Here is a 226820-nt window from a genome sequence, read left to right as displayed (position 1 = left end):
GCGGCTGGCCGGGGTGCACGGGGCGACGCTCCAGCTGGCCTGGCGGGCCTGTTCGGCTTCGTCGAGCAGGTACAGGTCACCGAGGGCGATCTCGGTCGAGGCGCAGACCTGGGCCAGCAGGCGCACATAGTGCCCGGCCAGGCGCTGGATGGTGGCGCGCTCGAACAGCTCGTCGGCGTAGTCGAAGGACAGGTTGATGCGCCCGCTGCGGTCTTCCTCGCTGTGCAGTTGCAGGTCGAACTTGGCCTCGCGGCTGTGCCACGGCAGTTCGTCGGCGAGCAGGCCGGGCAGGCGACGCAGGGCGCCGAGGTCGCGTTGCTGGTGGTTGAACATGACCTGGAACAGGCCCTGCTCGCGGGCCTGTGGGAAGGCTTCGACCAGTTGATCGAACGGCAGGTCCTGGTTGGCCTGGGCCTCCAGTGCCGCCTGGCGGGTGCGCTTGAGCAGCTCGGCGAAGGGCAGGCGCGCATCCAGTTCGGCGCGCAGCACCAGGGTATTGATGAAGAAGCCGATCAGGCCCTGGGTTTCCCGGCGCGGACGGTTGGCGCCGGGCACGCCGATACGGATATCGGTCTGGCCGCTGTAGCGGTGCAACAGGGTCTGGAAAGCGCTCAGCAACAGCATGAACGGTGTGGACTGGCTGCCCTGGGCCGCAGCTTTCAGGGCTTTGCTCTGCTCGGCGCTCAGGCGCAGGCTGTAGCGCGAGGCACTGTGCTGCTGGCGGGTGGAGCGTGGGTGATCGGTGGCGAGGCTCAGGCTCGGGTGGTCGTCGCCCAACTGCTCTTTCCAGTAGGCCAGCTGGCGCTCGGCCTCGCCCCGGGCCAGCCATTCGCGCTGCCACTGGCCGTAGTCGGCGTAGCGCACCGGCAGTGGCGCCAGGGTCAGCGGCTGCTCCTGCACCGCGGCGGCGTAAAGCCGCGAGAACTCGTCGATGAGCACGTTCAGCGACCAGCCGTCGGCAATGATGTGGTGCAGGGTCACCAGCAACTGGTGTTCCTGTTCGTCCAGGCAGAGCAATTGCACCCGCAGCAGCGGGCTGTTTTCCAGGTCGAACGGCAGGCGTGCCTGTTCCTCGCGGATGGCCTGGGCACGACTGCGACGCTCGTCTTCGTCGAGATCGCCGAGGTCGATGCGCTGGAGGTCGAACTGACCGGCAGGGTCGATGCGTTGCAGGGCCACGCCGTCCACTTCGTAGAAGCGCGTGCGCAGGGATTCATGGCGTTCGACCAGGCGCTGGAAGGCACTGCGCAGAGCGGTTTCGTCCAGCTCGCCGCGCAGGATGAGGCCGGCCGGGATGTTGTAGGCGCTGCTCTGCGGATCCAGTTGCCAAGTGAACCACAGGCGGTTCTGGGCGAGAGACTGAGGCAGGCCTTCGTCACCGGCAAGACGGACGATGCCGTCCTGGGCTTGCGCACCCGACCGGGCGCCTTCGATGGCGGCGACGAAGCCTTGCAGGGTCGGCGCTTCGAACAGCAGGCGCAGGTTCAGCTCGATGTCCAGGGCGTCACGCAGGCTGGCGACCACCTGGGTGGCGAGGATGGAGTTGCCGCCGAGCAGGAAGAAATGGTCGTCGGCAGCGATGTCGTCCACTTGCAGGTGTTCGCGCCAGGTGCGCGCGACCAGCTCACCGAGGTTGGACCGGGCCAGGGCGGTGTCGCTGGCCTTGGCACCGATTTGCGGGAACACCGCGTAGCTGTCGAGGCTGCCGTCGGCCAGGCGGGTGCGGCAGGCCGAGCGTTGCAGCTTGCCGCTGGACGTCTTCGGCAGTGCGCCCGGGTTGAGCAGCACGACGACGGCCGGGGCCTGTTGATAAGCGTCGGCGACGGTTTCGCGCAGGGTACGGATCAGGTCTTCGGCGGGCACGTTCTTCTGCACGCTGCGGCCGATTTCCGCAGCGATGCCGATACCTTCGATACCGTCCTGGTTGACGGCGAAGGCAGCGACCCGGCCCTTGCGCACCACCTCGACCTCGCGCTCGATGGTCTGCTCGATGTCCTGTGGATAAATATTCTGGCCGCGGACGATCAGCATGTCCTTGAGACGCCCCGTGATATACAGCTCGCCGTCGCGCATGAAGCCGAGATCGCCGGTACGCAGCCAGGTCTGGCCGTCGTGCTGGACGAAGGTTTTCGCCGTGGCTTGCGGGTTGCGCCAATAGCCATGGGCGATGCTCGGGCCGCTGGCCCAGACTTCACCGACCTGGTTCTCGCCAAGCCTGTCCAGGCTTTGCGGATCGGCGATCAGCACGGCGTGTTCCGGCTGGCTGGTACCGCAGCTCATCACCGGGCTGCCCTGCCCCGCCCTGGCGATGTTGCGCGCCAGCTCCTGCTCGTCGAGGCGCAGGTGCGGGATGCCCTGGCCGCGCTTGCCACCGGCGACGAACAGGGTGGCTTCGGCCAGGCCGTAGGACGCGAAGAAGCTGCTGGCGTCGAAACCGCAGGCGGCGAACTTCTCGGCGAAGGCCTCCAGGCTATCAAGGCGGATCGGCTCGGAGCCGGAATAGGCGACGCGCCAGCCGCTGAGGTCGAGCCGGGCCAGGGCCGTCTCGCTGACCCGGGCGGCGCACAACTGGTAGGCGAAGTCCGGGCCGCCGCTGATGGTGCCTTTGTACTCGCTGATCGCCTCGAGCCAGCGCAGCGGGCGGGTCAGGAAATAGGCCGGGGACATCAGCACGCAGGGCACGCCGCTGAAGATCGGCTGCAGCAGGCCGCCGATCAGGCCCATGTCGTGGTACAGCGGCAGCCAGCTGACGATCACGTCGTCCGGGTTGATATCGATGCCGAAACCGTGACGGATGAGCTGTTCGTTGGCGACCAGGTTGCCGTGGCTGACCTGCACGCCCTTGGGCAACGCGGTGGAGCCGGAGGTGTATTGCAGGAAGGCGATATGGTCGCCGGTCAGTTCCGGTGCGACCCAGGTGTCGGTGTGTTCCAGGGTATCGACGCAGAGCAGCGCCGGGGCGCCTTCGGCAGCCAGCGCTTCGACTTCCAGCAGGCTGTCGCGCAGCGCGGCGGCGGTCAGCACCAGGGCCGGCTCGGCGTCGGCGATGATCGACAGCAGGCGCTCCTGATGGTGGCGGCGGTTGGACTCCGGTGGATAGGCCGGAACGGCGATGATGCCGGCATACAGGCAGCCGTAGAAGGCGGCGACGTAGTCCGGGCCGCTGGGGAACAGCAGGATGGCGCGGTCGCCCGCTTGCGCCTGGCCTTGCAGGGCGGCGGCGATGGTGCGGGCACGCTGGTCGAGGTCACGGTAGGTCAGCACGCTGCCCTGGTCCTGTTCGTCGGACAGAAAGCGCAGGGCCAGTCGGTCCGGCGTCTGTGCGGCACGACGTTGGAGGGACTGGGCCAGGGTGACGGGGAGTTCGAACGCGTCCATGGAGTGTTCCTGCTTGAATTCGGGCTTGGCAAAAAAGGGGGCGGGTGACGAAAAGAAAACGCGCCGGCCGAGCCGACGCGTGCTGTCGCGTTGGCTCAGCCGGCGGCTTGGGCGGGCTGGCGCCCGGCACGATTGCGCCAGCGGGACAGGTGCTCTTCGGCGTAGCGGCGGATCTGCCGGAGCAATTGGGCCTGTTCGTCGATCAGGTAGAAGTGATGGCCTTCGAACATATCGAGGGAAAAGCCGGTGCAGGTGTCCTCCTGCCAGTCCAGCAGTTCCTCGACCTTGACCGTGTCGCGCTTGCCGCCGAATACATGGATCGGCAGGTCCAGCGGCTCGCGCTGGCCATGGTTGAAGCTGCCGCAGAGCAGGAAGTCGGCACGCAGGATCGGCAGGATCAGTTCCAGCAGTTCCTGGTTGGCCAATACGCCTTCGCTGGTGCCGCCAAGTTCGCGCAAACGGTCGATCAGTTCGGCGTCGGTCTTTTCGCGGGCGTACTCGCTGACATCGCGACGGGACGGGCCGGCGGTGGCCGAAGCGAACAGGCACAAGGGTTGCGGCAGGCCGCGCTCGCGCAGCACATGGGCCAGCTCGAAGGCCAGCAGGCCGCCAAGGCTATGGCCGAACAATGCGTAGGGGCGGTCCAGCTCGACGGCAATTTCGTCGGCCAGCAGCCTGGCCAGGGCGGCCATATCGGTGTGCAGCGGTTCGTCCATGCGCATGCCGCGGCCGGGCAGCTCCAGCGGGCGAATGCTCAGCCAGGCAGGCAGCTTGTGCTTCCATGGGCTATAGCAGGTGGCGCTGGCGCCGGAATAAGGCAGGCAGAACAGGGTCAGGCCGGATGCGTCGCGTTCGATGCCCATTTTTCGTTTTCCTGTAGGTGCACGCCCCGGCCATGACAGCGGCCGGGCTTGTCTCCCAGAAGAACGGATGGCATGTGGAAATAATTAGTCGCATCTGCCGAACGAGATGCCGGAAACGACGCGGATCCTGTGGGAGCGGGTTTACCCGCGATGGCGATGGTGGATTCACTATGGTAATCGCGGGTGAACCCGCTCCCACAGGGATCGCGGTGTATTTGAGAGCGCGGTTTAGAACAGAACGCCAGAAACGAAAAAAGCGACCCGGAGGTCGCTTTCTTCGTTTTGCTTCGAGGAGTTCAAGGGCCTCGAGGCGGATATGGCGCAGCGGACGGGACTCGAACCCGCGACCCCCGGCGTGACAGGCCGGTATTCTAACCGACTGAACTACCGCTGCGTATCGCACAGGCTTTCGCCTGCTTGAAACTGGGATCTGGCCTGAAGGCTTCGGTACCTTCGGACCTCAAACCGGTCATGAACCGATCTGGAGAAAAATGGCGCAGCGGACGGGACTCGAACCCGCGACCCCCGGCGTGACAGGCCGGTATTCTAACCGACTGAACTACCGCTGCGCGATGTGGACTTGCGTCCTGTTCCTCTCTGGTAGACCGTTTCTTTCGAAGCGATCCGGGTCAGGAACTTCCCAGGAAGTGGTGGGTGATGACGGGATCGAACCGCCGACCCTCTGCTTGTAAGGCAGATGCTCTCCCGGCTGAGCTAATCACCCAAACTCATCAAACTTAACTTTCTGCTTTATCACCGCTTTCGCTGTGTTTCTGCTTTGTTACGTTTGCTTCGCTGAGGCCGCGAAATTTACGCAGGTAACGAACCTAAGTCAATAGCCCCATTGAAGTTTTTTTCAAAAAGGACAAAAAAGCTCATTCCCTCCTCCACCGCCCCAACCTCAGGCGCTAGCACAAACCTGCGATTCCTCAAGCGGCTGTCACTGGTAAATCATCTTCCGCGTCATGCCACCGTCGACGATGAACTCCTGCCCGGTCACGAACCCGGCATTCTTCGACAGCAGCCAGGCCACTGCCGCCGCCACGTCCTCCACCGTCCCCACCCTGCCCGCCGGATGCTGGGCATGGTCGGCGTCGCTGAGGGGCTCGGCACGCCGTGCGGAAGGATCACGGGCATCGATCCAGCCGGGGCTGACGGCGTTGACGCGGATCTCCGGGCCCAGGCTCATGGCCAGGGCATGGGTCAGCGCCAGCAGGCCACCCTTGCTCGCCGCATAGGCCTCGGTATCCGGCTCGGACTGGCGGGCACGGGTCGAGGTCAGGTTGACGATGGCCCCGCAGTGCGCACGCAGGTAAGGCGCGCAATGCTTGGCCAACAGCATCGGCCCGCTCAGGTTGACCGCCATGACGCGGTTCCAGTGGGCGAGGCTGAGGCTTTCGAGGGTGGTGTTGTGCGGATCGGCGATCGCCGCGTTGCACACCAGTGCATCGAGGCGGCCGAACTGGCCGAGGACTTCAGCCACGGCGAGGGTCACCTGGACTTCGTCGGACACATCCATGCCGACGAACCAGGCGTTGTCGCCCAGCACCTTGGCGACCTTGGCCCCGCGCACGCGGTCAAGGTCGGTGAGAACTACCTGCCAGCCCTCGGCGATCAGCCAGGCAGCGATGCCCAGGCCGATGCCGCGGGCGGCGCCGGTGACCAGCGCCACGCGACCGTTATGGCTACGCTCGGCAACCGACCAGTCGATCACAGCGCCGCCAGGCCACGGGCAAGGTCGGCCTTGAGGTCGGCCACGTCTTCCAGGCCCACCGCGACACGGATCAGGCTGTCGCGGATACCGGCCGCTTCACGTTCCTGCGGCGACAGACGGCCGTGGGAGGTGGTGCCCGGGTGGGTGATGGTGGTCTTGGCGTCACCCAGGTTGGCGGTGATCGAGATCAGCCGGGTGGCGTCGATGAAGCGCCAGGCGCCCTCCTTGCCGCCCTTGACCTCGAAGCTCACCACCGCACCGAAGCCCTTCATCTGGCGCTTGGCCAGTTCGTGCTGCGGATGGCTTGGCAGGCCGGCGTAGTGCACTTTCTCGATACCGTCCTGCTGCTCCAGCCATTCGGCCAGTGCCTGGGCATTGGCGCAGTGGGCGCGCATGCGCAGGTTCAGGGTTTCGAGGCCCTTGAGGAAGATCCAGGCGTTGAACGGGCTCAGCGAAGGGCCAGCGGTACGGATGAAACCGACCACTTCCTTCATCTGCTCGCTGCGACCGGCGACCACGCCGCCCATGCAACGGCCCTGGCCGTCGATGAACTTGGTCGCCGAGTGCATGACGATGTCCGCACCCAGTTCCAGCGGCTGCTGCAGCGCCGGGGTGCTGAAGCAGTTATCCACAACCAGCTGGGCGCCCTTGGCGTGGGCGATTTCCGCCAGCGCGGCGATATCGACCAGTTCGGCGAGCGGATTCGATGGCGACTCGACAAAGAGCAGCTTGGTGTTGGCCTTGAACGCCTGTTCCCACGCGCCCAGGTCGGCCAGCGGCACGTAGTCCACCTGGATGCCGAAGCGCTTGAAGTATTTCTCGAACAGGCTGATGGTCGAGCCGAACACGCTCTGCGAAACCAGCACATGGTCGCCGGCGCTGCAGAACGACATCACCGTGGCGAGGATCGCCGCCATGCCAGTGGAGGTGGCGACCGCCTGCTCGGCGCCTTCCAGGGCGGCGATGCGCTCCTCGAAAGCCCGTACGGTAGGGTTGGTGTAACGCGAATAGACGTTGCCTGGAACCTCGCCGGCGAACCGCGCCGCGGCATCGGCCGCGGTACGGAACACGTAGCTGGAGGTGAAGAACAGCGGATCGCTGTGCTCACCTTCCGGCGTGCGATGCTGGCCGGCGCGTACCGCCAGCGTATCGAAAGCGACCCCGTCGAGGTCGCTGTCCAGGCGCCCGGCATCCCATTCCTGTGTCATGCCGTTGCTCCTATATCAGTTGTTGTGAAGGTCGATGATCGCGCTGACCGCCTGGTTCTTGGCTTTCGCGAGGTCGTTGCGGGCCCGCTCGATGCGTTCCAGGTAGGCTGCGTCGACGTCGCCGGTGACGTACTGGCCGTCGAATACCGCGCAGTCGAAGTGCTCGATCTTGATCTTGCCGCCGCCAACCGCTTCGATCAGGTCAGGCAGGTCCTGGTAGACCAGCCAGTCGGCGCCGATCAGGTCGGCGACATCCTGGGTGCTGCGGTTGTGAGCGATCAGCTCGTGGGCGCTCGGCATGTCGATGCCGTAGACGTTGGGGAAGCGCACGGCCGGGGCCGCGGAGCAGAAGTAGACGTTCTTGGCGCCGGCTTCGCGGGCCATCTGGATGATCTGCTTGCAGGTGGTGCCGCGCACGATGGAGTCGTCCACCAGCATCACGTTCTTGCCGCGGAACTCCAGCTCGATGGCGTTGAGCTTCTGGCGTACGGATTTTTTCCGCGCGGCCTGGCCCGGCATGATGAAGGTGCGGCCGATGTAGCGGTTCTTGACGAAACCTTCGCGGAACTTCACGCCCAGGTGGTTGGCCAGCTCCAGGGCCGCGGTGCGGCTGGTGTCCGGGATCGGGATGACCACGTCGATGTCGTGGTCGGGACGCTCGCGCTGGATCTTCTCGGCCAGCTTCTCGCCCATGCGCAGGCGCGCCTTGTACACCGAGACGCCATCGATGATGGAGTCGGGGCGGGCCAGGTAGACGTGTTCGAAGATGCACGGCGAGAGTTTCGGGTTGGTCGCGCACTGACGGGTGTGCAGCTTGCCTTCCTCGGTGATGTACACCGCCTCGCCCGGGGCCAGGTCGCGGATCAGGGTGAAGCCGAGCACGTCCAGCGAGACGCTTTCCGAGGCAATCATGTACTCGACGCCTTCGTCGGTGTGACGCTGGCCGAAGACGATCGGGCGGATACCGTTGGGGTCACGGAAGCCGACGATGCCGTAGCCGGTGATCATGGCCACCACCGCGTAGCCGCCGACGCAGCGGTTGTGCACGTCGGTGACCGCGGCGAACACGTCTTCCTCGGTGGGTTGCAGCTTGCCGCGCACCGCCAGTTCATGGGCGAAGACGTTGAGCAGGACTTCCGAGTCGGAGTTGGTGTTGACGTGGCGCAGGTCGGACTCGTAGATCTCCTTGGCCAGCTGCTCGACGTTGGTCAGGTTGCCGTTGTGCGCCAGGGTGATGCCATACGGCGAGTTGACGTAGAACGGCTGGGCCTCGGCCGAGGTCGAGCTGCCCGCGGTTGGGTAGCGCACGTGGCCGATGCCCATGTGGCCGACCAGGCGCTGCATATGGCGCTGCTGGAAGACGTCACGGACCAGGCCGTTGTCCTTGCGCAGGAATAACCGGCCATCATGGCTGGTCACGATACCGGCAGCGTCCTGGCCGCGGTGCTGGAGGACCGTAAGCGCGTCATACAGCGCCTGATTGACGTTCGACTTACCGACGATACCGACGATGCCACACATGCGACGCAACCCCTACTTAATGAAACTGGACTGAACGGTGCTCACGGAGCTTTTGGCCCCAGGAGCTGTTCCTTGAACGGCAGATCAGCGGGAGCGCTGATTCCGCTGGCTAGCCACTGGCTGGTCAACCCCAGGATGAGGTTCTTCGACCAGTCAGCCACCAATAGAAATTGTGGCAAGAGCCGCGACTCCTGCCACCATGGATCCTGTTGTACCGGCCCCAGGCTCAACAGCCCGACGGCCACCACGACGAGCAATGCCCCACGGGCGGCACCGAAGGCCATGCCGAGGAAGCGATCGGTCCCGGACAGCCCGGTGACCCGAATCAGCTCGCCGAGCAGAAAATTGATCATCGCCCCCACCAGCAGGGTGGCGACGAAAACGATGGCGCAACCACCGATGACCCGGGCGGACGGCGTCTGGATATAGCTCTCGAGGTACTGCGCGGCGGAGCCGCCGAACATCCACGCCACCGCACCGGCGACGATCCAGGTGAGCAGGGACAGAGCTTCCTTGACGAAGCCGCGCTTGAGACTGATCAGCGAAGAAATGGCGATGATCGCGAGAATCGCCCAGTCGACCCAGGTAAATGCCACGGTGTTGCCTGCGAACGGTTGAGGCGGCGCATTTTACCAGAGCGCAGGACTATGGGTAAGCAGTGATTTGCCGTCCGGCGCAGGCGCTGGACGGCAGATTTCAGCCACGTTCGGGCTGGAAACGGACAACGAAGCCCTTGAGCTTCTGCTGGCGGCTGATGACATCGCGCAGGCGTTCGGCTTCGGCACGCTCGATGACCGGGCCGACGAACACCCGGTTCATGCCGTCGGCAGAACGGATATAGGCGTTATAGCCCTGGCTGCGCAGGGTTTTCTGCAGGGTGTCGGCGCTGGCCCGGTTGGACAGGCTGGCAAGTTGCACCGACCAGCTGACCGGCAGGCCATTCGGGTCGACCTTGCTGGCGCTGGCCTGGGTTGGCGCCGGGGTTTGCGTTGCCGGTTTGGCCGCAGCCGGGGCCGCCGCGACTGCCGGAGCAGGAACAGAAGCAGGCTTGGCCGCAGGCTGCGGGGTCGGTACCGGTGTGCTCGGCTTCGCTGCTTCCTGCTGGACAACCGGCTGCTGGACCGGCGCCTGCTGGACCGGGGCGATCGGCGTAGCCGGCGCCGTCTGCGGCTGGTCGGCGAGGCTCTCGTCGGGAATCACCTGGGGCTCGGGCACCTGTACCGGTTCGACCTGCACCTGTGGCAACGCCGGCACGGCGGGCGCCGCGGGGGCCTCGACCTTGACCTGGCGCAGCTCGTCCTGCTTGGTGAACAGCATCGGCAGGAAGATGACTGCCAGGGCCACCAGCACCAGTGCCCCGACCATGCGTTGTTTCATGACCTTGTCCAGCCCCGCCATTGGCTCAGTCCTCCATGGCCTGCCGGCCCAGCCACTCCAGGGCTTCGCCGACACAGAAAAATGATCCGAACAGCAGGATCTCGTCATCCGCCGTCGCCTGCGCGCACTGCCCCTCCAGGGCCTGTGCAACGCTGGAATAGGACTGCACCGCTGCACCAAGGTTCTCCAGTGCGGCTTGCAACTCGGCGGCCGGACGGCTGCGCGCAGTATCCAGTGTAGCCACGGCCCAATGACGAACATGCGCCAGCAACGGCTGGATCACGCCACCGAGGTCCTTGTCGGATAGCAGGCCGAACACCGCCAGGCGCTTGCCCGCGACCGGACGCGCCGCCAGGCGCTCGGCCAGGTATTCGGCAGCATGCGGGTTGTGGCCCACGTCGAGCAGGATATTCAGGGGTTTGCCGTTCCAGTGGAACTGGCGGCGATCCAGGCGCCCGACGATGCGCGCCTCCTGCAAGGCCTTGGCCACCACCGCGGCATCCCACGGCAGGTCCAGCAGCAGATAGGCCTGCAGGGCGAGCGCGGCGTTTTCCATCGGCAGGTCCAGCAGCGGCAGGTCGGGCAACTCGACGTCGCTACCGCGAGCATCGACACCACGCCATTGCCAGCACTGTTCGCTGTAGGCGAGGTCGAAATCACGCCCGCGCAGGAAGAACGGGCAGTTCAGCTCACGGGCCTTGTCCAGCAGCGGTTGCGGCGGGTTCAGGTCGCCGCACAGCGCCGGGCGGTCCTGGCGGAAGATCCCGGCCTTCTCGAAGGCCACGGACTCACGGGTGTTGCCCAGCCAGTCGGCATGGTCGACACCGATGCTGGTGACCACGGCAAGGTCCGCATCCACCAGGTTGACCGCGTCCAGGCGCCCGCCCAGGCCCACTTCGAGGACCACGGCGTCCAGCGCCGAGCGACTGAACAGCCAGAAGGCCGCCAGGGTGCCCATTTCGAAATAGGTCAGGGAAATTTCACCGCGGGCCGCTTCGACGGCGGCGAAGGCCTGGCACAGTTGCTCATCGCTGGCCTCGACGCCGTCGAGCTGCACCCGCTCGTTGTAGCGCAGCAGGTGCGGCGAGCTGTAGACGCCCACCTTCAGCCCCTGCGCCTTGAGCAGCGCGGCGATGAAGGCGCAGGTCGAACCCTTGCCGTTGGTGCCGGTGACAGTCACCACCCGAGGCGCCGGCTTGCCCAGCCCGAGCCGGGTCGCTACCTCGCGGGAGCGCTCCAGGCCCATGTCGATGGCCGAAGGGTGCAACTGCTCAAGGTAGGCGAGCCATTCGCCAAGGGTACGTTGGGTCATACGGTGGCAGGCGCCGGTGGCACGACTACCGCGTCAACCGCCGAAGGTACGTACTTCGGCGACGGCTGGCCGGTCATCTGCGCGAGGATCTTCGCCAGGCGCGGACGCAGTTCGGCGCGGTGGATGATCAGGTCGATGGCGCCGTGTTCCAGGAGGAACTCGCTGCGCTGGAAGCCTTCCGGCAGTTTCTCGCGCACGGTCTGCTCGATTACCCGCGGGCCGGCGAAGCCGATCAGGGCCTTCGGCTCACCGACGATGACGTCGCCGAGCATCGCCAGGCTGGCGGAAACGCCGCCGTAGACCGGGTCGGTCAGTACCGAGATGAAGGGGATGCCTTCTTCGCGCAGGCGCGCCAGGGCGGCGGAGGTCTTGGCCATCTGCATCAGGGAGATCAGCGCTTCCTGCATGCGTGCACCGCCGGAGGCCGAGAAGCAGACCATCGGGCAGCGGTTTTCCAGGGCGTAATTGGCAGCGCGGACGAAACGCTCGCCGACCACGGCGCCCATCGAGCCGCCCATGAAGGAGAACTCGAAGGCGCTGACCACGATCGGCATGCCCATCAGGGTGCCGCTCATGGAGATCAGCGCATCTTTCTCGCCGATCTGCTTCTGCGCGGCGGCCAGGCGGTCCTTGTACTTCTTGCCATCGCGGAATTTCAGGCGATCCACCGGCTCGAGCTCGGCGCCCAGCTCGTTGCGGCCTTCAGGGTCGAGGAAGATGTTCAGGCGGGTACGCGCGCCGATGCGCATGTGATGGTTGCACTTGGGGCAGACGTCCAGGGTCTTTTCCAGTTCCGGACGGTAAAGCACGGCTTCGCAGGACGGGCATTTGTGCCACAGGCCTTCGGGAACCGAACTCTTCTTCACCTCGGAACGCATGATCGATGGAATCAGTTTGTCTACTAACCAGTTGCTCATGCTTTATTTCTCCAGTAGCGGCGACCGGCAGGCATTGAGTGCCGGATCGCGCGTATGCCCTTGAGCTTCAAAAATGCTTCGGAAACACCGGCCGCAGCCGTGGGCGCGCCGAAAGCGCTGGCCCGGACGGCATGCGACCGCTCGTCGATTCGTATGGCCGGCCCAAGGGCCTGGCCTGGCAGCACTGGGCTGCGAAAGTTATGGACGATGCCTTGCCGGCCGTCGTCACATCGGCACGCATCACGCGCGGCGTACCGCATCGAGGAAGGCGTCGATGCGCGCCGCGTCCTTGATGCCCTTGGCCTGTTCCACCCCTCCGCTGACATCCACCGCATACGGCCGCACCTGGGCGATCGCCGCGCCGACGTTGTGCGGATTCAGGCCGCCGGCGAGGATGATCGGCTTGCTCAGGTGCCCGGGCACCAGCGTCCAGTCGAAGGCTTCGCCGGTGCCGCCGGGCACGCCGGCCACATAGGTGTCGAGCAGGATGCCGCTGGCCCGGGCGTAGCGCTTGCATTCGGCTTCCAGGTCATCCCCGGCACGCACGCGCAGGGCCTTGATCCACGGGCGGTGGTAGCCGTCGCACGCTTCCGGGGTTTCGTCGCCATGGAACTGCAGCAGGTCCAGCGGCACCGCTTCGAGAATCTCGTTGAGCTCGCAACGGCTGGCATTGACGAACAGGCCGACGGTGGTGACGAACGGCGGCAGCGCGGCGATGATCTCCCGCGCCTGCTGCATGCTTACCGCCCGCGGGCTCTTGGCGTAGAACACCAGGCCGATGGCGTCGGCCCCCGCCTGGGCTGCGGCCAGCGCGTCTTCCACGCGGGTAATACCGCAGATCTTGCTGCGAACGGCAGACATGGGCAGCGAATCTCCAGAGGGCGAAAGTCCCGGATGTTAGCAAATGACCGTCGGGTCGTCAGCCGTTGGAAACTCGAAACCGGTGAGGAAATGCGGGCCGATGAAACGCTTGGGCAGGACGAACTCCTCCGGGTATTCCACCTGCACCAGGTAGAGGCCGAACGGATGGGCGGTGGCCGCGGCCTGCCGGCGGTCGAGGCTGGCAAGGATCTGCGCCGCCCACTCCACCGGGCGCTCGCCGGCACCGATGGTCATCAGTACCCCGGCGATATTGCGCACCATATGGTGGAGGAACGCGCTGGCACGGATATCCAGGACGATCATCTTGCCGTGGCGGGTGACCCGCAGGTGGTGGATGGTCTTGATCGGCGACTTGGCCTGGCACTGGCCGGCGCGGAAGGCACTGAAGTCATGGGTACCCAGCAGGCAGCGCGCCGCCTCGGCCATGCGCTCGACGTCCAGCGGACGGTGGTTCCAGGTGACCTGGTCGCCAAGGTGCGCCGGGCGGATCTGGTCGTTGTAGATCACATAGCGATAGCGCCGGGCGAACGCCTTGAAGCGCGCATGGAAATGCGCCGGCATCCGCTCGGCCCAGGACACGCTGATGTCGTGGGGCAGATGGCTGTTGGCGCCCATGGTCCAGGCCTTGGGGTCGCGGATGGCACGGGTATCGAAGTGCACGACCTGGCCGCTGGCATGCACACCGGCATCGGTACGCCCGGCGCATTGCACGGTGATCGGCTCGGCGGCCACTTTCGACAGGGCTTCCTCGAGGGTCTGCTGCACGCTGAGCACGCCATCGCCCTGGCGCTGCCAGCCGCGATAGCGGGTGCCTTTGTATTCAACGCCCAGGGCGATTCGGTAAAAGCCTTCGGCGGCCACTTCGGACGCCGCGGTATCGATGATTTCCAAGGGAATAACAGCCTGTCGGTTACGCGATGGCGCGGATTATAACGACAACGGCAGCCACGAGGGCTGCCGTTGGTGGTACTGCCTGGCGGATCAGGCCAGCTTCGAGCGCAACTCGGCGGCTTCGCGGCGCTGGGCCTGGTCGCCTTCCTTGTTGACCTCGTCGAGGATGTCGCGGGCGCCGTCATGGTCACCCATGTCGATGTAGGCCCGGGCCAGGTCGAGCTTGGTGGCGACCTCGTCGGTGCCGGCCAGGTAATCGAAGTCGCCTTCGTCCGGCAGGCTGGCGGCGTCCTCGGCGGTGAAATGCGGCTCCAGCGACGGCGTTTCCAGGCTGGCGGAGAGCTTGTCCAGTTCGGCGTTGACGTTATCCAGCTCGGCAGCGAAGTTCTTCGACGCAGTATCGTCCTCGCCCGGCAGGGACAGGTCGAAGTCGTCCGGCAGCTCCAGCGGCGGCAGGTCGGCCTCAAGGCCCAGGTCGTTGTCGAAGGCCGCCAGTTCCGCTTCGATATCCAGCGGTGGGCGATTTTCGGTAGCGACGGTCGGGGTTTCATCCGGAACGCTGAGGTCGAAGTCGGCCAGGTCGGCGCTGGTGTCGGACTGCGCCTTGGTGTGCTCGTCGAGCAGGGCATCGAAGTCGATATCGTCGGCGCTGGCAGTCAGTCCGGATTCCGCTTCAGGCTGCGCCGGCGCTTGCGGTTCGGTAGCGGCGTAGTCCTGGAACAGGGCGTCGAAATCCACATCGTCATCGCTGGCGACAGGTTGCTCCGGCTCGGGTTCTGCTGCCGGCTCGGCTTCCGGCTGCGGTTCGACGGCCTGGGCTGCGGTGTGCTCCTGCAGCAGGCTGTCGAAGTCCAGGTCGTCTACCACCGGCGGCTCCGGCTCCGGGTCGGCTTGCGGCGCGCTTGCAGCAGCCTGGGCGGCCGTCTGCTCTTCCAGCAGGCTGTCGAAGTCCAGGTCGGCGAATGCGTCGGCATCCGACTCCGGCTGTGGAGCCTCGGCGCGGGGTGCTTCCGGGTTGTCCTGCAGCAGGGTGTCGAAATCCAGGTCGTCCAGCGACGGCGGCTCGGCCGACGGTTGCTCCTGTACCGGCTCCTGTACCTGCTCGCTGGCCTGTACCGCAGCCTGGTCGGCCGGGGTTTCCAGGTCCAGGCCGTCCAGATCGTCGAGGCTCAGGTCGAAGGCGCTGTCGAGATCATCATCGGCAGGCAGGTCATCCGACTCGGGCTGCGGCTCTTCCGACATCAGTTCTTCGACGAACTTTTCGTCCAGGCCACTGGCCACGGCAGCACCGCCAGCCGCTGCGGCAGCGACCGCAGCCACGGCGAGCATGTTGGGGAAACGGCTCTTGAGCGATTCGACCGCCGCCAGGTTCTGCGGATTGGCCTGCAGCTGGCGCTCCTGCATGACGAAGCCGGTACGGTCGCCCTGATGGGCATAGACTTCCATCAGCTTGAGGCGCAGGTCGCTGCGCTGCGGGAATTTCTCCACCGCCGGTTCCAGCAGGTTGGAAGCCTGCATCAGGCGGCCGTGGGCGATGCAATCGTCGATCTCGGCCATGAACGGATCGGCTTTCGGCTGCGGCTCGGGCTCGGCGACCCGCGGCTCGCTGACCTGCTCGGCGGCGGTGGCAGCAGCGGCGGAGGCCGCGACCACGGCCGGCGCCAGGGTGACGGTCGGCGGTACGACATCAAGGCCGTCGAAACTGCTTTGCGGCAGCTCGCGGTCAAGACCCAGTTCGTTTTCTTCGGCCAGTGCGCGGGCCATGCGCATGTGTTTTTCCGCTTCCTGCCGGGCCTTGCGCTTGCGTGCCAGCAACAGCAGCAAGAGCAGCAGTACCAGCAGCGCCGAGCCGGCGATCAGCGCCAGCAGCAGCGGGTTGCCAAGAATGCCGTCGAGCGCCGTGCTGCCCTGCCCCGCCGCCTGGGCATCGGCAGGCGCGGTGTCCTGCTCGGGGGCGGTATCGACCGCTGCCGGAGGCGGAGTCACCACCGGCTCGGCGGCCGGGGCCGGATTGGCCTGCAGCTGCGCGTCGATCACCGGCGCTGCGGCCACCGGGGCGGCCGGGGCGTTGCCCTGGGCTTCGAGGCGGGCGAGCTGGTCGTTCTTCAGGTCGATCAGCCGTTGCAGCTTGTCCAGCTGGCTTTGCAGATCGGAGACGCGACTTTTCAGCTCATCGCTTTCACGACGGCTGGCATCGAGGTTTTCCTGGGTCGTCGCGAGCTTGTCGCTCAGCGCCTTGTCGTTTCCGGCGGCAACCAGTTTCAGGTTGTCCTGCTGGGTAATGCGCGACGGCGCGGGCTGGGCGGCGTTGCGGCGGGTGGCGTCGAGCTGGCGGGCCTGGGGACCAAGGCGGCGGCCTTCGCGCCATGCAATGTTCTGTTCGTTGACCTCTTTCAAGGCCTGGGCCTGGGGAATGGCCTGGATCTGCTGCTGGTCCGGCATGCGCAGGACCTGGCCGGTCTTCAACTGGTTGATGTTGCCGTTGATGAAGGCGTCCGGATTCAACGCCTGGATCGCCAGCATGGCCTGCTGCACCGAGCCGCCCTGGCGCGAGCGCGCGGCGATCTCCCAGAGGGTGTCGCGGCGCACCGTGGTGTAGTTGGCCGGAGCGCTGACCGCCGGCGTCACGCCGGCAGCGGCCTGGGCGGCCTGCGGGGAGAACCGGGAAGGGTCGAGCAACACGCTGTAGTCGCGCAGCAGACGGCCTTGCGGCCACATCACCTGGACCAGGAACTTGACCATCGGCTCTGGCAGCGGCTGGCTGGAGGTGATTTTCAGCACGCTCTTGCCTGCCGGGTTGAGCACCGGGGTGAAGGTCAGGTCGTTGAGGAACGCCGGGCGCTCGACGCCGGCCTTGGCGAATTCTTCCGCCGGAGCCAGGCTCGGCTGCACGTCGGCGGCGCTCAGGTCACGCACGTCGAGCAGTTCGATCTCGGCATCGAGGGGCTGGTTCTGCGCTGACTTGAGGGTCAGTTCGCCAAGCCCGAGGGCATGCGCCATACCGGAAGACAGCGCCGACGCTGCGGCTATTGCTAATACCAGTTTGCGAATTCGAAGCATGACCTCATCCTTTGTTTTGAAGCGTCCCCGGGAACCGAGAAGAACTGAAGAACCGCCGTGAGGCTTATTACCGAACCGCTAGCGAATACCGCAGGCAACTTGCGTGCGAACGTTAATGGTCACTATGCAAAGTGTCGCCAAGTATCTTTTACACAAGGCCTTTTATCAACAATTCAGCCAGTTGCACGGCATTCAAAGCGGCACCCTTGCGCACGTTGTCGGTGGTCAGCCAGAGGTCCAGTTGCTGCGGCTCGTCGATTCCGCCACGCACCCGCCCGACATACACCACGTCCTGGCCCACGGCATCGCCGACCGGCGTCGGGTAATCCCCTTCGTCCTGCACCAGCTCGACACCTGGCGCAGTGTCCAGCACCTGGTTCACCGCCGCCAGGTCCACCGCTTCGCTAGCGTTCAGGCTCACAGTGTAGCTATCGCCAAAAAACACCGGGACTTGAACGCAGGTAACTGAAATCTTGAGTAAAGGCAGGTCGAGCAGTTCACGCAACTCACGCACCAGCCGACGCTCCAGCACACCATGCCCCTGTTCGTCGCTCGGGCCGACCTGGGCAAGCAGGTTGAAGGCTATCTGCCGGTCGAAGAAACGCGGCTCCAGCGGCCGGGCATTGAGCAGTTCGGCAGTCTGCCGGGCCAGCTCGCTGACGGCTTCGCGCCCCTGGGCGGACACGGCGAGGCAGGCGGTCACGGTGACGCGCTGCAGGTCGACGAGTTTTTTCAGCGGCGCGAGCACGACGGCCAGGGCAACGGCCGAGGCGCTTGGACTGTGCAGGGTTGCCGGGGCTTTCAGGGTGTCCAGCACCTGGGGGTTGGCTTCGGGAACCACGGCGGGGGCCTGCTCGGCAGGCAAGGCGCCGGACAGGTCGATCACCGTGCAGCCAGCGGCCTGGGCGCGGGGTGCGAAGCTCAGGGTCACGGCCGGGCCGGCGGCGAAGAAGGCCAGGCGGACCTTGGTGAAGTCGAACTCATCGACTTCCCGGGTGCGCAGGTTCTTGCCGCGGAAGCTCACGGCGCTGCCGGCGGATTCGTTGCTGGCCAGCAGGTACAGGGTGCCGACCGGGAAATCGCGTTCCTCGAGGATCTGCACCAGGGTTTCGCCGACGGTGCCGGTGGCGCCGATCACGGCGATGTCGATGGGTTGGGTCATCTGGAATTTCCTCTGGCCTTGAGGGCCTCGGTGCCGGTTGATGGGACGCCGCGAACCTGTGGGAGCGGGTTTACCCGCGATGGCGTCGGTGAATGCACCATCGCAATCGCGGGTGAACCCGCTCCCACAGGGTCCGGGAATTCGGGAGCGGCACTTTACTTTGATTTGTACGAAAACAAAAAACCCGCGCTGTCACCAGCACGGGTTTTCCGGTTACCGCAAGGCGATCAACGCTCCAGCAGGATCCGCAGCATGCGGCGCAGCGGCTCGGCGGCGCCCCACAGCAACTGGTCGCCAACGGTGAACGCGCCCAGGTACTGGGAGCCCATGTTCAGCTTGCGCAGGCGACCCACCGGGATGTTCAGGGTGCCGGTGACGTTGGTCGGGGTCAGCTCCTTGATGCTGATCTCGCGCTGGTTCGGCACCAGTTTCACCCAAGGGTTGTGCTGGCTGATCAGGCCTTCGATGTCGGCCAGCGGCACGTCCTTGTTCAGCTTGATGGTCAGCGCCTGGCTGTGGCAGCGCATGGCGCCGATACGCACGCAGATGCCGTCCACCGGGATCGGGCTCTTGAAGCGGCCGAGGATCTTGTTGGTCTCGGCCTGGGCCTTCCACTCTTCGCGGCTCTGGCCGTTCGGCAGTTCCTTGTCGATCCACGGGATCAGGCTGCCGGCCAGCGGTACGCCGAAGTTTTCGGTCGGGTAGGCATCGCTGCGCATGGTTTCGGCGACCTTGCGGTCGATGTCGAGGATGGCGCTGGCCGGGTTGGCCAGGTCATCGGCCACGGCAGCGTTGGTCGCGCCCATCTGGCGGATCAGCTCGCGCATGTTCTGTGCACCGGCGCCGGAGGCCGCCTGGTAGGTCATGGCGCTCATCCACTCGACCAGGCCGGCTTCGAACAGGCCACCCAGGCCCATCAGCATCAGGCTGACGGTGCAGTTGCCGCCGATGTAGTTCTTGGTACCGGCATCGAGCTGCTGGTCGATGACCTTGCGGTTGACCGGGTCGAGGACGATGACCGCGTCATCCTGCATGCGCAGGGACGAGGCGGCGTCGATCCAGTAGCCCTGCCAGCCGGCTTCGCGCAGCTTGGGGAAGACTTCGTTGGTGTAGTCGCCGCCCTGGCAGGTCAGGATCACGTCCAGGGTCTTGAGTTCGTCGATGCTGTAGGCATCCTTCAGCGGAGCAATGTCCTTGCCCACTGCAGGGCCCTGGCCACCGACGTTGGAGGTGGTGAAGAACACCGGCTCGATGAGATCGAAATCCTGCTCCTCGAGCATCCGCTGCATGAGCACGGAACCGACCATTCCGCGCCAACCGATCAGACCTACACGTTTCATCGCAACTACACCTTCGCTAAAAGTGGGCCGCTGCCCTGTTGTGGTTTCGGCAGCGGGCCAGAGAGATTACAGATTCCGCAGCGCTGCGACTACTGCGTCGCCCATTTGCTGCGTACCGACCTTGGTGCAACCTTCGGACCAGATGTCGCCGGTACGCAGGCCCTGGTCGAGGACCAGGCTCACCGCTTTCTCGATGGCATCGGCGGCGCCGTGCTGGTTGAAGCTGTAGCGCAGCATCATCGATACCGAGAGGATGGTCGCCAGCGGGTTGGCGATGCCCTGGCCGGCGATGTCCGGCGCGGAGCCGTGGCATGGCTCGTACATGCCCTTGTTGTGGGCATCCAGCGAGGCCGATGGCAGCATGCCGATGGAACCGGTGAGCATGGAAGCCTCATCCGACAGGATGTCGCCGAACATGTTGTCGGTGACCATCACGTCGAACTGCTTCGGTGCGCGGACCAGCTGCATGGCGGCGTTGTCGACGTACATGTGGCTGAGTTCGACGTCCGGATAGTCCTTGGCCACTTCCTCGACCACTTCGCGCCACAGCTGGCTGGAGGCCAGGACGTTGGCCTTGTCCACCGAGCACAGTTTCTTGCCGCGCACGCGGGCCATGTCGAAGCCGACACGGGCGATGCGGCGGATCTCGCTTTCGCTGTACGGCAGGGTGTCGTAGGACTGGCGCTCGCCGTTTTCCAGCTCGCGGGTGCCGCGCGGGGCGCCGAAGTAGATACCGCCGGTCAGCTCGCGGACGATCAGGATGTCCAGGCCGGAGACGATTTCACGCTTGAGCGACGAGGCGTCGGCCAGTTGCGGGTAGAGGATCGCCGGGCGCAGGTTGGCGAACAGGCCCAGTTGCGAACGGATCTTCAGCAGGCCGCGCTCCGGACGGATGTCGCGCTCGATCTTGTCCCACTTCGGCCCGCCCACGGCGCCCAGCAGCACGGCGTCGGCCTTGCGTGCACGCTCCAGGGTCTCGTCGGCCAGCGGTACGCCGTGCTTGTCGATGGCGGCGCCGCCGATCACGTCATGCTCCAGGGCGAAGCCGAGCTGGAACCTGTCGTTGGCCAGCTCCAGCACCTTGACGGCCTCGGCGGTGATTTCAGGACCGATACCGTCACCCGGGAGAATCAGAATCTGCTTGCTCATGCTTTCCTCTATCTCGAATCAAGCGGCGCGCCGAGGTGGCGCGCCGGTAAATATCTGCTGGATTTCAGCGTTCGGCCCAGAGCACCAGGACATCGGTACTGAAGGAACCATCGGCTTCGATCCGGTAATACTGCCGTACTTCTTCGCCCATCGCTTGCTGCAATTGCAGGATGGCGGTGCGCATGGCGTCCGGCGTGCGCATGCGCTCGACCCAGGAGGTCCATTCCAGGCGCAGGCTCTGGCGGGCATGGCTGCGCACGCGCAGGCCGGCCTCGCTGACCTGGCGCAGCCATTCGGCAGCGGAATAGTCGCGGACGTGGCTGGTGTCACGGAGGACTTCGACGGTCTGCAGGTAGGTATCCAGCAACGGGCTGCCCGGCGACATGACATCGACGAAGGCGGCCACGCCACCTGGCTTGAGTACCCGGCGCACTTCGCGCAGGGCCAGGCCGAGGTCGCTCCAGTGATGCGCGGAGTAGCGGCTGAAGACGAAGTCGAACGAGGCGTCGGCGAACGGCAGGCGCTCGGCGGCACCGCGTTCGGTGACGATGTTGTCCAGGCCGCGGTCGGCAGCGCTGGCGGCAACCACGTCGAGCATCTGCTGCGACAGGTCGTAGGCCACCACTTCGGCGACCAGGGGCGCCACGTGAAAGCTGACATGCCCGGCGCCGCAACCCAGGTCGAGGACGCGGGCATGTTCGTGCCCGGCCAGCTCGGCCTGGAGCAACGCGAATTCAGTGCCCTGGGCGTGCACGGCACTGCTGAGGTAGGCGCTGGCCTGGTCGCCGAACTGGCGCTGGACAACGTCCTTGTGGCTGCTGGTCATCTGCCTCTCCAAAAATCTTTCGGCTTGTCCGGACCTGTGGGAGCGGGTTCACCCGCGATTACGGTGGTGAATTCACTACAGCAATCGCGGGTAAACCCGCTCCCACAAGGGTCCGTGTCAATCCTTTATTTGGCGTCGCGGAACAACCATGGCTGGCTGGCGCGGTGACGGGCTTCGAAGGCGGCGATGGCATCGCTGTCTTGCAGGGTCAGGCCGATGTCGTCGAGGCCGTTGAGCAGGCAGTGCTTGCGGAACGCGTCGATCTCGAAGTTCAGCACCTTGCCGTCGGGACGGGTCACGGTCTGCGCCTGCAGGTCGATGGTCAGCTGGTAGCCCGGGGCGGCTTCGACCTGCTTGAACAGTTCATCGACTTCCGCGTCGCTGAGGATGATCGGCAGCAGGCCGTTCTTGAAGCTGTTATTGAAGAAGATGTCGGCATAGCTCGGCGCGATGATGCTGCGGAAGCCGTACTCTTCCAGTGCCCACGGGGCGTGCTCGCGGCTCGAACCGCAGCCGAAGTTCTCACGGGCCAGCAGCACGCTGGCGCCCTGGTAGCGGTCGTGGTTGAGCACGAAGTCCGGATTTTTCGGACGCTTGCTGTTGTCCTGGTACGGCTGGCCGACATCCAGGTAGCGCCATTCATCGAACAGGTTCGGACCGAAACCGGTGCGCTTGATCGATTTCAAAAACTGCTTGGGAATGATCTGGTCGGTGTCGACGTTGGCACGGTCCAGTGGGGCAACGAGGCCGGTGTGCTGGGTAAAGGCTTTCATGCTGCGCTCCCTTGGATCAACTCGCGTACATCGATGAAACGGCCGGTAACGGCGGCGGCGGCGGCCATGGCCGGGCTGACCAGGTGAGTACGACCACCGGCACCCTGACGACCTTCGAAGTTCCGGTTGGAGGTGGACGCGCAGTGCTCGCCGCTCTCCAGGCGGTCCGGGTTCATCGCCAGGCACATGGAGCAGCCCGGTTCACGCCATTCGAAGCCGGCTTCGAGGAAGATCCTGTCCAGGCCTTCCTTCTCGGCCTGCTCCTTCACCAGGCCAGAGCCCGGTACCACGATGGCCTGCTTGATGGTCGCGGCCACCTTGCGGCCCTTGGCGATTTCCGCCGCGGCGCGCAGGTCTTCGATCCGCGAGTTGGTGCAGGAACCGATGAACACGCGGTCCAGCTGGATATCGGTGATCGCCTGGTTCGCGCTCAGGCCCATGTATTTCAAGGCGCGCTCGATGGAGCCACGCTTGACCAGGTCGGCCTCGGCAGCCGGATCCGGCACGCGCTGATCGACCGCCAGGACCATTTCCGGGGAGGTGCCCCAGCTGACCTGCGGCTTGATCTGCGCAGCGTCCAGCTCGACCACGGTGTCGAACACCGCGTCTTCGTCGGACACCAGGTCTTTCCAGGCTTCGACGGCCTGTTCCCATTGCTCGCCCTTCGGCGCGTACGGGCGGCCCTTCACGTATTCGACGGTCTTCGCATCGGTGGCCACCAGGCCGACACGGGCGCCGGCCTCGATGGACATGTTGCAGATGGTCATGCGGCCTTCGATGGACAGGTCGCGGATGGCGCTGCCGGCGAACTCGATGGCATGGCCGTTGCCGCCCGCAGTGCCGATCTTGCCGATCACGGCGAGGACGATGTCCTTGGCGGTAACGCCCACCGGCAATACGCCTTCGACGCGCACCAGCATGTTCTTCATCTTCTTGGCGACCAGGCACTGGGTGGCGAGCACGTGCTCGACCTCGGAGGTACCGATGCCGTGGGCCAGGGCACCGAAGGCGCCGTGGGTCGAGGTGTGCGAGTCACCGCAGACCACGGTCATGCCCGGCAGGGTTGCGCCCTGCTCCGGGCTGATGACGTGGACGATGCCCTGGCGCACGTCGTTCATCTTGAATTCGGTGATGCCGTACTCGTCGCAGTTCTCGTCGAGGGTCTGCACCTGCAGGCGCGACACCTGGTCGACGATGGCGTCGATACCGCCCTTGCGCTCGGGCGTGGTCGGCACATTGTGGTCGGGAGTGGCGATGTTGGCATCGATGCGCCAAGGTTTGCGATTCGCCAGGCGCAGGCCTTCGAAGGCCTGCGGCGAGGTCACTTCGTGGATGATGTGACGGTCGATGTAGATCAGCGCCGAGCCATCGTCGCGCTGCTTGACCAAATGCGAATCCCAGAGCTTGTCGTAAAGCGTTTTGCCGGCCATCAGGCGTTCCTCATCAGTCTTTCTATGCCAATAACCCCTTGGCTTGTACGGCTGATGGTATGGGGTTAGATTGGATAACTCAAATTCATAATTTTTATGCTTTGGATAACCAAAGGGAATCCGAAAAGATGGACCTGGCCAACCTCAACGCCTTTATCGCGATTGCCGAAACCGGCAGCTTTTCCGGGGCCGGCGAACGCCTGCACCTGACCCAGCCGGCGATCAGCAAGCGCATCGCCGGCCTCGAACAGCAACTGGACGTTCGCCTGTTCGACCGCCTCGGCCGCGAAGTCAGCCTGACCGAGGCCGGCCGCGCCCTGCTGCCCCGGGCCTACCAGATCATCAACGTGCTGGACGATACCCGCCGGGCCCTGACCAACCTGACCGGCGAGGTCAGCGGACGCCTGACCCTGGCGACCAGCCATCACATCGGCCTGCACCGCCTGCCCCCGCTGCTGCGGGCCTTCACTCGGCAGTACCCGGCCGTAGCCCTGGATATCCAGTTCCTCGATTCGGAAGTGGCCTACGAGGAAATCCTTCATGGCCGCGCGGAAATCGCGGTCATCACCCTGGCGCCGGAACCCCATGGCCTGGTCCGCGCGGTACCGGTCTGGGACGACCCCCTGGATTTCGTGGTCGCTCCCGAGCACCCGCTGGCTCGCAAGGCTGCCGCCGGTCTGGAAGATATCGCCCATCACCCGGCGGTTTTCCCTGGCGGCAACACCTTTACCCACCATATCGTCCAGCGCCTGTTCGAGGCCCGGGGCCTGACGCCGAACATCGCCATGAGCACCAACTATCTGGAAACCATCAAGATGATGGTGTCCATCGGCCTGGCCTGGAGCGTGCTGCCGCGGACCATGCTCGACGAACAGGTGGCTTCCATCAGCTTGCCCGGCATACAGCTCTCTCGCCAGCTAGGCTACATTCTTCATACGGAACGAACGTTATCGAATGCAGCCAGAGCCTTTATGGCACTGCTCGACAGCCATGCGAGAAACCCCTGAGGCCGCCCGCCGCAACGGGCAGGCCAGTACCAAGGAAGCGTATTCGCCAAAGGTCTGGTAATCGATGCCCACTACACCTCGTCTTCCCCGCCTTCCGCGTATCCTCGCCGCCGATCCCCAGGAGTCGGAACAGACCTGGGAAAACGCCCCGCAACTGCTGGCGGCGCTTAACGGCGCCCGTCTCGGCGCCTGGTTCTGGGACGTCGAGACCGGGCGCATCAGCTGGTCCCGCGGTACCCAGGCGCTGTTCGGCTACGACCCGCGCCAGCCGCTGCCCAAGGACCTCGACTACCTGGACCTGCTGCCGCCGGAAGATCGCGAACGCACCGTGCAGGCCTTCTATGCGGTGGTGGCCGGCGAACCGCAGGAGCAGGCGATGCGCCACCGCATCCGCTGGCCCGACGGCACCCTGCACTGGCTGGAAATCAGCGGCAGCCTGACCCACGACAAGGACGGCCGGCCGCAGATGGTCGGGGTGATCCGCGAGATTACCGCCCAGCGCGAGCGCGAAGCGGCGCTCAAGGACAGCCAGGAGCGCCTCGACCTGGCCCTGGATTCGGCACAACTGGGCACCTGGGACTGGCACATTCCCAGCGGCATGCTCTACGGCTCGGCCCGCGCCGCGCAGTTGCACGGCCTTGACCCGGTGCCCTTCCATGAATCCTTCGAGGCATTCTTCGAAGGGGTTCCGGAAGACGAGCGCGCCAGCATGCGCCAGGCTTACCGCAGCCTGCGCGAGGGCCCGGCGGGCAATTACCAGATCACCTACCGGATCCAGCTGGAGAACGGCAACTCGCGCTACCTGGAAAGCCGCGCCCGGCTGTATCGCGACGAGCAGGGCAACCCGCTGCGCATGGCCGGAACCCTGCTCGATATCACCGACCAGGTGGAACGCGAACAGCGCCTGATGGCCTCCGAAGAGAAATTTGCCAGCCTGTTCCAGGTCAGTCCCGACCCGATCTGCGTCACCCGCCAGGACAACGGCCAGTTCATCGAGATCAATCCGGCCTTTACCCAGACCTTCGGCTGGAGCGCCGAACAGGTGCTGGGCCATAGCGCCGAGGAAATCGGCCTGTGGTCGGAGTCCTCGGAACGGGCCAAGCGTATCGAACAGGTCATCCGCGACCAGGCGCTGAACAATGTGGCCGTGGTGGTCAACCACAAGAACGGCCACGCCCTGACCTGCGTGATTTCCAGCCGTCTGATCAAGGTCGACAACCAGACCTGCAGCGTCACCACCCTGCGCGATATAACCCAGCAGCAGCGCGCCGAGGCGGCGCTTAAGGCCAGCGAGGAAAAGTTCGCCAAGGCCTTCCACTCCAGCCCCGACGCCATCAGCATCAGCGAACTGCAGACCGGGCGCTACCTGGAGGTCAACGACGGTTTCTGCCGCCTGACCGGCTACAGTGCCGGCGAGGTGCTCGGGCGCACCGCCGGCCAGATCGGTTTCTGGGCCGACGACAAGCAGCACGACATGCTGGTGACCGAGCTGCAACAGCGCGAGCGTGTGCATCACCGGGAAATGCTCGGGCGCAGCAAGAGCGGCGAGCTGCTGACGCTGGAGGTTTCGGTGGAGCCGATTACCCTCAACGAGACCGCCTGCCTGCTGCTGACCGCCCGGGATGTCAGCCAGTTGAAGAACGCCCAGGCGCAGATTCGCCACCTGGCCTACCACGATCCGCTGACCAACCTGCCCAACCGCGCCCTGCTGATGGATCGCCTGAGCCAGCAGATCGCCCTGCTCAAGCGCCACAACCTGCGCGGCGCCCTGCTGTTCCTGGATCTTGACCACTTCAAGCACATCAACGACTCGCTGGGGCATCCGGTGGGCGATACGGTGCTGAAAATCATCACCGCACGCCTGGAAGCCAGCGTGCGCCTGGAAGACACCGTGGCGCGCCTGGGCGGCGACGAGTTCGTGGTGCTGCTCAGCGGCCTGCAGGGCAGCCGCGAGGAAGTGACTGCGCAGGTCCAGGAACTGGCCGATACCCTGCGCCAGTTGCTCGCCGAGCCCATGTCCCTGGACGGCCAGCGCCTGCAGGTGACCCCGAGCATCGGCGTGGCATTGATTCCCGACCACGGCTCCACCCCGGCCGACCTGCTCAAGCGCGCCGACATTGCCCTGTATCGGGCCAAGGATTCAGGCCGCAACACCACCCAGCTGTTCCACACCACCATGCAAAAGGCTGCAAGCGAGCGCCTGCGCATGGAAAGCGACCTGCGCCTGGCTTTGACCCGCGGCGAACTGGCCCTGCACTTCCAGCCCCAGGTGGACGCCCGCGACAACCGCATCGTCGGCGCCGAGGTGCTGCTGCGCTGGCACCACCCGCTGCTTGGCCAGCAGCCGCCGGCGCAGTTCATCCAGGTGCTGGAGGAAAGCGGGCTGATCCTCGAGGTAGGCAACTGGATTCTCGATGAGGCCTGCGATGCCTGCTCGCATATGCTCCAGGACCGATTGATCGATGCCGAGGATTTCAGCCTGTGCGTGAACATCAGCCCCCGTCAGTTCCGCCAGAACGACTTCGTCCAGCGCGTGCGGCGCAGCCTGGATGACTATCGCCTGCCCTACCGCATGCTCAAGCTGGAGATTACCGAAGGGATCGTGATCCAGAACCTCGAGGACACCATCAGCAAGATGCGCGAACTGAAGGCCCTGGGGGTGGGATTCGCCATGGATGACTTCGGCACCGGCTATTCATCGCTGACCTACCTCAAGCGCTTGCCGGTGGATACCCTGAAGATCGACCAGTCGTTCGTCCGCGATGCACCGCTGGATTCCAACGATGCGGAGATCGTCCGGGCGATTGTGGCGATGGCGCGCAGCCTGGATCTGACGGTGATTGCGGAAGGCGTGGAGCTTTCCGAGCAGCTGGAATTCCTGGAAAGGCAGGGGTGCTTCCTGTACCAGGGGTACCTGCACAGCCGGCCGCTGCCGCTGGGGGATTTCCGGGCGATACTGCTGGAGACTCCCGCTGACTATTAGGGCCTCATCGCGGGTGAACCCGCTCCCACAGAGTCCGTGTGGGAGCGGGTTCACCCGCGATGAGGCCCGAAAGAGCAACAAAAAGGGCGCCTGCATGAGGCGCCCTTCTCTTCACCTACCCCGCATTCAATTCAGCGCAGGCTGCTCCCCGTTGATCGGGATGCGCTTGGCCTTCGCTTCTTCCGGGACCACGCGCAGCAGATCGACGCTGAGCAGGCCGTTGGCCAGGGCCGCCGATTTGACCTCGATATGGTCGGCGAGGCGGAAGGACAGCTTGAAGGCACGCTGGGCAATACCCTGGTGCAGGTAGGTGACGCTTGCATCGCTGTTGTCGCGTTTGCCGCCAGAGACGGTCAGCACGCCTTTTTCCACTTGCAGATCGAGGTCTGCCTCCTGGAAGCCGGCGGCGGCAACAACGATCCGATAATGGTCATCGCCATGTTTTTCAACGTTGTAGGGTGGGTAGCTGCTACCCGACTCGTTACGCGCCGCGGATTCGAACAGGTCATTGAAACGGTCGAAACCAACGGAATGGCGGAACAGTGGAGCAAGAGAGAAAGCGGTAGTCATGGTTACATCTCCTAAACATCAGCGAGTTGGATTTTTTACGCGACCCGACTTCGGCATCGCGTACTCCCTAGATGTGGACCACCGCAACGATTTCAAGCAACACCGATAAAATTTTCTATGCAGCGGCGACGAGCGGCTCGACGCCCAGCAACTGGCCGATCCGCTCGCAATCGGTTTCCCGGCGAAGCTCGGTAAACAGCACGTTGGCCTGCGGGTAGCTGCGGGTCAGCATCGCCACCCACTGCTTCAGCCGGCCCGGCGCCGAACGCGGCGTCAGCTCGACCCGGACCCGGCGCCAGAAGTCCTGGATCAGCGGCATCAGCTCGGCCCAGTCCATCGGCACGACGTCGACGCCATCGCGCACCGCGGCGATCTGCCGAGCCAGGTCCGGACGGGAAACCAGGCCACGCCCGAGCATGATGTCCTTCACCCCGCTGACCTCGCGGCAGCGCTGCCAGTCATCGAGGGTCCAGACCTCGCCGTTGGCGAAGACCGGCACCTTGACCACGTCCTGCACCTTGGCCACCCATTCCCAATGGGCGGGCGGCTTGTAGCCCTCGACCTTGGTCCGCGCATGCACCACAAGATGGGCCGAACCGCCTTCGGCCAGGGCCCGGCCACAATCAAGCGCGCCATCCGGGGTTTCGAAGCCCAGGCGCATTTTCGAGGTCACCGGGATATGGGCCGGCACGGCCTTGCGCACTTCGCTGACGATGCGGAACAGCAGCTCGGGCTCCTTCAGCAGCACCGCGCCCCCACGGGACTTGTTCACGGTCTTGGCCGGGCAGCCGAAATTCAGGTCGATCACCGGTGCGCCCAATTCGCAGGCCAGGGCGGCGTTGTCGGCCAGGCAGACCGGGTCGGAGCCCAGCAACTGCACGCGCATCGGCACACCGGCAGGCGTGCGCGACCCCTGGGCCAGCTCCGAGGCCATCTTGTGGAACGTAGCCTCGGGCAGCACCCGGTCGCAGACCCGGATGAACTCGGTCACGCACCAGTCGATACCGCCGACGCGGGTCAGCACGTCGCGCATGATGTCATCGACCAGCCCCTCCATCGGGGCCAGGGCAATTTGCATGGGGGAAGCCTCGGAAAAAAGTGCGTGCATGGTAAAAGGGGATGTTTCTTACGGCCATATCGGAAGGAACTGGCGTGACGGGCGCGCAATCTTTCTTGAAAGTATCGCGGACCTTGTGGGAGCGGGTTCACCCGCGATTACGTCGGTGGATTCACTACCGTAATCGCGGGTGAACCCGCTCCCACAGGGTCCGCGTATGTCAAATCCAAAGGAGATCGATCACATGTCCACGTTCCTTGCCCACAGCCACCACCCGCGCACCAACGGCCGAGGAACAGGACATGCAGATCAGAAAACACAACTACGACCTTCTCAACTTCGAACCTGACCCGCCTCCCGGACCGGGATTTCGCTTGCCGGAGCCGCCTCGGAAAAGGCGGTCCTTCATTCAGAAAGTCCGGGAAATGCTCAAACCAGGACCTTCTCCATGAACACCCGGTTGAAGCCATGCTCGGTGCCGCGATGGGTTTCGCGGTAGCCGAGGCGCTGGTAGAGCGCCACATTGCCGGTCATGGCGGCGTTGGTGTACAGGCGAATCAGGGAGAATCCGGCTTCGCGGGCACGGGCTTCGGCGAAGTCGACCAGTTGCCGGCCAAGGCCCCGCCCCTGGCACGCCGGGTCCACGGCCACGTTGGACAGCAGCATCGCCGCCGGCTCGGGGCACAGCACCAGCACCGCGCAGTCTTCCAGCAGCCAGACCTGCCCCCGCCGAATCAGATCGCCATAATCATCATCCAACGGCCCCGGACGCACGCCGATCCGCTCGACATACGGCAGGTAGGCCGCCTCGACGACCCGCCGGACAGCGACCTCGTCGCTATCGAGGGCCTGCCGTATCACGCCTGCTTTTCCAGCAAGGGCCTGCCCATAACCTTCGAGGAATTCCTGCGGCATGCGCTTGGGCTTGCCTGTGGACAACTCGATACAGACGAAGGTGGTCCGGGCGCGCAGCAAGGTAATGCCGTCGCGCGGGCGGACCAGCTGGAAATGCCGGGTCATCTTCAGGCGCTGGTCCCAGTCGATGATCCAGGTTGCCAGTTGCAGTTCGTCGTCTTCGTAGGCACTGGCGAGGTAGTCGATTTCGTGACGGACCACGGCCATGGCGCGGTCCAGGCGACGATATTCGGCCAGGTCCAGCCCCAGGCGCTGGGAGTGGCGCCAGGCGCAGCGCTCCAGCCAGGTGACATACACCGCGTTATTGGCGTGCCCCAATCCATCGATATCCTCGGCACCGACCCGCAGGTCGATGACGAATGGCGTTGCCAGATCCCAGCTCATGCCCGCTCCCGTTTGTAATGAACGGGCATGAGTGTAACGGATGATCAGGCCGATTGGCGCAATGGCATTGCTGTGCGCTGCAGCAGGTCGAGGACCCCGGCGACCACCTGTGGATCGGCGAGAACCCGTTGATGGCCTCCCTCCTCCAGCATCAGCAGACGGCTGTCGAACCAGGCGTCGTGGATGCGTTGCGCCTCGCCTGCAGGTACCAAAGCATCATCCTTGGCATGCACGATCAGCCCCGGCTGATCCAGTTGATAGCCACTGACATCCAGGCGCTCGATGGCGACGCCAACATCCCGCTCGACCTTGCGGATGAAGGCCGAACGCGCCTTCGGCGGCAGGTTCAGGCGGCGGGCGAAACCACGCACCACGCCGAGCAACCGCGAAGGTGCGGCGATACTGACCACGGCTTCGGCACGCAGCCCCCATTGCAGGGCAAGCAATACACTGGCGCCGCCCATGGAATGGCCGATCACCGCCTTCAAGGGCGGCAACTCCGCCGCGGCCTCCAGCACGGCCCGCGCGAACAGCCCGACATGGGCAACATCACCGGGCGAGCGACCGTGAGCCGGCCCATCCAGTGCGACTGCCGTGTAACCGGCCTCCACCAGCGCCTCGATCAAGCGAGCGAACTGGGTCGGGCGCCCTTCCCAACCGTGCATCAGCAGGACCGTGGGCCCTTGCCCCCAGCGCAGGGCGGAAAGGCCAAAGCGCAGGGTGATGCGCTCGGCCCGGGCCAGCACCGGCAGTTCCCAGTCACGGGGCGGCCTGGTGTACGGGGTCATGAAGGCACGGTGCATCTTGCTGGCTATATGTCCGGGGACCAGTCGCCCCAGGGTGCCGTTGACGCCGCGAATCCAGCTCAGGGTATTCATCGCTTCGCTCCAGTGGGGTAGTTCAGATCACCGCCGATTTGGCGGCGCGCAAAATACGATCGGACAGTTCATCGGTGCCCAGGGCCCGGGCCAATGCCAGGCCGCCGACCATCAGGGCGAGGTCGGCAAGGAATTTGTCGGCATCTTCGGGGGTGTCCACCAACTGGGCGGTCATCAGCTCGATATGCTCGGCCAGCACCTGGCGGAAATCCTCGGGCAACCGGGTCATCTCGCTCAGGGAGGTGGGCAACGGGCAGGCATCGACCTTGGAGTCACGGTGCTTGCGCGACAGGTAGAACGCAGCGACCAGGGCACGGCGAGCCTGGCCATCCAGCGCCGGATCGACCTGGGACAGCAAGGCACGGCGTTCACCGAGCAACTGGCTGAAGGCCTCCAGCATCAAGGCCTCCTTGCTGTCGAAGTGGGCGTAGAAGCCACCGACGGTCAGGCCGGCAGCGCTCATCACCTGGTTAACGCTGGCATCGGCGGGGCCCTGCTGGATCAATGCGCTGCGGGCAGCGTCGAGGATACGTTCACGGGTCTTGGCTTTCTTGTCGCTCATGATCGGCACCAGAAAATATTATGGGCCTAATATTATGCTCATAATATTTTCTGGCAAGGTTTTTCTCTGGCCGCTTGTCGCGTCCTGATAAAAACTTTTTCGAGGGAAAAAACAAAAGGCTCATTCAATAATCGAATGAGCCTTGAAATTCCGCAGAGCGGATAAAATGGCGTCCCCTAGGGGACTCGAACCCCTGTTACCGCCGTGAAAGGGCGGTGTCCTAGGCCACTAGACGAAGGGGACTTGTAACCTTCGTGCAGATCCGTTTTCACGAATCCTGGCGGAATTGGTGGAGCTAAGCGGGATCGAACCGCTGACCTCCTGCATGCCATGCAGGCGCTCTCCCAGCTGAGCTATAGCCCCGGATTTCTAGCCTCTCGGCCCAGCGACCTCTTTCGATGTCGCTTGTGCAAAACTGGCGTCCCCTAGGGGACTCGAACCCCTGTTACCGCCGTGAAAGGGCGGTGTCCTAGGCCACTAGACGAAGGGGACGAACCTTCTTACCTTCAAGACCCGGTTGCTGGACCCGGTCTTGCTTGCCAGCCTCGGCTGCCAAGCGGAATTTGGTGGAGCTAAGCGGGATCGAACCGCTGACCTCCTGCATGCCATGCAGGCGCTCTCCCAGCTGAGCTATAGCCCCACAATGTCGCTTTGAACTTGATTCGCTTGGCTGGGTGCTTCGCGTTTCGTTTTCGTTCATCGCTGTGGACGGGGCGCATATTAAGAGCGGATGACAGAGCTGTCAAACTTATTTTCAACAAAATTCAAAAATTTTTTCCCAGATAACAACCACTTACCTGCCTTGGGCGAGAAAAGCCCCGTGTTTGCTGGGTATCGCCGCCTTCGGCAGTGATCGAAACGACCGTGGGGCGAGCCCCCTGCCCTGGCCAAAAGCCCACGGCAGAGGGCTCGCCCCACGAAGGAACGAGCGAATGCGATCAGGCGATGGTGCCCAACAGCTTCTCCCATTCCTTGTTTTCTTTCTTCGAAACGCCGCCCAGCAGGTCGAGAGCCTGACGCAAGCGATAGCGGGTCAGGTCCGGGCCGAGGATCTCCATGGCGTCGAGTACCGAGACCGAACTGGCCTGGCCGCTGATCGCAGCGAACATCAACGGCATGGCATCGCGCAGCTTCAGCTCCAGCGCCTCGACCACTGCCTGGATGCAGGCGGTAATGCGGTCCTTTTCCCACTGCCGCAGGCTTTCCAGTTTCCACAGGATCAACTGGATCACCTGGCGTACCTGGTCCGGGGACAGTTTCTTGTGCTCGAACAGCTTCGCATCCAGCTTCAGCGCACCTTCGAAGAAGAAGCCGCCCAGCGGCGCAATCTGGCTGAAGGTCTCGACCCGGCCCTGCACGTGCGGCGCGATTTTCATCATGTAGTCGCTGTTGAACGCCCACTTCTGCACCCGTGCGGCGAACTCTTCCACCGGCAGGTCACGCAGCCACTGGCCGTTGAGCCAGGACAGCTTCTCGATATCGAAGATCGGACCGCCCAGCGAAACACGGGACAGGTCGAAGTGCTCGACCATTTCGGCCAGGGAGAACTTCTCGCGCTCGTCCGGCATCGACCAGCCCATGCGGCCCAGGTAGTTGAGCATGGCTTCCGGCATGAAGCCCATGCGCTCGTAGAAGGTCACCGAGGTCGGGTTCTTGCGCTTGGACAGCTTGCTCTTGTCGGGATTGCGCAGCAGCGGCATGTAGCACAGCTTGGGTTGTTCCCAGCCGAAATACTCGTACAGCTTGATCAGCTTCGGCGCCGATGGCAGCCACTCTTCACCACGCAGCACGTGGGTAATGCCCATCAGGTGGTCGTCGACCACGTTGGCCAGGAAGTAGGTTGGCAGGCCGTCGGTCTTCATCAGCACCTGCATGTCCATGCGGTCCCACGGGATCTCGACATCGCCACGCAGCATGTCCGGGACCACGCAGACGCCTTCGCTCGGCACCTTCATGCGGATCACGTGCGGCTCGCCCGCGGCCAGGCGGCGCTGCACCTCCTCGGGCGACAGCAGCAGGGCGCGACCGTCATAGCGCGGTGTTTCACCGCGGGCCATCTGCTCGGCGCGCATCTGGTCCAGCTCTTCGGCCGTGCAGAAGCACGGGAAGGCGTGCCCCATATCGACCAGCTGCTGGGCGTACTGCTTATAGATTTCACCCCGCTCGCTCTGCCGGTACGGGCCATGCGGGCCGCCGACATCCGGGCCTTCGGCCCATTCGATACCGAGCCAGCGCAGGGCATCGAAGATCTGTTGTTCGGATTCGCGGGTCGAACGCAACTGGTCGGTATCTTCGATACGCAGGATGAACTCGCCGCCGTGCTGCTTGGCAAAGCAGTAGTTGAACAGGGCGATGTAGGCGGTGCCGACATGGGGATCGCCGGTAGGCGAAGGCGCGATGCGCGTGCGAACGGTGGTCATGAGAGTCTCGAACAGGAGGTGAAACAAAGCCGGAATGTTAACAGGGAGCAGGCGCCGGGCTCCAGTAATGGGCGTGATCGTCACTTGCACCGCTGGATCCGATCTTTGTTAAATTTGCTTACATTCTTGGAACGATCGTCCTCATGCCTGCCCAACTCAAGCGTCGCCTGCTGATTTTTCTTTTTCTGGTCCTGTTGGTCGCCCTCGCCTTCTTCGCCCATTGGTATCTGAAGGGGCGCTTTTACGAAAGCACCGACAATGCCTATGTCCAGGGCGAAATCACCCGTGTCTCCAGTCAGTTGAGCGCGCGGATCGACAGCGTGCTGGTGCAGGACAACCAGCACGTGAAAAAAGGCGACCTGCTGATCCGCCTGGAAGCCGATGACTTCCGCTTCGCTGTCGAACGCGCCCGCGCCACCCTCGACACGCGCCAGGCCGAGCGCCTGCAGGCCGAGAGCCGGTTGACCCAGCAATCCAGCCTGATCGCCGCTGGCCAGGCCCAGGTTTCCGCCAGCCAGGCTACCCTCGGCCGCACGCAACTGGACCTGAACCGCGCCCAGGCGCTGCGCAAGCCGGGCTTCGTTTCCGAGGAGCGGGTCACCACCCTGTCTGCGGAAAGCAATGTCGCCCGCTCCCAGGTCAGCAAGGCCCAGGCCGACCTGCAGGGCCAACGCCAGCAGGTCAGCGCCCTGGAAGCCGAACTCAAGCGTCTCGATGCGCAGATCGCCACGGCCCGCACCGACCTGGCCCAGGCCGAACTGAACCTGGCCCGCAGCGAAATCCATGCGCCGATCAGCGGCATGATCGGCCAGCGCGCCGCCCGCGACGGCCAGTACGTACAGAACGGCGCGTACCTGCTATCCATCGTCCCCGACGAGGACATCTGGGTGCAGGCCAACTTCAAGGAAACCCAGATCGGCAGGATGCAACCCGGCCAGCGTGCCGAACTGGTGTTCGACAGCTACCCCGACACCCCGATCGAAGGCCGCGTCGATAGCCTGTTCGCCGCTTCGGGCGCCCAGTTCAGCCTGTTGCCACCCGACAACGCCACAGGCAACTTCACCAAGGTCGTACAGCGTATTCCGGTGAAACTCACCTTCGCCGCCGATAATCCGCTGCATGGCCGGATCCGCCCGGGCATGTCGGTCACCGCCACCGTCGACCTGCACGACGATGGCCGGTGACCAACTGATCCGTCCCGTCGGCGAACCCAGCCGGCGCGACTGGATCGCGGTGATGAGCGCGATGCTCGGCGCCTTCATGGCCGTGCTCGACATCCAGATCACCAACGCCTCGCTGAAGGACATCCAGGGCGCGCTGTCGGCGACCCTGGAGGAAGGCTCGTGGATTTCCACCTCCTACCTGGTAGCCGAGATCATCATGATCCCGCTCACCGCCTGGCTGGTGCAGTTGCTCTCGGCGCGGCGCCTGGCGGTATGGGTGTCCCTGGGCTTCCTGGTGTCTTCGTTGCTCTGCTCGATGGCCTGGAACCTGGAAAGCATGATCCTGTTCCGCGCCCTGCAGGGCTTCACCGGTGGCGCGCTGATTCCCCTGGCGTTCACCCTGACCCTGATCAAGCTGCCGGAACACCACCGCGCCAAGGGTATGGCGATGTTCGCCATGACGGCCACCTTCGCCCCGTCCATCGGCCCGGCCCTGGGTGGATGGCTGACGGAAAACTGGGGCTGGGAGTACATCTTCTACATCAACATCCCACCGGGATTGTTGATGATCGCCGGGCTGATGTACGGCCTGGAGAAAAAGCAAGCCCACTGGGAGCTGCTCAAGAGTACCGATTACGCCGGCATCGTCACCCTGGGTGTCGGCCTCGGCTGTCTGCAGGTTTTCCTGGAGGAAGGTCACCGCAAGGACTGGCTGGAATCGAGCGTCATCGTAGGGCTGGGCAGCATCGCCCTGATCAGCCTGATCACCTTTGTCATCATCCAGTTTTCAAGACCCAACCCGCTGATCAACCTGCGCATCCTCGGCAACCGCAACTTCGGCTTGTCGAGCATCGCCAGCCTGGGCATGGGCGTGGGGCTGTATGGTTCGATCTACCTGCTGCCGCTCTACCTGGCGCAGGTCCAGAACTACAACGCCTTGCAGATCGGCGAGGTGATCATGTGGATGGGCATTCCGCAGCTGTTCCTGATTCCGCTGGTGCCCCGGTTGATGAAGGTGATTCCGCCCAGGGTCCTGTGCGCATTGGGTTTCGGTCTGTTCGGGCTGGCCAGCTTCAGTTCCGGGGTGCTCAACCCGGATTTCGCCGGTGCCCAGTTCAACCACATCCAGATCATCCGCGCCCTCGGCCAGCCGATGATCATGGTCACCATCTCGTTGATCGCCACCGCCTACATCCAGCCGCAGGATGCCGGGTCGGCATCGAGCCTGTTCAACATCCTGCGCAACCTGGGCGGCGCGATCGGCATCGCCTTGCTGGCGACGCTGCTGGATGCACGGACCAAGGTGTACTTCGATTACCTGCGCGAATCGATAGTGCCAACCAATCCCCAGGTGGCGGAACGGTTGGGGCAACTGGCGGAGAAACTGGGGAGCGATGGCGCTGCACTGGGGCGGTTGAGCGAGATAACCCATCAGCAGGCGCTGATCATGGCGTACAACGATGCCTTCCATTTTGTCGGGATCGGGTTGGCGATCAGCATGGTTGCGGTGTTGATGACCCGGACGTTGCCGCAAGGGATCAAGGCTGGAGAGGCTCATTGACCTCTCGGGCCTCATCGCCGGCAACGCCGGCTCCCACAGGATTGGCGAACACCGCCGGACCTTGTGGGAGCCGGCGTTGCCGGCGATGAGGCCCGAGAGAGCAACCAAGAAACATCAGGCAGTAATCAGCTTCTCACGCAATTTGGCGATATCGTCGCGCATCTGCGCCGCCGCTTCGAACTCCAGATCCCGCGCCAGCTGGAACATCTTCTCTTCCAGTTGCTTGATGCGCTTGGTGATCTCCGCCGGCGAACGCAGCTCGGCTTCGTACTTGGCGCTCTCCTCTGCCGCCTTGGCCATCCCTTTGCGCTTCTTGCTGCGCGAGCCCGGCACGTTGGCGCCTTCGAGGATGTCGGTGATGTCCTTGACCACGCCCTTGGGCACGATGCCGTGCGCCTGGTTGAAGGCGATCTGTTTCTCCCGGCGCCGCTCGGTTTCGTCGATTGCCCGCTGCATCGACCCGGTGATCTGGTCGGCATAGAGAATCGCCCGGCCATTGAGGTTGCGCGCGGCGCGGCCGATGGTCTGGATCAGCGAACGCTCCGAACGCAGGAAGCCCTCCTTGTCCGCATCGAGGATCGCCACCAGCGAGACCTCGGGCATGTCCAGGCCCTCGCGCAGCAGGTTGATCCCCACCAGTACATCGAACGTGCCCAGGCGCAGGTCGCGGATGATCTCGACCCGCTCGACCGTGTCGATATCCGAGTGCAGGTAGCGCACCCGCACGTCGTGATCGGCGAGGTAGTCGGTCAGGTCCTCGGCCATGCGCTTGGTCAGGGTGGTAACCAGCACGCGCTCCTCCACCGCCACGCGCTTGCGGATTTCCGAAAGCAGGTCGTCGACCTGGGTCAGCGCCGGGCGGATCTCCACCTGCGGGTCGACCAGGCCGGTGGGTCGCACCACCTGCTCGACCACACGGCCGGCATGCTCGGCCTCATAAGGCCCCGGGGTCGCGGAAACGAAAATGGTCTGCGGGCTGACGCTTTCCCACTCGTCGAAGCGCATCGGCCGGTTGTCCAACGCCGACGGCAGGCGGAAGCCGTATTCCACCAGGGTTTCCTTGCGCGAACGGTCACCCTTGTACATCGCCCCGACCTGCGGAACGCTGACGTGGGACTCGTCGATCACCAGCAGCGCATCCGGCGGCAGGTAGTCGTACAAGGTGGGCGGCGGTGCCCCGGCCGGCCGGCCGGACAGGTAGCGCGAGTAGTTTTCGATACCATTGCAGTAACCCAGCTCGAGGATCATCTCCAGGTCGAAACGGGTGCGCTGCTCAAGACGCTGGGCTTCCACCAGCTTGTTGGCCTTGTGCAGGTACTCCAGACGGTCCTTGAGCTCCTCCTTGATGCCATCCACCGCGTCCAGCAGCGTCTCCCGCGGCGTGACGTAGTGACTCTTGGGGTAGAAGGTGAAGCGCGGCAGCTTGCGGATCACCTCGCCGGTCAACGGGTCGAAGGCCGAGAGGTTCTCCACTTCGTCGTCGAACAGCTCGATGCGGATGGCTTCCAGGTCCGATTCGGCGGGAAACACGTCGATCACGTCGCCACGCACGCGGAAGGTGGCACGGGCGAAGTCCATCTCGTTGCGGGTGTACTGCAGGTCGGCAAGGCGGCGCAGCAAGGCGCGCTGGTCGAGCTTGTCGCCGCGGTCGATATGCAGGACCATTTTCAGGTAGGTCTCGGGGCTGCCGAGGCCGTAGATGCAGGAAACCGTGGTGACGATGATGGCATCGCGCCGTTCAAGCAGCGCCTTGGTCGCCGACAGGCGCATCTGTTCGATATGGTCGTTGATCGAGGCATCCTTCTCGATGAAGGTATCCGACGACGGCACGTAGGCTTCCGGCTGGTAGTAGTCGTAATAGGAAACGAAGTACTCGACGGCATTGTTGGGAAAGAACGCCTTGAACTCGCCGTACAACTGCGCGGCCAGGGTCTTGTTCGGTGCCAGGACCAGGGTCGGCCGTTGCACCTGGGCGATGACATTGGCGATGCTGAAGGTCTTGCCCGAGCCGGTCACACCGAGCAGGGTCTGGTGCGCCAACCCGGCCTCGATGCCCTCGACCATCAGGCGGATGGCTTCCGGCTGATCGCCGGCCGGCTGGAAACGGGTGACCAGTTGAAACTCGGACATGACGGACCTCTGCGCGAATGCGGATACAGGCAACTGTATTTTTAGCCAGTAGTTATACCCAATTAATGCCGCTGTGTGCCAGTTTCAACCCTGGCCGTCCACGGTTGACCGGGGGATTCGACTAACGGTCGAAAAATATTCCCCCAAACAGCGGGAAAAGCTGCGCCCGACTGTCGCAGTGACCGAGCGGTATCACTATACTGACTCCCCGTTTGTGCACCGCTCTAGTGCATTCGGCTGGAGCGTGCAGACCCTACTCACCCTCCATTCAGAGCCAAGGTAATAATGAGCCTGTTTTCCGCTGTCGAGCTGGCACCACGCGATCCCATTCTGGGCCTCAACGAAGCATTCAACGCCGACACCCGCACCGAGAAAGTCAACCTCGGCGTAGGCGTTTACTGCAACGAAGAAGGACGCATCCCACTGCTGCGTGCGGTCATCGAAGCCGAAACCCAACGTGCCGCCCAGCACGCTTCCCGCGGCTACCTGCCGATCGACGGTATCGCCGCCTACGACCAGGCCGTGCAGAAACTGCTGTTCGGTGCCGAGTCGCCGCTGCTGGCCGAAGGCCGCGTAGTCACCGTCCAGGCCGTCGGTGGTACCGGCGCCCTGAAGATCGGGGCCGACTTCCTCAAGCAACTGTCGCCGAACGCCGTCGTCGCCATCAGCGACCCGAGCTGGGAAAATCACCGCGCCCTGTTCGAAACCGCCGGTTTCCCGGTGCAGAACTACCGCTACTACGACGCCCCGAGCAACGACGTCAACCGCGCCGGCATGCTGGAGGACCTGAACAACCTGCCAGCGGGTTCGATCATCGTCCTGCACGCCTGCTGCCATAACCCGACCGGCGTCGACCTGAGCCTGCAGGACTGGAAAAACGTCCTGGAAGTGGTCAAGGCCAAGGGTCACGTGCCATTCCTGGACATGGCCTACCAAGGCTTCGGCGATGGCATCGCCGAAGACGCCTTCGCGGTCCGCCTGTTCGCCGAGTCGGGCCTGGAGTTCTTCGTCTCCAGCTCGTTCTCCAAGTCGTTCTCGCTGTACGGCGAGCGTGTCGGCGCCCTGTCGATCGTCACCAGCGCCAAGGAAGAAAGTGCGCGCGTGCTGTCGCAGGTCAAGCGCGTGATCCGCACCACCTACTCCAACCCGCCAACCCACGGCGCCAGCATCGTCGCTGCCGTACTGAACAGCGCCGAGCTGCGTCAGATGTGGGAAACCGAGCTGGGCGAAATGCGCGGCCGCATCCACGGCATGCGCAAGCAGATGGTCGAGCTGCTGGCCGAATACGGTGCCAAGCGCGATTTCAGCTTCGTCGGTCGCCAGCGCGGTATGTTCTCCTACTCGGGCCTGAGCGTTGAGCAAGTGGCCCGTCTGAAGAACGACTACGGCATCTACGCCCTGGACACCGGCCGCATCTGCGTGGCCACCCTGAACCAGAGCAACATCCACGTGGTGACCAAAGCCATCGTCGAGGTGCTGTAATCGACAATTTCCCGGGGGAAGCTTGACTTCCCCTTGGGAATCAGTAAGATACGCCCCAGATTCCGCGATAGCTCAGTCGGTAGAGCAAATGACTGTTAATCATTGGGTCCCTGGTTCGAGTCCAGGTCGCGGAGCCAAATACTGAAAACCTCCAGATGCGCAAGCACTGGAGGTTTTTCATTTGTGGCAGAAAAATCCGCAACGACCGGTCACTGCCGCCCGATCGGATAGAACTCGCCGCCGCTCCATACCCCGAGCCAGGCCTCACCGTCGATCTCGCGGGACTCCGCCAGCTCCACCAGTTCATAGAACACATTGCGGTGAATCAAGGCTTCAAGGTTGGCCCGTATATGCACGTAGGGCGAAGGTTCCTGGGTCACCGGATCGATGACGAAACGCAGCGGATGATCCGGACCGGCCTCGACCTGGTCCTCCACATTGCTGGTAAAGCGCAGCACCTGCGTTTCACCGCTGCCCTGCACGTCCACGCCGACCGCCACGAACGGCGCATCATCGACCTTGATCCCGACCTTCTCCACCGGCGTGACCAGGAAGTAATCGTCACCGTCACGACGGATGATGGTGGAGAACAGCCGCACCATGGGTTTGCGGCCGATCGGCGTGCCCTGGTAGAACCAGGTGCCATCACGGGCGATACGCATGTCGATATCGCCGCAGAAGTCCGGGTTCCACAGGTGCACGGGCGGCAAGCCTTTTTCCGCCTTTGGAATCTGCGCCAGCAGGTTGCCCGCCTTGCCCGTATCCGCCATGCCCAAGCCCCTCAGTTACTCAGTCCCAGAAGAGCACGAGCGTAGTCCTCCAGAGGCTGGGCAAGCAAATCTTCCGGCTTGTTGTCATGGAATGTCAGCAATCCGCCGCGGGTGTGGATGCGCGCCGTGTCGATGAGGTAGCGGGTGCTGGTTTCGATCAGCATCAACTGGATGGTGCCGGTGTCGATACCCAGGCGGTCCACGGCTTGCTCGTCATACCATTCATCACCGTTGCCGATACGGTTGTCCGCCTTGGCGAAACGGGTATAGAGCAAGTAATGGGCGCCGACGGAGCGCGCTTCGCCCAGCGCATCTTCCAGGCCGATCGGCCCTTGTGCGCGGCGCACCAACGGGAAGTATTCGACGAAGCCCTTGAACGCCTCTTCCGCCACCACGTTGGGACGCGGATAGGCCCGGCCCGGCGGCACGAAAACGCCCTGGGCGATGAAAATGAACGAGTCGGGTTGCAGGCGCAGCGACATCGAACGCTGGGTATTGCTGTGGTCCAGCAGACCGGCATCGCTCATGTGATAGCGGGTGGCTTCACCCATGTCGCTGACATTCATGCAGCCACCCAGCGCGACGAACGCCAGCAGCAGAACCAGGCTACGCATCTTTCCTCCAGAGGCCGGCGACGGAAAACCGGCGGACAGCCCGTGGATGCAGGTTCTGTTCCAGCTTGCCGTCCCTGGAGGGGTTCAACCGCCGATGATCTTCATCACAGTGGCCCCACCGGAGAAGGCCACGCTCTGTTTGTCGCCAAGCGCCTTGACCAGCAGGCCCTGCAACGCCGGCAAAGCCTGGTGGCGAGGCCGGTCGAGCAGGTCGCCGATGTAGTGGCGGTTGCTTGACGACAGGCAACCGTGCAACCAGCCGGTGGAAGAAAGGCGAAGGCGCGAACAGGTACGGCAGAACGGCACGCTCTCGTTGGCGATCACACCGAAACAGCCCTGCCCCGGAATCCGATAGCGCAAGGCAGTGGCATCGATCGGCGCTTCGGCCTGGGCGTACTCGTAGCGCTCGCCAATCACTTGAAGCAGGGTCTCCAGGCCGACGAACTGCTGCAGGAAGGCATTGTTGTCACGTGCCAGGTGGCCCATGCGCATCAACTCGATGAAACGCAGTTCATAGCCGTGCTCCAGGCAATACTCCAGGAGCGGCAGCACCTGGTCGAGGTTCTGCCCGCGCAGCGGCACCATGTTGACCTTGATCTTCATCCCCGCTGCCGCCGCTTGCGCCATGCCATCGAGCACGCTGGGCAGGTCGCCCCCGCGGGAGATGCTACGAAATGCCTTGGCGTCGAGCGTGTCGAGGGACACGTTGAGCCGACGGATCCCCACCTCGCTCAGCAGCGGCAGCTTGCGCGCCAATAACTGGCCGTTGGTGGTCAGGCTGATGTCGTCCAGGCCGAAGCCGGCCACGGTCCTGAGGAAAGTTTCCAGCTTGGGACTGACCAGCGGTTCGCCACCGGTTACCCGCAGGCGCTCGATGCCGGCTGCTTCGATCAGCCAGGCCACGCCGCGAGCCAGGGCTTCGGCGGAAAGTTCGTCCTGGGCGGCGACCAGACGCTTGCCATCGGGCACGCAGTAGGTGCACGCGTAGTTGCAAGCGGCGGTAAGGCTGACACGCAAATTGCGAAAACGCCTGCCTTGACGGTCGACGATCATGGAGAACTCCGGGATGGAATGATTCGGGCCTGCAAAACCTGACTCAAAAATCAGGTTTTTGCAAGCCTCGCCTCCAAAGTATATTCCTGCCCCGTCATCACCGACAGCGACGGTGTCGCAGGCAGGTATCAGTTCGCCGCTGGTTCCGGGTCGCGCTTGCGCTTGTTGCCCATGCGCACGCCGATATCCATCAGGAACTGGAAGAAGCCCTCCTGATCTTCCAGCACGTTGCTCCAGAACGGCGAGTGGTACAGCGCCACGGCGCCGTGTACCAACGCCCAGGCGGCGCAGTAGTGGAAATACGGCGGTACATCCTCGAGCTTGCCCTCACTGATCCGGCCCTTGATCAGCAGGGTCAGGCGGTCGAAGTTCGAGGCGCGGATCTTGTGCAGTTCCTCGACCATTTCCGGCACCTGGTGCCCCTTGACCACCTTTTCCTCAAGGCGGTCGAACAGGCGGTAGCGCTGAGGATCGCGCATGCGGAATTCGAAGTAGGCGCGCGACAGGGCTTCCTTGTCGCGGTCGACATCGGCGGAGTGCAGCAGTTGGTTCAAATCCCGCTCGTAGTCGAGCATCAGGCGCAGGTAGATCTCCGCCTTGGACTTGAAGTGCTTGTAGATCGTGCCTTTGCCGATACCCACAGCATCAGCGATCATCTCGACGGTGACGCTATCTTCACCCTGTTCGAGAAACAGCTTGAGTGCGGTATCGAGAATCTCTTGCTCACGGCGACGAAATTCACGGACCTTGCGAGGTTCTTTCTGCATAAGGAGGACTGGATCAAAATCGAAGCCAAGTATTATGCCTAACTTGCGGGAAAATGCACGGATCATCCAAGCATGTTCATGGCTTCGAGAACCTTTGCCAGGAGCGATGCGCTCTCAGCAGCGGCGGGCGTATTCCAAATCTGTTTAAAAAACGAGCAGCCTGGGCTGGAAGCCCATCAATCCTGATTAATACTTGAATTGTTGGCGGGGCATATCCCCCAAGTGTCTCGCCGATAAAGGTGATCAGGGAGTGTTCGCCTTTGTTTTACTCCTAATGGTCTTGACCCGGATTCCCCCCCCCAGAACCCGGGTTTTTTTTGCCCGTTCGCCGGGCTCAGGCCGCGGACACGCGCGCCAGCGGGAACAGCCGGCGGAAGTTGGCGGTGGTCTGCTCCGCCAGTTGCTCGTAGCGCTCGCCCCGCACCAGGGCAATGAACTCGGCAACGTCACGTACGTATTCCGGCAGGTTCGGCTTGCCACGATGGGGAATGGGCGCGAGGTAGGGCGAGTCGGTTTCCACCAGCAGGCGGTCGGCCGGCACCTGGCGCGCGACATCCCGCAGCGCGTCGGCATTGCGGAAGGTGACGATGCCGGACAGGGAAATGTAGTAACCAAGATCCAGCGCCGCCCGGGCCATGTCCCAATCCTCGGTGAAACAATGCAGCACACCGGCCTGGGACAGGTCGGCCTCGCGCAACAGGGCCAGGGTGTCGGCCCGTGCGGCACGGGTGTGGATGACCACCGGCTTGCCGGTGACGCCGGCAGCCTCCAGGTGCAGGCGGAACGACGCTTGTTGCAGCTGCGCCGCTTCCGGCTCGTAGTGATAGTCAAGGCCGGTCTCACCGATGGCCACCACGTTCGGATGGTTCAGCTCCTGCAGCAGCCAGTCCAGCGCCGGCTCGGCCCCCGGCGCCAGGTCCAGCGGATGGACGCCCACCGAACAGTCCACATCGGCGTAACGCTCGGCCAGGGCCTTGACCTGGGCGGCATTGTCGGCGCTGACCCCGATGCACAGGAAATGCCCGACTCCACGGGCACGCGCCGCGTCGAGCGCAGCATCCAGGGAGCCATCATGGGCAGCGAGATCAAGACGGTCGAGGTGGCAATGGGAGTCTACGAGCATGGCGAAGTCACGATTCGAAAAGGAAATTGAGGAAATTCAGCGCTGCCCGGGCAACATGGCCCAGGAAGCCAGCAGGGCCTCCAGCAACAGCACGCGGTTGAGATTGGCCTTGCCGAGGACTTTCTGGCGCTGTTCGAGAATCCAGTCCTGGATCTCCAGTACCCTGCCCTGCGGGCTTTTCTGTGCGAGGTACTGCACGACCTTGCGCATATCGGCCAGGCCAAGGCCCTCCTCATCCTGGGTCAGCTGGTAGCGCAGGATCAGGTTCGACCAGTCGCAGAACCAGTCGAACAGGTGTAGCAGGGAAACATCCTTCCAGGATTCGGCAAGCTGGCTGGGCGATAGCTGCTGCTTGAGCAGTTTCTTCACCCCGTCGACCACCTGGGCACGGTGCTCCCGCACACCCTGGCCTTGCAGATCGACTGCCATCAGCGGCGACCCCGCGGCCAGGCTGAGCAACTCGATGCGCTCCTGCTCCTCGCATCCAGGCAGGGCCGAGGCCAGCCAGGCCAGGCTTTCGGCCTCCTTCGGTTGCGGGCAGGCAATCTGCTGGCAGCGACTCTTGATCGTCGGCAGCAAGCGGCTTGGCTGGTGACTGACCAACAACAGAACGGTATCGCCGGAAGGCTCTTCAAGGCTTTTGAGCAAGGCGTTGGCGGCATTTACGTTCATCGCCTCCACCGGCTCGATCAATACCACCTTGCGCCCTCCCAACTGGGCGGTCTGGGTGACGAAGCCGACCAGGTCACGAACCTGGTCGACCTTGATCGGTTTGTCCGCCTCTTCCGGCTCCAGCACATAGTTGTCAGGGTGGCTGCCCGCCGCCAGCAGCATGCAGGACTTGCATTGTCCACAGGCCCGGAGTTCCGCAGGACGCTGGCACAACAGCAGCGCCATCAGGTTCTCGGCCAGGGCACGCTTGCCGATTCCCTGGGGACCATGCAGCAGATAGGCATGGGCATGCCGGGCGCGGCCGGCCAATTGCTGCCAGAGCGCCGCCTGCCACGGATACGCTTCAGCCACGGCAACGGTCCACGATCTGCCCGACCAGGCCATCCAGCGCCTGCTGCACCGCTGGCAGCGGCTGCGCCGCATCGATCAGGCAGTAACGTTGCGGGTCGGCCTTGGCCCGGTCGAGGTAGGCCTGGCGCACGGCTTCGAAGAAGCCCTGGCCTTCCTGCTCGAACCGGTCCAGGCGACCCCGGGCGGCGGCCCGGGAAAGGCCGACTTCAACCGGAAGGTCGAACAGCAGCGTCAGGTCAGGCTGCAACCCTTCCTGGACGAACCGTTCGAGCGTGGCGATACGCTCCACGTCCAGGCCACGACCGCCTCCCTGGTAGGCATAGGTGGCATCGGTGAAACGGTCACAAAGCACCACGGCACCACGAGCCAGGGCCGGGCGGATCACTTCGGCCAGGTGCTGGGCCCGGGCGGCGAAGACCAGCAACAGCTCGGTATCGGCATGCATCTTTTCATCACTGGGCGCGAGCAACAGCTCGCGGATCCGCTCGGCCAGGGGAGTGCCGCCCGGTTCGCGGGTCAGCAGCACATCCAGGCCGCAGTCGCGCAGATGCCGGGCCAGATAGTCGCGGTTGGTGCTCTTGCCGGCGCCTTCCGGGCCTTCCAGGGTAATAAACAAACCGCTCACTCGGCGTCCTCGAAAATGGTCATTGCTGGATAGCGTCCCCGGCGGCCGGCGTCTCGACCGGACCAACGGCGGGCGGCACCGCGGGTGCCTCCTGCGGTACGGGCTCGTCCTTCCGGGCCTTGTCATCACCGTTGAGCGGCGCCGGGCTGGAACGATAGTCGGCGCGACGCTTCAACTGATATTCGCGTACCGCCGAGTTGTGGGCGTCGAGATCGTCGGAGAAGACATGGCTGCCATCACCGCGGGCGACGAAATACAGGCTGGTGCCGGGCGCAGGATTGAGTGCGGCATGGATCGCCTCGCGACCGACCATGGCGATGGGCGTCGGCGGCAGGCCGCTGATCACGTAGGTGTTATAGGGCGTGGGCTCACGCAGGTCGGCGCGGGTGATCTTGCCGTTGTAGCGCTCGCCCATGCCGTAGATGACGGTAGGGTCGGTCTGCAACTGCATGCCGATCTGCATGCGCCGGACGAACACTCCGGCGATCAGGCCACGCTCATGGGGTACTCCGGTTTCCTTTTCGACCAGCGAGGCCATGATCAGCGCCTGGTAAGGATCACGGTAAGGCAGTTCGGCGGGACGATCGGCCCACTCCCTGGCCAGCACCTCTTCCAGGCGGGCATAGGCCTGTTGCAGCAACTCGACATCGGAGGTGCCGCGCACGAACTTATAGGTATCGGGGAAGAAGCGGCCCTCGGGGAAAACCGTCGGATGACCCAGTTGGTCCATCACCTCGGCATCGCTCATGCCGTCCAGGGTGTGCTTGATCTTTTCATGCCTGGCCAGGGCTGCGCGCACCTGGCGGAAAGTCCAGCCCTCGACCAGGGTCAGGTTGTACTGGACCACGTCGCCACGGCGCCAGGCGTCGAGCAGATCGCGGACGGTCATGCCCGGCGTCATGCGGTACTCACCGGTATGCAGCGCGGTACCGGCCATATTGAAACGCCAGTAAAGACGCAGCCAGAAGGCGTCCTTGATCAGGCCTTGGCCTTCCATGCGATAGAACATGCGATTGGGGTTGGTGCCGGTGGGAACATCCAGCAGTTCCTCGCCACCAAGGTGCAACGGCTGGTCCACCGACGAACTGACCTTCCAGGCGGAATAGCCGAGCACCAGGCCGCCCAGGATCAGGATGATCTCCAGCAGCAACAACAATTTACGTCTCAAAATCAGGCATCCAGCAGCGTGCGGGCGATGGCCTGCAGTTTACGGGTGAGAGGCCCCGGCGACCAGTTCAGCGATGCGAACGAGCGCACCGGCCAGACACCGTAGACACTGTTGCAGAGAAACAATTCATCCGCCTGCTCGAGGTCGTCCAGCGCCAGGTCGCGGATCTGCACGCCGATACCTTCGCGGCCGGCGGCGTCGAGCAGCGCCGCGCGCATGACGCCTGCCACGCCACAGCGACTCAGGTCAGCGGTAAGCAACTGCCCGCCATGCACCAGGAACAGGTTGCTGTATACCCCTTCGATGACACGACCGGACATATCCAGCATCAATCCTTCAGCGTACTCGGCACCCTGCCATTCGGCGCGCGCCAGTACCTGTTCCAGGCGATTGAGGTGTTTGAGACCAGCCAATAGCGGCTGCTCGGCAAGGCGGGTGCGACAAGGGAAGAGGCTTACGCCCTGGTCAGCATGTTCAGAGGGATAAACCGGTACGGGATTGCCCTGGAGAATCCGCCGCGGCATGGCCCCGGCGACAGCGGCGTAACCGCGCTGGCTATCGCCCCGGGTCAGGATCAGCTTGAGCACGCCGTCGCCGAGCAGCACGGCGTAGCGGCAGCACTCGTCACGAATCAGTTGGAGATCGGCCTCGATGGCCAGGCGCTGGCAACCCAAGGCCAGGCGATCGAGGTGATAATCGAGCAGCGAGGCTTTCCCCGCCTTGACGGCGATGGTCTCGAACAAACCATCGCCATAGGCCAGGCCGCGGCTTTGCAGCGCCAGGGTATCGGCGCCCTGCCCATCGACCCAGGCCTGCATCAGCCGACGAACCGACGGAACACCAGCGAGCCGTTGGTACCGCCAAAACCGAACGAGTTGGACAGCACCACGTCGATTGGCATGTTGCGCGCTTCATGAGGCACGAAGTCGAGGTCGCAGCCGACATCCGGTTCGTCGAGGTTGATGGTTGGCGGCGCCACCTGGCTGTTGATCGCCAGGACGCTGAAGATCGCCTCTACCGCTCCGGCCGCGCCCAGCAGGTGCCCGGTCATGGACTTGGTGGAACTGACCGCCAGGTTGTAGGCGTGCTCGCCGAATACCGACTTGATCGCTGCCACTTCCGCCAGGTCGCCGGCAGGCGTCGAGGTACCGTGGGCATTGATGTAGTTGACCTGCGTCGGATCGACCTGTGCGTCACGCAGCGCATTGGCCATGCAGCGGGCGGCACCGGCACCATCCTCGGGTGGCGAGGTCATGTGGTAGGCATCGCCGCTCATGCCGAAACCGACCAGTTCGGCATGGATGGTCGCACCACGGGCCTTGGCGTGCTCCAGCTCTTCGAGCACCAGGGCACCGGAACCGTCGGACAGGACGAAACCGTCGCGGCCCTTGTCCCAGGGACGGCTGGCGCGGGTCGGGTCGTCGTTGCGCGTGGACAGCGCACGGGAGGCGCCGAAGCCGCCCATGCCGAGGCCGCAAGCGGCCATCTCGGCACCGCCGGCGATCATCACGTCGGCTTCGCCGAAAGCGATGTTGCGCGCGGCCATGCCGATACAGTGCGTACCGGTGGTGCAGGCGGTGGCGATGGCATAGTTTGGCCCCTGCACACCCAGATGGATGGACAGGAAACCGGAAATCATGTTGATGATCGAGCCAGGCACGAAGAATGGCGAAATGCGCCGCGGACCTTGCTCGTGCAGGGTACGACTGGTGTCTTCGATATTGGTCAGGCCGCCGATACCCGAGCCCATGGCCACGCCAATGCGCTCACGGTTGGCATCGGTGACTTCCAGGCCGGCATTGCGCACCGCCTGAAAACCGGCCGCCAGGCCGTACTGGATGAACAGGTCGAGTTTGCGAGCTTCCTTGAGCGACAGGTACTGCTCGACATCGAAGCCCTTCACCGAGCCACCGAAGCGGGTGGAATAGGCAGAAAGGTCAGTATGCTCGATCAGACCGATGCCACTGCGGCCAGCCAGAATGCCCTGCCAACTGCTCGGTACATCGGTACCCAGTGGCGACAGCATGCCCATACCGGTGACCACGACGCGTCTACGCGACACAGCGCTCTCCTTTTTCTATATGTCTACATCTCTTGCAAAGAAAAAACCGCACGCCAGCAAAGGCAGTGCGGTTTTTCCCTGACAAGAAGTAACGACTAAAGCAGTCTTAGCCCTGGTGGCTGTTGACGTAGTCGATAGCAGCTTGAACAGTAGTGATCTTCTCGGCTTCTTCGTCAGGAATCTCGGTCTCGAATTCCTCTTCCAGAGCCATCACCAGCTCAACGGTGTCAAGCGAATCGGCGCCCAGGTCCTCAACGAAGGAAGACTCTGGCTTCACTTCTTCTTCCTTGACGCCCAGTTGCTCGGCAACGATTTTCTTGACGCGTTCTTCGATGGTGCTCATACCTTGTTTTCACTCCTAATGGACATATGTCAGGCAGCTGGCCGGTGTGTAAGTTTATAGAAAGGCGCCTGCTTTTCAAGCTAAACGCGCCCTCCTGCATCGCACCTGCCGCTACCCCTGGAATTTGGTTGCAGCTTTATAACGGATTTTAGTCAGCACGTATGACATTTTTTTAAAACAATCCGTCACATTTAACTACATGTACATCCCGCCGTTGACCGGAATGGTTGCGCCGGTCACGTAAGCCGCACCGTCGGAAGCCAGGAATGCGACCACCTTGGCGATCTCATCGGCCTGGCCCAGACGGCCCAGCGGAATTTGCGTCTGCAGCGCTTCACGCTGCGCTTCAGGCAGCTCGCGGGTCATATCGGTGTCGATAAAGCCCGGAGTCACCGAGTTCACGGTAATGGCGCGGGAACCCACTTCGCGGGCCAGCGCGCGACTGAAGCCTTCCAGACCAGCCTTGGCCGCAGCGTAGTTGGCCTGACCGGCGTTGCCCATGGCACCCACCACCGAACCGATGCTGATGATACGGCCCCAGCGCGCCTTGGTCATGCCGCGCAGGACCCCCTTGGACAGACGGTAGAGGCTGTTCAGGTTGGTATCGATGACATCGAACCACTCGTCATCCTTCATGCGCATCATCAGGTTGTCGCGAGTGATGCCGGCGTTGTTGACCAGGATAGCCGGCGCACCGAACTGCTCCTGGATGGTCGCCAGGACCGCGCTGACGGACTCATCGCTGGTGACGTTCAGTTCCAGGCCGGTACCGGTGATGCCATGCTCCTTGAGGGTAGCGGCGATACGCTCGGCGCCGGACGCAGAGGTAGCGGTACCGATCACGGTAGCGCCCAGGCGACCCAGCTCCAGGGCGATGGCCTGGCCGATGCCACGGCTTGCGCCAGTGACCAGTGCAACTTTACCTTGCAGACTCATGCAGGCTCTCCTAATCAGGCCAGCGCCGCGCGAGTGGCGGCGAAGGCATCCGGGGTATTGAGGTTGTGGGTGGTCACGCCGTCGGCGCACCGCTTGTTGAGACCGGCAAGCACCTTGCCAGGACCGCACTCGACCAGTTGCACCGCGCCCTGGGCAGCCAGGGTCTGCACGCACTCGACCCAACGGACCGGCTTGTACAGCTGCTCCAGCAGGTCGCGCTTGAGGGCATCCAGGTCAGCCGGCACCGCCGCGCTGACGTTCTGCACCACGGGAATGGCCGGGGCCTTCCACTCGATGGCGTTCACCGACTCGGCGAAGCGCTCGGCGGCCGGACGCATCAGTTCGCAGTGCGATGGCACGCTGACCGCCAGTGGCAGGGCACGCTTGGCGCCACGGGCCTTGCAGCCCTCCATGGCACGATCGACCGCAGCCTTGGCACCGGCGATGACCACCTGCCCCGGCGAGTTGAAATTGACGGCGCTGACTACTTCGCCCTGGGCCGCTTCGGCACAGATGGCCACGACATCGGCGTCATCCAGGCCGAGGATGGCAGCCATGGCGCCCTGCCCGGCCGGAACGGCTTCCTGCATCAGTTGACCGCGACGCTCGACCAGCCTGACCGCATCGGCCAGGCTCAGGCTGCCGGCGGCGACCAATGCACTGTATTCACCCAGACTGTGACCGGAAACGAATGCCGGACGCGCACCACCCTCCGCCAGCCACAGGCGCCACAGGGCAACCGAAGCGGCCAGGATGGCAGGCTGGGTTTTATCGGTTTGGTTGAGTTGCTCTTCCGGACCCTGCTGGACCAGCGCCCAGAGATCGTAGCCCAGAGCCTCGGAGGCCTCACGGAAGGTCTCGATGACCAGTGGATACTGGGCGCCCAGCTCGGCGAGCATGCCGAGGGACTGCGAACCTTGACCGGGAAAGACGAATGCGAGGGATGCAGACATTGAACAAGCCCCTAGTGATCTTGTCGTCGAAAATGAGTGTCCAGCCGTAGCTGGACACAAGAAAATCGAAAGTTGGATGGTAACGAGAACCAAGCGGTCACATTTAACCACTTCCCGCCGATTATGCCTAAAGCAACAGATCCTCGAGTCGGCCGTGCAAACGCTCGGGCAGGTTTTCCTGGATTTCGATCAGGGCCCGCTGGATGGCACTCTGGAAACCCTGCACGCCGGCGGAGCCATGGCTTTTGATGACGATGCCCTGAAGCCCGAGAAAACTTGCGCCATTGTGTCGCGCCGGCGCTAGGTCGGCCTGCAGGCGCTTGAGCAGCGGCATCGCCATGGCCCCGACCAGGCGCGATGCCATGCTGCTACGGAACAGCGCTTCGATACGGGCGCCGATCATGGTCGCCAGGCCCTCGCTGGATTTGAGCAGGATATTGCCGACGAAGCCGTCGCACACCACCACGTCGGCTTCGCCGCGATACAACCCGTCGCCCTCGATGAAACCGATGTAGTTCAGGCCGCGGGCCTGCTGCAGCAGATTGGCCGCCAGCTTGACCTGCTGGTTGCCCTTGATGTCCTCGGTACCGACATTCAGCAGCGCCACCCGCGGGCGGGAGATCCCCAGGGCCTGGGCTGCCACCGAGCCCATCACGGCGAACTGGTAGAGATGCTCGGCACTGCAATCGACATTGGCGCCAAGGTCGAGCAACTGACAGTAGCCGGTGCGGGTCGGGATCGCCGCGACCATGGCCGGACGATCGATGCCGGGCAGGGTCTTCAGCACATAGCGTGAAAGCGCCATCAAGGCGCCGGTATTGCCGGCACTGACGCAGGCCTGGACCTTGCCATCGCGCAATAATTCGAGAGCGACGCGCATCGACGAATCGGGCTTGCCACGCAACGCCTGGGAGGGCCGCTCATCCATGCCGATCACTTCGCTCGCCGCAACAATCTGCAGCCGCGCGCGATCCGCTGCCGACTGGCCAGCGATCAGATCTTCAAGGAGGGAGGGTTGACCGACGAGGGTCAGGTGAAGCGAGGGGGTAGCCGAGAGACAAGCGAGACTTGCCTGGACAATGCTGCGGGGACCGAAGTCCCCGCCCATTGCGTCGATCGCAATGATCTGAGCGGACAAGGATTACTCGTCAGCGCCCTTGTCGATCACTTTACGGCCACGGTATACGCCTTCTGGCGAAACGTGGTGACGCAGGTGAACTTCACCGGTGGTTTTCTCTACGGACAGGGCGTTGGCTTCGAGGGCATCGTGCGAACGGCGCATGTCACGGGCAGAGCGGGATTTTTTGTTCTGCTGAACAGCCATAATTGATTAACTCCTAAACGTTTGGGTCACGCTTTAACTGCGCCAATACACTGAACGGGTTGGACCGCTTTACCTCGTCCTCGCTCGGTTCGGGCTCATCGGCGCCCGCCGGCTGCTGGCATTCTTCCGGATGATGAGCAGGCACGATGGGCAAGGCGAGCAACAGCTCTTCCTCGACCAGCGCCCGCAGATCCAAAGGATCCTCGCCCAGTTCCAGCACGTCATAACCTTTCGGCAACGACTGGGTATTCGCACCCTCCTTCACCACGGCGTAAGTACACTCGCTGTGGATCGGCAGGGTGACCAGCTCAAGACAACGCTGGCAAACCATCTTGACCTCGACGTTCAGGTCGGTGTGGAAAACCACCGCGCCCTGCTCGTCTCGCTCAAAATCGAATTTGGCCTGCACCGTACCGACATTGTCGGAAAGCGGGTCGCAGAGTCTCTCCAAATCGGCGAGCGGTACGCTTCCTTCGATGGAAACGCCACGATCGGCCAATTTGCGCGGGTCAACGTGAGGTGGAATCGGGTCATTCAACATAGGCGCAGCATTCTAGGGATGCCCCCCGCCCCTGTCAAAGGAAATTCCGTCCCGGCCCAACATGTTAGAATCGGCGAACCTGCACTGGAGTATTTCATGCTACCGCTGATACTGGCTTCCAGCTCACCCTACCGGCGCGAATTGCTGGCGCGCCTGCATCTGCCATTCGATTGGGCCTCGCCGGATATCGACGAACGGCGCATCGACGACGAGCCCGCCGTCGACCTGGTCAAGCGCCTCGCCCGGGAAAAGGCCCTGGCCCTGGCCGACCGGCATCCGGCGCACCTGATCATCGGCTCCGACCAGGTGGCAGTACTCGGCGAGCAGATCCTCGGCAAACCGCACACGTTCGACAAGGCCTGCGAGCAGTTGCTGGCAGCAAGCGGAAACCATGTCACCTTCCTGACCGGTGTCGCCCTGCTCAACAGTGCAACCGGTGAATGCCAGGTGGACTGCGTTCCGTTCAGCGTGCACATGCGCAACCTGGACCTGCCGCGCATCGAGCGCTATCTGCGCATCGAGCAACCCTACGATTGCGCTGGCAGCTTCAAATGCGAAGGGCTGGGTGTCAGCCTGTTCCAGGGCACCCACGGCAGCGATGCGACCAGCCTGATCGGACTTCCACTGATTCGCCTGGTAGATATGCTGATAAAGGAAGGCGTCAGCGTACCCTGAAGCACCATTCCCGAGAACACCACAAAACCCTGTGGGAGTCCGCCCAGCCTTTCAGGCTGCGCTGTCGCCCAGAGAACAGCTTCAAAACACGACGCGTACCCTGTGGGAGCGGGTTCACCCGCGATTGCTATTGTGAACTCACTACCGCAATCGCGGGTGAACCCGCTCCCACAAGGTCCCTGCAAATCAAAGAGTTATGTTTTGCTCTATGAGAGCTGGCTTGATGCCCAACAAAAAGCCGACCATCGAGGTCGGCTTTTTATCAACAGGAAAGAATCAGCGCAGACTCGGCCCCTGGAACCCCATCCACATCGCCAGGTGCTCGGCGACGCTGGCCCCGAGGCGCTTGGAGAAGCGATCGAACGGAGATTCCTCGATGGTGAAGTCCACAAGATCCTTTTCACCCACCACTTCCCTGGCCACATAGCCAGCGCTGCCCAGGGCATCCACCAGCCCCAGATCCACAGCCTGCTCGCCAGACCAGATCAACCCACTGAACAGCTCGGGATGCTCCTTGTCCTTCAAGCGCTCCCCTCGGCCCTGCTTGACGCTGGCGATGAACTGCTTGTGCGTGGTATCCAGCACACCCTGCCAGAACGCAGTCTCCTCGGGCTTCTGCGGCTGGAATGGATCAAGGAACGCCTTGTGCTCGCCGGCAGTGTAGGTACGGCGCTCGACCCCAAGCTTCTCCATGGCGCCGACAAACCCGTATCCGGCCGCGGTAACGCCGATGGAACCGACCAGGCTTGCCTTGTCGGCATAGATCTGGTCTGCCGCGCTGGCAATGTAGTAGGCACCCGACGCACCGAGATCGGTGATCACCGCATACAGCTTGATCTGCGGATATTCGCCACGCAGGCGGCGGATTTCGTCATACACGTAGCCCGCCTGCACAGGGCTGCCGCCCGGGCTATTGATGCGCAGCACCACGGCCTTGGTCTTGGGATCCTTGAACGCCGCACGCAGGCTGCCGATGATGTTGTCGGCACTGGCCTCTTCCTTGTCGGCAATGACCCCGCGCACCTCGACCAACGCCGTGTGCCCGGTACCTCCGACAGCACCCTTCTCCATCTTCGCCAGCGGCGAGAACAGGAAGAGGATGCCGAACAGATAAAGGAACGTCAGCAACTTGAAGAAGATCCCCCAGCGCCGCGCCCTGCGCTGTTCCTGGACGCTGGCCAGCAAGGTCTTTTCCAGCAACTTCCAGCTTTTCTGCTCTTCGTCGTTTTCTTCGCGAGGCGCTTTCCACTCGTCGACCATGCTTTACCTACCCTGGAAATACCGGTGTAGCCGCCCGGGCAAGCCAGGCCGGCAACTGTGAGAAGTGTTCGATAGACAACTGCGGCCGGTGAACGCTCAACGTCTCCAGCGACATGGCACCATACCCCACCGCGACCGAATGCATCCCGGCGTTCTGCGCCATGAGCAGGTCGAAGGACGAGTCACCGATCATCAGCGACCGCGACGCCGGGACCCGGCAGTGCGCCATGATCTCTTCCAGCATCAGCGGATGCGGCTTGCCACGGGTTTCGTCGGCAGCGCGGGTGATATCGAAGAAATCCTCCCAACCATTGGCCTTGAGCACCCGATCCAGCCCACGCCGGGCCTTGCCGGTGGCGACGGCCAGGCGGTAGCCCTCGGCGCGAAAGGCGTCCAGCGCTTCGACCACGCCTGGGAACAAGGGTGAAGGCTGGTCATCGAGAGCCATGTAGATGTCCGCGTAGTGCTGACGGAAAGCCATGACCTCGGCCTCGACCAGTTGCGGATACAAGGTGCTGATGGCTTCGGGCAGGGCCAGGCCGATGATGCCCTTGACTGCCTCGTCGCTGCACAGCGGATAGCCGGCACGCTCGGCGGAGGCATGCATGGCCTCGACGATACGACCGATGGAGTCGGCCAGCGTACCGTCCCAATCGAAGATCAGCAGGTCGTAGTCACGTTGCACTCAGGCGCTCCACGGTCTGGGCCCACATCTCGTCCACCGGCGCCTCGAGCTTGAGCTCGCCGCCATCGGGCAAGGGCACAGTCAGGGCATAGGCATGCAGGAACAGGCGCTTGCCGCCCAGCTCGCGGATCTCCCGGGTAAAGTCCTCGTCGCCGTACTTGCTGTCACCGGCGATGGCATGCCCGGCGTGCAGGGCATGGACCCGAATCTGGTGGGTGCGACCGGTGATCGGGCGGGCCTCGACCATGGTGGCGAAGTCACCGAAGCGGCGCAGCACGCGGAAGACCGTCAGTGCCTCCTTGCCCTCTTCATTCACTTCGACCATTCGCTCGCCGGAGCGCAGATTGCTCTTGAGCAATGGCGCATTGACCTGCTTCTTGCCGGTCGCCCAATGACCACGGACCAGCGCCATGTAGCGCTTGTCCACGCCATCGCCACGCAAGGCGGTGTGCAGGTGGCGCAGCATGCTGCGCTTCTTGGCGATCATCAGCAGGCCGGAGGTGTCGCGGTCGAGACGATGGACCAGTTCCAGCTCCTTGGCATCCGGGCGTAACTGACGGAAGGCTTCGATCACCCCGAAGCTCAGGCCGCTACCGCCATGCACGGCGATGCCGGCCGGCTTGTTCAACACGATCAGCGCCTTGTCTTCATAGACGATCGCCGCCTCGAGCCGCTGCAGCAGCCCCTGGGCCACCGGCACCGGCTCGTCGCGCTCGGGCAGGCGCACCGGCGGCACACGCACGATATCGCCGGACTGGATCTTGTATTCGGGCTTGATGCGCCCCTTGTTCACCCGCACTTCGCCTTTGCGCAAAATGCGATAAATCAAGGTCTTGGGTACGCCCTTGAGAACATTGACAAGGAAGTTATCGATACGCTGGCCGGCAAGTTCCGGCGGGACTTCGATCAGCTGGACGCTGGAAGTCTGGGGGGTAGAGGTCGTCATTTGGCGGATCATAACAATTTTTTATGGATTTGAAGCACTTAATGATTGCTGCTATAGTCGCGAACGCCGCCAAAAGCGGCTGGCCAGCGGACCAATGGCTTCAAGCCGGCCCTGACCGACGCAATTCTCGAGGACGCGAGGCCGTCCGACGGGGCTTTCGCCAGTTTACAGAAATGCCTGGAATCGCCACCAGCGCCGATGAGAGAAGACCGATAAAAAACAACAAGAGCGGCTTTTGACCCTCCCTTTCCGTTTTTTTTCGATGCCACTCTTCTCAGTGCCAACGCTTTCACGCAGTCATGGCGGATGCTTCGGAAATACCTGCCTTAGCCATAAACTGCGCGGGCTCCCGTATGGAGCCGGCGATAAATGCAACCCGTTGCGGATTCAGCGCGCGGCAGCACCCGATTATCAGGGATACGTGTAGGGTGGAGATGCACAACCGTCGGACCGTGTAGTACCGCGTCCCGGCCTCAGCGCCGGACCTGGTCTCGAAACAGGATGCCCACCGGGCGTCCACGGACGAAGGCTGATTCCTCCTCCTGACTGACGTGCATATGACACAACAGCAAGCAGGACGCGTCGTCGCGGCCTCGGCAACACTGGTCACCAGTCAGCCGGAAGTCGCTGGACACGGGATGGCCCGCCACCCCTGACGCACCTGACACCGACCGTGAGAAGTCGTGTGTGCCGAACGCCGTTTCCGGCAGCCCGGAAACCGACGGTATTACATGAAAAGAATGCTGATTAACGCGACTCAACCCGAAGAGTTGCGTGTTGCTCTGGTAGACGGCCAGCGCCTCTACGACCTGGACATCGAGTCCGGTGCGCGCGAGCAGAAGAAGGCCAATATCTACAAAGGCCGGATCACCCGTATCGAACCCAGCCTCGAAGCCGCTTTCGTCGACTTCGGCTCCGAACGCCATGGCTTCCTGCCACTCAAGGAAATCTCCCGCGAATACTTCAAGAAGAACCCGGAAGGCCGGGTCAACATCAAGGAAGTACTGAGCGAAGGCCAGGAAGTCATCGTCCAGGTCGAAAAAGAGGAGCGTGGCAACAAGGGCGCAGCCCTGACCACCTTCATCAGCCTTGCCGGCCGCTACCTGGTACTGATGCCGAACAACCCGCGTGCCGGCGGGATTTCCCGTCGCATCGAAGGCGAAGAACGCAATGAACTGCGCGAGGCCCTGAACGGCCTGGTCGCTCCGGCCGACATGGGCCTGATCGTGCGCACTGCCGGCCTCGGCCGCAGCAGCGAAGAAATGCAGTGGGACCTCGACTACCTGCTGCAACTCTGGACCGCGATCAAGGAAGCCTCCCAGGACCGCGCCGCGCCCTTCCTGATCTACCAGGAAAGCAACGTCATCATCCGCGCCATCCGCGACTACCTGCGCCAGGACATCGGCGAAGTGCTGATCGACAGCATCGATGCCCAGGAAGAAGCCCTGACCTTCATCCGCCAGGTGATGCCGCAGTACGCCAGCAAGATCAAGCTGTACGAAGACAGCGTCCCGCTGTTCAACCGTTTCCAGATCGAAAGCCAGATCGAAACCGCCTTCCAGCGCGTGGTCGACCTGCCGTCCGGCGGCTCGATCGTGATCGATCCGACCGAAGCCCTGGTGTCGATCGACATCAACTCGGCGCGCGCCACCAAAGGTAGCGATATCGAGGAAACCGCCCTGCAGACCAACCTAGAGGCGGCCGAGGAAATCGCCCGCCAACTGCGTCTGCGCGACATCGGCGGCCTGATCGTCATCGATTTCATCGACATGACCCCGGCCAAGAACCAGCGCGCAGTGGAAGAAAAAGTCCGCGAGTGCCTGGAAGCCGACCGCGCCCGCGTCCAGGTCGGCCGCATCTCGCGCTTCGGCCTGCTGGAGATGTCCCGCCAGCGCCTGCGCCCGTCCCTGGGCGAAAGCAGCGGCATCGTCTGCCCGCGCTGCAGCGGCACCGGCATTATCCGTGACGTCGAGTCGCTGTCCCTGGCGATCCTGCGCCTGATCGAAGAAGAAGCCCTGAAGGACCGCACCGCCGAGGTTCGTGCCCAGGTGCCGATCCCGGTCGCCGCATTCCTGCTCAACGAGAAGCGCAACTCGATCACCAAGATCGAACTGCGCACCCGTGCGCGCATCATCATCCTGCCGAACGATCACCTGGAGACGCCGCACTTCGAAGTCCAGCGCCTGCGTGATGACAACCCGGAAGCCCTGAGCGCCCAGTCCAGCTACGAGATCGCTGCTGCCGAAGTCGAGGAAGCGCCGCAAGCCGCCGCCACCCGCACCCTGGTTCGCCAGGAAGCCGCGGTGAAGACCGCACCGGCCCGCGGCAACGCCCCGGTCGCCGCCGAGCAGCCGGAAGCAACCGCTCCTGCAGCGCCTGCCCACATCGCGCCGGAACCAAGCCTGTTCAAGGGCCTGGTCAAGTCGCTGGTCAGCCTGTTCGCCGGCAGCAAGGAAGAGCCAGTTGCGCCTGCTGCTGCCGCGAAGCCAGCCGCCACCGAGCGTCCGCAACGCAACGAAGAGCGCCGCAACGGTCGCCAGCAGAGCCGCAACCGCAACGGCCGTCGCGATGAAGATCGCAAGCCGCGCGAAGAGCGTGCCGAGCGTGCACCGCGTGAAGAGCGCCAGCCTCGCGAGGAACGCGCACCACGGGAGGAGCGTCAGCCGCGTGAAGAGCGCGCACCACGTGAAGAGCGTCAGCAACGTGCTCCGCGTGAAGAGCGTCGTCCTCGTGAAGATCGCCCGGTCCGCGAACTGCGTGAACCACTGGATGCTGCTCCGGCCGCACCAGCCGTTCGTGAAGAGCGTCCTGAACGTGCTCCACGTGAAGAGCGTGCACCTCGCGAAGAACGCGCACCGCGTGAAGAGCGTCAACCTCGTGAAGAACGCGCCCCGCGGGAAGAGCGTCAGCCTCGTGAGGAGCGTGCTCCGCGTGAAGAACGCGCACCTCGTGAAGAGCGCCAACCGCGCCCACCGCGCGAAGAGCGCCAGCCACGCCCTGCCGAGCAGGCTGCCGAAGCTGCCGAGGAGCAACTGCCGAACGAAGAACTGCTGCAGGACGACAACCAGGAAGGCGCCGAAGGCGAACGTCCACGCCGTCGCTCCCGTGGCCAGCGTCGTCGCAGCAACCGCCGTGAGCGTCAGCGTGATGCCAATGGCGAACTGATCGAAGGCGGCGAAGAAGCCTCTGAAGAAGGCCAGGAGCCAAGCACTGCCGAACTGGCTGCCGGCCTGGCAGTGACCGCTGCGGTCGCCACCACTGCCATCAGCGCCAACGCCGAAGCCGAGGCTCACGCCCAGGCCGAACGCGCTACCGCCAAGGTCGAGGAAAGCGCTCCACAGGTCGAACCTGCGCCAGTGCAATCCCAGGCCGCCGAGATCGCCGAAGTGGCCGAGGCCGTGAAACCGTCCGAAGCAGTGGCTGAAACGAGCATTGCCCCTGCGGTCGAGCAACCGGCTGCCGTCGTCGAAGCCGTCGAGCCGAGCGTCGAGCCAGTGGTCGAAGTGACTCCACAGCCTGTCGAGCAGCCTGCCGAAGTGGCCGCGCCTGTGGTCGAAGCCGCTCCGGTCGTGGAAGCCGCGCCTGAGCCAGTCGTTGCCCAGGAGCAGCCACAAGCCCAGGAACCGGTCGTCGAGGTTCAGCCAGTGGTTGAAACGCCAGCGCCAGCCGTTGCCGAGGAAACCCCGGCAGCAGTGGTCGAGGCTCCAGTCGCCGAGCCGGCCCCCGTCGAAGCGCCTGTCGTGACTACCTCGAACGGCCGCGCCCCGAATGACCCGCGTGAAGTCCGCCGTCGCAAGCGTGAAGCCGAAGCAGCAGCTGCTGCCGCGGCCGCCGCAGCGGCTGAGGCCCAAGCCCAGGTCACCGAGGAAGCCCCGAAAGCCCTGGAAACCACCGAAGAGCACAAACCGCACTTCTGATTTCCAAAGGCTGAAAAAAGCCCCGCCAGTGAAAACTGGCGGGGCTTTTTATTACCTGTCAAAAGCTGAACGCGCACCCTGTGGGAGCGGGTTTACCCGCGATTACGGTAGTGAATTCACCGAAGCTATCGCGGGTGAACCCGCTCCCACAAGGTTCATGCAGGGCTTTTAATACAGATTCGGCTCCATCTCGAGTTCGACACCAAACCGCTCGAGAACGTCGCCCTGGATCTTCTGCGCCAGCTCATGCACCTGCTCGCCAGTCGCCTGGCCATAGTTCACCAGCACCAGCGCCTGCATCCTGTGCACACCGGCATCGCCGTCGCGATAACCTTTCCAGCCCGCCTGCTCGATCAACCAGCCCGCCGCCAGCTTCACCCGACCGTCGGCCTGTGGATAAGCCACGACACCCGGATGCTGGTCACGAATGCACTGGGCCAGTTCGGCACTGACCACCGGATTCTTGAAGAAACTTCCAGCATTGCCCAGCGTGGCCGGGTCCGGCAGTTTCTCTGCGCGAATGCTGCAGATCGCCTCGCTGACATCCCTGGCCGTCGGCTGCGTGATGCCCTGGTCTGCCAGGCGCTGACGCACCGGGCCGTAATCCAGATGCAGCGCCCCAACCCGGCTGAGCGCAAAACGCACCCGAAGAATGATCCAGCGTCCCGGATTTCGCTTGAAGTGGCTGTCACGGTAGGCGAACTCGCACTCCTCCAGGCTGAACTCACGCAGATCGCCTGTCTGGCGATCCAGCGCGGTCAACCCGGCGAAGACATCCTTGATCTCGACACCATAGGCGCCGATGTTCTGCATCGGGGCAGCACCAACGGTACCGGGGATCAGGCTGAGGTTTTCCAGCCCGGCCAGGCCCTGCGCCAGGGTCCACTGCACGAACGGATGCCAGGGTTCCCCCGCCTCGGCTTCGACCACCACTCGCTCGCCATCATCCGAGAGCATGCGGATGCCGCTGCTGTTCATGCGCAGGACCAGCGCGGTGACGTCCCGGGTCAGCAAAAGGTTGCTGCCACCACCAATCACCAGGACCGGCAGGTCCTCGCTGGCGGCATAGGCCAGCAGTTGACGCACATCGTCGTCACTGCGCGCCTGGGCGAAATGAAGCGCCTCGGCGTCGATCCCGAAGCTGTTGTACGGCTTGAGGGAAACCTGCGATTCAACCTTGGCGCTCATAGCCGTCCCTTCAATTCGCTGACCAGCCCGCGACAGGCCGCTTCGATCAGGTCAAGCACATGCTCGAAGCCCTGCTCGCCGCCGTAGTAAGGATCCGGGACCTCGTCCAGGGCGCCTTCGTAGCGGCGCAGGAACAGGTCCAGCTCGGCGCTGGCGTGACCCGGGCGCATCGCCTGGAGATTGGCCAGATTGCTCTTGTCCATGGCCAGGATCAGGTCATAACGGGTGAAGTCCTCCACGCTGACCTGCTGCGCCCGCTGGGCCGACAGATCGTAGCCACGCAACTGGGCGGCGCGACGGGTGCGGCTGTCCGGCGGGTTGCCGACATGCCAGTCGCCGGTGCCCGCCGACGCCACATGGATCACCTCGGCCAGCCCGGCTTCGGCCAATTGATGACGCAATACGCCTTCAGCGGTCGGCGAGCGGCAGATATTGCCCAGGCAAACGAAGAGGACGCGCATCAGGCCTCCAGCAAGCGCCGCACGCGCTCGAGGTCTTCGGCCGTATCGACACCCACGGGCGGTGCTTCCAGGGCATCGGCGACATGGATACGCACGCCATGCCAGAGCGCGCGCAACTGCTCCAGTGCTTCAGTCTGTTCCAGCCAGCACGGGCCCCAGCCAACAAAGTCCTGGAGGAAGCCGGCACGGTAGGCATACATGCCGATATGCCGACGGTAGGGCACCCCGGCCGGCAGTTGCTGGCGATCCCGGGCCAGCGCGTCACGGGCCCAAGGCAGCGGCGCACGGCTGAAGGTCAGGGCCAGCCCGTTGCAATCGGCGACCACCTTGACCACGTTCGGATTGAACAATGCCTCGACCGATTCGAGGGGCTCGCCAAGCGTAGCGATGCCCGCTTCCGGATGGGCAGCCAGGTTGGCGGCCACCTGGTCGATGATCGACGGCGGGATCAGCGGCTCGTCGCCCTGCACGTTGACCACGATGGCATCGGCAGGCAAGTCCAGCGCGGCCGCCACTTCGGCCAGGCGGTCGGTACCGGATTCGTGGTCCGCGCGGGTCAGCAGGACCTCGGCACCGAAGGCCTTGCAGGCCTCGACGATGCTGGCATCGTCGGTGGCGATGACCACGCGGGCAGCGCTGCTCTTGCGCGCCTGTTCCCAGACATGCTGGATCATCGGCTTGCCGGCGATCGCCAGCAGCGGTTTGTTCGGCAGGCGCGTCGAACGCAGCCGCGCCGGGATCACTACGGTAAAGGCCAGGCTCATTTGTCCAGGCGCTCATCGTCGGTCAGGGTACGGGCTTCGCTTTCCAGCATCACCGGGATACCGTCGCGGATCGGATAGGCCAGGCCGGCACCCTTGCTGATCAGCTCGGTCTTGTCGGCGCTGAGCTTGAGCGGGCCCTTGGTGATCGGGCAAGCGAGGATATCGAGCAGTTTGGTGTCCATGGTGTGTTCCTCAGGCCTGTGGCCGAAACGAAATAGATCAGGGTTGCCGGCTATCCGGCAGCAGTCGCGCCAGTCGCTCGTCGAGCCAGCTCACGAAGGCCGGCGACGGCTGCGCATCGACGGCAAGATACCACCAGTCATCCCCGGCGAAACTGCGACATTTCACGGCATCCTTCTCGGTCATCACCAGCGGCAGCGATGGCACGAACGCCAGGGCTTCGCTGCTGAACACGGCATGATCGGCGAAAGGATGCTCGACGGGAGCCCAGCCCAGCGTGCGCAAGGTATCGAAGAAGCGCTGCGGATTGCCGATACCGGCCACCGCATGCAGCGCCTGCCCAGCGGGAAAATGATCCAGCGGCCGGCGCTCGCCACTGCGCAGGTTGACCAGCGCCGTGGGTTGCAAGGTAAAGGCGTAACCGTCGTCGCGATCGGCCAGCGCACCGTTGTACAGCAGGGCATCGACCTCGCCCAGGCGCTCCACCGGTTCGCGCAGCGGACCGGCGGGCAGGCAGCGGCGATTGCCGAGACCGCGGGCGGCGTCGATCAGCACCAGCTCCAGATCGCGGGCCAGGCGGTAATGTTGCAGACCGTCGTCACACAGGATCAGGTCCAGCGGCTCGGCCTCGAGCAAGGCGCGCACGGCCTGGGAGCGGTCGGGGTCGATCATCAGCGGCACACCGCTGCGCTGCACGATCAGCAGGGGTTCGTCGCCGGCGTGGGCGGCTGGCTGGTCGGCGCGCACCCGCCAGGGCAATTGCGGCGGTCTGGCGCCATAGCCACGGCTGACCACGCCGACCTTCAGCCCGCGCTGACGAAAATGCTCGACGAGAAACAGGATCAGCGGCGTCTTGCCGGTGCCGCCCACGGTAATGTTGCCCACCACCAGCACCGGCACCGGCGCGCGGTAGATGCGGCCCTCGCCTGCCAGGAAGCGCTGGCGCCTGCCGCGCACGATCCTGCGGTAGAGGGCTTCGAGAGGAGACAGCAGGGCGAGCAGCGGGTGGCCCTTGTACCAGGCCTCCAGCAGGCGATCCGAGAAAGCCATCAGGGCGTCCCCGGTGCGGCCTCGACCGTGGTCATGCGCAAATGGCTGAAGCCGAGCTTGCCGGCCGCGTCCATTGCCGTCACCACCGCCTGGTGCGGAGTCTTGCCATCGGCGCTGATCGCCAGCGGCAGCTTGGTATCACCGCCAGACTCCTTCTGCAGGGCCTCGGTCAGGGTCGCCAGGTCGCTCTTGGGCAGCAGGTGATTGTTCACCGAATAGACACCTTCGGCGCTGATGGTGATTTCCACCAGTTTCTGCTCGGATTCCGGCATCGGCGCGCCGCTGGAGGCTTCCGGCAGTTCGACGCGCAATTGCGTCTCGCGGGTGAAGGTGGTGGTGACCACGAAGAACAGCAAGAGGATGAACACCACGTCGATCAACGACGCCAGGTTGATATCCACGTTCTCGCGTTGCTTGCGCCGGAATTTCACGCTTTGCCCCCGGCCAGGTCGACATCGCGGTCGCCCTGCAGCACTTCGACCAGCTTGATCGCCTCCTGCTCCATCCCCACCACCAGCTCATCGATGCGGCGCTGCAGGAATCGGTGGAAGAACACCGCCGGGATGCCGACCATCAGGCCTGCGGCGGTGGTGATCAGCGCCTTGGAAATGCCGCCGGCGAGCACGGCTGCGTTGGCCGTCATGCCCGAGCCCATGAACGAGCTGAAGATGTCGATCATCCCCAGCACGGTGCCGAGCAGGCCGAGCAACGGTGCCATGGCGGCGATGGTGCCGAGGGCGTTGATATAGCGCTCCAGCTCATGGATGACCCGGGCGGCGGCTTCCTCGATGCATTCCTTCATGATTTCGCGACCATGACGGGAATTGGCCAGGCCGGCGGCGAGGATCTCGCCCAGCGGCGAATCGGCCCGCAGCTCCTTGAGCTTCTCGGTGCTCAGTTGCTTGTCCTTGATCCAGCGCCAGACCTGCCCAAGCAGGTGCGGCGGGGTCACGCGGGCGGCACGCAGGGTCCACAGGCGTTCGGCAACGATAGCCATGGCGGCGATGGAACTCAGAATGATCGGCAGCATCATCCAACCACCGGACTTGACCAATTCCCACACTGTAAGGACCCCCTCGGAAAAAGTTCTGCACTCTACCATAGGGGGCCATGGCTGCCGAAGGCTGTCATGTCGGATCGCGCCAGAATTTGCCCCGCTCGCGCTCGCCACGCGCGCTGCCGAAGCTGCCCAGGCGCAGATGCACCGCACCGAGCACGGCGCTGTCGTAGACAGCGATATGCCGCGCGGCGTAGCGGGCCGTTACCAGCGGCGACGGATGGCCGAAGCCATTGTGCCGACCACGGGAAACCAACACCCCGCGAGGCCGCAGCACATCCAAGAAAGCGGCACTGGACGAGGTCCGGCTGCCATGATGCGGCGCCTGCAGCCAATCCACCGGCCCGGCCTGGAAGTCTTGCAGCCAGGCCTGCTCGGCGAAGCGGTCGATATCGCCGGCCAACAGCAGGGTTTCACCGGAGGCCTCCACCTTCAGGACGCAGGAGTGCTGGTTGCTGTCATCCGCGCCCTGCCATTGCCAGAGTGAGAAGCGCACCTCGTTCCACACCCAGGCCTCGCCACTGGCACAGGCATCGGCCGGCCAGGACGGATCCGGCTCACCGACCACCACCCGACCCACCGGCAAGCCACGCTGCACTGCGAGGGCACCACCGGCATGGTCGGCGTGGGCATGGCTGATCAACATCAGGTCCAGCCGGCGAATGCCAAGCTTGAGCAGGGTCGGCACCACCACCCGCTCGCCAAGATCCACATCGCCTCGCGCGGGACCGGCGTCGTAGAGCAAGGCGTGGTCCCGGGTGCGCAGAACGAACGCCTGCCCCTGGCCGACATCCAGTTGCCAGACATCCACCTGCCCCGGCGGAACGGCAGCTCGCGGGGTGAAGCCGGCCAGCAGCAACAGGGGCCAACCCAGCTGGCGCATCGGCAACCCTGCCGGCAGCAACAACAGAAACGCGCCCAGGCAGACCAGCAGCCAGCTCCACAGCGGCAATGCCGGTGGAATCCAGGCCGGACGCCAGGCCGCCATCCAGCCGAGCAGGTCGAACAACCATCCGAGCAAACCGCCCGCCAGCCAGAGCAGCCCTTCGCCGACCAAGGGCAGCGGCAACAGCAAGGTTCCCGCCAGGGCCAGCGGCAGCACCAGGATGCTCAGCCAGGGCACCGCCACCAGGTTGGCCAGCGGCGCGCTGAGACTGACCGGCAAACCCAGCGCCAGCAGCAGCGGCAGCAGACCGATGGCGATGAACCATTGCACCCGCCCCCAGGCCGTCCAGATCGGCCAGCGTCCCAATCGACCGCCGAGCACCATGACCAGTACCGCAACGGCCCCGAACGATAGCCAGAAGCCCGGCAACAGCGCTGCCAGCGGCTCGAACAGCAGCACGCCGTTCAGCGCGATCAGCAACGGCCAGGCGACCCCGAGATGGCGAAAGCGCAAACGCCAGAGCAGCACGACCGCCAGCATGATGCAGGCACGCTGCACCGGGACCTGGAACCCGGCCAGCACGCCGTAGCCCAACGCAGCGGCGAACGCCAGCCCGCAGGCCCAGGGCAACCAGGGCTGGCGCTGCGGCCACCAGCCGAGGCGGAACAGGCCGACCACCAGGGCATAGACCAACCCGGCCAGCAAGCCGATATGCTGGCCGGAAATCACCAGCAGGTGCACGGTGCCGGTAGCTTGCAGGACGTTCCAGTCTTCCCGCGCCAGGCCGGCGCCATCGCCCAGCACCAGGGCCGCCAGCGCCGCCTCCCGGCCATTTGCCGGTGTCGCCAGCAAACGCTGGCGAATACCATCGCGCCAGGCACCACTGGCCGGCGCCGTGCGCACACCATCCTTGACCGAGCCCAGCCCGCCGATGCCGCGGGCCAGCAGCATCGCCTCGGCATCCGCGGCATGAGGATTGAGCAGGCCTTGCGGCCGTTTCAGATTGACCGCCAGGCGCCAGCGCTCGCCGCTGTTGAGCGCCGGGCCGTCCTGCCAGGTCAGGCGCAGGCGGCGCGGCAATTCGGCACGGCGTGATTGCGCGTCCTGCAACTCGAAGCGCACCCGCTGTCCACCCTGCTCCGGCAAACCGACCACCCGCCCCTCGATCCACAAGGTCCGGCCATCGAGCTGATGCGCCAGGCGATCATCCAGCGCGCTTTGTGCGCAGAGGCTGGACCAGCACACCCCGAAGAGGAAAAACGCCAGAGGGAACAAGCGCCGCCACAGGCAAACCAGGCACAGCACGGCGAGGACCGAAAGCGCTCCGACGGACGGCAACGCGGTCAGAAAGATCGGACACAAAAGCCCGAGCGAGAGCGCCAACATCCCTGTGCGCATCGGTTGAACCCCGGATAAAACCATGACCTCGCAGGCTTAGCCCAAGGCGAAGCGGGGCTCACTTATTAATTGTCACAAAGTCTGAATGGGCACAGTTTGTAATACGTGCATACTTGCCCCTTCCGAACGCCGAGACCCCACATGCCGCGTCGACTTTTCAAACGCTACATGCCCGATCCGACGAGCATCCGGGAACATAAATCCTTACGTTTTCTCGGTCGGCTGCTGCATGACGCCAACCTCTGGCACCTGAACCGCCATTCGGTGGCCCGGGCCATGGCGGTAGGCCTGTTCGCCGCGTTCATTCCGATCCCGATGCAGATGCTGCTGGCGGCCAGCCTGGCGATCCTGGTGCGCGGCAACATGCCCATCGCCGTCAGCCTGGTCTGGCTGACCAATCCCATCACCATGCCCCCGGTGTTCTACTGCACCTACCAGATGGGCGCCTGGCTCATGGGCATCCCCCCGCGCACCCTGCCCGAGGAAATCACCTTCGACTGGATCACCGAGCAGTTGTCGACCCTGTGGCAACCCTTCCTGCTCGGCTCGGTGGTCTGCGGGCTGCTGCTCGGCGCCCTCGCCTACTGCCTGACCATGCTCTATTGGCGCTGGTGGGTGGGCAGGCAGTGGCGCCGGCGCAAGGCAAGATCAGCTGCGCATTCCGCGCCCACTGACCAGTAGCCGGACGCAGCCGAAATACAGCACGGCAGTGGCGATCAACATGAAGGTGATGGCAACGCCGATGCGGATATCGGACACGCCGAGGATGCCGTAGCGGAAAGAATTGACCATGTGCAGCACCGGGTTGGCCAGCGACACGGTCTGCCAGAACGGCGGCAGCAGGTTGATCGAGTAGAACACCCCGCCCAGGTAGGTCAGCGGCGTCAGGACGAAGGTCGGGATGATCGAGATATCGTCGAAATTGCGCGCGAACACCGCATTGATGAAGCCGAGCAGCGAGAAGATGGTCGCGGTGAGCAGCACCACCAGCACGGTGATACCCAGGTGATGCACCTGCAGATGGGTGAAGAACAGCGACAGCAGCGTCACGATCACCCCGACCGCCAGACCGCGCAGGACACCGCCCAGGGTGTAGCCGATCAGGATGGTGTGCGGCGACACCGGCGAGACCATCAGTTCCTCGATCGAGCGCTGGAACTTGCTGCCGAAGAAGCTGGAAACCACGTTGCCGTAGGAGTTGGTGATCACCGACATCATGATCAGGCCCGGCACGATGTACTCCATGTAGCTGAAGCCGCCCATGTCGCCGATCTGGCGGCCGATCAGGTTACCGAAGATCACGAAGTACAGGACCATGGTGATCGCCGGCGGCAGCAGGGTCTGCGGCCAGATCCGGGTGAAACGGCGTACTTCGCGGTAGACGATGGTGTTGAGGGCGACCAGGTTGGCGCGCAGTTCCGAACTCATATCGCCACCTTGGACAGATTCTTTTCAACCAGGGACACGAACAGCTCCTCGAGACGGTTGGTCTTGTTGCGCAGGCTGGTCACTTCGATGTTCTGCAGGGCCAGCTGGGTGAACAGCGCGGTAATGCCTGCATCCTTGTCCACCTGGACTTCCAGGGTATGGGCATTGATAAGGCGACACGGGTAGCCGGCCAGTTGCGGTGCCTGGGCCAGGTCATGGCGCAGGTCGAGGACGAAGGTTTCGACATGCAGCTTGCCCAGCAACTGGCGCATGCTGGTGTTCTCGACGATGGTGCCGTGGTCGATGATGCCGATGTTGCGGCACAGCTGCTCGGCCTCCTCCAGGTAATGGGTAGTGAGGATGATGGTAATGCCCTGCTGGTTCAGTTCGGTAAGGAAGCTCCACATCGACCGGCGCAGCTCGATGTCGACACCGGCCGTGGGCTCGTCGAGGATCAGCAGGCGCGGCTGATGGATCAGCGCCCGGGCGATCATCAGGCGGCGCTTCATGCCGCCTGACAGCGAGCGGGAAGGCACGTCGCGCTTTTCCCACAGGCCCAGTTGGGTCAGGTACTGCTCGGCGCGCTCCTTGGCGACCTTCGCCGGAATGCCGTAATAACCCGCCTGGGTCACGACGATGTCGAAGGTCTTTTCGAACTGGTTGAAGTTGAACTCCTGGGGCACAACGCCGATGCTGCGCTTGAGCGCGGCAGGCTGGCGATCGAGATCATGTCCGAAGACACTGACGCTGCCGCTGGTCTTGTTCACCAGGGTCGAAAGAATGCCGATGGTGGTGGATTTGCCGGCACCGTTGGGGCCCAGCAAGGCAAAGAAGTCGCCCTCGGCGACATCCAGGTCGATGCCCTTGAGGGCCTGGAAGCCGTTGCCGTAGGTCTTGGTTAGCTGCCGAATGGACAGGGCTGAACTCATGGCGGGTCCGCGTACCTTTGGAATTGTTCGGGAAATCTGCCTGTGCCGGCATACCGGCCAGGATAAATGCGGCCATGGTGCTCACCTTGGCCGCACAAGTACAGTCAACTCTATCGATATTAACTATCACATCGAGCGAAACGATCAGGTCAACGCGGTCATCACCGCCGCCTGGTAGGCCGGACGCTCACGCAGACGGTCGTACCAGGCGCGCAGATGACGCATCTGCGGACGCTCGATGGGCATCTCGAACCAGGCGTAGACGAAGCAGCCCAAGGGGATGTCGCCCATGCCCGCTTCCTGGCCGGACAGGAACGGCTGAGAGGCCAGGGCCTCGTCGGCGATCGACAGCAATTGTGCACAGGCCTTTTGCGCCGCGTTGATCGCCACCCAGTCCTGCTGGTCCGGTGGCGTGCGCAGGATGCCCCAGAACAGGGGGCGGAACGGCGTGGCCAGGGACGAGGTGGTCCAGTCCATCCATTTCTCCGCCTTGGCCCGCACCACCGGATCCTCGGGATACCAGGAGGTACCGGGAGCGTACCTGGCACCCAGGTAGCGCACGATGGTGTTGGACTCCCAGAGCACCAGCCCGTCGTCTTCTATCGTTGGCACCACGCCATTGGGATTGAGTGCGCGGTAGTGCGGCTCGTTGACCACGCCGAACGCTCCACCGGCATCCACCGCCTCGTACTGCAACCCCAGCTCCTGCGCGCACCACAGCACCTTGCGCACGTTGCTGGAATTTTTCCGACCCCAGATCTTGAGCATTTTTACATCCTGTTACCTGCGAGGGAGGCCCAGTCTACCCCAGCGCGCTGCCCAGGCAACCGCTGCCGAACTCCTTTGGAAAGGACCTGTCACTGTTCAGACGAGGCCGTTGCGCAGAGACCGACTACGCTCTGACGGATGTCCTGACACGTGAAAGGTTTCCAGGAGGAAAGACTATGTTGCTGTTGTGGTTGCTTGTGCTCGTACTCGGGGCCGCCTGGCTCGCGCATCGCCGTACCCCCGCCCTGCCCGCCCTGGCACTGGTGGCGGCCTATGTGGTTGCCATGGGCATCTTTTCTCAGGCACCGGGCTGGCTGATCTTCGTGCTGTTGCTGGTGGTCGCCGCCATCGCCGCGCCCCTGTTGCTTCCAGACCTGCGCCGCAAGCTGCTCACCGCGCCGCTGTTCGCCTGGTTCCAGCGCACCCTTCCGCCGATGTCGGTCACCGAGCGCGAAGCCATAGACGCCGGCACCGTGTGGTGGGACGGGGAACTGTTCAGCGGCCGACCGAACTGGGACACCCTGCTGGGCTACTCGAAGCCTGAACTCACCGCGGAAGAACAGGCCTTCATCGATGGCCCCACGGAAGAACTCTGCGCCATGGTCAGCGATTGGCAGATCGGTCAGGACATGGACCTGCCAGCACAGGCCTGGGAGCACATCAAGACCCACGGATTCTTCGCCCTGATCATTCCCAAGGAGTACGGCGGCAAAGGTTTTTCCGCCTACGCCCATTCCCAGGTGGCGATGAAGCTGGCAACCCGCAGCGGTGACCTGGCCTCGACCGTGATGGTTCCCAACTCGCTCGGCCCGGCAGAATTGCTGCTGCATTACGGTACTGATGAGCAGCGCAACCACTACCTGCCGCGCCTGGCCCGTGGCGAAGAAATTCCCTGTTTCGCCCTGACCGGCCCACTCGCCGGCTCTGATGCCGGTGCGATGCCGGACACCGGGATCATCTGCAAAGGCCAGTGGAAAGGCGAAGAAGTCATCGGCCTGCGCCTGAACTGGGAAAAGCGCTACATCACCCTCGGACCTGTCGCAACCCTGCTCGGCCTGGCCTTCAAGGCGTACGACCCCGAGCACCTGCTGGGCGATGAAGACGAACCGGGCATCAGCCTGGCGCTGATCCCCACCGACACGCCCGGCGTCGAGATCGGCAAGCGCCATCTGCCCCTCGGCGCGGCGTTCATGAACGGCCCCAACGAAGGCAAGGACGTGTTCATCCCGCTGGACTTTCTCATCGGCGGCCAGGCCATGCTCGGCAAGGGCTGGATGATGCTGATGAACTGCCTGTCGGTAGGCCGGTCGATCTCGCTGCCGGCCGTGGGTACCGGCGCGGCCAAGTTCACCAGCCTGGTCAGTGGCCAGTACACCCGGATCCGCGAACAGTTCAACGTGCCCCTGGCGGCCTTCGAAGGCATCCAGGAATCCCTGGCGCGCATCGGCGGCAACGCCTGGCTGATGGACAGCGCCCGCCTGCTCACCGCCAAGGCAGTGGACCTGGGCGAAAAGCCCTCGGTGCTGTCGGCCATCCTCAAGTACCACCTCACCGAGCGCGGCCGCGAGTGCATCCAGCACGCCATGGATATCCACGGCGGCAAGGGCATCATCATGGGCCCGAACAACTACCTGGGCCGCAACTGGCAGGGGGCGCCGATCTTCATTACCGTGGAGGGCGCCAACATTCTTTCGCGCAACCTGATGATCTTCGGCCAGGGCGCGATCCGCTGCCATCCGTTCGTACTCAAGGAGATGGCCCTCGCCGGGCGCGAGGACCGTGACCAGGCGCTGCATGAATTCGACCGGTTGCTGATGCAGCATATCGGTTTCGCCGTCGGCAATGCGGCCAGCACCCTGGTGCTGGGGCTGGGCCTCGGGCATTTCGAGAAAGTCCCCGGCGACCCGCTGAGCCAGGGCTACTTCCGCGCGTTGAACCGACAGGCCGCAGCCTTTGCCCTGCTTGCCGACCTGTGCATGATGCTGCTCGGTGGCGAACTTAAACGCCGGGAGCGCCTGTCGGCGCGCCTGGGTGATGTTCTCAGCTACCTGTACCTGGGTTCGGCAGCGCTCAAGCGCTACCACGACCTGAATTCCCCTTCGCACCTGCAGCCCCTGCTGCGCTGGGCTATGGAAGAAAGCCTCGGCCAGGCGGAACAGGCGCTGGACCGGCTGCTCGGCAACTTCCCCAACCGCCTGCTCGGCTGCGCGTTGCGCCTGGTGGTGTTCCCGTTTGGCCGCCGGCATACAGGGCCAAGCGACGAACTGGACGCGGAAATCGCCGAACTGATTGGTCGCAGTGCCGGGGACCCCGCGCTGGAAGCGCTGCTCGACGGCTGCTACCGCCCGACCGATCCAGAAGATCCGGTAGGCGCGCTGCAGCACGCCAGCCAGTTGCTGGGCGACAGTGCCGACGCCCACAAGAACCTGCGCCATGCCCTGAAAAACAGAGAATTCACAGTCGATGCCGGCGAGTCGCTGATCGACGCGGCGCTGCGCAGCGGTGCGCTGGACACGGCACAAGCGGAAAAACTGCGTGAGGCCGAAGCGGCGCGGCGCAAGGTCATCGATGTCGATGCCTTCACCAAGGAGGAACTGCTACCGAGCACCGGCAAGGTGCGCTGATCGTCATCCGACCGGGACATCGGGCGCGGGGGGCCTTATACTCCCGCGCCCGTTTTTGCTTTGGAGGATCGCCCGCATGGCCAATGCACACCTGGACTACCACCTTGTCCTGCTCAAACACCTGCGCAGCATCCTCGCCGCCCTGGGCGAAGCCGAGCAGGTACCGGAAGAGAGCCACGCCCTGTTCCTCGAACGCTTCGACGAACTGCTGGAACAACTGCCGCAGGACCCGCTGGAAAGCCAGTACCTGGGCCAGGACCTGATGTGCCAGGTCATCCAGCGTTATCCACAGATCGCCCACCTGGTACCGCGGGACCTGTTGTGGTTCTTCGGTGGTGATTGCCTGCACTTCATGCCGGATGAAGAACTGGACCTGTACCAGGAGCTGGAAGAACGCCGTTACGCTGCGGAGCAGAACGACGAGCCGTTCGACTGGAACCAGGAAAAGCAGTTGCTGAGCATGTCCGAGCAGGACAGCAAGCACTGAGCGAAAGCATGACGCGGACCTTGTGGGAGCGGGTTTACCCGCGATTACGCCGGTGAATTCGCCACCGTAATCGCGGGTAAACCCGCTCCCACAAGGTCCGCGTCATGCCTGGGATTTTTCCGACAAAAACGAAAAAAGGACCCGAAGGTCCTTTTTTTCTGGCTACCCGACCCGAAGATCCAGTAGCGCCATATTTGGAGCGGGAAACGAGACTCGAACTCGCGACCCCGACCTTGGCAAGGTCGTGCTCTACCAACTGAGCTATTCCCGCATATTGGCGTCCCCTAGGGGACTCGAACCCCTGTTACCGCCGTGAAAGGGCGGTGTCCTAGGCCACTAGACGAAGGGGACTCTTCCTGAAACGAGCAGTCGCTTGATTCAGTGACCAGCATCGAAAGCATGGGCTTCAAAACTGGATTTTTTACAAGCCCCGCCATGAAGGCGAAACCTTTGTAAATTGGAGCGGGAAACGAGACTCGAACTCGCGACCCCGACCTTGGCAAGGTCGTGCTCTACCAACTGAGCTATTCCCGCATTGGCGTCCCCTAGGGGACTCGAACCCCTGTTACCGCCGTGAAAGGGCGGTGTCCTAGGCCACTAGACGAAGGGGACACGCTACAACTTTTCACTCCCTGCCGCGTTTCGCTGTCTGCTTTACGCTGCAAGTGGCGCGCATTCTAGGGGGGCTTTTCAGGGTCGTCAACCCCAAATTAGAAATTTATTTAAATCAATGACTTCGGGCAGTTTTCAGACCTCCGCAAGGCCCGCGCCCTGTTGAATTGTCCGACGCTGCCGACAAAGAAAAAGCAGGGAATGAGTTGTCCAACTGTGACTCACGGCAAATTGCCATCAATCCCCGGCCGGCTTCTGCCAAACTGCTCTATCCGGGCAAATGGGAAGCCACTACACTCAATCGGTATACCTGACTGACGAGGCGTGAACGGTGACACCACTAATGATTACCCTGCTTATAGTGGCGGGTATCGCCTTACTGATCGTGATCGGCTATCTCAACAATGTGGTCGAGAACAACAAGCTGGAACGCGCGCGACTCAAGGTCGAGCTGGCCGACCGCTTGCGGCGCGTGGGCGAGATCACCGAAACCTTTCCCGGCCAGCTGATGACCCCAGCCCTCAAGCTGCTGCTGACCCGCCTCGAACTCAACCTCAACCAGCGCCAGTTGGCCCTGGACAAGAACAACGACGCCATTCGCACGCGTATCGGCGAACTGGATACCCTGATCGCCCAGGGCGAATCGCTCCCGGTAACCAACCCGCCTTCGCCGATCCAGACCGAAGCCAAGGCCAAGGACATCCGCTTCCTGCTGGAGGCGCTGCACAGCCAGGTAGTGCGCGCCTGCCAGGAAGGCTTCCTGGCTACCAACGAAGCCAAGTACTGGGTCAAGGAAATCCGCCACATCCTGGTGGTGCTGCATATCGAGTTCTTCAATAACCTCGGCCAGGCCGCACTGCAGCAGAACCAGCCCGGGCATGCCCGCCTGGCCTTCGAGCGCGGCGTGCAGTACCTGCGCAAGCAACCGGAGCCCGCGCAATACCGGGAGCAGCTGGAATACATGGAAAAGATGCTGAACCGGGCCAATTCCATGGTCCTGGATACCATCGAACCGACCGCCGACGACACCAACGCCCTCACCGAGGGCTTGAAGACCGACGAAGAAGAGAACTGGAAGAAGAAAGTCATCTACGACTGATATCGTAGCTGTAGATTTCCGCTGTTGCTGATGGCCTCATCGCTGGCAAGTCGGACCGCCGCACCGCAGCTCCCACAGGCACCGCAGGACACTGTGGGAGCTGCGGTGCGGCGCTCCGACTTGCCAGCGATGAGGCCATCAGCCCGGAATCAAATCTCGAGAATCAGCAATCCGTCGCCTGCAGGAAAATCTCCACCAACCGCTCCAGCCCCGCCTGATCCTCCGCGCCAAATCGAGCCAGCTTCGGACTGTCCAGGTCCAGCACACCAATCAGCCGACCGTCCTTGACCAGCGGAATCACCAGTTCGCTGTTGGACGCACTGTCGCAGGCGATATGCCCGGGAAAGGCGTGCACGTCCTCGACCCGCTGGGTCTCCAGGCTTGCAGCGGCAGCGCCGCACACGCCACGCCCGAAGGCAATGCGCACGCAGGCCACCTGGCCCTGGAACGGGCCGAGCACCAGTTCACCATCCCGGTTCAGGTAAAACCCTGCCCAGTTCAGGTCATCGACCTGGTTGTACAGGAACGCGGAAAACTGCGCGGCATTGGCAATGAAGTCGCGCTCGCCGGAAAGCAAGGCTTCCAGCTGCGCCGCCAGCAGGGCGTAACCACCCAGTCCGGCGCCTGCCGCATTCAAATCGATCATTTGTGTTGCTCCAGCAGTTTGAGTCCGACCCAATAGCGGGCGAACTGATAGGCACAACGGCCATTACGGTTGCCGCGGCCGGTTGCCCAGCGGATCGCGGCCTTGTCCAGTTCTTCGTCGCGCTGCCAGACCAGGCCGGGGCCCTTGGCCAGCTGGCCTATCCAGTGCTCGACGACATTCAGGAAATGCTCCTGGCTGAACGGATAGAACGACAGCCACAGGCCGAAACGATCGGACAAGGCGATCTTGTCTTCCACCGCCTCGCTGGGATGCAGCTCGCCGTCGATCATCTTCCAGTTCTCGTTGTCGCTCTGCTTCTCCGGCACCAGGTGGCGGCGATTGGACGTGGCATACAACAGCACGTTGTCCGGCGCCTGTTCCAGGGAGCCGTCAAGTACGCTCTTGAGCACCCGGTAATCGCCCTCCCCGGCTTCGAACGACAGGTCGTCGCAGAACAGCACGAAGCGCTGCGGCAGCCTTTGCAACTGTTCGACCACCCGCGGCAGGTCGGCGAGATGATCGCGCTCGATCTCGATCAGGCGCAGACCGGCGCCAGCATGTTCTGCCAGCAAGGCACGCACCAGCGACGACTTGCCGGTACCGCGCGAACCCCACAGCAGCGCGTGGTTGGCCGGCATACCATCGAGGAACTGCCGGGTGTTGCGTCCAAGCTGTTCACGTTGCTGATCGACACCGATCAGGTCGGACAGGCGGATGTCCAGGCTCACTTCCAGCGGCAGGAGAAAACCGCTGCGTCCATCGCGCTGCCAGCGCGCCGCCAGGCACAGGTTCCAGTCGATGTCCGGGCGCGGCATCGGCAACAAGGGTTCGAGACGCGCCAATACGGTTTCGGCACGTTCGAGAAACGCATTCAATCGGGAGTCCACGGGAATTCCTCGGTCAGATTCAGGCATTAACGAGCGAGCTGAATGTGTGACAGTACATGCCAGCAGCCGGGGTTGATCGGCTATGCTTGCGCAGCGCATGGAATGTGGAACTGGCTCGGGACCATGGATATCAAGTTCACCAATCGCCTGTCGTACAAGCAAGCCCGGCTGACCGTCCTCGTCGGCTTCATCCTGGGAACCTTGCTCAGTCTCATCCAGATAGGCATCGATTATGCCAGCGAAGACGCTTCCATCAACCGCGAGATGCAAGCGCTGCTGGATATCAGCCACAACACCGCCTCGCGCATCGCCTACAACATCGATGCCGAACTGGCCCAGGAGCTGACCCTCGGCCTGCTGCAATCCCCGGCCATCGTCCGTGCCCGGCTGGTCGACAACAACAATACCGTGCTCGCCGATATGCAGCGCCCCCGCGAGGAAAGCACCTACCGGGCCATCAGCGACTTCCTGTTCGGCAACAACCGCGAATTTCGCAACCGCCTGTATCTCAGCCATATGCCCGACGAGTACCTGGGCACCCTTTATATCGATGTCGATACCTTCGCCTTCGGCAGCCGCTTTCTCAAACGGGCGGAAGTCACCCTGCTCAACGGCTTCGTGCGCAGCCTGGTATTGACCGGGATTCTCCTGGCGCTGTTCTACATGATGCTGACCAAGCCGCTGGTGCGGGTGATCAGCGCCCTGAGCAACAGTGACCCGCGCAACGGCGCGCAAGGCAAGCTGCCCTTTCCCGTGGGCCACGAAGACGACGAAATCGGCGTGCTGGTCAAGGTTGCCAACCAGCAGTTCGTCACCATGGCCACCGAGATCCAGCAGCGGCGCAACGCGGAAAACCGCCTGACCGATTACCTCAACCAGCTGGAGAACATCGTTTCGGCGCGCACCAACGAACTCAAGGCCAGCAACAACCGCCTGAGCCAGTCCAACCTGGAACTGGAAGACGCCCGCCGCCGCGCCCTCGACATGGCCCAGGCCCGCGCCGCGTTCCTGGCCAACATGAGCCACGAGATCCGCACGCCGCTCAACGGCCTGCTGGGCATGATCGCGCTGTCGCTGGACAGCCCGCTGACCACCGAGCAGCGCCAGCAACTGTCGATTGCCCACGACTCGGGCAAGGTGCTGGTGGAGTTGCTCAACGATATCCTCGACCTGTCCAAGTTCGATGCTGGCCAGCTGGAACTGGAGCGGATTCCCTTCGACCTTGGCACGCTGGTGGAAGACACCGCCAACCTGCTGTCGCAGAACACCGCGCCGAACGTCGAGCTGACCTGCCTGATCGACCCTGGATTCCCCTCGATGGTGCTGGGCGACCCGACCCGGGTCAGGCAGATCGTCAGCAACCTGCTTTCCAATGCCCTCAAGTTCACCCGCTTCGGTCGGGTCGACGTGCGCCTGAGCACGCAAAGCGGCGGTGTGCGCATCGATGTCTGCGATACCGGCATCGGCATCGCCCCGGAAGCCCAGAGCCGTATTTTCCAGCCTTTCACCCAGGCCGGCGCCGGTATCACCCGGCAATACGGTGGCACCGGCCTCGGCCTGACCCTGACCAACAACCTCTGCGAAGCCATGCAAGGCCGCTTGAGCATCAGTTCCGAATCAGGCTTCGGCAGCCAGTTCAGTGCCGAGCTGCCATTGCCCGGCCATACCGCGGCGGTCGTGCCGGAGCCGCTGCACGGCCAGGTGGTCGCCATCAGCAACGCCAAAAGCGGCCTGGCCGAGCTGCTGCAAACCTTGCTGCCTCACTGGGGCCTGCACTATCGGCGCCTGGATTCGCTGGACGAGCTCGGCGGCGAAACCCCCGACCTGCTGATTACCGATGATCTGGACTGCGTTCTGACCCTGCGCCCGGCGAGCAAGGCCCCGATCCTGCTGGTTACCGCCTATGGCAACTTTCTTCCCGGCGAGCAGGCCGCGAGCCTGGCTCCGCTGCAACAACAGGCCAGACCGCTGGCTCGCAGCGCGCTGTACCAGGCCTTGCGCCGGGTACTGACGCGGGTAGACGAAGGCATCCAGGTCAAGCAGCCCGACCAACCGAAAAATGTGTCGCGGGGGCGGATCCTGCTGGTGGAGGACAACCCGGTCAACCAACTGGTAGCCAAGGGCATGCTGGCCAAGCTGGGCTGCGAAACGAGCGTCGCCGCCCACGGTGCCGAAGCCCTGGAGCAACTGGAGAAAGAACAGTTCGACCTGGTCCTGATGGACTGCAACATGCCAGTAATGGACGGTTACGAGGCCAGCCGCCGTATTCGCCAGAGCGGGCGCTGGCCGAACCTGCCGATCGTCGCCCTGACGGCCAACGCCATGCCCGAGGAGCGCGAGCGGTGCCGCGCTGCGGGCATGAACGATTATCTGGCCAAGCCGTTCCGGCGCGAGGAGCTGGAGGCCATGATCGACCACTGGGCCCCGCCACAGATCACTTGAGCAGCGCCTCGATGCTGGCGTTCAAGGCTTCGGGCTTGGTAGTAGGGGCATAACGGCTGACGGTGCCGGTCTTCGGGTCGAGGAGGAACTTGGTGAAGTTCCACTTGATGCCCTGGGAGCCCAGCAGGCCGGGCGCGCGCTTCTTCAATTCGACGAACAGCGGGTGGGCGCCCGGGCCGTTGACATCGACCTTGCGAAACAGCGGGAAGCTGACGCCGAAGTTCAGCTCGCAGAACTGTGAGATCGCCCGCTCATCCCCCGGCTCCTGCTTGCCGAACTGGTTGCAGGGGAACCCGAGCACCACCAGGCCGCGCTCGCGGTAGTCTTGCCAGAGCTTTTCCAGCCCCTTGTACTGCGGGGTGAAACCGCACTGGCTGGCGGTATTGACGATCAGCACGGCCTTGGCCGGAAAGTCCGCCAGGGTCTTCTGTTCGCCCTTGATGGTGGTGCAGGGGATGTCCAGCAAAGCCATATGACGCTCCTTTCATGCAAGGCGCCGTTCAGCGCGGTTCCAGTTCCAGGCACACGGAATTGATGCAGTAACGCAGTCCGGTCGGCGGCGGGCCGTCCGGGAATACATGCCCCAGGTGCGCGTCGCAGCGCGAACAGGTGACTTCGGTACGGATCATGCCGTGGGAGGTGTCGCGGATCTCGATCATCGCGCTGTCCTGGATCGGCTCGTAGAAGCTCGGCCAGCCGCAGCCGGAGTCGAACTTGGCGCGCGAGTCGAACAGCGGCGCGTTGCAGCAGATGCAATGGTAGATGCCATCGGTCTTCGTCGAGTTGTACTTTCCGCTGAACGGGCGTTCGGTGCCCTTCAGGCGGCACACCTGGTACTGCGCGGGGTCGAGCATCGCGCGCCATTCTTCAAGGGTTTTCTCGATCTTTTCCATGGGCAGGCCTCGTCAAATAAAAAGCCCGTGCTGCTTCTTTTCGCCGGCACGGGCGAGACGTATCATTGCGCCTCAATTCAGGCAACAGTCTGGCACCCGGATTACCCGCATTTCAAACCTTTTCATGGCGCGGCAGGGTTTGTACGAACGCTGTTTTCGTACAAGGGCCAGGCGGCGATCTTTTCTTATCGGGATCACATCATGCAGGTCAGCAAATCGAACAAGCTCGCCAATGTCTGCTATGACATTCGCGGCCCGGTGCTCAAGCACGCCAAGCGCCTGGAGGAGGAAGGCCATCGCATCCTCAAGCTGAACATCGGCAACCCGGCACCCTTTGGTTTCGAAGCGCCGGAAGAAATTCTCCAGGACGTGATCCGCAACCTGCCGACCGCCCAGGGCTACAGCGACTCCAAGGGCCTGTTCAGCGCGCGCAAGGCCGTGATGCAGTACTGCCAGCAGAAACAGATCGAAGGCGTCGGCATCGAGGACATCTACCTCGGCAACGGCGTGTCCGAACTGATCGTGATGTCGATGCAGGCCCTGCTCAACAACGGTGACGAAGTGCTGATCCCGGCCCCGGACTACCCGCTGTGGACTGCCGCGGTGAGCCTGGCCGGCGGTCGCCCGGTGCATTACCTGTGCGACGAGGGCGCCGACTGGTTCCCTGACCTGGAAGACATCAAGGCGAAGATCACCCCGAACACCAAGGCCCTGGTGATCATCAACCCGAACAACCCGACCGGCGCCGTGTATTCGCGCGAAGTCCTGCTGGGCATGCTCGAACTGGCCCGCCAGCACAACCTGGTGGTGTTCTCCGACGAGATCTACGACAAGATCCTCTACGACGAAGCGGTCCATGTGAGCACTGCGTCCCTCGCTCCGGACCTGCTGTGCCTGACGTTCAACGGCCTGTCCAAGTCCTACCGGGTCGCCGGCTTCCGCTCGGGCTGGTTGATCATTTCCGGGCCCAAGCAACACGCCCAGAGCTATATCGAAGGCCTGGACATCCTCGCCAACATGCGCCTGTGCGCCAACGTGCCCTCCCAGCATGCGATCCAGACCGCGCTTGGCGGCTACCAAAGCATCAACGACCTGGTCCTGCCGCCGGGCCGCCTGCTGGAGCAGCGCAACCGCACCTGGGAATTGCTCAACGACATTCCCGGCGTCAGCTGCGTCAAGCCCATGGGTGCGCTCTACGCCTTCCCGCGGATCGATCCGAAGGTCTGCCCGATCTTCAACGACGAGAAATTCGTGCTCGACCTGCTGCTCTCGGAAAAACTGCTGGTCGTCCAGGGTACCGCCTTCAACTGGCCGAGCCCGGATCACTTCCGCGTGGTGACCCTGCCACGGGTCGATGATCTCGAGCAGGCCATCGGGCGTATCGGAAATTTCCTGAAGTCCTACCGGCAGTAACCTACAGTCATACCTGTGTGGGAAAAGACGCAGGTATCGACCCTCCTCACGTCAGAATTTTCGCCCCGCGGCTCTGAGCCGCGGGTTGGGTCGGTGTACCTGGCTGTCAGACACGTACACAGTTTGAAATAGTCCCCCAGTTGAATCGCCACCAAGCGCACCTTATATAGCCGCATACGCTACATATCTATCCGTCTGGAGAACGTAACAACCATGATGCGCATTTTGCTGTTCGTAGCCACCAACCTCGCGGTCGTGCTGGTTGCCAGCATCACCCTGAGCCTGTTCGGCTTCAACGGGATCATGGCGGCCAACGGCGTCGACCTGAAGCTCGACTCGTTGCTGGTGTTCTGTGCCGTGTTCGGCTTTGCCGGCTCGCTGATCTCGCTGTTCATCTCCAAGTGGATGGCGAAGATGAGCACCGGTACGCAGATCATCAGCCAGCCGCGTACCCGCCACGAGCAATGGCTGCTGCAAACCGTCGAGGAGCTGTCCCGCAATGCCGGCATCAAGATGCCGGAAGTGGGTATCTTCCCGGCCTACGAGGCCAACGCCTTCGCCACCGGCTGGAACCGCAACGATGCCCTGGTCGCGGTCAGCCAGGGCCTGCTGGAGCGTTTCTCTCCCGATGAGGTGCGTGCCGTACTGGCCCACGAGATCGGCCACGTCGCCAACGGCGACATGGTTACCCTGGCGCTGATCCAGGGCGTGGTGAACACCTTCGTGATGTTCTTCGCGCGGATCTTCGGCAACTTCGTCGACAAGGTGATCTTCAAGAACGAAGAGGGCCAGGGTATCGCCTACTACATCGCGACCATCATCGCCGAGCTGGTCCTGGGCATCCTCGCCAGCATCATCGTCATGTGGTTCTCGCGCAAACGCGAATACCGCGCCGACGACGCCGGCGCCCGCCTGGCCGGTACCGGAGCGATGATCAGCGCCCTGCAGCGCCTGCGCTCGGAGCAAGGCGTACCGGTACAGATGCCGAGCACCCTGAATGCGTTCGGCATCAACGGCGGCCTGAAGCAGGGCCTGGCAGGCCTGCTGATGAGCCACCCACCGCTGGAAGACCGCATCGAAGCACTGCGTCGCCGCGGTTGATCGACGCCAGTAACAGGAAAGCCCGCTTAGGCGGGCTTTTTTGTGGAACATCGCGCCCCCCTGTGGGAGCTGGCTTGCCAGCGATTGCGGTGGCGAATTCACTATTGCAATCGCGGGTGAACCCGCTCCCACAGGGTCCGCTTACTCAGCTCCTCAAGGTGTAGGCCCGCTCCAGCAGGCTACCGACGCCCGCCTGCACGAACTTCCAGCTCTCACCAAGGATGTCCTGCACCGCCTCCTGGCTGACCTGCCAGCGTCCGGCAAACAGTGCCTGCACCTCATCATCGGCCACCGAGAACGGCGGTCCGTCCAGCTTCGACTGGTCATATTCCATCGTCACCAGCACACCCCGACAGCCCTTGGGCAGGATCGCACCCAAGTGCGCCACATAGCGCTGGCGCATCTCCGGCGGCAAGGCAATCAGCGCCGCACGGTCATACAGCCCCACGCAACCAGCCACATCCTCGGCCGTCAGTTCGAAGAAATCCCCGCACCAGATCTCCACGCCTTCACTGCGATAGCAACTGAAGGCCCCGTGCTGGTACCGCTCAGGTTGCAACTGCTGTTCGATAAAGAAGTCCTCCACCGCGCGCTGCGACAACTCCACCCCCAGCACCCGCAGCCCCTGCCCCGCCAGCCAGGCCAGGTCCAGGCTCTTGCCGCACAGGGGCACCAGCACCCGGCTGCCCGCGTCGATCGCCAGCGTTGGCCAATATTGCGCCAGGTAGGGGTTGACCTGGTCCTGATGGAATCCGATCTGATTGCGCTCCCAGCGCTTGTGCCAAAAATCCGCTTGCATGATGACTCCAGGATTTCGATCAAATAATGCGAAAACTTATATTGGAATTAGATCAATGATCTAGCTGAAGATGGTAGCCATCATACCCTTCAGGACGTTTGCGATGCTCCCAAGCCTGTTCATTTCCCATGGATCCCCCATGCTCGCCCTGGAACCCGGCGAAAGCGGCCCGGCCTTGGCGCGCCTGGCGGCCAGCCTGCCACGGCCGAAAGCCATCATCGTGGTCTCGGCGCACTGGGAAAGCCACGACCTGTGGGTTGCCAGCGCTGCGCGGCCAGCCACCTGGCATGACTTCGGTGGCTTCCCGCCCGCACTGTTCGCTGTGCAATACCCGGCGCCCGGCGAGCCGCTGCTGGCCGAGCGGGTCACCGGCCTGCTGAAGGACGCAGGCATGCCGGCCGGGCTCGATGGCAAACGACCTTTCGATCATGGCGCCTGGGTGCCGCTGTCCCTGATGTATCCGCAGGCCGATATCCCGGTCGTGCAGGTGTCATTGCCGAGCCTGCGCGGTCCGGCCTTCCAGGAAGAGGTCGGGCGCGCCCTCGCCTCGCTGCGGGCTGAAGGTATCCTGCTGATCGGCTCCGGCAGCATCACCCACAACCTGGGCGAACTGGACTGGCGCGCAACCGATAATGGTTCGACACCCTGGGCACTGGCGTTTCGTGACTGGATGGTGGAGAAACTCGCGGCCGATGATGGCGATGCGTTGCTGGATTACCGCAGGCAGGCGCCGTTTGCGGCACGCAATCATCCGAGCGATGAGCATCTGTTGCCGCTGTACTTCGCCCGGGGGGCCGGGGAGCGGTTCGGGATCGAGCACCAGGGGTTTACCCTTGGGGCGCTGGGGATGGATATCTACAGGTTCGACTGAAGCTTTTCTGTGTTTCTGATGGCCTCATCGCTGGCAAGCCAGCTCCCACAGGGATCCATGTGCACCGCTGCTGACAGGCAAAAAAATCCCCGAACCAGTCGGGGATTTTTTCATTCAGCCGAGGATCAATCCTCGCGATAACGGCGCAGTTTCAGCTGCTTGCCGGCAACGCGGGTGTCCTTGAGCTTGGCCAGCAGGCGATCCAGGCCTTCTTCCGGCAGCTCGACCAGGCTGAAGCTGTCGCGCACCTGGATGCGGCCGATGGCTTCGCGGGCCAGGCCGCCTTCGTTGAGGATGGCACCCAGCAGGTTCTTCGCGGCGATACCGTCACGCGCGCCCAGCGCGGTACGGCAACGGGCACGGCCTTCGCCCAGCGGCATCGGCGCACGACGCTCGCGCTCACCGCTACGCTCGGAACGCTCGCCACCGGTACGCTCACGCGGGGTGTAGCTCGGAACCAGCGGTTGTTCCTTCTCGACGGCTTCCAGGGTCAGGGCCTGACCGTTGGTGGCCTTGCGCAGCAGCGCAGCGGCCAGGGCACGCGGGCTGCAACCGATATCGGCGGTCAGGCGGTCCAGCAGGTCGCCATGGGTCGCTTCGGCATCGGCAACCAGCGGCGCCAGGCTGTTGGTCAGTTTCTTGATGCGCGCATCAAGGACAGCCTGAGCGTTCGGCAGGCGAACCTCGGCAACCTTCTGACCGGTCACACGCTCGATCACCTGCAGCATGCGGCGCTCGCGCGGGGTAACCAGCAGCAGCGCGCGGCCTTCACGACCGGCACGGCCGGTACGGCCGATACGGTGCACGTAGGACTCGGGGTCGTACGGCATGTCGACGTTGAAGACGTGGGTGATGCGCGGTACGTCCAGGCCACGGGCAGCGACGTCGGTAGCGACGACGATGTCCAGGCGACCGTCCTTGAGCGAGTCGATCACGCGCTCACGCTGGTTCTGGGCAATGTCGCCGTTCAGCGCGGCAGCCTTGTAGCCCTTGGCTTCCAGGGCGCTGGCCAGGTCCAGGGTGGCCTGCTTGGTACGCACGAAGGCGATCAGCGCGTCGAACTCTTCCACTTCCAGCAGACGCAGGACAGCGGAAACCTTCTGGTCGGCGTGGACCATCAGGTGTGCCTGCTCGATGGCGGTCACGGTCTGGGTCTTGCTCTGGATCTTGACGTGCTTCGGCTCGCGCAGGTGGCGCTCGGCGATGGCACGGATCGAGGCTGGCAGGGTAGCCGAGAACAGAACGGTCTGGCGGCTTTCCGGCATGGCCTTGAAGATCACTTCGAGGTCGTCCATGAAGCCCAGCTTGAGCATTTCATCGGCTTCGTCGAGAACCAGGTGGTTCACGGTGGCCAGGACCTTCTCGTCACGACGCAGGTGGTCGCACAGACGGCCAGGAGTCGCCACGACGATCTGCGCGCCGTTGCGGATGGCTTTCAGTTGTGGGCCCATCGGGGCACCACCGTATACGGCTACCACGGTCACGCCCGGCATCTGCTTGGCGTAGGTTTCGAATGCGGTAGCGACTTGCAGCGCCAACTCACGGGTTGGCGCCAGGATCAGGGCTTGCGGCTCGCGCTTGCTCGGGTCGATGCGGTTCAGGATGGGCAGGGCAAAGGCGGCGGTTTTACCGGTACCGGTCTGCGCCTGACCGATCATGTCATGACCGGCGAGAATGATCGGGATCGATTGTTGCTGAATGGCGGACGGCTCTTCGTAGCCGGTAGCCAGAACGGCAGCAACAATATTCGGATTAAGATCGAGAGCGGCGAAGCCGCCGGTTTCCTGGGTCATGGGTCTGCCTCTAAGTGCATCCGCAAAGACCCATGCTCCAAAGCTGCGCATGCCTTGTAAGACCCGAGGGTCACCCTGGCAGCTTTGTCGGCGGGGATTTGCGAAAACGATTGAAGATAAAGAAAAGAACGTCCAGGAAGCGTCCGCGACGCGGACATGCAGCGAAGTTGACTTCGCAGAGCACTGCCTTGAACGAGGTCCGTTGAAAGACCGGCGCGCACTATACCTGAATTCGTTCGTTCGGTGAGAGGTTTTTTTCGGAAAACGACAGGCGCGAACCTTGAAACGACGCGCTTGAGGTACTTCGGCCTGCCTTGCCTGGATTTTCCGCTGAAACGTTTTACTCAGGTCGCCGGCCTGATCGCCTCGATCAGGTAGTGCAACGAGTACCCCAGGCGCGGCGCCAGGGCCTCGGCACGCGCGCGCAGCCCGGTGGTGTCGAGGGTCTGGTCGAGGTCGGCCGGCACCAGCAGGATCACGTTGCCCTCCTTCACCGGCAGTTCCCAGTAATGCCGCGAATACAGTCCGCGCAGCAACGCCGCGCCCAATGGCCGGCCATCATCGCCGGCCCACTGGTTGATCACCAGCCAGCCGCCGGGATTCAGGCGTTTCTGGCACGCTTCGAGGAAGCCCCAGGCGAGATGGCCTACGCCCGGACCGTGATCGGTATACAGGTCGACGAAGATCAGGTCGGCCGGCTCGGCACTGGGCAGCAGCTCGAGTGCATCACCGACCCGGATATACAGGCGCGGATCATCGTCCAGCCCGAGGTATTCGATAGCCAGGCGCGGTACGTCCGGGCGCAGTTCGATGGCTTCGACGTCATCCAGTGGCAGGAACTTCAGGCAAGCCTGGGTCAGGGTCCCGGCGCCAAGGCCCAGGAACAGCGCACTTTCAGGCAGCTCATGGCATAGCGCCCCGACCAGCATGGCGCGGGTGTAGTCATACTCCAGCCAGCTGGGATCGGCGGTGAATACGCAGCTCTGCTCGATGGCCTCGCCGAACTCGAGAAAACGGTAGTCCTCGACCTCGTACACGCTGATGGTGCCAAACTGATCGTGCACCTGCGCCAGCAGACGCTCTTCGCGCTCTGTCATGCTGTCTCCCGGCAACCCTGGGTGCCTCGAAAAGCCGGCATTGTCCGTCAATGCGTGCAGTGCAACAAGGCGTGTGCCGGGTGATAGCATGGCGGGCATGCGTCTTCGCCTCAGCCAATAACCAACAGAGCCTGTGATGAGCCAACCCTGGAGTCCCGAAAGCTGGCGCGCCCTGCCGATCCAGCAGCAACCCGTCTACCCCGATGCCGCCCACCTGCTGAAGGTCGAGCAGACCCTGGCCAGCTATCCGCCGCTGGTCTTCGCCGGCGAAGCCCGCGAACTGCGTCGCCAGTTCGCCGAGGTGACCCAGGGCCGCGCCTTCCTGCTCCAGGGCGGTGATTGCGCGGAAAGCTTCGCCGAGTTCTCGGCGGCGAAGATCCGCGACACCTTCAAGGTCCTGCTGCAGATGGCGATCGTCATGACCTTCGCCGCCGGCTGCCCGGTGGTGAAGGTCGGGCGCATGGCCGGGCAGTTCGCCAAGCCGCGCTCTGCCGGCGATGAAACCATCAATGGCGTCACCCTGCCCGCCTACCGCGGCGACATCGTCAACGGCATCGGTTTCGACGAGAAAAGCCGCGTGCCCGACCCGGAGCGCCTGTTGCAGTCCTATCACCAGGCGACTGCCACCCTGAACCTGCTGCGCGCGTTCGCCCAGGGCGGTTTCGCCGACCTGCACCAAGTGCACAAGTGGAACCTGGACTTCATCGCCAACTCGGCACTCGCCGAAAAATACAGCCAGTTGGCCGACCGCATCGACGAGACCCTGGCCTTCATGCGCGCCTGCGGCCTGGACAGCGCACCACAACTGCGCGAGACCAGTTTCTTCACAGCCCACGAGGCGCTGCTGCTCAACTACGAACAGGCCTTCGTGCGCCAGGACAGCCTGACCGGCGACTGGTTCGACTGTTCGGCACACATGCTCTGGATCGGCGACCGCACCCGCCAGCTTGACGGCGCCCATGTCGAGTTCCTGCGGGGGGTGAACAACCCGATCGGGGTCAAGGTCGGCCCGAGCATGAACACCGAGGAACTGATCCGCCTGATCGATATCCTCAACCCGGCCAACGACCCGGGGCGCCTCAACCTGATCGTGCGCATGGGTGCGGAGAAGGTCGGTGATCACCTGCCGGGGCTGATTCGCAGCGTCGAGCGCGAAGGCCGCCAGGTGCTGTGGAGCTCGGACCCGATGCACGGCAACACCATCAAGGCCAGCAGCGGCTACAAGACCCGGGATTTCGCGCAGATTCTCAGCGAGGTCAAGCAGTTCTTCCAGGTGCACCAGGCCGAGGGGACCCATGCGGGCGGGATCCATATCGAAATGACCGGGCAGAATGTCACCGAGTGCATCGGCGGGGCACGGCCGATCACCGAGGATGCGCTGTCGGACCGGTATCACACGCACTGTGACCCGCGGATGAATGCCGATCAGTCGCTGGAGCTGGCGTTCCTGATTGCAGAAACACTGAAACAGGTTCGCCGCTGATCACCTGAGGAGCGACACGGCCCCTGTGGGAGCGGGTTCACCCGCGATTACGTTAGTGAACCCACCATTGCAATCGCGGGTAAACCCGCTCCCACAACGTCCGCGTAGCTCTTTAGATCTTGAAACCAAGCATCAGCGCGCAGATCACCAGGAACCCGCAGAACAGCGAGCGCAACATCTTCTCCGGCATGGCATGGGCCAGCTTCACGCCCCAGCTGATGCTGAGCAGGCCGCCCACTGCCAACGGAATACCCATGGACCATTCCACATGCTGATGGAAACCATAGGTCGCCAGGGTTACCGCGGTGCTCGGCAGGGCCAGGGCCAGCGACAAGCCCTGGGCCACGACCTGGGTAGTGCCGAACACACTGGTCAGCACAGGCGTCGCCACAACCGCACCGCCTACGCCGAACAAACCGCCCATTACCCCGGAGAAACTGCCGAGCACGCCCAGCCACGGCCAGGGATGGCGCAACTCGCTGGAAGGCTGCGCCGTCTTCATGAACATCCGCAGCACATTCCACGCCGCCAGGGCGACAAGAAACGCGACGAAGCCAATACGCATTGCCCGCGCATCCACGCCTACCGCCCACAGGGAACCCAGCCAGGCAAACACGAAACCGGCCGCCGCCAGCGGTACCGCATGCCGCGCCTCGATGCGGTTGCGCTGGTGATAACGCCACAGCGCCAGCATCACATTGGGCACAACCATCACCAACGCCGTGCCCTGGGCCAACTGCTGGTCCAGGCCAAACAGCACCCCCAGCGCCGGGATGGCGATCAAGCCACCACCGATACCGAACAGACCACCCACGGTGCCCAGGACCGCACCCAGGACGATGTACATCAACCACTCGATCATGCCGGCCTCACCCACTGTTTGATGGCAAGCATGCTACCGATCTGCGGCTAGCGGGGAAACGCACAGCAGCGCACAATGGCTTTGCCACTTTCGCATAAGCCCCCCATCACCATGAACCCCGACGCCCTCACCGAGCAGTTCAAGCTGTTCCTCGACGTTCTTGAAACCGGCAGTTTCTCCGCCGCCTCCCGACGTCATCCCCTGACCCCTTCGGCGGTAGCGCGGCGTATCGACAATCTGGAAAGTGCCGTGGGCAGCCGCCTGTTCGTACGCAGCACCCATGCAGTGCGCCCGACCCCGGCGGGCAATGCCTTTGCCGAGCGGGCCCGGCGTATCGTCGAGGAATTGCGCCTGGCCCGGGCCGAGGCCGTCTCCCTGAGCAATGCCCCCGAAGGCCTGATCCGTATCGACGCGCCGGCGGCCTTCGGGCGCCGCCACCTGGCGCCGGCCATCGCCGATTTCCTGGTCGCCTATCCGGGGCTCGATGTGCAATTGCGCCTGATCGACAGCTTCGTCGATATGCAGGGTGCTCATCTCGGCGAGGTAGACCTGGTATTGCGCGCCGGCCCCTTGGCCGACACCCGCCTGGTGGCGACGCCACTGGCCTACATGGTGCGCATCGCCTGCGCCAGCCCGGCCTACCTGCGCCAGCGCGGTGTGCCGGCCAGCCCCGCCGAGCTGCCCGAACATGATGGCCTGGACTGGGACGGCCTTGCTCCGCCTTTCGCCTGGCGCTTCGAAGTGGACGGACAGATGCGCCTGCTGCGCCCATCACGCATGCGCATGACCGCCAACAATGCCGAGACCCTTCTGTTCGGCGCCCTGGCCGGCCTCGGCATCGCCCATCTGCCGACCTGGCTGATCAGCGAATACCTGCTGCGTGGCGAACTGTTGCCGCTGTTTTGCGAAAACGGCCTGCCTGCCGCCGAAACCAGCGGCGTCTACGCGCTGCGCCTTGAACATGAAACGAACTCTCGCAGCCGTTTGCTTCTCCAATTCCTCAAGAGCCGTTTTAGCCCGGTGCCGCCCTGGGATCTTGCGCTACAGAGCGAACTGAGCTGGCAGTCGCGCTAAAAACTTGCGTGCTAATATTCAAGAGCCTGACGAATAAAAGGATCTGCATGAACGCCGATACTCCAGCTCCCGAACGCTGTGACGAACTGCTCCTCGACAACCAGGTGTGCTTCGCCCTGCATTCCACATCACTGCTGATGACCAAGGTGTACAAACCCTTGCTCCAGGCACTCGGCCTGACCTATCCGCAGTACCTGGCGATGCTCGTGCTGTGGGAGCAGGATGCCTTGACCGTAGGCGAGATCAGCCATCGCCTGCTGACCGATCCCGGCTCCCTTACCCCCCTGCTAAAGCGCCTCGAGGCCGAAGGCCTGCTCAAGCGCACCCGCAGCCGTGAAGACGAACGGGTAGTGATCGTCGAACTGACCGACGCCGGACGTGAGCTACAACAGCAGGCACGCCGGGTCCCGCATTGCATCCTCGGTGCCAGCGGCCAGTCGATGGAGCAATTGCAACAACTGCAAGCGCAACTGCTGGAGCTGCGCGAGCAATTGCAAAAGAACCTTTAACGGCTCTGCCCCGGGGCTTTCGACTTCGCTGTCAGCCCCCGCCGCAGAGGCTGCAGAGAAAAATTTGAAAATTTATCTTGCGCACTAAATATTTGTGAACTAACTTTATCCCCGTACCCAGCCGGCGCCCCAAACGCCAAACACTTATCAAGGTTCGAGGATCTCCCCATGAAAGCGCTCTACACCGCAACCGTAACCTCCACCGGTGGCCGCGACGGCCGTGCCCTCTCCAGCGACGGCATCCTTGACGTGAAACTGGCCACGCCGAAGGAGCTCGGGGGTGCCGGCGGTGCAGCAACCAACCCGGAGCAGCTGTTCGCTGCCGGCTACTCGGCGTGCTTCATCGGTGCGCTGAAATTCGTTGCTGCCCAGGGCAAGCGCCAGTTGCCCGGCGAAACCGCGATCACCGCGGAGGTCGGCATCGGCCAGATCGAAGGCGGCTTCGGCCTTGATATCGACCTGCGCATCAGCCTGCCGGGCCTCGAGCAAGCCGACGCCCAGGCCCTGGTAGACGCAGCGCACAAGGTCTGCCCCTACTCCAACGCCACCCGCGGCAACGTCGATGTGCGCCTGCATGTGAGCGTCTGATTTTCACCAGGCACAAAAAAACCCGGCCAAGGCCGGGTTTTTCGTGGACGCCAGGAAGATTACTTCTTGGAGCGGCCTTTGAAGCTGTTGTCGCGAGTGTCGATATCGATCCACTCGTCGATCTGGATGAAGTCGGCAACCTGGATCTCGGTACCGTTCTTCAGTTTGGCAGGCTTCATGACCTTGCCGGAGGTGTCGCCACGGGCAGCGTTTTCGGTGTAGACAACCTGACGGCTGATGGTGGTCGGCAGCTCTACGGAAACCAGGCGGCCTTCGAAGAAGACGGCTTCGCAGATGTCTTCCATGCCTTCTTCGATGTACGGCAGAACGGCGTCGATGTCTTCGGCGTTCAGCTCGTACATGGTGTAGTCGGTGGTGTCCATGAAGGTGTAGGTGTCACCGCTGATGAACGACAGGGTCGCTTCTTTGCGATCCAGGATCACGTCGTCCAGCTTGTCGTCCGCACCGTAGACGGTTTCGGTCTTGTAGCCGGTCAGCAGGTTCTTCAGCTTGGTCTTCATGATCGCGCTGTTACGGCCCGACTTGGTGAACTCGGCTTTCTGGACCAGCCACGGGTCGTTGTCGATACGCAGTACGGTACCGGGTTTCAGCTCTTTACCAGTTTTCATTACAAAGTATCCGAATCTGGATGGATTTATAAAAATCGAGGCCGCGTATCATATCCAATTTCGGTAAAACTGCACCAGCGCCTTGGCAAGGTCCGGCCGGGCGGCCTGTTCCGCGCACCAACGACGGGCGTGCAACGCCAGTTCATCCCAGTGCGGCAACAGCTGCTTCCATGCCAGGCCCATGTCCCGGTCCATGTTCCAGGCCCGCCACAGCTCCACCAGTGCCGCCGCAGCGCTGGGCTCAAGGCCCTGGGTGTAGCGATCGAGAAAGGCTTCGAGTTTTTCCCAGTGGGCATACTCTTCCTGCACATAGATGTGCCAGAGCAGCGGCTGGCCGGCCCATTGCGCGCGGACGAAGGAGTCTTCGCCACGTACTGCGTTGAAATCGCAGCTCCACAGCAGCCGGTCGTAGTCGTCCTGGCGGACGAAAGGCAGGATCTGCACGGTCAGGGCGCCGCGCCTGTGGATATCTCCGACGGCAAGGTTATCCACAGCCAGCCAGGTTTTCACGTCACCCAGGATTCGCCCTTCCGGTACCAGCACGTGGTTGGGCCGGGCGTCCTCGGCGAGGGCATCGAACCAGCTGGCCAATCCGCCATTTTCGTAGGCAAACAGCGAAATCAACCGGGCATCGGGCTGAAGGGTAATGCCCATGTCGCGCAGAAACACCTCTCGGTCGAACGCTTCGCGCCTTTCCAGTAGATCGCCCTCGCGCAGCAAGCCACCGGTGCGCTCGGTAAACCCGGGGAAAAAGAACACCTTGCGCAAACCGTTCGGCTGCGGCGATGGCAGGCCGTGACAACCTTCCACCCAGTCTTCGGCGCTGAGGTAGTCCAGGTTCAGCCATAGCACCGGGCTGGCGCGCTGTGTCATGGCCTCGATATAGGCCGTCGGCAACTGGCAGGCGAAAGCGCCGATCACCACATCGGCCACCTCCTCCACGTGCCACTGCGCCTCCCAGTGGCGAACCTCGACCCCTTCGCAGACCTGGCACAGGGCCTCGACATCCGCCTCCGGATACAGGCGCACGAAGGCCTTGGGCTCATCCACCCAAAGCCGCACCGTCAGTCCATGTTCGGCAACCAATTGCCGGGCCAGGCGCCAGGTCACACCGATATCACCGTAGTTGTCGACGACGCAGCAGAAGATGTCCCAGGTCGGTTTCATGGCAGGTCCTCTTGCACCGCGAACGAATAATCGTCAATTGTCCGGATTATCGGCTCCAGACAAAAGATCCATCGTGCGACAATCCCGTCCCTTTCCTGGCCAGGAGGCTTTCATGTCCTACCGAACCCGTCCGCGTTCATTCAAGGTTTCAGCCAAAATCCTGCCGCTGGCGCTGGGTGTCGCCCTTGGCCTGTGGCTGGGCTTCATCGCTATCGGCCTGACCCTCTGGGGTATCTGGCAGTTCGTGCCGCAAGTGCGCGAACCAGTGGCCTCGGTGATCAGCCAGCCGCTCACTGCGCCGGCGCCGGCACAGCCGCCGGCCGCTCGCTATCCGGGCGCCCAGGAGCAATCGCCGGAACAGAATCGGATGTTCGAGCAGTACCAACAGGCCTTGCAAACCCGGCAGGTCGAGGACGCCTTCGACAGCGCCGAGAAAAATCCACGCAACCTTTCCAATCCCAGATGCCAGTTCTGGCTGCAACAGAACCGCACTGCACCCACCGAGAAAAGCCGGGCCAATGTTCTTGAATTCTGCCGCTGAACCCGACAAGCGAACGCTGTTGCACGCCATCGTCGAGCGTCTGGACGTCGACCTGGACATGATCCGGCGCGCCGCCCAGACCGCCTACGAAGCCGCTACTGCGGAAGAGAACATCGCCGAGAACAAATACGACACCCTTAGCCTGGAAGCCTCCTACCTGGCGACCGGACAAGCCCGGCGCATGGAAGAGATCCGTCAGGCGCGCTCGGCCTACCAACAGCTGAGCTTGCGCGATTACGACGCGCAACGCGGCATCCAGGTGAGCAACCTGGTGCTGCTGGAGGATCAGGACGGGCGCCGGCAGTGGCTGTTTCTCGGGCCCGAGGCAGCGGGACTGAAGATTGGCGAAGGCGATGGGCTGGTGACGGTGATCACCCCGCGGTCGCCGTTGGGGCAGCAGTTGCTGGGCAAGTTCGAAGAGGATGAACTGAATCTGGTGGTGGGGAATGGGCGGCAGGCATTGGTCGTTATTTCCGTGAAATAGAGGCCCGGAAGAGCACCTTGAATTCGCCATCAGCCCAACGCATCGAACCGCCCCGCCAAGCCCTGCACCACAAACTGCTCCATCAGGAAATCCACGAACACCCGGGTCTTCCCCGGCAGCAACCTGTGCTGGGCGTAGTACAACGAAATATTGCCGTCATCCACGTACCAGTCCGGCAGCACCCGCCGCAGGCTGCCGCGCTGCAGATATGGTACGGCAAACGGCATGCTCACCAGTGCCACACCCAAGCCCTGCTCCGCCGCCGCGCAGGCCGCTTCGGAATCGCTCATGGTCATGCGCTGGCGCAGGTTCAACGGACTCTGCTCCTGCCAGCGACTGGTCAGCGGCCATGAGCGTACCCGTCCGGTCTGCGGCGAGCGGATCAGGATACCGTCGGCCCTGGCCAGATCCTCCGGCGTGCGTATTTCGCCGCAGCCCTCCAGGTAATCCGCCGACGCCACCAGGATCCGGTGTGCCGGCGCCAGCTTCCTCGCCACTACCCCGGGCGGCAGTTCGAAACCGCCGCCGATGGCCGCATCGAAACCCTGCGCAATCAGATCCACCTGACGATTATCGAAGTGCCAGTCCGGCGTGATCGCCGGATAGCGCCGCAGGAAATCGCCCAGCATCGGCAGGATATACAGGCGCCCGAACACCGTGCCCATGCTCACCTTCAAGGTCCCCGCCGGTTGCCCTTCAGCGCTTGCCAGGTTGGTTACGGCGTGCTGGATGGTCTGGAAGCTGTCACGCACCTCGGCAAGAAAACGCTGGCCGGCCTCGGTCAGGGCCAGGCTTCGGGTACTACGCTGGAACAACCGCACACCCAGGCGCGCTTCCAGCCCGGCGACGTTCTTGCCCACGGCCGCAGGCGTCAGGCTCAGGCGTCGCGCGGCTTCGGCAAAGCTGCCAACTTCGGCACTGCGGATAAAACACTCGATGCTGGTGAAGGTTTCCATCGGAGATTCCATACCTAGGGTTTATTCAGACTATAGCGATTACCGGCTTATCGAGTGGTAATCACAGGCAGATACTCGGTTCCATTCACAAGGCATCCGGCCTTGTTCCTTCGGAGCATCAAGCATGTCGACCCAACACAACCTCAGCGGCAAAGTGGCATTGGTCCAGGGCGGCTCGCGCGGCATCGGCTCGGCCATCGTCAAACGCCTGGCCGAACAGGGTGCCGCAGTGGCCTTCACCTACGTCAGTTCACAGGACGTCGCCGAACAGCTGCAGAACGAGATCCGCCAGGGTGGCGGCAAGGCCCTGGCACTGAAAGCCGATAGCGCTGACGCCGCCGCCGTGCAGCAAGCGGTGGACCTGGCCGCCGGGCACTTCGGTCGCCTCGATATCCTGGTCAACAATGCCGGAGTCCTGGCGCTTGGCGATGTCGCCGAGTTCAGCCTGGAGGATTTCGATCGCACGCTCGCGGTCAACGTGCGCAGCGTCTTCGTCGCTACCCAGGCCGCGCTTCGGCATATGGGCCAGGGCGGGCGGATCATCAATATCGGCAGCACCAATGCCGAGCGCATGCCGTTTTCCGGCGGCGCAACCTACGCGATGAGCAAATCGGCACTGGTCGGGCTGACCCGCGGCCTGGCACGCGACCTTGGCCCGCGTGGCATCACCATCAACAACGTGCAGCCCGGCCCGGTAGACACCGACATGAACCCGGCCGACAGCGAGTTCGCCGACACCCTGATAGGGCTGATGGCGATCGGGCGCTACGGTCATGTCGAGGAAATCGCCGGTTTCGTCGCCTACCTGGCGGGCCCGGAAGCGGCCTATATCACCGGCGCCAGCCTGACCATCGACGGCGGTTTCGCCGCCTGACAGTCACCGCGCCGCCAGATGCCGTTCCAGCAAGCGGATAAAGGCACTGGCGGCCGGGGTCGGGGTCTTCGACCAGATGGCATACACATGACGCACCGGCGCATCGCTGACCGGCAGTACCTTCACGCGCTGGAACCCGGCGGCCACCCGCTCTGCCACCAGCCCCAGGGCGAGGCCGCGCTGGACAAATTTCTCGATCAGGTTGGTGGTTCCCACCTCGAACTGCACCCGGTGACGCAGGCCGGCGGCGGTAAAGGCTTCGTCGGTCTGGCGCCGTGCACCGGTGCCTGCCTGGAAGTCCACCAGCGGCTGGTCCTCCAGTTGCGCCAGTGACAAGCAACTGTGGATAACCAAGCGATGCTCCAGCGGCAGCACTGCCACCAGCTCCTCCCTGGCCAGCAGGCGATGCTCGACCCCGTCCAGCGATTCCCCCGGCCAGACACCGATGAAAGCCACGTCCAGGCGCCGCTCGCGGACATCGCCGATCATCAGCTCGCTCTTGCCCATCAACCAGCGGATATCCACCTTCGGGTACTCACGGTGAAAGCCGGCCAGCAGATCGACCAGGTCCAGTTCGGTCAGCGAACTGATCTCGCCGATGGACAAGCGCCCGCGCACTTCACCGGTAGCGGCGGCCACCTCGTCGGCAATCCGCCGCGCCGCATCCAGGGCAATGCGGGCATTAGGCACGAAGGCCTCGCCGGCCGGGGTCAGCCGAACCCGGCGCGAACTGCGCTCGAACAACCGGGTGCCGAGCTGTTCTTCCAGTTTGGCGATCTGATGGCTAAGCGCCGATTGCACCACGTGACAACGCTCGGCGGCGCCGGTGAAGCTGCCGGTTTCGGCAACGGCCAGGGCGTATTCGATCTGCTTCAGATTCATTCATCCATCTGCTTTCGAGATTGATCCGATGACAACTATGCATTGGCGTCATGCTAGTGCATTTCCCATACTGACGGCTCTTGAAAGGAGGCACCCATGAGTTCCACACCCGTCCTGAGTCGCGCCCTGATCCTGCTCATGGCCACCGCCACCGGCCTGGCGGTGGCCAGCAACTATTACGCCCAGCCCTTGCTGCACAGCATTGCCGAACACTTCGGCCTGAGCACCGCCAGCGCCGGCTGCATCGTCATCGCCGCCCAGCTCAGCTATGGCGCCGGCCTGTTCCTCCTGGCGCCGCTGGGTGATTTGTTCGAGCAGCGCCGCCTGATCGTCAGCATGATCAGCATTGCCACCATCGGCCTGTTGATCAGCGCCTTTTCCCCAAGCCTGCCGTGGCTGCTGCTGGGCACCACGCTCACCGGCCTGTTCTCTGTGGTGGCCCAGGTGCTGGTGCCGATGGCCGCCGGACTCAGCGAGCCGAGCGAACGCGGCCGGGTCGTCGGCACCCTGATGGGCGGTCTGCTGCTGGGCATTCTTCTGGCCCGCACTGCCGCCGGTTTCATGGCCACCCTCGGTGACTGGCGCAGCATCTATATGCTCGCCGCCGCACTCATGGCCCTCAGCGCCATTGCCCTGTATCGCGCACTGCCGCAACGTCAGCAGCATGCCGGCCTGGCCTATCCGGCGCTGATCGGCTCGGTGTTCCGGCTGTTCGCCGAAGAGCCGGTGCTGCGGCTTCGCTCATTGCTTGGGGCAATTTCCTTCTGCCTATTCGCCCTGTTCTGGACGCCCCTGGCGTTCCTGCTGAAGGCCGAGCCTTACCAGTATTCCGATGGCGTAATCGGACTGTTCGGCCTGGCCGGTGCCGCCGGCGCCCTGGCCGCCAACTGGGGCGGACGCCTGGCCGATAAAGGCAAGGGTGCGCAAGGCACGACCGTCGGTCTGCTGGTGCAGTTGCTGTCCTGGATACCCCTGGCTTTCGCCCCGACCTCGCTGGCGGCATTGCTGGCCGGTGTGCTGTTGCTCGACCTGGCCGTGCAATTGGTCCACGTCAGCAACCAGAACGCGGTAATCGCCCTGCGCCCTGAAGCGCGCAACCGTCTCAATGCCGGCTACATCACCTGCTATTTCATCGGTGGCGCCAGCGGTTCGCTGCTGGGTACCCAGTTGTTCCAGGCCTGGGGCTGGAACGGCATCGTTATCGCCGGGCTGGGGATCGGCGTCGTCGGCCTGCTGGTGTGGTGGCTGGGGGGCAACAAAGTGATGCAGGTCAGAACCGTCTGACGGATGTCCTACCCTCCGTCGCCTGGCGATTGACTTGGGGGTGTCCGGGGGGCTGAGTAAGCGCTGGTCAACAAGCCCTCTCAACCTGGATTACCCCTATGACAAGACTCACGGTTCAATCCGGCGATTTCTTGCAAGGTGAAGGCGAGTACCGCAATGGATCGCTCACACTCAAGACCGCCGCGAGCCCGTCACCGGGCGAAAAAATCGCGCTCTCACGCATCAAGGAAATGAAGGTCGCCAATCAAGAGACCAGCCGCAACCTGGGCAGCGCCCTTGGCTGGGGCTTCGCCGGTTGCCTGATGGCCGGCCCGCTGGGCCTGCTCGCCGGGCTCTGGCTGGGCAGCAAGGACGAGGAAATCACCTTTCTTGCCACCTTCAAGGATGGCCGCAAGCTGCTGGCGGTGACCGACGGCAAGACCTGGTCGAAACTGGACGGCAACTGGCGCCGCCGCACGCAGCCGCGGCAGCTATCGAACTCCTGAGCCCGGCATCCTGCCACACCGCTCATCCTCTGCAATGACATGGCAAATCGGGGCACCGCAACGCGGTTGCCCCTGCTAAGATTGCGCCCGCGCCAGCACGCCCTGGCGCAGTGCCATCCCCCTCGCCCGTGCCTTCCTCTCGCCGTACCGGGTCTTCAGCCACCGGCAACTCCGAACGACAACGGTGTGCCCGCTGTCGGCCCCCAAGGAGTTTTGCCGCATGTCCTTGCACCGCCCGTGCCTGCCGCTCAGCCTGCTCACCGCCGGCCTGGCCCTGAGCAACCCGTACGTCTTTGCCGAAGACAGTGTCGTCCTCGATCCGCTGAACGTATCCGACACCAGGGATGAGGGCTATCAGCCGCGTCAGGCCCAGGTGGCTGGATTCTCTTCCGCACCGCTGCTGGATACCCCGGCCTCGGTCTCGGTGTTCACCGAACAGCTGTTGCAGGATCGCCAGGTGCGCCTGCTCAGCGAAGTGCTGCAAAGCGATGCCTCGGTGGGCGAGTCCTACGCGCCGATCGGCTACTACGAAAACTTCAATGTGCGCGGCTTCAGCCTCGACGCCGCGCACAGTTACAAGATCAACGGCCAGACCATCACCGGCGAGCAGAATGTGGCGCTGGAGAACAAGCAGCAGGTGGAATTGCTCAAGGGCCTGTCCGGGCTGCAAAGCGGCGTGTCGGAACCTGGCGGGCTCATCAACTACGTGACCAAGCGCCCGGAAGACGTGCGTTCGCTGACCTTGTCCAGCAACGAGCAGGGCGAGCGCTATATCGCCACCGACCTCGGCGGCTGGTTCGGCAGCGAACGCCAGTTCGGCCTGCGCGCCAACCTGGCGCACGAGGATATCCGCAGCTATGTGGACCATGCCGACGGCCAGCGGGACTTCGCCTCCCTGGCGTTCGACTGGCAGATGAGTCCGAACGCGCTGCTGCAACTGGACGTCGAGTACCAGAACCGCGAGCAATATTCGGTGCCGGGCTATCAGTTGCTGGGCGGCACCAGCCTGCCGCATGGTATCGACCCGAAGGACCGCCTGGCCTGGCAGGACTGGGCGCACCAGGTGAAGAGCGATTCGCTGAACCTCGGCGGGCGTTTCGAATACCGCTTCAATGACGCCTGGACCGGGACATTGAGTGCATCGCGCAGCCGGGTGGTAATCGATGACTACAGCTCGTTTGCCTGGGGTTGCTACGGTGCGGCCAGTTGTCCTGGCCTGGGCAACACCTTCAGTCCCGACGGCGACTACGACATCTACGACTACCGCAGCCCGGACGACACCCGCCGCACCGACGAAGCCCAGGCCACCCTTGTCGGCCGCTTCGACGCCCTCGGCGTGAATCATGAACTGACATTGGGCTCCAGTGCACAACGGCGCACCGTCGATCAGCGTCCGACCTTCAACGAGTGGGTGGGCACCGCCAACATCTATCAAGCAACCCCGGCCTTCGATCCGGCACCAGGCAGCCCCGGCCATACCGAACGACGCCTGGACAGCCGCCAGTACGGTGTGTTTTTCAGTGATCGCATCAGTTTCAACGAACAATGGCAGACAGTGATCGGCGCCCGCGAAGTTCGCCTGGACGAAGAAGCCTTCGCTGAAGACGGTGTCTCGAACCGGCACACGCGCCAGTATGAGTTGCTGCCCAACGCTGCGCTGATCTACAAGCCGCGTCCGGACCTGTCCCTCTACACCAGCTACAGCAAGGGCCTGTCGTCCGGCGGCACCTCACCGTGGTTCGCCTCCAATGGCGGGGACATCCTCGCCCCGACCACCTCCCACCAGATCGAGCTGGGAATCAAGCGTGACTGGCAGCGCATGAGCTTCAGCGCGGCGCTCTTCCAGTTGCGCCAGGCCTACCAGTATGCCCGGCCCGACGGCGCCGGGAATTTCACCTACGTGCAACAGGGCCAGCAGAAGAATATCGGCCTGGAACTGGGCGCCAGCGGCTGGGTGACCTCGGACCTGCAGATCAATGCCAGTATCGCTGCCACCCGCGCGCGGGTCGAAGACAGCGGCACCGACGCCTACGACGATCACCAGGCCCTGAACGTACCGCGCCTGCGCGCGGCCTTGCAGGCCGACTACAGCATTCCCGGCGTACCCGGCCTGGCCCTGCTCGGCGGCATGCGCTACAGCGCCAGCAAGTACGCCAACCACGAGGGAACCGTGGAAGCCGGTGGCTATACCGTATTCGACCTGGGCAGCCGCTACAGCACGAAGATCGCCGGGTATGACACGGTGCTGCGCCTGACTGTGGATAACGTGTTCGACAAGCGCTACTGGCGGGATGTGGGGGATTACCTGGGGGACAACTATCTGTTCCAGGGGGCGCCGCGGACGGCGCGGGTTTCTGCTTCGGTCAGTTTCTGATTCTCGGGCTCCGGGAGCCCCATCGCATATAAGCTTGGACCTTTGGCCTGGACCTGAAAAATGCTCAACTCAATTCAAATACTCAGAGCAATAGCGGCCTGGATAGTGGTGTTCCACCACTATCAGCAGGTCGCGTACAACTTCTCGCTCACAGATCCGCTTTCCGTTGCCCTTCACCGATATGGTGCAATAGGTGTCGATCTGTTTTTCGTCATCAGTGGATTCGTCATCTTTCTGTCGACTACCGGAAAATCACCAGCCCCCCTTGAATTTGCGGTCCACCGGCTGGCGCGAATCGCTCCCGCCTACTGGATCTTCAGTTCAATCACGGCAGTCGTACTGATATACGCTCCTGGTGTCATTCCCCTGACCCTGTTCGAGCCGGCGTTCTTCGTCAAAAGCCTGCTGTTTCTTCCTACCGCCAATCCTTCGGGCATAGGTTACTTTCCGATCGCCACTGTCGGCTGGACACTCAACTACGAGATGGGCTTCTATTGCGTCTTCTGCGCGTCGCTTTTCCTGCCTAAAAAATACCGCATCGCCTCGCTTTTTCTTGGAATCATCGCACTTCGGAAAGTACTTCCAGAGTTTGGAGGCGCTTTCGAGTTCTACAAGAGCAAAATGGTCTATGAGTTTCTCTTCGGTGTGACGCTGGGACTGCTGTACCGACGTGGCCTCTTCAACGCAATCAAACCTTGGGCAGCCATCAGCCTGTTGGCCTTATCCCTGTATCTGGTTTTCAAGTCGCAGCAGGTCGAACACGACCCATGGAAGGCTGGTATTCCGTGTGCGCTGATCCTGCTAAGTGCGGTTTCACAGGAACATCTAATGAAAAAAGTGAAAGGACTCAACGCCCTGGGCAACTGGTCATACTCGACCTACCTCTGCCATATCCCCATCATCAGCGTTTTGGTCGCGGTGCAGAACCATTACGGGTTGCCCCCCGCCGTGACAGTGGTCGGCTCGGTCGTTCTCATTGTCTTGGTCTCTGCACTGAGTTACCGAGTGATAGAACGACCGATTGCAAGGTTCATGAAAAAAAACCACTCACGGGAGCCTGGCAGCGCAACGCTCAAGACCGAATAATTCACGGGCCTGGCTGAGCGATGGTGAGCCGATGCCTTGGAGCATAGGCCCACTACGCCAGTCTGCCTTTCTGCACACACAAATGAAAAAGCCCCCGGAAACTCACGTTTCCAGGGGCTTTTCGGTACATCGAAAGTGGCGGTGAAGAAGGGATTCGAACCCTTGATACAGTTTCCTGTATACACACTTTCCAGGCGTGCTCCTTCAACCGCTCGGACACTTCACCGGATCTCTTCAAGCAGTTCAGCCTGTCGAGGCGCGCTAATTTAGTCGAAACCTTTTCACTTGGCAAAGGTTTTTTTCAGAATTTTCAGATATTTATGCCAGAGCCTGGAAAACGGTAGGTGAAATGGCAATTTGGCCAATCCCTGCCCTGCTTTGTCCGGCCTTTCAGGCGATTTCCCGCCGGACGGGCCCGGGAGCGCGAAGGGTGACCGCATGGTCAGTCATCGTGCTTTACCTGACCGCAGTGGCTGGGTAACGTCTTGCCACTTTCCCGCCACTTCTCCTTGCAAGGAATTCCGTCATGAGTGAGCTGATCAACTACCACCTCGACGATGGCATCGCGACCCTCACCTTGAACAACGGCAAGGTCAATGCCATCTCGCCCGACGTGATCGCCGCCTTCAATAGCGCGCTGGACCGCGCCAAGGAAGACCGCGCCGTGGTCATCGTCACCGGCCAGCCCGGGATCCTGTCCGGGGGCTACGACCTGAAAGTGATGACCTCCAGCCCGCAAGCGGCGATGGCACTGGTCACCGCCGGATCGACCTTGGCCCGGCGCTTGCTGTCCCACCCCTACCCGATCATCGTCGCCTGCCCCGGGCATGCCGTGGCCAAGGGTGCCTTCCTGCTGCTTTCGGCCGACTACCGCATCGGCGTAGAAGGCCCGTTCAGCATCGGCCTGAATGAAGTGCAGATCGGCATGACCATGCACCACGCAGGCATCGAGCTGGCCCGTGACCGCCTTGGCAAGGCGGCTTTCCATCGCTCGGTGATCAACGGCGAGATGTTCGACCCGGCCGGAGCCGTCGAGGCGGGCTTCCTCGACAAGGTGGTGCCCGCCGAGCAACTGGCCGAAACCGCATTGGCCGCCGCCCGCCAGTTGAAGAAGATCAACATGAACGCGCACAAGAACACCAAGCTAAAAGTGCGCAAGGCCCTGCTGGAAATCCTCGACGACGCAATCATTCGCGACCAGGAACACTTCGCCTGAATTCAAGGCCGGACACCTCCTGTCCGGCCTTTCCCGCCACGCTGCCGAACAGTCCGTTTGCCGCCACCGGGGTACACCCGTACACTGCCTCGCGTTTTGTCGAGTGAGTCGTACGATGCTCTTTCTTCCTCGCATGCTCCTGCTGGGTATCCATTTCATCCTGGTGGGCCTGATCGGCCTGGTCATTGGCCTGTGCCGCCCATTCAACCCGGACAATAGCCGTCTCTATGCGCGCCTGTACGCCTGGCCGGCGAGCTGGCTGCTGCGCCTGGAGATCAAGGCCGAGGTGGGACCGCTGTTCGACCAGCCCCCGGGGTGCGTGATCGTTGCCAACCACCAGTCCAATTTCGACCTGTTCGTTCTCGGCCATGTGGTGCCGCCGCGCACCGTCTGCATCGGCAAGAAGAGCCTCGGCTGGATTCCGCTGTTCGGCCAGTTGTTCTGGCTGGGCGGCAACGTGCTGGTTGACCGCAGCAATGCCTACCAGGCGCGCCGTGCCCTGCAAACCACCAGCCGCACCCTGCAAAAAGATACGTCGATCTGGATCTTCCCCGAAGGCACGCGCAATCCCGGCGAGGTGTTGAAGCCGTTCAAGAAAGGCGCGTTCCATATGGCCATCGATGCCGGGGTGCCGATCGTACCGGTGTGCGCCAGCCGCTATGCACGACGCCTGAACCTCAACGGCTGGCGCAAGACCCGGGTGGAAATCCGCTCGCTGCCGCCGATTTCGACCACCGGCATGACCCAGCAGGACATCCCGGCACTGATGGAGCAATGCCGGGCCCAGATGCAGGCGTGCATCGACCTGATGGAGCACGAGCATCGGCACGGCTGAGCAGTTGCCGTTTCGTCGCGGTCAGACCAAGCTGTCTGACACGTTAAACGAAGGATTCGCACAACCATGGGTCGAGTCGTAGCAGCAGCGGTTTACAGTGCCGGGCGCAAGGTCACCAATATCAGCATCGACGAAGGTGCCGAATGGGCGCGCAAGCCGGGGCACTTCGTGTGGATCGGCCTGGAGGAGCCCAACGCCCAGGAACTGGCCAACCTGCAATGCCAGTTCAACCTGCACGAGCTCGCAATCGAGGACGCCCTGGAAAAACATAGCCGGCCGAAACTGGAAACCTTCGGCGACGCGCTGTTCATCGTCACCTATTCGCCAGTGCGCCAGGACGGCAAGCTGGAGTTCATCGAAACCCACATCTTCGCCGGCAACGGCTACATCATCACCTGCCGCAACGGCCATTCGAAGTCCTACGCCCTGGTGCGCCAGCGCTGCGAAGCGCGACCGCTGCTGCTGGAACATGGCGAGGACTTTGTGCTCTATGCGCTGCTGGACTTCGTCACCGAGAACTACCAACCTGTCAGCGAAGCCATCCATGGCGAGATCGAGGAACTGGAGCGCAACGTGCTTTGCGCTTCATTGGTGGAAGAGGACATTCGCCGCCTCCACGGCCTGCGCCGCGACATCCTGCGTCTGCGCCGCTACGTGGCGCCCATGGTGGAAATCAGCGAGGAACTGCAGCGCCTGGCCTTCCCCTTCATCGACAAGAACATGCGCCCGTATTTTCGCGATGTGCAGATTCACGTCACCCGGCAGATGGAGGACCTGGCAGGCATTCGTGACCTGGCCAGCCAGACCATCGAGATCGGCATGTTGCTGGAGTCGTCACGCCAGAGCATCGTGCAGCGCAAGTTCGCCGCCTGGGCGGCGATCCTCGCGTTCCCCACGGCCATCGCGGGGATCTACGGCATGAACTTCCAGAACATGCCGGAGTTGAGCTGGCACTACGGCTATTTCGCCGTCCTGGGAGGAATCGCGCTGGGCTGCACCGCGCTGTACAGCAGCTTCAAGCGTTCTGGCTGGCTTTAGGCTGGGCGACGAAGCGCATCATCCACTCGGCGACGGTCTGGCCCTGGTGCTCGATACCCAGGCTGTCGATGCCTTTGCGGTAGACCTCGGCGCCCAGGTGCTCCTGGCGCAGGTCGAGCAATGCCCGGGAATAGTCGTGGATGAATTCCGGATGGCCCTGGAAGCACAGCACCTGGTCGCCGATGTGATACGCGGCATAGGGGCAGAAATCGCTGGAGGCGATCACCGTGGCGTTCTCCGGTAGCGCGGTGACCTGGTCCTGGTGGCTGATGAGCAGGGTCAGTTCTTCCACCTGCGGGCTCATCCATGGCGCACGCGCCGCCATCACGTAGCGGTGGGTGCCGACGCCCCAGCCCTGGGTGGCGCGTTCGGTCTTGCCGCCGAGCAGCAGCGCCAGCAATTGATGGCCAAAGCAAACGCCGAGCAGCTTGTCACCACGCTTGTAGCGATCCAGCAGGAATTCCTTGAGCTTGCCAATCCACGGATCGTCGCCGAACGAATCGGCCTTGCTGCCCGTCACCAGATAGGCATCGAAGACTTCATCCTCCGGGGGATAATGGCCGTTCATCACGTTATAGACGCTGAACTCGGCGGCGATCGGCTGGCGGGTAAACAGTTGCTCGAACATCCGTCCGTAGCCCTGGTATTGCTCGACCAGCTCGGGTCGCAGGACGTCGGTTTCCAGGATGCAGATGCGTAGCGACATAGACTTGGCCCTGAACGACAGTGGTGAAAAAACACGGATGCAGCCTGCCGCGATTATTGGTATCAAGCAAGTATTCCCTCGGACGAACGGTCATTTCCTTGCGAGTCGTACGTGTAAGCGGCGCATGTGTCTAGTCAGGCGCATCGTACGCAGATGGCAAAAGGCCTCATAAGCGAACGGTCTTTCGCTACCAAAGTACAGACGAAAGCGTTCTAAATCGGCGGTAACGTTGCAGCATCCCAGGTTGTATACCCATTGATAGCAGGTCCGAAACGAGAGCCCGCAGAGGCTTCCACCGGACCGGAGACAGGGACGCCATCCGGCTTGCAGGAATAACAACAAAAAGGCAGACAGCCATGTTCAAACAACACAAGGTACGTCAGGCAGGACTCATTCTGTTCGCCACCACACTGCTGCTGATCCTGCCCAACCTGACACGCCTGTTCGGTTGAGCGATCGTCATTCAGTGTCATCCAGGCTCTGGTGTATGCTGCCGGCCTCACTGGTCGGAGATTGGTCCATGCGTCTTTGCCTCATCTTCCTGCTTGCCCTGGCGAGCCTGCCACTGCATGCCGCGCAACTGAAGCTGGAACTGGGCACCACCAGCAAGCAGTGGGACAGCGACGCCCTGCTCAAGCATCCGCAGGCTCGGGATATTCGCATCGATGAGGATGTTTCCTACAAGAAGGCCATGAACTACCGCGCCGTGCCCCTCGCCGCGCTGCTGGAGGGCATCAAGCCCGATGACCACCTGCAGGCCGTGGCCCTCGATGGTTTCGCAGCGGAAATGCCCGCAGCGCCATTGCTCGAAAACGGCCCGGCACAAGCCTGGATCGCGGTGGAAGACCCTGCAAGACCATGGCCAGCGCTGGGCCAGGACAAGCCGGGCGCCGGCCCTTTCTACCTGGTCTGGACTAATCCCAAGGCCGGCAATATCAGCCCTGAACAATGGCCTTATCAGATCGCCACTATCCGCCGCCTCGAGCCGGTCGCCGTGCGCTTTCCCGCCATGCTTCCGGCCAGCGACGCCAGCGCCACGGTGAACCGGGGCTTTGCCCTGTTCCAGAAGAACTGTCTGGCCTGTCATCGCCTCAACGGCGCCGGTGACGCCCAGTTCGGCCCTGACCTGAACCGCCCCTACAACCCCACCGAATATTTCCGCCCCGAATTCCTCCGGCGTTATATCCGCAATCCGCAAAGCTTGCGCCAATGGCCGCAGGCGCGCATGCCGGAGTTCACCGTCGAAGCCCTGCCCGACGCCGATCTCGACGCCCTGCTCGCTTATCTTTCGCACATGGCCAAGCGCAAATCCTGACCCCTACTGGTTGAACCCCGAGGTCACCAGCACATTGGCGTGCATCTGCTCATAACCGCCACCCCGACGCATGCCGCGCACCGGACAGGCATCCAGGTAATCCAGGCCTACCGCCAGCTTCAGGTGCCGCTCCGGCACGGCGAGCTGGTTGGTGACATCGAAGCTGTACCAGGCGTCGTCCAGCCAGGCCTCGGCCCAGGCGTGGCTGGCCATGTGCTGGTTGTCATTGTCGAACAGATAACCCGAGACGTAGCGCGCCGGCACCTGCAGGCTGCGGGCACAGGCGATGAAGGTGTGGGCGTGGTCCTGGCAGACTCCGGCTGCGCCGGCGAAGGCCTGGGCGGCGCTGGTGTCCACGGCGGTGGCACCGGGCCGGTAGGCGATATGGTCGTGCAATGCCTCCATCAGGCCGATCAAGGCACCGCGATCCCGGTATTCGCCACAATGCCGGACAGCGAAGGCGCGCAAGGCTTCGTCGGCCTCGGTCAGGCGCGTCGAGCGCAGGAATGGCAGGGGTGAATGGCTGTCCTGCTCGGCTTCCAGGTCGGGGTCGATCTCGACCTCGCCCCGCGCCGCGATCAGCAGGTCGGCATGGGGTTCTTCCAGGCTGAGCACGTGCAGGATATTGCCGAACGGATCGCGTCGTGCCTGCACGGGGCGCGGCAGGTCCAGCTGCCATTGCAGCACGCGCTGGCGCTGGTTGTCCGACGGGGTCAGGCGCAGGTACTGGATACTCGTACGCACCTGGTCTTCATAGTGATACGCGGTTTCGTGGCTGATTGTCAGTTTCATACGACCTCCAGGTAGGCGCTGTGAATGGCGTTGCCCAATTCGCGCACCAGCGGGATGTAATGGTTCAACCAGGGATGCAGGCCCTGGGAAAGGACTTCATCGATCCCGGTATAGCGCAGCCGGGCATCCACCTCCGCTGCAAGGCGCTGGGCCGGGCGGCCGTTGGTACCGTGCAGGCTGGCGAGGATCTGGTCGATTTCTTCGGTACAGGCCCGCAGCGAACGCGGCACATCGGCGCGCAGCAGCAGGAGTTCGGCCACATGGCGTGCCGTGGGCGCATCGCGGTAGATCTCGGTATAGGCCTCGAACGAGGACAGCGCGCGGAGCAAGGCGCTCCACTGGTAATAACCACGGGCGGAGCTGTCGCTGACGGCCTCGGCCGCCTCGCCAAACATCTCGTAGCGGGCATCGAGCAGGCGCAGGGTGTTGTCGGCACGCTCGATGAAGGTCCCGAGGCGGATGAAGCGGAAGGCATCGTTGCGCATGATGGTGCCGTAGGTGGCACCCCGGAACAGGTGCGAGCGCTCCTTGATCCATTCGCAGAAGCGGCTCATACCGTAGCGCCCCACGCCCTGCTCGGCGATACCACGGATCTCCAGCCAGGTGGCGTTGATGTTCTCCCACATGTCGGCGGTGATCTTGCCGCGTACCGCATGGGCGCAGGCCCGCGCGGCGCCAAGGCAGCTATAGATGCTCGCCGGGTTTTCCGGGTCGAGGGCGAAGAAATGCAACAGGCGCTCGGCGTGGAGCTGGCCGTGGCGCTCCAGGTAATCGTCCAGGGTGCCGGTGATGCGCAGGGCCAGGGTCATTTCATCGAGGCCGTCGCCGCGCCCGTCCTGGGGCATCAGCGACAGCGAATAACTGACATCGAGCATGCGCGCGAGGTTTTCCGCGCGCTCCAGGTAGCGCGACATCCAGTACAGGTCGGAAGCGGTTCTGCTGAGCATGGTTCAGTCCTCCACCACCCAGGTGTCCTTGGTACCGCCGCCCTGGGACGAGTTCACCACCAGCGAGCCTTCGCGCAGGGCGACGCGGGTCAGGCCGCCCGGGACCACGCGGGTCTCGCGGCCGGACAGGACGAACGGCCGCAGGTCGATATGCCGCGGCGCGATGCCGTTCTCGACGAAGGTGGGACAGGTCGACAGCGACAGGGTCGGCTGGGCGATGTAGGCCGCCGGGCGGGCCTTGATGCGCTCGGCGAAGGCGGCGATCTCGGCCTGGGTCGAAGCCGGCCCGACCAGCATGCCGTAGCCGCCGGATCCCTGGGTTTCCTTGACCACCAGCTCCGGCAGGTTGGCCAGCACATGGGACAGTTCGGCGGGGTTGCGGCATTGCCAGGTGGGGACGTTCTTCAGGATCGGCTCCTCGTCGAGGTAGAAACGGATCATCTCGGTGACATAGGGATAGACCGACTTGTCATCGGCTACCCCGGTGCCGATGGCATTGGCCAGCACCACGTTGCCGCAGCGATAGGCCGACAGCAGGCCGGGCACGCCGAGCATGGACTCGGGCTTGAAGGCCAGGGGGTCAAGATAGGCGTCGTCGAGGCGTCGGTAGATCACGTCCACCGGCTTCGGACCACCCGTGGTGCGCATGAATACCCGCTCGTCACGAACGAACAGGTCGGCCCCTTCCACCAGTTCCACGCCCATTTCCCGTGCCAGGAATGCATGCTCGAAGAAGGCACTGTTGAAGCGCCCCGGCGTCAGCACCACGACGCTGGGGTTATCCAGCGGGCTGGAACTCTTCAGGGTTTCCAGCAGCAGGTTGGGGTAATGATCGATGGGCGCGATGCGCTGTACGGCGAACAGTTCGGGGAACAACCGCATCATCATCTTGCGGTCCTCGAGCATGTAGCTCACCCCGCTGGGGGTGCGCAGGTTGTCTTCGAGGACGTAATAGGTGCCGTCGCCATCGCGCACCAGGTCGACCCCGGAAATATGCGCGTAGAGGTCGCGGTGCAGGCTCAGGCCCTGCATCGCCAGTTGGTACTGGTCGTTGGCCAGGACCTGCTCGGCGGGGATGATCCCGGCACGCAGGATGCGCTGCTCGTGGTACAGGTCGGCGAGGAACATGTTCAGCGCCTTGACCCGCTGGATACAGCCGCGCTCCACCACCCGCCATTCGCTGGCGGGAATGGCCCGGGGAATGGTGTCGAAGGGGATCAGGCGCTCGGTGCCCTGCTCGTCGCCGTAAAGCGTGAAGGTGATACCGGCGCGGTGGAACAGCAGGTCAGCCTCGCGGCGCCGTTGTGCCAGCAGCTCCGGGGGAGTCTCCCCCAGCCAGCGGGCGAATTCCCGATAATGCGGACGGAGCTGACCGTCGGCGGCGTACATCTCATCATAGAAACTGCGAATCATGCCGAACTCCTTGTCACCCGTGCCCAAGGAATATCGCAAAGCCCGTGCCAGCAACAATAAGGCTTGTGAATCAAACAGTTGCAAAGATTCAGAAAAGAAGCCGCACCAGACTTGTGCAGCTATCGCTACGCCTATGGGGCGCACGCTTCATTGCGAAGCGCGGGTGAATCCGGGGCCGCGCCAGGCGCCGCCCCGGAACGGGTTTCAGGTCAGCACACGCTCCTGCTTGACGCCCCAGCCTTGGGCCTCACCACCCAAGGGCCGGATCACTGCTTCGAAATCATGCTCGAATTCGCCGATCCCGCCATGGGTGGCGTACATGATCTTTTGCAATTCCAGTTGCCAACCTTCGTCGCTCTCGTGCACCGAGGCACACAGCGACTCGCCACGAAACTTGCCTGCAGCCCTGCGCGCCCGTTCCTCGTCCGGGAATACCGCGTAAAACTCGATGGGATGGATTTGAGTGAAATCGAAGCCGCCTTCTTTCATGCGGCGCAGCACGATGCTGCTGATGTCTTCGTACAGGTTGCTCATTGAATCGTCCTCCTCAATCACGATGGATAGACTTTCGGCGCGTTCACGCCACCCCGTTTACCTTGCGGCCGGGGTCTCGAGCGGATGTAACGACGGCAATGGCCGGCGCGGAAAACGACGGCCATGTGTTCAGCGTAGCGTCAGGCTGGGCACATCGCCAGCCTGACGCTCAGGGCATTTCAGTGATGCCGGTGATGACCACTCCGCTCTGCTCCTTCAGCCACTTGGCGGTGGGGCTTTCAGCGCGGTCCTGGAAATCGTTGAGGTCGAGCTCGTCCATGATCGGGAACAGGTGGCCCCTTACCTGCCGCGCAGCGTCTTCGATGCTCGGGCGGTTGTCGCAAGCGAACAGCAACGCGGTGCGCTCGCCCTTCTGGTCCACGAAAGTGATTTCCCACTCTTTCATCTGGCGTTGTCCTCGAATGGAAGTACGGCCTACCTTCCGTTGACCTTGGCCAGGGGGTGTTGTTCCGGTTTTTTCATCCAGCCGGCAGCTAAAAAAAGACCCCGGCAATGCCGGGGTCCTAGGATCTCAGCGACGACTGCGCCGAATCAATCCGGAATGCCGTGAACCACACCGGCCGTGTTATCCAGCAGGCTCTTGGTCGCGATCTGGATGAAGGCTTCGAGCTTCTGCGCCATCACCGCCTTGTCGGCATCGTCGATCCGCTCGGCGCTGAACTCGCGACCGAGCTTGTAGCGCCACATCATCGGCGCTGAATCCTTGGACTCCATCAGGATGCGGTCCCCCTGGATCAGGAACACGTTCTGTTCGCTACCGGACGGCTTGACCATGCCGATGCCCTGGTCACCCTCCGGCAGGTTGAGCAGGTCGCGGCCCCAGCATTGATGGCGGGTCTCGCCGCCGAGGCGCCCCATGATGGTCGGCACGATATCGATCTGGGTACCTACGGTGTGGTTGCGCTTTCCGAACTTCTCCTGGATGCCCGGCGCGATCATCAGCATCGGCACGTTGAAGCGGCCCAGGTCCATTTCGGTGACCTGCTGGCTGTTGCCGAAGCCATGATCGCCGACGATGACGAACAGTGTCTCCTTGAAGTACGGTTCCTTGCGCGCCTTCTCGAAGAACTGGCCCAAGGCCCAGTCGGAATAACGCATGGCGGTCAGATGCTCGTTCAGGCGCCCCTGGTCGGTCACGGGTTCGACCGGCAGGTTCTTCGGCAGCGCATATGGCGTGTGGTTGGAGAGCGTCTGCAGCAGCGCATAGAACGGTTTCTTGCCGTAGTTGTGCGCCAGCTCCTGGGCGCCGCGGTCGAACATGTCCTGGTCGGACACACCCCACGTCGGGTCGGAGAAGACCGGATTGACGAAGTCGTTGCGGCCGATGAAGGTGGTCATGCCCTGGTTGCCGAAGAAACCGGACTGGTTGTCCCAGGCGAAATCACCGTTGTACACGTACACGTCGTCGTAGTCGCGGGCGCTGAGCAGCGCCGGCAGGCCGGAGAGCTTGTGGCCGCCTTCCGGGGTCTGCATCAGGTATTCGAAGCCCGGCAGGTTGGGGAAGCAGGCCATGGTCGCGAACATGCCCTGGTGGGTATGGGTACCGTTGGAGAAGAAGCGGTCGAACAGCAGGCCTTCCTCGGCCAGCTTGTCGAAGTACGGGGTGATGTTGCCTTGTGCACCCAGGGCACCGACGGAGTGACCGGCGAAACTCTCCATCAGGATCACCACCACATTCTTGATCGGCAGGGTGTTCTCGACCGGCGGGGTGAAGTCACGGCGGATTGCCGCGCTGTCGGCATCGACCAGCTTGTCGTTCGGGGTCAGCAGCATCTCGCGCACGGTCTGCTGGGCAACCTGCGGATCGAGGGTGGCTTTCCAGATGTTGTCGCGGTCTTCGGAGAAACGGCTCTTGGCCGCATCGATCAGGGTCAGCGTGCCGTTAAGGCCCAGTTGGTTGACGAAGTTGGAATCGGTAGTGAAGGCATCGCCCCAGCGCATCGGCGGCCCCTGGCGCAGGGTGCCACGGGCCGCGACCACGGCCACCAGCAGGATCATGAAGAACACCACGCCGCGCACATACCACGGCGCAACGCTGCGCACGCCGGCAAGGTTGCTCTGGTACTGGCCGCGAGGCCGGGTCAGGCGGTCGATGGCCTTGAACGCCAGGCTCATGACCAGCGTGCCGGCGACCCAGGCCAACAGGTAGCGAACCACCGGGAACCCGTACCAGATCATGCTGGAAACGGTCTTCGGGTCTTCCTTGATGTACTGGAATACCAGGCCGTTCAGGCGCTGGTGGAACTCGCGATAGAAGTCCATCTCCACCAGGCCGAGGAACAGCGTGGCGCTGCCGGCAATGGTCAGCCACAGGCGGAACAGCCCGCGAGCCGCCATGGCCCGGGCGCTGAGGATTGCCAGCAGCAACGGAATGCTCAGGTACACCACCACCCGCAGGTCGAAGCGCAGGCCGTTGAAGAAGCCTTCGGCAACCGTCGAGTAGGGTGTGTCGCCGATCATGTCGCGGTTATAGACCAGCAGCGCGAAGCGCACGGCGCTGAGCATCAGCATGATCACCAGGCCGCACAGGAAGGTATAGAGCAGGTGTGATTTGACCGTCGGTTGCAGGCGCGAGGCGTCCGTTTTAGCCATGAAATGGAAGGTCCCTGGAATTCTGGTTATAGAAAGCACATCGACGCCAGGCGGCGCCGCTCCGAGAGGATTTCCGGATGGCCAGCCACTGGACGGATGGGTAAAAGGCGCGCGCGATTGTCCGCAATCGATTGTGAAAATTTCGTTGAGGCAACGCGAAGCGCGGATCAGGCTAGCCGGGTTGCCCGGCCAACACAAATCCGCGTGCAAAACCTGGACGTTGCGCTAGCGTGATGTTTTCACGCTAGATGCGAACGTCGCCGCGCGGCCCGGCGATGGCCCAGATGATCAGGCCGAGCACGGGCAGGAGGATGATCAGCAGGATCCACAGGACCTTGGCTCCGCCACCGGCGCTGCTCTTGACCACATTAAGGATCGCCCAGATGTCGAGGGCGAGAATGACCAGGCCGGCAAGGCCATTGAACGTCGAACCCATGTTGAAACTCCCAATTCAAGCTGTAGCAAAGAATAGCTGGCTATCGGCCTTATAGACGCGCTTGTTTCGTCGGCGTTCCGAGGCCTTGGTTACACTCGCTTGCAATTGTTTTGGAGATTCCTGCATGCCCCCTTCCCATGCCTCATCCACCCCCGCTTCGCTCCCTGGTGCCTGGCTGCAGCAGGCACAGGCATCGCCGTGGCTCAGCGCCGGCCTGGGCCTGAGCCTGCTGGCGGTGTTGTGGCTGATGGGGGCCAGTGCGTGGAACGCCATCCACGGCGATCATCAGGAAAACCTGCACATGGCGATGCTCGGCGGCCTCGCCGGTTTTTCCGCCACCGCCCTGGGCGCAGTGCTGGCGGTGATCCTGCGTGAGGTCAGCTCGCGTACCCAGGATGTGATGCTCGGCTTTGCCGCCGGGATGATGCTCGCCGCCAGTTCCTTCTCGCTGATTCTGCCGGGGCTCGATGCCGCCCGCGAGATCACCGGAAACGGCCCGCTCGCAGCGCTGACGGTCGTGCTGGGCATGGGCCTGGGCGTGCTGCTGATGCTTGGCCTCGACCGCTTCACGCCCCATGAACACGAGAGCACCGGCCCCTGCGGGCCGCAATCGGAACGCATCAACCGGGTCTGGCTGTTTGTCCTGGCGATCACCCTGCACAACCTGCCGGAAGGCATGGCCATTGGCGTGAGCTTCACCAATGGCGATCTCAATGTCGGCCTGCCGCTGACCAGCGCCATCGCCATACAGGACATTCCCGAAGGCCTGGCGGTGGCCCTGGCCTTGCGCGCCACTGGCCTGTCGAGCCTGAAAGCCGCCCTGGTGGCGATCGGTTCCGGGGTGATGGAGCCCATTGGCGCAGTGATCGGCCTGGGCATTTCCAGCGGCTTCGCCCTCGCCTATCCGGTCAGCATGGGCCTGGCGGCGGGTGCGATGATTTTCGTGGTGTCCCACGAAGTGATCCCGGAAACCCACCGCAATGGCCATCAGACCTCGGCAACCCTCGGCCTGATGGGTGGCTTCGCGGTGATGATGTTCCTCGATACGGCTCTCGGCTAGCGGGCTGCCATCAGACGTGCACCGCGACCCTCAGCGCTTCCAGGGCCGGCGCGGCGGCAATGTTCAGCTCGGCGCAGAGCTCCAGCACCCGCGGCAGGTCATCGCCGCAGACCAGGACCATCTGCAGTTCATCGTCGAGCAACTGGCTGAAGTTGACCAGCACGTAGCCACCGGCTTCCTTGTTCATGCTGGCCATCTGCACCTGGATGCGGTTGAGGGCAGTCAGCGCCTCGACCTTGGCCAGTTGCCTGGGCTTGAAATTGAACGGCACGCTCTTGTCGAAGGACGCGACGATGGCGGCGAACAGGTCTTCGTAGGTGTCGGCCTGGAACAGCACGGTATCGGGCAGGCTGCCGACCACTACCCATTCGCCCAGGGGAATGGGGAAGGTGTCGTCGTAGTTGATATCCGGGTTGGCAGCGAGGAAACCTTCCGGATCGGCATAGGCCTGGGCCGCTTCTTCGGCGATGCGCTGGATATCCTGTTCGGACATGCAGCCGGAGCTGATCTTGCCGATCAGTTCGGCCAGTTGGTTTTTCATGGGACGTTCCCGGATGCTGGAAAAAAGGCGGCAAGGATAGCCGCCACCGGGTCAGTCGGCCAGCGCTCGCAGCCGCGCGGCGGTTTCCGTGGCGCCCATGGTCAGCGCCGAGGCCAGTGCATCGGCGCCACGGGCATCGCGACGGGTGGGGTCGGCGCCCTGTTCGAGCAGGTAATCGACGATGGCAAGCCGATTGAACATCGCGGCCATCATCAATGCGGTACGCCCGTCGCCTGCGGCAGCATCGGCGTCGCCGCCATGTTCCACCAGCAGACGAACCATCTCCAGATTGCCCTTGAACGCCGCCCCCGCGACCGGCAGCTGGCCGTTGTCGTTAGCCAGCAACGGATCGGCGCCATGCTCCAGCAGCACCCGAACAGCATCGAGATGGCCGTGGTAACTGGCGAGCATCAGCAGGGTATCGCCCTTGTGGTTGCGCAGATTGGGCGGCAGGCCTTTTTCCAGCAAGCGCCGAAGCATGCCGGCATCACCCTGGCGAGCACGCTCGAAAACTTCTTCGGCAAAAGCCTGCTGCTCATCGGCACTCATGCTGACGGGTTGCTGGTCGGACATTAGGAACCTCCTGGACAGTAAAAAGCCAAATTGTTTGTCAGGGATTGATCCGTAAAGCCCGGGAATAATTCCATCCAGTCAGTGGGAAAGCCGATCTTGCAAATTGCACTGTGCAAATTGCACGACCTTGCACGATGCACGAGGCAGTTTATCGCCATCATTCACAACACATTGATTTAAAAGAATTTTTTATTGAATCAAAGCTGGCACGCTGGCTGCACCTATCACTCCATGTCTGCCACCCACAGCCAGGAGCTGATATGGACCTCATTCAGGAAAAATTCGCCTCGGTATTCTCCGCCTACCAAGTCACCACCCAGGCCCGCCCTGACGGCGGCATCCTGCTGACCTTGCGCGCTGCGGACGGCAAGCAGACCAAGCGTTGCCTGTCCTACGCCCAACTGCACAACGCCGAGCAACTGTCATGGGCGATCAGCGCGATTCGCCGTGACCTGGCCGAACAGGCCAGTGAACTGCCAGTGATTTCGATGCTGCAAAGCCAGCAACGCTTTGCCTTGCCGACCTACCGCTAAAGAACAAGCAACACGGAAACTTGTGGGAGCGGGTTCACTCGCGATTGCGTCGGTGAAGCCACTAACGCGATCGCGGGTGAACCCGCTCCCACAAAGTCCCTGCCAAATGCTTTAGAACGTATCATCCAAGCCTGGATAGTCGAGGGAACTTTTGTCTCCGGTCATCCGAGCCCTCTCCCCTTCCTTGCTCAAGAACCGCACCAGCACCAGGTTCGGCTGCTCACCGATGTCGAACCACTGTGCCACGCCCGCCGGCAGAACCAGCAGATCACCGCGTTCGCCGATCAATCCGTAGACATACTCGCCGATGCGAATGTTCACCAGCCCACGCCCGCTGACGAAGAAACGCACATCGTCGCCCGCATGCGTGCGCTCATCGATCAGGCCGGCACGCAGTTCTTCCTTTTGCGGATGCTCCGGATTGACACTGAGCACTTCCAGCACGGTTGCGCAAAACTCGCTACGCAAGGCCTGTATTTGCTCGCCCAGGCTGGCGGTCACCTCGGCCTCGACCGTCCCGGGGCGAATGCGCTGCGTCACCTCGCGCTGCTCGAAACGCACGCCCTGCTCGGCCAGGGTCGTGGCGATATCGTCGGCATGGGTGAGGACCTTGTTCGGCGTATCGGGGGTGGACTGGTGGTAAACGCTGAGGATGCTCAAGGGGCAACTCCTGATCTTTCGAAAGCCGGGGAAGAACGCTACACCGCGTCCTCTTTCAACCGGGCCGCAATGATAACGGCTGCGGCCAGCGCCGCGACGCTGGCAATACTAAAGGTGATGGTCGGCCCCAGGGCCTTCCAGCTGTAGCCCGCGTATAACGCACCAAGCGCGCCGCCGGTGCCGGAGAGCGCCGCGTAGAACGCCTGGCCCTGCCCTTGCTGGCGTGCGCCGAAGCTGCGCTGGACGAAGGCGATGCAGGAAGCATGGAACGCGCCGAAAGTCGCGGCGTGCATCAGCTGCGCCAGCAACAGCACCAGCAGATGCTCGGCGAACGCGCCCAGCAGCCACCAGCGCAGTGCCGCCAGCAGGAAGCTAGCGAGCAACACCCGACGCAGGGAAAACCGCGCAAGGATCCGGCTCATCACCACGAACAACAGCACCTCCGCCAGCACGCCCAGGGCCCACAGCATGCCGATGATGCCGCGACTGTAGCCGAGGCTCTCGAGATGCAGGGTCAGGAAGGTGTAGTACGGACCATGGCTGAGCTGCATCAAGGCGACGCAGGCATAGAAGGCCAGCACGCCGGGACGGCCCAGTTGCTGGAGAAAGCCGCCGCTGGATGGCCGTTCGGCGTGCTCCGCGGGCTGTGCATTGGGCACCCACAGGCTGGCGCAGACGATACCGGCCATGATGCACACCAGCGCCACCGGGTAGACGTCCAGGCTCAGCCACTCGAACAGCCGGCCGAGGCCGACCACGGTGAGGATGAAGCCGATCGAGCCCCACAGGCGGACCTGGCTGTAGCGCCCGGTCTGGCCCTGCAGGTGCGCCAGGGTGATGACTTCGAACTGCGGCAGCACGGCATGCCAGAAGAACGCATGCAGCGCCATCACCAGCGCCAGCCAGGCGTAGCTCTTGTCGACGAAGATCAGGGCGAAACTGCCCAGGGTGCATAACGCCCCCAAGCGCACGATCAGCAGGCGCTGGCCGCTGCGATCTCCCAGCCAGCCCCACAGGTTGGGGGCCACGCAGCGCATCAGCATGGGGATCGCGACCAACTCGCCGATCCGTGCACTGGAGAAACCGAGATGGTCGAAATACAACGCCAGGAACGGCGCGGTGGCGCCGAGCAGGGCGAAATAGAACAGATAGAAACTGGACAGCCGCCAGTAAGGAAGCGCCACGGCTAGCGAGCCGTGGCGCAAGGGATGAAGCAGTGCATCAAAGCTGGCCCAGTACCGGCGTGCTCACCCGTACATCGGCGTTCTGCCCGCGATGGCGCAGCAGGTGGTCCATCAGCACGATCGCCATCATGGCCTCGGCGATCGGCGTGGCGCGGATGCCCACGCAAGGATCGTGACGGCCCTTGGTAATAACGTCGACCGGATTGCCGTCCTTGTCGATGGAGCGACCCGGGGTGGTGATGCTCGAAGTCGGCTTCAGCGCCAGGTGGGCGACAATCGGCTGGCCCGAGGAAATCCCGCCGAGGATGCCGCCGGCGTTGTTGCTGAGGAAGCCTTCCGGGGTCAGTTCGTCGCGATGCTCGGTACCGCGCTGGGAAACACAGGCGAAACCGGCGCCGATTTCCACGCCCTTGACCGCGTTGATGCTCATCAGCGCATGGGCCAGCTCGGCGTCGAGACGGTCGAAGATCGGTTCGCCCAGGCCCGGCATCACGCCTTCGGCCACCACGGTGATCCTGGCGCCGACCGAGTCCTGGTCACGGCGCAACTGGTCCATGTAGGCCTCCAGTTCCGGCACCTTGTCCGGGTCGGGGCTGAAGAAGGCGTTTTCTTCCACCGAGTCCCAGGTCTTGAACGGGATTTCGATCGGACCCAACTGGCTCATGTAGCCGCGAATGCGGATGCCCTGGCTGGCCAGGTATTTCTTGGCGATGGCGCCAGCGGCCACGCGCATGGCGGTTTCCCGTGCGGAACTGCGACCACCGCCGCGGTAGTCGCGCTCACCGTACTTGTGGTGGTAGGTGTAGTCGGCATGGGCCGGGCGGAACAGGTCCTTGATCGCCGAGTAATCCTTGGACTTCTGGTCGGTATTGCGGATCAGCAGGCCGATGGCGCAGCCGGTTGTGCGACCTTCGAACACCCCGGACAGGATTTCCACCTCGTCGGCTTCCTGGCGCTGGGTGGTATGGCGGCTGGTGCCGGGCTTGCGCCGGTCGAGGTCGCGCTGCAGGTCCTCCAGGGAAATCTCCAGGCCCGGCGGGCAGCCATCGACAATGGCGACCAACGCCGGACCATGGCTTTCGCCAGCGGTGGTGACAGTGAACAGCTTGCCGTAGGTATTGCCGGACATGCAGACGCTCCGCGAATCAGCCTGATTTGAACAAGGCCGCCAGTATACGCAGGCTAACCAATCAGTTCATCCCTGATAGCGAACCTTCCCCGGCCGCTTCGGTCTTACGGGCATCCCTCCACGTGTGTCCGATAATGCCGCGCCTTGCCGCCCTCCTCCTGATGTTCCTCTGCTGTACCGCCCATTCCGCTCCGGCGGTGTTCCAGCGTCCGGTCAGCCTCGATACCGGCCAGGGCATCCTGCAGGGCAGCCTGCTGCTGCCGCGCAGCGACACGCCTCCGCCGGTGGTGCTGATCATCGCGGGCTCCGGCCCCACGGACCGCGATGGCAACAACCCGGCCGTGGGACGCATCGATATTCTCAAGCGCCTCGCCCTGCAACTAGCGCGCAATGGCATCGCCAGCGTGCGCTACGACAAGCGCGGGGTTGCCGAGAGCCTGGCGGCGACACCGGACGAGCGCAACCTCAGCGTCGAGCGCTATGTAGCCGACGCTGTCGCCTGGAGCCGCAAGATCAATGCCGATCCACGCTTCGGTCCGCTGATCCTTCTGGGTCACAGCGAAGGCGCACTGATCGCCAGCCTGGCGGCCACACCCGCGGCTGCAGACGGCGTGATTACCCTGGCCGGCAGCGGCCGGCCAATCGACCAGGTACTGCGCGCACAACTGGCCGAGCAACTGCCGCCCGCCGAACTCAAGCGCGCCGAGGCCGTGATCGACCAGCTCAAGGCCGGCCGGCAAAGCGAGCGGTTGCCTGCGGTACTGAAGGACGTCTTTCGTCCCAGCGTACAGCCCTACCTGATCTCCCTGTTCCGCCAGGACCCGGCTGCCGCGTTCGCCAGCGTGAAGGTGCCGGCCCTGATCCTCCAGGGGCGCAACGACATCCAGGTCAGCATTGCCGATGCCCGTGCCCTGCATGCGGCCAAGCCCGATGCGCAGCTGGCGCTGATCGACGGCATGAACCACATGCTGCGCATCAGCCCGCCGGGCATAGGCCGGCAGCGCGACGCCTACACCAATCCCGAGTTGCCCCTGGCCAGCGCCCTGGGCGAGCGGATCGTCGCGTTTGTGCAGCAGTTGGCAACCCGTTAAGCAAATTTGCCCTCCAGTCCTCGCCGCCGTGGCCGATAAACCGATGCAGGCAACGCCATTGCAGGCTGCCTGGCGCGCATAAAAGAGGACCGCCTTGATGACAGATGCACCCACCCAGGACGCTGCCGAAGCGACCGACGAACCGGTTGCGCCGGAACCCGCTCCGTTGCCCTGGGCGGACCTTGCCCCGGAGCACTTCCAGTTGCTGCGCCTGGCGCCGCTGCCCACCGACCGCAACAGCGGCCCGCGCCCGCTGCGCTTCGTCCAGTACGGTTATGCCGAACGGCACAGCAAGGAGCACAGCCTGCTGCGCATGGAGATTCGCCTGCCCGGGCAGAAAACGCGCAAGGAACAGAATGTCCTCGACATCCGCGTCGATCACGCCGAGCGCCTGGTAACCGTGGGCCCCGACAGCGGGCTGCAGGTCGAACCGCTGAACCGCGGCATCGGCCGCTTCCTTGTCGCCCAGGGCGTGCAATGGGCCCAGCGGCGCTGGTCGGGCTATCGCCTGGAAGGCGGGTTGCTGGCGAACAAGGACGCCCTTAACGAAGACACCCGGCTGCGCCGCGACCACGTGCTGCATGCCAGCGGTATCGAAGTGGAGTACGCCGACGCCCAGCACCTGAAAGGGCGCTACGTGGAAACCCAGGTCGGCCAGCTCAAGGGCGGCTGGAACACCGACAAATTGCAGCGGGTCGACATCATCGATGCCGCCAACATGCTCCAGCAGGCCGAGCAGAAGCTGCATGAGAAGGAAGCGCAACTGCGCGAGCGGGACGAACGGGTCGCCAAGTTCAAGCGCGAGGACAGCGGGCTGCGCTTTACCATCACCTGCCTGGTAGCGTTTGCCGTGTTCCAGGCCGGGTTGCTGATCTGGATCGCGACACATCGCTGAAAATACACCGCGTACCCTGTGGGAGCGGGTTTACTCGCGATTGCGTCGGTGAATTCACTACCGCAATCGCGGGTAAACCCGCTCCCACAGGGTCTGCGTAGTTCTTTAGACCCGCGAGGCGAACAGCGCCTGGTGCTTGCGGCATTGCTCGGCAGTCAGCATGAACACGCCGTGGCCGCCACGCTCGAACTCCAGCCAGGCGAAATCCACTTCCGGATACAGTTGCTCGACATGCACCTGGCTGTTGCCCACCTCGACGATCAACAGGCCCTTCTCGGTCAGGTGATCGGCCGCTTCGGCCAGCATGCGCCGGACCAGATCCAGGCCATCGTTGCCACAGGCCAGGCCCAGCTCGGGTTCGTGGTGATATTCCGCCGGCATGTCGGCGAAGTCCTCGGCATCGACATAGGGCGGGTTGGACAGGATCAGGTCGAAACGCTGGCCCGGCAGGCCGGAGAAGCCATCGCCCTGGACGGTATAGACACGCTGCTCCAGGCCATGGCGCTCGATGTTCTGGTTGGCCACTTCGAGCGCATCGAAGGAGAGGTCGGCCAGCACCACTTCGGCGTCGGGGAACACGTCGGCGCTGACGATGCCGATGCAACCGGAACCGGTGCACAGATCGAGAATCCGCGCAGGTTCGGCGGCCAGCCAGGGTTCGAAGCGCTTTTCGATCAGTTCGCCAATCGGCGAACGCGGCACCAGCACACGCTCATCGACAATGAACGACATCCCGCAGAACCACGCTTCGCCCAGCAGGTAGGCGGTGGGCACACGGTCTTCGATGCGGCGCTTGAGCAGGCGCTGCAGCTTGACCAGTTCGTCGTCCTCCAGGCGGCAATCGAGGTAGCTGTCGGCCACTTCCCAAGGCAGGTGCACCGCGCCCAGCACCAGCAGGCGGGCCTCGTCCCAGGCGTTGTCGGCGCCATGCCCGAAGAACAGTTCGTGTTCATGGAAACGGCTGACAGCCCAGCGAATATGATCGCGCAACGTGCGCAGGCGGGAAGTGATCACGGCAGACTCCTTGAAAGACGACCGACGATTCTACCAGCCCGGCGCCGTGATGGGCCGTCACCACAAAAATGAGCCAATCGCTGACATGGCTGAGAGCCAGTAACTACGCCACTTGTACGCTAAGCGATTCACATCGGCGGCCAAGCAGGGGAGAATAGCCAAAAAGCCCTAGCCAAAGGAGCCCTTGATGTCTGTTCCAACGACCATGTTCCACCTCAGTGGACGCGGCTATCCGCCAGCGAAGCTGAGCAACGCCAGCCTGGTGATCATCGATGCCCAGAAGGAATACCTGAGCGGCCCCCTGGCGCTGTCGGGCATGGACGAAGCCGTGGCGAACATCGGCAAGTTGCTCGAAGCGGCGCGCAAGGCTGGCCGGCCGATCATCCATGTGCGGCACCTGGGTACCGTCGGCGGTCTGTTCGATCCGCAAGGTCCGCGTGGCGAGTTCATTCCGGGCCTGGAACCCCGCGGCGACGAAATCATCATCGAAAAACGCATGCCCAATGCGTTCAAGAACACCCGGCTGCACGAAACCCTGCAGGAGCTCGGCCACCTGGACATCATCGTCTGCGGTTTCATGAGCCATTCCAGCGTCAGCACCACCGTGCGCCGGGCCAAGGACTATGGCTACCGCTGCACCCTGGTCGAGGATGGCTGTGCCACCCGCGACCTGCCGTTCAAGGGCGGCGTCATACCTGCCGCACAGATCCAGCAGAGCGAAATGGCGATCATGGCCGACAACTTCGCCTGCGTAGCGCCCGTCGACAGCCTGATCTGATCCGGCGGGCTCACGGAACCACCTCGACGATTACCGGTCGAAACCCGGATATCCACTGAGGAGATCGGCATGAAAATATCCGACGGTTTCGACGCCAAACGCCTGCGCCCGCGCCAGCCGGGCGCCTGGGGTTCGCGCCTGGCCGCGATGTTCGCCATGCTCCTGACCACCTGCGGCGTGCTATTGGCCATGGCCGGTGCCGCCAGCCTGCTGGGGCGCCCCGCAGCCCTGGGTGAACTCAACGACAATCCCGCCGCCGCCAGCCTGATCCTGCTTGGTGGCCTGCTGGTGCTGTACCTCGGCGTCTGGGTCTGGCGCCGTCGCCGCCTGCGCCTGCGTCGTGGCCGGGAACTCGGCCTGTCCCCGCATTTGATGAAAAAACACGACTGACTGCGTAGACTCTGCGCGGTTCCGGCGGAGGCTTTACATGCAAGACGATGATTTTTCCCTGTTCACAAGCGAGATGCGCGGCGTCAAGCCGATCAAGCATGACCGCGCCGATATCGGCAAGCCCAAGGCCGATCGCAAGCAGCTCGCCAGCCTGAGGCAGAACGCCACGGTGCGCAGCGACCAGCCCGTGGTCGACGGCCTGTCGGACCAGTTCGTCATCGATGTCGGCCCGGAAGACGACCTGCACTGGAGCCGCGACGGCGTCCAGGAAAGCCAGATGCGCAAGCTCAAGATCGGCCAGATTCCCTTCGAAGGCAGCCTCGACCTGCACGGCATGAGCGTGGAAAAGGCGCGGGAGATCCTCTGGGACTTTCTTGCCGAGGCCACCCGCTTCGAAATCCGCTGCGTGCGGGTCACCCACGGCAAGGCCGTGCGCCTGGACGGCAAGCGGCCGATGATCAAGAGTCACGTCAATACCTGGCTGCGCCAGCACCCCCAGGTGCTCGGCTTCACCTCGTGCCAAGCCCGTCATGGTGGCACCGGCGCGGTGTACGTGATGCTGCGCCGGACCATGCTCGAAGGACGCGACGAGTAACGCCGCACTTGCGGCGGCGCCACAGCCGCCGTACCCTTCGCGTTTGCGAAATACACCACAGGTAGATCCATGTCCCTGGAACAGCATTACACCGCGATTAAGCGAGCGTAGTGCTGCGTATTACAGAGCAGTAAAATCGGGCACTTCAGCACTTTGGAGTACCCGATCACACTGCTGAAAACACCCCCATTGGTACAGAAACTGGTATAGCCGCGAGCCTACCTCCGGTTGTACTTGGGTATCAGCCCACAAAAATCGTCTCGCCTCGACCTACATTGGCTGCACCTACATCCGCTAGCGCATGTTTTCTCTAAAGTCGACACCTGCCAAACCCTTTGCAACAGCTTTCGGGGAACCTAAACTGTATAAATAAACAGTGCAACGGATTCTAACCCGCCCACCTGACGCGACAGGCCCGATTTACGTCATTACGATCGCCTCGCCTCGGACCAGTGACGGCCCTATACCGGTTTTCGTCCTAAAATCCCTTGTCAGCTATGTGCTTCAAATCTGCGCCCCCTCCGATCCTCAACTGGATTCGCCCTCAATCCAGTACTTACGCCACAGGTAGCGTATTGCTACCACACCCCAACCCCTGTTAAAAAGGCTACACATTCAAAAACAGACGGAACACACGGTGATCAATGGATATTGAACGTATTGAGTTATCAAATTGGCAACAGTTCGGGAGCGTTTCAATAGATTTCGACTCACGCGCAACCGTAATTACCGGAGCCAATGGATGCGGAAAAACAACTTTACTATCATTATTAGCTCGCCACACAGGCATTTCACCGGCCTCCCTCGCAACACCGAAGTTTAGTCCAATACTGAGCGATGAAACACACAACGTATTTTACGACCCAGCGATCCCATCTAGCCATATCTTTCACCCTCTTCAACCAGTCACCAGACATATTGGAAAGATATATTACTCAGATGGAACGTTCGCTAGCTTATCTATACCCGCAACCAACAACCCACTGTACCATGTAAATTTCTCTACAATGCGAGAAATTGACATCCTATACATTCCATCCCATCGCCAATTATTTAACTACAAGCGAACCCCTAACCTCCTCACTCAGAAAATGGAAAGAAAGGCTGTGTTCAGCGAGTACAAGAACGCTACTGACAGCTTGTATACTGGCCACCACTATGGAGAGCCCGTTAGCTTCTTAATGAAAAATGCTCTTCTGAGCTGGGCAATAAACGGTTACGGAGTCACTGATAACAATAGCAACACAATAATGCAGGCAGACGTATCTCAGGCTGAAAACTTCGAAGGATTTCGCAACGTACTGAAGACGCTACTACCCGAATCACTTGGATTTGAGAACCTTTCCATACGAGACTATGAAATCATTTTTTCATGTAACAACGGCCGCGATGAATTCTTGCTAGAAAACGCGTCAGGTGGAATTGCAGCGCTCATTGACATAGCCTGGCGAATATTTAATTTCAATGTTAGCTCAGACCATCCATTCTTCGTCATGATCGACGAGGCTGAAAACCATTTACACCCAAGCATGCAGAGGTCTTTGCTACCAAAACTGCTGACAGCGTTTCCGCACATCAAATTCATCATAACCACCCACAGCCCCCTGATAGTTACTTCTATTGAGGATGCTAGCATCTATGTTTTAAAGCATAACTCTCAGCAAAAAATAGAATCCTTAAAACTCAACGCCTCGAAAGAAGTTTGCAACATCATTGAGATACTAGATCAAATTCTCGGTGTTTCCACGACAATTCCTATCTGGGCCTCTAAAAAATTCAACAGCATCCTTGAACAGCACCTTAGCAAAGACATCACCAAAGATTCCATAAGCGCCCTGCGCTCTGAATTGGAAACCGCTGGATTGTCCAGGCTCTTCCCCAATGCCATTGGCACAATCGCGGAGTCCCGCGAATGAGAGCAATTACTCGCCCCGAATGTCCTGACCCTATCGCCCTCAGAACTGACTACAAAGTGGCAGTCAATAAAGAAGCTTTACGGCAAGCTTCTTTCGACAAATGCATGTATTGTGAAAGCAAGGTTACTCACACCTACTATGGTGATGTAGAACATATCCTCCCAAAAGCCAAAAACCTTTTCCCAGAACTAGAGTTCACTTGGGAAAACCTAGGATTTTGCTGCGCGAAATGCAATAACGCTAAGAGCAACAAATACAATCCTAACATAGCCATAATAAACCCTTATAACGAAGATCCGTCCGAGCATCTCGCGGCATTCGGCTCATTACTCTTGCATATACGAGGCAGCGAGCGTGGCGAATTTACAATACTAGTTACGGACCTGAACAGAGACTCACTCAAAGAGCAAAGAGCGCATCACCTAAACCAAGTACAAAATGCTGTCGATAAATGTTATAGAACACATGACCCAGCATTGCGTGCGTTACTTTTCGAAGCTCTATGGGAAGAGGCCGCTCCCGACAAGCAATTTTCTATTTTTGCTGAAGCTCTTTTAAAAACAAGCATTACATAGCCTATCTAAGGATAGTTGGTCGCTGAATAGACCTTTAGCACCCATTCCACAAAACCCATTCTCTATTATGCCCTAGATCAAACCGCCAACCAAACAAGGAAAAATTTGTGAGCTCACCCGGAGTACGATTTGAACGGCTATTATTCTGGACCGCGCCTATAACTTTAGCTACTTGCGCTGTTTTCATTACCACGCTCGGCTACAACACTATCGATGAAAGAATAAAATCAAAATGCTATCAAGCGGCATCAGAAGTTTTAAAAGCCAGCAAAAAACTACCTGAGCTTTGGGCAGAATACTCCAGATCAAAATCGGATGACTACGGCCGAAGCGGCCGTGCCTACAGCAGTGAAATAGCAGAAATAATAATTTTCAAAGCCCCAGTCATGTGCTGGGGCAAGTATATAACGCGCTCTGACTTCGAGACACCAAAAAGCCCAGATGAGATCACCAAAAAACTCCAGGATGATGCACACACCATCAACAGCAAGCCACTCTCAATGTACGGCATTGAAATACCTGACCGGGCAAACTTAAGCCTCATGGGTAATAAAGTCCAGGTCCTAATGTCAAACCTCATTCAAGCACTCCAGATTGCCCTCGCACCAATACTACTACTTTGGCTAGGCAGCATTTACCACACAAGACTTCGCGAGACATATCTCTACAAGTTCAAAGAAAGTATCTCTGACGTTCACCCTCACGTTATTAATGTATACCCAATCGGACATTACCCAGACTTACGCAAACGAAATTTTATTAAGCAGTACACGCCTTTAATTGTTAGCACAGTCCTCATATCAATCCGATGGGTTCTCCTTTCTATATTCTTGCTTCCGCCCACGGCCTTCTATTTAGCATCACTTATTTTTCAACCCATATTTGGCCACTGGGAGTTAAATCTAGTAACGGGGTTCATCATCGGCATGTACTTTCTCTGTTGCTATCTTCCAGAGACATTAGTTTTCGACAAGCACTTTCATGGACCTGCACCCTTACGCTGAAGCGCTATCAATGAATCACAAATTCAGGGTATGGCCTCTGACTACCACCACTAGTGGGCAACGAATCAGAAACTTGCAGAAAGCGCCCACTAGAACCACTGCATGGATGAACAGAAAAAATATTTAGGAAATACTAATGTCTGACAATGTCATAGATTTCCCTTGGCCGTCCGCTCTTCCCTCAGAATCCAGCCCATCGGACCTGTTCGAATCAATACCACTAGGCTTTAAGTCGTATCATTGCCATCAGGCTCGAACTCTTCTCAACTGGAGCTTAACTGCTCTTTCTTTCCGATCAGGGGTATCACTTAATTCGCTCAAGCGCATAGAGGCCGGAGAAACACTTCGGCAGGTAACGATGTAGGCGGTGGCCTTTGCACTGGAGAAAGAGGGCCTCATTTTCTTCTCTGGCCACCATCCTTTGCGGGGTGAAAACTGCCGAGGCGCGACACCCAACCCAAAAGCAAGAGCTGACTACCATCTTTTGGAATGATGAAGAATCATCTCACCCGCCACAGTTGATCTATCCGTGTCGTGTACGAACGGCTCATCATCTCGCGCCGCATACCCCATTCGGGGGCGCGGGGGACACTCGCGCTCCGCATAGTCCCTCGGCCGTACTTGCCATTGATGTCGTCCAGCACCGACATCAGCCGATCACATGCAACTGGCTGGGTCATCGCGAACAGATCATCGGTGAACTCCCCAGGCTGCCGCAGATCCATCAGCAGCACCTCAGCCTTGCTGTACCGGAATCCCGGACGGTAGACCTGCTCCACAGCTTCAGTGGCTGCCCTGGTGAGTAGCAGCGTGTCGTTGGTGGGATACGGCAGCTCGACCAACGCACCGTTGGCATACCTTGCCTCATCAGGATTGAACATGCCGGTGCGAATGCTCACCCGCATGCGCTTGCACACCGAGCCCTGGGCCCGCAGCTTCTCCGCTGCCCGGGCTGCATATGTGGCCACCGCCTGCTTGATCGGCGTCAGCTCGACCAGGCGCTTACCGAACATCCGGCTGCAGCAGATCTCTTGTTTCGGCGGATCAGGTTCCTCCAGTTCCAGGCAGGACGTGCCGGCGAGCTCTCTAGCCGCCTTCTCCACCACCACGCTGAACTTGTCGCGCAACATGCGTGGATCAGCCTTCGCCAGGTCCATCGCAGTCCGGATGCTCATTGCCTCCAGGTGTGCGGTCATCCGCCGGCCAATACCCCATACCTCCTTCACCTCGGTATTGCGTAATACCCAGTCACGCTTGAAGTCATCGCAGATGTCCACCACGCCTCCAGTCTGAGCCTGCAGGCGCTTCGCGGTGTGGTTGGCCAGCTTCGCCAGGGTCTTGGTCCGAGCGATCCCAACACCAACCGGGATGCCCGTGCACCGCAACACCCGGGCACGAATGTCACGGCCGAGCTGGGTGCGGTCGCCAGGGATTCCGGTGAGATCAGCGAAGCATTCGTCGATCGAATAGACCTCAGACGCCGGCACCATCGACTCGATTAGGGTCATTACGCGTTCGCTCATGTCGCCGTATAGCGCGTAGTTCGACGAGAAGGCGACGATGCCGTGCCGCCTCAACTTCTCCATGGCCTGGAAGTAAGGCTCACCCATCTTGACGAAGGGCTTTGCGTCGTAAGAACGGGCAATGACGCAGCCATCGTTGTTGCTCAGTACCACGATTGGCGTCTTTGCAAGGTCGGGACGAAACACGCGCTCACAGCTCGCATAGAACGAGTTGCAGTCGATCAGCGCGAATACCTTGTCACTGGGCATGATCGCGCACGCTGTAGCGAACCACGCCCCAGATCACCATCTCGTCACCTTCCATGATGTGCCTGGGAGGATATGCCGGATTCTCGGACTGCAGGATCACCGCGCCATTGCGTCGGTAGAGCCGCTTGCACACCGGCTCCGCGTTGACTGCCGCGATCACGATATCGCCGTGCTCCGCTTCATTGCTGCGGTCTACGATTAGGAGATCACCGGAGTAGATCCCGGCGCCTTGCATGCTGTCGCCTTCCACCTGTACCAGGTACACATGCGGAGCACGGAGGTCGAACAGTTCGTCGAGGGAAATCTGCCGCTCCATGTGATCCGCCGCCGGCGACGGGAAGCCGGCCGGCACGCGGAAGGAATAAACAGGGAGCAATGTTGGTCCACCGGTCGGCGTTCCAAGAAAAGTGATGGTCATGACGGAGGGTCCACAGCAGACTGTATATTCATACAGTTAACTGTCAGATTTTTCCCACGTCAATGGATGGTCGTGAGGCAACCGACAAACGTACAGAGGTGATTTATGTGCGGGAGGTACTCGATCTACGAAGACATGGACACCTACCTACGGCAGTTGTCCTTGGACCTGGTGGTGATCAACGGCTACGACCACGAGCGAATCAATCGCTACAACGTCGCGCCATCGACCCGCGTCGAGATCATACGGCCTGTCGAGGGAGGACTGAGTGTTGATCGAGTGAAATGGGGATGGTCGCCCTTTTGGGCGAAGGGGAAGCGTCCTGATCCTATCAATGCCAGGGCCGAGACGGTGATGACGGGAAAGTTTTTCAAGTCGCTATGGCCGGCAGGCCGAGCCCTGGCGCCCGCGAATGGATGGTTCGAGTGGGTACCAGATCCAGCGGATGCGAAGCGCAAGCAGCCTTATTACATCACTGCTAGCGATGGTCAGCCGCTGTTCTTCGCAGCGCTTGCGGAAGTCCATCCTGGGCTGGAGGTGAACGAGCGCGACGGCTTTGTGATCATCACCGCAGCCGCTGACGAAGGGCTCATCGACATCCATGATCGAAAACCATTGGCACTTTCGCCTGAACTGGCCCGCGAATGGATCAATCCTGCAACACCTTTGGTACGTGCTGTTGAGATACTAAAGAGCGGCTGCAGACCCGCCACCGATTTCGACTGGTATCCAGTAAGCAAAGCCTTGGGCAATGTAAAAAATCAGGGATGTCACTTGATCGAACAGCATCGTTTAGCCTCTGATAACTAATCGCTTTCCTGCTAGAGCTTCATTCTTACAAAGACTCATGTCGACATGCGTTACTCTGCCGGGTATCGTACTGATCGAACACCTTCTGGAAGAGTCCGGAGGAAGCGTTGCACCAAGGAGATTACATGGATAGCACCGCAATACAATCGCAACTTAACGCCAACCGCAGAACAGTGTCCTTTGACAGCTATGACGTCACAGTCAGGCAGCTTTACGACATGATTTGCGAAGATATCATTGACGTCACCCCCGAGTATCAACGTCATTTCGTGTGGAACCAAGAAAGACAATCTCAATTAATTGAATCCATATTGCTCGGAATTCCGGTACCAAGTCTTTTCATGGCCACAAATGAGGACTCGTCGTGGGAGGTAATCGACGGCCTACAACGATTAACAACCATAGTAAATTTTATCGGCGAAACAGCAATCATTGGCAAAATCAGCCAAGAGAGTAAACCTCTTATCCTCAAGGGCTTAGAGAAACTTGACACTCTTAACGGCTTAACATATCAACAGATCCCGAAATCAATTCAATTGATGTTCATGACACGCCCAATTCGAGTAACCGTCCTGAACGACAGAAGTGATTTCAGTCTTCGATTCGACTTATTTGAGCGTTTGAATACAGGAGGCGTAATTCTACACCCTCAAGAAATCCGCAACTGCGTATACCTAGGACCATTCAACAACTTCATCAAAGAATGTTCTGCCAACCCTCACTTCAAAAGTATTTTGAAAGTCGGTTCCAACGCTGAAAAGAACGGAAACATTGAAGAATTAGTCTTAAAGTTTTTTGCTTACTTCGAAGAACGCGATGAATTCGTACACAGTGTCAAGGGATTCTTGAATGAGTACATGGCAAAAAAATCAGAAAACTTCAAAAACAGAAAGAAACTTAAAGAACTATTTGACAATACATTCTCATTACTTGCCGACGCACTACCAGACGGCATTGTAAGATCGAATCGAAAAAACACCACCCCATTAATTTTATTCGAGGCAATTTCCATTGGAGTAGCAGACGCTTTGAGTTCAAATAAAAAAATAGACAAGACCAAATTAAAGGCGCTTCTTGACGACAAAACTCTTGCTGCGCTGACGACAGGCGCGACTAACAGCAGGAAGAAATTGACAGACAGAATCAAATACGTGAAGGATAACGTATAAATGAGCTATGAGGATGTGAGGTCGCTAACGAGAGAACGGCTAACAGAGGTACAGCAGTTACTCAATCATATTGTCTCACTAGAGCCAGATAATGCAACCGCGCCTCACCCTCCCGAAGTTAAAATACTTAGGGGCTTTTTCTATGTACACTTATATGCAGCGCTCGAAAAAAGCGTTAATGAGGCCGTACAACTGACCCTCAGGCTAATAGCATCACTAAACGCCCCTAGTAAACATTTCGAAATTACAGTTGGAACAATTACCACGAGAGGACGATTACAAGCCTTTAAATCATGTAGCTTTAAGGCCTACAACGACAATGCCCTATCAATTTTTGATTGCCTAGAGTCATCAGAAATAACAAAAATTGATGAGGCCCAGTTCTCTGACGTGCTAATGAATGTGTGGACCAACTCCATTCTTGAGGTTCTTAAATCATTTGGCATAAACCTACCCATAACACCCAGAACAAGAACAACAATTGACGAGCTCGTCGAAAACCGAAATAAAGTAGCTCACGGTCGAGAGAGCGCCCTCTCTGTCGGCGAGCGGCATCGCTCGCATGTTCTGCGAGACAAATTTACGATTACCACAAACCTAATCGACTCAGTAATATTAGCCCTAGAGAATTTTTACAATTCAAAAACATTCATTAAAATTAGTGAGCGAGCCACTTATTCAACACCCCCAAACTAAACACACCCTCATAAACTTATTTTGATATTAGCCTTATATAGTCTTGGCACGCTGAAAGGGCAATTATTCCCCGATCCCCGTCAGCGGTGATCCCGATAATTCGTTGAGCATGCGCTTGGTCAAGTTGGGCTCTATCGGCTCCATGAACCACGCCGCCGGCGCCGGGGGTGGCTGACACCCCACCGCCACCAACTGCGGCTGCTGGGTTGGCGAGGAGGACTGACAACCGCAGGTCAGCAGTAGCAAGGCGGTCGCGAAGGCGAGCCTGGGCTTGTTGGGCATCGGTAAGCTCCTGGTGATGGGTTTTGTCGGCGGCCTGCAGGCGGGCCTCCAACGCAGTGCGCTTGGCCTGCTCAGTTTTGTTCCAGTCAACGATCGCGAGCGCCGCGTCCAGACGCTCGCGCTGGAACACGCCGGCCTGCTCGGCAAGCTGCCGCTGATACTCGGTTGCCTGCCACTTCCAGGCGGCGATGCCACCCAGGCCGAGCCCGAGCAGCAGCGCGACGCCGGGCAAGCGCCAATTCAGCAGGCTCACTGAAGCACCGCCAAGGCCCGCTCATAGAGCTTCAGCCGATCTTCCAGGCCGTTGGTCCCACCGTTGATCTTCCTGGTGATCTGCAAGAACTCACCCCGGTCCGCCATCCCGTTAAGCCCGTTTGTCTGCCAGAACCACGCAGCAGACATGGATGCGTAGACGGGATGCTCCAGCAGCTCGGGGGTATTGAGCAGTCGGGCGTCACCGAATAGCGCTTCGCTGCAAGCGTTGTAGTTGAACTTGCCGGTGACCTGGATCAGCCCACGGCCGCGATACTTCTGGCCGTCGCCATCGGCCTCCGGCGTATTGCCCAGGCGCTGGGCCAGCTTGCCGGTGTCGTATTTCTTCAAGTAGTCATCGCCACCCAGCTCCCGAACATAGCGAAGCTGCCCGGACTCGTGGCCGATCTGCGCAAGGAACGCCGCCATGCGCAGCCGGGTCACGATCCCGTACTTGCCCATGGAAGCGTTGAGAGCAGGAACAAAAACGCCGGCTTGTTTGCCGGCGTTGGGGAAAATGCGCAGCAGCTGCTGCTCGTTGATGGGCATAGTGGTCCTCCTATGGCCGTCAGGCCGTGGCTGGTAGATCGATGGTCTTGAGGGGTTTGGTTTCTTTTTTCTTCTTGCCTTTGGCCTGGGCCTTGCCCTTTTTCCCGCCGTTGCATTCGACCGAGGTCGTCCAGCCGGCGGTAGTGAAGGTCTGCTCGACGCTGTCGACCAGGTATTCACCGTCGAGGCCGCTTTTGAAACCCTGGGCGTTGATCAGGCGCTCGGCGAACAGGTCAGTCCGACCGGCCATTTCCAGACGCACGCCTGCGGTGCTGCGGTTGAATGCCGCCAAACGCGCCTTGGCGGCCTGCTCGGCTGCCGACTTGTTCGGGTGGATGTGGCGGTCGGTGTGGACTGCCGGCAACGTCGACGGCGCGTCGTCGTTGGCGACGTCTATCACCTTGAGTTCGCCCGTTTTCTTGTCCTGGTGCTTTGCGCGCACCGCCTTGTGTGTGGTCTTGTCGCCCAGGGTGAACTGGTAGCGGCTGACATCCCGGCGGCTGATTGTGACCGCCGGCAGGGCCTTGCCACTGGCGCTGAGGGCGCCTTGGCGGGGCATCACCAGCAGTTTGCCGTCGGCCACTTTCGCGGTGCAGTCGTACTGCTTTGCGAGGCGGGTGATGAAGTTGAAGTCCGACTCGTTGAGCTGGTCGACCCGGGGCACCTTCGTCTGGACCGGACAGACCGGCTCCCAGCCGTTGCGCTTGGCGATGTCGCGCACGATCTCCTGCAGGGCGACGTCTTCCCAACTGCCGCTGCGAGTAGTCTTGCCGGTACCGCGCATGTCGCTGGCTTTGCCCCGGATCACCAAAGTGTCCGGTGGACCGCTCAGCTCGATCTCGTCCACCGTGTACCGACCAAGCTTTGCCAGCGGCTGGCCCGCATAGCCCATGAACACCTCGACACTGGCGCCGCGACCAGGCAGCGATACCGCCTGGTCGCGGTCATCGATGCGCAGCTCGAATTCGTCCGATTCGAGCCCGGGCTTGTCCGATGTACGCAGCATCAGCAGCCGGTCGTTGATCAAGGCGGTGATGTCGCGGCGATCCGCCACAATGCGAAAAACCGGTTGCATTTCATTGACTCCAGAAAAAGAAAACCCCGCACTGAGCGGGGTTTTCGAGGCTAGGGAAACTGCTGATTACTGGTAACCAAGATTTTGCAGATCGGTTGCCAACTGCGAATCAAGCACCGAGTTGCCAAGAAGCTCATCTTTCTGGAACGAAAGATACGCGACCTTGCTGATGGAGCTAACCTCGCGCTGCTCTACAAACCGGAACGCCCTAACAACATCGTTGCAAAACTGCTGTTGAAGATCATTGGGAACAAACCCGTAGCGGCCTTGTATGACCATGGCGTGTCCCATAGCTTCGAAGTCAGAGATGGTGCGCTTATCACGAGTCTGCTTTCGGAGAATGGCCCTCCCGATTGAGAGAAGAATCGCATCACTTGTAAAGCCGGTGTAGTTGTCCATTGGAGAAGCCTCGGAGGAGAGTTTTGGGGTACCGCAGCCTGATCATTGGGACTCAGTCGGATTTTTCAATATAGGCTAGCCCCAGAGGTTAAGCTCCGGTGACTCAGACATTCGCACCACAGGAAAGACAATCAGCAGTCCTTCTCGATAAGGCTGAGGCTCGTCACCCAAGCCTTGATTAGCAGCGAGCACCGCTTCGACGGTGCCCTTTAGATGTCCGTAATAGTGCTGACAGAGGGTATCCAGCAGATCCCCCTCAGACGTTCTGCATGTCGTCGCCATAGCTCACGAACTCCAGGGAGAAGGACTGTTTACGCGGGATTCCGCCGGCGAGCAGGCTGCCCTGTTCCTCATCGACACTGAGCAGGCACCAATTGCCGAGCACCTCGCCGTAGCCTGTGACCAGGCTCAGCGGGCGCAGCGCGCGGCCGATGCTGCGCAGGGTCTCCAGCTGCTTGAGCCCGACCTTGCCGTCGGGATAGATCACGCCCTTGAGCGAGATCTTGTCCTCGCCCTGCCCTACCGCCTGTTGCGCGATCGAGCGGGACAGCCGTTCCTGGCCGGCCCAGCGGAACGCGGTCTGCCGGCGGAGCTCTTCGAACGCGGCGGTGTCGAGGTTGAAGTAGTACGGTTGGGCATTCGGCGCCAGGGACTGGATGATCAGCAGGTGGGGGAACGGCTTCACCGCTTCCGCCGCCGGCGTCAGCGCCGGCGCAAAGGAACCGGTCGAGACAATGTTGCCGAGCGAGGGGCTGACCTTGCCTGCCACCTGGTTGATGGCGGCCCCCGCCTTGGCGGCCTGCTCCTGCAGCGTGCCGAGGCGCTCCTGCACCTGGGCAGCAGCCGTCGTAGCCTGGCCGTAGATCGCGGCGACCCGACCGACACTTTCCTGTGCAGCGTTGATACCCCGCATGGTTCGCTGGAGCTTCTCCCCGAGGGCCGGGCCGATGAACGGGATGTTCTCCAGTTCGGAGGCGGCCCCGGTGATGTCGCTGATCGCCCCGTTGAGCGGGCCCAGCATGTCGTCCGCGCTGCGCCGGCCCGCTTCCCCCGCAGAGACCAGGTACTTCAATCCGGACTGCAGTTGTTCCATGTAAGCCATCGGCCCTCCTACACATGGGGTTCATCACTCAGTTGACGGGCCTGCGCCTGGCGCGCGAAGTCCTGCATCTGCCGCTGGATGTGCGGCCAGATCTCCTGCGCCACACGCGCCGGATCCTTTGCATCGCCCTGTACGGTGACCGGGATGCTGGGTGAGAAGACGAAGGACTGATCGACCTTGGCAGGTTCCGGTTTGACGGCAGCAGGCGCAGCCGAGATGTTCGGCGCAACAACTGGTGGGGGCGCGGTTTCAGTGATTGCCCGAACGACGTCACCTGGTGCGGCGGCAGTTGACTCCTTGTCAGCGACGGTCGTCTTCAGCGGCTCCTTCTCACCGAACAGCGCCTTGCCCAACCAGGCACCACCCACCTCTCCGCCCATCCCGCCGACGATAGCCCCCACCAGGCCACCAATCGCTGTTCCGATCACCGGCACCACCGAGCCGAGCGCGGCGCCGGCCACAGCCCCGGCCGCGGAGCCTGCGAGGTTGCCAACCACACCGCCGTACCCCTCGGCTTTCTCATCCTGTGTTTCAGCATTCAGCGCGACATCGATCGCACCCAGCCCGGCATCGATCAGGTTGACCCCAGGCAATCGCTTTCCAGACGCCGTCACGTTGCGCGCGCCCTTGACCAGACCGGCCCAACGGCTCGACGGTAGCGAGACCGGCTTCGGCACGTCGGGCACGGACCGAGGCCTAGATGGGCTGCGATGTGCCTGGGCTCGTTCCTGACGCTTTGCCCTGCGCCGTTGCCGACGACTGGACTCCGGCCCGCCGCCGCCTTGCACCGTATGACCGATCGCGGCAGCGTTGACAACGAATACCTTCTGCGTTTCAGGAGCCGTCGCCAGCGGCTCGCCAACGGGGGTATTGCTCGTCCTGCGAAAGCGCCCGAGCAGACCAGGCTTCTGAACCGCCGGAGCTGATCCGGCCGGCAAGGTTCTACGATTCGTGCTCCCTTCGGCGACTGTCCTGCCGCCACGGTCGGCCAGCCGTTCCAGTGTCTTGCCACGTCCCAGATCAATCAGCCCCTTGCCAACCCGATAGCTGTTGATGACGCCCTTCAGCGCCACGAACCCAGCCGCAAGGGCGCCAACGCCGACAAGCACCGACTGGAACTCGCTGGACAACTTGCTGAAACCCCGGGCCAGGACCGTGACGCTGCTTGCCGCCAAATCAGTGAACGGCCTCAAGGCATCGCCAACGCTGCGCATGGCGTCATCGATCGCATTGGCCGTTTCAAGCCACTTCTGCTTCGAGGTTTCCCGGCGTTCGGCAAGGTTCTTGTCGAGGATGCCGGTGGCCTCGCCGCCCATGGCGTCCTTCTTCAGCTGTTGGTACAGCCCACGGTTCTGTCCGTATGCGGTGAGCGCGGCCTTCACCTGCATGTCGTTGAAGATGTCGCCAGTGCGCAATGACTGCTCAAGAGCATCGAGCATTTTCAACGCCTTCGCCGGGTCGACCTCCTTGTCGATCTTGGCCTGCGCCTCGGCCATCTTCTTCGCTTTCGCAGGGTCGGTCTTTTGCACGTATTGCATAGCGAGGGCCATGCTGGATTCGAGCACCGACATGCCCTTCTGTATCCCGGTGGTGAGCGACGCCTGGTAATCGATGCCCGCTTTCTTGTAGGCATCGACCACTTCGCCGGAGCCGATCTTCTCGATCCAGTTCTTCAGATTGTTCGCCGCCTCGTCGGAGCTGCCCGCAGTTTTCATCTGCACTTGCAGCATCGCCCCCAACTGGGCAACCGCCTCCGGCCCCACGCTACCGGTTTTCTCCATACCGGCGAGCAGCACCGGGAACCAACGAGCCATGTCCGACGCTTCGAAACTCCCCGCCTGGCCCTGCAACGCAACGCCTTCCAGCGCCTTGGTCATCTGCTCGGGGTCGGTGATCTTGGCGTTCTGCTCCATCGACATGATCATCTTGGCCGTGTCGTCCCCGCTCGCGCCTTGGCCTACCGAGAACTTCGCCGCGACGTCGGCGTAGGACAGCGCCCGGTTGAGGTCCATGCCGGCGCCGACCAACTGGTTGACCAGATCTGCAACGCCGGCATTGCTCATGCCATTGTCCTGGGCGACCTGAATGATCCGCTTCGACATGGCCTGCTCCTCGGGCTGGTTCGCCACCCCGGCCTTGATCGCGATGTCGCGCATGGTGGCCTGGTACCCAGCGCTGATAGCGGTCGGTATCGCGACGGCTGCCACCCCTGCCGTCGCCTGGGCGGCTGTCGACTTGAGTCCCTCCTTGCCAGCGGTGAGCTGTTGCCGCCCTTTGATCTGCAGATCCGTTGCACGTGCAGTGCGACCAAGCCGCTGGTACTCCCGGTCCAACCGGCCGACCTGGACGCCTTGTTTGCGCAGCGCATCCAGGTTGGACTCCAGCTTGCGCAGCAGTCCGCTCGCCGAGGACGAGCCGCTGTCGTGCGCTTTCTTCCATTCTTCGCGCAGCTTGACCGTTTCGCCGATCATGCCCTTGAGCACCCGGGCCTTGTTGCCCTTCTGCTCAAGCTGCGCGATACCGCTCTCGGCGGTCTTGAACGCCGAGCCAAGTGACGACGCCACCGCGCCGCCGATGACCAGCGAGAGATTCAGTCTGCTTGCCATGGTTCACCCTCGACAGGCTCAGTCCGTGAGCCACCAGACCATGTCGCCATAGGACATTGTCATGATCTCCGAGGCGGAAAAGCCCAGCTCCTGGGCGAGCCGCTTCGCCGCCGCTTTCTGGAGAGCGGGATTAAAGTTCGTCGTCCTGCACCAGGCGAAAATACGCGGCCTGCAGGCGGGTGTAGTCCTTGAGGGTCAGGGCTTCCAAGTCCTTGATGCTGACCTCGGCCAGGGAGGCGAACAGGTTCATCTCGCGCTGTTCTGCATCCTCCCCACCGGTCTGCTGCGCAGTGCGCAGGTCACGAACGGTTGGCGCCCGAAGGGTCAGCTTGTCGACCTTGATGCCGTTGGCTTCGCTGGGGCGGGTCAGGCCGATGGTCACGCGGTCCGCGTCGATGGACATCCAGCTCGGAGTTTTCTGGCTCATAGGGTTTTCCTGAACGTGGGGTTAGAGGCCAAGGGCAGACCGCTGGGCCGCCAGCTGGTCGACGCCGTTGATGACACGCTTCATGCCGAGCGGATCGATCTCGTACATCAGGCGTCCATCGACTTCGAGCTTGTAGTAGGTGAGCGCGACCGAATGCTTGAACTCGGCCTTGTCGGCCGGCTTCCAGTCGCCCATGTCGACTTCCTTGAGCAGGCCGCGCAGCGTGACCACCACCGGTGTGATCGCGCCTTTCAAGCCTTTGAAGGCACCGCGAAAGGTGCCGTTGAACGACGTGCCGTCGGCTAGGCCGAAGAACTTCAGCGACTCCTTGCGCACGCCCACGGTTGCGAAGCTCGCTTCCATCTTTTCCATTCCCTGGTCTTTCTCGATCGGCGCATCCATGCCGCCCAGACGCAGCTCCTCAACCTTGAGGGTCAGCTTGGGCAGGGTCAGGCTGGTGACGTCGCCTTGAAAGCTGACGCCATCGACGAACAGGTTCAGGTTCGCCAGGGTTTGCGGAATCATTGCCATGTGGTGCGCTCCTTAAGCGTTCTGGTCCAGGACTTCGGTCAGCCACTGGTTGGTGACCTCGACACGGAAGTTGGGGTTTTCAGCCGGCGGAACGTCGGTGAACCGGATGTTCCAGTACACCTTGCCCTGCTCCAGTTGGCTGGCGGTGTTCAGGTCCGGGTCGGCGAACACCTCGAAATTGATGATTGCGCCCTGGGCCTTCAGGTCGCGCATGAAGTTCTCCAGGCCCTCGGTCACGTCCTTGACGTAGGTCGCGGTGATCGAGCGGTCCACCGCCCATTTGTGCCCGTAGAGGATCGCGTCCATGACGATATCCATCGTCCGTACGCGGGTAACGAACGCCCATTTCGGGTCGCTGGACAGCGTGCGGTTGCCCCACAGGCGGTAGCCGTCATCGCGAATGATGGTGGTGATATTGGCGTTGTTGAGCAGGTTGGCCCGGCAGGTTTCGTCGCCGTCGAGAAACTCCACGGAGCGAGTGGTACCGGTGATGCCGACGAACTCCTTGTTCGACGGCGAGGCCCAGAAGCCGTACTCGTTGTCGGTCCAGGCGAACAGGCCAGCGACCCAGGCCGAGGCCGGCGCGTTGACCGTGGCGTCGGCCGAGGTATCCCAGAACTGGACACCAGGATCGACCATGTACGCCCGCTTGGCCCCGAAGTTCTCCGCGTAGGCCAGTGCGGCTTCATCGGTCGTGCCCGGCCCGTCGATGATCGCGATACCGCGCAGCTTGTCAGCCAGGGCTACCAGCGCAGTACCGACCGCTTGGGTCGCGCTGTGCTTCGGCGTGACCAACAGGCGCGGCTGGGCGTTGAAACGGCTCTTGCCGTCGAGCAGCGCCTGCAGGCCGGTACGCTTGCCGTCGACCAGGACGCCGCCGATGATCGCGGAGGTTTGCTCGGCAGGGTCGGACAGCTTCGCCACACCGCAGGCGACGATCACCGCCTTGGCTCGGGCGTAGATGGCCTGGCACGCCTTGGTGATGGCCGAGGCCGGGCCGAAGGCTGCGACAGCTTCACGCTCGCTGGTGATCAATACCAGGTCGTTGGCCTTGGCCGTGGCGGTCGGGCCTTCGGTGAAGGTATCGACCAGGCCGATGATGGAGGAAGACGGCAACGCGATGTTGCGCGCGCCGGTATCGACGTTCGTTACGGTTACGCCGTGAAAGAAACCGCTCATACATTCTCCAGATGCGAAAAAGCCCCGCAGTGCGAGGCCAAGGGGTTCAGCAGGAAAGAAAACGCCCCGAGCAGGCGGGGCGTCATGGGGCTGGCTGGTCGATCCAGTCCGGTGGTACCGGCCTTCCCGCCGGATCGGGGAACGCCTCCTGTTGCGGCCAGTCGCGCAACGTCTGTAAATAGGCCAGTAGCTCGTCGAACTGGGCAGCGGAGAGTGTCGGCTCGCGCCCCAGATCCAGTTCGTCGCGATGGCGATCCCTCAGCCACTGCACCGCAGACAGCTGGCCGTCACGCCAGCCACGCTCGGCGCTCGCCAATTGCTCCGGTGTGGCCGGCGGAGGCTCGGCTAGCACCGGCCGACCTTCGTCATCCGCCACGATTTTCATCGCATGGCTCTGTCCACTCAGCAACGCCTGATGTTGTTCATCGGTAACCGGGACCGCATCCTTCGGAAGCTCGGGGAACAGCGCCAAGTCAATGAATCCTCCGATTGATGCGCTGTAGTACGTTCTGGTCGTCATGTCACATTCCTATCGAGATAAAACGGGCCGCCACGACACTGTTGTTCCAGGCACCTCCCGACGCTTGCTGGGATTGTGTGAACAATCGAAACCCGCTGAGCGTCAGATCGCCGGTGTAAGCAGATTCGATTTCACCGGTGCTGTTCACCGCGCAGGCAATGGTCACGAAGTGATCATTCGGATAGGTCGTTGGCAGCACGATCATCGTGCCGTTGGACATCTCACCGTTGGCCGCAGTACCCCACTGCCGGATGATTCCGCTCGGCATTTGCTCCCAACCGGCTGCTGACTTCTGACTGGCAAAGCTGCCCATCTTGCCCAGCGTTGCCGAACCGGTGACATACCATGCCGAAACGTTGGCCCGTGTGAAGACCGCCTCGCCACCGGGAGGAATCGAGAGCGTCGTCAACTGCTCGCCGCTGACGTGGATGAAATCCCCGCTCGTACGATTGACCGCCAACGGGTAGGCCGACACGTTATGCACCGCGATTCTTCCACCCACCGGCAGCTCGCTCGCCGCCGGAAGGAGGAAATACATTCCGGCGCTTGAGCCGGCGAAATACACCAGTTTGCCGGCGTCGGCCGCCACTAATTGCCGGCTGGCCGTATAACCGCTGACGCCACCAAACTGTGCGCCGTGGCGCTTGACGAACGCCGTGCTGGCGATTGTCGAGGAATCGTCGAATAGCGCCGCCAGAGGCGTGGTTGGCGCACCGGTCAGAGCAGGACTGGCGAGGGGTGCCTTCAGCGACAGGTAGTAGTTGATGGTCGCTGCAAAGTTGGGGTCATTGCCGAGCGCAGCTGCCAGCTCGTTGAGCGTATCCAGGGCACCGGGAGCTGCATCGACCAAAGCTGCCAGTGCTGACGCCACGAACTCAGTGGTTGCGATCTGCCCGTTCCTGGTTATCAGTGGCGGCGTATTGGCCGTCGGCCAGCCGGTAAACGCAGGCGACTCAAGCGGAGCGCGACTCGTATCGGTGGGGTGCCGGTGGTCCTCGCGCGCACTTTTGGCCGACACCCCGACGGCCGCCACACCATCCACCAGCGGCGCCGTGGTGCCCCGCGCCGCAGCCAACTCTTGCTGGACAAACGCCGTGCTCGCCAGTTGACTTGTGCTCTGGCCGGTGGGGGCCAGTGGCGCCGTAGGGACGCCGATGAACGACGGCGAGTCGATCAGCCCTGCCAACTCCGCACCGACAAATGCGGTGGTGGCGATCTGCGAATTGCGAGATCCCGTGGCGGGCGTGTTTGCGGTCGGCCATCCACCGAAGCCTGGCGAGATCAAAGGCGCGCGGGTCGTATCGGTGGGGTGCCGGTGATCGTCGCGAGCGACCTTGCTCGAAACGCCCGCTGTCGCCACGCCATCCATCAACGGAGCGCCGTTGCCGCGCGCTCCCGCAAGTTCCTGCTGGACGAATTCCGCCGTGGTCAATTGACCATTGGCCGTGCCAGGCGCCAGCACGGGCAGGCCACTCATGCGGTGTAACGCCCCCGTCCCTTGGGCGAACCACTCGTAGCTACTGATACAAGTGAATTCCAGCTCACTGCCGGGATACAGCACAAGAGAGTCGATGCGCCCACCGACGCCCCCGATTTGCAGGGTGTCGGTGCCGAGCTTCGCCATATTGACCGGGACGCTCGACACGTTCTGCACGTTGATCGTCCCGCCCACGCGAACACGCGCGGCCGCCGGCAATGTCAGCGTCTGATCGGCACGCTCGCCGTAGTAGTAGACCATCTTGCCCACTTCGGCCGGGGTAATGGCGCCGCCCGTATCCCGGGGAGAAGTGCCGCTATATCCGCGCGTCTCGGTGATACGGGTTTCAACATATTCCCGGGTTGCCAATACCACGGCCGGGTCGATCTTCAGTTGCACGTTCGCGCTACTGGTCACCACCAGGTTGAGGCGAACCACCTGGGTTTTGCCCGTGCCCTGGGCGAGCAGCGGCTTGTAGCTCGGCGCACAGTTCGCCACTGCGACCAGGTCGCCCGCCTCGTCGTACAGACCGATTTCGCGAATCCACCAGCCGCCTACGTCAGGCGGAATCACCTGCTCGGCGATGATCACGCTGCTGTTGCTGGGATCGATCTTCACCTGGTTGAGCGGCGCCCGACGGCGTTCGTTGATCAGTCGGGTCTGGGTGCGAGACGGCACTGGATCGGTATTGTTGGCATCGCCAACGCCCATTTGCGCGAAGGTCCAGGGCACGCCCAGGGCATCCGCATTGGCCTGCTTGGCCTCGCCCGTCGCGGTCAGAATCGCGAAGAACTGGCTGTTCTGGTCGGTCATGAATAAACATCCAGGGTTTCGATTTGATGGTCATGGCCCTTGAGGCCAAGGTTGCCGCGTACCTCGATATCGCGTGAGGCAGGCGGGTAGACGTCGATTGCCTCGCCCTCGGCCAGCGCCATGGCGAGGCGCAGGGCGCCGGTGGTGGACAGGGAAATGGCGAGCCCAGTGAGGTGGCGACTGACGGGCTTGGCGTCGTCAATCAGCCGCGTCAGTTCGTCGTACATTTCTTCGGTGATGCCCTGATCGAGCACGCCGACTTGCAGCGCGAACGTGCCGGGCACGCCCTCGGGGACGGTCTGCCACCACTCCCTGACCTCGATCAGGTAGCCAAGGGGCTCAACGACCCGACGCAGCGCTCCGATCGTTCCCTTGCGCGAATGCACGTAGAACGCCGAGCGGATCACCGAGCGCTTTACCGCCTCGCTCCAATTCTCATCCCAGCGATCCACCGACCAGGCCCACGCCAACTGATGCAGCAGGTGCGCCGGGCAGGTGGCAGGGTTGTAGAGCGTGCGCAGAGGGATGTCAGGATGGTCGTGGTTGGCGGCCTCGATAGCGCGTTCCAACGACGTGCTGTTGAGCGGTAGCAGACTGGTCATGTCAGCTACCCCATTCGACGGTAAAGCCAGTGCACCAGGCCGCTTGCGCCTTGGTCGGCGCCAGGTCCTGCCAGTCGATCAGCTCCACACGGCTCACGCCGGCGATATGCAACTGGGCGTCAATCGCAGACCGGGCGATCTCGACGCCGAGGCGCCGACGCGGGTTGATCCAAGCCGCCAACCGGCGCCGGCATTCGGCCAGCGCAGCCTCAGACTCCGGGCCGTTGCCGGCCTTGTACAACAGCGCATCGATGCGGTAATTCAGGACCTCGGCACTCTCCACGAATAGCCGGTCCCCGACCGGACGCACGTCGTCATCACTGATTTTGACCCGCACTTTCTCCAGTAGATCAGCGCTGGCCTCTCCAGCGCCCTCCAGCGACAGAACCGTGACGGTAACGACCGCCGGCGACGGGCTCTCCGCAGTGGCGTCTGCCACCAGCCCCGAGGCGTTGCGGGCATGCAGGATGTAGCTGTTACGCGGGCCGGCCGTGGTCAGCCCCTCGTACACCAGTTGGATGCGCTCACGCAGGGCGTCGTCTTCCTCCAGCACCTCCAGCGTCGGTGGTGTCGTGCTCGGATCCGCCGCTTGCACCACCAGGCGCTTCAGGCTCACGTTTGCTGCAAGCTGGTCAAGGTCGCTGCCCTGGGCGTAAGCCAGCATCAACGCCTTGGCCGCGTCGTTGATCCGCGCCCTGTTCTGCAAGCGCCGGTAAGCGCCCAGTTCCAGCAATTTGGTCACCGGATCGCTTTCAAGGTTGGCGGTCCAGTTCTCACCCATGAAGGCCCGAAAGGCCGCCAGCTCCTGCTGGTAGGTATCCTCGTAATCGAGATCCTCCAGTACCTGCGGCGCCGGCAGCGCCGATAATTCAACAGTGCTCACGCGGTCACCTCCAGAATCTGGCTATCGCCCAGGTACTGCCCGGTCAGTTGCAGGGTGATTTGCCCTCCGACGATGGCCGTCACCCTCACCCGTTCCAGTTTCAAGCGGGGCTCCCAGCGCCCCAGCGCCCGGGCGACCTCGGCCTGTACCGCGCTTTTCCAGCCGTCGTTAACGGGCAGGTCGACGAATCGGCGTAGCTTGCTGCCGTAGTCGGGACGCATGCGCCGGCTACCCAGCGGCGTGGTCAAGATGTCCTCGATGGACTGCCGCAGGTGGGCTATGCCCGACAGCGGCTGCCCGGTGCGGCGATCCACTCCGATCATCGGCTACTCCTCGGGGACCAGGTCCGGATGGTATGCCAGGTAGTCCAGGCCCACGGTATCGGTTGCAGTGGTAGCCACGATCCCTTGCGCGACCGACAGAATCCGGCCATCGGGTAGCTGGAGCACACGGGAGGTGTAGCGGGTATCGCGGTAGCGCAGGGCCGGGCCGGGCTTGGGCGGCGGCGCAGGAAGCTCTTTAGTAGCCATGAATCCTCCAGGCATGAAAAAGCCCGCACTGGGCGGGCTGGGTGTGACAGATCAGTTTCTTGATCGAGCCACTGCTCAAAATTTTTAAAGCGGTCTTTACTGTATAGCCTTTATGAGTTCCTGAGCGTTTTTCATAGACTCCATGGAAGATGCTGGATCCATAATCGTTTTGAAGCTCGTATTCCGAATAGCCAACTTCAATTGAGACTCTTTTGCCATTTCTGCCAGAAGTTTTCCACAAGCCTCATCCAACACGCTCTTTTGAAGGTTGTATCTGGATTTCAATTCCGACGACTGAAGCTGCTGCATACAAACCATCAAATTATCCTCCTTAGCCCCGGTATCAGCGACAAGCGTCGCGAGTCGTTCAACGGCGCCAACCACTGCTTCCACGCTTTGAGGATCTAATGCGGAATTGTTCTGTTGTTTAGAGGACGTTGTGCCTGATGCCTTGGCCAAAGAACCCCGGTAGTTTTTTAGAGCAAGCTCCAAGGCATCAATATTTTTTGCCATTTCCTTGGCATCATCAGTGGTCTTATCTTGAATCGCCTTATATTTTTCTTTCAGTGAATTCAATTCATCTGACTTGCTCTTCAGGGTCGAGGCATCGGCCTCAGCAGTGGTTGTGATATTTACTTCCGGCGTTTTAAGAACCCCGGTCAGCTGTTCAATCGCCATCATCAGAACAGTGTTTCTTTGGTTCCTTGCAATCAAAGCTTGATAACCAAAAGCAGTCAGACCATGGTTGGCATATGCCTGGCAAATGGAATACAACTGGTCGCGCAATATCTGAATTGTGTGAGTTCTTAGACCTATATTCGACCCACTTTCCGAATACGCTGCTGCGATATTAACTCCCGCCCTTGTTTCTCCACTCGCGCTGGCAGCCAAGAGAGTGAGCGCGTCCGGACTCGCCTCCGGACAAATAACTTTAAACTCGTCTACTACGTCACCAACAATCTGCCTCTTCGTGGTTAAAGTAACTACTCGCTCATCTGCCTCTAGAGTTTTAGTCGAGCATCCAGAGATTGATACAGCCAGGGCAATGGCGGTCAGCGCCGCCAGGGGTTTTGACAACATGAGCTGACTCCTGTTGCTGACCCTTTCGACCGGGCATGCCCCTCCTGACAAGCCCGTGAAGGGTGATGGCATACAGCCTTCACAAGAAAAGCCCACAAAATTAAAGCGCGCAAAACAAAAGGTCCGTTCGCAAACCTAGTGCTTGTGATTCGATGTGTTGCCCGAGGTGTCTATAATCCGGCCCCCACCGTGGATGTCGCCGCTCACCTGTAGGGCGCCGTTGACCATTACGGTTCCGTTGAGTGTGATGGTCGACGCGGTGGCGGTGATCGACGCATCCGTGACAACTGCGGAACTGCCACCCACCACTACGGTAGCTGTGCCGGTAGGTAGGCTGATCGTGTAGGCCTTGGCCTGCCAGTCATAGATCAACGAACCGCCGTCCTCGAAACGCCACACTTCAACATGGTCACGATTATCCGGCTGGGCACCGGCGTTGCCGTAGAGGCCCGGCACGAACGTCCCTTGGGCGGGCTCGCCGCTGGGACTGATTAAGGCGCCCTGCTCGTTCAAGCTCGGCGACCGCCAGTGACGCGCCTTACCTGCCGCCTGGCTGTGCCAACGCACCCAGGCACTGGTCCAGCCGGCCCCATCCGAGACCCTCACCATGGCGGCCTGTAGATCCACCGCGACTACCCTGCATGGGATGATCAAGCCCGCGATCATCCGGTCGTGAGCTGCACTGGCCTGGCTCATGAAATCGACTCCGGGGCAATGTACTGTCCTTCCTGGCCGGCACCGGTATCAGGCACGAAGCCCAGCCGCAGACTGCCCGGCGGCTGGTTCGGCCAAGGCCATTCTTCCTCGCCGAGGTAGAGGGTCTGGGTCCATTCAACTATCCACACCGCGTAGCCATCCAGCTCGGGGCGGGTGAAGTCTTGGGATGCTTGCAGGAACTCTGCGGCACCGACTTCCTGCCCCCAGGTCTGGATGCGCAGCAGCACCGCCAGCCGCGAGGCAATGAAGGCCGCCTGCCGATAGCAGTCTTCCTGTTCGGCGCCAACGATAGCCCGGGCCTCGAACCGAGCAACCACCGCGGTTTCACCTGTGCCCTGGTCCTGACCCGACTCCAGGTCGACCAGTTCCAGCAACACCATGGGTACCGGCAGGGTAGTCATGTGCGCGGGCATGAAGCAGACCGCTTCAAGCCCGGGTATGGCCTCGCGTATATGGTCCTCGATCGCCAGATACAGGCCGTCGAGGCTGAAGGTTTGATCAGACACGTCAGGCTCCTTTCAGCAGTTTCTGGATCTCGTAGTTGAGTTCCTGTTCGAGGATCTCCACCAACCGCTGGTTGGCACGCCGCGCCCAGTTGTCGAAGTGAGGACGGACACCTTCGAGCGAGAGCTTGGCCTTGGCGAGGGGGAAACGGCTATCGTTGCCGTTCTCGTAGAGCCAGCCATTGCCGCCCCCGCCAAAAGTGCTTTCCGGGTAGTCACTGGCCTTGAAGTGCTTGCTGGCCGTGCGGATCCAGATGTCTGGCTTGTCGCCATAGACCTTCTTGTAGAACGCCCCCTCGTAGCGGCGCCCGGCAACCGAAACCCCGGACCGGGTCTGCCGTGCCCGCCCGGCGCGACTGGCCTCGATCGCGTTGATACCGAACCAGAGCTTGCCCTGACCGTTGCTGTTGACCGGATACGAACGCAGACGTTGGCGAACGGCAGCCTGGGCGATCCGCTCCTGCTGGCCGATCGCTCTGGCAATGTGTGTGCGCAGCCAGCGCAACGTCTTGTTGATCGCGCGCCGGTGGGCAGCAGCGAAGGCTTTGGGCGTCAGGTTGCCGAAGCGGGTGAAACGCTGCCTGTCCGAGGCGGACAGCTGCAGCGTGAGCATTCCGTGCTCAGCCTTGTTTTCGAAGTAGCTGCCGATGCTCATGCGATCCTCCTCAGCACAAGGGTTACCAGCCCGTCCCCGCCCGGCTCTGGGCGGACGACGACGTAGGTTCCACCACCATCCTGTTCGGGCAATTCGATACGCACCTGCTGCCGCTCGGTCACGCCCTGCGCGTCACCGACCCGGATCACCAGGTGCGGCTCTCGTAGGGCGGTCACGATCTTTCCGAGTTTCGGCTGGAGCCACGGTACGCGGAGCATGCCCAGCACCTCCCGGCCCTCGATAAAGGCGGTATCACCCAGGACGTCGAACACCGTGTCGTCGAGGTCCTCGACCAACTCGCGGAAGCTCATGGTCAAAGCGTCAGGCGAACGACCGCACGCGGCCGGGTGCAGATGTGCAGCGGGTTGGACTGGGCCTCGCCGGAGACGCCTTTGGCAAATGGCATCAGCTCCAGCTTGCTGTAGTAGGGCAAGCCTTGGGTGTTGACCGTCTCCATGTAGTCGGCCGGGGCGTAGACCGAGAGGAACATTTCAGGGACGCCCTCCGGCACCAGGCGGGCCTCATCGTCATGTACAAAGGCGATGCCAGCGACCTTGCCACGGTAGCGCTCCCAGATGATGCCGCCGAACTCAAACGCTTCGCGCGCATCACCACGAAGGGCGGCAGCCTGTTGACTTCCTTTGTAGGTATCCACGACCGACTTGTGCGCAATCAGCTTCTTCCAGAAGTTCTTGCCACAGAAAGCTCGGGAAGAACTCATGGTGACCTCGCCCAGGGCGTCCTCCTGCATATCGAGCGCTTCCACGCACTGCACCTGTACGTTCGTCTCGGGATTGTTAAGCCCCATGGAAAGGCTCTGCCGCTCTACGCCGAAGCGATCATAGATATCCAGCAGTACGGTGCTGCCGTCGGCATCCATGACCTTGCCGCTGATCGCCCCCATACGATGAAACTCATGGGTAGCGTCCAGTTGCCGACGAGCTTTTTCCAGGCGCCGATTGACCACGTCCTGAACCGCTTGCAATTCGGTCTGGGTACCGAAGGCGCGGATACCTTGGATCTCGTCCGCCTTGATAGCGAAACGTTGCGGCAGGTGCACAGTGTTGAACGGCAGCAGGATGCGCTTGCTACCACCGACCACCAGGCCAGAGGTTCCGCGCTCACCTGCCGGGACGAGGGCCAGCTTGTCGCCGTCCTTCTCGATTTGAACAGTGAGGGTTGTCACGCCCTCCTCCTCGAACAGGCCCAGGCTGGCAATCCGCCCTGGAACGTACTCTTGTTCGTTGATGGCTGCGGTCAGTGCGGCGACGCCAAAGGCGTCGTCCTGGAAGATGCCGATTTCGGCCATAAGTCATGCTCCAGAAACAGCAAACCCCGCGATATGCGGGGTTCGGGGTACGGTTGATGGGGTTATCGAACGATGATGAAGCGGGTTGCCAGGGTCTTTTCAGCGTCGGGATCCAGCCCGGTGAGGCAGGCTTCGCTGACCTCGGCGAGCCGCACGACTGCCCGGCCACGACGGACAACATCCGACTCCCCGAGGGAGGCAAAGAGAATGCAGGTCGCGTTCTCGCTGCCGTCCTCCGCGGAGGGATCGTAGGGGGCGAACTCACCAGTAGCGCTGACCAGGCCAAGTACCTGGCCGGCCACCAAGGCCGCCCCGGGCGCGACGCTAATGGCCTCCCGGGAAATCGTGCCTGGTCCTTCGGACAGGAGGAATTCACCTGCATGGATGGGTTCACGCTGGATAGTGCTCATGGTCATGCTCCTTTACGGGCGGACTGCCGGCGCGCCGCCCAGATGGTGGTGGGGTTGGGCAACTGGGCCTTTATCGACTCAGGCGCGTCATCAGCAGGCGGCAGGCTGTTGTCTATCTCGAAGCCCTTGCCCGAACCGATCAGCTTGTCGAACAGCCTCGCTCGAACTGCGCCGGGGTCCAGACCCGCCGTGACGAACTCCACGGCCAGCTCCGGCAAGCGGGCCGCGACACACAGGTCACGGACAGCCCGGGCACGGTTGAGCGCCGCCTGAACAGTCGCCTCGTCGGTGAGCTTGGTGGATGCGATCAAGGGTTCGACCAGGTTGGCAATCCCGGCCTGGGCGCAACCTTGCGTGATCATCAGTGCTAGCGCCGTGGCGTTCACGCCACCGGGGTCAGCTGGAGGATCCGCCGCAGGGTCGGCCGGATCAGGGCCGGGCTGGGGGGCGTCGTCCGGGGCTTCGTTGAGCAAGTCGAGCAAGGCCTTGGGCGTCTGCCGATACCGCCTCATGGCAGTGCCCTGCCCCAGGCAGGCCTTGACCTCGACGCCGTTACCGACCTCATCCGCCAGGCCCAGCGCCAGCGCCTCTTGTGCAGTGAGCCAGGTTTCGGCGTCGACCATGCGCCGCAGCTCGGCATCGTCAATGTCGGGCGATTTCGCCTTGTACGCAGCGATGATCGCTTCCAGCGCCTGATCGAGGACGTCCGCAACCCGGCGCAGGTCCTCGGCATCGCCCGAAGTCCAGGTGACCGGATTGTGGATCATCATCATGGCATTGGACGCCATCACCACTCTATGAGCGCCACAGGCGGCAACACTCCCAGCACTTGCGGCGAGTGCATCGATCCGCGCGGTACAACGCTCACCCAGCCGATCCAGCGCGTTGTGGATCGCCAGGCCATCGAACAGATCACCACCGATGGTGTTGAACCCTACTACGACGGGAGACTTCCCATCGTCGATCGCCTTCAGGTCCCTGATGAAGTCGTTGGCTGTGATACCCCAGCCGCCGATCTCGCCGTAGATGTACACCTCGATCCCAGCCTGTTCAGCTGCGGCCTCGGCCTTGATCTGGTACCAGTGTTGGGCCTCAACCTTGGAGTCGGTCTTGGCCTTGTTGAAAATGCGAAACGGCATCAGCGGTTTCATGGTTTCTCCTTCTCGTCGGGATCCTCATCGATGGCCGACAAGGTGGTGTAATTGAGCCCCAGCGCCTTCGCCCGGTTGGCTGCTGCAGCGTTCTCGCGGTCAACGATTTCGGAGTCGGTGCCAGAGCGCAGACACATCTCATCCCGGGAGGCGAAACCGGCATTGACTTCGAGCATGCGGGACTGGACGTCCTGGACCGGGTGGATATAGGCCCAGCCCTGTGGCACCCAGCGTGTCCGCAGGTACTGGCGGCGGCGTTGCGCGTAATCCGGCAGATCCAGCGCTCCGGACAGCACCGCCATATCCATCCAGGCCGCACGAACCGGGCGGCAAAGCTGGTGGACATAGACGGCGAATTGCAGTTGCTCAAGCCGGCGCCGGAACTCGTTGAGGGTGATCCGGATCGCTCGGTCGTTGACGTCACGCATGTCCCCGGTCAGCAGCTCATACGGCACCTCGGCACCGGCTGCAGCAGCCATGAGTTGCTGCCGCATGAAGTCCGGATAGTTGTTGCCGCCGTCTGGAGGATCGGAGAACTCCACTTCCTCGCCAGGGAGCAGCTCCTGCATCGTGCCCGGCTCTAGGGCGACCATCGGCGTGAAACCGTCGCCGCCGACCTTGATAGGCGCCCCAGTGACAGGATCCAGCATTGGCGGGCCCGTTTCGGCCGGCTTGCGGATGAAGCCGGCGAAGAGGTTCGCTACCTCCTGCCGGAACAGCACCGCGTCGTCGTAGTTGTCCAGGCTGCGCAGGCGCTTCAGCACCGGCGCCAGCCGAGGTACGCCGCGCAGTTGACCAGGCTCCACGGGCTCGAAGATGTGCAGCATCTGGCTGGCCGGGATGCGGACCAGCATGTTGTAACCCGCGTTCAATGCCGCCAGGTCGCTGGGGTGGGAGCGGTAGCACCAGTAGGCCACCCGCTGCCCCATCGGGTTGAACTCGATTCCCGCCCGAATGACGTTGCCGTTCTTGGTGACCTCGAACTTGTCGTGGGGCACGAACTCCGGCGCGAGGCACTGCAACTGGAGGGGGACTGCAAGGCCATCCTCCTGCCGCCTGGGTCGCAGGCGGATGAAGCATTCGCCGGACTGCTCGACCGTCCTTGCCACTAGCGACTGCTGGCCGTAGAAGTCGGTGAGCTGGTCTGCATCGGATTCGTCACACCAGTCTTCCCAGAGGTCCTGGAACACGCCACGCAACTCGGCGTCCTCCAACCGAGGCTGTGGTGTGATCCCCGTGCCGATCAAATTGCTGACCCGACGAGTGATCGCATTCGCAGCGTAGGGATCGTTGCGAACCGCTGCTCGCGAACGGGATCGCAGGTTGCGCAGCGCAGGCATGATCAGGCTATTCGCGCCTGTGTCCGGCGCGTCCCAGCTGGACGAACGACGACCATCAGCGGCGCCTTCATAGCTGGCCTTGATGCGCTCGGGGACCAAGAACCCCGCCCGGGACAGTGTCGGGTAACGGGCACTCACAGCCCCTTCCCTCCGTGGCAGAGACGAACCACGCGCGAGCGCTTCCCCGTGGCCTGGGCAAGCTCGGTTCGGATCACATCCCGAGCCCGGATCAGTTCGTCAACGGAGCGGTATTCAACCGTCCGGTCTTCATAGCGCACGATTTTTTCGCCGCGCGCGATCGAGCGCTCGACCGCGTCGAGGTGCTTTTGGGTATAGGCCATTATCGTCTCTTGCAGCATCGCGCTGCGTGCGTGATAGAGTCAGGTGAAAAGCTGATTTCGGGAGGTAATTTCCTTCCGGAAACTACCTCCCGCTAAGACATGCGCGAGCGCTTCTGCTAACTGATCAGATGGGATTTCCGGCAACCGCAGCGCCCAGTAGGTTCGGGCACGGACCCAGTCCATCCGGCCGGTGAGCTGATCGGCTACGACTTGACGAAGCTCAGCTTGGAGCTCAGCGGCTGACTTAACTTGTTCAACACTAACCCCGGAGTTTTTTGACATGGCTGTCACCAACATTGAGATGTTCGACGATATAACTGGGAAGGTTTTCGCAACGCTCTATCAGAGCTTTCCCATACCGAAGTATTTGGGGGTTGCGGAATTTGTTGAGACCCCAATGGGATACTCGGAACGTCTAGGGATGGACGTGCCTACGCGTGAAGCAGAGTTCTTTACAGCAACAGCGCAATGGCTGATTAACGCCGGTTACATCACTGGCGAACCCTACCCATCCATGTATGTCAGCAACGCTCTTCTTACAGCGAAAGGACTCGAAGTCCTGAAGGCTATCCCTGACAGCCTTAGTACCAAGGCGTCCATCGGTGAATTGCTCGCGAATACGGCCCAGGAAGAAGGGAAAGAAATTTTCCGAGGGCTCGTTGGTCAAGCACTGGGACTTGGGGCTCGACTCATAAGTCCGATGGTAGGACTGAGCTCCTAGCTCAGCGTCTCTTCAAATATCCACTGCTAGAAGCTCGGCGCTGCATTGGCGACTGGGAGGAGCGAGCGGCCGGCGGTGACGCGGGCCGAGCTGGGGGCGAAGTTGTGGGGGCAGGTGGCACGGTTTCAGCCACTGGGCTCCGCACCGGGTCGGGTTTCTCCACCTGCGGGGCATCGAACAAACTAACCTGCGCCAGGGCCTGCCGAAGCCGATCCCAGTCGTGCTCGCCATACCGGTGCAGTCCGAGATAGTTAGCCATGGCAAGGTTGTACACCAGCAGGTCGAGCGCTTCGTTGCGCTCAGCCTTGCCCTTGACCCACTCGATCCGCTTATAGCCTTTCACATAGCGGGCGACCTTGCGCTCAGCCACACACTGCTGGAAAAACTCTTCCGGCAAGTCGTTGGCGAAGTGCAGTGCTCCCGGACCCGCCTCGAAGCTGTAGCGGTTGTAGATCCAATCCTTGGCAGTATCGGTCCCGACCATCCACAACTCGGCGCCGTTGCGCTCGGTCTGCCCGTTCCAGGTCACGTCCACCAGCGAGGGGCGCTGGGCGATCACTGGCTTGCCCGGTTTGCTTGCCCCCTTCAATGCAAATATGTTGCGCCAGCGCCGGAGCCTAGTGAATTGGTAGACCTCGTGGGTGTGGTGACCGCCGGAGTCGATGCCGGTGGCGAGGATCGCCATGCTTACGCCGCATGGGTGGCGGTAGCGTTTTTTCAAGCGCTCATCGAGAACAGTCCAGGTCAGGTCTTCAGCGGGGTCGCCGAGGATCACCTGGTGATCAATTACCCAGCGCTCCATACCAACACCCCAGCCATTGACCATTAGCTCAAGGCGGTTGTCCTGAACGTCCACCGAGGCAGTCAACGCAAGGACACCTGCCGGCATCGAGCCGAGCGTGTAGCTTTCCTTACGTGCCCGCTCCATCAGGACTTCGTGATTAGTCTGCTCGACAGCACTGTCCCAGACTTTGGCCAGGCGGGTGTTGTAGAAAACCTGCATTGGCTCCAGATCACCACGATCTTGTGCGGTTTTGGCTTTCTCATACTGCTTCGCCAGGTCCGCCCAGGACGTCCAGCCCAATGGCGCATACAGGCTGTTAAGGTGGAAGCCCACGGTTTCGCCGTCGCCCTTCGCCAGGGCCCGCCACTCGCCTTTCGCCAGCATGTCGCCCTTATGGTGCTCCTCGATCAGGACATCACACTCCGGGCCTGCGCATTTGTAGTGGGCGACCGTAAAGTCATTCGAATACAGAAGACGCTCCCACTCCAGCACCTGCATGTGTCCGCAGGTCGGGCACGGCACGAAGTAGTGGCGCTGGTCGCTTTGCTCGAACAGGTCGGCGATACGCGACGCGCCTTTGATGGTCGGCGAACTGGAGAAGTAGAACTTGGCGTTGCGACCGAAAGTACTACCCCGGGTTTCAGCCAAGTCGATCGGGTCACCCTCCTGGTCGACGTCCACATCCCAGCGATCAATCTCGTCACCGTAGACGAATCGCGCGGCGAGTTCGGCAAGGTTGGTGGCCGAGCCGGCTGTGGTGGCGTACAGCGTGCCGCCCTCGAACTCCTTCGTGTCCACCGTGTTGCGCGAATCGCGGGACCGGCTTGCCGCAACCCGACTTTTCAACACCGGCGTCACTGCGATGGTCTTGCCGATCCGAGCCGACACACGCTTGGCCAATCCCAGGCTGGGCAACAGTGTCAGGATGTTAGAGGGAGACATGTGAATAAGCGCCCCGATCCAGTTCAGGGCAATCTGGGTCTTCATCAACTGCGAGGCGACCATAGTCACCACTCGCTTGCACGGGTGGGCTGGCGACAAGCAGCGCATGGGTTCCCGGGCATAAGGCGTCCGGGCCGTACGGTATTTGCCAGGCTCGGCTGCACCAGTATCACGCGGGATACGCATGTATTCGTCAGCCCACTGGTCCACCCAGAGTTCAGGATCAGGCTGGAGCCCGCGCAAATACGCTTCATGGTGAACGCACGCACCATCTGCGTAAGGAAATTGCATAGTCTCAGTTCGATGAGTAAATCGCGTTTTGGAAGTCCGAAGCGGTCATTGAAGCAACATCGTCCAAGACTCGCCTCAAGGCTCCCGCCAAGTGCTTCTCGATCTGCCAGGGATCGGAGAGCGCAGACAACTCTGGTGCGAGCTGCGCGGGCAATGACAGGATCTGATCACGAAGCATGCGACCGGCAGCGAAAGCTGCCGCATCCACAACTTCGACAGAAACCAACTCACCGTTCTTTTCGCGAACGGTGGTTTCAGCTAGCGCAGCTTGCGCTTGAGCCAGCCGGGCACGGGCATGCTGGTAGCCAGGTACGACGGGCAGCATCGATGGAGGTGCAGTCTCCGGTGGTGCTGGTTGGGCCTCCCGCTGTGCGCCAGATGTTTTTGGTGAGCGCTTGGCGGGATCTGCCGTCATCGCCAAATATTGCTCACTTGCATCAACGTCAACTAGTCCTGCCTCAGTGATGACGAGCCGGGCCTGGGAAACCAGTTTGCCGACGTATTGCCGCGACCAGCCTTTGCTTTTTGCATACTCCGAGCGACTGAGAAAAGTCATGTAAACCTCTGTCAACCGAGTGATGTAAACCTGTCAACCACTGTCAACCAAACTGGCAAACCCAGCCGCTAACAAAGCCCCGCGGGTTCCCCGTCCCGTACCCCGGCGGAATCGCCAGGGTCCCCGGCCCGCCTGGGCTCCGGCCAGATTTCACTGGCCTTGCCCGCCGCTCGGCGGGGGGACTTCGCAGACCCCAATCCGCTTCGCGGCCCAGCGTTCGTAGAGGGCAATTACCACGTCGGCACCTGCAACCGCAGCGATGCAACCGAACGCCGCCGCTGCCCAGATCGTCATGCCCGCCGAATACAGCAGCATGATCGTCGCCATCCCGGTGATGATGCAGGCACCGGACCGCAAAGCGATGCGCCGCACCAAGGCCCAACCATGCACCCCCGCCTTGTCTGCCCGCCATGCCTCGCCGGACACCCCGCCAACCAGGGCGAGCAAGATCACTGCCCAGATTGGCATCTCTATTAACGCTTGTTGTTCGGTGGTCATACGGTCCTCGCAGGTTTGAAAGCAAGGTGCCAGAAATAGAAAACCCCGCCGGCTGGCAGGGTTCTCTGGGCTTAAGGCTCAATGCTTGGGGAAGCGCGTGATGCGCAGTTGTCATATCGTGGCGACTTTTTACCCCCGACCGGAAAAACCGAAAAGGGCTAATTTTAGGTTCGTCACTTCGGCGCTACTTCGGCGCATCCTCGACGCAGGTTCGGCGCATACCTACCCGACGAACGGTAGTCATGCGAACTCGCCCGCTGCGAGCCGCAAGGATGGCGAGCACTTGAAGGTGCAACGCCTTGACCCAGTTCCGGTAGGTTCGGTCCGCATCTTCTGCTAGCCCGACCTGGCGCATCTGCTCGCGCACGGATGCGCCATGGAGGTAGCGGAATCTCGCTAGCTTCGCGAGCACAGCACCGCGAGCGTCACGCCGGTCAAGCTCGGCAACGGCCGCATCCACCTCTGCCGCCGAGTGATCCAGCCCGGCACCGGCAACCAGGATGCGAGAACCTGAGGCTCCGCCACGTGGAGCCGCGCCCTTCCATTCCATGATCGTGCCCATCTGGCTACCGAGGCTGGAACCCAACCCAAGCCGCGAACACTGCTCGCCCCAATGCTGCATCAGCTCACCAACCAGGCGCAGACGCTTATCCGGATCCAGCAGATCAGCCATTTCGACACGGTGCGATGCCAGTCGGATCGAAAGCAGCAGCTGCATTCCTTGCTCTTTGCTCATTTCGACGTCCCCCAATGCTGAACCCAACACAGATTTATCCAACCCAACACAAACCCTACACAGGTCAAACCCAACAAAATCAGAGCCTTCAAGGCGTCTGTGTAAGGTGTGTAAGGTTGGTAAGGTTTTTGAGGCCTCGCGTAAGGAAAAAGCGGAGCCATGGTGTCCTGACTCGTGCGCAATTTTTTCGTATGCGCGCGTGCGTGCGCGTAAACCTTACACACCTTACACAGTTGTCCCGCACCCCTTATAATCCGTGGCCTAGCGCTGTGTAAGGTTTGCAAATCAACCCCACACACAGCCAACACACCCAACACACTTGCCGGCGTACTCACGCTGCAGCCCCCTTGACGTGGTCCCAGCCATCGACATTCCAACCCGAGAGTCTTGCCTTGCGCCGCCAGGCGTCGACATGCGCCCCCAGCTCGGCACTCTTGCAGGATGGTGGCAGGAAGGCTTGGTCATCCTTCGGGAAGAACCAGGCACTGAATCGCCGGTTGTTACCCTCGGTCCAAGGGATCGCCCGTGTCTTTTCCACACCCACCGTCTCAATGAACAGGCTGAACTTCGTCTGGCTCATCGAGTGCTCCTTGAACCGCTGGCACCACTCCAGAAATAGCGAGTACAAGTCGGAAGACAGGCATGCCCCCCACAGGCCGTCACCCAACTGGCTGGTGCGCCACAAGTGAACGAAGGTCTGCCAACTCGCCCTGCTAAGCGCAACCAGTCGCTCACGGGCAGGCGTACTCGGCGGCTTGGTCTGCGGGTCGAAATCGCCCAGATCCTGCGCCAAAAGCCAGCCGTACAGCGCCTCGACTCCGCCGTTGAGCAATTCCTGCTTGATGGCGAGCTGGCGGTCAGGCGGCAGCTTTTCCTCGGGCCACATCACCAGGAAGCGCCGGTCCGCCTCGCCAATCGGCCAAGGCATGATCTCGTTCGAGAGAAACACAGCGTTCATATGGCTGGCCTCTTCCCAGCCATTCACGAACTTGCTCTCGATCCGAACCGTCTGGCCGGTGATCAGTTGCTTGATCTTGCCGACCTGGTTGTAACGCTGATCTCGGCTGACCACCTCTTCGAACACTGCCCAGAGCTTTCCGCTCTGCCAGGCGTTGAAGTTGCCTTCCAGTTGCGTCTGGCCGACGGTAGCGGAATAGACACCGTAGAGCTTTCCCATGACCACGGAGAACAACAGGCTCTTGCCCGAGCCCTCCATGGTCGAATGCATAAGAACGGCAGTGTCCATCTTGGCCCCTGAATGCTGGAGTGGATATGCCAACCAGCACGTCAACCAATGCTCCGAATCCTTGTCACCGTTGCACAGGAAGTTGATCAGCCAGCGGAGGTTCTCGCAGGCCGCGTCGTCCCGCTTCGGCTCCAGGGGCAGCCCCTCGAAGGTATTGATGTAAACCTGCGGGTCATGCTTCATGCAGGGGTCGAAGACGATGTGGTTCATATCCACCACGCGGCGATCCGGATTATTCAGCCAGAGGCTGTAGGCATCACCGAGGGCCATCTTTACCGCGCCTTCGGCAACCCTCCGCTTCTTCGCGTAATCCCACACATCCTTGGTTCCATCGATGTACACATACCGCGTCATCATCGGCATGGAGAAGTCGCCCAGGGCCTTGCCGGCAAGCGCCTGGGTCCGCTCGTTGTCTTTGACCCATTCTTCGCTGACCCGCTTCTTGCGCGAGGGATCGGTGACAGCCTCCCACTCCTTGAACGCCTCCTTGCCGATATGAGCAACGAACCCGGCCTTCTTGATCTTCTTGGCCGAGTCGATATCCCACACATGGGTCGTTCCTTCGATCAGCGCGTAACGGCGAAGCAACGCCTTTAGATTGAAGCCGCTCCCGTCCCCGCCCCCCCGTTCATCCGAGGAGCCGGCCTCAGCCGAGGGCTCGATTGCATCTTCACCCGGCGCTTCCGACTGTTCGGTGGGAGTGGGTGGAAGCTCACCGATTGGCGGCGGCTCTGGTGGCCTCGGCATCGAGTGCTTGTGCTCGATCCCGAGCAGACGTGCAGCGGCTTTGATCGCTGCGGTATGGTCGCCATTGTGCTCAAGGATGCAGAACACATCGAAGGCGTCATTCTTGTGTCCGTTGGCGAGAGGGTCGGAGCCGTGATGCGAGTACAACTTGCCCTCGGTGATCGTGACGCCGGGATCGCCGCTACTGCTCTGTGGACACAGCCATTTGTCCCCGACGCGCTTGTAGCCGTGGGCCTCGATCATAGTTGCGATGTCGTGTGCCCTATTGAATTCCGGGATGACCTCGGGGAGATCTCGCTTGCCAGACTGTCCGCTCGCACGCGGTTTCGGAGGGGTGCGGGGCGCTACCGCGACCGGCTTCGGTCGCCAGGGGCAAGCTGCTTCCGCCCTGGGCTTGAATTGGTCCCACTCCTGCCAGATCGACAGCAGTTCACCAGGCAACTCAGCCAGCCCAGTCGCATCGGGCGGCCGACGCCAGAAATAAGGTTTTCCGGTTTGAGGATGAATGGAGGGAGGCAGCACGTCTTGCACCAGGCCCCCGCGCAGCTCGAACACGGTGACTTTCTTGAAGGGCTCAGCGGATTTGATCAGGGCCTGTTCCGACACCTTATCGCCGGCATCCCGCGCGGCCTTCACTTGCGCCATGATGCCCCTGAAGATCGATCCATCCGGATCCACCCTGCTCGGCCAGACCAGCGCGTGCCGGCTCAGCTCGATACCTTCCGGAACACGGAACAACAAGCGGAACCGCGCAGGATTCCCAACGACCGTGGGGAATGCCTCGGCAAGCTCGTCCAGCTCCAGGCCGAGAGTCGCCCGTAGAGCGATCCGCGACATATCTACATCATCGACGTCAAGGGAACAGACGCGGCTTGGCCCCAACACGACGCCGAGGTTGTGATTCGGGTGCTCTCGCCAGAAAGACTCAGCCTTGTCGGCGTCCGTGAAATAGCCACCCGGCTTGTTCCAGGCGTCACCCTTGGGCGCCTTGTCACCTGGCGCGATAGGCACCAGGGCAAAGTTGAAGGTCTCGATGTAACGCCGCGCCCAATCAGCTGTTGCAGGAGTTGGGCGCTCGGTCATCTCCGCCGCTCCCGCAGGTCCTGACAGTCCAAACAGGCCTCGCAGCCAGGAGCCGCCACCTGCCGGGCCAGAGGAATGGGGTCACCGCAGTCTTCGCAGAACTGAGCACTGGGTTTCACTGGCCTCATCGTCACACGCTGCAGGACCAGCTCCAGATGGAATTCGGTTCGTTCATTAGCGATGTCGACCAGGTCAGCCATGAGCGCTGTCCTCCATCGCCTGCCGCGCGCCTGCCATGATCGATAGCACTTGCCGGATAACGTCCATTCCGCGCTGCTCTAGCAACTGGACCTCATGCAACTCCCACAAGTTGTCCGCCGCCCCATCGTGCATGGTGCTGACGAACTCCCCGGCCTCGTCCAGCAGTTTGCCGACGGCCTTCAAGGCTTCGTTCGTGGCAGGTACAGGCTCGGGGCGATACCAGACGGCTCCGGCAGGCCGGACCAGGGCGTCGAGCAGGCGGGGATCGGCCGTCAGCCGGATGACCTCTTCCAGTTCATCGGGATTCAGCCAGCGGCGTTCTTCGTCGAGGTTGAGCTTTTTCTGGAGCGTGTCCTGTTCAAGGACCATTTCGAAGGCCAGGCGGGTGAATCCCCCCTGATAGTCACGCCCGGCGCGATAGAGCGCCTGGCGCAAGGTCAACACCGGGCCAGCGCCCGGCAAAAGGTCTGTGCGACTCATAACCGTAAAATCCTTGTTTACGGTGTAGCCAGAGGAGCGGGCACGCCCTATCCTACGACTACGACCGTGGTACATGTGCTGTGCGCGTTCGTAGCCGGCTGGGGAGGTGAGAGTCCCCAGTCCGGCACCCTTCAAGCGGCCATCTGCTTTCGTCTGCTTCCGACACGCCGCAATTCATAGCCTTCCGCTTTGCCGCTGCCGTCAATGACGACTCGTACATCGCGTCCGCTGAGTAGCATCTGTGAGATCGCACCTTGGGTGACGCCCAGTTGTTCCGCGACCTCCACCTGACTTTTGCCCGTCACGTATTCCCGCAACGGAGTTCCAAACTGAATAGACATTGTTGACTCCCATCAGTGAACCGCCGTCAGATATTAGTTCGACTCATAAATATACGCAAGAAAAAACCACTATCGCTGTTTGAGGCATATCAGCAACCCTTATAGCATCGTGTCATGAAGACCAAACCCCCCTACATCGCAGAAGAAGCCGCCCGCCTCCAGGCAGCTTACAAAGCCCGCAAATCCGAAGACCGCTCCCTGAACCAAGAAAAGGTCGCCGAGGCGTGCGGGTGGGCTGGTCAGAGTGCCGTCAGCCAGTACATGACCGGTAAAATTGCCCTCAACCTTCCCGCCCTATTGAGCCTAAGCCGCGTCTTGCGCGTGCCTCCCGAAGCCATCAGTCCCCGGTTAGCAGAGACCCTCGACACGACTGCTAACAGTTCAATGTTAAGTGCAGCCCTTGGAAAGGGTTTACATGTGAACGCCACGGAGATAGGACCGGCGGGGAGGCTGTTGCCTGTGATCGGATACGTACAAGTGGACGCCTTTAGCGAGGCGAACGGAGATTTCTCAGCGGAAGAGGTGAAGGAATGGGTTGAAGCAGGCGGGTCGGCTGGACCAGGTGCGTTCGTTGTCCGGGTCGAGGGCAAGAGTATGGAACCCGCATTTGCGCCCGGGGACAAGGTTGTCATCGACCCCAGTCTGGAATGGAAATCCGGCGACTATGTTCTGGCTAAGTCAGCATCCGACACTGCCGCGACGCTGCGCCAGATCAGCTTGGAGGGCGGTGCAACCTATCTTCACGCAGCGAATCCAGCATGGCCGGACCAGGTCATCAAGATCGATGCGACCTGGCGTATCTATGGACGCGCCCGACGAAAAATCGTAGATCTGTGAAGGAAGCCCGCCATTGAGCGGGCTTTTTTGTGAACCACCACCAAAAATGAGTGAATAACAGCAAAGCTATTGACAGAATAAAACACTAATACTAATTTTCCTGTCGTACCTCCTCTCACCGAGTACGATCAATGGAAAATGCACAGCACATCCCGACCTGCAAGATCCTCTTGCATCCCACTGCCTGCACCCGGGCGGCGATCATTTCAATCCAGCGCCGCACCGGGCTGCTGGTGATTACCTCTCACCGCGGCTTCGCCCAAGCTGTCCCCGCAACCAAGGGGGCCGCATGAGCGCATATCAGGTACCTCTCGGCAGCGTCATGCTGCTCCAGCAAGTGCTGGAAAAAGGCGGCACCACTACCTGCCCCGTCCGGAGGCAGCAAGACTGGGACATCGCGACCATCGATGCCGAGGTCAACCAGGACACGGCCAGCGTTAGGGTCGAATTCAAGTCCCTGGCACGCAGGCTTAGGCTCCAACGAGGCGACTCGGCCAATCACCTGCACCTGCGGGACTTTATCCAGGACCTCGCCAACGACCGCTCCGACGCCGTCGCCAAGGCTCTGGCCCTGATGGACGCCCACGAGCACCTCAGCGCCTCGCTGCCGGATGGGCACGTCGCCTACATCACTCCAACGCCATGGCCGGCCACACCCTTCGCTGCGGCTATCACCAACAACATCGGGGAGATGTGCGCCGTTGCCAGCGGAGCGGACAAGGACGACCTCGTCGCCAAGGTCCGCGCCAAGCTCGGCCTGGCCGTGGAGGGGAATGGGGAGCAGGCATGACCAGCACGCTCGAACAGCTGCGTCAGCAGTGGCCCACGCTCTGTCCGGCGGTGACTTCGGTCAGGGAGCACTACTTCCCGCACATCCAGACGGACCGGCGCTTCCTGGAGCTTGTCCGTAAAGGCCGGATCAAGTTGAAGCTGACCAAACTGGACACCTCTGTGAGGGCCAAGCACGTGGTGTACCTGTCGGACCTTGCGGCGTTCCTCGACGCCCAGGCCAACAAAGAGGCATAGCAACAAGGCGACCCCGGCCTTCAGGGGTATCAGTCCGCTACCGGCTCTCTCACCTATCCCGGTAGCGGCATTCCATTCGGAGCACAGCACATGCAAGCACAGCACTTCACGCTGGCCGCCGGGATCGCACTGATCCTTGGCCTGGTCGTAGCCAACTACCTGTTCGCCCGCACCCGCGTCCGCGCTTACGAACACGGTCGCGCCGACGGCCTGAAAGAACGGGACGCCATGGCGTGGAAGAAACTGCAGGCGCTCGACCTGACCCTGGCCGACCGGGCGGTTGCCCGCGAGCAGGAACAGCGGCAGTACCTGCAGTCGAAGGCAGCGATGCAGGCGACCATCGATGAACTGGAGGCCCGGGTCAGGGCATACACCGGGCTGGCTGTAACCCCGCAGGACCACCAGTTGCTGACGAAAGCCGCTGAAACCCTTGATATCGCTCACCGGACGTTCAGCGCGATCAAGGGCACTGAAGCCTGGCAAAGCCGGGCGGGCAGTGAGGCTGCCGGGTTGCGGAAGCTGGCGGAGCTGATGCACGCCGAGATCCGCGAGAAAGCTGCGATCACCCCTGCCAAATCGGAGGTGCTGGCATGACAATCTCCAGCGCTCTTCCAAAAAGCGTCCTGGTCCACGGTCCCCAAGGTTGCGGAAAGACCCACAACGCTAACGCGATCGCGTCTGCTCTGGGACTCAAGCATGTCCGTGATGACTGGCAACCCGGCAATCCAGTCCCGCTTCTGGACACCTTGGTGCTGACCAATGCTCCCTCCCCTGGCTGGCATTTCAAAGGTCGCGTGATGACCTACGACCAGGCCATGCAGATTGCCCAGCAACAAGGAGCTGCTGTATGACCCTCCGAAAGCACGTACTCAAGCACTTTCACATGTGCTGCGGCCTGGGCGGCGGCGCCAAAGGCTTCAACCGCGCCAAACCAGTGGTGGGCAATCTCCAGGCCGAGTGGCAGTGTCTCGGAGGCGTCGACGTCGACCCGGCCGGGCTGGCGGACTTCGAACGCCTGAGCGGCGTGAAGGGCACGCTGCTGGATCTGTTCACTCGCGATCAGTACACCCGGTTCCACGGGCAAGAGCCGCCGCCCGGGTGGCAGGAAGCAACGCCAGAGGACATTCGTCGCGCAGCTCGCGGCCAGCGCCCGGATGCCGTGTTCATCAGCAGCCCGTGCAAGGGTGCGAGCGGCCTGCTGTCCGAGAAGATGAGTCAGACACCGAAATACCAGGCCCTAAACGAACTGACGCTGCGCTGCATCTGGCTATTTGGCGAAGCCTGGGCGGACGATCCCGTCCCACTGCTGGTTTTCGAGAACGTCCCGCGACTGGCGACACGCGGCCGGCATCTGCTGGACCAGATCAACAGCCTGCTCGGGAGCTTCGGCTACGCCGTGGCCGAAACCACCCATGATTGCGGCGTGATCGGCGGGCTGGCACAGAGCCGCAAGCGCTTCCTCCTGGTCGCTCGCCACGTCGAGAAAGTCCCCGCCTTCCTGTACGAGCCTGAGCACAAGACTCTGCGCGCAGTCGGGGACATCCTCGGCCGCATGCCCCTGGCCGGCGACGTCGCGGCCGCCGGGCCGATGCATCGGGTCCCAGCGCTTCAGTGGAAGACATGGGTACGGCTCGCCTTGGTGGAAGCCGGGAAGGACTGGCGCAGCTTGAACGACCTGGCAATTGAGGACGGGTATCTCCGGGATTTGATCATCGTGCCGGAGTATCGCGCAGGCTACATGGGTGTTCACGGCTGGAACGAAAGCATGGGTACCGTGGCCGGACGCTTGAGCCCCACAAACGGCGCATTCTCGGTCGCGGACCCTCGGGCCCAGGCCGGGGCACTTCAATATCAGCAATATGGTGTGCGCCGCTGGAAGGACACCAGCGGGGCGATCATCGGGGTGAAGAGCCCAGGGCAAGGAACCTTCAGCGTCGCGGACCCACGACAGCAGCGCCAAGGTTTCGGCAAGTACCTGGTGACTCCTTTCGACCGATCTGCTGGCACCGTCATTGCCGGCAGCACCACCGGCCAGGGCGCGTTTGCGGTCCAGGACCCGCGCTACCACAACTGGCACCCCAACGCCTCGAACCGGAAGCTGAACGTGGTCGGCATGCACCAAACCGCCGGCACGGTCACCGGCGCCCAGCAGGTTGCCAGCGGGGCCTTATCGATCGCAGACCCCCGGCCCGGCCTCAAGCGGCTTAAAGGGGATGCCTGGGCTGCTGGGGGACACTACGGCGTCGTGCCATGGAACGAACCGGCCGGGGCTATCTCGGCGAGCGCGATGCACGACAACGGGCGCTTCAGCGTCGCGGACCCACGGATGCCAGCGGCCAACGACCGCCTGACGTGCGTCATTAAGGCGCTCGACGGCACTTGGCACCGCCCTTTCACCACTCTCGAAATGGCTGCGATTCAGAGCCTGGTCGAGCCCGAGGAGCAACTGGAGCTGGACGGACTTTCGGACCAAGCTTGGCGCGAGCGCATCGGCAACGCAGTCCCGCCCTACGCAGCAGAAGCCATTGGTCATGTCATGGGCACCACCTTGCTGTTGGTCGCCCAGGGCGAAACCTTCGTGCTCAGCAGCGTGCCGATCTGGGTACGTCCCGTAGCGGTTGGCCTGAGCGTGGCTCAACGGGAGGTCGCATGAACAGAACAATGTCCAGACCAACCGAGCAGATTGACCCGCGTGACCTCTTCATCACGAGCAACCCATCGGGAGACGCCGCAGTCTTCCTGGAGAAGGATCGGTCAGGGTTCGTCGACCCCCGTACCCACAGCGACTACCTGATCTTCCTGGCCGGCTACGAAGCCGCCGCAGAGATCAACCAGACAAATGAAAATCCGGGCCACCGCGACCAGGTAAACACCGAGGGCTGCAAGCCCGAGATCAGCCTCCGACCTGACAGCAGCACCGCCGCCGGGTCGGTTGCGCACGGCCTAGACAAAGCGGAGGGCGAGCAGCCCGACCTCAACTCCCTACGCCTTCAGGTGGCAGAACGCGGATCCCTGCTTGAGCACTGGCTCCAGCTCGCCAACGTCTGCGACGACAACCTAGCCGATCTGATGAAGGAGACCAGGGCATTGCTCGACCAGCAGCGACCAACCTGGGAACGAGCCGCGAAGGACATCCTGGCCGAGCGACGCAGACAGTTGTGGAAAGGCTATAGCGCCGCTCATGACGACCTCTACAGCCCCGGGGAGCTATCCAGCTACGCAGCGGCATTTGCGCTGATCGCAGGAGGTGCTGCGCCTGGCTGGGTGTATCAAGCGGGCATCAGTAGCTGGCAGGTAAAAACGAGCGATCCCCGGACCATGCTGGTCACCTCGGGCGCGCTGATCCTTGCCGAATTGGAGCGCATCGATCGGGAAGCAGAGAAAGCCGCTACCGAGGCCGAGCTGCTCCGCCTTCGTCAGATGACACTGGACGTGACCAATGACTGAGCTGACAGCCGATACCTACCAGTCAGACTTTGTGCCTGAGAAAAAGATGGCCGAGCTGGTGGGCACCACCAACCGCGCCCTGCAGGGCAAAAGGGCCAAGGGACTTATCCCCAAGGGCGTCTGGAACACTATTGATAACCGCGTGTACTACAGCATCAGGAGATACGAGGCATGGCTCGAAAGCCTATGGGTTTGCCCACCGGAGTTGAATTTGTCGGCGAGTCCATCCGCATTCGCTTCACCTGGAAAGGGCAACGTCGCTGCGAAACCCTCCCCTATCCCCAAACGCCAAAGGGACTTAAAGCGGCAGCCGATCTACGCGCTAACGTAACCAGCCAGATCAAACACGGCATACTGGACGAACAACGGTATGCCGAGCTGTTCCCGAACTCATCCTATACGACTCACTCGGCTACTCCCCTCTTTGGGGAGTATGCCCAAGAGTGGCTGAACAGCCGGGAAGTGGTGGCCGGTACCCGGAAGAACTACCGCATCTCACTGAACCTATATTGGATGCCAATGCTGGCCACACTGCCGATCGACAGCATTACCTCAATGATGCTGCGTAAAGTTGTGGGCACCACCGACTGGAAGTCACCAGGTGCGAAGCGCTCAGCCATTCAACGATTGAAGACACTGTTCACTACTGCCGTGAAGGACGGACTGATAAACCGCAATCCAGTGGACGCTATCGAACTGCCACCCCGAGCGAAGAAGGTTATAGACCCGTTCACCGTGGCAGAGGCTGATGCCGTCATCGCCTACCTGTATAAAACACTCACCAGCTCAATGCGGATCTATGCTGCCTATTTTGAGTTCGCCTTCTATACCGGCATGCGTCCGAGCGAGATGGCTGCCCTACGCTGGGACGCAGTTGACCAGGACAAACGCTTGGTCGAGGTCTGCCGCATCGTTGCGGATTATCAGATCGAAGAACGCACCAAGACTAAGGGCGCCCGGCAAGTGATGCTCAACAGCCGGGCTTTGCACGCTATTGAGGAAGCGGAGAAAGTGGCTCGTCAGCGCAACCGCCAGAGCCGCAGAAAGCACCCTCAGTCGGCCTTTGTATTTCCTCCAACCAAAAATTTCGAGTTCATCCAGCAGGCCAGCGTGACCGATAAGCACTTCCAGGCCGCGCTGGCTGAGCTGAACATTCGCGCCCGCCGGCAATACAACTGCCGACACACATACGCTACTATGTGCCTCATGGCGGGTATGAACCCCGCGTTTATTGCCAATCAGCTGGGTCACAGCGTGCAAATGCTACTGTCGACGTACGCCCGGTGGCTCAATTCCAGCACCGACTGGAGCGAGCTTGGGAAGCTTGAAAGCAAGTTGGTTGGTACAAAATTGGTACAGACTGAAACAGTACCCCTCTGAAACCCTTATGGAATCAGCCTCTGTGACACTGGAACAGAACTACACCGCGATCCTTGGCCAACTCGGCGAGGATGTCTCCCGCGAAGGCCTGCTCGACACGCCGAAACGGGCCGCGAAGGCCATGCAGTACCTTTGCCGCGGTTACAACCAAACGCTGGAAGAAGTCACCAACGGCGCACTGTTCAGCTCCGACAACAGCGAGATGGTCCTGGTCAAGGACATCGAGCTGTACTCGCTGTGCGAACACCACCTGCTGCCGTTCATCGGCAAGGCGCACGTCGCCTATATCCCGAGTGGCAAGGTGCTGGGCCTGTCCAAGGTGGCACGGATCGTCGACATGTATGCCCGTCGCCTGCAGATCCAGGAAAACCTCAGCCGCGAAATCGCCGAGGCGATCCAGAAGGTCACCGGCGCCATGGGCGTGGCGGTGGTCATCGAAGCCAAGCACATGTGCATGATGATGCGCGGTGTGGAGAAGCAGAACTCGTCCATGATCACTTCGGTGATGCTCGGCGAATTCCGCGAAAACGCGGCGACCCGCAGCGAGTTTCTCAGCCTGATCAAGTGATCGAGAGCGTTATCCGGGCCGACCTTTTCAGGTCGGCTTTTTATTGCGAGGAATCATCATGATCGTCAAAGCCCTGCGAGTCGGCCTCGGCCAAATGATCGTCTTTTTCGACTGGATCAGCCGCCCGGCCAGGCTCAAGCGGGATCCGGCGGCCCAGGCCAGGGTGGAGGAGCAGGCCCGCGGCCTGAGCCTGTACCAGTTCCATGCCTGCCCGTTCTGCGTGAAGACCCGCCGCACCCTGCACCGCCTGAATGTACCGGTGGCATTGCGCGATGCGAAGAACAACGAGCAGGATCGCCAGGCACTGCTCGACGGTGGCGGCAAGGTCAAGGTGCCGTGCCTGCGGATCGAAGAAGATGGCAATACCACCTGGATGTATGAGTCCAAGGTGATCATCGACTATCTGAACAAGCGGTTTTCGGCAGCCTGATTGCGGACCAATGTGGGAGCGGGTTCACCCGCGATAGCGATAGTGAATTCACCATAGCAATCGCGGGTGAACCCGCTCCCACAGGGTTAGGTGTTCACCCCACCATCGGCACATGCCGCGGATGCGCCGCCACCCGCGCCAGCCACTCCCTGACCCTGGGATACGCCGCCAGGTCGAAGCCGCCCTCGTGGGCTACGTGGGTGTAGGCGTACAGCGCCACATCGGCGATCGAGTACTGGTCCCCTACCAGGTACGGCGTCACTTCCAGCTGCCGTTCCATCACCTTCAACGCCTTGTGCCCGCCCTTGTGCAGCTTGCGGTACTCCTCCAGGCGCTCGTCCGGCAGCCCCAGGTAGAACTGGATGAAACGCGCCACGGCAATGTACGGCTCATGGCTGTACTGCTCGAAAAACTGCCATTGCAGCACCTGGGTACGCAGGCGCGGCTCGCTTGGCAGGAACTCGCTGCCGTCGGCGAGGAAGTTGAGAATCGCGTTGGACTCCCACAGGCAGGTACCGTCCTCCAGTTGCAGCACAGGCACCTTGCCGTTGGGATTCATTGCCAGGAACTCCGGCGTCTGCGTATCTCCCTTGAGAATATCCACAGGCTGCCAGGTGTAGGGCAGATCGAGCAGGTGCAGCATCAGCTTGATCTTGTAGCAGTTGCCCGATTGGTAATCCCCATAGACCTTGTACATCGTGCTCCCCTCTTTTACCCAAAACGCGATCGCTGACTGTACGGCTAAATGCAACGCTCGCTGTACCGCAAGCACATGCCGTGCCCACGGTAGTCTGAAAAATCTGCTTACATCGAAGAACAAGGAATTTCCCATGCCCAACGCCACTTCCGCGCAACTGCGGCCGCTGGCCGACTCGTCTCCCTCGGCGATAGTCGCCGGTTTTATCGCCATGCTCACCGGCTATACCAGTTCGCTGGTCCTGATGTTCCAGGCCGGCCAGGCTGCGGGACTTACCAGTGCGCAGATTTCCTCGTGGATCTGGGCCCTGTCCATCGGCATGGCAGTGTGCAGCATCGGCCTGTCGTTGCGCTACCGCACACCGGTAACGGTGGCCTGGTCGACCCCGGGTGCGGCATTGCTGATCACCAGCCTGGGCGGCGTGAGCTATGGCGAAGCCATCGGTGCTTATATCACCTGCGCGCTACTGGTGGTGATCTGCGGCCTGACGGGCAGCTTCGAGCGTCTGGTCCGGCGTATTCCGGCGTCCCTGGCCTCGGCCCTGCTGGCGGGCATCCTGTTCAAGATCGGCAGCGAGATCTTCGTAGCCGCGCAGCACCGTACCACCCTGGTGCTGGGCATGTTCTTCAGCTACTTGCTGGTAAAGCGCCTGTCGCCGCGCTATTCGGTGCTGGCGGCACTGCTGGTGGGCACGGGCCTGTCCGCCGTGCTCGGACTCCTGGATTTCAGCGGCTTCGCCCTGGAAGTGGCGGTGCCGGTGTGGACCACGCCGAGTTTCTCCCTGGCTGCGACCATCAGCATCGGCATCCCGCTGTTCGTGGTGGCGATGACCTCGCAGAACATGCCCGGCGTCGCCGTGCTGCGTGCGGACGGCTATCAGGTACCGGCCTCGCCCCTGATCTCGGTGACCGGCATCGCCTCGCTGCTGCTGGCGCCGTTCGGTGCCCACGGGGTCAACCTGGCGGCCATCAGCGCAGCCATCTGCACCGGCCCCCACGCTCATGAAGACCCGAGCAAGCGCTACACCGCAGCTGTCTGGTGCGGGATCTTCTACGCCATCGCCGGCACCTTCGGCGCCACCCTCGCCGCCCTGTTCGCCGCACTGCCCAAGGAACTGGTGCTGTCGATCGCCGCCCTGGCGCTGTTCGGCTCGATCATGAACGGCCTGAGCGTGGCGATGAATGAACCGAAGGAACGCGAGGCGGCGCTGATCACCTTCATGGTGACCGCCTCGGGCTTCACCCTGTTTTCGATCGGTTCGGCCTTCTGGGGTATCGTCGCCGGGGTGCTTACCCTGCTGATCCTGAACTGGCGCAAAAACGCCTGACAGGCATTTCCGGGCTCAGATCCGGAAATGCCCTACCATCCCCTTCAACTCCGCTCCCAACTGCGCCAGCTCGATACTTGAGCTGGCGTTGTCGCGCATGGCCATCGCCGACTGGTCGGCACTGCTGCGGATCTGGGTGACGCTACGGCTGATTTCCTCGGCTACCGAACTTTGCTGCTCTGCCGCGGCAGCGATCTGCTGGTTCATCTGCTGGATCAGCGACACCGCTCCGGCGATGCTGCCCAGGGCGCTTTCGGTCTGCAACGCATCGGCCACCGCCAGCTTGACCAGCTCGCCGCTGTCCTGGATCTGCGCGACCGAAGCCTGGGCATTGCTGCGCAGGCTGCTGACCAGGCGCTCGATCTCGCCGGTGGATTGCTGGGTGCGCTGGGCCAGCGCCCGCACTTCGTCCGCCACCACGGCGAAGCCGCGACCCTGCTCGCCGGCACGCGCCGCTTCGATGGCAGCGTTGAGCGCCAGCAGGTTGGTCTGCTCGGCGACACTCTTGATCACCTCCAGCACCGAACCGATGTGCTGGATCTCGGCGCTGAGGTTTTCGATGCTGTGGCTTGCAGAATCCGCTGCGCTGGCCAGGCGCTCGATGCGCTGCATGCTCTGGCGCACCACCTGCTGTCCGCTTTCCACCTTGCCGTCCGCCGCCTGCGCGGCCTGGGCCGCCTCTTCGGCATCGCGGGCGACGCTGTGCACCGTGGCGGTCATCTGCTGCATGGCGGTAGCGACCTGGTCGGTCTCTTCCTTCTGGCTGCCGACTTCGCGGTTGGTCTGCTCGGTCACCGCCGACAAGGTATGGGCACTGCTGGCCAGTTTGTCGATACCGGTCTGCAGGCCGCTGACGATAACGGCCAGGCCACTGCCCATCTGCTGCATCGCCAATAGCAACTGGCCCACTTCATCACGGCGGTCGACAATGATTTCACCCCGCAGATCACCGGCGGCAATCTCCTGGGCCCGAGCGATGACCCGGCGCAGCGGCAGCACGATGGCGCGGGTAATCAGGATTGCCGCCACCACGCCGACCAGCAGGGCTGCCAGCGACGAAACCAGGATCAGCAGGGCATTGCGCTTGAGCTCGTGCTGCATGCTGGCATCGATGGCCCCGTTGATCTGCTCGACCCGCGAGATGACCTGCTCGGCACGCTCCTGCAACTGTTTGCGCAATTGCGCTTCGCGGGCCAGCAGATCCGTGTATTCACCCAGCTTCTCGCCAAAACTGGCGATATGGGTGGTGACTTCGCCAAGCACGCTCTGGTAGCCGGGGTCCTGTATCGCGGACTTGAGCTGCTCGGCCAATTGCGCAGCCTGCTCGGCCTGTTCGATACGGCCCTGGCGGACGTCTTCGGCGCCCTTGCGGTTCTGGTCCAGGCGGATGCGCGCTTCGTCCATGGCCTGCAACATCAGGCGCGCCACCTGTGCGACCTGGCCCGCTTGCTCGACGAATTCAGCGCCCTTCTGGCCTTGGGAGTCCTTCAGGGTCCAGGTACCGTCATCGGCCAGCCCGGACTGCAGGACGTCCAGGTTGTTGGCGACGCTCGACACCGACCAACTGGCCATATCCAGCGCCAGCTCCTTGGACTGGGTCAACTCGACGAATTCATCGAATGCCTTGCGGTATGCGGCCAGTGCGCTGCCCACGTCGCTGCCGGCCAGCTCCGGCAATTGCGTAATGCGGCTTTGCAGTTCTTCCACGCCCTTGCGCAGGGCCTCGGCGTCCTTGGGATCGGAACGCTGGGCATAACGTTGCTCATGCAGGCGCAGGCCGAGGACATCCTCGTTGAACGCCGTGGCCTGCTTGAGGCCATCGAAGCGTTGGCCCAGGCCATACAGCGCAGCGATCCCGATCGCCGCAACCACCGCCGTCAAGGCCAGCACCAGCGTGAATCCCAGCCCCAGCTTGCGGGCCATGCCCAGGTTGGCAAAACCGCCATTTGTGCCCGACTTCATTGCTCGCTGCCCTCTCGTGCTGCCCTTGGAAAACTCGCCGGATATCCAAGAGCGCAGAGTGGCAACGGCGCCGGGGACTGCACAAGCCACCCTGGTCGCAATAATGGCAAAAAGCTACGGAGCCGTCGTTTTCAGAATGTTGGAGGTCGTCACGACGATGCTTGCGCGACCGCCTGGAAAAACCCCTGGGCCCGGTGGTCGCGGGCGTAGGCCACATTGATGCGCAACCAGTCGCTGTCGCGTCCCTGCGGGTCGAAAGCCGAGCCCGGCGAGAGCAGTACGCCGTGCTCCTGGGCGCTCTGCTGCAGTCGGGCGAACGGCACACCAGGGTAACGGGTCCAGACGAACATGCCCCCGCAGGGTTCGGCGAACACTTCCCAGCCAGTGGCCTCCAACAGGCGCAAGGTGCTTGCCATGTGTTCGGCCAGGCGCAGGCGCAGGCGTTGCACGCTCTTGCGATAGACCCCGCTGCCAAGCAATTGCGCCAGTACCTGTTCAGCGAACCTCGAACAGCCAATCCCGGTGACCATCTTTACCTCGGCCAGCCGTGCGGTCAGTTCCGGATCGGCGACCAGGTAACCGACCCGCAGCGAACTGCTGAGCGTCTTGGAAAAACTCGCCAGGTAGATCACCCGCTGCTGGCTGTCGAGGGTACTCAGGCGAGTGGCCGGACCTTCCTGGAAATCAGCGTAGATATCGTCCTCGATGATGCGCAGGTCATGCTCGCCGGCCAGTTCCAGCAGGCGCTGGGCAGTGCGCGGGGCAAGGCTGGTGCCGGTCGGGTTCTGGTACAGGCTGTTGGTGAACAGCAAGCGCGGGCGGTGCTCCCGCAGCAGCGCCGACAGCACGTCCAGGTCCGGCCCTTCGGCGGTGCGTGGCACTTCCAGCATGCGCACGCCATGCAGGCGCAGCAGGTTGAAGAGGTTGTAGTAGCCGGGACGCTCCACCAGTACGGTGTCGCCAGGCGACAGCAAGGTACGCACCAGCAGGTCGAGGGCCTGGCTGGCGCCCTGGGTGGTGAGGATCTGCTCAGGCCGGACCTGGACACCGATAAGCGCCAGACGCTTGCGAATTTGCTGGCGCAACGCGGTCAGGCCCAGCGGCGGCCCATAGCCGAAGAGGTCCTGCCCGCCGCCGCGGCTGACCTGGCGGATCGCCAGGGCGATCTCCTCGCTCTGGCGCCAGTTGCCTGGCAGCCAGCCGCAGCCGAGGCGCAGCAGGTTTTCCTGCTCGTCGCTGAACAAGCGCCAGCGTCCCTCTGCCCCCTCGCCCCAGGCCGGTTCTTCGGCGAACGGCGCCATGCCCCTGCGTTCGGCAACGAAAAAGCCGACACCATGCCGGGCCTCAAGCCACCCTTGCGAAACCAAACGGTCATAGGCCTCGATGGCGCAGGACTGGCTGACCCCCTGCGTCTTGACCAACTGGCGGATCGACGGCAAACGCGTGCCAGGGCGCAGGCGCTGCTCGGCGATCCAGCGCAGCAGGCCATCAGCGAGCTGCTGCACCAAGGGGGTGGGCAGGTTTCGATCGAGGGTGACGTTCATACTTGAGGTGTTCGGTCGTTTTAGCCAAACAGTTAATCACAAAAGCAGCTGGGCTGTGCCTTTTCCCTCCATGGCAGGGTTCGCAGAATGGGCTGCCCATTCAAGGAACCCGCCATGTCCAGCCGCAACGCCTCAACCATCCTGGCCTTCGCCCTGTGCCTGGTGACGTTCGCCGTCAACCTCCAGGCCCCTCTCTACACCGCCTATGCGGCCCTGTCCGGCCAGGGTGCAGCGGCGACGGCGGTGGCCTTCTCCGGCTATGTGATCGGCGTTTTACCGGTGCTCCTGCTATTGGGCGGACTGGCTGACCGGGTTGGCCACAAGCGGCTGATCCTCGCGGCGCTGGCGCTGTCGATGCTGGCGACCGTGCTTATGCTGCTGGCGCCCGGCCTGGCCCAGTTGGCCATGGCCCGGACCTTGCTCGGTGTCGGCACCGCGCTGGCCTCGGCCACCGGCACTGCCTACATGTGCGAGCTGATGCAAGACGGCGACGCCCGCGCTGCGGCCAACCGGGTCACTGCCAGCACATCATTGGGCTTCGGCCTGGGGGCAGCGGTCACCAGCCTGTTTCTATTATCGGGATCGACGCTGGCACCAGGCAGTTTCCCCTTGCACCTGGCGCTGGCTGCATTGGCATTCGTGGCGGTACTGGGGCTGCCCGATCCGGTCCAGCGGCGCCAAAGCGCCCTGCTGCGATTGCCGGTTTATCCACAGGGCAGCCTGGCCTACGGCCTGGCGATCCTGCTGGCCTGGGCCTGCGTTGGCCTGGTGATCGCGTTGATGCCATCGATTCTCGCCAGGCATCACCTGGGCAACTGGTCGGGATTGTCGACGTTCTGCGTGATCAGTTGTGGCCTGCTGTTCCAGCCACTGGCACGGCGCATGGCCTCGGCACGCTCGACTTTGCTGGGCTTGCTGATTTTGCCGTGCAGCTACGCGCTGCTGGCCTGGGGAGCACATGCCGGCGTACTCGCGGCGGTGCTGTTGGGCGCGATCGGTGCCAGCAGTGCCTGCTATGGCTTTATCTACCTGGGTGGACTGTCTGCGGTGAACACCCTGGCCGGAACAGAGAAAACCCGCGCCAGTGCCGGCTTTTTCCTGCTCGCCTATCTCGGCTTTAGCCTGCCGGTGATCTTTACCGGCATGCTGGCCGACCACTTCGGCGCGGGCACCGCCCTGGTACTGTTCGGAGCCCTGCTGCTGACCGGCTGCTTCGCGGTTGCTGGCGCACTGCTGCGCACCAGCAGACACAGCGCATTCGAGGCGATCAGATAGCCGTGGCCCCACCATCCACCGCCAAGGCCTGGCCGGTGGTGAACGCAGCACCGTCGCTGCACAGGTAAAGCACCGCGGCAGCTATCTCCTCGACCTTGCCGATGCGCCCGACCGGGTGCATCGCCGCGGCGAACTCGGCCTTGCGCGGGTCGGCCTCGTAGGCGCGGCGGAACATATCGGTATCGATCACCGCCGGACATACCGCGTTGACCCGGATTTGCTTCTTCGCATACTCGATCGCGGCAGACTTGGTCAGCCCGATCACCGCATGCTTGGACGCCGCGTAAATGCTCATCTTCGGCGCCGCGCCGAGACCGGCGACCGAGGCGGTGTTGACGATCGCCCCGCCGCCCTGGGCCAGCAACAGCGGCAACTGGTACTTCATGCACAACCAAACGCCCTTGACGTTGACGCCCATGATGGCGTCGAACTCCGCCTCGCTGCCCTCGGCCAGCCGCCCCTTCTCGATCTCGATGCCAGCGTTGTTGAAGGCATAGTCGAGGCGACCGTAAGCCTCGAGCGTGCGCGCCATCAACTGCTGCACCTCGTCGTCACGGGTCACATTGCACGGCACGAAGATCGCCTCGCCGCCGGCTGCGCGAATCTCTTGCACCGTGGCCTCACCTCCGGCCACATCGAGATCCGCAACCACGACCTTCAACCCTTCCCGAGCGAAAGCCAGGGCGGTGGCGCGACCAATACCGGCGGCGGCACCGGTGACCAGGGCGACCTGGCCGCTAAACGTCATACTCATCGATAGCTCCTGCAACAGGGGACAGTGGCCGCGAGTCTAGTCGGCACCGCAGCAACCTGGGCAGCATCATCAGGACGCCGGTTGAGGCACCATGCGAATCGATGATTATCCCCACCCAACTTCATCATCCTGCTGGATGGGCAGCTATTCGTCGCAGCGCACGAACTTGCCGAGCGGGCGTCGAAGGTCTATCACAAGACTTTTGTCCAACCTTCGCGAGGCTTCCATGACTGCCCTGACCAATCGCCGCTTCCTGCTCGCCAAACGCCCGGTGGGCGCCGTGACCCGGGACGATTTCAGCTTCGAACAGGTACCCGTGGGCGAACCCGCCGACGGCCAGGTGCTTGTGAAGAACCTGTACCTGTCCCTCGACCCGGCCATGCGCGGCTGGATGAACGAAGGCAAGTCCTATATCCCGCCGGTCGGCCTTGGCCAGGTGATGCGCGCACTGGGCGTCGGCGAGGTGATCGCTTCGCGCAATCCGAAGTTCGCCGTGGGCGACCACGTCAATGGCGCGCTGGGCGTGCAGGATTACTTCCTTGGCGAGCCCCAGGGCTTCTACAAGATCGATCCGAAGCTTGTGCCGCTGCCGCGCTACCTCTCGGCCCTGGGAATGACCGGCATGACTGCCTATTTCGCCCTGCTCGAAGTCGGCGCGCCGAAGGCCGGCGAGACCGTGGTGATCTCCGGCGCCGCCGGAGCGGTGGGCAGCATTGCCGGACAGATTGCAAAAATCAAAGGCTGCCGCGTGGTCGGGATCGCCGGCGGTGCACAGAAATGCCAGTACCTCAAAGACGAACTGGGCTTTGACGGGGTCATCGACTACAAGGCCGAGGACGTAGTGGAGGGGCTGAAACGGGAATGCCCGAAAGGTGTGGATGTGTACTTCGACAACGTCGGCGGCGACATCCTCGATGCCGTGCTCAGCCGCCTGAATTTCAAGGCCCGGGTGGTGATCTGCGGCGCGATCAGCCAATACAACAATAAGCAGGCAGTGAAAGGCCCGGCCAACTATCTGGCACTGTTGGTCAACCGCGCGCGCATGGAAGGTTTCGTGGTGATGGACCATGTCGCGCAGTATGGCGCGGCGGGTCAGGAGATCGCCGGATGGCTGGCCAGTGGCAAGCTGAAGAGCAAGGAGGATGTGGTCGAGGGGCTGGAGACGTTCCCGGAAACGCTGTTGAAGCTGTTCAGTGGGGAGAACTTTGGCAAGCTGGTGCTGAAGGTGTGAAATGAAAAAGGGGCTCTATCCAGAGCCCCTTTTTTCTTACCCGCGGATTTCCGCGACCACCGCCGCCAGCGCCTTGGCCGGATCGGCAGCCTGGCTGATCGGACGGCCGATCACCAGGTAGTCGGAGCCAGCGTCCAACGCCTGGCGCGGAGTGAGGATGCGGCGCTGGTCGTCCTGGGCGCTGCCCGCCGGACGAATGCCCGGGGTCACCAGTTGCAACGAAGGATGAGCGGCCTTCAACGCCGGGGCTTCAAGGGCCGAGCAAACCAGACCGTCCATTCCCGCCTTCTCGGCCAAAGCGGCCAGACGCAGCACCTGATCCTGCGGCTCGATATCCAGGCCGATGCCGGCCAGGTCCTCTCGCTCCATGCTGGTCAGCACGGTCACGCCAATCAACAGCGGCTGCGGGCCGCTGCGCTTGGCCAGTTCTTCGCGGCAGGCGGACATCATGCGCAGGCCACCCGAGCAATGCACGTTGACCATCCACACGCCCATCTCGGCAGCCGCCTTGACCGCCATCGCCGTGGTGTTGGGGATATCGTGGAATTTCAGGTCGAGAAAAACTTCGAAACCCTTGCTGCACAGGGTCTCGACGATGCCGGAAGCACTGCTGGTGAACAGCTCCTTGCCGACCTTTACCCGGCACAGCGCAGGGTCCAGCTGATCGGCCAGCTTCAGGGCGGCGTCACGGGTGGGAAAATCCAGGGCGACAATCAGGGGCGTCTGGCAGGCGGACATGGGCAGGGTCTCTTGGCAAGTCGAAAACGGCGCGCATTGTAAACGATGCGAGGGCGCAGCGGGGGCCGGTGATCGTGAATCAGGTTCGAATGCGCCGGCCTATAATTGAACCATCTGCGCCAAGTTTTACTCGATATTACAGATACGGACTCATTACCGTATGAAGGAGAACGTCATGCCCTGGTATGCCTGGTTGATTCTGTTGGTGGCGATCGGCTCGATCGTGGGTGGCTTGATGATGCTCAGGGACACCGCGAAGAAGCTGCCGTTGACGGACGAGCAGTTGAGGAAGATCCATGAGCGCAATGCGGAAATGGATGCGAAAGAAGCGCAAGATCGTTAGCCAACAAACAGGCCGATCAAGGTGATCGGCCCTTCATCAGGAAAGATCTTACTTCACGGTCAGCTTGTCCCGATTACGATCCAGTAAGGCCTTGCCGATTCCTTTGATTTCCAAGAGTTCTTCCACCGAAGCAAAGTCCCCGTGTTGCTCACGATAGGCGACGATGGCCTCCGCCTTGGCCTTGCCGATACCTGTCAAGTGGCTTTGCAGCGTGATCGCGGTTGCCGTGTTCAGGTTGAGCTGTGCTAGTTCTGCCTGTGCAGGGGCCAGGGGTGCAGGAGGCGGGCTGGCGGGAGCAGCACTCAAGGGAAGGGAAAAGGCGCCGAACAGTGCGATCAGAAGGGAAGCAAGAAAGGTTTTGCGCATGGGTGAGACTCCTTGGGTTGAATGACAATGGCAGCGTTTCCTTGACTGCCTCTCAAACCTAGCCTTTGTGCGCCCAGCGTCAAACATACATTTTTTACTAAATCTGAAATCTCACGCCCAAGAAAAAGCCGCTCGATGAGCGGCTTTTTCTTGGGCTTGTCAGGGCTCAAGGCGGCGTTGCTGGTAAATCCAGTCGACGATCTCGCTGTCAGGCGTATAACCGCTGACTGTCTCTCGCAAGAGCTGGCGAACCGTCGTGTAATCATCCCGCCGCACCGCAGCCAGCAGGGCCTGCAGGCGCTGCTTCAGCACATCCCACTCAAGATAGTCTTCGTTGGCGCTCATGATCATGGAGTGCGGCGTAGCCACAACGTTGTCGCCAATCAGCAATTCCTCGTAAAGCTTTTCTGCCGGGCGCAGGCCAGTGAACTCGATAGCGATATCACCGTGTGGATTTCGATCGGAACGAACACTCAGGCCTGACAAATGAATCATCTTCTCCGCCAGTTCGACAATGCGTACCGGTTCCCCCATGTCCAGTACGAATACATCGCCCCCCTGCCCCATGGAGCCGGCCTGGATCACCAACTGTGCAGCCTCAGGAATCGTCATGAAGTATCGGGTGATTTTCGGATGAGTCACGGTCAAAGGGCCACCGGACTGGATCTGTTTATGGAACAGTGGAATCACAGAGCCCGAAGAGCCAAGCACATTACCAAAGCGAACCATCGTGAATCGCGTCTTGTTCACGTAGGAAACATTGCTCTCATCGCCGAATAGTACCGGCGCCGGTTCTCGGCTCAGCGCTTGCAGTGTCATTTCCGCCAATCGCTTGGTACTACCCATGACATTGGTCGGACGCACGGCCTTGTCCGTGGAGATCAGTACGAAATTAGCAACACCGGCCTGAAGAGCGGCCTCAGCGGTATTAAGGGTACCGATGACGTTGTTGAGCACTCCTTCGGCAATATTGTGCTCAACCATCGGGACATGCTTGTAGGCAGCAGCATGATAGACAGTGTCGACACGCCAGGTGCTCATGACATCCAGCAACTTGTCCTTGTTTCGTATAGAGCCAAGAATCGGCAAAACCTTGACCGGCAAGGACTCCCTGGCGACACGCTGTTCCAATTCACCAAGGATACTGTACAGATTGAATTCGCTGTGTTCGAACAGCAGCAGCGCCTTAGGCTTGAGCATAAGGATCTGGCGACACAGTTCAGAACCAATGGACCCCCCGGCACCGGTGACCATCACTGTCTGATCAGTGATGCACCGCTCAAGCAGGTCATCCTGTGCAGGTACCGAATCGCGCCCGAGAAGGTCGGCGATATCCACCTCCTGGATGTCATCCACCTTCACCCTACCACTGGCCAGATCCATGAACCCCGGAATACTACGCACATGCAGCGAGAACGCCTCTAGATTGGTCAGGATTTCCTTTCGCCGGGTGCGCGACGCAGAAGGGATCGCCAATAGCACTTCCTCGGCACCGGTGACATCGATCATTCGCTGGATGCGGCTTGGCTTGAACACCTGCAGTCCTGAAATCACCCGATCCGTAATGCTCTCGTCATCATCGATAAACGCAACGGGACGCATCGCCCGGCCCATGCGAAGTGCGGCCACAAGTTGGTTACCCGCGGCGCCAGCGCCGTAGATGGCAACCTTGGGCAAGAAGCTGTCAGGCTTGGTGAAGGGGACATGCTGAGCAGCGGCAAACCAGTCGCCGAGGAAATACTGACGCATGACCAAGCGCAAGCCACCGACCATGATCAAGCTAAGCCACCAGTAATTGAAAATGATCGACCGAGGAACGGCTGGATCATGGGCTCCGTGCCAATAGACAACCAATGCAAGTATCAACGCGGAGAGGCTGACAGCTTTGGCGATGGTAATGAGCGCATCATTACCGAAATAGCGCATTACCGCCCGGTACAAGCCAATACGGATAAAAAGCGGGATCGCGATGACAGGTGCGGCCAGGAACAACCAAGGATAGTCCTTCACCGGATTGGACAATTCGTCGATGCCCAAGCGCACCACGAAGGCGAGCCAGAGGGATGCCCAAACAAGAACAACATCGATCAGCACCTGCAGCATACGCTTCTGCCGTCTCGGCAATGCAAGCAGTGACGCTCTAATCCTATCCATGACGCGTTTCAAAGCCCTTCTCCCGATGCAATTCTCAATCTGCTGCCTATTCTAACGCGCTCTCTATCCAGAGAAAGTGCGTCCTGTCTTTCAGTTTGCCACAGGGGACGGCTGCTCCTTCTGCCCTGCTTTGAAGCGTATGGCCAGAAGAACCAGGGGCAAATAGGCGATGATCACACCTAGCAGGCCGTCCAAGCCGCCGAATACGACCAATGCGGAAACCGGTAATAGCCAGAACAGGTTGATTGCTGTAACCGCCAGAGTGACAGGTAAATGACGACCATAGAAACGAGATGCATATTGATAAGCGTGGCTACGGTGGGCTTCGTATACCTTTTCCCTCCTCAGCAGTCGACGTCCAAGGGTAAACGTCGCATCCACGATGAAGCAGCCCATCAAGATGATCCAGGCCCAAAGCAGCACCGGTGATTCAGTCATTCCATAGAGTGATAGCAGCGCCAGCTGTATTCCCAGGAAACCACTGCCGGCATCACCCATGAAAATCCTGGCGGGAGGAAAATTCCAGAACAGAAAACCGGCGACCGCGAGGGCCAGTAGCACGGGGCCCCACACCAGGTTCGGCAAGCCGGCCCCCAAGTACAGGACGCTGGCCCCCACGCAAGTGGTGATCGCCTGGAGGCTCGCCAAACCGTCGATACCGTCCATGAAATTGTACAGATTCAACGTCCAGACTATGTAGAAGGCACCCAGTACATAACCCAGAAGTGAAAGGTCGTAGACTTCACCGAAGAGCAGGAGTTGGGGAGCACTGCTCAACCAGTAAAGTCCCCACGCCGCGGCGGTGAAATGCCCAAGCAACCGCCAGCGCGCAGCGACATGGCCATGGTCGTCAAGAAAGCCGATCAACGCGACCAGACCACTAGCACCTAGCGACCCCACCAGCATTTCGTTAGAGACAAGCCCTAGAAGGTTGGCGACAGGCAATACCAGCAAAAACGAGACGACGATGGCGACTCCTCCCCCACGGGGAGTAGCTACCGTGTGGGAACTCCGCTGATTCGGCACGTCCATCAAACTGCGCGCGATCGCATAGCGACGCAACAGCACGGTTAGCATAAAAGACGTGATCAGGACTGACAGCGACAACAACCAGTAATTCATTTCTGCTTGCTTTCCAGATAGTACTCGGCAGCATCACTCAATGCCTTCTCGAGCGAGACAGGTGGCGTCCAATCGAGGCGTCGGCGCGTTTCACTGATATCGACTTGCAGCGAGCCACACAAACGTTGCGACAACGAGCGCTTGCCTAGCAGGTTAGCGGCCATCACCAACAAAGAAGAGGGCACAGGAAGCAAGCGGGCTGGCCGACCCAAGGCGCGGCCCATGCTCTTTAGCAGTTCGGTCGTGGAAACGTCATGACCATCACTCACCATGAACGTCTGGTTCGCAGCGCCTGGGTGCCTGGCACACACCGCGATCAAGTCCACCAGGTTCTCCAGCGCTACCAAACTTCGCTTGTTGTGGATGGCACCGAAGGGCAAGGGTACACCTTTATCAAGCCAACGCATCATGTTCAGAAAGTTAGCCTTTACACCAGGCCCGTAGACCAACACCGGGCGGATGATGACAATTTCCATTCCGGTATCGGCGCCCAGCTGGCGCAGTTGCTCCTCGGCTTCCTGCTTCGACACACCATAGGGATCCGAGGGAGCAGGCGTGTCGTCCGCACGGTAAGGACGGCCCTGTGAAGTTCCCTCGCCGTTGACCTTGATCGAGCTGATAAATATGAACCGCTTCACGCCCGCGCGAGCTGCCCTTTGAGCAAAAGCCAACGTGGATTGCACGTTGACCTTCCGAAACTCGGCAAGAGGATCAGCCGCGACTTCGTTCATCACGTGTACCCGGGAGGCGCAGTGAATGACCGTATCCACGGAATTTTGATCCTGGGGCCAGGCGCGCTCGTCGGCCAGATCGTCGAAAATATATGAGCTAACGCCTACCGGCAGCTGGGCTGCAGGTCGCCGCAACGGCACGATCAACTCAGTCCCGTCCTTGGACATTCTCTCCATGACGGCCTTGCCAACGAAACCGGAAGCTCCGGTCAATAAAACTCGCATTCCTGCTCCTCTGAAATAATCCGTTGGAATCGCGCCGATATCACCTGTTCAAGAGGCAAGCAGGTAGATATGTGCACTTCAGCGCCAACGCCTGTTCTTCCTGTGAGATCCACGCTTATTGCGAGCAGTGCGGCCTCGGATGCAACTACCGGACTCAAGATGAAAGAGAGGAGCGACAGCAGTTAACCAATCCAGCGTTAACAGTGTGTGCCTGGAGTAATACGGGGCACTGCTGTCGACATATCCGCTCTCTGTTCAGTCCCTGTGCCAGACTGTCCGGTTGATGTAACCGGTGTAGCTGTGAACGATACGCACTACCTGCTTGGAGACAGGCCCGCCCAAGTAGTCCTTGACCACAGGAATCAAACGATCGTTCCGATGATGCTGGGAAGTAACCACGCGAACAGCATCAAGTACCGAGGAGGCTTTGAGGCCACTCATGATCAAGGTACCTTCATCCATTCCTTCGGGACGTTCATGCGCATTGCGCAACGTTACCGCCGGGAGGTTCAGCAGGGATGCTTCCTCGGTGATGGTGCCGCTGTCGGAAAGCACGCAGAATGCTCCCATCTGGAGCTTGATATAGTCGAAAAGACCGTAAGGTTTCACAAAGCGGATGAGCGGGTGATCCAGCGACTCGCCCAATGCTTCCAGACGCTTGCGTGTTCTAGGATGAGTCGAAACGATGACCGGGAATTTGTACGTATCGGCAAGCGCTTTCAACGAGTCCAGCAATTCCAGCAGGTTCTCTCGCGAATCAACATTCTCTTCGCGGTGTGCACTGACGATGAAATACTGGTTATCAACCAATCCTTCCCGATCCAGAACATCCGATGCCACGATACGTGGCATGTAATAATCAAGCACTTCTTCCATGTGGGAGCCAGTCTTGATGATGGTCTCCGGACGGATTCCCTCATCGAGCAGGTAACGACGAGCATGCTCGGTTAACACCATGTTGATGTCGCTCAGATGGTCCAGTACCTTACGGTTCAGTTCCTCCGGAACGCGCTGGTCGAAGCAGCGATTACCAGCCTCCATATGGAACACTGGGATCTTGCGACGCTTTGCCGCAATGACTGCAAGACATGTGTTGGTGTCACCATACAACAGCAAGGCATCCGGTTTCTCGATTTCGAGAACATCATCAGCTTTGGAGATCACTTCCGAAATCGTCTTGGCGGCGGTTTCGCCGACTGCGCCGAGGAAGTGATCCGGCTTGCGAATTCCCAGATCGTCAAAAAATACCTGATTGAGTTCGTAGTCGTAGTTCTGACCCGAGTGCACCAGCACATGCTGAGTCTGTATATCCAGCTCGGCGATGACACGACTCATCTTGATCAACTCTGGGCGAGTGCCCACCAGTGTCATGACCTTAAGCATTGAGTTGCTCCTGAATGTAATCAAGTTTCAACAGGAGCTGCTTGATACCTTCGACACTCAGGCGCTCTGTATTGTGCGAGGTATAGTCATCCAACTCGGAAATGTGTTGTTCGCCCTCGACGAAATACTTCTTGTAGTTCAAGTCTCGATTGTCGGCGGGAATACGGTAATAGCGCCCCATGTCTTCGGCCTTGGCCATTTCCTCACGGGAAATTAAAGATTCATAGAGCTTTTCTCCGTGACGGGTGCCGATAACCTTGATACTGCTATCGATCTTGAACAGCTCTTTCAGCGCCTGAGCCAACTCCGCCACTGTGGAGGCTGGTGCCTTCTGGACGAAGATATCGCCTTGCTCGGCGTGCTCGAAGGCATGTAGAACAAGGTCGACCGAATCTTCCAGCGACATCAAGAAGCGAGTCATGTTCGGATCGGTAACGGTAAGGTTCTGACCTTCTTTCAACTGGCTCACGAACAACGGAATGACCGACCCTCGAGAGGCCATGACATTACCATAGCGGGTCGAACAAATGACGGTGCCATTGGCCGGGATCATCCTGGATTTGGCGACCACCAATTTTTCGGCCATAGCCTTGGAAATACCCATCGCATTGATAGGATATACCGCCTTGTCGGTACTGAGCACGATGACCCGGCTGACACCGTTGGCTATCGCCGCGTTAAGTACGTTCTCGGTACCCTGGACGTTGGTCTTGACAGCCTCCATCGGATAGAACTCACAAGACGGGACCTGCTTGAGGGCTGCGGCATGGAACACGTAATCCACACCGACCATGGCCTGGGAGATACTGGCGTAATCGCGTACATCACCAATATAGAACTTGACCTTGTCATTGCTCAATGCAATGCGCATGTCTTCCTGCTTTTTTTCATCCCGGCTGAATACGCGGATTTCCTTGACGTTAGTGTCGAGGAATCGCTTCAAAACGGTATTACCAAAAGATCCGGTACCACCAGTAATCATCAATACCTTATTATCGAACATTTTCATCACCGCAAAATTTATTTCTGAAGAAACATCGCCTGAATCAGTTCAGGCCAGGAAGGTGGCGTATAACCTACTGCTGCACGGAACCTGCTCGAGTCGAGAGAGCGATCGATTTCCAATGCCGAATCCGGAACGATGGTAATATCCTTGCCGTACACCTTGGCCACTTCGCACAGAAGCGAGTACTTATCGATCGGGTTCACAGAAAGATGATAAAGCCCATGCAACTGGGGAGCGGGCAATACAAACTCTTTCAATACCCGGGCGACCTCAAGCGTGGTCAGCCCCGAAAAAATGGCCTTGGTGAACCCTTTGACAATGCCCTGCTGGGAGAGGAACCAATCGACCAGAGAGGCATTGCTGCTCAATTCGTGGCCGATGATCGATGTACGCAGCGTCAACACGTGACTGCGGTCGGTGACCTCGCCAATGTACTTGGACTTTCCGTAAAGGTCCTCGGCATCAGATACATCATCCTCAGTGTACATACCCTTCCGGCCGGAGAAGACACAATCGGTGCTGACATGAATCAAACGAGCATTGATTAACTCGCAGATATTTGCCAACCGATGAGGCAGCATGGAGTTGATCGGCAAAGCGCGCAAAGGATCCTTGGCGTCGGAGAACTGTTTGATCAGACCAATGCAGTTGATGACCACGTTGGGACGGGCACGGCTAAGCACCTGAACAAGCGCGTCATGATCAAGAACGTCCACATCGGTGTACAAGTGGGACGCCGCCTCGTCATCAAAGTATTTGAAAGCCCCTCGACTGCGAACCGTCCCGAATGTCGAGATATTCGGGAGCTGCGAAAAATACTTAAACACGGTGCTACCCAACATGCCTGTAGCGCCAAGAACGAGAACTCTCATTTCACAAGATCCTTTGCAGCAATACGTGATTCAAATATTTCAAGCAAACGTTCGCATTGACTGTGCATTTCAAAATGAGCTTCAAAATACTCGCGTCCTCTGCGCCCCATATCGGCCCGAGCCTCGGGCGTGGCATTGTATAGGGTTTCGATATTATGAGCGAGCATGCTGGCATCACCGGCGTCAGAGCACAGGCCGGCGCCTGCTTCGAGTACCACCCTCGCCCCTTCTCCGTCCAGCCCGGCGATGATAGGTATACCAGCAGCCATGTACGCTTGAATTTTGCTTGGTATGGTGTAGGAAAAAATTTCGTCAGGCCTCAACGTTACCAAGAGAGCCTGGCTGGCTGAAAATATCTGCGGCATGCTGGTGCCGGGGAAACGTCCGGCTAGCATCAGGTTATCGAGGCCGAGACGATCGATTTCCTCTGCAACCCAGTCTGAACGACTTCCGCTGCCTACCAGTACAATCTTGAAACGCTCCAAGTGGCGCAACAAGCGTGCCGCCTCGACTACTGAGTCAAGCGACTGTGCGGTTCCGAGGTTACCGGCGAACACCACGCAAAAATTGCTTTGCAACACTGACAGCAACCCCGCCAGGCCGTTCACTGCCTCAGCATCGTTGAGGGACTCGGTGACCTTGTACGAGTTTGGATAATAAACGATTTTGCTGCGCTTCGCATAACGCGCTACCGGCTCAATGAAGGCCCGTGACTGCACCAGAAGCGTGTCTGTCAACGAATAGATAGACCTTACCAACAGTCCCGTGCACCACAGCAGGAAGCGGTTGCTTATGAAACCCGTGGCACGAAGGCTTTCCGGCCAAAGGTCCTGCACCCATATCATCAAATGCGCCTTGCTCCGGTATTTGAGCAGAATCGCAGGGATTGCGGCAGTCATCGGCGACACTGCGAACACCAGAATGACATCGAACGTCGATTGCTTCCGAAGCCCGGAAAAATGGCGCAGCCCGTTATAAACGAACGAACCGTAGTTCAGCAGCAGATTCTTGGCCCCTCCAGCCTTGCGTGGGCGCAGAGGGGTCCTGTGTACGACCACACCATGTTGCCACGTCTCGGATGTAGTACCGTCGACATCGTACCCCGGGAAAATCTCACCGTCCGGATAGTTTGGTCGCCCAGTGAAAACCTCCACCTCATGCCCCAGTCCTGCGAGCTCCAGCACCATATCGTTGATTATGAAGTTCTCGGGATAGAAATACTGCGTAACGATGGCAATTTTCATTGATTCACACATTATCGAATTGTGCTATAGCGCACACACATACATTCGGAAAGCGCATGCGGCCACGATGCGCGCGATAAGATGGCGTGACCACCCCTGGACACTCAATATGTTCCAGCAAACCCGTCACCCAGCTCAATCATGGTCATAGCGAAGCCAATGCCCTTATAGGCAAAGAACATAGCGGAGGTGAGAACACCGACGTTGATCCCTCTGCGATAAGATGCAGCGTAATACATGAAGACAAAGTACGAAAAGATCACGACACGCTCTGAGCCGATAAAGAAAGACGCGATAACCATCGGCAATGAAACAAATAAGGCTTCGATCTTTCGCTCTCTCGAATAGAACATAGCCATGAAAGTGAAAACCAACGGCTTGAGCATCGCACCGAAACCACCCCAGGCACCCGAATAAAACGCGAGTTTCGCCTCAATGTGTTCACGCAGTAGAAACAGCAGTGCCAACACTCCAATGAGGATGATAAACAGCGAAACGAATCCAAGCCCTACCCGTCCGAGCATTAATTTTCTGATTACTTCCAGAGCCCGCCTCACCTGCGTGCCGACGAGCAACAGTATGAGCTGGACATGACTGACCAGTGATATAGCATAAACGGAATACCGGAACAGCCCTTTCAGGGAGTAACCGACCAGGAAGATGGTCAGCGCCAACTTCAATCGCTCTGCTGAAAAACTCAAGACAATGAGGTAGAAATTACATGCGAGCAGCGGATACAAAAACGTCGACACCCGTTGCCGGCGGAGCCACAAAAAAATGTGATAATACAGCAGCCCATTGACCAGGGAGAACACAACATCCTTGTCGAACCAGTCCGAAAACAAGTAAACGAAAAGAAAGTAACCTGGCTCTTTCGTCCCTAGCCGATTGTTGTAGAAGGTATAAGCATCCGACAGCCCAAAGCTGCCAACATTTGCATAGAAATCCCTGTAAAATTGCTGGTCACCTTCTACAGCATAAGGCAGCAACAAAAGACTCAGACACGCAAGTGGAAACGCCCAACCGAACGCCACCAGCTTGTCAACGGAGATTCTCATCAAGCCCCCTGCTGGACACCATGGACATTTGTCAGAGTTCCCTGCTCACGACGCATGGAGAACGCAGAAGACTTGCCGGAGCGCTCTTTGAAACCCCACAAAAGAAACGACAGCAACGCTCGGACATTGGAATATGGCAGAGCCTTGAACTCGAGAAGTTCATTAGCGTCCTCGGCCACCCGCTCGAACCCGTCGACAGTACGCGCAATCGAGAACTCTTCGGCCTTGGAACGGCAGCCAGCAGACGCCACCTCCCAATCCTCGGCCCGATTAAGGGAGATGAGCGTGTCCTCGATAGAGACGAGCGGAATGTCAGCGCCCATTTCGTTATAGGAAAAGCCTTTGACTTTCGAGAACAATCCGTAGGTCATAGGCGCCTGGATCGATTCAATTCCGACAATAGACGGGATGCCCAGTGCTGACGATTCGATGATAGAGGTCCCGCTGCCGATGAATGCGAAACTTCCTGACAGGACCTTGGGAATATCGGCATAACCGATTACCCCTTTGAAGTCGACAAGATGCTCGACGTCATGCTCCTTTACCAAATCTCTGAGAGCAGACTCGTTAATGCCGGCCCCATATATTTCATACCTTATCCCGGGCCGTGAATTGCTCAGCCGGTTCAGCATTCTGATGATGTGGGCGTTATACGCCTTGAAGGGGTGCAAGTTACCGATCGAAACGATTCGTAATGAGTCGCTGCTACCTATGGAGCGACCTGTCCAGGCTGGAAGCTCGACACCGATCGGCAGGATAGGTGAGGCGTCATAATTCCGGGAGAAAAACTGAGCATGCGAGCGCTGGTTGTGCTCGTTGAAGAACACAACCCCAGCAGAGGGTAGCCGAGCAAACAAAGCTTGAGCCTTATCGGAGAAGTAGGCTGGCACGTCCCGATACATTATCTCGTTCTGGTGATAGATGCCAAAGCTGACACCCGTCAAGGCAACCTTGGCTGCAACCATGCGTCGCAACAAGAGGATACCGAAAACTCCCATCGCATGGATGTGGCCGCCATGGCGCTGTACGACTTCACTGATCGCAGGAAAGTCCAGTGGCATGAAGGTACCAAGTTGCGACTTGAAAACGAAAGAAGGTACACACCTTGAGTAACTTCTCAAACGATAGATATCGGCATATACAGAGAGCTGTTCTTCCAGCTTTCTGTCAACCATATCGAACATAACCAGCACTCCGACCCTCTTTCCTCTGGCCGCGTACTCTTTGGCAACCCGGAGGATGAATGTTGTTCCGCCGTTAAGCTCCAATACATTAGCAAGAAACAACATTAAACTTTCCCCCAGAGGATTTTTTATTCAAATACACGACGAAGCTTGCAACCGCAACAAGGAAATACACTACATAAGCCAGCGCATAGGCTTGCACGACCGACAACACTCCAGCAGAAGACGAGCTGAAGGAATAAGCAACCCCCAGAAAAAGACCGTTCTGCAACAACTCAGCGCCAATATAGAGACGTATGGAGGCCTTGGCTACAGCAATAAATCCGAGAACATAAGAGGCGATTCGAAAACCATCCCCTATAAGTTGATAGCCCAAATAATCCGAAGCACGACTAAACTCGTCAGAAAGCAGGTGCGAAATGAAGAACACACGACCGCTATACAGTACTACTGCCCCTATCAAAAACAAGAGCGAGACGGCGAGCATCATGCGTAAAGTCAGGCTTTTGATCACACCTTTGTCTTGCTCGCGCGAAATCATAGGCATGAAATAGTAGGAGAGAAAGATCGTGAAGAATCCTAGATAGGCTGAAGACAGCTTTATCAACCCCTGCCACAAGCCCGCTTCTTGAACACCTGCCCCGTTGATCAACGCCTGCCTGATTACCATTTCGACAATTGGAAAACTCGCTGCACTGACAAGCATCATTCCGCTAAAACGTGCAAAACGCTTGACCTCGACATACTTTAGCCTAACAAATCGGACCTTTGATCGAAGGGAGGAGCGGAAATGGAAATACGCCGCAGGAAGTGCTGGTGCCAAGTAAATGACAACCGTCGCGACCGCAGCACCCTTGAAGCCGTATTTCATTACCAGGGCAAAAGTGAGCACCGCCGCGAGCAGGCTACCCACTACCTGGATACGGGAGTAAACATGGGTTGCCAGTAACCCGTTTCCGACACCCACTACAATATTTACATAAGCGTAGAAAAACTGGGCGAGCGCCAGAAGCACAACAAGCCACCAATTATCGCTGTCCGAAAACAGGAAACCCGCTAGCGGCCGGCTGAATAAAATACCCAACACTCCTACAACCAAGCAGCACGCCAGCGAGTAACTCGAAGAAGCCGAAATCATTCTCACCAATCGATGCGGCTGCTGGTTGTATTCCGATGCGTACTTGATCACTGCATTGGTCACACCACCGCCAGCGACCATATAGATAATGGTCGCCAGGCTCATGAAGTGCCCCAGGGCTCCCAAGCCATCAGGCCCCAGATAGAAGGCCACCACCTTGATCAGCAGAAATCCGACCGCAATTCTCGATAGATGGGCACACCCCGTCAGGCAAGCGCTCTTGATGGCGCTGAATCGGGTCACAGTACTTCCAGCGCATTCCGAACGGCAGCAATAACACGACCTTGTTCTTCATCGGTCATGCCATACCAGATCGGCAATCGAACAAGTCGCTCGCTTTCACGGGTCGTGAATACATCCGTTCCATGGAAGGTACTCCATGTGGTGCCGCATGGCGAAGAATGGAGCGGAACATAATGGAAAACCGCCATTACGCCTTGCGACTTCAGGCTTTCGATAAAAGCACTGCGCGCCGACAGATCAGCCAGCTTCAGGTAGAACATGTGAGCATTGTGCTCACAATCTCGCGGGATAACCGGCAAATCTGCCACGGTACCGTTGAATTCGGCGAACGCTTCGAAATAGCTACTCCATACCTGACGACGCGCAGCATTGATACGTTCGGCATTCTCTAATTGCGAGAACAGGTAAGCAGCTTGCAATTCTGATGGCAAATAGCTGCTACCGACATCGACCCAGGTATATTTGTCGACCATACCCCGCCAGAATTGGCTGCGATTAGTACCTTTTTCCCGAATGATTTCGGCGCGGGCAACAAAATTACTGTCATTAATCAGTAGAAGCCCACCCTCACCACCACTGGTGTAGTTTTTCGTATCATGGAAACTGTAAGCCGCCAGATGCCCGATAGTCCCCAAGGGTTTTCCCTTGTAAGTAGACATCATCCCTTGCGCAGCATCCTCAATGACATAGAGGCCGTGCTTTTGCGCAAGCGCCATGATGGTATCCATCTCACAGGCTACGCCTGCATAGTGGACTGGAACGATGGCTTTGGTGCGCTCGGTAATAGCAGCCTCAATCAGCCTCTCGTCGATGTTCATGGTATCGGGACGAACGTCAACGAAGACAATCCTTGCCCCACGGAGTACGAACGCATTGGCAGTACTCACGAAGGTGTAGCTCGGCATGATGACCTCATCACCCGGCTGGATATCAATAAGTAGAGCAGCCATTTCCAGCGCCTGAGTGCAGGACGGCGTCAGCAGAACCTTCTGGCTGCCCAGATTGCGCTCGAACCATTCATGGCAACGTCCGGTGTACTCACCATCGCCCGACATCTTTGCGGCACGCATGGCTTTGAGCACATGGCTGTCTTCATCGCCGGTGTAGGGTGGTTTATTGAATGGAATCATATATCTGCTCACTCACAATTCAGTATCAAGCATCAGCGCATTCATTGCGCTTGCTGGCCAAATGACATCTACCGATGCCAGAACACAAACCACCTGTCACACCAGCCGTCGCCACCGGCTGTGGATGGATAGAGGAACGGGGCGAAATATTACCGGGATCACAATGTGGGGGATACACCTCTCCAGCGCCACCCCTCATCTTGCGCGTTAAAAATCTTTTCTGTAACGGCAGTTCATCTGGTGAAAGAGCGGGATCAAAGGAGCGCCTCCCGTCCCGATAGCTCATCGGTGACATCAGCCCCCCTAAATAGCTTCATCACGCTTAGCCCCAGTTCGCTGCATCACCGAATGGCGCAGGGCAGCGATGATAACTCCGACCAGCAACCCCAGGGCCAATCCGCCAATGCACAAGAGCAGCCGCTTCGGCCTTATCGGCTTGGTCGGCTCCAGAGCCCTGCGATCCACCGATACCAGACCGATACGGTCAAGATTAACGTCGAGGTTCTTCAAACGAACCATTTCCTTGCGCACGCCTTCGAGCCCGTTAAGAAAAACTGACTCATCCTTGCGCGCATTCAATGCTTCTACCTGGCGATTGTTTTCCAGAAGTCGCAGCTCTTTCTGGATTTCAGCGATACGGCCAGCGGTGAAATCATCACTCTTGCGACTCTGGAGAACTTTCCGCTCAGCCTCCAACGCGTCGCTACCCATGAAATAGAGAGGCAGGGTTTGGCTATTGACTTCAGTGCGAACAACGTTCGCCGCTCCTACGTTCTCTGCATCCCCCATCGACGAAGGCGTACTGGGGCGCTTGATGCCCAACGATTTCGCAATAGCAATGGCCTCGTCGAGCTGGGCTATGCGGTCTGCCCTTCCGGTTTTCAGTTGCTGGCGCAACGCTTTGAGCTCATCTTCCAGCCGGGCCCGCTTGACCTCATCGGCTTCGATCAATGACGCAATCTGAGTTTCCTTATCGCTCACGTATACAGCTTTGGCTGCCTCTATCTGGGAATTCAGCTCGCTCAGGCGGTTGCGGACGATGACGTCCATGTCAGCACTGATTTCCTGACGCTTCTTGTTAATCGCGAACTCGACAAAACTGTTAACGATCTGCGGACCTGCCACTCCTTCCGGGTAAGTCATTTCCAAGACCAGGGACGGTCGGCCCTTGTCAGGAAGCTTTATTTCCAAAGCCTCGCGGTTGAACTCCTCGAAGTTCTGCTCAAGCGAGTGACTGGGATCATCGAAGCGAGAGAAAAGTTCTCGATTTTCCCGGAAATAAGCCAACCTTACATCGTACGATTGCAAGGCATCCCCTACTTCGAGCAGCGCTTGCTTAGGTGGCAACTCATAAAGATTGGTGCGATTCAGTGCATCGAGCTCGTTGAGCGGGACCGAACGCAGCACCGTCGTGGTCTGGTACATAGGGGTTGAAAGGAAGGCGTAGGCGGCGAAAAGCACCACCCCGGCAGCAGCACTTATGCCAACCAGCCTACGTTGAGTCCATACGCCGTGAATCAACGCCGAAATGTCGACCTCACCGGTCGAGCGTTCTGTAATTCTAGCTAGGGTAGTCATAAGGAAAATCTTGCGGCAAGGGGAACAATAAATTGCCTAACCGCGAGAAGTGCGTATTTCACAATGCTTCCCTGCGCTCAAGTCAATCACTTCATCAGGGCGTGATTCTGACAAATCTCCTAGAGATTACAAGAGCCAGCTATCAAACCCCAGGGGTGCTGCCTTGAGAACGGCCTGCATCGGACCAAGCTACCTTCGGCAATTTCTGCGCACGAATTTTACACGCCCCTAAAGCCATGCACGTAAGCGAAAGGTGAGTCAAGCACTCTTGCCGCGGAAGCCGCAGGACTTGCTGGCGCCCGGAAATCAACGCTACCCTTGGCGGGACATTGCAGCCATGCAATGCTCAATTCCAGAGGATCAGGAATCCGCAATGCTTACTATTTTTGCCATGACTGAGAAAGGTCTTGCCTTTACCGAACTAGCCATTTCCAGGTTCAAGGATCTGATTTCTCTTGTCGTTATTGGTCAGGATGATGCGGTAGATGATGATTTTTCATCCCGGATCGCTGAGGCCTGCCAGAAATCAAGCACCAATTTTTGCTTTCGGCATGAGCACACTCACATCGAGAGCGAATATGCAATTGCCATATCCTGGCGCTGGATGATCAAACACCCGAGCGATAAGCTGATTGTCTTCCACGACTCACTTTTGCCTCGCTATCGTGGCTTCGCCCCCTTGGTCAACGCCCTGATCAATGGCGAGCCTGCGGTTGGAGTAACTGCACTGTTCGGGGCGAGTGAGTACGACCGCGGTGATATCATCCACCAAGCCAGCAGCGCAATCGAGTATCCAATCACCATCGCCTCTGCGATCAGCACAATCAATAAATGTTATATCGAATGCGGCGAAGCGGTGATGACAGCGCTGGCACGCGGCGCCGGGCTGACGGCAGTCCCCCAGGACCATAGCAAGGCAACCTATAGCCTTTGGCGCGACGAGCAGGATTATCGACTCGATTGGTCACTTCCCGCCTCGACGCTTCGTCGCACTATCGACGCCCTATCTTCCCCTTACCGCGGCGCACTGTGTCAGATCAACGGGGTTCCCGCCCGCATTCTGGCCGCAGAGGAAGTGGACGATGTGATTATCGAGAATCGCACTCCCGGCAAAGTCATCTTTGTCGAAGAGGGATTACCGACGATCGTTTGCGCCTCGGGCCTTTTGAAGATACTCAAATGCATAAGCGATGAAACCTCTCAGGACATGCTTCCCCTCACTCGCTTCCGCTCACGCTTCACATAATCCCGTCCGCACCGCTCCCTCTACACGAAAGCGGTGCACCTGCGACGATTCAGAAAGGTTCAGATCGGGTCGAAGACCTCATGCCACCTGATTACGCCGTGCGCCTCGCCATAATAACCCGCGCAGAAACGCTACCCCAAGCCCGGAAGCAAGACCTGCCAGGACAGCCAAACCGAGGATCAGGCCTTTCTTTGGCTCTATAGGTTTGTCGGGAGTCTCAACAGCCCCATCCTGTTGAAATACTTCAACAGTTGCGCTGTCGACATTCAACGCTTTATAGAATGCAAGAGATTCCTGCCTCTCTCGCAGATTGGGAACAAAAGGATCATCCGAAGCACGATTTCGCAAATTATTTATTTCGGCTTCAAGCGCCTTCGTGCCCCTCATGTATGCCAGCGCGCCATCCATGCCTGCCGATACCACACCGGACAGTCCGCTGGGAATGATCGGAGGTGCCTCCAGGCCTACTGTCGTTGCCACCCTGAGCGCCTCATTGAGCTGAATGATCTGATCTTCTCGCTGTTTACGGGCACCCTCACGGGCCAGGTTTATTTCTTGCTCAAGGTTATTGGCCTTGACCTTCGCATCAGCCATGACGTTCTGGATAATCTCCGCCCTCCCCTGACGACCGGCACTTTGGGCATAACGCACGACCCACTCTGCCGCATGCTGGGGATCAGAGGTTCTTGCCGTTATGAAATAACGCCCTTCCTCCGCCTTGGAAGCAGGCCCTATCGTAATCGCCGACAGAAAACGCAAATAGAGCTCACTCTGAGGCTCGTCAATCAGCTCTTCAGGTAGCGCCGGCAAATAGACCGTCCGGAAAAACTCACGACGCAACGACTCTGACTGAAGATTACGCAGGTAGACGTCGTAGACGTCCTTGACTGTCAGCATCCGTAGCCCTGACCCACCACCCCGGCCATAGTTGAGAGCAGAGATGTCGTTCTGACTGGGTGCCCCGACAAAAACCTTGGCCTGATAAGTAGGCACGGTACAGAATACGTAAACACAAGAAGAGATAAAGAAGATAAGAATTATCATTAAGATTAAAAGTTTTTGCTTCCAAAAATCCTGGAATAGCTCAACCAGATCAATCTCTTCGTCAATCGGGCGCTCACGGACATTGCGCATTTATTATCTATTTCCTTAATTTCAGCTGATCGTATCTCATTGTAATTTCGGCCCTAGGTGGCGAAACCTCAACCACCCCAATGAAGCTTAGCTAGGATTAGCGAACTGGTCGATTAGTGCTTTGAAATGAGAGAGTTATGATGACGCATTGGGCCTGGGTTCCGTTGCCGCCGCTCGTTACGGCAGCAGGATGCCAGCGACCGACGCTAAGGGCAGCTCTAACGCGCCATGGAAGCCGCGACGATAAGACCGGAGAAAATTCTCGCCCCCCCCTCACAAACCCACCCATTACTCTCACCACACGGGATAACTCAACATCGCCTACCAGGACACTTGCTTAGCTGAACGGCACCACGAGAGCATGCAAGAAAAGAAACAAGAAGCATACTCATCAATAGTCCGAGCGTGAAACCCAGTATAACGACCACCTTACTTCTGGGACCTGATGGCCAGTCAACGATATGCGCAACGCCGTCCCACTGATAGACATCATCTGCCAAAAACTCAATCTTCAGCCGACGGTAAAATTCCATCTTCGCTTGCTGCTGACGCAGGCCATCAATGTAGGGGTCATCCGAGGTTCTGCTCTCCATCGCCTTTATCTCCGCCTCCAGCGCTTGTACACCGCGCAAATAAGGCAGCCCCTCCATAGCCAGTCCTTGACCAAACACTTTCTCAGCTGAAGAAGGAAAACCCTCCAAGGCGAGCGCACGTGCGATCGTCAAAGCATCATACAACCGGGCAATTTTATCCTCCCGCTGATGTTTCGCAGCTATGCGCTCGCCTCTGATACTGCGCTCGATGATATCCGCTTTTAAGGAGGCTTCTTCTTCGAGCTCATTGATCAAGTCATCCCTGATTTGGGTCGCTGCCATATTGATATAGCGCTCTAACCAATCCACAGCGCGCCCGGGGTCCGAGTCCTCCAGCAAAACAGCCGCCCGGCCACCGCGCCTTCCGGAAGGAGGGACCACTCTCAACGCCCTACTGAACTTGGCATACCCCTCTCCTGAATAATTCGCGCTCTTAATTTTCAAGGCCGGAGCATAGACGCTATCAAAGAAATGCCGGCGCAAGGCCTCCGAGCCAAGAACACCCATGTAGAGATCAAATACCTTTGAAACATCTAGTAGCTCCAACCCATCAGCGCCACCCCTACCTTTATTGAGCGCCGCCAGGCCGGTTGAGGACGGCGGCCCAACAATGGCTCTAGCCTGGTAAACAGGAACGGAAATCCAAAGATGAGAAAGCCCGATCAAGGCTCCCAATAGCCCCCCTCCCAGGATAGCCTTCCTCTTTTTCCAGAACAGTCTCGATATCTCAAACAGATCGAGCTCACCATCACGAATCAAATGTTCGTGCTGGTGACTCATTGTTTTTTCCAAGGTGCGCTACCCCAAGAACGGATTAGCGCCAGGTGGGCAAAGGAGAAATTGCGACCCGATTTCACTCCAGACGCCCCCATCAATCTGCCGCAGCGAGACATCAGGTGCCGCACCCTCACAGCCAATCCAACGCAAATAGTGGAGGGAATTGATAAGCCGAAGAATGGCTTAAGGACGGGAAGAATCACGATCCATAGTCCGCACAATTTGTTAACGTACAGGGAATTATCTCCCTGTCGAAAACAAAACTATGCGGGAAAAAAGCTGACACTATGTAGGAAAAGTCTATATGTACGGCAAGAGATCTCAGTCTCGCAATTTGCCTGCGGTGCCCCGCGCACGCAACCGGTACCTGACCAAAATGCCTAGGCCAAGAAGCGGGCCAACGCTTAAACCGATAACGAAAGCCGTCAGCACAAGAACAGCCATGGGCATGGCAGGTGCGGGCAAACCAAACACAACCAAGGAGACCGGCTGACGATTCTCAAGAACGAAGAACATCACTAGAACAGCCACCAGGATAACCGCAAACACCAAGGTCAAACGCTTGAGTACGTACACATTCACCCTCCTAACACAGGATGCTGCTCATCCTCATTCACCCGATCCCGCAACTCCTTCCCGGGCTTGAAATGCGGCACGAACTTGCCATCGAGCTCGACGGACTGCCCGGTCTTCGGGTTACGCCCCACGCGGGGAGCACGATAATGCAATGAAAAACTACCAAACCCCCGGATCTCGATACGATCCCCGGTCGCCAGGCACTGGGACATCTGCTCAAGCATGGTCTTGATTGCCAGCTCCACGTCCTTGGACGAGAGCAACCCCTGGTGGGTGACAATACGTTCGATCAGCTCCGACTTCGTCATGTTTTTCCCTTCTGTATCAAGCAGCTAGGTCATTGCCTCCATTGGTTGTAGCACGGCTTGATGAATTTGAACAGTGCGCTTCTTGACTTGTACGAAAATCCAAGGAGCGAGAAATACCGACACACCCCGCAAAGCCAACGCCCACGGGGCTCGCGCTTAACCGACTGAAATTTCAGGCATAAAAAAAGGCGACCGAAGTCGCCTTTTTTTGATCAAGCTGAACTTAGTTCTGCTTGGCCGCTTCCTGCGCCGCACGCAGCAGGTCACCCAGGGTAGCGCCAGGAGCTTCAGGAGCAGCCTTGGCGATGTTCTGCATGACTTCTTTCTCGTCCTCAACGTCTTTCGACTTGATGGAGAGGTTGAGAGTGCGGGACTTGCGGTCAACGCTGATGATCTTGGCTTCGATCTCGTCGCCTTCCTTCAGGACGTTGCGCGCGTCTTCAACGCGGTCACGGCTGATTTCGGAAGCTTTCAGAGTGGCTTCGATATCGTCAGCCAAGGTGATGACGGCGCCCTTGGCGTCGACTTCCTTGACAACACCCTTGACGATGGCGCCTTTGTCATTCACGGAAACGTAGTTGGAGAACGGATCGTCTTCCAGCTGCTTGATACCGAGGGAGATGCGCTCACGCTCAGGGTCAACGGACAGGATGACGGTTTCCAGCTCGTCGCCTTTCTTGAAGCGACGTACGGCTTCTTCGCCCACTTCGTTCCAGGAGATGTCGGACAGGTGAACCAGACCGTCGATGCCGCCGTCCAGACCAATGAAGATACCGAAATCGGTGATCGACTTGATGGTGCCGGAGATCTTGTCGCCCTTGTTGAACTGGCCAGAGAAGTCTTCCCATGGGTTCGACTTGCACTGCTTGATGCCCAGGGAGATGCGACGACGTTCTTCGTCGATGTCCAGAACCATGACTTCCACTTCGTCGCCAACCTGAACGACTTTCGACGGGTGGATGTTCTTGTTGGTCCAGTCCATTTCGGAAACGTGCACCAGACCTTCGACGCCTTCTTCCAGCTCAGCGAAGCAGCCGTAGTCGGTCAGGTTGGTGACGCGCGCCATGACGCGGGTGCCTTCTGGGTAACGAGCCTTGATAGCAACCCATGGGTCTTCGCCCAGTTGCTTCAGGCCCAGCGAAACGCGGTTGCGCTCGCGATCGTACTTCAGGACCTTGACATCGATCTCGTCGCCAACGTTGACGATTTCCGATGGATGCTTGATACGCTTCCAGGCCATGTCGGTGATGTGCAGCAGGCCGTCTACGCCGCCCAGGTCCACGAATGCGCCGTAGTCGGTGAGGTTCTTGACGATACCCTTGACTTGCTGGCCTTCCTGCAGCGATTCCAGCAGAGCTTCGCGCTCGGCGCTGTTTTCGGCTTCCAGGACGCTGCGACGGGAAACGACAACGTTGTTGCGCTTCTGGTCCAGCTTGATGACCTTGAATTCCAGCTCTTTGCCTTCCAGGTGAGTGGTGTCGCGCACTGGGCGGACATCAACCAGGGAGCCCGGCAGGAACGCACGGATACCGTTAACGTCGACAGTGAAGCCGCCCTTAACCTTACCGTTGATAACGCCCTTGACCACTTCTTCGGCGGCGAAAGCTGCTTCCAGAACAATCCAGCACTCGGCGCGCTTGGCTTTTTCACGGGACAGCTTGGTTTCGCCAAAGCCGTCTTCCACCGCGTCCAGCGCAACGTGAACTTCGTCACCGACCTTGATGGTCAGCTCGCCAGCTTCGTTGTAGAACTGCTCGAGCGGGATGACGCCCTCGGACTTCAGACCAGCGTGGACAGTAACCCAGTCACCATCGATATCGACAACGATACCGGTGATGATCGCACCTGGTTGAAGGTTGAGGGTTTTCAGGCTTTCTTCAAAGAGTTCTGCAAAGCTTTCGCTCATTTTAATTCCTGTAGATTCGGGCGATAAATCCGCCCAACAGCCACACTCCAGACAATGTGGGTTTCGTTCATAGTAAGGGCCGGCTGCAGGACGTTGACTGGTAATCCTGCAGCCTTCCCGGGTCATCCGGTGATATCGCGCAGGGCGACCTCACTCAGAATGCGTTCCAGCACCTGCTCGATGGACAGCTCGGTAGAATCCAGCTGTATCGCGTCGGCTGCCGGCTTGAGCGGGGCTACCGAGCGCTGGGTATCGCGCTCATCGCGCGCACGAATCTCATCCAGCAGACTCGACAGACTAACATCATCGCCCTTGGCCTTCAACTGGAGGTAGCGGCGCCGCGCCCGCTCCTCGGCGCTGGCCGTCAGGAATATCTTCAACGGCGCATCGGGGAATACCACCGTGCCCATGTCCCGGCCATCGGCGATCAGGCCCGGCGCCTCGCGGAACGCGCGCTGACGCTGCAGCAGCGCCTCGCGTACCGCCGGCAGGGCAGCCACCTGGGAGGCACCGGCACCGACATGCTCGTTGCGGATGTCATTGCTGACGTCGTCGCCCTCCAGAATGATGCGCTGCAACTGGCCTTCCTCGGCCGCAAGGAACTGTACGTCCAGATGGGCGGCGAGGGCCTTGAGCAGCTCTTCGTTGGTCAGGTCGACGCCATGGTTGCCCGCAGCGAACGCGAGTAGACGATACAGGGCGCCAGAGTCCAGCAGGTTCCAGCCCAGGCGCCGGGCCAGCAGGCCCGCTACCGTACCCTTGCCCGAACCGCTAGGCCCGTCGATGGTGATGACCGGCGCTTGCAGGTTCACGATTTGCCCTCTTCAGCGACGCGAATCCCGACCTCTGCGCACAAGGCCAGGAAGTTCGGGAAGGAAGTAGCGACGTTGGCGCAGTCATGAATGCGGATCGGCGCAGTTGCGCGCAGGGAAGCCACGCTGAAGGCCATGGCGATCCGGTGGTCACCGTGGCCATGGACCTCACCACCACCGATCTCGCCACCATCGATGATGATGCCATCGGCGGTTGGCTCGCACTTGACACCCAAGGCCAGCAGGCCGTCGGCCATGACCTGGATGCGATCGGATTCCTTGACCCGCAGTTCCTCGGCGCCACGCAGGACGGTACGGCCTTCGGCACAGGCTGCAGCAACGAACAGCACCGGGAACTCGTCGATGGCCAGTGGAACCAGGTGCTCGGGAATTTCGATGCCCTTGAGCCTGGCGCCACGCACGCGCAGGTCGGCAACCGGCTCGCCACCGACTTCACGCTGGTTTTCCAGGGTGATGTCACCGCCCATCAGGCGCAGGATGTCGATCACACCAGTACGGGTCGGGTTGATGCCGACGTGCTCCAGGAGCAATTCGGAGCCTTCGGCGATCGACGCAGCCACCAGGAAGAAGGCCGCCGAGGAAATATCCGCAGGCACTTCGATATGGGTCGCCTTCAGCTTGCCGCCGGAGACCAGCGAGGCGGTCGGCCCCTCGACACTCACTTCATAGCCGAAACCACGCAGCATGCGCTCGGTGTGGTCGCGGGTCGGTGCTGGCTCGGTGACCGTGGTCTTGCCCTCGGCGTACAGGCCGGCAAGCAGCAAGCAGGATTTGACCTGGGCGCTGGCCATCGGCAGCGTGTAGGTCAGCGCCTTGAGCTTGTGCCCGCCACGAATGGTAACCGGCGGACGGCCCTGCTCGGCGGTTTCAATCACCGCACCCATTTCGCGCAGCGGATTGGCGACACGGTTCATCGGACGCTTGGACAGCGAGGCATCGCCGGTCAGCACGGTGTCGAAGGCCTGCGCAGCCAGAAGGCCGGACAGCAGGCGCATCGAAGTACCGGAGTTGCCCAGGTAGATAGGGCCAGGTGGCGGTTTCAGGCCATTGAGGCCGACGCCGTGAATTGTCACGCGACCGTGATGCGGACCTTCGATCACCACGCCCATGTCACGAAACGCCTGCAGGGTCGCCAGGGCGTCCTCGCCTTCGAGGAAGCCTTCGACTTCCGTGGTGCCCTCGGCCAGCGAGCCGAGCATGATCGAGCGATGGGAGATCGACTTGTCGCCGGGAACGCGAATGCGCCCGGACAGACGGCCACCAGGTTGTGCCAGGAAAATCAGGTCGTTGGAGTTCATAGCGTCCACATAGGCCCGTCGGGCCAGGATTTTACTGAAATGCTCGCGGGCAACCCGGGCGCGCGTGAACACGCCCAGCAACTGATGCCCGTCCCCTGCATCGACCGCATCGCGCAAGGCGTCGAGGTCGCTGCGAAAAGTGTCCAGTATGCGCAGGACAGCCTCGCGGTTGGCGAGAAAGATGTCATGCCACATTACCGGGTCACTGCCGGCGATCCGCGTGAAATCACGGAAGCCGCCGGCAGCGTAACGGAAGATATCGAGGTTTTCATTGCGCTTGGCCAGGGAATCGACCAGGCCGAACGCCAGCAGATGAGGCAGATGACTGGTGGCCGCCAGCACTTCATCGTGACGCTCCACCTGCATGTGCTCGACATCCGCATCCAGCGCACGCCATAGCCGGTCAACCAGGGCCAGGGCCTCGGCATCGGTCTCGGCCAGCGGGGTCAGGATCACTTTGTGCCGACGAAACAGCCCGGCATTGGAAGCCTCCACCCCGCTCTGCTCGGAACCGGCGATCGGGTGCCCCGGCACGAAGCGCGCGAGTCGCTCCGGCATGACCGCACGAGCCGTACGAACGACATTGCCCTTGGCACTGCCAACATCGGTCAGCACCGCCTGCCCCAGGTCCATTCCGGCCAGCCTGGCCAGCACCTTCTCCATCGCCAGGATCGGTACCGCCAGCTGGATCAGGTCGGCACCGACGCAGGCCGCTGCAAGGTCTTCCTCACAGCGATCGACCACGCCCAGCTCGACCGCCAGCTTGCGCGATTGCGGGTCCAGATCGACACCGACCACTTCACGGCACAGGCCGCTTTCACGCACGCCCTTGGCGAAGGAACCGCCGATCAGGCCCAGGCCTACTACAACAAGCCGGCCAAGCACGGTTCCGCTCTTTTGCGTTTCGATTTCAATCACTGAGCCAGGACCCTGTTCAAAACATCACCATCGTTACGCCTCAAAGCACCGCTTTCGGGTAGGAACCCAGCACTTTCAGGGCAACCGCCTCCTGGCTGATCTTCTCCAGCACGGCCTTGATCAGCGGATCCCGGTGATGGCCGACGAAATCGATGAAGAATACGTAGGTCCATTTACCGCTGCGCGAAGGGCGGGTCTCGATGCGCGTCAGGTCGATTCCGTTCTCATGGAACGGCACCAGCAACTCGTGCAAGGCGCCCGGCTTGTTGCTCATGGACACGATGATCGAAGTCTTGTCGTCGCCCGTCGGCGGGACTTCCTGGTTGCCGATCATCAGGAACCGGGTGGAGTTGTCCGGACGGTCCTCGATCTTCTCGGCCAGTCGGGTCAAGCCATACAGGCCGGCAGCCATGTCGCCGGCAATGGCGGCCGAGTTCCACTCGCCCTTGACCCGCTTGGCCGCCTCGGCATTGCTCGCCACCGCGACGCGCTCCACATTCGGGTAATGGGCATCCAGCCACTTGCGGCACTGGGCCAGGGACTGGGCATGGGAATAGATGCGGGTGATGCTGTCGGTCTTGGTGTTCTCGCCCACCAGCAGATGATGGTGGATACGCAGCTCGACCTCGCCACAGATGACCATGTCGTGCTCGAGGAAGCTGTCGAGGGTGTGGTTGACCGCGCCCTCGGTGGAGTTTTCCACAGGCACTACACCGAAGTTGACCGCACCGGCTGCCACCTCGCGGAACACTTCGTCGATCGCCGCCATCGGCTTGCTGATCACGGCATGGCCGAAGTGCTTCATCGCCGCAGCCTGGGTGAAGGTACCCTCGGGGCCGAGGTAAGCCACTTTCAGCGGCTGCTCCAGCGCCAGACAGGAGGACATGATTTCGCGGAACAGCCGGGCCATTTCCTCGTTGCCGAGCGGCCCCTGGTTACGCTCCATGACCCGCTTGAGCACCTGCGCCTCGCGCTCGGGCCGGTAGAAAACCGGAACCTCGCCCTCGGCCAGGGAGCCCATCTTGACCCGCGCGACTTCCTGGGCACAGCGGGCGCGATCGCTGATCAGCTCGAGGATCTTCTCGTCGAGACTGTCGATGCGTACCCGCAGCGCCTTGAGTTCCTGTTCGGACATCAGGCGTGTTCCTTCTCGAATTCGGCCATGTAGGCCACCAGGGCTTCGACGGCTTCCAGGCCCAGCGCGTTGTAGATCGAGGCACGCATGCCTCCGACCGAACGGTGTCCCTTGAGGTTGAGCAGGCCGCGGGCGTCGGCACCGGCGAGGAACGCCTTGTCCAGACGCTCGTCGGCCAGGCGGAACGGCACGTTCATCCACGAACGGGAATTGACGCTGATCGGGTTGGTGTAGAAATCGCTCTTGTCGATGAAGCCGTACAGGCGGTCTTTCTTGGCCCGGTTGCGCTGCTCCATCGCAGCCACGCCGCCCTGCTCCTTCAGCCACTGGAAGACCAGGCCGGAGAGGTACCAGGAATAGGTAGCCGGCGTGTTGTACATCGAGCCGTTATCGGCCGCGATCTTGTAATCGAGCATGGTCGGACAGGCGCTGCGGGCGCGGCCCAGCAGGTCTTCGCGGACGATCACCACCACCAGGCCGCTCGGGCCGATGTTCTTCTGCGCCCCGGCGTAGATCAGGCCGAACTGCGAGACGTCGATCGGACGGGAGAGAATGTCGGAAGACATGTCCACCACCAGCGGAACGTCACCGGCCTGCGGCACCCAGTCGAACTGCAGGCCGCCGATGGTTTCGTTGGAGGCGTAGTGCAGGTAGGCGGCGCCCGGGGTCAGCTTCCACTCGTTCTGGCCGGGAATGGCCAGGAAGTCGTAGGGCTTGGCCGAGGCGGCGACATTGACGTTGCCGAAGCGGCGCGCTTCCTCGATGGCCTTCTTCGACCAGATGCCGGTCTCGATATAGTCGGCGGTAGCGTTCTCGGGCAGCAGGTTCAGCGGGATCTCGGCGAACTGCTGGCTGGCGCCGCCCTGGAGGAACAGCACCTTGTAGTTGGAGGGGATGGACAACAGGTCGCGCAGGTCCTGCTCGGCTTGCTGGGCAATGGCCACGTAGTCGTCGCTACGGTGACTCATTTCCATGACGGACAGGCCTTTGCCGTTCCAGTCCAGCATTTCGGCCTGGGCGCGCTGCAGAACAGCATCCGGAAGCGCAGCAGGGCCTGCGCAGAAGTTAAAGGCTCGTTTGCTCACATCCACTCTCGCTCTGCTCAAGATAACGGCAGAAGCGGGGACGAGCCCCGCTTCCGTATTCCACACATCTACCACTCAATCCTGTACGACGTCTTCCTCGCCGGCAGCATCCGCCTGCGGCGCCTCGATGTTGTCGTCGCCTGCCTCGGCATCCGGCAGTTCGTCGTCCTCGTCGTCCTCGGAAGGCTCCTGGACCCGCTCCAGGCCGACCAGGGTTTCGTCGCTGGCCAGCTTGATCAGGGTAACACCCTGGGTATTGCGACCCAGGCTGGAAACCTCGCCGACACGGGTGCGAACCAGGGTGCCCTGGTCGGAAATCAGCATGATCTCCTCACCTTCCTGCACCTGGACAGCGCCGACCAGACGACCGTTACGCTCGTTGCTGACCATGGCGATCACGCCCTGGCCGCCACGCTTGTACTCGGGGAACTCGCTGATCGCGGTGCGCTTGCCGTAGCCGCGCTCGGAAGCGGTGAGGATCTGGCTGCCCTCCTCCGGAATGATCATCGAGATCAGCTTCTGCCCTTCGGCCAGGCGCATGCCGCGCACGCCACGAGCGGTACGGCCCATGGCGCGAACATCGGATTCCTTGAAGCGTGTCACCTTGCCAGCATCGGAGAACAGCATGACCTCACGCTCGCCATCGGTGATCGCAGCGGAAATCAGGATATCGCCTTCATCCAGCTCCAGGGCGATCAGGCCGACGCTGCGCTGACGACTGAACTGCTCCAGCGGGGTCTTCTTCACGGTGCCGTTGGCAGTGGCCATGAAGATGTAGTGACCCTCGGTGTATTCCTCGACCGGCAGCATGGTAGTGATGTGCTCGCCATCGTCCAGCGGCAGCAGGTTGACCAGCGGGCGACCACGGGCCGCACGGGACGCTTCGGGAATCTCGTAGGTCTTCAGCCAGTACACCTTGCCCTTGCTGGAGAACAGCAGCAGGGTGGTATGGCTGTTCGCCACCAGTAGGTGGGAAATGTAGTCTTCGTCCTTTACACCCGTCGCCGACTTGCCTTTGCCACCGCGACGCTGGGCCTGGTAGGCCGCCAGCGGCTGGGTCTTGGCGTAGCCACCATGGGAAATGGTTACCACGCGATCTTCTTCCGGGATCATGTCACCCAGGGTCAGGTCGAGGCGCGCGTCGATGATCTCGGTGCGGCGCGCATCGCCGTATTCGGCGCGGATCAGTTCCAGCTCTTCGCGGATCACTTCCATCAGGCGCTCGGCACTGCTGAGGATACGGATCAGCTCGCCGATCTGGTTGAGGATCTCCTGGTATTCGGCCAGCAGCTTCTCGTGCTCCAGGCCGGTCAGGCGGTGCAGGCGCAGGTCAAGAATGGCCTGGGCCTGTTCCGGCGACAGGTAGTACTTGCCATCACGCAGGCCGTATTGCTCGTCGAGGTTTTCCGGACGGCAGGAGTCGGCACCGGCACGCTCGACCATCACCTGCACGGCGCTGGATTCCCATGGCGTGCCGATCAGCGCTTCCTTGGCCTCCGAAGGCGTCGGCGAAGCCTTGATCAGGGCAATGACCGGGTCGATGTTGGACAGCGCAACCGCCTGGCCTTCGAGGATATGCCCACGCTCGCGAGCCTTGCGCAGCTCGAACACGGTACGCCGGGTTACCACTTCGCGGCGGTGGCGGACGAAGGCTTCGAGCAGGTCCTTGAGGTTGAGCAGGCGCGGACGACCGTCGATCAGGGCGACGATGTTTATGCCGAACACGCTTTGCAGCTGGGTCTGGGCGTAGAGGTTGTTGAGCACTACCTCCGGCACTTCACCACGGCGCAGCTCGATGACCACGCGCATGCCGTCCTTGTCGGACTCGTCCCGCAGCTCGGTGATGCCTTCAAGCTTCTTCTCTTTCACCAGCTCGGCGATCTTTTCGATCAGACGGGCCTTGTTCAACTGGTACGGCAGTTCGGTGATGACGATCTGCTGGCGGCCACCGACCTTGTCGATGTCCTCGACGGTGGAGCGGGCGCGCATATAGATGCGTCCGCGACCGGTGCGATAGGCCTCGATGATGCCCTGGCGACCGTTGATCAGGCCGGCGGTCGGGAAGTCCGGGCCCGGGATGAACTGCATCAGTTCATCGACCGTGATCTCGGAGTTGTCGATCAGCGCCAGGCAACCGTCGATGACTTCGCCGAGGTTGTGCGGCGGGATATTGGTCGCCATGCCCACGGCGATACCGCTGGAGCCGTTGACCAGCAGGTTGGGGATACGGGTCGGCATGACCGCGGGGATCTGCTCGGTGCCGTCGTAGTTGGGCACCCAGTCCACGGTTTCCTTGTGCAGGTCGGCCAGCAGCTCGTGGGCCAGCTTGGCCATGCGCACTTCGGTGTATCGCATCGCCGCAGCGTTGTCGCCGTCGACCGAACCGAAGTTGCCCTGGCCGTCGACCAGCAGGTAGCGCAGGGAGAAAGGCTGGGCCATGCGCACGATGGTGTCGTAGACAGCGGTATCACCGTGAGGGTGGTACTTACCGATCACGTCACCGACCACACGGGCGGATTTCTTGTACGGTTTGTTCCAGTCGTTACCCAATTCGCTCATCGCATACAGAACGCGGCGATGCACGGGCTTCAAGCCATCACGCGCATCGGGCAGTGCACGCCCGACAATGACGCTCATCGCGTAGTCGAGGTAGGACTGTCTCAGTTCGTCTTCGATATTGACCGGGAGGATTTCTTTGGCCAGTTCGCCCATGAGAAGCCTGATTCCTTTTTCTGGTGAAACTTCGTCACATCCATATGGGACGAACGAAGCTCGCCGCCGCGAAGGGCCTCCTGCGCGACGACTTACGACAAATCAACGAGTTATGCCATGGATCTGCGTACTGAAGAGCACCCCGCTGGGCGCCCTTGGAAACCGCCGGATGTTATCACAGTCGGCGGGGGCATGGGAGTATGGCAAAGCGCCGCCTGGCGCGGGCGAAAATGGCTCTGCGCCACCTGCGGCATGGAACTCAATGCAAGCGCTTGCGGCACATCAACTGCGCCAGCTTGGCCGTATCCGGCCGCTCCACGATCCCCTTCTCGGTAACGATCACGTCGATCAGGTCCGCCGGGGTCACATCGAACAACGGGTTGCATGCCTCGACGCCAGTTGCGATGCGCTCTCCGGCGATCCCCAGCAACTCAGCACCCTCACCTTCCTCGAGCACGACGTCTTCGCCACTGGCCAGGCCCAGGTCGATGGCCGCACTCGGCGCCACCACCATGAAGCGCACCCCGTGATGCATCGCATTGACCGCCAGCTGGTAGGTACCGATCCTGCTGACCACGTCGCCATTGGCGGCAATGCAGTCGGCACCGACCACCACCCAGGTAATGCCCTTGGTCTTCATCAGGTGGGCTGCGGCCGAATCGACGCTGACGATTGCCGGAACGCCCTCGCTGGCCAATTCCCAGGCCGCCAGGCAGGTGCCCTGCAGGCCAGGACGGGTCTCATCGACGTAGACATGCTCGATCATGCCGTCCAGCCAGGCCGCGCGGATCACCCCCAGCGCCGTGCCAAAGCCGCCGGTAGCCAGCGCGCCGGTGCTGTTGTGCGTCAACACGGTCTGCTCGCTGCCCTGGTACTTGCGGATCAGTTCCATGCCCAACTGGGCCATGGTCAGGTTGGCTTCGCGATCGCTTTCGTGGATCGCGCGGGCCTCGGCCTCCAGCGCCTGCGACGGATCGTCGCCCTCGCGTAGCCGCTGCAAGCGCTCGCGCATGCGATTCAGGGCCCAGGAAAAACCCACGCCGTTCGGCCGTGCCTCGCTGAGCAAGGTGAAATCGGCTTCCAGCGCATCACGCCAGTCGCCCCCCTCGGCCAGGCGCCGACGCAACCCCAGCAGCACGCCATAAGCGGCGCTGATGCCGATAGCCATGGCCCCGCGCACCACCGTCGAGCGGATCGCTTCAGCCACACCCGCAGCGTCAGCGCAAGCCAGCCACACCTCCTCGAAAGGCAGCGCGCGCTGGTCGAGCAAGTAAAGAGTGCCATCACGCCAATCGATGGCCTTCGCTTTCTCTGCAGCCAGAAGTCGATCGCGCATGCCTCACCCCGTCATTCGGACATCAAAAACCGGCGATTATAACGAGCCCCAAGCGCGGACGCTCGGGTATACTTCGCCATCCGCCCAAGCACCAGGGAAAATCCGTGCAAATGCCCAAGCCCACCACTCCTCTCGACCTGCTGCTCCTGCCAACCTGGCTGGTGCCTGTCGAACCGGCCGGTGTGGTCCTGGAGGATCACGCCCTGGGCGTGCGCGACGGCCGGATCGTGTTCCTTGGCCCGCGGAGCGAAACCAGCCGCTTCAATACGACCGAAGTCCGCGAACTGCCCGGCTGCCTGCTGGCCCCCGGCCTGATCAACGCCCACGGCCACGCGGCCATGACCCTGTTCCGTGGCCTGGCCGACGATCTGCCGCTGATGACCTGGCTCGAGGAGCACATCTGGCCCGCCGAGGCCCGCTGGGTCGATGAGGATTTCGTCCGCGACGGCACCAACCTGGCGATTGCCGAGCAACTCAAGGGCGGCATCACCTGTTTCAGCGACATGTACTTCTATCCGAAGATCGCCAGCGAATGCGTGCACGACAGCGGCATGCGCGCGCAGATCTGCGTGCCGCTGCTGGACTTCCCGATCCCAGGTGCGCGCACCTTCGACGAAGCGCTGCACCTGGGCATAGAGCTGTTCGGCAGCCTGCGCCATCATCCGCGCATCCGCATCGCCCTGGGCCCTCATGCGCCCTATACGGTCAACGACGAAAACCTGGAAAAGGTCCGGGTCGTTGCCGACGAACTGGACGCGCCGGTGCAGATGCATGTCCACGAAACCGCCAGCGAAGTCCACGATGCCGTGCAGCAGCGCGGCGAGCGGCCCTTGCAGCGCCTGGCCCGCATCGGCCTGCTCGGGCCCAACCTGCAGGCCGTGCACATGACCCAGGTCAGCGATGACGACCTGGCATTGCTGGTAGAAAGCAACACCAGCGTGGTGCATTGCCCCGAATCCAATCTCAAGCTGGCCAGCGGCTTCTGCCCGGTGGAACGCCTGTGGCTGGCCGGGGTGAACGTCGCCGTCGGCACCGATGGCGCCGCCAGCAACAACGATCTCGACCTGCTCGGCGAAACCCGCACCGCCGCTCTGCTGGCCAAGGCCGTGGCCGGCTCGGCCAGCGCCCTGGATGCCCATCGCGCCCTGCGCATGGCCACCCTGAACGGCGCCCGCGCCCTGGGAATCGAAGCCATTACCGGGTCCCTGGAAATCGGCAAGGCAGCCGACCTGGTCGCCTTCGACCTCAGCGGCCTGGCCCAGCAACCGGTCTACGACCCGGTGTCGCAACTGATCTACGCCAGCGGCCGCGACTGCGTGAAGCATGTCTGGGTCGCGGGCAATGCGCTGCTCGACGAGCGCCGCCTGACCCGCCTGGACGAGCAGGCCCTGCATGCCAGCGCCGTGGCCTGGGGCAAACGTATCGCCGGCCTCGCCGAATGACCCGGCAGCCATGCTGCCGCACAGAATTTTCACCGTTTCAGAGGACAGTTCCATGAGCAACGTCGACCACGCCGAAATCGCCAAGTTCGAGGCCCTGGCCCATCGCTGGTGGGACCGCGAAAGCGAGTTCAAGCCGCTGCACGACATCAATCCGCTGCGGGTCAACTGGATCGACGAGCGGGCCAGCCTGGCCGGCAAGAAGGTCCTCGACGTCGGTTGCGGCGGCGGCATCCTCAGCGAAGCCATGGCCCTGCGCGGTGCGACCGTCACCGGCATCGACATGGGCGAGGCTCCGCTGGCGGTGGCCCAGTTGCACCAGCTGGAATCCGGAGTGAAGGTCGAGTACCGGCAGATCACCGCCGAGGCCCTGGCCGAAGAGATGCCCGGGCAGTTCGACGTGGTTACCTGCCTGGAGATGCTCGAGCACGTCCCCGACCCCTCCTCGGTGATCCGTGCCTGCTTCAGGATGGTCAAGCCCGGTGGCCAGGTGTTTTTCTCCACCATCAACCGCAACCCCAAGGCCTATCTGTTCGCCATCATCGGCGCCGAATACATCATGAAGCTGCTGCCCCGCGGCACGCACGACTTCAAGAAATTCATCCGCCCTTCCGAACTCGGCGCCTGGAGTCGCGCGGCGGGCCTGAGCGTCAAGGACATCATCGGCCTGACCTACAACCCGCTGACCAAGCACTACAAGCTGGCCGCCGACGTTGACGTCAACTACATGATCCAGACCCTGCGCGAGGAATGAGCATGCGTTTGCGAGCAGTACTTTTCGACATGGACGGCACCCTGCTCGACACGGCGCCGGACTTCATCGCCATCAGCCAGGCGATGCTGGCCGAGCGCGGGCTGCCGGCGGTACCCGACAAGGTCATCCGCGACGTGATCTCCGGCGGCGCCCGGGCGATGGTCGCCGCGACCTTCGGCATGGACCCGGACGCACCTGGCTTCGAAGCCCTGCGCCTGGAATTCCTCGAACGCTACCAACGTGACTGCGCGGTGCACAGCAAGCTGTTCGACGGCATGCAGGAACTGCTCGAAGACATCGAGCGCGGCAAGCTGCTGTGGGGCGTGGTGACCAACAAGCCGGTACGTTTCGCCGAGCCGATCATGCAGCGCCTGGGCCTGGCCGAGCGCTCCTCGCTGCTGATCTGCCCGGACCACGTGAAGAACAGCAAGCCCGACCCGGAGCCGATGATCCTCGCCTGCACGACCCTCGGCCTGGATCCGGCCAGCGTCCTGTTCGTCGGCGACGACCTGCGCGACATCGAGTCGGGCCGCGACGCCGGCACCCGCACCGCGGCGGTGCGCTACGGCTATATTCATCCCGAGGACAACCCCAACAACTGGGGCGCGGACGTGGTGGTCGACCACCCGCTGGAACTGCGCAAGGTGCTCGACGGCGCCCTCTGCGGCTGCTGATCACCCGCCCATAGGCCATGCCGCGACGGCGTGGCCTGAAGCCATTTCCTTTTCGAGGCAATTCCCATGTTCGACTACACCGCCCGTCCAGAGCTGCTCAAAGGCCGGGTCATCATGGTCACCGGCGCCGGTCGCGGGATCGGTGCGGCGGCGGCCAAGGCGTTCGCCGCCCATGGCGCCACCGTGCTGTTGCTGGGCAAGACCGAGGCCAACCTGGCTGCGGTCTACGACGAGATCGAGGCTGCCGGCTATCCGCAACCGGTGGTCATCCCGTTCAACCTGGAAACCGCGCTGCCGCACCAGTACGACGAGTTGGCAGTGATGGTGGAGAACGCATTCGGCCGCCTCGACGGCCTGCTGCACAACGCTTCGATCATCGGCCCGCGCACGCCGCTGGAACAGCTGAGCGGCGATAACTTCATGCGCGTCATGCACATCAACGTCAACGCCATGTTCATGCTGACCCAGGCCCTGCTGCCGTTGCTCAAGCTGTCGGAAGATGCTTCGGTGGTATTCACCTCCAGCAGCGTCGGACGCAAGGGCCGGGCCTACTGGGGTGCCTATGGCGTGTCGAAGTTCGCCACCGAGGGCCTGATGCAGACCCTGGCGGACGAACTGGAAGGCGTGGCCCCGGTGCGGGCCAACAGCGTGAACCCGGGCGCGACCCGCACCAGCATGCGGGCCCAGGCTTATCCTGCGGAAAATCCGCAGGACAACCCGCTGCCCGAGGCCATCATGCCGGTCTATCTGTACCTGATGGGCCCGGACAGCACCGGGGTCAACGGTCAGGCGTTCAACGCCCAGTAAGACGCCTCAGGCCAGGGCCCCGCGACGGCGGTCGTCCTGGCCAGACTCACTGTGTTCCAACTGCATGCAGCGTTCGAGGAACAGGAACATATAGTCGTAGCTCTTGCAGATCGCCCGTTTCAGCTCGTTCTGCAAGGCCTTGCCCGGGCTGTTGCCCGCCAGGGTGCAGATGATTTCCAGCGCTTCCCACGGGTGGGCATCATCGTACTGGGCATGCATCTTCAACCACTTCATCGCGCGCTTGCGGCCTTCCTCGGGGAAGCCCTGTGCATAGGTGTCGGTCGAACAGACCACCGCCGACCACTCGCCCACCGCCCCCTCGATCGCATAGTTGGTCGCCGCCATGGCCACCACCAGCGAGTCCGCGGCACAGGTATGCACGCACCAGTCACTGAGCGCCTGGAGTTCTGCCGGCACCTCCTGCGCCTGCAGTTCCTCGAGGCTGACGCCGTGGGCTTCGCACCAGTGCACCCAGTAATCGGCGTGGTTGAGTTCGACACGGATATTGCGCATCAGCCAGCGCCGCGCCATGTCCTCGCCGGGATGACGGGCGTAACGGGTCTTGGTCAGGATCTGCGCCATGTACACCGAGAATTGCTCGACAACGGGCCAGCCGCCCACCAGGTACTGGCGCATGGTCCGGCTGGAAACCTGGCCGTCGCGCAAGCGCTGGTAGAACTCATGCTCGACCACACGACGCTTGTGCGGTGCGCATTCCTGGATCAGGCGCTGGGCCCAGAGGGGATAACTGGTGGCGTCCATCAATGGACCGGTCCGGGTAAAGGTATCAATCACTGTCAGCTCCTTGTCCTTGTGATCTGGATGGAAGCGTCAGCGTAATGTCCCCGGCGAGCCGAACAGCATGGGCCTGGCCGCATCGCGCTGACGCCTCAGGCTGGCGGCGGAAAAGGCCTGGGGCCGCTCGATCAGGAAGCCCTGGGCGTAGTCGACACCGATTTCCCGCAAAGCCTGTTCGATCAGCGGTGTTTCGACAAACTCGGCGATGGTGCGCTTGCCCATGACATGGCCAATGTGATTGATCACCTGGACCATTGCCCGGTTAACCGGATCGTCGAGCATATCCTTGACGAAACTTCCGTCGATCTTGAGGAAGTCTACAGGCAAATGTTTCAGATACGCGAACGACGACATTCCGGCGCAAAAATCGTCAAGGGAAAACTTGCAGCCCAATCCTTTCAATTCGTTGATAAAACGAATGGCACTGCCGAGATCGGCAATCGCGCTGGTTTCAGTAATTTCGAAACAGATCAATTCAGGAGGGATGGCGTAGTCGATGAACTGCCGCCGCAGATAGTCGAGGAACTTGTCATCGCCGATGCTGTTGCCTGAAAGGTTGATCGAACATATGGCCAGCGGCCCTTCGGCACCCTCGTCGAGACACTGGCGGATCACCTTGAACACGCTGCCGACCACCCAACGGTCCAGGGCCGTGATCAGGCCGAAGCGCTCGGCGGCGGGAATGAAACTGTCCGGCAGGATGATCCGCCCGCTTTCATCATGCAGGCGCAGGAGAATTTCCAGATGTCCGCCGCCATCCTCCGGATGCAAGGCGGCGATTTCCTGGGCGTACAGGCAGAAGCGGTTTTCTTCCAGGGCGATATGCAGGCGCTGGATCCAGGCCATCTCGCCGAAACGCACCGACAGCTCGGTATCGTCGGCCTGGTACAACTGAACCCGGTTGCGCCCTTTTTCCTTGGCCATGTAGCAGGCCATGTCCGCCGCCCGCAGGGCCGCCTCCAGGGTTTCCGGCGCCTGGTTCAGGTGCACCAGGCCGATGCTCACGGTATTCATGAATGGCCGGCCCTTCCACACGAAATGCAGGCTCTGCACCGACTGGCGCAGGTTCTCGGCAATCCGCTCGGCTTGTTCCGGCGGGCAATCATGCAGCAGCACGCCGAACTCGTCGCCGCCCAGCCGCGCCAGCACATCGCCCTCGCGCAGCGCCGATTGCAGCACTGCGCAAATATGCCGCAGCAATTCGTCGCCGGCCGCATGGCCGCTGGTGTCGTTGACCAGCTTGAATTGGTCGAGATCGAGGAACATCAATGAATGCCGGCCGCTATGCCGGGCCAGTTCGGCGAGGGCCTGCTCCAGGCGATACTCGAAATCGCGACGGTTGGACAGCCCGGTCAGTGCGTCATGGGTCGCCTGCCAGGACAGATTGGCGATGTACTGGCGCTCCTGGGTCATGTCGTGCAGCACCAGCACAGTGCCGCTGATGCGCCCTTCGCTGATGATCGGCGCGCCGACCAGGGCCACCGCCACCGTGCTGCCATCCAGGCGCTGGATCTGCCGGACATGTTCGGAACCGCCGCTCAACGCACCGTTGAGGATGTGCTCGGTAAGGGTCAGCCTGTCTTTTTCGGCATTGTCGTCGAGCAGGCTGAACAGCGCCGCCAGGGGCAGGCCCTGGGCATGCAGCGCATCCCAGTGGGTGAGTTGTTCGGCGGCCGGGTTCATATAAAGGATGCACCCGTCCACGTCGGTGGTAATAACCCCGTCGCCAATCGAGGCCAGGGTGATCTGCGCCCGCTCCTTTTCCACCTGCAGGGCGCTGGCGAAGGCCTGGCGCTGGGCCAGCAGCTTGCTCGAACGCAGCCAGGCCAGGGCGATCAGGAACGCGGCGGTCGCCAGGTTGGTGAGCAGCAGCAAGCGCAGGAGCATCCGCGAACCTTCGCCGAGGGCGTCGCTGAAGGCCCGGGCGGCAGGCGTGACGTTGTCGTTGATGGCCACGATGCGCTGCTTCCAGTCCACCAGGTCCCGGGCCGTGGCGCGGTTAGCGGAAATGCCCGCGTGGATTTCCCGGGCCAGGGTGTCCAGTTCCTGCAGGAAGCTGTCGCCCACCTGCCAGCGATCGATGGCCTTTTCCAGATAACTGACATGGCGGAAATTCAGGTAGAACCAGATCACGCTGGCGACATCGTCCGGGTGGTTGCCGCCGGCCAGGATGCCCTGGCGCGCACCTTCCAGGTCCGGCGGATCGCGATCCAGGGCCAGGCGCAGGCGATGACTGCCCTCGGGAATGGCAAAGGCTTGCCGATATTTGCGGAAATTCTCTTCGTCGCGGCTATCGACGTAGAGGCTGAGGTAATAGATGGCGTCTTTCTGCCCCTTGGACCACAGGCTCTCCCCTGCCACGTAGGCGCGCATCGCCGACAGGGCGTACAGGCTCATGCTGCCGAGCAGCGCCTGGAACAGCACCACGGCAATGAATGGCCAGATGAGCCCCAGGAGCCTGGGCGTTTCGAGCGTCCGTTTTCCCTTCATGAAATCCCTTGCGGCAGCACATCGGTGAGTGGCCTCACTCTGTTCCGATACAGACTAGGCCATTTGCCTTCATGCAGATAAGTGATTTCGCACAATAAAGGCTCAGCTTTGCTGCAAGTGACCGTACAGCTTGGCGTACAGGCCGCCCTCGGCGATCAATTGCTGATGGCCGCCATCCTCGGCGACATGACCGCCGTCGAAGACCAGCACGCGGTCGGCCTGTTTCACTGCCGACAAGCGGTGGGCAATGATCAGGGTGGTACGCGCGCTGAGGAAGCGGGCCAGGGCGTGGTGCAGGTTATATTCGGTGGCTGCGTCGAGGGCTGAGGTGGCCTCGTCGAGTATCACCACCTTGGGCTTTGCCAGGACCATCCGGGCGATCGCCAGGCGCTGGCGCTGGCCGCCCGAAAGTCGCACCCCGGAGCGACCGACCACGCTGTCCAGGCCTTGCGGGAGGGCATCGATGGTCTCGTCGAGCTGGGCGATGGCCAGGGCCTGCCAGCACTCCTCGTCGCTGCAGTCGCGGCCCATGGTCAGGTTGGCGCGCACCGTGTCGTTGAACAGCGAAGGATGCTGCAGCACTACCGCAACGTTCTCGCGCAGGGTATCCAGGCCGATGTCCTGCAGGGTCGCCCCGCCAAACCGGATGGTCCCGGCCTGGGCGCTGTACAACCCGAGCAACAGTTGCACCAGGGTGCTCTTGCCGCCGCCGCTGGCACCGACGATGGCGACCTTTTCTCCCGGTGCGATGGCCAGGTTCAACTGGTCCAGCACCGGCTCCTCGCCATAGCCGAAGCGCAGGCCACGAACCTCGATGCCCACCGTGGTCTGCCCGTGGAACGGATCGGTGCCGCCGGCGAACTGCGGCTCGTCACCACGGGCGAGCAGCTCGTTGATCCGGCTCAGGGCGCCACCGGCCGCGTAATAGGCGTATTGCAGGTTCAACAGTTGTTCCACCGGCCCGATCATGAACCACAGGTAGCTGAACACCGCGAGCATCTGGCCGATGCTCAGGTCGGAAAACAGCACGGTCAGCATCGCCGCCGCGCGGAAGATATCGATGCCGAACTGGAACAGCAGGCCACTGGCGCGGCTACTGGCGTCGCTTTTCCACTGCGAGGCCACCGCATGGTTGCGCACTTCCTGGGCGCGCAGGCCCAGGCGCCCGAGGAAATAGCCCTGGCGGTTGCCAGCGCGGATTTCCTGGATGGCGTCCAGGGTTTCGGCCAGGGCCTGGGTGAAACGCGAAGTGCTGTCGTTCTCCAGCTTCTTCAGGTGCTTGACCCGCTTGCCCAATTGCACCGTGGCGAAGATCACCAGCGGATTGAACAGCAGGATCAGCAGCGCCAGTTGCCAATGCATCCAGATCAGGATCGCGGCGGTGCCGGTCAGGGTCAGCATCGCCACGAGGAACCGGCTGAGGGTTTCGCCGACGAATTTGTCCAGGGTGTCGAGGTCGGTAACCAGGTGCGTGGTAACCGTGCCGCTGCCGAGGCTTTCGTACTCGCTCAGGGAAATGCGCTTGAGCCGCTCGATCAGGCGGATACGCAGGCGATAGACGATATCCTTGGCCAGCCCGGCGAACAGCTTGGCCTGGACCACGTTGAAAAGCAGCGCGCTGCAGCGCAACAGCAGGGTTACCAGCAGCATCAGGCCGATATAGCCGGCCGCCACCTGCCAGTTCTCCGGCAGGAAACGGTTCATCCACTTCAAGGCGGCATCGCCATGCCCGAGCAGCACTTCGTCCACCAGCAGCGGCAACAGCAGCGGAATCGGTACGCTGCACAGGGCCGCCAGTACGGCGACCGCGTTGGCCGTCCACAGGGACTTCTTGTGATGCAGGGCCAGGCGGCGGATTTCCGCCCAGCTCAAGCGATCGGCAGACGCCGCCGCAGGCCCGGGAACCGGGTCGGGCGAGCCTGGCAGATCAAGCATGGGCAGCCCGCTCCAGCCAGCGGCCGAGCAAAGGTTCAAGGGACGCCAGCGGCTGGTAGCCGTTGGTCAGCAAGGCCAGTTGGCCGTTGCGCTCGGCCAGCAGCGTGGGGAAGCCAGCGATGCCCAGGTCCTGGGCCCAGGTGAAGTCGGCGGCGGTGGCGCTGCGCTGTTCGGGGCTGGTGAAGGCCGCAGCGAAGCTGGCGCGATCCAGACCGGCCTGCTCCGCCAGGTTGACCAGGGTCGGCGCCAGGGTGACATCCTCGGCCCGCTGGTAGAACGCCTGCTGGATCAGCGCCAGCAGCCCCCAGACCTTGTCGCCGTCCAGGCTGCGCGCGGTCACCAGGGCGCGGCAGGCCGGCTCGGTGTCGTAGACGAAGCCGTCGGGCATGGCGCCATCAAGCAGGAACGGCTGCCCCGTCGCCTCGTTGACCGCCTGCCAATGCTCAAGGATATAGCGCCGGGTCGAGGCGTCCAGCGCCGAACTGCCGGTGCGCAGGCCGCCGACCACCAGGCGGGTCTCAACCCCGGCCTCGCGCGCCCGGGCGATCAGGGCCGCAGCCACCGGCGCGAACCCCCAGCACCAGGAGCACATCGGGTCCATCACATAGAGCAGGCGGGCGGTCATGCATCACACCTCGGCTTTGCGGTAGTTGAACCCGATCGGGTGCGGCTGGTTGCGGGCCTTGGCCAGTTCGATCTGCTTCTGCCGGTCGATGGCACTGCGGCGGGTCTTCTCGCTCAGGCTGTCCCAGCAATGCGGGCAACTGATGCCTGGCGAATAGTGCTCCGAGGCCCGGTCCTCGACACTGACCGGATGGCGGCACGCATGGCACTGGTCGTAGTCGCCTTCGCTGAGGTCGTGACGCACGGTGACCCGGTTGTCGAAAACGAAGCAGTCGCCCTGCCACTTGCTCTGGTCCTGAGGCACTTCTTCAAGATATTTCAGGATCCCGCCTTTCAGATGATAGACCTCTTCGAAGCCCTCACCGAGCATGTAGCTCGATGCCTTCTCGCAGCGGATGCCGCCGGTGCAGAACATCGCCACCTTCTTGTGCCGCGCCGGGTCGAAGTTGGCCTTGATGTACTCGGGGAACTCGCGGAAGGTGGTGGTCTTCGGATCGATGGCGCCCTCGAAGGTGCCGATGGCCACTTCATAGTCGTTGCGGGTATCGATCAACAGGACTTCCGGGTCGCTGATCAGGGCGTTCCAGTCCTGCGGCTCGACGTAGGTGCCGACCGCCTTGTTCGGGTCCACGCCCGGTACGCCGAGGGTAACGATCTCTTTCTTCAGCTTGACCTTGGTGCGGTAGAACGGCTGCTCGTCGCAATACGACTCCTTGTGGTCGACATCTGCCAGGCGCGGGTCGTTGCGCAGCCAGGCGAGCAGGCCGTCGATGCCTTCGCGGGTGGCGGAAACGGTACCGTTGATACCTTCCTCGGCCAGCAGCAGGGTGCCCTTGACACCGTTGGCTTCCATGGCGGCCAGCAGTGGCTCGCGCAGTTCGACGTAGTCTTCGAGGGTGACGAACTTGTACAGCGCCGCCACGACGATGGATTGGGTCATGCTTGCAACTCTCCAGTGGTCACCCTCGCAAAGGGCGGACCGGGTTCGAAAATACAAATAAAAACGCGCCGACAAGCGGCGCGGGTGCGGAGTTTACCAAAACCTGATGGTGAAATCAGTGCTTGCTGCCTCCGGCGCAAGTGGGCGAAGCCGGCGCAACGCCGACCTTTTCCCATTCCTGCGGGGTGTAGGTATGCAACGCCAGGGCATGGAACTGACCCATCAGGTCGCCGAGGGTGGCGTACACTTTCTGGTGCCGCTTGACGCTGTTAAGGCCCTCGAACTGCTCGCTGACCAGCACCGCCTTGTAGTGGGTCTCGGTGCCACGGCTATGCATATGGCTCTCGTCCAGGACCTGCAAGTGCCGGGGTTCCAGCGCCGACAGGCTCTGTTCGATCTTCTGTTGCATCGACATCGGCGGCTCCGCTTATGGCTTCTTGGCCGGCGCGGCGGCCTTGCCGGCGTTCGGGTCGAGTTCGTTGGTCATGTCCGACAGCAGCTTGTTGACCACCGGCACCGCGCTTTCCAGCTTCTGCTGGGTCAGTTGGGCGGATTGCTGGGTCACCTGCGGCATTTTCTCCAGGACTTTCTTGCCCAGCGGCGACTGGTAGAAGGCCACCAGGTCCTTGAGCTCCTGCTCGGTGAAGGTGCTGGTATAGAGGTTGATCATGTCCGGCTTGAGCTTGTTCCAGCCGATGGCGTTGTCCAGCGCGGCGTTGGCCTTGGCCTGGTAGCTGTCGAGCACGGATTTCTTCGAGGCAGGCGCCTTGGTCTGCTCGAAGCGCTGGGCGAACATCTGTTGCACCTGCATGTACACCGGCGTGCCGAGCTTGTCGGCATGAGCCAGGGTCAGAAACTTCTCGGCCGCAGCATTGTGGCTCGGACCGGCAGCGAATACCTGGCCGCTTGCGCAAACCAAGGCGACGGCCGTGCAAAGGGCGCGGAGACGGGTCATCGGAATTCCTTAAAAGAGTAAGTGAGTGTTTCCAGCGTAGAGCATTCTGCGCCGACGGGCGCAGCCGCTCAATAGGACGAGTGGGCTATGGAACCGGCCTGGTGAATCAAGACCTAAACTGTCTGGTCAAACTTGCATCTTGCAAAGGAGTGGGTAACACATGAGCCGCATCGAAACTGACAGCCTCGGACCGGTCGAAGTTCCTGATCAGGTCTACTGGGGTGCACAAACGCAGCGCTCGCTGATCAACTTCGCCATCGGCAAGGAACGCATGCCGCTGGCCGTGCTGCATGCCCTGGCCCTGGTGAAAAAGGCGGCGGCGCGGGTCAACGACCGCAATGGCGACCTGCCCGCCGATATCGCCCGGCTGATCGAGCAGGCCGCCGACGAGGTGCTCGACGGCGAGCATGACGACCAGTTCCCGCTGGTGGTCTGGCAGACCGGCAGCGGCACCCAGAGCAACATGAACGTCAACGAAGTGATTGCCGGGCGTGCCAACGAGCTGGCCGGCAAGGGCCGCGGCGGCAAGGACCCGGTACACCCCAACGACCACGTCAACCGCTCGCAGAGTTCCAACGACTGCTTCCCCACGGCGATGCATATCGCTGCGGCACAGGCCGTCCAGGAAAAGCTCCTGCCGGCCATCGCCGAACTGTCGGCGGGGCTGGCCGAACTGTCGGCGCGCCATACCGACCTGGTGAAAACCGGACGCACCCATATGATGGACGCCACGCCCATCACGTTCGGCCAGGAGGTCTCGGCCTGGGTGGCCCAGCTGGATTACGCCCAGCGCGCCATTCGCGGCGCCTTGCCGGCGGTGTGCGAGCTGGCCCAGGGTGGCACGGCGGTGGGCACCGGGCTCAACGCGCCGCACGGTTTTGCCGAAGCCATCGCGGCGGAACTCGCTGCGCTGTCGGGCCTGCCGTTCGTCACCGCACCGAACAAGTTCGCTGCCCTCGCCGGCCATGAACCGCTGACCACCCTGGCCGGGGGCCTGAAAACCCTCGCCGTGGCCTTGATGAAGATCGCCAACGACCTGCGCCTGCTCGGCTCCGGCCCACGCGCCGGACTCGCGGAAGTACGCCTGCCGGCCAACGAGCCGGGCAGTTCGATCATGCCTGGCAAGGTCAACCCGACCCAATGCGAGGCCCTGTCGATGCTGGCCTGCCAGGTATTGGGCAACGACACTGCCATCGGCTTCGCGGCCAGCCAGGGACACTTGCAGTTGAACGTGTTCAAGCCGGTAATCATTCATAACCTGCTGCAATCCATCGAGCTGCTTGCCGACGGCTGCCAGAACTTCCAGCGCCATTGCGTCGCCGGTATCGAGCCGGATGCCCGGCAGATGGCCGCGCACCTGGAGCGCGGGCTGATGCTGGTGACCGCGCTGAACCCGCATATCGGCTACGACAAGGCCGCGGAAATCGCCAAGAAGGCCTATGCCGAAGGCATCACCCTGCGCGAGGCGGCCCTGACCCTGGGCTATCTCACCGATGCCCAGTTCGATGAGTGGGTGCGTCCGGAACAGATGCTCGAAGCCGGCGGAAAGGGCTGAGTCAAGGGGCCGGGCGCACGCGCCTGGCCTTCCAGCCGGCACTGATCGACGGGCCCAGGGCGGTCAGTGCCGAGCCCGCGACCACCACCAGTGCGCCGACATAGCCCAGGCCATTGATCTGCTCGGCGCTGACCCAGGCGGGCCAGATCCAGGCGGCCAGGGCCACGGTGCCGAAAGTCACCAATGGCGTGATCGCCAGCGTCGCGCTGACCCGCGACGCCTCCCAATGTGCCAGCGCCTCGGCGAACGCACCGTAGGCCACCAGGGTGTTCAGGCAGCAGGCCAGCAGCAGCCAACCTTGCAGGGCGCTGAGCTGCAGCACTTCCAGCGGCTTGGCCCAAGGTGTCAGCAGCAAGGCGCAGAACAGGTAGATCACCATCATCACCTGCCTGGAACTCCACACCGTGAGCAACTGTTTCTGGCCAAGGGCGTAGAACACCCAGACCGAAGACGCCGCGAGGATAACCAGCACACCGGTGGTATAGGCGCCCAGGGAGGTCAGCAGCTCATCGAGACGCTGGTTGAAGAACAGGCCGAAGCCGACCATGAGCAAGGCCAGGCCGATGGCCTGGCCGAGGGTGAAGGATTCCTTGAACACGAAGACACTGCCGATCAGCAGCAGCACCGGACCGATCTGTACCACCAGTTGCGCGGTGCCGGCGCTGACCAGGTTCAGGCCGACCAGGTAAAGCACGTAGTTGCCGGTCAGCCCCAGCACGCACACCGCCACCAGCCATTTGCCACGGCGCCCCAGGACGGAGAAGGAAGGCAGCCTGCGCTGCGCCCCGAGCCAGGCGAACAGCAGGCCGCCGGACACCAGCAGGCGGTACCAGGTGACGCTGACCGGGTCCATCACCTGCAATACCTGCTTGAGCTTGACCGGCAGGATGCCCCACAGCACGGCGGTCAACAGCGCCAGGAACAGCCCGTAGGCCCAGCGTCCGGAAGAGATATGCATTGCGGCCTCGATAACCCGGGGTGGTGGATGGCGAGAGTCTAGTGGGTAGGAATTGGATTACACAGTGACAGTTGGGGGGATAACTGTGCTGGTCTGGTAGAGGCATGAGGGAGCCGGAACGCGACGTACTCCAATGGAGGAAACGACGCGTACCCTGTGGGAGCGGGTTCACCCGCGATTGCT

General features: G+C 61.6%; 219 protein-coding genes, 13 tRNA genes and 3 pseudogenes (1 of these 235 only partly in view). 66 read left to right on the top strand and 169 right to left on the bottom strand.

The features are described 5' to 3' along the window. The 21 genes from ACKLLE_RS08005 to leuC all read right to left on the bottom strand — a co-directional run. Window positions 1-3378 carry the start of a non-ribosomal peptide synthase/polyketide synthase gene (locus tag ACKLLE_RS08005; RefSeq protein WP_420057526.1) on the bottom strand. 17196 nt of this gene lie to the left of the window's left edge, so only the first 3378 of its 20574 coding nucleotides appear in the window; its start codon is at window positions 3376-3378; its stop codon lies off the left edge, out of view. A 95-nt stretch (window positions 3379-3473) separates the two neighbouring features. Beyond that, window positions 3474-4241 carry a thioesterase II family protein gene (locus ACKLLE_RS08000; RefSeq protein ID WP_064304852.1) on the bottom strand — a complete coding sequence of 256 codons (768 nt, stop codon included), beginning with the start codon at window positions 4239-4241 and terminating at the stop codon, window positions 3474-3476. Window positions 4242-4558: 317 nt separating this feature from the next. Continuing rightward, window positions 4559-4635, bottom strand: a tRNA-Asp gene (locus ACKLLE_RS07995). Between the two features lie 98 nt (window positions 4636-4733). After that, window positions 4734-4810: transfer RNA gene (locus ACKLLE_RS07990), tRNA-Asp, on the bottom strand. Window positions 4811-4889: 79 nt separating this feature from the next. Beyond that, a tRNA-Val gene (locus ACKLLE_RS07985) sits at window positions 4890-4965 on the bottom strand. Between the two features lie 216 nt (window positions 4966-5181). Next, window positions 5182-5955: an SDR family oxidoreductase gene (locus tag ACKLLE_RS07980; RefSeq protein WP_009403104.1), complete on the bottom strand. Its 774-nt coding sequence runs from the start codon at window positions 5953-5955 to the stop codon at window positions 5182-5184. Continuing rightward, window positions 5952-7163, bottom strand: a complete 1212-nt coding sequence (locus tag ACKLLE_RS07975; protein ID WP_009403103.1) for an O-succinylhomoserine sulfhydrylase — start codon at window positions 7161-7163, stop codon at window positions 5952-5954. The genes ACKLLE_RS07980 and ACKLLE_RS07975 overlap by 4 nt, the downstream gene beginning before the upstream one ends. Before the next feature lie 15 nt (window positions 7164-7178). Next, a complete protein-coding gene (gene purF, locus ACKLLE_RS07970) occupies window positions 7179-8684 on the bottom strand; it encodes an amidophosphoribosyltransferase (RefSeq protein ID WP_009403102.1) in 1506 nt (501 codons plus the stop codon). Window positions 8685-8725: 41 nt separating this feature from the next. Next, complete coding sequence (locus ACKLLE_RS07965) at window positions 8726-9280, bottom strand: CvpA family protein (protein WP_009403101.1); 555 nt, start codon at window positions 9278-9280, stop codon at window positions 8726-8728. Between the two features lie 100 nt (window positions 9281-9380). Then, window positions 9381-10082, bottom strand: a complete 702-nt coding sequence (locus tag ACKLLE_RS07960) for an SPOR domain-containing protein (RefSeq protein WP_420057525.1) — start codon at window positions 10080-10082, stop codon at window positions 9381-9383. A gap of 4 nt (window positions 10083-10086) precedes the next feature. After that, window positions 10087-11373 carry a bifunctional tetrahydrofolate synthase/dihydrofolate synthase gene (folC, locus tag ACKLLE_RS07955; RefSeq protein ID WP_420057524.1) on the bottom strand — a complete coding sequence of 429 codons (1287 nt, stop codon included), beginning with the start codon at window positions 11371-11373 and terminating at the stop codon, window positions 10087-10089. After that, window positions 11370-12290: an acetyl-CoA carboxylase, carboxyltransferase subunit beta gene (gene accD, locus ACKLLE_RS07950; RefSeq protein WP_009403098.1), complete on the bottom strand. Its 921-nt coding sequence runs from the start codon at window positions 12288-12290 to the stop codon at window positions 11370-11372. Before accD ends, folC begins: the two co-directional genes overlap by 4 nt. A 240-nt stretch (window positions 12291-12530) precedes the next feature. Then, window positions 12531-13151, bottom strand: coding sequence for a phosphoribosylanthranilate isomerase (locus ACKLLE_RS07945; protein ID WP_420057523.1), 621 nt, complete (start codon window positions 13149-13151; stop codon window positions 12531-12533). Window positions 13152-13187: 36 nt separating this feature from the next. Then, a complete protein-coding gene (gene truA / locus ACKLLE_RS07940; RefSeq protein ID WP_420057543.1) occupies window positions 13188-14069 on the bottom strand; it encodes a tRNA pseudouridine(38-40) synthase TruA in 882 nt (293 codons plus the stop codon). Between the two features lie 84 nt (window positions 14070-14153). Then, window positions 14154-17123: a motility hub landmark protein FimV gene (locus ACKLLE_RS07935; protein ID WP_420057522.1), complete on the bottom strand. Its 2970-nt coding sequence runs from the start codon at window positions 17121-17123 to the stop codon at window positions 14154-14156. Window positions 17124-17271: 148 nt separating this feature from the next. Beyond that, the gene (locus ACKLLE_RS07930; RefSeq protein WP_420057520.1) at window positions 17272-18285 is read right to left on the bottom strand and encodes an aspartate-semialdehyde dehydrogenase; all 1014 of its coding nucleotides are present in this window, start codon (window positions 18283-18285) and stop codon (window positions 17272-17274) included. A gap of 227 nt (window positions 18286-18512) precedes the next feature. Continuing rightward, a complete protein-coding gene (gene asd / locus ACKLLE_RS07925; protein WP_009403093.1) occupies window positions 18513-19625 on the bottom strand; it encodes an aspartate-semialdehyde dehydrogenase in 1113 nt (370 codons plus the stop codon). Between the two features lie 66 nt (window positions 19626-19691). Then, complete coding sequence (gene leuB / locus ACKLLE_RS07920) at window positions 19692-20774, bottom strand: 3-isopropylmalate dehydrogenase (RefSeq protein WP_420057519.1); 1083 nt, start codon at window positions 20772-20774, stop codon at window positions 19692-19694. A 64-nt stretch (window positions 20775-20838) separates the two neighbouring features. After that, the gene (locus tag ACKLLE_RS07915; RefSeq protein ID WP_420057518.1) at window positions 20839-21600 is read right to left on the bottom strand and encodes a class I SAM-dependent methyltransferase; all 762 of its coding nucleotides are present in this window, start codon (window positions 21598-21600) and stop codon (window positions 20839-20841) included. Between the two features lie 125 nt (window positions 21601-21725). After that, window positions 21726-22373 (bottom strand): 3-isopropylmalate dehydratase small subunit, encoded by a 648-nt coding sequence (leuD, locus tag ACKLLE_RS07910; RefSeq protein WP_009403090.1) that lies wholly within the window; start codon window positions 22371-22373, stop codon window positions 21726-21728. Next, entirely contained in the window at window positions 22370-23803 is a 1434-nt protein-coding gene (leuC, locus tag ACKLLE_RS07905) for a 3-isopropylmalate dehydratase large subunit (protein WP_009403089.1), read from the bottom strand. Before leuC ends, leuD begins: the two co-directional genes overlap by 4 nt. A gap of 128 nt (window positions 23804-23931) precedes the next feature. Between leuC and ACKLLE_RS07900 the strand changes: the two genes are divergently transcribed. Further along, window positions 23932-24810 carry a LysR family transcriptional regulator gene (locus ACKLLE_RS07900; RefSeq protein ID WP_009403088.1) on the top strand — a complete coding sequence of 293 codons (879 nt, stop codon included), beginning with the start codon at window positions 23932-23934 and terminating at the stop codon, window positions 24808-24810. 64 nt (window positions 24811-24874) lie between these two features. Next, the gene (locus tag ACKLLE_RS07895) at window positions 24875-27793 is read left to right on the top strand and encodes an EAL domain-containing protein (RefSeq protein WP_420057516.1); all 2919 of its coding nucleotides are present in this window, start codon (window positions 24875-24877) and stop codon (window positions 27791-27793) included. Between the two features lie 126 nt (window positions 27794-27919). Here ACKLLE_RS07895 and ACKLLE_RS07890 read toward each other — a convergent pair whose 3' ends face one another. From ACKLLE_RS07890 to gltX, 11 genes and pseudogenes are all read right to left on the bottom strand, one after another. Beyond that, window positions 27920-28363 carry an Hsp20 family protein gene (locus tag ACKLLE_RS07890; protein WP_009403086.1) on the bottom strand — a complete coding sequence of 148 codons (444 nt, stop codon included), beginning with the start codon at window positions 28361-28363 and terminating at the stop codon, window positions 27920-27922. 115 nt (window positions 28364-28478) lie between these two features. Continuing rightward, complete coding sequence (locus ACKLLE_RS07885) at window positions 28479-29441, bottom strand: tRNA dihydrouridine synthase (RefSeq protein ID WP_420057515.1); 963 nt, start codon at window positions 29439-29441, stop codon at window positions 28479-28481. A 408-nt stretch (window positions 29442-29849) separates the two neighbouring features. Beyond that, window positions 29850-30194, bottom strand: coding sequence for a GNAT family N-acetyltransferase (locus ACKLLE_RS07880; protein WP_420057542.1), 345 nt, complete (start codon window positions 30192-30194; stop codon window positions 29850-29852). Between the two features lie 90 nt (window positions 30195-30284). Next, window positions 30285-30719, bottom strand: a pseudogene (locus tag ACKLLE_RS07875) (acyl-CoA thioesterase); the annotation flags it as partial. A 44-nt stretch (window positions 30720-30763) separates the two neighbouring features. Next, window positions 30764-31597 (bottom strand): alpha/beta fold hydrolase, encoded by an 834-nt coding sequence (locus ACKLLE_RS07870; RefSeq protein WP_420057514.1) that lies wholly within the window; start codon window positions 31595-31597, stop codon window positions 30764-30766. A 22-nt stretch (window positions 31598-31619) separates the two neighbouring features. After that, window positions 31620-32159: a TetR/AcrR family transcriptional regulator gene (locus ACKLLE_RS07865; RefSeq protein WP_009403081.1), complete on the bottom strand. Its 540-nt coding sequence runs from the start codon at window positions 32157-32159 to the stop codon at window positions 31620-31622. Between the two features lie 167 nt (window positions 32160-32326). Continuing rightward, window positions 32327-32402: transfer RNA gene (locus ACKLLE_RS07860), tRNA-Glu, on the bottom strand. Window positions 32403-32446: 44 nt separating this feature from the next. Beyond that, window positions 32447-32522 (bottom strand) — tRNA-Ala (locus tag ACKLLE_RS07855). A 53-nt stretch (window positions 32523-32575) separates the two neighbouring features. Then, a tRNA-Glu gene (locus ACKLLE_RS07850) sits at window positions 32576-32651 on the bottom strand. A gap of 72 nt (window positions 32652-32723) precedes the next feature. Next, window positions 32724-32799: transfer RNA gene (locus tag ACKLLE_RS07845), tRNA-Ala, on the bottom strand. Between the two features lie 298 nt (window positions 32800-33097). Further along, entirely contained in the window at window positions 33098-34579 is a 1482-nt protein-coding gene (gltX, locus tag ACKLLE_RS07840; RefSeq protein WP_064304863.1) for a glutamate--tRNA ligase, read from the bottom strand. A 143-nt stretch (window positions 34580-34722) separates the two neighbouring features. On the opposite strand from gltX, the gene ACKLLE_RS07835 reads away from it, so the two are divergent. Beyond that, the gene (locus ACKLLE_RS07835) at window positions 34723-35763 is read left to right on the top strand and encodes an HlyD family secretion protein (protein WP_064304864.1); all 1041 of its coding nucleotides are present in this window, start codon (window positions 34723-34725) and stop codon (window positions 35761-35763) included. Beyond that, the gene (locus ACKLLE_RS07830; protein WP_474198471.1) at window positions 35753-37303 is read left to right on the top strand and encodes an MDR family MFS transporter; all 1551 of its coding nucleotides are present in this window, start codon (window positions 35753-35755) and stop codon (window positions 37301-37303) included. The genes ACKLLE_RS07835 and ACKLLE_RS07830 overlap by 11 nt, the downstream gene beginning before the upstream one ends. A 114-nt stretch (window positions 37304-37417) precedes the next feature. Here ACKLLE_RS07830 and uvrB read toward each other — a convergent pair whose 3' ends face one another. Continuing rightward, complete coding sequence (gene uvrB, locus ACKLLE_RS07825; protein ID WP_064304866.1) at window positions 37418-39433, bottom strand: excinuclease ABC subunit UvrB; 2016 nt, start codon at window positions 39431-39433, stop codon at window positions 37418-37420. A gap of 285 nt (window positions 39434-39718) precedes the next feature. On the opposite strand from uvrB, the gene ACKLLE_RS07820 reads away from it, so the two are divergent. Both ACKLLE_RS07820 and ACKLLE_RS07815 read left to right on the top strand, forming a co-directional pair. Then, window positions 39719-40915 (top strand): amino acid aminotransferase, encoded by a 1197-nt coding sequence (locus tag ACKLLE_RS07820; protein WP_009406808.1) that lies wholly within the window; start codon window positions 39719-39721, stop codon window positions 40913-40915. A gap of 61 nt (window positions 40916-40976) precedes the next feature. Then, window positions 40977-41052 (top strand) — tRNA-Asn (locus tag ACKLLE_RS07815). A 72-nt stretch (window positions 41053-41124) separates the two neighbouring features. Here ACKLLE_RS07815 and ACKLLE_RS07810 read toward each other — a convergent pair. The 16 genes from ACKLLE_RS07810 to ACKLLE_RS07735 all read right to left on the bottom strand — a co-directional run bounded on the left by ACKLLE_RS07810 (window position 41125) and on the right by ACKLLE_RS07735 (window position 54217). Next, window positions 41125-41685, bottom strand: a complete 561-nt coding sequence (locus ACKLLE_RS07810) for a DUF1285 domain-containing protein (protein WP_420057513.1) — start codon at window positions 41683-41685, stop codon at window positions 41125-41127. Between the two features lie 11 nt (window positions 41686-41696). Next, complete coding sequence (locus ACKLLE_RS07805) at window positions 41697-42299, bottom strand: DUF4823 domain-containing protein (RefSeq protein ID WP_064304868.1); 603 nt, start codon at window positions 42297-42299, stop codon at window positions 41697-41699. 84 nt (window positions 42300-42383) lie between these two features. Then, a complete protein-coding gene (locus tag ACKLLE_RS07800; RefSeq protein WP_009406814.1) occupies window positions 42384-43352 on the bottom strand; it encodes a GTP 3',8-cyclase MoaA in 969 nt (322 codons plus the stop codon). Between the two features lie 128 nt (window positions 43353-43480). Beyond that, a complete protein-coding gene (locus ACKLLE_RS07795; protein ID WP_009406816.1) occupies window positions 43481-44119 on the bottom strand; it encodes a TetR/AcrR family transcriptional regulator in 639 nt (212 codons plus the stop codon). A 334-nt stretch (window positions 44120-44453) separates the two neighbouring features. Then, window positions 44454-45242: a TatD family hydrolase gene (locus tag ACKLLE_RS07790; protein WP_064304870.1), complete on the bottom strand. Its 789-nt coding sequence runs from the start codon at window positions 45240-45242 to the stop codon at window positions 44454-44456. Between the two features lie 36 nt (window positions 45243-45278). Next, window positions 45279-46265 carry a DNA polymerase III subunit delta' gene (locus ACKLLE_RS07785; protein ID WP_420057512.1) on the bottom strand — a complete coding sequence of 329 codons (987 nt, stop codon included), beginning with the start codon at window positions 46263-46265 and terminating at the stop codon, window positions 45279-45281. Beyond that, a complete protein-coding gene (tmk, locus tag ACKLLE_RS07780) occupies window positions 46258-46890 on the bottom strand; it encodes a dTMP kinase (RefSeq protein WP_064304872.1) in 633 nt (210 codons plus the stop codon). The genes ACKLLE_RS07785 and tmk overlap by 8 nt, the downstream gene beginning before the upstream one ends. A 19-nt stretch (window positions 46891-46909) precedes the next feature. Then, entirely contained in the window at window positions 46910-48058 is a 1149-nt protein-coding gene (mltG, locus tag ACKLLE_RS07775) for an endolytic transglycosylase MltG (RefSeq protein ID WP_420057511.1), read from the bottom strand. A gap of 2 nt (window positions 48059-48060) precedes the next feature. After that, window positions 48061-48876: an aminodeoxychorismate lyase gene (pabC, locus tag ACKLLE_RS07770; RefSeq protein WP_420057509.1), complete on the bottom strand. Its 816-nt coding sequence runs from the start codon at window positions 48874-48876 to the stop codon at window positions 48061-48063. Next, the gene (gene fabF, locus ACKLLE_RS07765; RefSeq protein ID WP_009406827.1) at window positions 48876-50120 is read right to left on the bottom strand and encodes a beta-ketoacyl-ACP synthase II; all 1245 of its coding nucleotides are present in this window, start codon (window positions 50118-50120) and stop codon (window positions 48876-48878) included. Before fabF ends, pabC begins: the two co-directional genes overlap by 1 nt. 106 nt (window positions 50121-50226) lie before the next feature. Continuing rightward, window positions 50227-50463: an acyl carrier protein gene (gene acpP, locus ACKLLE_RS07760; protein WP_009406829.1), complete on the bottom strand. Its 237-nt coding sequence runs from the start codon at window positions 50461-50463 to the stop codon at window positions 50227-50229. A gap of 195 nt (window positions 50464-50658) precedes the next feature. Beyond that, window positions 50659-51399 (bottom strand): 3-oxoacyl-ACP reductase FabG, encoded by a 741-nt coding sequence (fabG, locus tag ACKLLE_RS07755; RefSeq protein ID WP_009406831.1) that lies wholly within the window; start codon window positions 51397-51399, stop codon window positions 50659-50661. A 14-nt stretch (window positions 51400-51413) separates the two neighbouring features. Then, a complete protein-coding gene (fabD, locus tag ACKLLE_RS07750) occupies window positions 51414-52352 on the bottom strand; it encodes an ACP S-malonyltransferase (protein WP_420057507.1) in 939 nt (312 codons plus the stop codon). A gap of 127 nt (window positions 52353-52479) precedes the next feature. Continuing rightward, complete coding sequence (gene plsX / locus ACKLLE_RS07745) at window positions 52480-53490, bottom strand: phosphate acyltransferase PlsX (RefSeq protein ID WP_081263296.1); 1011 nt, start codon at window positions 53488-53490, stop codon at window positions 52480-52482. A 3-nt stretch (window positions 53491-53493) separates the two neighbouring features. Continuing rightward, window positions 53494-53676: a 50S ribosomal protein L32 gene (gene rpmF / locus ACKLLE_RS07740; protein WP_009406838.1), complete on the bottom strand. Its 183-nt coding sequence runs from the start codon at window positions 53674-53676 to the stop codon at window positions 53494-53496. A 13-nt stretch (window positions 53677-53689) separates the two neighbouring features. Continuing rightward, window positions 53690-54217 carry a YceD family protein gene (locus tag ACKLLE_RS07735; protein ID WP_064304877.1) on the bottom strand — a complete coding sequence of 176 codons (528 nt, stop codon included), beginning with the start codon at window positions 54215-54217 and terminating at the stop codon, window positions 53690-53692. A gap of 96 nt (window positions 54218-54313) precedes the next feature. Between ACKLLE_RS07735 and ACKLLE_RS07730 the strand changes: the two genes are divergently transcribed. Beyond that, window positions 54314-54892, top strand: a complete 579-nt coding sequence (locus ACKLLE_RS07730; RefSeq protein WP_420057505.1) for a Maf family protein — start codon at window positions 54314-54316, stop codon at window positions 54890-54892. Between the two features lie 276 nt (window positions 54893-55168). On the opposite strand, the gene ACKLLE_RS07725 is transcribed toward ACKLLE_RS07730, so the two are convergent. The 3 genes from ACKLLE_RS07725 to rluC are packed head-to-tail and all read right to left on the bottom strand — an operon-like array spanning window position 55169 to window position 57783. Then, window positions 55169-56152, bottom strand: coding sequence for a S49 family peptidase (locus ACKLLE_RS07725; RefSeq protein WP_420057504.1), 984 nt, complete (start codon window positions 56150-56152; stop codon window positions 55169-55171). Window positions 56153-56159: 7 nt separating this feature from the next. Further along, window positions 56160-56837, bottom strand: coding sequence for an HAD family hydrolase (locus ACKLLE_RS07720; RefSeq protein WP_420057502.1), 678 nt, complete (start codon window positions 56835-56837; stop codon window positions 56160-56162). After that, window positions 56827-57783 (bottom strand): 23S rRNA pseudouridine(955/2504/2580) synthase RluC, encoded by a 957-nt coding sequence (rluC, locus tag ACKLLE_RS07715; RefSeq protein WP_420057501.1) that lies wholly within the window; start codon window positions 57781-57783, stop codon window positions 56827-56829. The genes ACKLLE_RS07720 and rluC overlap by 11 nt, the downstream gene beginning before the upstream one ends. Window positions 57784-58514: 731 nt before the next feature. Here rluC and rne point away from each other — a divergent pair. Continuing rightward, the gene (gene rne, locus ACKLLE_RS07710; protein ID WP_420057500.1) at window positions 58515-61700 is read left to right on the top strand and encodes a ribonuclease E; all 3186 of its coding nucleotides are present in this window, start codon (window positions 58515-58517) and stop codon (window positions 61698-61700) included. Between the two features lie 168 nt (window positions 61701-61868). On the opposite strand, the gene murB is transcribed toward rne, so the two are convergent. The 8 genes from murB to ACKLLE_RS07670 form a co-directional block, all read right to left on the bottom strand. Then, window positions 61869-62888, bottom strand: coding sequence for a UDP-N-acetylmuramate dehydrogenase (murB, locus tag ACKLLE_RS07705; protein ID WP_420057498.1), 1020 nt, complete (start codon window positions 62886-62888; stop codon window positions 61869-61871). Then, window positions 62885-63349 carry a low molecular weight protein-tyrosine-phosphatase gene (locus ACKLLE_RS07700; protein WP_064304883.1) on the bottom strand — a complete coding sequence of 155 codons (465 nt, stop codon included), beginning with the start codon at window positions 63347-63349 and terminating at the stop codon, window positions 62885-62887. Before ACKLLE_RS07700 ends, murB begins: the two co-directional genes overlap by 4 nt. Next, window positions 63349-64113 (bottom strand): 3-deoxy-manno-octulosonate cytidylyltransferase, encoded by a 765-nt coding sequence (gene kdsB, locus ACKLLE_RS07695; RefSeq protein ID WP_064304884.1) that lies wholly within the window; start codon window positions 64111-64113, stop codon window positions 63349-63351. The genes ACKLLE_RS07700 and kdsB overlap by 1 nt, the downstream gene beginning before the upstream one ends. Beyond that, window positions 64110-64295: a Trm112 family protein gene (locus ACKLLE_RS07690; RefSeq protein ID WP_003247142.1), complete on the bottom strand. Its 186-nt coding sequence runs from the start codon at window positions 64293-64295 to the stop codon at window positions 64110-64112. The genes kdsB and ACKLLE_RS07690 overlap by 4 nt, the downstream gene beginning before the upstream one ends. Before the next feature lie 37 nt (window positions 64296-64332). Further along, complete coding sequence (lpxK, locus tag ACKLLE_RS07685; protein WP_420057496.1) at window positions 64333-65343, bottom strand: tetraacyldisaccharide 4'-kinase; 1011 nt, start codon at window positions 65341-65343, stop codon at window positions 64333-64335. Then, window positions 65343-65774 (bottom strand): ExbD/TolR family protein, encoded by a 432-nt coding sequence (locus ACKLLE_RS07680; protein ID WP_009406888.1) that lies wholly within the window; start codon window positions 65772-65774, stop codon window positions 65343-65345. The genes lpxK and ACKLLE_RS07680 overlap by 1 nt, the downstream gene beginning before the upstream one ends. Then, window positions 65771-66406 (bottom strand): MotA/TolQ/ExbB proton channel family protein, encoded by a 636-nt coding sequence (locus tag ACKLLE_RS07675; protein WP_009406890.1) that lies wholly within the window; start codon window positions 66404-66406, stop codon window positions 65771-65773. Before ACKLLE_RS07675 ends, ACKLLE_RS07680 begins: the two co-directional genes overlap by 4 nt. 64 nt (window positions 66407-66470) lie before the next feature. After that, entirely contained in the window at window positions 66471-68684 is a 2214-nt protein-coding gene (locus ACKLLE_RS07670) for a DNA internalization-related competence protein ComEC/Rec2 (RefSeq protein WP_420057495.1), read from the bottom strand. Between the two features lie 141 nt (window positions 68685-68825). On the opposite strand from ACKLLE_RS07670, the gene ACKLLE_RS07665 reads away from it, so the two are divergent. Then, window positions 68826-69365, top strand: a complete 540-nt coding sequence (locus ACKLLE_RS07665; protein ID WP_037062198.1) for a DUF2062 domain-containing protein — start codon at window positions 68826-68828, stop codon at window positions 69363-69365. On the opposite strand, the gene ACKLLE_RS07660 is transcribed toward ACKLLE_RS07665, so the two are convergent. From ACKLLE_RS07660 to ACKLLE_RS07650, 3 genes are all read right to left on the bottom strand, one after another. After that, a complete protein-coding gene (locus ACKLLE_RS07660; protein WP_279900109.1) occupies window positions 69333-70112 on the bottom strand; it encodes an ABC transporter permease in 780 nt (259 codons plus the stop codon). The genes ACKLLE_RS07665 and ACKLLE_RS07660 overlap by 33 nt on opposite strands. Then, window positions 70109-71041, bottom strand: coding sequence for an ABC transporter ATP-binding protein (locus tag ACKLLE_RS07655; protein WP_009394829.1), 933 nt, complete (start codon window positions 71039-71041; stop codon window positions 70109-70111). The genes ACKLLE_RS07660 and ACKLLE_RS07655 overlap by 4 nt, the downstream gene beginning before the upstream one ends. Window positions 71042-71185: 144 nt before the next feature. Further along, window positions 71186-71809, bottom strand: coding sequence for a glutathione S-transferase family protein (locus ACKLLE_RS07650; protein ID WP_064304888.1), 624 nt, complete (start codon window positions 71807-71809; stop codon window positions 71186-71188). 176 nt (window positions 71810-71985) lie between these two features. Here ACKLLE_RS07650 and ACKLLE_RS07645 point away from each other — a divergent pair, with 176 nt between their 5' ends. Both ACKLLE_RS07645 and ACKLLE_RS07640 read left to right on the top strand, forming a co-directional pair. Then, window positions 71986-74433 carry an acyl-CoA dehydrogenase gene (locus ACKLLE_RS07645; protein ID WP_420057493.1) on the top strand — a complete coding sequence of 816 codons (2448 nt, stop codon included), beginning with the start codon at window positions 71986-71988 and terminating at the stop codon, window positions 74431-74433. A 76-nt stretch (window positions 74434-74509) separates the two neighbouring features. Then, complete coding sequence (locus ACKLLE_RS07640; RefSeq protein WP_009398349.1) at window positions 74510-74920, top strand: PA2817 family protein; 411 nt, start codon at window positions 74510-74512, stop codon at window positions 74918-74920. Between the two features lie 195 nt (window positions 74921-75115). Here the strand turns inward: ACKLLE_RS07640 and ACKLLE_RS07635 are convergent. The 4 genes from ACKLLE_RS07635 to ACKLLE_RS07620 form a co-directional block, all read right to left on the bottom strand. Beyond that, window positions 75116-75191: transfer RNA gene (locus tag ACKLLE_RS07635), tRNA-Gly, on the bottom strand. A gap of 4 nt (window positions 75192-75195) precedes the next feature. After that, window positions 75196-75271 (bottom strand) — tRNA-Glu (locus ACKLLE_RS07630). Window positions 75272-75378: 107 nt separating this feature from the next. Beyond that, window positions 75379-75454: transfer RNA gene (locus ACKLLE_RS07625), tRNA-Gly, on the bottom strand. Window positions 75455-75456: 2 nt separating this feature from the next. Continuing rightward, a tRNA-Glu gene (locus ACKLLE_RS07620) sits at window positions 75457-75532 on the bottom strand. A 331-nt stretch (window positions 75533-75863) separates the two neighbouring features. On the opposite strand from ACKLLE_RS07620, the gene ACKLLE_RS07615 reads away from it, so the two are divergent. Further along, complete coding sequence (locus ACKLLE_RS07615; protein WP_037059958.1) at window positions 75864-76631, top strand: hypothetical protein; 768 nt, start codon at window positions 75864-75866, stop codon at window positions 76629-76631. A 163-nt stretch (window positions 76632-76794) separates the two neighbouring features. On the opposite strand, the gene ACKLLE_RS07610 is transcribed toward ACKLLE_RS07615, so the two are convergent. Continuing rightward, complete coding sequence (locus tag ACKLLE_RS07610) at window positions 76795-77277, bottom strand: GAF domain-containing protein (RefSeq protein ID WP_420057492.1); 483 nt, start codon at window positions 77275-77277, stop codon at window positions 76795-76797. Continuing rightward, entirely contained in the window at window positions 77274-78164 is an 891-nt protein-coding gene (locus ACKLLE_RS07605; protein WP_009398346.1) for an ATP-binding protein, read from the bottom strand. The genes ACKLLE_RS07610 and ACKLLE_RS07605 overlap by 4 nt, the downstream gene beginning before the upstream one ends. A 123-nt stretch (window positions 78165-78287) precedes the next feature. Between ACKLLE_RS07605 and ACKLLE_RS07600 the strand changes: the two genes are divergently transcribed. Further along, the gene (locus ACKLLE_RS07600) at window positions 78288-80606 is read left to right on the top strand and encodes a hybrid sensor histidine kinase/response regulator (protein ID WP_420057491.1); all 2319 of its coding nucleotides are present in this window, start codon (window positions 78288-78290) and stop codon (window positions 80604-80606) included. On the opposite strand, the gene ACKLLE_RS07595 is transcribed toward ACKLLE_RS07600, so the two are convergent. After that, window positions 80599-81078 carry a glutathione peroxidase gene (locus ACKLLE_RS07595; RefSeq protein ID WP_009398344.1) on the bottom strand — a complete coding sequence of 160 codons (480 nt, stop codon included), beginning with the start codon at window positions 81076-81078 and terminating at the stop codon, window positions 80599-80601. The genes ACKLLE_RS07600 and ACKLLE_RS07595 overlap by 8 nt on opposite strands. Before the next feature lie 28 nt (window positions 81079-81106). Next, window positions 81107-81499 (bottom strand): peptide-methionine (R)-S-oxide reductase MsrB, encoded by a 393-nt coding sequence (msrB, locus tag ACKLLE_RS07590; RefSeq protein WP_064304892.1) that lies wholly within the window; start codon window positions 81497-81499, stop codon window positions 81107-81109. A gap of 201 nt (window positions 81500-81700) precedes the next feature. On the opposite strand from msrB, the gene ACKLLE_RS07585 reads away from it, so the two are divergent. Next, window positions 81701-82912 (top strand): pyridoxal phosphate-dependent aminotransferase, encoded by a 1212-nt coding sequence (locus ACKLLE_RS07585; RefSeq protein WP_009398342.1) that lies wholly within the window; start codon window positions 81701-81703, stop codon window positions 82910-82912. Window positions 82913-83125: 213 nt separating this feature from the next. After that, complete coding sequence (htpX, locus tag ACKLLE_RS07580; protein WP_009398340.1) at window positions 83126-84013, top strand: protease HtpX; 888 nt, start codon at window positions 83126-83128, stop codon at window positions 84011-84013. Between the two features lie 145 nt (window positions 84014-84158). Here the strand turns inward: htpX and ACKLLE_RS07575 are convergent, their stop codons facing one another. Further along, on the bottom strand, window positions 84159-84812 hold the full coding sequence (locus ACKLLE_RS07575; RefSeq protein ID WP_420057490.1) for a thiopurine S-methyltransferase: 654 nt from the start codon (window positions 84810-84812) through the stop codon (window positions 84159-84161). Between the two features lie 103 nt (window positions 84813-84915). Between ACKLLE_RS07575 and ACKLLE_RS07570 the strand changes: the two genes are divergently transcribed. Further along, the gene (locus tag ACKLLE_RS07570; RefSeq protein ID WP_420057489.1) at window positions 84916-85683 is read left to right on the top strand and encodes a DODA-type extradiol aromatic ring-opening family dioxygenase; all 768 of its coding nucleotides are present in this window, start codon (window positions 84916-84918) and stop codon (window positions 85681-85683) included. Between the two features lie 125 nt (window positions 85684-85808). Here ACKLLE_RS07570 and ACKLLE_RS07565 read toward each other — a convergent pair whose 3' ends face one another. Then, a complete protein-coding gene (locus tag ACKLLE_RS07565) occupies window positions 85809-87476 on the bottom strand; it encodes a DEAD/DEAH box helicase (RefSeq protein WP_064304895.1) in 1668 nt (555 codons plus the stop codon). A gap of 344 nt (window positions 87477-87820) precedes the next feature. Continuing rightward, window positions 87821-88573 (bottom strand): spermidine synthase, encoded by a 753-nt coding sequence (locus ACKLLE_RS07560; protein ID WP_009398336.1) that lies wholly within the window; start codon window positions 88571-88573, stop codon window positions 87821-87823. A 136-nt stretch (window positions 88574-88709) separates the two neighbouring features. Between ACKLLE_RS07560 and ACKLLE_RS07555 the strand changes: the two genes are divergently transcribed. Further along, window positions 88710-90056, top strand: a complete 1347-nt coding sequence (locus tag ACKLLE_RS07555; protein ID WP_064304896.1) for a class II 3-deoxy-7-phosphoheptulonate synthase — start codon at window positions 88710-88712, stop codon at window positions 90054-90056. Between the two features lie 112 nt (window positions 90057-90168). Here ACKLLE_RS07555 and ACKLLE_RS07550 read toward each other — a convergent pair whose 3' ends face one another. Next, window positions 90169-90918: a sulfite exporter TauE/SafE family protein gene (locus tag ACKLLE_RS07550; RefSeq protein WP_009398334.1), complete on the bottom strand. Its 750-nt coding sequence runs from the start codon at window positions 90916-90918 to the stop codon at window positions 90169-90171. 111 nt (window positions 90919-91029) lie between these two features. On the opposite strand from ACKLLE_RS07550, the gene ACKLLE_RS07545 reads away from it, so the two are divergent. From ACKLLE_RS07545 to ACKLLE_RS07535, 3 genes are all read left to right on the top strand, one after another. Continuing rightward, the gene (locus ACKLLE_RS07545; RefSeq protein WP_064304898.1) at window positions 91030-91992 is read left to right on the top strand and encodes a LysR family transcriptional regulator; all 963 of its coding nucleotides are present in this window, start codon (window positions 91030-91032) and stop codon (window positions 91990-91992) included. Window positions 91993-92039: 47 nt separating this feature from the next. Further along, a complete protein-coding gene (locus ACKLLE_RS07540; protein WP_037062174.1) occupies window positions 92040-92501 on the top strand; it encodes a MarR family winged helix-turn-helix transcriptional regulator in 462 nt (153 codons plus the stop codon). A gap of 168 nt (window positions 92502-92669) precedes the next feature. Next, entirely contained in the window at window positions 92670-93089 is a 420-nt protein-coding gene (locus ACKLLE_RS07535; protein ID WP_420057488.1) for an organic hydroperoxide resistance protein, read from the top strand. Between the two features lie 59 nt (window positions 93090-93148). Here the strand turns inward: ACKLLE_RS07535 and efp are convergent, their stop codons facing one another. Both efp and earP read right to left on the bottom strand, forming a co-directional pair. Further along, a complete protein-coding gene (efp, locus tag ACKLLE_RS07530; protein WP_009406582.1) occupies window positions 93149-93718 on the bottom strand; it encodes an elongation factor P in 570 nt (189 codons plus the stop codon). A 48-nt stretch (window positions 93719-93766) separates the two neighbouring features. After that, window positions 93767-94885 (bottom strand): elongation factor P maturation arginine rhamnosyltransferase EarP, encoded by a 1119-nt coding sequence (gene earP, locus ACKLLE_RS07525; protein WP_420057487.1) that lies wholly within the window; start codon window positions 94883-94885, stop codon window positions 93767-93769. Between the two features lie 112 nt (window positions 94886-94997). Between earP and ACKLLE_RS07520 the strand changes: the two genes are divergently transcribed. Together ACKLLE_RS07520 and ACKLLE_RS07515 are read left to right on the top strand one after the other, a co-directional pair. After that, the gene (locus tag ACKLLE_RS07520) at window positions 94998-95426 is read left to right on the top strand and encodes a hypothetical protein (RefSeq protein WP_420057486.1); all 429 of its coding nucleotides are present in this window, start codon (window positions 94998-95000) and stop codon (window positions 95424-95426) included. Next, window positions 95404-95910, top strand: a complete 507-nt coding sequence (locus ACKLLE_RS07515) for a GreA/GreB family elongation factor (protein WP_420057485.1) — start codon at window positions 95404-95406, stop codon at window positions 95908-95910. Before ACKLLE_RS07520 ends, ACKLLE_RS07515 begins: the two co-directional genes overlap by 23 nt. A 29-nt stretch (window positions 95911-95939) precedes the next feature. Here the strand turns inward: ACKLLE_RS07515 and ACKLLE_RS07510 are convergent, their stop codons facing one another. Beyond that, entirely contained in the window at window positions 95940-96866 is a 927-nt protein-coding gene (locus tag ACKLLE_RS07510; RefSeq protein WP_064304901.1) for a LysR family transcriptional regulator, read from the bottom strand. A gap of 124 nt (window positions 96867-96990) precedes the next feature. Here ACKLLE_RS07510 and ACKLLE_RS07505 point away from each other — a divergent pair, with 124 nt between their 5' ends. Further along, window positions 96991-97740: a 3-oxoacyl-ACP reductase family protein gene (locus ACKLLE_RS07505; RefSeq protein ID WP_420057484.1), complete on the top strand. Its 750-nt coding sequence runs from the start codon at window positions 96991-96993 to the stop codon at window positions 97738-97740. Between the two features lie 3 nt (window positions 97741-97743). Here the strand turns inward: ACKLLE_RS07505 and ACKLLE_RS07500 are convergent, their stop codons facing one another. Then, window positions 97744-98622 carry a LysR family transcriptional regulator gene (locus tag ACKLLE_RS07500; RefSeq protein ID WP_279898065.1) on the bottom strand — a complete coding sequence of 293 codons (879 nt, stop codon included), beginning with the start codon at window positions 98620-98622 and terminating at the stop codon, window positions 97744-97746. Between the two features lie 96 nt (window positions 98623-98718). Here ACKLLE_RS07500 and ACKLLE_RS07495 point away from each other — a divergent pair, with 96 nt between their 5' ends. From ACKLLE_RS07495 to ACKLLE_RS07480, 4 genes are all read left to right on the top strand, one after another. Beyond that, window positions 98719-99906, top strand: coding sequence for an MFS transporter (locus ACKLLE_RS07495; RefSeq protein ID WP_420057483.1), 1188 nt, complete (start codon window positions 98719-98721; stop codon window positions 99904-99906). Between the two features lie 98 nt (window positions 99907-100004). After that, window positions 100005-100391, top strand: a complete 387-nt coding sequence (locus tag ACKLLE_RS07490) for a hypothetical protein (RefSeq protein WP_420057482.1) — start codon at window positions 100005-100007, stop codon at window positions 100389-100391. Window positions 100392-100611: 220 nt separating this feature from the next. Beyond that, on the top strand, window positions 100612-102765 hold the full coding sequence (locus ACKLLE_RS07485; RefSeq protein ID WP_420057480.1) for a TonB-dependent siderophore receptor: 2154 nt from the start codon (window positions 100612-100614) through the stop codon (window positions 102763-102765). A 60-nt stretch (window positions 102766-102825) separates the two neighbouring features. Further along, entirely contained in the window at window positions 102826-103851 is a 1026-nt protein-coding gene (locus ACKLLE_RS07480) for an acyltransferase family protein (RefSeq protein ID WP_420057479.1), read from the top strand. A 136-nt stretch (window positions 103852-103987) separates the two neighbouring features. Here ACKLLE_RS07480 and ACKLLE_RS07475 read toward each other — a convergent pair. Further along, window positions 103988-104077, bottom strand: a tRNA-Ser gene (locus ACKLLE_RS07475). Window positions 104078-104377: 300 nt separating this feature from the next. On the opposite strand from ACKLLE_RS07475, the gene ACKLLE_RS07470 reads away from it, so the two are divergent. The 3 genes from ACKLLE_RS07470 to ACKLLE_RS07460 all read left to right on the top strand — a co-directional run bounded on the left by ACKLLE_RS07470 (window position 104378) and on the right by ACKLLE_RS07460 (window position 106940). After that, window positions 104378-105067, top strand: a complete 690-nt coding sequence (locus tag ACKLLE_RS07470; protein ID WP_064304906.1) for a crotonase/enoyl-CoA hydratase family protein — start codon at window positions 104378-104380, stop codon at window positions 105065-105067. Window positions 105068-105182: 115 nt separating this feature from the next. Next, on the top strand, window positions 105183-105902 hold the full coding sequence (locus ACKLLE_RS07465; RefSeq protein ID WP_064304907.1) for a lysophospholipid acyltransferase family protein: 720 nt from the start codon (window positions 105183-105185) through the stop codon (window positions 105900-105902). Between the two features lie 66 nt (window positions 105903-105968). Then, the gene (locus ACKLLE_RS07460) at window positions 105969-106940 is read left to right on the top strand and encodes a magnesium and cobalt transport protein CorA (RefSeq protein ID WP_064304908.1); all 972 of its coding nucleotides are present in this window, start codon (window positions 105969-105971) and stop codon (window positions 106938-106940) included. Here the strand turns inward: ACKLLE_RS07460 and ACKLLE_RS07455 are convergent. Continuing rightward, a complete protein-coding gene (locus ACKLLE_RS07455; protein ID WP_064304909.1) occupies window positions 106918-107646 on the bottom strand; it encodes an amidotransferase in 729 nt (242 codons plus the stop codon). The two genes, ACKLLE_RS07460 and ACKLLE_RS07455, sit on opposite strands and share 23 nt — an antisense overlap. Window positions 107647-108166: 520 nt before the next feature. On the opposite strand from ACKLLE_RS07455, the gene ACKLLE_RS07450 reads away from it, so the two are divergent. Beyond that, on the top strand, window positions 108167-108961 hold the full coding sequence (locus ACKLLE_RS07450) for a c-type cytochrome (RefSeq protein WP_420057478.1): 795 nt from the start codon (window positions 108167-108169) through the stop codon (window positions 108959-108961). 3 nt (window positions 108962-108964) lie between these two features. Here ACKLLE_RS07450 and ACKLLE_RS07445 read toward each other — a convergent pair whose 3' ends face one another. From ACKLLE_RS07445 to ACKLLE_RS07415, 7 genes are all read right to left on the bottom strand, one after another. Then, entirely contained in the window at window positions 108965-109753 is a 789-nt protein-coding gene (locus ACKLLE_RS07445; protein WP_420057477.1) for a transglutaminase family protein, read from the bottom strand. Next, on the bottom strand, window positions 109750-110700 hold the full coding sequence (locus ACKLLE_RS07440) for an alpha-E domain-containing protein (RefSeq protein ID WP_420057476.1): 951 nt from the start codon (window positions 110698-110700) through the stop codon (window positions 109750-109752). Before ACKLLE_RS07440 ends, ACKLLE_RS07445 begins: the two co-directional genes overlap by 4 nt. Before the next feature lie 3 nt (window positions 110701-110703). Then, on the bottom strand, window positions 110704-112113 hold the full coding sequence (locus tag ACKLLE_RS07435) for a circularly permuted type 2 ATP-grasp protein (RefSeq protein WP_420057474.1): 1410 nt from the start codon (window positions 112111-112113) through the stop codon (window positions 110704-110706). A gap of 204 nt (window positions 112114-112317) precedes the next feature. Beyond that, window positions 112318-112647 carry a ribonuclease E inhibitor RraB gene (locus ACKLLE_RS07430; protein WP_009394170.1) on the bottom strand — a complete coding sequence of 110 codons (330 nt, stop codon included), beginning with the start codon at window positions 112645-112647 and terminating at the stop codon, window positions 112318-112320. A gap of 169 nt (window positions 112648-112816) precedes the next feature. Continuing rightward, window positions 112817-113053 (bottom strand): hypothetical protein, encoded by a 237-nt coding sequence (locus ACKLLE_RS07425; protein ID WP_420057472.1) that lies wholly within the window; start codon window positions 113051-113053, stop codon window positions 112817-112819. 146 nt (window positions 113054-113199) lie between these two features. After that, window positions 113200-115260: an LTA synthase family protein gene (locus tag ACKLLE_RS07420; protein ID WP_420057471.1), complete on the bottom strand. Its 2061-nt coding sequence runs from the start codon at window positions 115258-115260 to the stop codon at window positions 113200-113202. 244 nt (window positions 115261-115504) lie between these two features. Continuing rightward, window positions 115505-115696 (bottom strand): PLDc N-terminal domain-containing protein, encoded by a 192-nt coding sequence (locus ACKLLE_RS07415; RefSeq protein WP_009394166.1) that lies wholly within the window; start codon window positions 115694-115696, stop codon window positions 115505-115507. Window positions 115697-115820: 124 nt separating this feature from the next. Here ACKLLE_RS07415 and ACKLLE_RS07410 point away from each other — a divergent pair, with 124 nt between their 5' ends. Beyond that, window positions 115821-116756 (top strand): ZIP family metal transporter, encoded by a 936-nt coding sequence (locus ACKLLE_RS07410; RefSeq protein WP_420057470.1) that lies wholly within the window; start codon window positions 115821-115823, stop codon window positions 116754-116756. A 10-nt stretch (window positions 116757-116766) separates the two neighbouring features. On the opposite strand, the gene ACKLLE_RS07405 is transcribed toward ACKLLE_RS07410, so the two are convergent. Further along, window positions 116767-117297, bottom strand: coding sequence for a hypothetical protein (locus ACKLLE_RS07405; protein ID WP_420057469.1), 531 nt, complete (start codon window positions 117295-117297; stop codon window positions 116767-116769). A 51-nt stretch (window positions 117298-117348) separates the two neighbouring features. Then, the gene (locus ACKLLE_RS07400) at window positions 117349-117870 is read right to left on the bottom strand and encodes an ankyrin repeat domain-containing protein (protein WP_064304915.1); all 522 of its coding nucleotides are present in this window, start codon (window positions 117868-117870) and stop codon (window positions 117349-117351) included. Window positions 117871-118130: 260 nt separating this feature from the next. Between ACKLLE_RS07400 and ACKLLE_RS07395 the strand changes: the two genes are divergently transcribed. Next, window positions 118131-118403 (top strand): DUF3509 domain-containing protein, encoded by a 273-nt coding sequence (locus ACKLLE_RS07395; protein ID WP_009394156.1) that lies wholly within the window; start codon window positions 118131-118133, stop codon window positions 118401-118403. Between the two features lie 111 nt (window positions 118404-118514). On the opposite strand, the gene ACKLLE_RS07390 is transcribed toward ACKLLE_RS07395, so the two are convergent. From ACKLLE_RS07390 to aroC, 3 genes are read right to left on the bottom strand one after another with little or no spacing between them, the layout of a single operon-like run. Next, the gene (locus ACKLLE_RS07390) at window positions 118515-119063 is read right to left on the bottom strand and encodes an acireductone dioxygenase (protein WP_420057467.1); all 549 of its coding nucleotides are present in this window, start codon (window positions 119061-119063) and stop codon (window positions 118515-118517) included. A 38-nt stretch (window positions 119064-119101) separates the two neighbouring features. Beyond that, window positions 119102-120247, bottom strand: coding sequence for an MFS transporter (locus ACKLLE_RS07385; RefSeq protein ID WP_420057466.1), 1146 nt, complete (start codon window positions 120245-120247; stop codon window positions 119102-119104). Between the two features lie 37 nt (window positions 120248-120284). Further along, entirely contained in the window at window positions 120285-121376 is a 1092-nt protein-coding gene (gene aroC / locus ACKLLE_RS07380; RefSeq protein ID WP_420057464.1) for a chorismate synthase, read from the bottom strand. A gap of 131 nt (window positions 121377-121507) precedes the next feature. Here aroC and ACKLLE_RS07375 point away from each other — a divergent pair, with 131 nt between their 5' ends. Together ACKLLE_RS07375 and ACKLLE_RS07370 are read left to right on the top strand one after the other, a co-directional pair. Next, window positions 121508-122467, top strand: coding sequence for an alpha/beta hydrolase (locus ACKLLE_RS07375; RefSeq protein WP_420057540.1), 960 nt, complete (start codon window positions 121508-121510; stop codon window positions 122465-122467). A 97-nt stretch (window positions 122468-122564) separates the two neighbouring features. Next, a complete protein-coding gene (locus ACKLLE_RS07370; RefSeq protein WP_009394147.1) occupies window positions 122565-123362 on the top strand; it encodes a hypothetical protein in 798 nt (265 codons plus the stop codon). A 105-nt stretch (window positions 123363-123467) separates the two neighbouring features. Here ACKLLE_RS07370 and prmB read toward each other — a convergent pair whose 3' ends face one another. Beyond that, window positions 123468-124376 (bottom strand): 50S ribosomal protein L3 N(5)-glutamine methyltransferase, encoded by a 909-nt coding sequence (gene prmB, locus ACKLLE_RS07365; RefSeq protein ID WP_009394145.1) that lies wholly within the window; start codon window positions 124374-124376, stop codon window positions 123468-123470. 187 nt (window positions 124377-124563) lie between these two features. Between prmB and ACKLLE_RS07360 the strand changes: the two genes are divergently transcribed. The 6 genes from ACKLLE_RS07360 (at window position 124564) to ACKLLE_RS07335 (ending at window position 129634) form a co-directional block, all read left to right on the top strand. Then, on the top strand, window positions 124564-125154 hold the full coding sequence (locus ACKLLE_RS07360; protein WP_064304920.1) for a cysteine hydrolase family protein: 591 nt from the start codon (window positions 124564-124566) through the stop codon (window positions 125152-125154). Window positions 125155-125223: 69 nt separating this feature from the next. After that, complete coding sequence (locus ACKLLE_RS07355; protein ID WP_009394138.1) at window positions 125224-125544, top strand: hypothetical protein; 321 nt, start codon at window positions 125224-125226, stop codon at window positions 125542-125544. 37 nt (window positions 125545-125581) lie between these two features. After that, a complete protein-coding gene (locus ACKLLE_RS07350) occupies window positions 125582-126139 on the top strand; it encodes a Smr/MutS family protein (RefSeq protein WP_009394137.1) in 558 nt (185 codons plus the stop codon). Window positions 126140-126783: 644 nt separating this feature from the next. Beyond that, window positions 126784-128055: an AAA family ATPase gene (locus tag ACKLLE_RS07345; protein ID WP_420057462.1), complete on the top strand. Its 1272-nt coding sequence runs from the start codon at window positions 126784-126786 to the stop codon at window positions 128053-128055. Continuing rightward, window positions 128052-128630 carry an HNH endonuclease gene (locus ACKLLE_RS07340; RefSeq protein ID WP_420057461.1) on the top strand — a complete coding sequence of 193 codons (579 nt, stop codon included), beginning with the start codon at window positions 128052-128054 and terminating at the stop codon, window positions 128628-128630. Before ACKLLE_RS07345 ends, ACKLLE_RS07340 begins: the two co-directional genes overlap by 4 nt. Window positions 128631-128737: 107 nt before the next feature. Next, window positions 128738-129634, top strand: a complete 897-nt coding sequence (locus ACKLLE_RS07335) for a hypothetical protein (protein ID WP_420057460.1) — start codon at window positions 128738-128740, stop codon at window positions 129632-129634. A 500-nt stretch (window positions 129635-130134) separates the two neighbouring features. Here ACKLLE_RS07335 and umuC read toward each other — a convergent pair whose 3' ends face one another. Continuing rightward, a complete protein-coding gene (gene umuC, locus ACKLLE_RS07330) occupies window positions 130135-131406 on the bottom strand; it encodes a translesion error-prone DNA polymerase V subunit UmuC (RefSeq protein WP_420057458.1) in 1272 nt (423 codons plus the stop codon). Continuing rightward, window positions 131396-131824, bottom strand: coding sequence for a LexA family protein (locus ACKLLE_RS07325; protein ID WP_420057457.1), 429 nt, complete (start codon window positions 131822-131824; stop codon window positions 131396-131398). The genes umuC and ACKLLE_RS07325 overlap by 11 nt, the downstream gene beginning before the upstream one ends. A gap of 105 nt (window positions 131825-131929) precedes the next feature. Here ACKLLE_RS07325 and ACKLLE_RS07320 point away from each other — a divergent pair, with 105 nt between their 5' ends. The 3 genes from ACKLLE_RS07320 to ACKLLE_RS07310 all read left to right on the top strand — a co-directional run bounded on the left by ACKLLE_RS07320 (window position 131930) and on the right by ACKLLE_RS07310 (window position 134499). Further along, a complete protein-coding gene (locus ACKLLE_RS07320) occupies window positions 131930-132634 on the top strand; it encodes an SOS response-associated peptidase family protein (RefSeq protein WP_420057456.1) in 705 nt (234 codons plus the stop codon). Between the two features lie 125 nt (window positions 132635-132759). After that, complete coding sequence (locus ACKLLE_RS07315) at window positions 132760-133803, top strand: DUF262 domain-containing protein (protein WP_420057455.1); 1044 nt, start codon at window positions 132760-132762, stop codon at window positions 133801-133803. Further along, window positions 133804-134499 carry an MAE_28990/MAE_18760 family HEPN-like nuclease gene (locus tag ACKLLE_RS07310; RefSeq protein ID WP_420057454.1) on the top strand — a complete coding sequence of 232 codons (696 nt, stop codon included), beginning with the start codon at window positions 133804-133806 and terminating at the stop codon, window positions 134497-134499. Between the two features lie 16 nt (window positions 134500-134515). Here ACKLLE_RS07310 and ACKLLE_RS07305 read toward each other — a convergent pair whose 3' ends face one another. The 27 genes and pseudogenes from ACKLLE_RS07305 to ACKLLE_RS07175 all read right to left on the bottom strand — a co-directional run bounded on the left by ACKLLE_RS07305 (window position 134516) and on the right by ACKLLE_RS07175 (window position 155232). Then, window positions 134516-135034, bottom strand: coding sequence for a lysis system spanin subunit (locus tag ACKLLE_RS07305; protein ID WP_420057453.1), 519 nt, complete (start codon window positions 135032-135034; stop codon window positions 134516-134518). Then, window positions 135031-135582, bottom strand: coding sequence for a glycoside hydrolase family 19 protein (locus tag ACKLLE_RS07300; RefSeq protein ID WP_420057452.1), 552 nt, complete (start codon window positions 135580-135582; stop codon window positions 135031-135033). The genes ACKLLE_RS07305 and ACKLLE_RS07300 overlap by 4 nt, the downstream gene beginning before the upstream one ends. Window positions 135583-135601: 19 nt before the next feature. Then, window positions 135602-136657, bottom strand: a complete 1056-nt coding sequence (locus ACKLLE_RS07295) for a phage late control D family protein (protein WP_420057450.1) — start codon at window positions 136655-136657, stop codon at window positions 135602-135604. A 66-nt stretch (window positions 136658-136723) separates the two neighbouring features. Further along, entirely contained in the window at window positions 136724-137056 is a 333-nt protein-coding gene (locus tag ACKLLE_RS07290; RefSeq protein WP_420057449.1) for a hypothetical protein, read from the bottom strand. A gap of 75 nt (window positions 137057-137131) precedes the next feature. Next, on the bottom strand, window positions 137132-137338 hold the full coding sequence (locus tag ACKLLE_RS07285) for a tail protein X (RefSeq protein WP_420057447.1): 207 nt from the start codon (window positions 137336-137338) through the stop codon (window positions 137132-137134). Then, window positions 137313-138158: a phage tail protein gene (locus tag ACKLLE_RS07280; RefSeq protein ID WP_420057445.1), complete on the bottom strand. Its 846-nt coding sequence runs from the start codon at window positions 138156-138158 to the stop codon at window positions 137313-137315. The genes ACKLLE_RS07285 and ACKLLE_RS07280 overlap by 26 nt, the downstream gene beginning before the upstream one ends. Before the next feature lie 8 nt (window positions 138159-138166). Then, the gene (locus ACKLLE_RS07275; protein ID WP_420057444.1) at window positions 138167-140764 is read right to left on the bottom strand and encodes a phage tail tape measure protein; all 2598 of its coding nucleotides are present in this window, start codon (window positions 140762-140764) and stop codon (window positions 138167-138169) included. A gap of 130 nt (window positions 140765-140894) precedes the next feature. Further along, a complete protein-coding gene (locus ACKLLE_RS07270; RefSeq protein ID WP_064302347.1) occupies window positions 140895-141191 on the bottom strand; it encodes a phage tail assembly protein in 297 nt (98 codons plus the stop codon). A gap of 21 nt (window positions 141192-141212) precedes the next feature. Continuing rightward, the gene (locus ACKLLE_RS07265; RefSeq protein ID WP_420057442.1) at window positions 141213-141722 is read right to left on the bottom strand and encodes a phage major tail tube protein; all 510 of its coding nucleotides are present in this window, start codon (window positions 141720-141722) and stop codon (window positions 141213-141215) included. A gap of 12 nt (window positions 141723-141734) precedes the next feature. Continuing rightward, a complete protein-coding gene (locus ACKLLE_RS07260; protein WP_420057440.1) occupies window positions 141735-142901 on the bottom strand; it encodes a phage tail sheath subtilisin-like domain-containing protein in 1167 nt (388 codons plus the stop codon). A gap of 82 nt (window positions 142902-142983) precedes the next feature. After that, on the bottom strand, window positions 142984-143421 hold the full coding sequence (locus ACKLLE_RS07255; RefSeq protein WP_420057439.1) for a phage tail assembly chaperone: 438 nt from the start codon (window positions 143419-143421) through the stop codon (window positions 142984-142986). Window position 143422: 1 nt separating this feature from the next. Next, window positions 143423-143689: a gp53-like domain-containing protein gene (locus ACKLLE_RS07250; protein ID WP_420057539.1), complete on the bottom strand. Its 267-nt coding sequence runs from the start codon at window positions 143687-143689 to the stop codon at window positions 143423-143425. Between the two features lie 1539 nt (window positions 143690-145228). Further along, window positions 145229-145711 (bottom strand): annotated as a pseudogene (locus tag ACKLLE_RS07245) (phage tail protein); the annotation flags it as partial. Next, a complete protein-coding gene (locus ACKLLE_RS07240; RefSeq protein ID WP_420057437.1) occupies window positions 145708-146313 on the bottom strand; it encodes a phage tail protein I in 606 nt (201 codons plus the stop codon). The gene ACKLLE_RS07240 and the pseudogene ACKLLE_RS07245, both read right to left, overlap by 4 nt. 1 nt (window position 146314) lies before the next feature. Continuing rightward, window positions 146315-147196 carry a baseplate assembly protein gene (locus tag ACKLLE_RS07235; protein ID WP_420057435.1) on the bottom strand — a complete coding sequence of 294 codons (882 nt, stop codon included), beginning with the start codon at window positions 147194-147196 and terminating at the stop codon, window positions 146315-146317. Then, window positions 147193-147519 carry a GPW/gp25 family protein gene (locus ACKLLE_RS07230; RefSeq protein WP_420057434.1) on the bottom strand — a complete coding sequence of 109 codons (327 nt, stop codon included), beginning with the start codon at window positions 147517-147519 and terminating at the stop codon, window positions 147193-147195. Before ACKLLE_RS07230 ends, ACKLLE_RS07235 begins: the two co-directional genes overlap by 4 nt. Window positions 147520-147522: 3 nt before the next feature. Then, window positions 147523-147726 carry a hypothetical protein gene (locus ACKLLE_RS07225; RefSeq protein WP_420057433.1) on the bottom strand — a complete coding sequence of 68 codons (204 nt, stop codon included), beginning with the start codon at window positions 147724-147726 and terminating at the stop codon, window positions 147523-147525. A 96-nt stretch (window positions 147727-147822) separates the two neighbouring features. After that, entirely contained in the window at window positions 147823-148806 is a 984-nt protein-coding gene (locus ACKLLE_RS07220; RefSeq protein ID WP_420057432.1) for a hypothetical protein, read from the bottom strand. A 135-nt stretch (window positions 148807-148941) separates the two neighbouring features. Beyond that, window positions 148942-149502 carry a phage baseplate assembly protein V gene (locus tag ACKLLE_RS07215; protein WP_420057431.1) on the bottom strand — a complete coding sequence of 187 codons (561 nt, stop codon included), beginning with the start codon at window positions 149500-149502 and terminating at the stop codon, window positions 148942-148944. Continuing rightward, the gene (locus ACKLLE_RS07210) at window positions 149499-150029 is read right to left on the bottom strand and encodes a hypothetical protein (protein ID WP_420057430.1); all 531 of its coding nucleotides are present in this window, start codon (window positions 150027-150029) and stop codon (window positions 149499-149501) included. The genes ACKLLE_RS07215 and ACKLLE_RS07210 overlap by 4 nt, the downstream gene beginning before the upstream one ends. A 1-nt stretch (window position 150030) precedes the next feature. Next, a complete protein-coding gene (locus ACKLLE_RS07205) occupies window positions 150031-150681 on the bottom strand; it encodes a hypothetical protein (protein WP_420057429.1) in 651 nt (216 codons plus the stop codon). Further along, window positions 150678-150992 (bottom strand): head-tail joining protein, encoded by a 315-nt coding sequence (locus ACKLLE_RS07200; RefSeq protein ID WP_064302358.1) that lies wholly within the window; start codon window positions 150990-150992, stop codon window positions 150678-150680. The genes ACKLLE_RS07205 and ACKLLE_RS07200 overlap by 4 nt, the downstream gene beginning before the upstream one ends. 2 nt (window positions 150993-150994) lie before the next feature. Next, window positions 150995-151990: a major capsid protein gene (locus ACKLLE_RS07195; RefSeq protein ID WP_420057427.1), complete on the bottom strand. Its 996-nt coding sequence runs from the start codon at window positions 151988-151990 to the stop codon at window positions 150995-150997. A gap of 62 nt (window positions 151991-152052) precedes the next feature. Continuing rightward, window positions 152053-152400 (bottom strand): head decoration protein, encoded by a 348-nt coding sequence (locus tag ACKLLE_RS07190; protein WP_420057425.1) that lies wholly within the window; start codon window positions 152398-152400, stop codon window positions 152053-152055. 2 nt (window positions 152401-152402) lie between these two features. Then, window positions 152403-153551 carry a head maturation protease, ClpP-related gene (locus ACKLLE_RS07185; RefSeq protein WP_420057424.1) on the bottom strand — a complete coding sequence of 383 codons (1149 nt, stop codon included), beginning with the start codon at window positions 153549-153551 and terminating at the stop codon, window positions 152403-152405. Next, window positions 153548-155029, bottom strand: coding sequence for a phage portal protein (locus ACKLLE_RS07180; RefSeq protein ID WP_420057423.1), 1482 nt, complete (start codon window positions 155027-155029; stop codon window positions 153548-153550). The genes ACKLLE_RS07185 and ACKLLE_RS07180 overlap by 4 nt, the downstream gene beginning before the upstream one ends. Next, a complete protein-coding gene (locus ACKLLE_RS07175; protein WP_420057422.1) occupies window positions 155026-155232 on the bottom strand; it encodes a phage head-tail joining protein in 207 nt (68 codons plus the stop codon). Before ACKLLE_RS07175 ends, ACKLLE_RS07180 begins: the two co-directional genes overlap by 4 nt. 280 nt (window positions 155233-155512) lie before the next feature. Here ACKLLE_RS07175 and ACKLLE_RS07170 point away from each other — a divergent pair, with 280 nt between their 5' ends. Continuing rightward, window positions 155513-155953, top strand: a complete 441-nt coding sequence (locus ACKLLE_RS07170) for a hypothetical protein (RefSeq protein WP_420057421.1) — start codon at window positions 155513-155515, stop codon at window positions 155951-155953. A gap of 1 nt (window position 155954) precedes the next feature. On the opposite strand, the gene ACKLLE_RS07165 is transcribed toward ACKLLE_RS07170, so the two are convergent. From ACKLLE_RS07165 to ACKLLE_RS07130, 8 genes are all read right to left on the bottom strand, one after another. Next, window positions 155955-157970 carry a phage terminase large subunit family protein gene (locus tag ACKLLE_RS07165; protein ID WP_420057420.1) on the bottom strand — a complete coding sequence of 672 codons (2016 nt, stop codon included), beginning with the start codon at window positions 157968-157970 and terminating at the stop codon, window positions 155955-155957. Window positions 157971-157974: 4 nt separating this feature from the next. Next, window positions 157975-158526: a hypothetical protein gene (locus ACKLLE_RS07160; protein ID WP_420057419.1), complete on the bottom strand. Its 552-nt coding sequence runs from the start codon at window positions 158524-158526 to the stop codon at window positions 157975-157977. Between the two features lie 150 nt (window positions 158527-158676). Then, entirely contained in the window at window positions 158677-159024 is a 348-nt protein-coding gene (locus ACKLLE_RS07155; RefSeq protein ID WP_420057417.1) for a phage holin family protein, read from the bottom strand. Window positions 159025-159208: 184 nt separating this feature from the next. Next, on the bottom strand, window positions 159209-159697 hold the full coding sequence (locus ACKLLE_RS07150; protein ID WP_420057538.1) for a hypothetical protein: 489 nt from the start codon (window positions 159695-159697) through the stop codon (window positions 159209-159211). A gap of 394 nt (window positions 159698-160091) precedes the next feature. Next, entirely contained in the window at window positions 160092-162836 is a 2745-nt protein-coding gene (locus ACKLLE_RS07145) for a bifunctional DNA primase/polymerase (protein ID WP_420057416.1), read from the bottom strand. Next, window positions 162833-163036 carry a TraR/DksA C4-type zinc finger protein gene (locus tag ACKLLE_RS07140; RefSeq protein ID WP_064303286.1) on the bottom strand — a complete coding sequence of 68 codons (204 nt, stop codon included), beginning with the start codon at window positions 163034-163036 and terminating at the stop codon, window positions 162833-162835. The genes ACKLLE_RS07145 and ACKLLE_RS07140 overlap by 4 nt, the downstream gene beginning before the upstream one ends. After that, window positions 163029-163517, bottom strand: coding sequence for a phage regulatory CII family protein (locus ACKLLE_RS07135; RefSeq protein WP_064303287.1), 489 nt, complete (start codon window positions 163515-163517; stop codon window positions 163029-163031). Before ACKLLE_RS07135 ends, ACKLLE_RS07140 begins: the two co-directional genes overlap by 8 nt. Before the next feature lie 131 nt (window positions 163518-163648). Beyond that, window positions 163649-163858: a Cro/CI family transcriptional regulator gene (locus tag ACKLLE_RS07130; protein WP_420057414.1), complete on the bottom strand. Its 210-nt coding sequence runs from the start codon at window positions 163856-163858 to the stop codon at window positions 163649-163651. A gap of 114 nt (window positions 163859-163972) precedes the next feature. On the opposite strand from ACKLLE_RS07130, the gene ACKLLE_RS07125 reads away from it, so the two are divergent. From ACKLLE_RS07125 to ACKLLE_RS07075, 11 genes are all read left to right on the top strand, one after another. Then, window positions 163973-164695: a helix-turn-helix domain-containing protein gene (locus tag ACKLLE_RS07125; RefSeq protein WP_420057412.1), complete on the top strand. Its 723-nt coding sequence runs from the start codon at window positions 163973-163975 to the stop codon at window positions 164693-164695. A 131-nt stretch (window positions 164696-164826) separates the two neighbouring features. Then, complete coding sequence (locus ACKLLE_RS07120; protein WP_420057410.1) at window positions 164827-164988, top strand: hypothetical protein; 162 nt, start codon at window positions 164827-164829, stop codon at window positions 164986-164988. Further along, a complete protein-coding gene (locus ACKLLE_RS07115) occupies window positions 164985-165485 on the top strand; it encodes a hypothetical protein (protein WP_420057408.1) in 501 nt (166 codons plus the stop codon). Before ACKLLE_RS07120 ends, ACKLLE_RS07115 begins: the two co-directional genes overlap by 4 nt. Further along, a complete protein-coding gene (locus ACKLLE_RS07110) occupies window positions 165482-165721 on the top strand; it encodes a pyocin activator PrtN family protein (protein ID WP_420057406.1) in 240 nt (79 codons plus the stop codon). Before ACKLLE_RS07115 ends, ACKLLE_RS07110 begins: the two co-directional genes overlap by 4 nt. Window positions 165722-165811: 90 nt before the next feature. Continuing rightward, window positions 165812-166315, top strand: a complete 504-nt coding sequence (locus ACKLLE_RS07105; protein WP_420057405.1) for a hypothetical protein — start codon at window positions 165812-165814, stop codon at window positions 166313-166315. Beyond that, window positions 166312-166572 carry an AAA family ATPase gene (locus tag ACKLLE_RS07100; protein WP_420057403.1) on the top strand — a complete coding sequence of 87 codons (261 nt, stop codon included), beginning with the start codon at window positions 166312-166314 and terminating at the stop codon, window positions 166570-166572. The genes ACKLLE_RS07105 and ACKLLE_RS07100 overlap by 4 nt, the downstream gene beginning before the upstream one ends. Then, a complete protein-coding gene (locus ACKLLE_RS07095) occupies window positions 166569-168374 on the top strand; it encodes a DNA cytosine methyltransferase (protein ID WP_420057401.1) in 1806 nt (601 codons plus the stop codon). The genes ACKLLE_RS07100 and ACKLLE_RS07095 overlap by 4 nt, the downstream gene beginning before the upstream one ends. Beyond that, a complete protein-coding gene (locus ACKLLE_RS07090) occupies window positions 168371-169168 on the top strand; it encodes a hypothetical protein (RefSeq protein ID WP_420057399.1) in 798 nt (265 codons plus the stop codon). The genes ACKLLE_RS07095 and ACKLLE_RS07090 overlap by 4 nt, the downstream gene beginning before the upstream one ends. 171 nt (window positions 169169-169339) lie before the next feature. Next, window positions 169340-170548 (top strand): tyrosine-type recombinase/integrase, encoded by a 1209-nt coding sequence (locus tag ACKLLE_RS07085; RefSeq protein ID WP_420057397.1) that lies wholly within the window; start codon window positions 169340-169342, stop codon window positions 170546-170548. Between the two features lie 22 nt (window positions 170549-170570). Next, the gene (gene folE, locus ACKLLE_RS07080) at window positions 170571-171116 is read left to right on the top strand and encodes a GTP cyclohydrolase I FolE (RefSeq protein WP_420057395.1); all 546 of its coding nucleotides are present in this window, start codon (window positions 170571-170573) and stop codon (window positions 171114-171116) included. Between the two features lie 58 nt (window positions 171117-171174). Next, complete coding sequence (locus ACKLLE_RS07075; RefSeq protein ID WP_420057394.1) at window positions 171175-171546, top strand: glutathione S-transferase N-terminal domain-containing protein; 372 nt, start codon at window positions 171175-171177, stop codon at window positions 171544-171546. A gap of 94 nt (window positions 171547-171640) precedes the next feature. On the opposite strand, the gene ACKLLE_RS07070 is transcribed toward ACKLLE_RS07075, so the two are convergent. Next, a complete protein-coding gene (locus tag ACKLLE_RS07070; protein WP_279898046.1) occupies window positions 171641-172243 on the bottom strand; it encodes a glutathione S-transferase family protein in 603 nt (200 codons plus the stop codon). A gap of 133 nt (window positions 172244-172376) precedes the next feature. Between ACKLLE_RS07070 and ACKLLE_RS07065 the strand changes: the two genes are divergently transcribed. Beyond that, window positions 172377-173570, top strand: coding sequence for a benzoate/H(+) symporter BenE family transporter (locus ACKLLE_RS07065; protein WP_420057392.1), 1194 nt, complete (start codon window positions 172377-172379; stop codon window positions 173568-173570). A 15-nt stretch (window positions 173571-173585) separates the two neighbouring features. On the opposite strand, the gene ACKLLE_RS07060 is transcribed toward ACKLLE_RS07065, so the two are convergent. From ACKLLE_RS07060 to ACKLLE_RS07050, 3 genes and pseudogenes are all read right to left on the bottom strand, one after another. After that, window positions 173586-174290 (bottom strand): methyl-accepting chemotaxis protein, encoded by a 705-nt coding sequence (locus tag ACKLLE_RS07060; RefSeq protein WP_420057537.1) that lies wholly within the window; start codon window positions 174288-174290, stop codon window positions 173586-173588. A gap of 213 nt (window positions 174291-174503) precedes the next feature. Beyond that, a pseudogene (locus ACKLLE_RS07055) lies at window positions 174504-174671 on the bottom strand (methyl-accepting chemotaxis protein); the annotation flags it as partial. A gap of 1010 nt (window positions 174672-175681) precedes the next feature. Beyond that, window positions 175682-177076 (bottom strand): aminotransferase-like domain-containing protein, encoded by a 1395-nt coding sequence (locus ACKLLE_RS07050; protein ID WP_420057390.1) that lies wholly within the window; start codon window positions 177074-177076, stop codon window positions 175682-175684. 114 nt (window positions 177077-177190) lie between these two features. On the opposite strand from ACKLLE_RS07050, the gene ACKLLE_RS07045 reads away from it, so the two are divergent. After that, window positions 177191-178351: an MFS transporter gene (locus ACKLLE_RS07045; RefSeq protein WP_420057388.1), complete on the top strand. Its 1161-nt coding sequence runs from the start codon at window positions 177191-177193 to the stop codon at window positions 178349-178351. Here the strand turns inward: ACKLLE_RS07045 and ACKLLE_RS07040 are convergent. Further along, window positions 178344-179105, bottom strand: a complete 762-nt coding sequence (locus ACKLLE_RS07040; protein WP_420057386.1) for an SDR family oxidoreductase — start codon at window positions 179103-179105, stop codon at window positions 178344-178346. The genes ACKLLE_RS07045 and ACKLLE_RS07040 overlap by 8 nt on opposite strands. A gap of 226 nt (window positions 179106-179331) precedes the next feature. On the opposite strand from ACKLLE_RS07040, the gene ACKLLE_RS07035 reads away from it, so the two are divergent. Continuing rightward, a complete protein-coding gene (locus tag ACKLLE_RS07035) occupies window positions 179332-180336 on the top strand; it encodes an NADP-dependent oxidoreductase (protein WP_420057384.1) in 1005 nt (334 codons plus the stop codon). A 36-nt stretch (window positions 180337-180372) separates the two neighbouring features. Here the strand turns inward: ACKLLE_RS07035 and pyrF are convergent, their stop codons facing one another. Continuing rightward, entirely contained in the window at window positions 180373-181074 is a 702-nt protein-coding gene (gene pyrF / locus ACKLLE_RS07030; protein WP_420057382.1) for an orotidine-5'-phosphate decarboxylase, read from the bottom strand. Window positions 181075-181249: 175 nt separating this feature from the next. On the opposite strand from pyrF, the gene ACKLLE_RS07025 reads away from it, so the two are divergent. Beyond that, the gene (locus tag ACKLLE_RS07025) at window positions 181250-181417 is read left to right on the top strand and encodes a DUF2897 family protein (protein WP_420057536.1); all 168 of its coding nucleotides are present in this window, start codon (window positions 181250-181252) and stop codon (window positions 181415-181417) included. A gap of 48 nt (window positions 181418-181465) precedes the next feature. On the opposite strand, the gene ACKLLE_RS07020 is transcribed toward ACKLLE_RS07025, so the two are convergent. The 13 genes from ACKLLE_RS07020 to ACKLLE_RS06960 all read right to left on the bottom strand — a co-directional run bounded on the left by ACKLLE_RS07020 (window position 181466) and on the right by ACKLLE_RS06960 (window position 196851). Then, window positions 181466-181783, bottom strand: coding sequence for a ComEA family DNA-binding protein (locus tag ACKLLE_RS07020; protein WP_420057380.1), 318 nt, complete (start codon window positions 181781-181783; stop codon window positions 181466-181468). A gap of 159 nt (window positions 181784-181942) precedes the next feature. Continuing rightward, entirely contained in the window at window positions 181943-183937 is a 1995-nt protein-coding gene (locus tag ACKLLE_RS07015; protein WP_420057535.1) for a polysaccharide biosynthesis protein, read from the bottom strand. A 90-nt stretch (window positions 183938-184027) separates the two neighbouring features. Beyond that, window positions 184028-185059 (bottom strand): MraY family glycosyltransferase, encoded by a 1032-nt coding sequence (locus ACKLLE_RS07010; RefSeq protein WP_420057378.1) that lies wholly within the window; start codon window positions 185057-185059, stop codon window positions 184028-184030. After that, the gene (locus ACKLLE_RS07005) at window positions 185056-186015 is read right to left on the bottom strand and encodes a UDP-glucose 4-epimerase family protein (protein ID WP_420057376.1); all 960 of its coding nucleotides are present in this window, start codon (window positions 186013-186015) and stop codon (window positions 185056-185058) included. The genes ACKLLE_RS07010 and ACKLLE_RS07005 overlap by 4 nt, the downstream gene beginning before the upstream one ends. A 255-nt stretch (window positions 186016-186270) precedes the next feature. Beyond that, window positions 186271-187398: a non-hydrolyzing UDP-N-acetylglucosamine 2-epimerase gene (wecB, locus tag ACKLLE_RS07000; protein ID WP_420057374.1), complete on the bottom strand. Its 1128-nt coding sequence runs from the start codon at window positions 187396-187398 to the stop codon at window positions 186271-186273. Beyond that, window positions 187391-188401: a polysaccharide biosynthesis protein gene (locus ACKLLE_RS06995; RefSeq protein WP_420057372.1), complete on the bottom strand. Its 1011-nt coding sequence runs from the start codon at window positions 188399-188401 to the stop codon at window positions 187391-187393. The genes wecB and ACKLLE_RS06995 overlap by 8 nt, the downstream gene beginning before the upstream one ends. Before the next feature lie 17 nt (window positions 188402-188418). Then, window positions 188419-189276 carry a dTDP-4-dehydrorhamnose reductase family protein gene (locus ACKLLE_RS06990; protein WP_420057370.1) on the bottom strand — a complete coding sequence of 286 codons (858 nt, stop codon included), beginning with the start codon at window positions 189274-189276 and terminating at the stop codon, window positions 188419-188421. Continuing rightward, window positions 189273-190520, bottom strand: coding sequence for a glycosyltransferase family 4 protein (locus ACKLLE_RS06985; RefSeq protein WP_420057368.1), 1248 nt, complete (start codon window positions 190518-190520; stop codon window positions 189273-189275). Before ACKLLE_RS06985 ends, ACKLLE_RS06990 begins: the two co-directional genes overlap by 4 nt. 104 nt (window positions 190521-190624) lie before the next feature. After that, window positions 190625-191578 carry a hypothetical protein gene (locus ACKLLE_RS06980; protein ID WP_420057366.1) on the bottom strand — a complete coding sequence of 318 codons (954 nt, stop codon included), beginning with the start codon at window positions 191576-191578 and terminating at the stop codon, window positions 190625-190627. Further along, window positions 191578-192867 carry a glycosyltransferase family protein gene (locus ACKLLE_RS06975; protein WP_420057365.1) on the bottom strand — a complete coding sequence of 430 codons (1290 nt, stop codon included), beginning with the start codon at window positions 192865-192867 and terminating at the stop codon, window positions 191578-191580. Before ACKLLE_RS06975 ends, ACKLLE_RS06980 begins: the two co-directional genes overlap by 1 nt. Further along, window positions 192851-194143: an O-antigen translocase gene (locus tag ACKLLE_RS06970; RefSeq protein WP_420057363.1), complete on the bottom strand. Its 1293-nt coding sequence runs from the start codon at window positions 194141-194143 to the stop codon at window positions 192851-192853. Before ACKLLE_RS06970 ends, ACKLLE_RS06975 begins: the two co-directional genes overlap by 17 nt. Next, on the bottom strand, window positions 194140-195273 hold the full coding sequence (rffA, locus tag ACKLLE_RS06965; RefSeq protein ID WP_420057361.1) for a dTDP-4-amino-4,6-dideoxygalactose transaminase: 1134 nt from the start codon (window positions 195271-195273) through the stop codon (window positions 194140-194142). Before rffA ends, ACKLLE_RS06970 begins: the two co-directional genes overlap by 4 nt. 303 nt (window positions 195274-195576) lie before the next feature. Beyond that, on the bottom strand, window positions 195577-196851 hold the full coding sequence (locus ACKLLE_RS06960; RefSeq protein ID WP_420057360.1) for a Wzz/FepE/Etk N-terminal domain-containing protein: 1275 nt from the start codon (window positions 196849-196851) through the stop codon (window positions 195577-195579). Between the two features lie 373 nt (window positions 196852-197224). Between ACKLLE_RS06960 and ACKLLE_RS06955 the strand changes: the two genes are divergently transcribed. Beyond that, entirely contained in the window at window positions 197225-198097 is an 873-nt protein-coding gene (locus ACKLLE_RS06955; protein ID WP_420057358.1) for a methionyl-tRNA formyltransferase, read from the top strand. A 78-nt stretch (window positions 198098-198175) separates the two neighbouring features. Here ACKLLE_RS06955 and ACKLLE_RS06950 read toward each other — a convergent pair whose 3' ends face one another. The 11 genes from ACKLLE_RS06950 to mtnA all read right to left on the bottom strand — a co-directional run bounded on the left by ACKLLE_RS06950 (window position 198176) and on the right by mtnA (window position 212708). Then, window positions 198176-199231 carry a Wzz/FepE/Etk N-terminal domain-containing protein gene (locus ACKLLE_RS06950; RefSeq protein WP_420057356.1) on the bottom strand — a complete coding sequence of 352 codons (1056 nt, stop codon included), beginning with the start codon at window positions 199229-199231 and terminating at the stop codon, window positions 198176-198178. A 311-nt stretch (window positions 199232-199542) separates the two neighbouring features. After that, window positions 199543-200604 (bottom strand): Wzz/FepE/Etk N-terminal domain-containing protein, encoded by a 1062-nt coding sequence (locus ACKLLE_RS06945; RefSeq protein WP_420057354.1) that lies wholly within the window; start codon window positions 200602-200604, stop codon window positions 199543-199545. A 318-nt stretch (window positions 200605-200922) separates the two neighbouring features. Next, window positions 200923-201117: a LapA family protein gene (locus ACKLLE_RS06940; RefSeq protein ID WP_420057534.1), complete on the bottom strand. Its 195-nt coding sequence runs from the start codon at window positions 201115-201117 to the stop codon at window positions 200923-200925. A gap of 62 nt (window positions 201118-201179) precedes the next feature. Next, window positions 201180-201485: an integration host factor subunit beta gene (ihfB, locus tag ACKLLE_RS06935; protein ID WP_420057352.1), complete on the bottom strand. Its 306-nt coding sequence runs from the start codon at window positions 201483-201485 to the stop codon at window positions 201180-201182. Between the two features lie 223 nt (window positions 201486-201708). Then, a complete protein-coding gene (gene rpsA, locus ACKLLE_RS06930; protein WP_064304951.1) occupies window positions 201709-203391 on the bottom strand; it encodes a 30S ribosomal protein S1 in 1683 nt (560 codons plus the stop codon). 122 nt (window positions 203392-203513) lie between these two features. After that, entirely contained in the window at window positions 203514-204203 is a 690-nt protein-coding gene (cmk, locus tag ACKLLE_RS06925) for a (d)CMP kinase (protein ID WP_009407560.1), read from the bottom strand. Continuing rightward, the gene (locus tag ACKLLE_RS06920; protein ID WP_064304952.1) at window positions 204200-206440 is read right to left on the bottom strand and encodes a bifunctional prephenate dehydrogenase/3-phosphoshikimate 1-carboxyvinyltransferase; all 2241 of its coding nucleotides are present in this window, start codon (window positions 206438-206440) and stop codon (window positions 204200-204202) included. Before ACKLLE_RS06920 ends, cmk begins: the two co-directional genes overlap by 4 nt. A gap of 40 nt (window positions 206441-206480) precedes the next feature. Beyond that, a complete protein-coding gene (gene pheA / locus ACKLLE_RS06915; protein WP_009407557.1) occupies window positions 206481-207575 on the bottom strand; it encodes a prephenate dehydratase in 1095 nt (364 codons plus the stop codon). Beyond that, window positions 207575-208660, bottom strand: a complete 1086-nt coding sequence (serC, locus tag ACKLLE_RS06910) for a 3-phosphoserine/phosphohydroxythreonine transaminase (RefSeq protein WP_009407555.1) — start codon at window positions 208658-208660, stop codon at window positions 207575-207577. The genes pheA and serC overlap by 1 nt, the downstream gene beginning before the upstream one ends. 75 nt (window positions 208661-208735) lie before the next feature. After that, window positions 208736-211372 (bottom strand): DNA gyrase subunit A, encoded by a 2637-nt coding sequence (gyrA, locus tag ACKLLE_RS06905; protein ID WP_009407553.1) that lies wholly within the window; start codon window positions 211370-211372, stop codon window positions 208736-208738. A gap of 259 nt (window positions 211373-211631) precedes the next feature. After that, window positions 211632-212708, bottom strand: a complete 1077-nt coding sequence (gene mtnA, locus ACKLLE_RS06900; RefSeq protein WP_420057348.1) for an S-methyl-5-thioribose-1-phosphate isomerase — start codon at window positions 212706-212708, stop codon at window positions 211632-211634. Window positions 212709-212818: 110 nt separating this feature from the next. On the opposite strand from mtnA, the gene ACKLLE_RS06895 reads away from it, so the two are divergent. The 4 genes from ACKLLE_RS06895 to ACKLLE_RS06880 all read left to right on the top strand — a co-directional run bounded on the left by ACKLLE_RS06895 (window position 212819) and on the right by ACKLLE_RS06880 (window position 216382). Further along, the gene (locus ACKLLE_RS06895) at window positions 212819-214150 is read left to right on the top strand and encodes a TRZ/ATZ family hydrolase (RefSeq protein ID WP_420057346.1); all 1332 of its coding nucleotides are present in this window, start codon (window positions 212819-212821) and stop codon (window positions 214148-214150) included. A gap of 52 nt (window positions 214151-214202) precedes the next feature. Beyond that, on the top strand, window positions 214203-214901 hold the full coding sequence (gene ubiG, locus ACKLLE_RS06890; protein ID WP_009407549.1) for a bifunctional 2-polyprenyl-6-hydroxyphenol methylase/3-demethylubiquinol 3-O-methyltransferase UbiG: 699 nt from the start codon (window positions 214203-214205) through the stop codon (window positions 214899-214901). Window positions 214902-214903: 2 nt separating this feature from the next. After that, a complete protein-coding gene (gene mupP / locus ACKLLE_RS06885) occupies window positions 214904-215575 on the top strand; it encodes an N-acetylmuramic acid 6-phosphate phosphatase MupP (protein WP_420057344.1) in 672 nt (223 codons plus the stop codon). Window positions 215576-215641: 66 nt separating this feature from the next. Further along, window positions 215642-216382, top strand: a complete 741-nt coding sequence (locus tag ACKLLE_RS06880) for a YciK family oxidoreductase (RefSeq protein WP_064304956.1) — start codon at window positions 215642-215644, stop codon at window positions 216380-216382. A gap of 6 nt (window positions 216383-216388) precedes the next feature. Here the strand turns inward: ACKLLE_RS06880 and ACKLLE_RS06875 are convergent, their stop codons facing one another. The 7 genes from ACKLLE_RS06875 to ACKLLE_RS06845 form a co-directional block, all read right to left on the bottom strand. After that, window positions 216389-217177, bottom strand: a complete 789-nt coding sequence (locus ACKLLE_RS06875; protein ID WP_420057343.1) for an iron-containing redox enzyme family protein — start codon at window positions 217175-217177, stop codon at window positions 216389-216391. Between the two features lie 36 nt (window positions 217178-217213). Further along, a complete protein-coding gene (locus ACKLLE_RS06870; protein WP_420057342.1) occupies window positions 217214-219670 on the bottom strand; it encodes an EAL domain-containing protein in 2457 nt (818 codons plus the stop codon). Between the two features lie 102 nt (window positions 219671-219772). Then, window positions 219773-221605 (bottom strand): ABC transporter ATP-binding protein, encoded by a 1833-nt coding sequence (locus tag ACKLLE_RS06865; protein WP_064304958.1) that lies wholly within the window; start codon window positions 221603-221605, stop codon window positions 219773-219775. Continuing rightward, on the bottom strand, window positions 221598-222230 hold the full coding sequence (locus ACKLLE_RS06860) for a DsbA family protein (RefSeq protein ID WP_064304959.1): 633 nt from the start codon (window positions 222228-222230) through the stop codon (window positions 221598-221600). Before ACKLLE_RS06860 ends, ACKLLE_RS06865 begins: the two co-directional genes overlap by 8 nt. Window positions 222231-222233: 3 nt before the next feature. Beyond that, on the bottom strand, window positions 222234-223169 hold the full coding sequence (gene trhO, locus ACKLLE_RS06855) for an oxygen-dependent tRNA uridine(34) hydroxylase TrhO (protein ID WP_009407537.1): 936 nt from the start codon (window positions 223167-223169) through the stop codon (window positions 222234-222236). Window positions 223170-223284: 115 nt separating this feature from the next. Next, window positions 223285-223584, bottom strand: a complete 300-nt coding sequence (locus ACKLLE_RS06850) for a BolA family protein (RefSeq protein ID WP_064304960.1) — start codon at window positions 223582-223584, stop codon at window positions 223285-223287. 12 nt (window positions 223585-223596) lie between these two features. Further along, on the bottom strand, window positions 223597-224124 hold the full coding sequence (locus ACKLLE_RS06845; RefSeq protein ID WP_064304961.1) for a DUF2059 domain-containing protein: 528 nt from the start codon (window positions 224122-224124) through the stop codon (window positions 223597-223599). A gap of 160 nt (window positions 224125-224284) precedes the next feature. Between ACKLLE_RS06845 and ACKLLE_RS06840 the strand changes: the two genes are divergently transcribed. After that, window positions 224285-225679 carry a class II fumarate hydratase gene (locus ACKLLE_RS06840; protein WP_064304962.1) on the top strand — a complete coding sequence of 465 codons (1395 nt, stop codon included), beginning with the start codon at window positions 224285-224287 and terminating at the stop codon, window positions 225677-225679. Window position 225680: 1 nt separating this feature from the next. Here ACKLLE_RS06840 and ACKLLE_RS06835 read toward each other — a convergent pair whose 3' ends face one another. After that, the gene (locus ACKLLE_RS06835) at window positions 225681-226637 is read right to left on the bottom strand and encodes a DMT family transporter (protein ID WP_420057341.1); all 957 of its coding nucleotides are present in this window, start codon (window positions 226635-226637) and stop codon (window positions 225681-225683) included. Window positions 226638-226820 lie beyond the last annotated feature (183 nt).

The sequence above is a fragment of the Pseudomonas bharatica genome (assembly GCF_048586865.1).
Taxonomy (GTDB): Bacteria; Pseudomonadota; Gammaproteobacteria; order Pseudomonadales; family Pseudomonadaceae; genus Aquipseudomonas; species Aquipseudomonas bharatica.
Note: the sequence above shows the minus strand (reverse complement) of the source record. Positions and strands in the feature narration are given on the sequence as shown.

Bases quoted from the DNA above. Each gene is read 5' to 3' on its own strand.
- ACKLLE_RS07400 (WP_064304915.1), bottom strand. From the start codon at position 117,870: ATGTCCGACCAGCAACCCGTCAGCATGAGTGCCGATGAGCAGCAGGCT.
- ACKLLE_RS07145 (WP_420057416.1), bottom strand. From the start codon at position 162,836: ATGACCGAGCGCCCAACTCCTGCAACAGCTGATTGGGCGCGGCGTTAC.
- ACKLLE_RS07085 (WP_420057397.1), top strand. From the start codon at position 169,340: ATGGCTCGAAAGCCTATGGGTTTGCCCACCGGAGTTGAATTTGTCGGC.
- ACKLLE_RS07185 (WP_420057424.1), bottom strand. From the start codon at position 153,551: ATGAAACCGCTGATGCCGTTTCGCATTTTCAACAAGGCCAAGACCGAC.
- rffA (WP_420057361.1), bottom strand. From the start codon at position 195,273: ATGATTCCATTCAATAAACCACCCTACACCGGCGATGAAGACAGCCAT.
- earP (WP_420057487.1), bottom strand. From the start codon at position 94,885: ATGAAACCGACCTGGGACATCTTCTGCTGCGTCGTCGACAACTACGGT.
- ACKLLE_RS07060 (WP_420057537.1), bottom strand. From the start codon at position 174,290: ATGACCGCCACGGTGCACAGCGTCGCCCGCGATGCCGAAGAGGCGGCC.
- ACKLLE_RS07130 (WP_420057414.1), bottom strand. From the start codon at position 163,858: ATGTCTATTCAGTTTGGAACTCCGTTGCGGGAATACGTGACGGGCAAA.
- ACKLLE_RS07665 (WP_037062198.1), top strand. From the start codon at position 68,826: ATGCCGCGTCGACTTTTCAAACGCTACATGCCCGATCCGACGAGCATC.
- ACKLLE_RS07300 (WP_420057452.1), bottom strand. From the start codon at position 135,582: ATGCCCATCAACGAGCAGCAGCTGCTGCGCATTTTCCCCAACGCCGGC.
- ACKLLE_RS07170 (WP_420057421.1), top strand. From the start codon at position 155,513: ATGGCTGTCACCAACATTGAGATGTTCGACGATATAACTGGGAAGGTT.
- ACKLLE_RS07480 (WP_420057479.1), top strand. From the start codon at position 102,826: ATGCTCAACTCAATTCAAATACTCAGAGCAATAGCGGCCTGGATAGTG.
- ACKLLE_RS07445 (WP_420057477.1), bottom strand. From the start codon at position 109,753: ATGAAACTGACAATCAGCCACGAAACCGCGTATCACTATGAAGACCAG.
- ACKLLE_RS07295 (WP_420057450.1), bottom strand. From the start codon at position 136,657: ATGCAACCGGTTTTTCGCATTGTGGCGGATCGCCGCGACATCACCGCC.
- ACKLLE_RS07105 (WP_420057405.1), top strand. From the start codon at position 165,812: ATGCAAGCACAGCACTTCACGCTGGCCGCCGGGATCGCACTGATCCTT.
- ACKLLE_RS07660 (WP_279900109.1), bottom strand. From the start codon at position 70,112: ATGAGTTCGGAACTGCGCGCCAACCTGGTCGCCCTCAACACCATCGTC.
- ACKLLE_RS06955 (WP_420057358.1), top strand. From the start codon at position 197,225: ATGCTTACTATTTTTGCCATGACTGAGAAAGGTCTTGCCTTTACCGAA.
- ACKLLE_RS07535 (WP_420057488.1), top strand. From the start codon at position 92,670: ATGAAAGCGCTCTACACCGCAACCGTAACCTCCACCGGTGGCCGCGAC.
- ACKLLE_RS07650 (WP_064304888.1), bottom strand. From the start codon at position 71,809: ATGCTCAAGATCTGGGGTCGGAAAAATTCCAGCAACGTGCGCAAGGTG.
- ACKLLE_RS07915 (WP_420057518.1), bottom strand. From the start codon at position 21,600: ATGACCAGCAGCCACAAGGACGTTGTCCAGCGCCAGTTCGGCGACCAG.
- ACKLLE_RS07735 (WP_064304877.1), bottom strand. From the start codon at position 54,217: ATGTTGAATGACCCGATTCCACCTCACGTTGACCCGCGCAAATTGGCC.
- ACKLLE_RS07070 (WP_279898046.1), bottom strand. From the start codon at position 172,243: ATGTACAAGGTCTATGGGGATTACCAATCGGGCAACTGCTACAAGATC.
- ACKLLE_RS07320 (WP_420057456.1), top strand. From the start codon at position 131,930: ATGTGCGGGAGGTACTCGATCTACGAAGACATGGACACCTACCTACGG.
- ACKLLE_RS07550 (WP_009398334.1), bottom strand. From the start codon at position 90,918: ATGATCGAGTGGTTGATGTACATCGTCCTGGGTGCGGTCCTGGGCACC.
- acpP (WP_009406829.1), bottom strand. From the start codon at position 50,463: ATGAGCACCATCGAAGAACGCGTCAAGAAAATCGTTGCCGAGCAACTG.
- ACKLLE_RS06845 (WP_064304961.1), bottom strand. From the start codon at position 224,124: ATGACCCGTCTCCGCGCCCTTTGCACGGCCGTCGCCTTGGTTTGCGCA.
- ACKLLE_RS07255 (WP_420057439.1), bottom strand. From the start codon at position 143,421: ATGACGACCAGAACGTACTACAGCGCATCAATCGGAGGATTCATTGAC.
- ACKLLE_RS07090 (WP_420057399.1), top strand. From the start codon at position 168,371: ATGAACAGAACAATGTCCAGACCAACCGAGCAGATTGACCCGCGTGAC.
- ACKLLE_RS07230 (WP_420057434.1), bottom strand. From the start codon at position 147,519: ATGATCGGAGTGGATCGCCGCACCGGGCAGCCGCTGTCGGGCATAGCC.
- ACKLLE_RS07100 (WP_420057403.1), top strand. From the start codon at position 166,312: ATGACAATCTCCAGCGCTCTTCCAAAAAGCGTCCTGGTCCACGGTCCC.
- ACKLLE_RS07455 (WP_064304909.1), bottom strand. From the start codon at position 107,646: ATGTCGCTACGCATCTGCATCCTGGAAACCGACGTCCTGCGACCCGAG.
- ACKLLE_RS06870 (WP_420057342.1), bottom strand. From the start codon at position 219,670: ATGAAGGGAAAACGGACGCTCGAAACGCCCAGGCTCCTGGGGCTCATC.
- ACKLLE_RS07075 (WP_420057394.1), top strand. From the start codon at position 171,175: ATGATCGTCAAAGCCCTGCGAGTCGGCCTCGGCCAAATGATCGTCTTT.
- ACKLLE_RS07325 (WP_420057457.1), bottom strand. From the start codon at position 131,824: ATGACCATCACTTTTCTTGGAACGCCGACCGGTGGACCAACATTGCTC.
- leuD (WP_009403090.1), bottom strand. From the start codon at position 22,373: ATGAAAGCCTTTACCCAGCACACCGGCCTCGTTGCCCCACTGGACCGT.
- ACKLLE_RS07350 (WP_009394137.1), top strand. From the start codon at position 125,582: ATGCAAGACGATGATTTTTCCCTGTTCACAAGCGAGATGCGCGGCGTC.
- ACKLLE_RS07805 (WP_064304868.1), bottom strand. From the start codon at position 42,299: ATGCGTAGCCTGGTTCTGCTGCTGGCGTTCGTCGCGCTGGGTGGCTGC.
- pheA (WP_009407557.1), bottom strand. From the start codon at position 207,575: ATGTCCGAACAGGAACTCAAGGCGCTGCGGGTACGCATCGACAGTCTC.
- ACKLLE_RS07065 (WP_420057392.1), top strand. From the start codon at position 172,377: ATGCCCAACGCCACTTCCGCGCAACTGCGGCCGCTGGCCGACTCGTCT.
- ACKLLE_RS07310 (WP_420057454.1), top strand. From the start codon at position 133,804: ATGAGCTATGAGGATGTGAGGTCGCTAACGAGAGAACGGCTAACAGAG.
- uvrB (WP_064304866.1), bottom strand. From the start codon at position 39,433: ATGTCCGAGTTTCAACTGGTCACCCGTTTCCAGCCGGCCGGCGATCAG.
- ihfB (WP_420057352.1), bottom strand. From the start codon at position 201,485: ATGACGAAGTCGGAGCTGATCGAACGTATTGTCACCCACCAGGGGTTG.
- ACKLLE_RS07470 (WP_064304906.1), top strand. From the start codon at position 104,378: ATGAGTGAGCTGATCAACTACCACCTCGACGATGGCATCGCGACCCTC.
- ACKLLE_RS07405 (WP_420057469.1), bottom strand. From the start codon at position 117,297: ATGAAAAACCAACTGGCCGAACTGATCGGCAAGATCAGCTCCGGCTGC.
- ACKLLE_RS07810 (WP_420057513.1), bottom strand. From the start codon at position 41,685: ATGGCGGATACGGGCAAGGCGGGCAACCTGCTGGCGCAGATTCCAAAG.
- ACKLLE_RS06960 (WP_420057360.1), bottom strand. From the start codon at position 196,851: ATGACTACCCTAGCTAGAATTACAGAACGCTCGACCGGTGAGGTCGAC.
- pabC (WP_420057509.1), bottom strand. From the start codon at position 48,876: ATGCAGGCCTGGGTCGATGGGCAGGGCGCCGATACCCTGGCGCTGCAA.
- murB (WP_420057498.1), bottom strand. From the start codon at position 62,888: ATGAGCGCCAAGGTTGAATCGCAGGTTTCCCTCAAGCCGTACAACAGC.
- ACKLLE_RS07415 (WP_009394166.1), bottom strand. From the start codon at position 115,696: ATGGGTTCGACGTTCAATGGCCTTGCCGGCCTGGTCATTCTCGCCCTC.
- ACKLLE_RS07140 (WP_064303286.1), bottom strand. From the start codon at position 163,036: ATGGCTGACCTGGTCGACATCGCTAATGAACGAACCGAATTCCATCTG.
- ACKLLE_RS07885 (WP_420057515.1), bottom strand. From the start codon at position 29,441: ATGCAAATTGCCCTGGCCCCGATGGAGGGGCTGGTCGATGACATCATG.
- htpX (WP_009398340.1), top strand. From the start codon at position 83,126: ATGATGCGCATTTTGCTGTTCGTAGCCACCAACCTCGCGGTCGTGCTG.
- ACKLLE_RS07800 (WP_009406814.1), bottom strand. From the start codon at position 43,352: ATGATCGTCGACCGTCAAGGCAGGCGTTTTCGCAATTTGCGTGTCAGC.
- msrB (WP_064304892.1), bottom strand. From the start codon at position 81,499: ATGGAAAAGATCGAGAAAACCCTTGAAGAATGGCGCGCGATGCTCGAC.
- ACKLLE_RS07570 (WP_420057489.1), top strand. From the start codon at position 84,916: ATGCTCCCAAGCCTGTTCATTTCCCATGGATCCCCCATGCTCGCCCTG.
- ACKLLE_RS07015 (WP_420057535.1), bottom strand. From the start codon at position 183,937: ATGGATAGGATTAGAGCGTCACTGCTTGCATTGCCGAGACGGCAGAAG.
- ACKLLE_RS06995 (WP_420057372.1), bottom strand. From the start codon at position 188,401: ATGTTCGATAATAAGGTATTGATGATTACTGGTGGTACCGGATCTTTT.
- ACKLLE_RS07450 (WP_420057478.1), top strand. From the start codon at position 108,167: ATGCGTCTTTGCCTCATCTTCCTGCTTGCCCTGGCGAGCCTGCCACTG.
- ACKLLE_RS07040 (WP_420057386.1), bottom strand. From the start codon at position 179,105: ATGAGTATGACGTTTAGCGGCCAGGTCGCCCTGGTCACCGGTGCCGCC.
- ACKLLE_RS07655 (WP_009394829.1), bottom strand. From the start codon at position 71,041: ATGAGTTCAGCCCTGTCCATTCGGCAGCTAACCAAGACCTACGGCAAC.
- ACKLLE_RS07690 (WP_003247142.1), bottom strand. From the start codon at position 64,295: ATGGACACCAAACTGCTCGATATCCTCGCTTGCCCGATCACCAAGGGC.
- ACKLLE_RS06850 (WP_064304960.1), bottom strand. From the start codon at position 223,584: ATGTCGATGCAACAGAAGATCGAACAGAGCCTGTCGGCGCTGGAACCC.
- ubiG (WP_009407549.1), top strand. From the start codon at position 214,203: ATGAGCAACGTCGACCACGCCGAAATCGCCAAGTTCGAGGCCCTGGCC.
- ACKLLE_RS07560 (WP_009398336.1), bottom strand. From the start codon at position 88,573: ATGACAGAGCGCGAAGAGCGTCTGCTGGCGCAGGTGCACGATCAGTTT.
- ACKLLE_RS07280 (WP_420057445.1), bottom strand. From the start codon at position 138,158: ATGGCTTACATGGAACAACTGCAGTCCGGATTGAAGTACCTGGTCTCT.
- ACKLLE_RS07110 (WP_420057406.1), top strand. From the start codon at position 165,482: ATGACCAGCACGCTCGAACAGCTGCGTCAGCAGTGGCCCACGCTCTGT.
- ACKLLE_RS07425 (WP_420057472.1), bottom strand. From the start codon at position 113,053: ATGAAAGAGTGGGAAATCACTTTCGTGGACCAGAAGGGCGAGCGCACC.
- ACKLLE_RS07725 (WP_420057504.1), bottom strand. From the start codon at position 56,152: ATGGTCGACGAGTGGAAAGCGCCTCGCGAAGAAAACGACGAAGAGCAG.
- ACKLLE_RS07930 (WP_420057520.1), bottom strand. From the start codon at position 18,285: ATGACCCAACCCATCGACATCGCCGTGATCGGCGCCACCGGCACCGTC.
- ACKLLE_RS07265 (WP_420057442.1), bottom strand. From the start codon at position 141,722: ATGGCAATGATTCCGCAAACCCTGGCGAACCTGAACCTGTTCGTCGAT.
- mupP (WP_420057344.1), top strand. From the start codon at position 214,904: ATGCGTTTGCGAGCAGTACTTTTCGACATGGACGGCACCCTGCTCGAC.
- ACKLLE_RS07890 (WP_009403086.1), bottom strand. From the start codon at position 28,363: ATGACTACCGCTTTCTCTCTTGCTCCACTGTTCCGCCATTCCGTTGGT.
- ACKLLE_RS07205 (WP_420057429.1), bottom strand. From the start codon at position 150,681: ATGAGCATCGGCAGCTACTTCGAAAACAAGGCTGAGCACGGAATGCTC.
- ACKLLE_RS07195 (WP_420057427.1), bottom strand. From the start codon at position 151,990: ATGGCCGAAATCGGCATCTTCCAGGACGACGCCTTTGGCGTCGCCGCA.
- ACKLLE_RS07355 (WP_009394138.1), top strand. From the start codon at position 125,224: ATGAAAATATCCGACGGTTTCGACGCCAAACGCCTGCGCCCGCGCCAG.
- ACKLLE_RS07020 (WP_420057380.1), bottom strand. From the start codon at position 181,783: ATGCGCAAAACCTTTCTTGCTTCCCTTCTGATCGCACTGTTCGGCGCC.
- mtnA (WP_420057348.1), bottom strand. From the start codon at position 212,708: ATGCGCGATCGACTTCTGGCTGCAGAGAAAGCGAAGGCCATCGATTGG.
- ACKLLE_RS06940 (WP_420057534.1), bottom strand. From the start codon at position 201,117: ATGTTCTTCGTTCTTGAGAATCGTCAGCCGGTCTCCTTGGTTGTGTTT.
- leuB (WP_420057519.1), bottom strand. From the start codon at position 20,774: ATGAGCAAGCAGATTCTGATTCTCCCGGGTGACGGTATCGGTCCTGAA.
- ACKLLE_RS07820 (WP_009406808.1), top strand. From the start codon at position 39,719: ATGAGCCTGTTTTCCGCTGTCGAGCTGGCACCACGCGATCCCATTCTG.
- ACKLLE_RS07045 (WP_420057388.1), top strand. From the start codon at position 177,191: ATGTCCAGCCGCAACGCCTCAACCATCCTGGCCTTCGCCCTGTGCCTG.
- ACKLLE_RS07285 (WP_420057447.1), bottom strand. From the start codon at position 137,338: ATGGCGACGACATGCAGAACGTCTGAGGGGGATCTGCTGGATACCCTC.
- ACKLLE_RS07465 (WP_064304907.1), top strand. From the start codon at position 105,183: ATGCTCTTTCTTCCTCGCATGCTCCTGCTGGGTATCCATTTCATCCTG.
- rluC (WP_420057501.1), bottom strand. From the start codon at position 57,783: ATGACGACCTCTACCCCCCAGACTTCCAGCGTCCAGCTGATCGAAGTC.
- ACKLLE_RS06950 (WP_420057356.1), bottom strand. From the start codon at position 199,231: ATGCGCAATGTCCGTGAGCGCCCGATTGACGAAGAGATTGATCTGGTT.
- ACKLLE_RS07270 (WP_064302347.1), bottom strand. From the start codon at position 141,191: ATGAGCCAGAAAACTCCGAGCTGGATGTCCATCGACGCGGACCGCGTG.
- trhO (WP_009407537.1), bottom strand. From the start codon at position 223,169: ATGACCCAATCCATCGTCGTGGCGGCGCTGTACAAGTTCGTCACCCTC.
- ACKLLE_RS06945 (WP_420057354.1), bottom strand. From the start codon at position 200,604: ATGAGTCACCAGCACGAACATTTGATTCGTGATGGTGAGCTCGATCTG.
- gyrA (WP_009407553.1), bottom strand. From the start codon at position 211,372: ATGGGCGAACTGGCCAAAGAAATCCTCCCGGTCAATATCGAAGACGAA.
- rpmF (WP_009406838.1), bottom strand. From the start codon at position 53,676: ATGGCTGTTCAGCAGAACAAAAAATCCCGCTCTGCCCGTGACATGCGC.
- ACKLLE_RS07420 (WP_420057471.1), bottom strand. From the start codon at position 115,260: ATGGCTAAAACGGACGCCTCGCGCCTGCAACCGACGGTCAAATCACAC.
- ACKLLE_RS07290 (WP_420057449.1), bottom strand. From the start codon at position 137,056: ATGGACAACTACACCGGCTTTACAAGTGATGCGATTCTTCTCTCAATC.
- ACKLLE_RS07035 (WP_420057384.1), top strand. From the start codon at position 179,332: ATGACTGCCCTGACCAATCGCCGCTTCCTGCTCGCCAAACGCCCGGTG.
- ACKLLE_RS07395 (WP_009394156.1), top strand. From the start codon at position 118,131: ATGGACCTCATTCAGGAAAAATTCGCCTCGGTATTCTCCGCCTACCAA.
- ACKLLE_RS06860 (WP_064304959.1), bottom strand. From the start codon at position 222,230: ATGACCGCCCGCCTGCTCTATGTGATGGACCCGATGTGCTCCTGGTGC.
- wecB (WP_420057374.1), bottom strand. From the start codon at position 187,398: ATGCTTAAGGTCATGACACTGGTGGGCACTCGCCCAGAGTTGATCAAG.
- ACKLLE_RS07555 (WP_064304896.1), top strand. From the start codon at position 88,710: ATGAGCCAACCCTGGAGTCCCGAAAGCTGGCGCGCCCTGCCGATCCAG.
- ACKLLE_RS07340 (WP_420057461.1), top strand. From the start codon at position 128,052: ATGAGAGCAATTACTCGCCCCGAATGTCCTGACCCTATCGCCCTCAGA.
- ACKLLE_RS07345 (WP_420057462.1), top strand. From the start codon at position 126,784: ATGGATATTGAACGTATTGAGTTATCAAATTGGCAACAGTTCGGGAGC.
- ACKLLE_RS07830 (WP_474198471.1), top strand. From the start codon at position 35,753: ATGGCCGGTGACCAACTGATCCGTCCCGTCGGCGAACCCAGCCGGCGC.
- ACKLLE_RS07460 (WP_064304908.1), top strand. From the start codon at position 105,969: ATGGGTCGAGTCGTAGCAGCAGCGGTTTACAGTGCCGGGCGCAAGGTC.
- efp (WP_009406582.1), bottom strand. From the start codon at position 93,718: ATGAAAACTGGTAAAGAGCTGAAACCCGGTACCGTACTGCGTATCGAC.
- asd (WP_009403093.1), bottom strand. From the start codon at position 19,625: ATGAAACGTGTAGGTCTGATCGGTTGGCGCGGAATGGTCGGTTCCGTG.
- pyrF (WP_420057382.1), bottom strand. From the start codon at position 181,074: ATGTCCGCCTGCCAGACGCCCCTGATTGTCGCCCTGGATTTTCCCACC.
- purF (WP_009403102.1), bottom strand. From the start codon at position 8,684: ATGTGTGGCATCGTCGGTATCGTCGGTAAGTCGAACGTCAATCAGGCG.
- ACKLLE_RS07135 (WP_064303287.1), bottom strand. From the start codon at position 163,517: ATGAGTCGCACAGACCTTTTGCCGGGCGCTGGCCCGGTGTTGACCTTG.
- gltX (WP_064304863.1), bottom strand. From the start codon at position 34,579: ATGACCACCGTTCGCACGCGCATCGCGCCTTCGCCTACCGGCGATCCC.
- ACKLLE_RS06840 (WP_064304962.1), top strand. From the start codon at position 224,285: ATGAGCCGCATCGAAACTGACAGCCTCGGACCGGTCGAAGTTCCTGAT.
- ACKLLE_RS07115 (WP_420057408.1), top strand. From the start codon at position 164,985: ATGAGCGCATATCAGGTACCTCTCGGCAGCGTCATGCTGCTCCAGCAA.
- ACKLLE_RS07190 (WP_420057425.1), bottom strand. From the start codon at position 152,400: ATGAGCACTATCCAGCGTGAACCCATCCATGCAGGTGAATTCCTCCTG.
- fabD (WP_420057507.1), bottom strand. From the start codon at position 52,352: ATGTCTGCATCCCTCGCATTCGTCTTTCCCGGTCAAGGTTCGCAGTCC.
- ACKLLE_RS06985 (WP_420057368.1), bottom strand. From the start codon at position 190,520: ATGAAAATTGCCATCGTTACGCAGTATTTCTATCCCGAGAACTTCATA.
- accD (WP_009403098.1), bottom strand. From the start codon at position 12,290: ATGAGCAACTGGTTAGTAGACAAACTGATTCCATCGATCATGCGTTCC.
- ACKLLE_RS06865 (WP_064304958.1), bottom strand. From the start codon at position 221,605: ATGCTTGATCTGCCAGGCTCGCCCGACCCGGTTCCCGGGCCTGCGGCG.
- ACKLLE_RS07500 (WP_279898065.1), bottom strand. From the start codon at position 98,622: ATGAATCTGAAGCAGATCGAATACGCCCTGGCCGTTGCCGAAACCGGC.
- ACKLLE_RS07215 (WP_420057431.1), bottom strand. From the start codon at position 149,502: ATGAGCCAGGCCAGTGCAGCTCACGACCGGATGATCGCGGGCTTGATC.
- ACKLLE_RS07870 (WP_420057514.1), bottom strand. From the start codon at position 31,597: ATGAATACCCTGAGCTGGATTCGCGGCGTCAACGGCACCCTGGGGCGA.
- ACKLLE_RS06990 (WP_420057370.1), bottom strand. From the start codon at position 189,276: ATGAGAGTTCTCGTTCTTGGCGCTACAGGCATGTTGGGTAGCACCGTG.
- ACKLLE_RS06835 (WP_420057341.1), bottom strand. From the start codon at position 226,637: ATGCATATCTCTTCCGGACGCTGGGCCTACGGGCTGTTCCTGGCGCTG.
- ACKLLE_RS07575 (WP_420057490.1), bottom strand. From the start codon at position 84,812: ATGCAAGCGGATTTTTGGCACAAGCGCTGGGAGCGCAATCAGATCGGA.
- ACKLLE_RS07835 (WP_064304864.1), top strand. From the start codon at position 34,723: ATGCCTGCCCAACTCAAGCGTCGCCTGCTGATTTTTCTTTTTCTGGTC.
- ACKLLE_RS07200 (WP_064302358.1), bottom strand. From the start codon at position 150,992: ATGAGCTTCCGCGAGTTGGTCGAGGACCTCGACGACACGGTGTTCGAC.
- ACKLLE_RS07670 (WP_420057495.1), bottom strand. From the start codon at position 68,684: ATGCGCACAGGGATGTTGGCGCTCTCGCTCGGGCTTTTGTGTCCGATC.
- ACKLLE_RS07895 (WP_420057516.1), top strand. From the start codon at position 24,875: ATGCCCACTACACCTCGTCTTCCCCGCCTTCCGCGTATCCTCGCCGCC.
- ACKLLE_RS07435 (WP_420057474.1), bottom strand. From the start codon at position 112,113: ATGATTCGCAGTTTCTATGATGAGATGTACGCCGCCGACGGTCAGCTC.
- fabG (WP_009406831.1), bottom strand. From the start codon at position 51,399: ATGAGTCTGCAAGGTAAAGTTGCACTGGTCACTGGCGCAAGCCGTGGC.
- ACKLLE_RS07960 (WP_420057525.1), bottom strand. From the start codon at position 10,082: ATGGCGGGGCTGGACAAGGTCATGAAACAACGCATGGTCGGGGCACTG.
- ACKLLE_RS07975 (WP_009403103.1), bottom strand. From the start codon at position 7,163: ATGACACAGGAATGGGATGCCGGGCGCCTGGACAGCGACCTCGACGGG.
- ACKLLE_RS07700 (WP_064304883.1), bottom strand. From the start codon at position 63,349: ATGCGCGTCCTCTTCGTTTGCCTGGGCAATATCTGCCGCTCGCCGACC.
- ACKLLE_RS07510 (WP_064304901.1), bottom strand. From the start codon at position 96,866: ATGGAAACCTTCACCAGCATCGAGTGTTTTATCCGCAGTGCCGAAGTT.
- ACKLLE_RS07050 (WP_420057390.1), bottom strand. From the start codon at position 177,076: ATGAACGTCACCCTCGATCGAAACCTGCCCACCCCCTTGGTGCAGCAG.
- ACKLLE_RS07315 (WP_420057455.1), top strand. From the start codon at position 132,760: ATGGATAGCACCGCAATACAATCGCAACTTAACGCCAACCGCAGAACA.
- ACKLLE_RS07155 (WP_420057417.1), bottom strand. From the start codon at position 159,024: ATGACCACCGAACAACAAGCGTTAATAGAGATGCCAATCTGGGCAGTG.
- ACKLLE_RS06895 (WP_420057346.1), top strand. From the start codon at position 212,819: ATGCCCAAGCCCACCACTCCTCTCGACCTGCTGCTCCTGCCAACCTGG.
- aroC (WP_420057464.1), bottom strand. From the start codon at position 121,376: ATGTCCGGCAATACCTACGGCAAGCTGTTCACTGTCACCACCGCTGGC.
- ACKLLE_RS07125 (WP_420057412.1), top strand. From the start codon at position 163,973: ATGAAGACCAAACCCCCCTACATCGCAGAAGAAGCCGCCCGCCTCCAG.
- ACKLLE_RS07610 (WP_420057492.1), bottom strand. From the start codon at position 77,277: ATGATCGATTTGAATGCGGCAGGCGCCGGACTGGGTGGTTACGCCCTG.
- folC (WP_420057524.1), bottom strand. From the start codon at position 11,373: ATGACCCAACGTACCCTTGGCGAATGGCTCGCCTACCTTGAGCAGTTG.
- ACKLLE_RS07360 (WP_064304920.1), top strand. From the start codon at position 124,564: ATGTCTGTTCCAACGACCATGTTCCACCTCAGTGGACGCGGCTATCCG.
- ACKLLE_RS07025 (WP_420057536.1), top strand. From the start codon at position 181,250: ATGCCCTGGTATGCCTGGTTGATTCTGTTGGTGGCGATCGGCTCGATC.
- ACKLLE_RS07935 (WP_420057522.1), bottom strand. From the start codon at position 17,123: ATGCTTCGAATTCGCAAACTGGTATTAGCAATAGCCGCAGCGTCGGCG.
- ACKLLE_RS07790 (WP_064304870.1), bottom strand. From the start codon at position 45,242: ATGCTCGTAGACTCCCATTGCCACCTCGACCGTCTTGATCTCGCTGCC.
- ACKLLE_RS07730 (WP_420057505.1), top strand. From the start codon at position 54,314: ATGCTACCGCTGATACTGGCTTCCAGCTCACCCTACCGGCGCGAATTG.
- ACKLLE_RS07540 (WP_037062174.1), top strand. From the start codon at position 92,040: ATGAACGCCGATACTCCAGCTCCCGAACGCTGTGACGAACTGCTCCTC.
- ACKLLE_RS07250 (WP_420057539.1), bottom strand. From the start codon at position 143,689: ATGCCGAGCGGAATCATCCGGCAGTGGGGTACTGCGGCCAACGGTGAG.
- kdsB (WP_064304884.1), bottom strand. From the start codon at position 64,113: ATGAGCCTGGCCTTTACCGTAGTGATCCCGGCGCGGCTGCGTTCGACG.
- ACKLLE_RS07545 (WP_064304898.1), top strand. From the start codon at position 91,030: ATGAACCCCGACGCCCTCACCGAGCAGTTCAAGCTGTTCCTCGACGTT.
- ACKLLE_RS07410 (WP_420057470.1), top strand. From the start codon at position 115,821: ATGCCCCCTTCCCATGCCTCATCCACCCCCGCTTCGCTCCCTGGTGCC.
- ACKLLE_RS07490 (WP_420057482.1), top strand. From the start codon at position 100,005: ATGACAAGACTCACGGTTCAATCCGGCGATTTCTTGCAAGGTGAAGGC.
- ACKLLE_RS06980 (WP_420057366.1), bottom strand. From the start codon at position 191,578: ATGAGAATCTCCGTTGACAAGCTGGTGGCGTTCGGTTGGGCGTTTCCA.
- lpxK (WP_420057496.1), bottom strand. From the start codon at position 65,343: ATGGCTTTCTCGGATCGCCTGCTGGAGGCCTGGTACAAGGGCCACCCG.
- ACKLLE_RS07795 (WP_009406816.1), bottom strand. From the start codon at position 44,119: ATGCAGAAAGAACCTCGCAAGGTCCGTGAATTTCGTCGCCGTGAGCAA.
- ACKLLE_RS07640 (WP_009398349.1), top strand. From the start codon at position 74,510: ATGGCCAATGCACACCTGGACTACCACCTTGTCCTGCTCAAACACCTG.
- ACKLLE_RS07495 (WP_420057483.1), top strand. From the start codon at position 98,719: ATGAGTTCCACACCCGTCCTGAGTCGCGCCCTGATCCTGCTCATGGCC.
- ACKLLE_RS07160 (WP_420057419.1), bottom strand. From the start codon at position 158,526: ATGACTTTTCTCAGTCGCTCGGAGTATGCAAAAAGCAAAGGCTGGTCG.
- ACKLLE_RS07900 (WP_009403088.1), top strand. From the start codon at position 23,932: ATGGACCTGGCCAACCTCAACGCCTTTATCGCGATTGCCGAAACCGGC.
- ACKLLE_RS07095 (WP_420057401.1), top strand. From the start codon at position 166,569: ATGACCCTCCGAAAGCACGTACTCAAGCACTTTCACATGTGCTGCGGC.
- ACKLLE_RS07430 (WP_009394170.1), bottom strand. From the start codon at position 112,647: ATGAGCAACCTGTACGAAGACATCAGCAGCATCGTGCTGCGCCGCATG.
- ACKLLE_RS07150 (WP_420057538.1), bottom strand. From the start codon at position 159,697: ATGGCTGATCTGCTGGATCCGGATAAGCGTCTGCGCCTGGTTGGTGAG.
- ACKLLE_RS07175 (WP_420057422.1), bottom strand. From the start codon at position 155,232: ATGGCCTATACCCAAAAGCACCTCGACGCGGTCGAGCGCTCGATCGCG.
- ACKLLE_RS07260 (WP_420057440.1), bottom strand. From the start codon at position 142,901: ATGAGCGGTTTCTTTCACGGCGTAACCGTAACGAACGTCGATACCGGC.
- ACKLLE_RS07515 (WP_420057485.1), top strand. From the start codon at position 95,404: ATGTTCTTGAATTCTGCCGCTGAACCCGACAAGCGAACGCTGTTGCAC.
- ACKLLE_RS07225 (WP_420057433.1), bottom strand. From the start codon at position 147,726: ATGGCTACTAAAGAGCTTCCTGCGCCGCCGCCCAAGCCCGGCCCGGCC.
- ACKLLE_RS07440 (WP_420057476.1), bottom strand. From the start codon at position 110,700: ATGCTCAGCAGAACCGCTTCCGACCTGTACTGGATGTCGCGCTACCTG.
- ACKLLE_RS07585 (WP_009398342.1), top strand. From the start codon at position 81,701: ATGCAGGTCAGCAAATCGAACAAGCTCGCCAATGTCTGCTATGACATT.
- ACKLLE_RS08000 (WP_064304852.1), bottom strand. From the start codon at position 4,241: ATGGGCATCGAACGCGACGCATCCGGCCTGACCCTGTTCTGCCTGCCT.
- ACKLLE_RS07505 (WP_420057484.1), top strand. From the start codon at position 96,991: ATGTCGACCCAACACAACCTCAGCGGCAAAGTGGCATTGGTCCAGGGC.
- ACKLLE_RS07595 (WP_009398344.1), bottom strand. From the start codon at position 81,078: ATGGCTTTGCTGGACATCCCCTGCACCACCATCAAGGGCGAACAGAAG.
- ACKLLE_RS07240 (WP_420057437.1), bottom strand. From the start codon at position 146,313: ATGACCAGTCTGCTACCGCTCAACAGCACGTCGTTGGAACGCGCTATC.
- ACKLLE_RS07600 (WP_420057491.1), top strand. From the start codon at position 78,288: ATGGATATCAAGTTCACCAATCGCCTGTCGTACAAGCAAGCCCGGCTG.
- umuC (WP_420057458.1), bottom strand. From the start codon at position 131,406: ATGCCCAGTGACAAGGTATTCGCGCTGATCGACTGCAACTCGTTCTAT.
- rne (WP_420057500.1), top strand. From the start codon at position 58,515: ATGAAAAGAATGCTGATTAACGCGACTCAACCCGAAGAGTTGCGTGTT.
- ACKLLE_RS07645 (WP_420057493.1), top strand. From the start codon at position 71,986: ATGTTGCTGTTGTGGTTGCTTGTGCTCGTACTCGGGGCCGCCTGGCTC.
- ACKLLE_RS07005 (WP_420057376.1), bottom strand. From the start codon at position 186,015: ATGCGAGTTTTATTGACCGGAGCTTCCGGTTTCGTTGGCAAGGCCGTC.
- ACKLLE_RS07275 (WP_420057444.1), bottom strand. From the start codon at position 140,764: ATGGCAAGCAGACTGAATCTCTCGCTGGTCATCGGCGGCGCGGTGGCG.
- ACKLLE_RS07010 (WP_420057378.1), bottom strand. From the start codon at position 185,059: ATGAATTACTGGTTGTTGTCGCTGTCAGTCCTGATCACGTCTTTTATG.
- ACKLLE_RS06880 (WP_064304956.1), top strand. From the start codon at position 215,642: ATGTTCGACTACACCGCCCGTCCAGAGCTGCTCAAAGGCCGGGTCATC.
- ACKLLE_RS07865 (WP_009403081.1), bottom strand. From the start codon at position 32,159: ATGAGCGACAAGAAAGCCAAGACCCGTGAACGTATCCTCGACGCTGCC.
- ACKLLE_RS07485 (WP_420057480.1), top strand. From the start codon at position 100,612: ATGTCCTTGCACCGCCCGTGCCTGCCGCTCAGCCTGCTCACCGCCGGC.
- ACKLLE_RS07945 (WP_420057523.1), bottom strand. From the start codon at position 13,151: ATGTCTGCCGTTCGCAGCAAGATCTGCGGTATTACCCGCGTGGAAGAC.
- ACKLLE_RS07370 (WP_009394147.1), top strand. From the start codon at position 122,565: ATGACAGATGCACCCACCCAGGACGCTGCCGAAGCGACCGACGAACCG.
- rpsA (WP_064304951.1), bottom strand. From the start codon at position 203,391: ATGAGCGAAAGCTTTGCAGAACTCTTTGAAGAAAGCCTGAAAACCCTC.
- ACKLLE_RS07520 (WP_420057486.1), top strand. From the start codon at position 94,998: ATGTCCTACCGAACCCGTCCGCGTTCATTCAAGGTTTCAGCCAAAATC.
- ACKLLE_RS07565 (WP_064304895.1), bottom strand. From the start codon at position 87,476: ATGACCCAGGAAACCGGCGGCTTCGCCGCTCTCGATCTTAATCCGAAT.
- ACKLLE_RS07220 (WP_420057432.1), bottom strand. From the start codon at position 148,806: ATGTTGTCAAAACCCCTGGCGGCGCTGACCGCCATTGCCCTGGCTGTA.
- ACKLLE_RS06975 (WP_420057365.1), bottom strand. From the start codon at position 192,867: ATGTTGTTTCTTGCTAATGTATTGGAGCTTAACGGCGGAACAACATTC.
- ACKLLE_RS07165 (WP_420057420.1), bottom strand. From the start codon at position 157,970: ATGCAATTTCCTTACGCAGATGGTGCGTGCGTTCACCATGAAGCGTAT.
- ACKLLE_RS07120 (WP_420057410.1), top strand. From the start codon at position 164,827: ATGGAAAATGCACAGCACATCCCGACCTGCAAGATCCTCTTGCATCCC.
- leuC (WP_009403089.1), bottom strand. From the start codon at position 23,803: ATGGCCGGCAAAACGCTTTACGACAAGCTCTGGGATTCGCATTTGGTC.